Genomic DNA, 226,574 nt, shown 5'->3' with positions numbered 1-226,574 from the left:
CGCCATAATCCGCCACCTTTGAGGCGATGAAGGCGCCCAGCCGTCCCTGCGCCGCGGCTTCGCCCAGCCGGACATACGGCAGTACCACATCGGCGCCCCGGCGCATCGCAGCGCCCAGATGCCAATCCTCGAAAGCCTCGCTTTCGGGCCATGTCTCGGGGGCGCGCAGGTTCGATGGCGCGCGCAAAGGCACCGCCACCGCATGGGTCCGCGCCTCGCGCCAGAAGGGGGTGAAAACCTTGTAGAAACCGCCCTGTTTGGTCTGCACACTCCACGGTTCGAACAGCAAATGACCGGCAAAGCTTTGTGCCTCGATCCCGCGGTCTTTCAACGCTGCCTTCACATCGGTATCGCGCTGGACGCTTTGCGGGTCATAAGCGCGCATCCAAAAGACCGCGCTTGCGCCCGTCTGCTTGGCCAGCGCCTCAAGAACATCGCGCGCGGACCCAGAGCGCAGGATCAGGCGCATTCCCTTTGCCTCGAGCGCCTCGGCGAATTTTGCAATCCCCAAACCCAGACGCCACTTGGGGGCCGCGCCCAGACCATCCACCAGATTATCGCGGATAAAGACAGGGATCACCGGCCGCCCCGTGGCCTCGGCGGCAGACAGGGCGCCGTGATCGCTCAGGCGAAGATCCCGCCTGATCCAGACGATGATGGGGGATGTTTCAGCCAAGCTTGCCTCCGCGCCTTGGATTCTTCAGACGCCACACTCCGGCATTCTGTTTCCGAGGATACGGGCCAGCGCCTGCTTTGGATCAAAGAACGGCGTCAAGTGCGTCAATTAATTGGGAAACCTCCGCTTCGGTTGTATAATGGGTGAAGGACAGCCGCAGCACGCCCTGCTGCGGATCAACACCCATGGCCTGAAGCGCCCGCACCGCATAGAAATCGCCGCCCCCGGCCATGATCCCATGCCCTGCCAATTCGCCCGCAACCTCTTCGGCACCGCGATTGAGCGCCACGGCCACCGTGGGCGCGCGCCCTTCGGCCTTGGCCGGGCCAAGCAAACGTACAGAATTTCGCGCCGACAGCGCATCCAGCAAAGGCTGCAGCAAGCGCACTTCGTGGTCGCGCATCAACCCGTGTACCTCGTCAGGCCCGACCGCGTGATGTTTGGCGAGGGCTTCGATGTAATCGACCATTCCGGCGCAGGCCGCCACCTGCGCATGGTCTGGCCCTGCGGGGGTAAAGCGTTTGTACAGAACGTCGTTGTTGAAGTAATGCCCCTGCCCCGGCAGCGCCTCGCCCAGCGCGCGGCGGATCACCATGATCCCCTGATGCGGGCCATAGGTCTTGTAGGATGAGAACAGGTAAATGTCCGGACCCATTTCGCCGACATTGGGAAAGCCATGCGGCGCGTAGGACACCCCATCGACGCAGACAAAGGCGCCCGCCGCATGGGCCAGCGCCGTGATCTCGACAACCGGGTTGATTTCGCCCACCACGTTCGAGCAATGCGGAAAGCAGACCAGACGCACCTTTTCGTCCAGAAGGGGCTCAAGGTCTTCGGGGTTCAAATGGCCGGTTGCGGGGTCAATGGCCCATTCGCGCACCTCGATCCCCTCATCCGCCAGCCTCCGCCACGGACCTGTATTGGCCTCGTGATCCTGATTGGTGACGATGATCGCCTCGCCCGGGGTCATGAATTGCCGAAAGGCCTGCGCCAGAACATAGGTATTTTGCGTGGTCGAGGGGCCAAAGCTCAGCTCATCGGTTTCGACGCCAAGCAGCGCCGCAAGTCGCCGCCGCGCCTCGTCCATTTCTTCGCCCGCAAGGCGGCTGGCCTCATATGGTGCATAGGGTTGAACCTTGCGCTGGCGATAATACCGCTCGAGCCGGGAAATTACCTGCCCGCAGGTATATGACCCGCCCGCATTTTCAAAAAACGCCTGCCCCTGCAAGGACGGCTCGGAAAAGGCAGGGAACTGTCCCCGTACAAAGTCCATATCCAACACGCAGCACACTCCCCTTTTTTCCGAGTTCATGTAGCAAATCGTTCGTAGGTGACAAGGTCAACCGCTCACGCGCACGGACAGACTTACAAAGCGCATCCACGTACTTGGCTGACCGATAGCGTCGCAAAAAAGGCCCCGGGTGCGCCGGGGCCTTTTTTCGTTCTTTGTCAAAGCGTCAGTTCGCCCGGCGTTCGGCCTGAAGCCCGCGCCAGATCGCCCAGCACATGAAGAGCAGAACCACCGTAAAGGGCAACCCGGTCGAGATCACCATGGATTGCAGCGATTGCAGCCCGCCTGCCGACAGCAACAGCACAATGGCCACCGCGCCTTCGAAGATGCACCAGAACACCCGCTGCGGCACGGGCGCGTCAACCTTGCCCCCTGCCGTAATCGTGTCGATCACCAGCGAACCCGAGTCCGATGAGGTCACGAAGAAGACGATCACGAGGATGATCCCGATGAACGACGTAATCGAGGTCAAGGGCAGAACATCAAGCATCTTGAAAAGCTTGAGCTCAAGAGGGGCATCCTGCGCGACGGTATAGCCGTCGGCCACCACCTGATGAATCGCCGTTCCGCCAAACACGCTCATCCACAGAACGCAGACAAGTGACGGGATCAGCAACACGCAAATAATGAATTCCCGCACGGTCCGTCCACGCGAAACGCGCGCGATGAACATCCCGACGAAGGGCGACCAGCTGATCCACCATGCCCAGTAGAACGACGTCCAACCTTGGCTGAAGTTGACGTCCTCACGGCCCAGCGGGTTCGACAGCGCCGGCAGGTACTGCAAGTAAGCGCCAAGGTAATCGACAAAGCCGGTCAGCAGCGCCACCGTCGGCCCGACGATCAGCACAAACAACAGCAGCAAGAGAGCCAGCCCCATGTTGATCTCGGACAACACCTTGACGCCGCCATCCAGCCCCCTCACGACCGAAATCAGAGCGACCGAAGTGATCGCCGTGATCAGGATCACTTCGGTGGTCGATCCCACGGGAATGCCGAACAATTCGTTCAGGCCCGCGTTCGCCTGCGTCGCGCCAAAGCCAAGCGAAGTTGCCAGACCAAAGAGCGTCGCAAACACCGCCAGCGTGTCGATGATATGCCCCGGCCAGCCCCAGACGCGATCCCCGAGGATCGGGTAAAAGGCACTGCGGATCGTCAGCGGCAAGCCCTTGTTATAGGTAAACAAGGCCAGCGCCAGCGCCACCACGGCATAGATCGCCCAAGGGTGCAGCCCCCAATGGAAGATCGTCGCAGCAAAGGCCAGTCGGACGGCCTCGTGTTCATTTGCTCCGGCGGCGCCCAGCGGCGCCCAATCCGTGCGCACACCGTCTTCGCCGACAGCCGTGCCCCCGAAGGACGATGAGAAATGGCTCATCGGTTCGGACACGCCATAGAACATCAGGCCGATGCCCATGCCCGCCGCGAAAAGCATGGCGAACCAGCCGACATAGCTGTAATCCGGTCGCGCATCAGCGCCGCCCAACCGGACACTGCCCACCGGCAGCACGATCAGCAAAAGGCAGAAGATCACAAAGACATTCGCCGCCCCGAGAAAGAACCAGTCAAATCCCTTGGTCACGGCCCCGAACATCCATGTGAAGAACGCTCCCGCCTGTTCGGGCAACGCCAGCGTGTAGAAAACGAAGGCGATGATCGACAGCCCCGAGATCAGAAAGACCGGGTTGTGAATATCCAGATTGAAGGGACCGACGTTGGTTTCGATGTTGTCCTGTCCGATTTCGTAATCGGTCTGGATGATGTCAGAGGGGCCTTCCGGCTCTGGTATCCCCTGATCGTTTGTTGTTTCGGCCATATGAAAGGCCTCCCTGTTCCTATGTCGCGTTTCCGTTTGAAGTGGCGCATAGCGCAATATTCATCGCGCGCCTCATCGCACACACCTGAATGCGCGCGTCATCGCACGACCATGACCGAGACCTTGGCATGCCCCGCTATCGTCCCCCCGTTTGATGGCCAGATGTAGTCGGTGATGTTTGGTATGTGGCTTGCCATGATCACCAGATCGGCCCCTGTTTCTTCCACCGCCTTCATCAGCGTCGGATCCAGATCGATCGCCGGGTCATGGCTGGTCATTGCATGGGACTGAGTGGAAATCCCCCATGTCTCGGCCTGCGCATCTGCGAACTCGGACAGCTTTTGCGCGAACTCTTCGGGCGTATGCGCGATGCTGCTGGGCGTCGCGGCCGATACCCCTACATAGACCAACGTTGCGTCGTAATGCTTGGCCAAATCAGCGGCACAACTCAAAGCCCGCTCAAGCCGGCCCGCATGTGCCAGATCAACTGGCACCATGATACGTTTGAACACGTTTCCCTTCCTTCCCGATTCTCGCGGATCAGAGAAACAAACGAACCGCCTATGGCCGAAAGCTCTGCCCGCGTTTTTCGTGCGTAAGAAGATCGTTGATGCCCCCTTACCTGTCACAGCCTAGCCCAAGATCGGCCTGAATGACAAATTGACGCGCCGCTTGATGTCTCAAATGCGACCCGCCATGGCGAGTGTAACTAGTGGTGACCGCCCGGCAATCAACACCCGGCGCCTGCAAGGCAAGCACTTCGACACCGGGGACAGGGGTTACAGATCGCCGTTCAGCCACCAGACCAACAGCGCGATGGACTGCAGCGTGATCAGCAGGCTAACCGCAATCGCGACCCAGCGCCAAATCCCGGCGTCCGAGCGCGGCGCGACAATAATCACCGCCCGCGTCACCAGTGCCGAGACCAGTCCTGACAGCACAAAAAAGGCCAATATGCTGCCCCTGCCTGCTCCCGGCGCAACCGCAGGAAGTAGGACGATCAAAAGCAGCCAGAGCGGCATCAGGACAAGCTGCATGCCCAGATGCCCACCCCAAAAGGTCTCTCCCAAAGCCAGATCGCCGCGAAACAGCCGCGCGAACCAGACCGGGCGGAACATCTGGCCGCGCGCGCGGGCAATCTCTGCCAGCTCTTCCGGCGTTGGGTCAGGCATTGACGTCGACGACCACGCGGCCCCGCACCTGACCTTTCAGGATGTCTGCCCCCAGTTTGGGCAAATCCGCCAAAGTGGCGGGTTCGACCATGGCCTCCAGCTTGTCCATGGGCAGATCCTTGGCGATCCGTTCCCAGGCGCGCACACGGTTGTCATAAGGTTGCATGACGCTGTCGATCCCGAGGAGGTTCACACCGCGCAGAATGAAAGGCGTGATCAAGGCGCCCTCGATCACCGCCCCGCCGGCTAGGCCAATCGCGGCGACGGACTTGCCGTATTTCATCTGCTTCAGCACACGCCCCAGCATCGCCCCGGCCACCGCGTCGACGCATCCCGCCCAGCGCTCGCCCTCAAGCGGCTTGCGCGTCACTTCGGTCAATTCGTCCCGCGCGACGATCTCGGTGGCGCCAAGCGCCCGCAGATAGTCCTCCTGCTCCGGACGTCCGGTCACTGCCGCCACCTCAAAACCCAGGTTGGCGAGAATCGCCACCGCGACCGAGCCAACACCGCCCGCCGCACCAGTCACCAGGACCGGACCGTCCCCCGGCACCATGCCGTGGTCCTGCAAGGCCATGACCGCCAACATCGCCGTCAAGCCAGCGGTTCCAACCGCCATGGCCGCACGCGCGTCCAACCCATCCGGCAAGGGCACCAGCCAATCGGCCTTGACCCGCGCCTTTTGGGAATAGCCCCCCCAATGCGCCTCGCCCACACGCCAACCCGTCAGCACGACCTTGTCGCCGGGTTTGTAACGATCATCGCTGGAGGCTTCGACCGTCCCGGCGAAATCGATCCCCGGCACATGCGGATAGTTGCGCACAAGTCCTCCGCCCGGCCCGATGCACAGACCATCCTTGTAGTTCACTGTGGAATACTCGACCGCCACCGTAACCTCGCCCTCAGGAAGGCGATCTTCGCCGATCTCCTGAACCGAGGCGCTGGTCTTGCCGGTCTCTGCATCCTTTTCAACGATCAATGCCTTGAACATGCTCTCTCCTGTCTTTGTCAGTTTGTCCTGTCAAAATACCAAGGCCCGCGCGAGGGGCTAGCCCCTCTCTATTATGGGACGGCGGGCGGGGCGATGGGCATCAGCCCGAGCGCCGAACCGTCGTCACAGCCAAGGCCCGTCGTCGGGCATGAACGCCAGATCACTTACCGGCGCCTTTGCTCCGGCTGCGGTCAGCATGGCGTGAATCTGCCCCCGGTGATGGGTCTGGTGATTGAACATATGTATCACGCACAGCGCCTTGGGTTTTGACACTTCACGCTCCAGAGCGCCGGAATGCCAGACCAACGGCCCTGACAGCTCCACCGCGCGCAGGCGTTCAGCCCAGTGCAACAGGGCGCCATCGGTCCGAAACCGCTCTACCGCCCAGGCCGGACCATTCGCCGCCATATGCACACTCTCAGAGATCCCGCCCTGCGGTCCCTCCTGCCCGGTCAGTCGCGCCAGCCAGATCTGGTCTGCCCAGAGCAGATGATTGGCCGTCGCCAAAATCGAGCCAAAATACGCCTTGCGATCCTTGCTCAGGTCCTCTTGTCCGAGGCCGTCGAAAATCGCCTTCAACTGCTTGTTTTGCCAAGCGTTGTAACGCGCCATGGTCAGGCAGTAGTCAGGCGTGATCATCATTTCGCGGCGCCCTTCCAGTCGATGGCACAGATTTCCCCGGACTTCCCGGACAAATCCCAAACCCGGCCATAGTCGCGCACCTTGCTCTTGCCCGCCTTGGCGACGATCACATCCGGCCCCATCCAGTACCTGGTATTGGATATCATCACCGGATGCTCGGGACTGGAGCCGTCGATCATCGCGATCTCGCCCTGAATCTTGCGGCCGATGTACAGACCCCGCTTGCGGCCTTCGCGGACAATCTCGACCTTTTCGCGCTCATGCCCGATGATCGTACTGACCAGCAAGGTGAACAGTCCCGTGGTGCCGCCCGCTTCACCAGACAGGATCTTGAGCAGCCCGTTATAGGCCGTGGGTGTCGCGCGTTCATCGATGTACGCGGCCACGCGCCAGTCGCCTTCGGCCATCTTGCCGGGAATCTCGACCATAAGGCCCACGTTGATCCCGCTCAGATCCTCACCCTCGTAATGGCCTTCATCAATGGCAATCGCCATCCAGGCCTTGCAGGTGCCTTCGGTCGGGTCATGCTGGCCCAGGCTCACCACGCAGGGGCAGAACACCGTGCACGAGCAGTTGAGGAACAGCTCTCCCTTGATCGCCCAATCCGTCGAGCGCATGACGCGCCGCTTTGGATTTGGCATTCTCTGGTCAATCCGCTGTGAAACGGGCAGCTTGTCTGCGCCCGGTCGCCTGATCAAAGCCATTTTGCGCCTGCCTTTCCAAGTTCAAATGCCAACAGGGCCAGACCGCTCAACACCAGTACAATACCCGCAGGGCGGCGCAACAGCACCCCGATCTGCGGCAGCTTTTCCAGCACCATGAACAGTGTCGCCAAGCCCATCCAGGCAAGGTTCATCACCCCGCCCGCGAATCCAAGCGCCATGATGGCCCAGCAACAGCCGACACACCAAAGCCCCTGCTCACCCCCCATCCGAAGGCCGCCGACCATCCCGGGGCGAAACCTTCCAAGGAAATAGGACATCGGCGACAAACACGCGCTTTGACAGGTCATCTTGGCCTGCGACAGCTGATAGCTCCCCGCGACAATCAACAAGATCCCTTGAAACCAAACCATGGTCGCCGCGCCAAAGCGGTCCACCAACCCGGCCTTGGCCAAGGCCATCTGTACCAGCGCCGCAAGCCCAGCAAACCCCAGCCAGACCGTGCCGTAGCCCAAAACGATGCCCCACCAGCCCGCTTCGGCGCTGCCCAGACGCGCGGCAAAGCTGCGATAGGTGGTCAGCATGGGAAACAGCGTTGGCAACATCATGGCCGCGCCCATCACCGCCGACATGGTCCAAAGGCCCAAGATACCCGCGCCCTGTGCCCCGGGCCCCGCGCAGAGCGTTGCCAGAACGTCCGCAAAAGCACCCGAGCCCTCGAAAGCGCCAGCGCCGCTGCCCAACGCCATGGCATAGAGCAAAGCCCAAGCCCCGAGAACAAGGGAATAAAACGCCAGCCAACTGATATCACGAAGCGCCAAGCTCACTCCTCCCCGCGGCAACGGTTGCAAATCCGGGCGGCGGGCGCAATGGCCCAAACCCGGGACGGGGCGACATTTTCACCATCGCCAAAACCGCGTCTGGCTTGCGAGCCTTGCGGATCGGCGGCATTGTCTCGTTGCAGATGCAATGGAACACCAGATGAGCAAACCGCAAAAGCCCGACCTTCCGGATTTCGATCTGGCGCATTTCACCCCCTACCGATTGGCCGTGGCCGCGCAGCGCACCAGCGAAGAACTCGCCCGGCAATACCGCGCGCGCTTTGGCATCTCGATTCCGGAATGGCGGGTTCTTGTTCATCTCACACAGGCGCGGGATGTCTCGATAAGGGATATCGAGGCCCGCGTCGCCATGGAAAAGAGCAAGGTCAGCCGCGCCGCCACACGGCTTGAGGCACAAGGTCTGATTGCCAAACGCGTCCACGAAAGCGACCGCCGCCTGATCCGTCTTGCCCTGACGGAAAAAGGCCGCGCCCTGATGGCCGAGCTATTGCCGCTGGCCATGGACTACCAAACCCAGATCGAAGCCCGCCTTGGCGAAGCCTTCGACGCATTGGAGCAAGGCCTGAGTGGCTTGCTGAGCCAAAAAGATCACGATTGGCCGCCGAAAGGCGGGTAACCCCGCGCTGCGTCACTGCAATCAGAGACGGTCCTCTGCCGCCGCAGCCACGGCTTCGGGGGTGATGCCGAAATGCTTGTACAGGTCCGGATAATCCCCCGAGGCGCCAAAGCTGTCCATCCCGATAAAGGCGCCGTCCGGCCCGATATAGCGATCCCATCCAAGGCGCACCGCAGCTTCGACTGCAACGCGCACCGTATTCGCAGGAAGGATAGAGGCGCGATACGCCGGGTCCTGCGCTTCGAACAGCTCCCAGCAGGGCATGGAGACCACGGCGGTCGGGATGCCCTTGGCCTGCAGCAGATCACGCGCCTGAATCGCGATCGAAACCTCGGACCCGGTCCCAATCAGGGTTACACGGCGCGCCCCGCCTTCGGCTTCGGCCAAAACATAGGCGCCCTTTTCCGTGCGGTTTTCCGACGAGGCGTCGTCGCGCAGCAGCGGAATACCCTGACGTGCGCAGATGATCGAGGTCGGGCCGGTTTTGTGTTTCAACCCAAGCTCCCAGGCTTCGGCCATCTCGACCGCATCCGCCGGGCGGATCGTCCACATATTGGGATAGGCCCGCAGCGAGGCGAGATATTCCACCGGCTGGTGCGTCGGACCGTTCTTGCCAATCCCGATGCTGTCATGGCTAAAGACGAACAGTCCGGGGATCCGCATCAGCGCCGCCATGCGCAAGGTGTGACGCAGATAGTCCGAAAATACGAGAAAGGTCGTCCCCACCGAGACGATCCCGCCATGCGCCGTCATGCCGTTCATCATCGCCCCCATGGCGAATTCGCGCACGCCATAGTGGATGTAGCGCCCGCCGCGATCTGTCGCAGTGAACGGCGCCAATTGCCGTTTGTGCTGGGTCGCGGCCTCAAGATCGGGGGCGCCTGATATCAGTTCCGGGATGGTGCCCGCCAGCGCCGCAAGCATCTCGCCAGAGGCGCGAATGCCGGCTTTTTCACCGCCCTCGGCGAGAAAGGTTTTCTTGGCGTCCAGAATGGTCTGCTCCCAGCCTTCTGGCAAATCGCCCGCCATGACGCGCTCCCACTCGGCGCGGTCCGCGGGCGACATGGCCTCGACACGCGCCTGCCACCGAGAACGCTCCAAAGCACCGCGCCGCCCCGGCTTGGCCCAGCCTTCATAGATCGCCTGCGGCACCTCGAAGGGTGCGTGCGGCCAGTTCAGGAATTGGCGCGCCGCGTCCGTATCCTCAGAGGTGATCTTGCCGCCATGCGCGACCCGGTGATCCTGAATGCGCGGAATGCCAAAGCCGATCAGCGTGCGGCACGCAATCATCGACGGGCGCGGGTCGGACTTGGCCACCGCGATGGCCTGCGCCACAGCCTGCGCGTCGTGGCCATCCACCCGCTGCACATGCCAGTGATTGTTTTCGAACCGGACGACCTGATCCTCGGACACCGCCTGATCGGTGGGCCCGTCGTCGGTCATCTGGTTGTCGTCCCACAGCCAGATCAGCTTGCCCAGTTTCAGATGCCCCGCCAAGGCGATCACCTCGGCCGAGATCCCCTCCATCAAGCACCCGTCACCCGTATAGGCATAGGTATAGTGATCGACGATCCCATCGCCGAAACGGTGGTTCAGGATACGCTCGGCCACGGCCATGCCGACGGAGTTCGCGATCCCCTGTCCCAAGGGCCCCGTGGTGGTTTCGATCCCGGCGTGAATGTCAAACTCGGGGTGACCGGCGGTATGACTGCCCAGAACCCTGAACGATTTGATCTGCTCAAGGTCGATCTTGTCGTATCCCGCCAGATGCAGGGCCGAATACAGCAGCATCGAGCCATGCCCGGCTGAATGCACAAAACGGTCCCGGTCCGGCCAGTCGGGCGCCTTGGGATCGAACTTCAACGCCTGGGTGAACAGTGCCGTTGCGATATCCGCGCCGCCCATCGGCGTTCCGGGATGACCGTCATCCGCCCGAACAATCGCATCCATCGACAAAAAGCGCATGGCATTGGCCAACAACCGCAGATCCGTCTCACTCTCGGTCTTGTCCTGAATATTCATCCTATGCATCCTTTTGGCGGGCCGTGGCTGTCCGGCCTTGATTAGTCAATATCGACGGCACCGGCAAAGAAGAATGGCTTAAGGGTTTGCGAAGCGGGGCTTCATCAATTTGTCGGAAACGCCATTCACAGGCGAGCAAAACGCCCCAATGACCCGCTTGAAAATAATAGCAATCTGAGAGGATTTGGCGCACCCGAGAGGATTCGAACCTCTGGCCTCTGCCTTCGGAGGGCAGCGCTCTATCCAGCTGAGCTACGGGTGCTTACTTGCGCGTCTATACCCGCCCTTCCCTGACCCTGCAAGACGTAACCTGTCGGCAAAATTCGCTTGGCTTTCTTAGCAGATTAGAAAACATCTGTTGCTAGGTTCCCGCCGATGCTCAACCGCGCGGAGACTGCCTATGGTCGCCCTGAAATCGTTATGCGTTCGAACCTTGTGCCTGCTGGGGATCGTGCTGGCCGGATTGCCAAGCCCTTCGCCTGCGCAGCAAAGTTACAGCTTTGGCATCGTTCCACAATTCGAAGCACGGCGGTTGTCCGAAATCTGGTTGCCCATATTGGCCGAGTTGAAAAAGCGCACCGGATACCATTTTCGCATGGTCGGATCGCCAAGAATTCCCGAATTCGAAGCCGCCTTCGTGCAAGGGGCCTTCGATTTCGTGTACCTCAACCCTTACCACGCTCTGGTGGCAGGTTCGGAGCAAGGCTATGAGGCGATTGTGCGCGACGGCGGCCGCGAATTGTTTGGCGTTCTGGTCGTTCGAAAGGATTCGCCCTACCAGACCGTTGCGGATCTTGAGGGGCAAGCTATCGCCTTTCCGGCGCCCAATGCTCTGGGGGCAGCACTCTTGATGCGGGCCGATCTGACGCGGAATTTTGGCCTGCACTACACGGCATCTTATGTGGCGACACACAGTTCGGCCTATTTGAACGTCATCCTTGGCGAAGCGGCGGCAGCTGGCGGTGTAATGGCAACCCTGCAACGACAAGAGCCCTATGTTCGGGATCACCTGCGTGTGCTTTACGAAACCACGCGCGTGCCGCCCCACCCCATCACCGTACATCCGCGTGTCCCGCGAGAGGTGGCCAATGCCGTGCAACAGGCCTTTCTGGATATGGCAGACACCGAGGAAGGCGCTGCCCTGCTTGCAAAAATTCCGATGCGCAAAGCTGCAAAAGCCAGCCAACAGGACTACGAGATCCTGCGAGATCTACGGTTGGAGGACTTCTTTGTTTCCCCGCCCAAGACCGAAGGCTGAGGACAAGCCTTGCGTCGTTCAATCTGGACAATCCGCAGAACGATGATCGCGGTCGTTCTGGTCGTGTCGCTGGCTTTGGCGGCGGCCTTCAACTATCTTTGGATGCCACGCATCACCACCGTGATGGTCGAAGCCCAGTCCAGCGAAGTCGAGCGGCAATTGGACGTGATCATTGATGCCTTGCTGCCTTTCTTGCTGTCCCGGCAATATGGCGCCATTCACGAGACTCTGACCAGCATCAAAGCCCGCAATGTCAATTGGGTCGATGTCCGCCTTGTCGATGCAAACGGCCGGCAATTGTACCCACTGCAACAGGTCGATTTATCCCCCTCGCCCCAAACCATCCGGCTTCAGCGCGAGATTTCCATGCGTGGCTCGTCCGCCGGGCGGATCGAAGCGGTGGTGGATATCAGTGCGCATCTTGCGCGACTGGCAGAAGAAACGGAAAGGCTGGGCCGGGCGGCCACGGCCGCGATCCTTTTGCTGATGACACTTGTGACCGTTACGATTGACCGCATGGTGATCCACCGGGTCAAGCTGTTGGGCGATGCCGCCGATCAAATGGCGCAGGGCAATTTCACTGCCAAGGTTCCGGACAGCCGCGCAGATGAAGTGGGCCACTTGACTGACAGTTTTTCCGCCATGCGGCAACAGATTGCCCAACAAACCTCGGCCCTGAAGGCCGCGCGACAGGAGGCCGAGGCCGCATTGCAGGCCAAGTCTCAGTTTCTGGCCCGAATGAGTCACGAAATCCGCACCCCCTTGAACGGCGTCATCCCCGTCGCAGCTCTGTTGAGCGAGGCCGACATGGACCCGGTGCACAAACAGCAGGTCGAAATCATCAAGGAATCCGGAAAAGCCCTGCTTTCGATTGTCGACGATATTCTTGATCTCTCAAAATTCGAGGAAGGTCGGCTGGAATTGCAGAAAGAGCCTGTCTCGATCAAAGGTTTGATTGTTGGTGTCGTTCGTATCCTTTCGATCTCGGCCGAGAAAAAGGGCTTGAAGCTGCGTGCTGAAATCGCGGGCGATCTTCATAATGCCAGCATCGTTGGCGACGAGGATCGGCTGCGGCAGGTGCTGATCAATCTGGCGGGCAATGCCATCAAGTTTACCCAAAATGGCTCTGTCACGATCAAGGCGGACCCCGGAAAGGTCGGTCAAATGAATTGCGTGACCTTCTCGGTCTGCGACACCGGGATCGGCATCGCCGTCGAGGATCATGATCGCATCTTTGAACGCTTCGAACAGGCCGAAGGTGGGCGCAACCGGCGCTTTGGCGGCAGCGGCCTTGGCCTTGCAATCTCGCAATCGCTGATCGAGGCGCATGGCAGTCAGATCGACGTGACCAGCACACCGGGCCAGGGCAGCACATTCAGCTTTTCCCTTGTCGGCCAAATCCTGCAAGATACCAAGCTTGTTCAACCGCTCAAGCAGTCGGAGTGCGCACCAGTTCTGGATAGTTTTTCCGGCGCGCGCGCCTTGATCGTTGATGACAATGCCACCAACCGGTTTGTCGCAAAGGCGATAATGAAGCGCATGGGGTTTGAAGTTGATCTCGCCGAAAACGGATTTGAGGCTGTGCAGACCGTCGGCCAGACAAGCTATGACGTGGTGCTGATGGATATGCATATGCCGCAGATGGACGGATTGGAGGCAACACGTCGGATACGGGCCATGGATGGACCGCAAAAGGGCGTCAGGATTATCGCTCTCAGTGCCAGCGTGTTGTCGGAAGACCTTCGCAAGTGCGAGAATGCTGGCATGGATGGCTTTGTCGCCAAACCGCTCTCGGCGATGGATTTACGCGCGGCCCTGACAGTTTGACCGATGCAGGCGACCAGTCAAGTCGCCCGCATCTGAGAAATCTTTCAAAGTCTCAGGCGAACAGGTCGTGTGCCAGTTCCAAGGCATCGATCAGAACGTCCACTTCGTCGGTCGTGTTATACAGCCCGAAGGACGCCCGGCATGTGGCACTGACCCCAAGATGGTCCATCAGCGGCCCGGCGCAATGGTGCCCCGCCCGGACTGCCACCCCTTTCTTGTCGAGGATCGTCGAAATGTCATGCGCATGCGCCGCCCCCTCCATAGTGAAGGAAAAGATCGCCGCCTTGTCCGCAGTGGTGCCTTGCACGTTGAGCCAGTTCAGCCCGTCCAGCTTGGTCCGGGCATAATCGCGCAGCGCTGTTTCATGGGCAGCGATGTTGTCCATCCCCAAATCCATCATGTACTCAAGCGCCACGCCAAGACCGATCTGCTGAACAATTCCCGGCGTGCCCGCTTCGAATTTCATCGGTGGATCGTTGTATGTGACTTCGTCCTTGTGGACCTCGCGGATCATGTCGCCTCCGCCAAGGAAGGGGCGCATCTCGTCCATACGGGCGCGCTTGATCCAGATCGCCCCCGAGGCCGAGGGGCCATAGAGTTTATGCCCGGTGATCGCATAGAAATCACAGCCGATGTCGGCTACATTGACCGGCATATGCACCGCCGCCTGAGAGCCATCGACCAGAACGGGAACGCCCTTTTCGCGCGCCGCCGCGCAGATCGCCTTGACGTCGACCACGGTGCCCAGAACGTTGGACAGATGGGTGATCGCGACCAGTTTGGTCTTGGGACCAATGGCGTCGATCACCTTTTGAGTGTCCAATGCGCCCGTCGCATCGACGTCCACCCACTTCAGCGCAACCCCTTGGCGTTCGCGTAGAAAATGCCAAGGCACGATGTTGGCGTGATGCTCCATGACCGACAGGACAATCTCATCGCCGGCCTGCATCTGCGGCATGGCCCAGCCGTAGGCGACGAGGTTGATGCCCATCGTAGTGCCCGTGGTATAGACCACCTCTTCCGGGTCCGGCGCACCCAGAAACCGCGCCACGGTCTCGCGCACGCCTTCGTATTTCTCGGTCGCGAGGTTTGAAAGGTAATGCAGCCCGCGGTGGACGTTGGCGTATTCCTCGGCATAGCCGCGGGTCACCGCGTCGATCACGACCTGCGGTTTCTGCGCGCTGGCACCGTTGTCGAGGTAGACAAGCGGCTTGCCGTTCACTTGGCGCGACAGGATCGGAAAATCGCGGCGGATCTCGGTGACGTCATACATATCCAGTAAGTCCGGTTGGGGTGAACCCGAGAAGGCTCAGTAGAATGGAAAGGCCGATTGCCATCGCGATCAGCCCGAAGATCATCACCATGACCGACTTGCCCGCGCTGGCCAACGCATGTGCCTCGTCGATGAAATTCACGGTGATATAGGCCCCTACCGCCGTGGCGGCAAAGACCAAAAGGCTGCTCAATCCCGGCGCCAGCGGCAAGACGAGGCTGAACACAACCTGAACCGCAACGCTGAGCGCCTGAAGCCAGATCAGCAATAGCGCCATGTCCTGAAAGCGTGCCGTGCCGCCAAACATCCGCCCGCCCCATGTAAAACAAAGGATGGTAGCGAACAGCACCACGGCCCGGATCGCCATCAACGACAAAGGATTGCCGAGCAGGCCAAGCGCCACGTTCGGCGGCGACAGCACCAGCGACACGGAAAAGACCAGCGCATTGCCGACCACCACAAGGGCAAACCCCAGCACCAGCGCCTCGCGCGGCAGGCGCAGTGACAGCAGCAAACGCGCCACCTCGCGCGGGGCGGTCACGGTTTGCAGGGCCAGGCGCAGGAACCCTTCGAGCGTCATGCGGCAACCCCAGCGCCATAGCGATGCGCGGCCACCATGCCCCGCCACCAGAACCACGCGAAGACAGCGAACCAGACAACGCCGACAAGGGTCAGTCCCGGCCCGGCCCCGATGAACCCGGCAACCAATCCGTTCAGCAACACCAGCGGCGTTGAGGCAAGCAGCGCCCAGAACAGCACCAGCCGCGCCGCGTAACCGCTGCCTTGCCAGCCCAGAGGTTTGCCGATCACACCAACCAGAAAAGCGATGAAATACAGCAGCAGGGGAAAAAGAAAAACAGTGGCCAGCAAGGTGCCGCCCAAGAGCATGTTCAGCTCTTCGCCGGTCAGATGCGCTTGCCGCGCCAGAGCAGGCCAACGCGCCACGAAAAGGATCACGCAGGCGGCCATCAGCATCGCCAGCAGCCGGTCCTCCCGAGGACCCGCCGCCAGCAGGCGCGACACAACCTTGCCCGGCCCCCGGTAGGTGGCCACGATGTCCTGCGTCACAGGCATCAGCCGCGCCGACGCTCCAACCACGCCGCGACACGGGCGTTGATTTCCTCTTGCAGGCTTTCGTCTTCGACCTCCTGAACGGCTTCAGCAATAAAAGCGATGACCATCAAGTCCTCGGCGATGCCGCGCGGGATGCCGCGGGCGCGCAGGTAGAACAGGCTGTCCTCGTCGATCGCGCCAGAGGTCGATCCATGCGAGCAGGCCACATCGTCGGCATAGATTTCCAGTTCCGGCTTTGCCAGAAACTGGCTGTCATCATCCAACAAAAGGCTTTGCGAGATCTGGTAGCCGTCGGTTTTCTGGGCGTCCGGCTTCACAAGGATCTTGCCTTGGAACACACCGGTCGCGCCGTTGCGAAGCACTTTCTTGAACACCTGGCGGCTTTCGCAATTCACCGCATCATGGGTGATGAAAACCGTGTCGTCGTGGTGGAAATCGCCATCGCCCATGCAGGCACCAGCGATATGCGCCACAGCATCATCGCCCGTCAGTTCAACCACGCATTCGTTGCGCGTCATCACACCATTGGCGGTCAGCGTGAAGGTCTTGAAGATGCTTTCTGCCCCCAGCCGCGCAAAGATATGCGTGGCGGCGCGGCGTTCGTGATCGCGCCCTTGGGTGCGGACGTGATGCAGGGTGCCGGTATCTGCGATATCGACCTCCATCACCTTGTTGAAGCGCGCGGCGGCGGGACCGTTTTCAAGGATCGTCACCTCGGCATCAGTGTCCACCTTGACAACATGGTGCAACATCGCGTCCGAGGTTTCGGATTTGTGCTGATAGATCAGATTGATCGGTTTCGAGACCTTCCCGGTCACATGGATCAACAACCCGTCGGTTGCAAAGGCGGTGTTCAGCGCGGCAAGCGGACGGTCAACGGGTGTTTGGCCGTTGCTCTCCAACACGCCGTAAATATCCTTGGCCCAATGGATATCGGGGGCATCGGCCAGACGGTCGATGCTGAGCCCCTCAAGGCTCAGATCGTCCGAGGCTTCGGCGTCAAAAACGCCATCGACAAAGACGACCTTCAGGCGATCGACACCGTCGAAGATCGGCGTTTCCTCCCCGTCAAACAGCGAAGCTTTGGGCACCTCGGCCGAGATCAGGGTCTCGGGACGGGTGTATTTCCAGTATTCATCGCGCGCGCCCGGCAGACCCATGGCACGCAGCCGCGCCAGCGCCTCTTTGCGGGCGGGGGCAGACCAACCGCCAGTTGGCAGGGTCAGCGCCGCGATCCGCGCCTCGGTGGCATCGGTTTTCGGTTGCGTCACAGCCATTATGCGTTCTCCGACATCAGATCTGCATAGCCTTCATTTTCGACTTCAAGCGCCAACTCAGGGCCGCCGGTCTTGATGATCCGGCCATTCGCCATGATGTGCACCACGTCGGGTTTGATGTGATCCAGCAGGCGCTGATAGTGGGTGATCACCAGAAAGGAGCGCCCTTCGCTGCGCAGCGCGTTCACGCCGTCGGCCACCAGCTTCATCGCGTCCACGTCAAGACCCGAGTCGGTCTCGTCCAGGATACACATCTTGGGTTCCAGCATGGCCATCTGCAGGATTTCGTTGCGCTTCTTTTCACCACCCGAAAAGCCGACGTTGACCGGGCGTTTCAGCATATCCGCGTCGATCTTCAGATCCTTGGCCTTGGCGCGGATCTCTTTGAGGAACTCGGCGGCGGACATTTCCTCTTGGCCGCGCGCCTTGCGCTGCGCGTTCACCGCAGTGCGCAGGAAGGTCATGTTGCCAACGCCGGGGATTTCCACCGGGTATTGGAAAGCAAGGAACAGACCGGCGGCAGCGCGCTCCTCGGCCTCCATATCCAGCAGCTCTTCGCCCAGCAAAGTGGCGCTGCCTTCGGTGACTTCATAGCCGTCCTTGCCGGACAACACATAAGACAGCGTCGATTTCCCCGACCCGTTCGGCCCCATGATCGCGTGCACTTGGCCGGTCTCGACGGTCAGGTTCACACCTTTGAGGATTTGCTTGTCCTCGTCTTCAAGTTTGACGTGCAGGTTCTTGATTTCCAGCATGTTTCTTTCCCTTGTCCTTGGCGCGGCTCAGGGCCGCAGCATGAAGTTGACCAGCCAGAGCAGGCGCTCGGGCGGAATGGCTTGCGGGGTCACATGGAATTGCGCCATGCGCCCGGTGATCTTCGGAGAGCCGAGGAATTCCTCGACCCGGTGATAATGTTTGCGTTGCACATAGTCGTCAAAGAAGACCTCGACAGGCTTTTTCGACAGAAAGGCCGCTGACAGCGCGCAGGCTTGGCGAAAGCGGCCATCAACCAGCACCACGTCCGGCTGTTTGAATTCAGGCAGCCCCCAGACCTCCAGCGCGTAACGGGGATAGCGCTGAAATTCGCTGTGATCGACGGGGTGCCCCCACTCTTTCGTAGCGCCGATGTCCGACCAGATGATATCCACCTCGGTGCCCGAGGCAGGCTGGTTGGCGGCCATATAGCCGCGCATCATCAAGGCCCAATCCTTGTCGGATTCCACCGAAAACACCGATTTTCCGGGCATTTCCGACGCCATGACCGTTGACCCACCCGAGCCATATTCCAGGATCACATCGGCCTTTTCATAGGCGGCGTGCAGCAGTGCGGCCTCGGCCTCCGGCAGGGTCAGCTCCGGGCGCGTAATGGTATCGTTCATGCGCGCCCTCCCTCGAACTGAACCAAGTAATTTGCGTTGGCCTGCTGATGCTTGGCTTCGAAAATGACAGCGTAGCCATGTGTACGGCACCAGTCTTTGAAAGCCGCGTCATTTTCCACATCGACCTCGACAAACAGCGCAGGACGCTGCGCCGAGATCACCGCCTCAAACCCGGAAAGCACAAGCATTTCCATGCCTTCGACGTCGATCTTGATCAGGTCAACCTGCTCGCCCGTGAACAGATCGTCACCCCGGTGAACCTCGATATCGCCGCCCTTTTTCAATTGGGCCGCACCAAGGTTCTTGCCACGGCTGTGCACGGCAAAGCCGCCCTCGGCGCGATCCGAAAGCCCGATGCCAAGTGCGCCCAGATCAATGACATCACCCAGCCCGTTGGCCTGCACATTGGCGCGCAGGGCCTCGATCGCCTGCGGGTTCGGCTCGATACAGGTCACCTTGGCCGCGCCCATGAGCGTCGCGAAATAGAGCGCATGGTTGCCGACATTGGCCCCCACGTCGATCACATGCGCACCCTTGGGCACAATCCCTGCAAGCCGGTCCAGATCAGCGCGTTCATAGAACTTGCCCACCCGGTGACGCCCCTGAATCGGGCAACCTTCGGCGTTGAGGTGAAAGACGAAATCCCGCCCCTCGATATGAGCCGTGACCTGCTGCATCATCCACGGCGCCCCAGAATGATCTGCGCAAAGAGGCTGCCCAGAAATCCCGACAGGAAAGCCAGGGCAATGGCCGCGCTCATCGGCAGCGCCTCGGTCACGGCATCCACGACCAGAGCGAACAGCGCGCAGAACACGCCCGTCACAACCGAGGTCATCAACACCGCCCAAGCCATCTTACATCACTCCCGCAACGACGGCCGCCACCAGCCAAGCCGCAAAGCCAACCAGTACGGCGGTCTTCCAGACAGATCCCTGCACCAGACCGTCAGTCTTGCCGGACCGTGCCCGCAGGCCAAAGCCGATCAAGGTGCCGACAAAGACGCCGACACCGATCCCGGCTGTCTGATGAATTGCCTCAGCGAACATCGCGCGGCCCCTTTTCGTCAGGCGGGGCTGCCCCCGCCTTCGCGATTATCCCACCGATCCTTCCAGCGAGATGGCTACCAATTGCTGCGCCTCCATAGCGAATTCCATCGGCAAGGCCTGAAGCACTTCGCGGCAGAACCCGTTGACCACAAGCGCGACGGCCTCTTCTTCGTCCATGCCACGCTGGCGGCAATAGAACAGCTGGTCGTCGTCGACCTTCGACGTCGTCGCTTCGTGCTCCACCCGGCTGCTGTTGTTCTTGACCTCGATATACGGCACCGTATGCGCCCCGCATTTGTCGCCGATCAGCAGGCTGTCGCACTGGGTATAGTTGCGCGAATTCTTCGCCTTGGGGTGCATCGACACCAGCCCGCGATAGGTGTTCTGCGCCACCCCTGCACTGATCCCCTTCGAAACGATGCGCGACCGCGTATCTTTGCCCAGATGGATCATCTTGGTGCCTGTGTCGGCCTGCTGGTGATTGTTGGCGATGGCGATGGAATAGAACTCGCCCTGAGATTCGTTGCCGCGCAGGATGCAGGACGGGTATTTCCACGTCACAGCCGATCCGGTTTCAACCTGCGTCCACATCACCTTGGCCCGATCACCGCGGCAATCAGCGCGCTTGGTGACAAAGTTGTAGATGCCGCCCTTGCCGTTTTCATCGCCAGGGTACCAGTTCTGAACGGTGGAATATTTCACCTCGGCGTCTTCTTCGATGATGATTTCCACCACCGCCGCATGCAATTGCGCGGTGTCGCGCTGGGGCGCGGTGCACCCTTCGAGGTAGGACACATAGCTGCCCTTGTCGGCGATGATCAAAGTCCGCTCGAACTGGCCGGTGTTCTCGGCGTTGATGCGGAAATAGGTCGACAGCTCCATCGGGCAGCGCACGCCCGGCGGCACGTAGACAAACGAGCCATCCGAAAAGACCGCGCTGTTCAGAGTGGCATAGAAGTTGTCCGACACCGGTACGACGCTGCCAAGGTACTTCTTGACCAGTTCGGGGTGCTCGCGGATCGCCTCGGAGATGGAACAAAAGATGACACCCGCCGCCTTCAGTTCCTTCTGAAAGGTCGTACCAACCGAAACCGAGTCAAAAACCGCATCAACCGCCACGCGGCGCTCTTCTCCGCCGCCCACGCGGGCCTCGGCAGGCGCGGCATCCGCGCCTTCGACACCGGCAAGGATCATCTGTTCCTTCAGCGGAATCCCCAGCTTTGCATAGGTTTCCAGCAGCTTGGGATCGACGTCATCCAGCGACTTGGGCTTTTCCATCATCGATTTCGGACGCGCATAGTAATACTGGTTCTGAAAATCGATCTCGGGGTACTCAACCATCGCCCACTTCGGCTCGGTCATTTTCTTCCAACGGTCAAAGGCGGCCAGACGCCACTCGGTCATCCATTCCGGCTCTTCGTTCTTGTCCGAGATCAGGCGCACGATATCTTCGGACAGCCCTTTGGGGGCATATTCCATCTCGATCTCGGTGTTCCAGCCGTGCTTGTACTGGCCAGCGGATTTGACGGCATCCACAGTTTCCTGATCGACGCCTTCCTTGACGTTGACTTCATCCAGAATTTTCATTCGCGTTTCCTCTCGGTCAGGCTACCCGCGCACGGTGCCTTTGGTATTTCTGAGCCCATGCTTCCGCGAAGCGCAGGATTTCGTCCTCGGTGGTGGATGGCCCAAGGCTCACCCGGATGGCGCTGCTGGCCACCGTGTCGTCGTATCCCATGGCGCGCATCACCCGGCTTGCCCGGACCTTGCCGCTTGAGCAGGCAGACCCGGCGCTGATGGCAAAGCCCGCAAGGTCCATCTGCATCACCTGTGTCTCGCCCTTCCAGCCCGGAAGCGCAAAACAAGAAGTGTTCGGGAGTCGCACCGCAGATTTCCCGACAAAAATAGTCTCTTTAGCAGAAGCCTCAATAGCTTTTTCTAGAATATTTCTAAGTTCTGCCACACGCCCCCAAACTCCGGCATCCATATCACGCGCCGCAGCCTCGGCAGCAGCGCCGAATCCGGCAATACCGATGACGTTTTCGGTGCCAGATCGACGCCCCATTTCCTGCCCGCCGCCCTTGATTTGCGCCGCCAGATCGGTGCCGCGCTTGATCACCAGAGCGCCGATGCCCTTGGGCCCGCCCAGTTTATGGGCCGAGAGCAAGGCCATCTCGCAGCCCATCCAGTTGAACGCCACCGGCAGCTTGCCAAAGGCCTGGGTGGCATCGACCACGGCCAAACCCTGCGGCAGATCCTGCACCACTCCGGTCTCGGAATTGGCGGCCTGCAAAGCTGTTCGCTCGGGTGCAGTCACCGAAACGTGCCCCATCTGGTCCACAGGTAAACTCGATTCGATCCAGGCGACGACGGCGTCATGCTCGATATCCGCGCCCAGCAGCCCGCGCCCCGCACAGGCCAAAGCCGCTGCCTCGGTCGCCCCCGACACGAAAATCACATCCGCACCGTCGGCGCCAAAGGCCGTGGCGACCTGCGCGCGGGCGCGTTCAACCAAACCCTTGGCGGCGCGCCCTTCGGCATGGACCGACGACGGGTTGCCCACCAGATCCATGGCCGCAATCATCGCTTCCCGCGCTTCTTGCCGAAGCGGGGCGGTGGCATTCCAATCCAGATAGACCCGGCTCATCCAATCCCCCTTTGGACCAACGCCGCCCTTGTCCCAATGGTTTCACAAGGCCCGGCAGCGTCACCGATCATCGTCGACCACCGAAAAGATCGAGGGCACAGCCGGACAAGGGGCAAGCGTGTTGTCCACCACATCCGACAGTCGCGTTTGGTGCAAAAACACGTATACCTGCGCGGACAGGCTTTGCCACAGGCGGTTCGACAGCGATTGTGCCCGCGATCCCGACGCCCCGCCCGAGGCTCCGGCGCCTTTGTGCATGGCATCCACGGTCTCATCGACCGCCGCCAAAACATCCACGACGCGGATGTCGCTGGTCGAGCGCGCCAGCCGATAACCGCCCCCCGGCCCGCGCACCGAATCCACCAGACCAGCGCGGCGCAGCTTGACAAAAAGCTGCTCAAGGTAAGGCAACGAGATGTCCTGACGCTTCGAGATATCGCCCAGCGTCACCAAAGAGCCATCGGCTTGCAGCGCGATATCGGTCAGCGCGACCATGGCATACCGCCCCTTTGTGCTTAACTTCATCCGCAAATCCCCCCGCGCAACCACATTAGACAAGGTCAAGACAATTGACCTTGGCCCTCTGATTGCCTATCTGCAATCCAGCCCGAACCGGCATTTCGCCGATTTAGAACTTTTCTAAGGTGTCCGAGCAAATTCGTCAAGAATTCTGCCGCGCCGAATGAGGAACACTCGCCCTATGCCCGAGGTCATCTTTCCCGGACCCGAAGGCCGCCTTGAAGGCCGCTACCACCCGCAAAAAGACCGTGACGCGCCGATTGCCATCGTTTTGCACCCGCATCCGCAGTTTGGCGGGACGATGAACAACAAGGTCGTCTACAATCTGCACTACGCCTTTTATAACATGGGCTTTACCGTGCTGCGCTTTAACTTCCGCGGCGTTGGCCGCAGTCAGGGCGAATACGATCAGGGCGTGGGTGAGCTGTCCGATGCCGCCTCGGCGCTGGATTACCTGCAGTCGATGAACCAAAACTCCAAGCATTGCTGGGTCGCCGGCTTCAGCTTTGGCGCCTGGATCGGGATGCAGCTGTTGATGCGCCGTCCCGAGATCACCGGCTTTGTGTCCGTGTCGCCGCCGGCGAACATGTACGACTTTTCCTTCCTTGCGCCCTGCCCGGCCTCTGGCCTGATCATCAATGGCACCAACGACCGTGTGGCCCCGCCCGCCGACACCCGCGCCTTGGTGAACAAACTGCACGAGCAGAAGGGCATTACCGTCACCCATGACGAGATCGAAGGGTCCGGCCACTTCTTTGAAGAGCCACATATGGATACGATGATCGGCAACGTCACAGGCTACGTGAAACGCCGCCTGACCGAGACCACCCGCTAAACGAAGAGGCCCGCCCATGGCTGATGTCCTGACAGATCTGGCTGACAAACTGGCCTCTGACACGATCAAGGCAATGGACGCACTGGATGACGACCAACTGTACGAACAGGTGGCCAAGGTGCTGGGGGCCTCTTCGCAAACCGCTGAAGAGGCTTACCTCACCTCGATCCGGATTCGCCTTGCGGAACGGCGTGGGCGGCAGTTCCTGACCGACCATGTGAAGGCCGCGCTTGAGGCCAAGAAACGCGGCGAAGCGATCCCCGAGGCGCTGGCCCCCGGTTCGGACAACGAGAACCTGTAAGGTCCGGCCAGCCCTTGCCTGCGGCGGGAATTCAGGCCATCCATGGGCTTATGAGCCACTCTGACATTTCCCGACTTGACGCCCAAATGAGTTTTCTAATGGAAGCGGATCGATTGAAATCCGTGAACCGTGCCTCGCGGCTGGCCACGGGCGAACGGTTTGAAAACTCGGCCGAGCACAGCTGGCATGTCGCGCTCTTCGCAATGACGCTTTCCGATCAGGCCCCCGAGGGGTGCGATGTCGCGCGGGTCATCCAGATGCTTTTGCTGCATGATCTGGTCGAGATCGACGCCGGTGATGCGCCGGTCTTTGGCGATCACGACAACGCCGCGCTGTCAAAGGCCGAAAGCGCCGCCGCAGACCGGATATTTGGACTGTTGCCGCCGGATCAGGCTGCAAAATTCCGCGCGATCTGGGATGAGTTCGAGGCAAATGAGACGCCCGAGGCTCAGTTTGCCAAATCGCTCGACCGGTTTGTGCCGCCCAATTTGAACATCGCCAATGGCGGTGGCTCGTGGAAGGACTATGGAGTCGGTTGGGGCACCTTCGAAACCCGCGTCGGCGCGAAGATCCGCAATGGCGCCCCCGGGTTGTGGGATTGGATTGCGCCGCGCGCAAAGGCAATGATCGACCGTCTGGCGCGCGGCGGTTAGGGGCGCGCGGGCTTTGCGCCCGCTTCAGAAGTGGATGGCGCGCCCCCAGGCGTCGAGCACACTTTCATGCATCATCTCCGACAAGGTCGGATGCGGGAACACCGTTTGCATGAGATCTTCTTCGGTAGTCTCAAGCTGGCGGCCAATGACATAGCCCTGAATCAGTTCGGTGACTTCGGCCCCGATCATGTGAGCGCCCAGAAGTTCCCCGGTTTTCGCATCGAAAACGGTTTTCACCAGCCCTTCGGGTTCGCCAAGCGCGATAGCCTTTCCGTTGCCAATGAAAGGAAAGCGACCGACCTTGATGTCGTAGCCTTTGTCCTTGGCCTGCGCCTCGGTCAGGCCGACACTGGCGACCTGCGGGTGGCAATAGGTGCAGCCCGCGATGCTGCCGGGATCGACCGCATGGGGCTTTTGCCCGGCAATCAATTCGGCGACCATGACACCTTCGTGGCTGGCCTTGTGGGCGAGCCACGGAGCGCCAGCGATATCGCCGATGGCATATAGCCCCTCGATCCCGGTACGGCAGTACGGGTCGGTGACCACATGCGTGCGCTCAACCCGCACGCCAAGCCCCTCCAGGCCGAGATCCTCCACATTTCCAACAATTCCGACGGCGGATATCACCGTATCAAAACTCTCTTTTGTGGTCTTGCCATCCTTTTCGATATGCGCCGTGACCTGGCCCTTGCCGCGATCCAGCTGTTTGACCATCGTCTTTTCGCGGATCACCATGCCCTGCTTTTCGAATTGTTTCTTGGCGAAGGCACTGATTTCGGCGTCTTCCACTGGCAGAACGCGGTCCATGACTTCCACCACGGTGACTTCGGCCCCAAGGGTGTTGTAGAAGCTGGCAAATTCGATGCCGATGGCCCCGGACCCGATAACCAGAAGCTTCTTCGGCATACGGCAAGGCACAAGCGCATGTTTGTAGGTCCAGACCAGATCTCCATCCGCCTCAAGACCCGGCAGTTCGCGCGCCCGGGCGCCCGTGGCCAGCACGATATTCGGCGCAGCCAGATCCTCGGTTCCCTTGTCAGTCTTGACGGAAACCTTGCCTTTGGCGGGCAGCGTCGCCTCGCCCATGATGACTGTCACCTTGTTCTTTTTCAGCAGGTGCCCGACACCGCCGTTCAACTGTTTGGCCACCCCGCGCGACCGCTGAACCACAGCGTCCAGATCAAAGCCGATCTTGTCGGCGCTCAGACCGTAGTCTTTGGCCCGTTGCATGTAGTGGAAAATTTCAGAGGTGCGCAGCAGCGCCTTGGTCGGGATGCAGCCCCAGTTCAGGCAAATTCCGCCCATATGCTCGCGCTCGACGACGCAGACCTTGAGGCCCAGTTGCGCGCCCCGAATGGCCGCCACATAGCCTCCCGGCCCGGCGCCAATCACGATCATATCAAAGCTTTTCGCGCTCATAAGGCCCTCCCCGCCTGTATTTTCGGGAAAGGCTAGCGCATCGCCCAAGGCGGGGCAACGCGCCTGATTTGCCGGTCAGGCCGCTTCTTGCAATTCGCGCAGGGTTGCCCCGTAACCGCCATGCTGCATGTAGGCCTGTTCAGCGTTGGTCGTGTTCCGTTCAAGCGCCTCATTGCGATAAGGGAAACGTCCGAAAAGGCGGATCACTTCGCGGTGCACGCGGGCGTGCAGCAGGTTCCCCGAGCCACTGTTCGGCATACGCTCCATCATCAGGCGCACGCAGCGGTCCTGATCGCAAAGGTTTTCCGAATGCATCAGAGGCATGTAAAAGAACTGCCGCGCGGGTTCATCGATCATCATGTCCCAGCCGCGATGGATCGCTTGTTTGGCCGCAGCCAGCGAGATGCGGTCAGAAGCAAATGCACGCGCCTGTCCACGGAACATGTTGCGCGAGAACTGATCGAGCAGGATGATGTAGGCCAAGGTGCCGCTGGGATAGGTCAGCCAAAGGCCATGGCGACCGGCCATGGCGCCCTCCCAGACTGGCAGAAAGCGGCGGCGGATTTCGTCATCCAGCGCCTCGTCTTGTTTGTACCAGCCCTCTGGGCCGATTTCGTCCAACCAAAAGGCCAGAATTTCGTCGGGCGTCGACATTACCACTCCTCCACGCACGCTTTGCCCCCAGTGTCGTGAAAACGTTAACTTGCCCTTGGGTTTTGTCACAATCACGAATTCTGACATGATGACATTTTTCCAGAAAACCAGTGCTCAATGCACGGAATCTGAGCCTTCTTCGCCTTCGGCAACTTCGATGGCATATTCCTGAGCAACCTCCATGGCGACCGGTGTTGCGCCGGGATTGATGGGCGCGTAGCTGCCGGTATCCTCGACCGGGATCGAGGGGCGCTGCGTCATCCGATACAACGCATAGAGCGCCAGTGCCGACATCAAGGCGGCGATCAACATGAAGAAACCCGACGGCCCGACAACCTGCATGACATAACCGATGATCAGCGGACCAGCGATGGCGCCCAAGCCGTTGATGAACAAGAGCCCAGCCGAGGCGCTGGCCATATCGTCAGGCTCCAGAAAGTCTGTCGTGTAAGCAATCAAAAGCGAATACAATGGGTTAGAGCAACCACCGATCACAAAGGCCGCCCCGACAAGCGCCCAGAACATACCGCCGGTCAAGATGGCGACAACGGCAGCAGCGGCCCCCGTGGCCGCAACCATCATAATGAGCGAGCGTCGATCCATGCGATCAGACAGCCACCCCAGCGGATATTGCAAGATCACCGCGCCGACATAGAACGATGCGACAAAGATCGAGATTTGCCCAAGGCTCAGGCCGGCCTGCGTACCAAAGACCGCGGCCATACCGAACTGCGCGGCAAAGACGCCGCCCATGAGGAACATGCCTACCATGCCAAGCGGAGATACGTCGTAAAGTTGCCGTAGCGTCATCGGCTTGGTCGAATCAAACGCAGGCGTTGGAGAAATTGACAACAGGATCGGCGCGAAGGAGATCGAAACCAGCACCGACGGGATCACGAACAGCAAAAACCCACTGACGTCCGGAACCACCAGCAGCGCCTGCGAGGCAATAATCCCCACCATTTGCACGATCATATAGGCTGACAAGGTTTGTCCACGTGTCTCGTTTGTGGTGGCGTTGTTCAGCCAGCTTTCCGCCGTCACATAGACGCCGCAAAAGCAAAATCCCAATACGACACGTCCCATGGTCCAGGCGATGGGGTCCTTGAAGGCCGGGAAAAGGATCAATGCCGCCGAGATGAAAGACCCGAGCGCCGCGAAAACCCGCACGTGCCCGACCCGCCGGATCATCCCCGGCACCATGCGCGACGCCACAAGGAAGCCCGCGAAATACCCCGACATGACGACAGACATGGTGATGGAATCGAACCCGGCTTCGGCGCCCCGCACACCCAAAAGCGAGCCCTGAAGACCGTTGCCCACCATCAGCAGAAGCATACCCAGCAGCAAAGCCCAGGAATTTCTCAACACGTCCAGCATCTGCTCTCCAATCGTATTCTGCTCTCGCGCTACGTGGAGCGACCTGCCGGAACTTGGTCAGCAGCGACCCTTTGCGCAGTTCGGTGTCGTTAAGGCGTCAATGTGAAGCCTATGGTCCTGAGGTCAACCCGATGGCAACAAAAGCGAGGCATCACCATAAGAGAAAAAACGGTATTCCTTCTCAATGGCATGGGCATAGATCTTGCGGATACGTTCGGGGCCCATCAGGGCCGAGACCAGCATCATCAGAGTCGATTTTGGCAAATGGAAATTGGTCATCAGTGCATCGGCGACATGGAAGGGAAAGCCGGGGTAGATGAAGATATCGGTCACATCGCGGTAAGGGGCGATCTGCCCACCGCGCCCCGCCGTTTCGATCAGGCGCAGCGCGGTCGTGCCCACCGGGATCACCCGCCCTCCAGCGGCCTTGGTGCGAGCAATGTCCTCGGCGGCCTGTTCTGACACCTCGCCCCATTCACCGTGCATCTTGTGGCGGGTCACATCCTCGACCTTGACCGGCAGGAAGGTGCCCGCGCCCACATGCAAGGTCACGTGGGTGAACTTCACGCCCATAGCGGCCAGCCGGTCCAGCAAAGGCGGATCAAAATGCAACGAAGCGGTCGGCGCCGCCACGGCACCGGTGTTGCGCGCCCAGACAGTCTGATAATCTTCGCGGTCGCGTTCATCGGCGGGGCGCTTGGCGGCGATATAAGGCGGCAGCGGCATGGCGCCCGCCGCATTCAAGGCCACATCGAAATCGTCCCCGGACAGGTTGAACCGCAGCGCGCCCTGCCCCTCATGTTTTGCCTCAAGAACCGCCGACAAATCTTTAGAAAATATTAACTCTTCGCCCTCGCGCACCTTTTTCAAAGGCTTGATCAGCGCGCTCCAGGTGCCATCGGCGCGCGGCTCAAGCAGCGTGACTTCGACGCGGGCCTCTGTCAGTCCCTGCGCGCCATCGCGGTGGCGCAGACCGCTCAGCCGTGCCGGGATCACCTTTGTGTCGTTCAGCACCAAAAGATCGCCCGGCCGCAGCCAGTCGACAAGGTCTGTCACCCGCTGGTCATGGATGTGATCACCCTCTGCCACCAGTAAACGGGCCGAAGACCGCGGACGCGCCGGGCGGGTTGCGATCAACCCTTCCGGCAGATCGAAATCGAAATCAGACAGCTGCATGGCGCCCCTCTTCTACTGCGCAACCTCAGGCGGCGGGCGGCGGAAAATGTCACGGAACATCCCGGGAGTGAAGACCGAAAGCGGGTTCACACTGACGCGGGGTTGGGCCACCGGGCCACGCAGATTGAAGTTGAACCCGATCAACCCTTCGCCTTTGCGCGCGATCAGCCGCCCGATGCCGTTCAGGATATAGATTGGAGACACCACGCCCTGCATATCCATCTTGCCGCTTTTCATGTCGTAATAGCCGTCCATGGAAATCCCCATCGACGGGCCAACAGCGCTGGATTCAGTCAGCACCACGGTCGACGGAGTCAGACGGAATCGCGCCTCGACTTCGGAAAAGAAGATGCCCGGACCATTGGCCTGATCCAGCAAGCCCACGATCGAAATCGCATCCAGCAAAGCACCGATTGCGGGCGCGTTGCGCAGGCGCGGGCCCTTGATCTTCAACAACCCGTTGTAGGCGCCGATCTGGCCACGCGCCGGGCTAAGATCCAGCTCAAACGTCCCATTCTGCACGGTTTTCAGAATACCTGCCGCCTTCAGGATCTCCCCAGCGTCCTCGCCCTTGATGCGAAAAGCGCTGCGCCCACCTTGCGGGATAACCTGCCCCTGAACCGGAGCCTGCCCGCCAAGGCGCCCGTCGAAACGCCCCTCAAGCCCGCGAGCGGTGTCAAAGTTTCCGCGAAACCCGCCAAGCCAAATGCTGTCCGTCACCTGCAAACGATCCAAGGTCAGCGACAGGGGCCCGCCGCCGCCGGGCGACGCGCCGCCCTCTGCGCCCGTGTTGCCAAAAGGCGCGCGCCGCAGATCGACGGTGCCTTGGCTGACCTCGATAGATGGCGTCACTCCGCGGCCGCGGCCGCGCAGCGTGGCCACGACATCCAGCCAGCCATCAAGTCTGAGCCGAGACAACTGCAACGCCTCAAACGCGCCATCCTGCCGGAGCGTCAAAGTGCCATTGGCGTCCAGTCCGGCGCCGTTCAGCGACATGCCGTCGATCCTGACAGGTGCACCAAGTGTTCCCGCTATCTGGAACTTCCCCGTGGCGCCTTGCGACAATTGCCAGCCAAGCTGCGGGATCGACAGGCCGATCCCCGCAAGCGTGCTGGTCAGAGAAAAACTCGGGGCGCTGCCCTTGGCGAGCGTCAGGTCCAGCTTGCCCACGCCTTTGCCGCGCAGCATCCCGGCAGGCAGGGTCACGCCGATCCTGCTCAGGCTGTCCGGTGTGATCGTCACATCCGCCGTCACCCGCCCCGCGCCGCCCCCCAGCGGCTGGCGCCAAACGCCCGTTGCAGGCACGCCAGACAGTGATACCGGGCCGCGCAATTCCACCGCCTCGTTGCTCAAAGCCATTTCCAGACGGTCCGCGTTCAGGCTGCGACCGGGCACCAGATTATCGCTTTTCAGATCTCGGAGAACGCCCTTCAGGTTCAATGAAATATCTGGCAGTTTCAGCCCCTTGACCAAGGGCAGCGCAATCTGTCCGGTGACCTCGGCCCGGCCCGTCGCCACATCGACATTGCGCCCAGCCTTGCGCATCACCTGCCAGACATCGTTGTCGATATAGGCCAAGGCCGCTGTCAGGCTGCTCTTGGCGCTCACCTGGATAATCGCTGGCGCGGGCTTGATCGACACATCGGGAATCACGAATTGCGATCCGGCCAGATCAATCGGCCCACCCTGCCCCGGATCGCTGAGCCCATGATCGACTTGAAGCCCCAGACGTTTGTTATACAGCGTCAGACGGCCCGCGCCTTCGGTCAGCTCTGGCAGAGCCTTGTTGTAGGTCACGCGGGCATCGGCAAATTGCAGGTCCAGAAAATGCGACGGCTTTTCGTTTGGAGCGAGCCGCAACGCGTAGACGGCATCATGGATCCGGCCCTCGAGGATGTTGTCCGACAGCCAGCGCCGCAACTTGCTCGCCTTGCCTTCGGGCCAATACTCCAGCACCTGCGCCGGGTTCGTCTCGGCAATCCGCGCATCCAGCGCCACCTGCCAGCCATCGGAAAAGGCTGAGAGTTCGCCCTTGGCGCGGATCGGCAGATCAGGATCGCTGAGCCGAAGATTGCCCAAGGACAGCTGAAACGGATTGAAGGTCAGCTTGAAGGCGGTTTGCGCGCCATTCAACGCGATTGGTCTATCCAGAAACGGACTTTGCGCCAGTTCGATGCGCGGCAGGGTAAACTGCCCGGTCAGCGCGGTGGGCCAGCCGTTTTGCCAATCCTCAAGCGTGGCCTTACCCTCGGCGATAACCTCAAGCAATTCGGACTGAACCGAGATTTCGTCAAAGATCAGGCGCGCATCATCGGGCGCATAGGTGAAATAAGTGCGTGCGCCATCAAAAGGGATCGGTTTGATATCGCGGTTGGCGCGCAGCACCCCGGCGCCGATTTGCAACGTGGCGTTCAGCGGCGCAAGGCGGCCATCCTCTGCGATCCCTGACCGCAGCGCGCCGGAAATCGGGGCTTCCAGCACTTCGAGCCACGCCAGCGCGGGCGTCTGGGTGGCGATATCGCGTGACCAAAGGTTATTGAGCTTCAGACCAAATTCCAGCCGGGACGACCCGATCGGGCTTTCAGCGTTCATTTCGATCGTGGCAACACTATCTCCGCCCGACAACAGGGCGACATCCCCGGAAATCTCAAGCTTGCCAGCCGCGCGGATCACGCGAAGGCGACCGCCGTCCGCTGTCCAGCCGCGGTGCGCGCGGATATCCTCATAGCGGATAGTCAGCGAATCCGCTTCGAACAGATCAAGGCTGGCAAGGCGGGGGTCTGCCATGATCGTGTCGATCTGTGTCAGCAGTTGCGGCACATCAGGTGTTTGCGTTCCAGCGGCGAAAACATCCCCCAGTGCCAGACCGAACCTTCCCTGTGCATCGCGTTGCAAGGTCAGAAATGCGCCCGACACTTCGGCGCTTTGCAGGACCATTTCGCCGCGCAGGATCGCGGCAGGGGAAAACCCGGCCTCGATGTCTGACAGGGCGGCGATCTGTTCGCCCAGTGCGTTGCGCAGGTCGACATCCCAAAGGATCACGCGCGGCTGGCCGGATCTGCTGACTTCCAAACTCATTTGGCCAAAGTTGATCTTGACCCCCGGCAGGCTCTGATCGATGCGCTCTTCAATCTTGGCGCGCAACCAGTCGGGCGCCGCAACCGGGCGCCCCATCATCGCCATCGCCGCCACGGCCAACACAGCGAACAGCGCCAGAAAAACGCCCAGAGACGTCCAGCGCCTGCGGCGCTTGCGGCGGCGGGTTATGGGATCTGATTTCGGCTCATTCACTGGAATACCGGCCTCAACGGTTTATTCTTGCGCTTTACTCTGCTCTTACCAAAGACAATAGCGCAATCGCACCAAGGAGACACGCATGTCCGATATGGCCCCTGATTTCACCCTGCCCGCAACCTCTGGCGAGGTATCGCTTTCGGCGCTGAAAGGCTCGAAAGTGGTTTTGTTTTTCTATCCGCGCGATGACACGTCCGGCTGCACCAAGGAGAACGAAGCCTTTACCGCGTTGCAGGGCGAGTTTGAAGCGCTGGGATGCAGGGTGTTTGGCGTGTCCAAGGACAGCCTGGCCTCGCACGAGAAGTTCATGGCCAAGAAGGCGCTGACCGTGCCGCTGATCTCTGACGAAGGCACGGATTTGTGCGAAAAGTTCGACGTCTGGAAGGAAAAGAAGATGTATGGCAAGACCTTCATGGGGATCGAACGATCGACTTTCCTTATCGACGGCGACGGCAAGATCCTGCGCGAATGGCGCAAAGTGAAGGTGCCCGGCCATGCCGAAGAGGTGCTTGAAGCCGTCAAGGCCCATTGACCCGATCGCGGAACTGGGGGCTTTGCCCCCGCGCTGCGCGCTCCCCCGGGTATTTTTGACAAGATGAAGACAGGACCCAGATTGCTGACATTGTGCGAGATGGCCGTGGATGTATTGACCACGGCGGATGGGCGGGAAAAAACCGCGAAATCAAGGGACTATGCGGCGACGTGGTTTGCTGCGCGCAAGGCCGGAGAGGCTTTGGACATCGGCCGGGCAAGCCCCCCTTTGCGCCCCTCGCGCCCCGAAAGGCCTGAACTTCTGGACCCCCGCGATGTGCCAAAGCGCAAGCCCGGCAGCCCGCAGGGAAGAATCGCCCTGTTGCACGCGGTGGCCCATATCGAGTTGAACGCCGTCGATCTGCATTGGGACATAATCCCGCGTTTTGCCGATGTTGCGATGCCGCTGGGGTTCTATGACGACTGGGTCAAGGCCGCTGACGAAGAATCCAAACATTTCAATCTGATGTGCGATTGCCTTGAAGAGCTTGGCAGCTTTTACGGCGCGCTTCCGGCGCACGCGGGCATGTGGCGCGCGGCAGAAGATACCGTCGATGATCTGCACGGCCGGCTGGCCGTTGTGCCGATGGTGCTCGAGGCGCGGGGCTTGGACGTAACCCCCGGAATGATCGAGATATTCCGCAAGGGCGGAGTGAAAAATGCCGTCAAAGCGCTGGAAACCATCTATGCCGAGGAAGTCAGCCATGTGGCCTATGGCTCCAAGTGGTTCCACTTTCTGTGTGGCCGTCACGAGCAGGATCCGGTTGTTGTCTTTCATGCACTGGTCCGGAAATATTTTCACGGCCCACTAAAGCCCCCATTCAACGAGGAAAAACGCGCCGAAGCCGGCCTGCCGCCAGACTTCTATTGGCCGCTCGCGGATAAGTTGCCGGATCAAAAGCTCCGTTGAAGCCCTTAAGATCGGCGGATTTTTGCCATTTGGGCAACAGACCGCCTCCCGGTCCGAATCGAGAGCCCAAATTACTTGCAGACTTGCCGATGTCTGGATAAGCCCGACAGGCGCAAAGTCGGTTGGGGAGCCGAACTGTGTGGCATTGGGATGGGTTATAGAAGGACGGTCACGTGAGAACACGTCTTGCAATTAAGACACATGCTGTGATCGAGCGCTTCTTTCCGGAACGCCGACTCTTTCTTCGATCCGAAACCGACACACGGTTCATTCGCCTCAAGCCCGAAACCCAAGCCATCGCCTTTGCCGGATCAACTTTATTGTTGTCCTGGACGATTGTCGCCACGGCCATCTTGCTGATGGACTCGATTGGGGCAGGCAACTTCCGCGAACAGGCGAAACGCGAACAGATCACTTACCAGCAGCGGCTCAATGCCCTCTCGTCCGAGCGTGACAGCCGCGCCGGAGAGGCGCTGGCCGCGCAGGAACGTTTCAACGCCGCACTCAAGCAGATTTCGGTCATGCAGACCCAGCTTCTGGAGTCAGAGACCCGTCGCCGCGAGTTGTCGACCGGGATCGACGTGATCCAGACCACGCTGCGCGACACCATGAAAGACCGCGAAGGTATCTCCAAGCGGCTGGCAGCGATGGAATCGCAGCTTGATGGCAATGGCACCGTTGTGGCTTCGGCCGGTGGTCAGGGCGATGGCACCATGGATTTCCTCGCCGATGCGCTGGCCCGCACCGCCGAAGAGCGCGATCAGGTTGTTGCCGACGCGCAAGCCGCCTTGGTGCGTGCCGCCGAGATGCAGTCTGAAATCGATAAGATGGAAGAGAAGAACGACCGCATCTTCCGCCAACTCGAAGAGGCGATGACAGTCTCGGTCAAGCCGCTCGACAAGATGTTTGAAAAGGCGGGCATGGACCCCGACACCATCCTGAACCAGGTCCGCAAGGGCTATTCCGGTCAGGGTGGGCCGTTGACCCCGCTGTCTTTCTCGACCCGCGGTGAAGAGCCTTCGGCAGACACCAAGCGCGCCAACCGCATCCTTGGTGAGATGGACCGCCTGAACCTGTATCGGATCGCGGCACAGAAGGCACCGTTTGCCACGCCGCTCAAGGATCCGTTCCGCTTTACCTCGGGCTTTGGCTATCGTTGGGGCCGCCTTCACGCCGGCACCGATTTCGCAGCGCCGCACGGCACCCCGATCTACGCAACCGCCGATGGCGTGGTCACCCATGCGGGCTGGTCCTCCGGCTATGGCCGTCTGGTCAAGATCCAGCATGAATTCGGGATCGAGACCCGCTATGCCCACCAGTCCAAAATTCGCGTAAAAGTCGGTCAAAGAGTCTCGCGCGGACAGAGGATCGGTGATATGGGGAACACTGGACGGTCGACCGGGACCCACCTGCACTATGAGGTCCGAGTCGGCGGCAAACCCGTTAATCCGATGATCTACATCAAGGCTGCGAACGATGTTTTCTAAAAGTAAAATCAATGAACCCGGCCATAAGGCCGATGACAACACAGCTGCAAAGCCCGCAGCCCCGGCTGATACTCCTCGTGCCCCTTCGGCCGATTTCAGCAAGCCGACGACGCCCAAGGCAAAGCCGCCGGCCTCTATTCTGTCGAATGACCTGCACATCACCGGCAACATTCGCACCACCGGCGACATTCAGGTCGAAGGCACCGTCGAAGGCGACATCCGCGCCCACCTGCTGACCATCGGCGAAAGCGCCACCATCAAAGGCGAAGTGATCGCTGACGATGTGGTTGTGAATGGCCGTATCGTGGGCCGCGTCCGTGGTCTCAAGGTCCGTCTGACCGCGACCGCACGTGTTGAGGGTGACATCATCCACAAGACCATCGCCATCGAATCCGGCGCCCATTTCGAGGGGTCGGTTCAGCGTCAGGACGATCCGCTGTCCGGTGGCAAGGCTGCCGCAGGCGCCCCCCGCGCCGCTGCCCCCGTGCAGCCGCAACCGCAACGGCCCGCCCCGCAAGAGAGCTGAGGCCAGTTACAGAATTCAAGGGAAGCCGTCCTTCGGGGCGGCTTTTCTTTTGTCCTGCGACGATTTCCTGACCCACTCCGATCATGAGGCCGACAATGGACGTTGATGAGTTTCTTGCCCTGCACCGGACAGCGATAGACCAAATCGAGAAAGGCCATCGGTCCGTTGCCCGCAGCGCCCTGCCCTATGAGGTCACGGGCCGGGCGGCATCGCTGTTGGAAAGCCGTGCGGGCGGGCCTGTCGCCTGGCCGTCCGGTCACACTCTGCCCTGCGATCCGCAGGGGAACCCGATGATCTTTGTGATGCAGATTGATCTGTCCGCGCTGCCGCCCTTGCCGGATTTTCCGCGCAAAGGCCTGCTCCAACTGTTCGTGACCCACGACATTGCCGAGCGCGGAATCACCTTTTCTCCAGATCAATTCGAAGCCGGTTTTTTCCCACTGGCGCACGGCGATGGTTTTCGGCTGGAATATCACAGGGATACCAAGGGGTTGGCGGAAACACCCTATCAAATCCCAGCAGCCGAGCACCCTGTCGCCGAACAGGTCTTTGCGGAAACACCCGTCAAGCTGGCCATTTGGGACAGTGTCAGACAGCCGCCCCCTTTCAACAACTGGCACGCCGAGGCGCTTTCCACGCAGCTTGAAGCCTTGATCAACGACACGCCGGACGCCCCGGATTATTACGACATTGTAGAAGCTTTCGGCCTGCCGGATCTGGGAACGACCATCGGCGGCTATGCCCAGCCCATGCAATTGGACCAGCGCAGCTTCTTCCCCGAATACCAGTCCTATGACCGGCTGTTGCTGGGGCTTTGGGAATTCGACGGCTTCGACGTTCCCAGCCTTGCGATGCATATCCTGATCAACACTCCGGACCTGAAAGAAGCCCGGTTTGACCAAACCATCATGATCGCCGACGCAGATTGAGGAATGTCGGCAAAGATGTGGCTACTGAGACACGACAAACCGGCGGCGTTTGATTACGCCTCCAATTCCGCATCCCAGTACAGAAAGTCCATCCAACTGTCGTGCAAATGGTTGGGCGGAAATTTTCGGCCAAGGTTCATCAGTTCTTGCGCCCCCGGCTGACGCGGTGGTTTGCGCAAGGAAAAGCCTGCCTGACGCACGCTCTTGGACCCTTTGCGCAGGTTGCAAGGCGCACAGGCCGCCACAACGTTTTCCCAACTGGTCACTCCGCCCGAGGCGCGCGGGATCACGTGGTCAAAGGTAAGCTCTTTCTTGCCGCCACAATATTGGCAGCGAAATTCGTCCCTCAAGAAAAGATTAAAGCGCGTGAAGGCCACGCGCTTTCTGGGTTTCACATAGTCTTTCAGGACAACCACGCTGGGTATTCGCAGCGTCATAGTTGGACTGTGGACCACTTCGTCATACTCGGCCACGATGTCCACCCGGTCGAGATAGGCCGCCTTGATCGCCTCCTGCCAAGGCCAAAGGCTGAGCGGGTAATAGGACAAAGGCCTGTAATCCGCGTTCAGCACCAAGGCAGGATGCTGCTTTAACACGCCCGGCTCGCGGACAAATGAAGTTCTGAAATCGCCGTCCATTGGGGGACTCATCCTCCGCCCTGTCTGCCTGTTTTTCAAGCACCAGAGCGGGACACCCCGCCCCAGCTATTAACCACTATATCTCGTGTTTGCGATCCTGCAAGCCCCGCAAAATGCTGTGGTCACCACGACAGTTAGAACAACCGGGTAACGCCCATATGACAGGCATTTCCCCGCAGGTCAGAGCGATCCACGAGGCGGCAGTCCCCGCCCGCTGATCCGTCACGGTTCAGAATCGGCATTTGTCCCGCAAAAAGGCCAGCGCAACGCCAAGCCCATCGGGCGAAATACCGTGGCCGGTGCCCTTCATGACATGGGCATAGACCTCTTTCCATCCTGCCTCTTGCAAGGCTTCGGCGGCCTGAGGCATGGATTGCGGCGGCACAACATCATCCTGATCGCCATGCACCAAGAGTATCTGAGGGCGACTGACCACCTCATCGACCAACAATTCCGGTTCCAGCAACCGCCCCGAAAACCCGACGATCCCCGCCAGTTCGTCTTCGCGGCGGGGCCCGACATGCAGGCTCATCATCGTGCCTTGGCTGAAACCTACCAACGCCACCTGCTCGGGCATCAGGTCTTCGTCCACCATCAGCGCATCAAGAAAGGCGTTCAAATCGTCCACCGCGTGCAGCATGCCGCTGCGCGATTCCTCTTCCGATGAGCCGTCGATCCAGGGAATCGGAAACCACTGATATCCAAACGGTGCCCCGGCGCAGCTTTCCGGCGCATCAGGGGCGACGAACAGCGTGTCGGGCAGATGTTCGCCCAGCGGATCGGCCAAGCCCAAAAGGTCTGCCCCATTGGCGCCATAGCCATGCAGAAAGACCACACAGGATCTCTTGTCGCCCGAAACGGGTTCTTTGCGTCCGGTTTGAAGTACGCGGGTCACAGGGTGCCCTCCCTTTGTTTCACCACATGGTAGTAGGCCCACAGAATGCGGGCCGCAACCGATCTCCAAGGGGCCCAGTCTTCGGCCATCTGGCGCAAGGCGCGATCCTTGGGCCGTTCCGGCAGATCGAACAGGATACGGGCGCCTTCTTGCAAGGCCAGATCGCCCGGAGCAAAGACATCGGCGCGGCCAAGGCTGAACATCGCATAGATTTCCGCCGTCCAGACACCAATGCCCTTTACGGCGGTCAATCGGCGCACAACCTCGCCCGAGGGCGCAGGGCGCAGGGCAACATAGTCGATCCCCGCCTGCGCCAAAGCCTGCGCATAGCTGGCCTTTTGACGGCTGAGACCCAAGGCCCGCAGGTCATCTTCGCTGACCGACAGAATTGCCTCGGGGTCAGTCATCTCTGCGGTCTCAAGCTTGCTCCAGATTGCCCGGGCCGAGGCGACGCTGACCTGCTGGCTGACAATCGCCTGCAAAAGTTGCGCAAAGCCATCAGGACGCAGACGCAAAGGCAAAGGCCCGGTCTGCGCAAGCGCCTGTTCGAAACGGGTATCCCGAGTTGCCAGCCAAGCTGCCCCTTCGGCGACGCAGGCATTGCCCATGATCACGCGTTCTGCTGTTTTGCCAGCCATGCCAATGCCTCCTCAATCGTATGAACCCGCGGCCCTCCCGGACGCCGGGGCCGGTCGATCATAGCCACTGGCAACCCCAGCCGCCGCGCCGCCTCCAGCTTGGGCCAACCGCCAAGGCCACCTGCATTGCGCATCACCAGCCAGTCAATCCGTTCCCTGCGCAAAAGCGCGATCTCCTCGGCCACCGAGAACGGCCCCTCGCCGTAAAGAAACTTGCCTTGCCGCAGCGGGAAAGGCACCGCAGCGGTGCCGATCCGCCGCACGAGAAAATAGGCGTCGAGCCCGCGAAATCCAGGCAGCAGCGCTCGGCCCGTGGTCAGCAGAATGCGCGCCCCTTTGGGGATGATCCGGGCCGCCTCATCGGGTCGGCGCAAACGCACCCAGTGATCGCGCCGTCTGGCCCGCCATTGCGGGCGCACCAATTGCAGCCGGACCACCCCAGCCTCGCCGCAGGCCTGCGCCACCTGCCATGCGGCATGATCGTCACAAGGATGAGCAGCCTCGATCACGGCTCTCACCCCTTTTTGTGCAATCCATTCCGCCGTCACGGCGCCAAAACTGACCTCACCCGGCCAAGCCTGCGCCACGCGCTCGGGAACCGGCAAGCGCACCGACGCCCCGGGCAAGGCGCGCGACAAACCTCGCGCCTCGGCCGAGCCACCAATGATCAACACCGTCTTCATGGCTCCCCGATACGCCACCCTCAGGCCCCACCACAAGCGCCACAAAGGCGCTTTTGCGTCGCCTCGCAGGTTTTCTGAACAAGGGCGCGCGGAAGCGCACTAATTGATAGCAGCCCCGCCAGATCATCAAGCGCGCTCAAGCCGCACAATTTAATTGTATCAATGTGGCCCCTGCTCACACATTCCCCTCTTGCGATATCTGGCAGCGCCGCTTACCCATTTGCCCATGACACAGCCCACCGACAGCATAGCCCGGCGCAATGTCGCCGTCCTCGTCGCCGCACAGGCGCTCTTGGGCGCGCAGATGCCGATGATCTTTACCATTGGCGGGCTGGCGGGTCAGTCGCTGGCGCCCAATCCGTGCTTTGCGACGCTGCCGATCTCGCTGATCGTGCTGGGCTCGATGCTCGCCGCCACGCCGGTGTCGCATCTGATGCAAAAGCTTGGTCGGCAACAAGGGTTCATGCTCGGCACGCTTGGCGGCGCGCTTGGCGGCGCGGTCGGGGCCTACGGGCTTTATGTGGCGTCCTTCCCGATATACTTGCTTGGCTCGCTGCTGACGGGCATCTACATGTCAGCGCAGGGCTTTTACCGGTTTGCCGCCGCTGACACCGCGTCTGACGAATTTCGCCCAAAGGCGATTTCCTATGTCATGGCCGGAGGCTTGGTCTCGGCCATCATCGGGCCGCAATTGGTCAAGCTCACGGCCGACGCCTATGTCATCCCCTTCTTCGGAACATATCTGGCGGTGATCGCCGTCAATGTGATCGGCTCGGGCCTGTTCCTGTTCCTGCGCATCCCCAAGCCGCCCGTTCCGTCCGAGGACGCGCCAAAGGGGCGCAGCCGGATCGAGTTGCTCAAGACCCCGCGCATCGCCGTCGCGGTGATCTGCGCCATGGTGTCCTACGCCTTGATGAACCTTGTGATGACCTCGACGCCACTGGCGGTGGTGGGCTGCGGTTTCACCAAGAACAACGCCGCGGATGTGGTCACGGCCCACGTTCTGGCGATGTATATCCCCTCGTTCTTCACCGGACACCTGATCGCGCGCTTTGGAGTGGAAAAGATCGTCGCCTCCGGCCTCGTGATCCTTGCCGGTGCGGGCGCCGTCGCCCTGTCCGGTGTTGAGCTTGAGCAGTTCTTCGTGGCGCTGATCCTTCTGGGCGTCGGCTGGAACTTCGGCTTCATCGGCGCCACGACCATGTTGGCTGGTGCACACGAGCCGCACGAGCGCGGCCGTATGCAGGGCCTGAACGATCTTTTGGTCTTTGGTGGTGTGACCTTTGCCTCACTGTCGTCGGGTGGATTGATGAACTGTTCGGGCGGCACGCCGCAGGCGGGTTGGACAGCGGTCAACCTTGCCATGGCGCCGTTCCTCGTGCTGGCTGGCGGCGCGTTGATCTGGCTGGTCTTGCGCCCAAAGGACGAATTCGCCTGACGGGCCAAGCCGCCCGCCCGGTCAGCTTAGCTTGCCGCCAAGAGCAGACGCCAGCGTTTGCCAAACTCGCTCAGCCCCAAACGTGCCTCCGCAACCGCACCCGGATCTTTGACGATCTGGCGCAGCAAAGCAGGCACCTGCCAGAATTCCAGAGCCGCCGCTGACGGCACTTTGCCAAGCTGCCGCTTCAGTCCACGCAACCCGCCAACTGCCTGCAGGGATTGCAACTCGGCCTCGGCCAGTCGCGCCAAGGCGTCGGCACGGCCATCCGGCAAAGGCAGCTTGCCCCGCGCCTCCAGCTCGGGCACCGCCTGCAAATAGCGCACCAGTCCGGCCGCCCTGCCCCAAGCTGACAGATCATCAAACGACCCGCGCAGACCCAAGGCTTCGGCGGCGGACAGGGCCAAGGCCCCGGTCGTTCGCTCCAGATAGGCCAGCAATGCGGCCTCGTCTTCAAAGGGCGCTTTTTCGATATCCAAACGCCGCGCTTCAACCAGATCCTGCAGGCGCACGGCGCCGTCAGGACCAATCGCCAAAGCCAGCGGCGTGACCACTTCGTGTCGTCTGACCATGCCGCCCGCACGAATTTCCTCCAGCGCATCAGCCCACCATTGCAGCCGCATCTGCGCGATCATCGGCTCTTGGGTCATCCAGGGCGCGCGGCTGACTTCGATGTTGAATGCGTAGATCGGGAACAACACGGTGCGCGCCGACACCGGAGCTGCCATGGCCGCCGCAAAACGGTCTGGATCGCCCTGCTGAACCAGCTTGGCGCAGGCCACCAGATCGGCGTTATTCTCGAAAGGATCGCTCATTCAGGCCGCCTCACCACGCTAAGCGCATAGCCGAACTGTTCCCAATACCGCCGCCACAGCGCGATCTCGGCCTCGGCCTCGTCCAATACGGCGGCCAGATCTTCATCCGCCGTCGGCCGCAGCTGCGCAATGCGCTTTTCCATCGGCTGGAAATACGCCTCCCACGAGGCACGCGGCAGGATCTTTTGCCCGATCAGGTCCAGCCCTGCGGCGCGGATCATTCCTTTCAGACGGGTCTGATCGCCAATCGCGGGATATTCAGCCTCAAGCGCGGCGCGCAGATCGGCATCGGGCGCGGGCACGCGGACGACCATCTCGGAGAAACACATCAAACCACCGGGCCGAAGCTTGTCCCGCATCACCCGAAGCCCATCGAGAAGCCCAAGAAAATAGAGCGCCCCGGCACACCAGATCACATCGAAAGGCCCGTCCACATCCCGCATGTCCCCTGTGACAAGGGTCACACGGGAATCCCGGCCCCAGCGCCGCTCGGCCTGATGAACAAAAGGCGCGTGCGCATCGACCGCGACGACATGCCCGCCCGGGGCCACCGCCAGCAATAGCGCCGAGATATCCGCGCCCGGACCGCAGCCCGCATCCAGCACCCGCGCGCCCGGCATCGCCCCGCCAAGCCCCAGAGCCCAGGCCACATCTTCGGCCCGGCCAGGCCCTTCGCGCGGCAAGTCGTCGTGCAAGGTGAAAAACGCAGCGCTCATCCCTTCGCGCCGTCCCGCACAAGCTTCCATCGCACGGCGTCCAGCAAGGCCTCGAACGAGGCATCGACGATGTTCGCGCTGACCCCCACGGTGGACCAACGCCGCCCCTTGCCATCTTCGCTGTCGATGGTCACCCGCGTGACCGCCTCGGTGCCGCCTTGCGTGATACGCACCTTGAAATCGACCAGTCTCATATCGTCGATCATGCCTTGATAAGGGCCAAGGTCCTTGGCCAAAGCCTTGGACAACGCGTTCACCGGGCCGCGATCGCATCCCTCCTCGTCCATCGACTCAGACACCGACAGCTTCTTCTCGCCGTCCACCTTCACGACGACCACTGCCTCGGACAGGCTGACCATCTTGTTGTACTTGTTCTTGCGCCGCTCCACCGTCACCCGGTAGCGCTTGACCTCGAAGAAGTCCGGCAACTGGCCCAATTCCTCGCGCGCCAACAACTCAAAGCTGGCCTGCGCGGTGTCATAGGAATACCCCTCGCTCTCGCGCTCCTTGACCCGTTCCAGAATGCGCGCCAAGGCCGGATTGCCCTTTTCAACGCTCAAACCCGCCTCGGTCAGACGTTTGCGCAGGTTCGATTGCCCCGCCTGATTGGACATTGGAATGATGCGTTCGTTGCCCACACAGGTCGGCACCACATGTTCATAGGTCGACGGGTCCTTGAGGATCGCGCTGGCGTGCAGACCTGCCTTGTGCGCAAAGGCCGAGGTCCCCACATAAGGCGCCTGCTTCATCGGAACGCGGTTCAGGATGTCGTCCAGCATGCGGCTGACCCGCGTCAGCCCTTGCAGCGCCTCAAGGCTGACCCCAGTCTCGAACTGGCTGGCAAAGGGTTCTTTCAACAGCAACGTCGGAATCAACGAGGTCAGATTGGCATTGCCGCAGCGCTCGCCCAACCCGTTGAGCGTGCCTTGCACCTGACGAGCCCCCGCAAGAACGGCCGCCAGACTGCCCGCAACGGCATTCTCGGTGTCGTTATGCGTGTGAATGCCCAGCTGTTCGCCCGGAATGCCCGCCGCAACAACCTCGCTGACGATCCGCCCGATCTCATGCGGCAAGGCCCCACCATTGGTGTCACACAAGACAACCCAGCGCGCCCCGGCGTCCAAGGCAACCTTCAGGCAATCCAGCGCATAGCCGGGATTGGCCTTGTAGCCGTCAAAGAAATGCTCAGCGTCGAACAAGGCCTCGCGCCTTGAGGCAACCAGATGCGCCATGCTGGCGCGGATGCTGTCCAGGTTTTCCTCAAGCGACACACCAAGCGCCTTGGTCACATGAAAATCATGCGACTTACCCACCAGACAAACCGCCCCGGTCCCGGCATTCAGAACCGCCGCCAGAACATCGTCGTTCTCAGCCGAGCGCCCGGCCCGCTTGGTCATCCCAAAAGCCGTCAGACGCGCCTGCGTCTGCCCGACCTCTTCGAAAAACGCGCTGTCGGTCGGATTTGCTCCGGGCCAGCCACCCTCGATGTAGTCAATCCCCAGCCCGTCCAAGGCCGCCGCGATCCGCAGCTTCTCCGCCGTCGAAAACTGCACGCCTTGCGTCTGCTGCCCGTCGCGCAACGTTGTGTCGTACAGATAGAGCCGCTCTTTCATGCCCCGGCTCCCTCATTCACTGGTCCAAAAATATCCCGGGGGTGTGGGGGCTGGCCCCCACTGCGACACCGGCCAAAGACGCACCGCTCAGTCATGCCAAGCCCTCCAACTTGCCCGCATCGAACCCGGTGCCCGGCACCAACTCGACGCCCGCCTTGGACATTCGCACCTCCACCCCGGCCGCAATCAAGGCAGATTTCATCCGATCCACTTCGGAAAAATCTTTACTTTCCATAGCCTTGATCCGAGCATCGGCCAGTCTTTCCGTCAGTCCGGACAAATCAACCGAAACAACGTCCCATCCGCCCATCTCGTCACTCAACAGCCCGAGCAATCCCGCCCCGGCCTTCAGTGCGGACACCTCACCTGCTGACGCAAGTTTGTGCAATTCTGCAATCGCGCCCGCTGTATTCAGGTCTTCGGCCAGCGCGGCAAGCACCTGATCCGGGACCTGCGCTTCTGGCGTTCCGTCCACCATCGCCCGCCACTTGCGCAGCGTCGCCTCGGCCTCGCGCGCCTTCTCCGCCGTCCAATCCATCGGTTTGCGGTAATGCGTGCTCAGCATGACAAAGCGGATCACTTCGCCCGGCACACCGGGCAGGCCATCGTGACCATCCAGAAGATCGCGGACGGTAAAGAAGTTACCCAGCGACTTGGACATCTTCTTGCCTTCGACCTGAAGCATCTCGTTGTGCATCCAGACCTTGGCAAAGCCCCCCTTGGGGTGCGCACAGCAGGACTGAGCGATCTCATTCTCGTGGTGCGGAAACAGCAGATCGTTGCCGCCGCCATGAATGTCAAAGGTCTCCCCCAGCAACTCATAGCTCATGGCCGAGCATTCGATGTGCCAGCCGGGGCGTCCACGGCCCCAAGGGCTGTCCCATCCCGGCAAATCGCGCGACGAAGGCTTCCACAGAACAAAATCCATCGGATCGCGCTTGTACGGTGCCACCTCGACCCGCGCCCCGGCGATCATGTCATCGACAGAACGCCCCGACAGCCGCCCATAATCCTTGTAGCTACCGACCGAGAACAGCACATGTCCCTCGGCCTCATAAGCGTTGCCCTTGGTGATCAGATCTTCGATCATCGCCACCATTTGCGGGATATACTGCGTCGCGCGCGGCATCTGCGTCGGTTCCATCACGCCAACCGCGCCCATATCCTCCAGATACCAGCGTGTGGTTTCTTCGGTAATCTCCCCGATGGACCGGCCAGAGGCCTCCGCCCGCGCGTTGATCTTGTCATCGACGTCAGTGAAATTGCGCACATAGGTGACGTGATCCGGGCCATAGACATGCCGTAGCAGCCGGAACAAAACGTCAAACACAATCGCCGGACGCGCATTGCCCAGATGCGCGCGATCATAGACCGTCGGGCCACAGACATACATGCGCACGTTCTGCGGATCGATCGGGACGAACCGCTCTTTTTTGCGGGTCATCGAATTGGTGAGCGAAATTTCCATGAGTCTTCCTCGCGCGAAGGGTCGCGGCGGGCTTAGCAACTTCACATGGGGATTGGAATAGAAGACAGGCCCACCGACAATGTCAGCAGGTAATGCAGCAGATAATCAGGGCGGCGTTGGTCTTCATATGCAAATGGTACCACGTTAGCTGCGCCCCGCCAAGAGGCCGGGCGCGTGGGTTTCGCTTTGGCGATCTTACCTCCGTCGGAACCAGCGCCGCCTTGGTTTGCAGCGCAGCCCCAGCCGGGCCAGCGTGACATGGCAGTGCAGCCGATCCGGATAGGCCAGAAAGAGGATCGGATCACTCATAGCTGACCAACTCGAATTCGACGCCATCCGGTCCAAAGAAATAGAACCGACGTCCCGGCTCGTAATCCGCATGGCTGTGCGGTTCAAAGCCCGCAGCCTTGACCCGCGCCTCCATCGCATCAAGGTCCTCCACAACCAGACCGACGTGGTTCAACCCGCCTTCGTGGCGATAGCGCGTCGCTGGCTCAGCCGTACCTGTGCCCGGCGCGTAAAGCGCGAGGTATCCGGCGTCCGAGCCGACATGCACCGAAAATCCATTGTCGATGGCGGCGCCTTGCCAGCGGACACGCCAGTCAAACAGGTCACACAGCACCTGGGCGGTGGCTTTCGGGTCGGCGACGGTGATGTTGGCGTGTTCCAATTGTGCGGTCATGATCTTGCTCCTTCGTTTTTGATGACAGTACCATACGAGTTCAAGTAAACTTTAAGGCAAGGACTAAGAAATACATGGAATCAGAGACATGCCAAAGGACGGACTTACAATCGGAGAGGTGGCGGCGCGCACCGGGCTGGCAACCTCCGCAATACGTCACTACGAATCCGAAGCGCTCGTGCATCCGACCCGCAACGCCGCCGGTCAGCGCCGTTTCGCCCGCGCCGATATCCGGCGACTGTCTTTCATTCTGATCGCCCAGCAGCTTGGGTTCTCGCTCGCCGAAATCAAGGCGCAACTGGCGCCTCTGCCCGACCACCGCGCGCCCGCGAAATCCGACTGGACGCGCATCTCGAAACGCTTCGGACGGGTGTTGGATCAGCGCATCGACCAGATGCAAAGATTGCGCAGCCGCTTGGATAGCTGCATCGGCTGCGGCTGCCTCTCGCTTGAGGCCTGCCACCTGTACAACGCAGAAGACCGAGCCGCCCGCACCGGTTCGGGTCCGCGCTATGTCCTGTCGAAAGACACCTGAAACCAAGGAAACCAGCAAGGGCGCAGGTCTGGAGGGCGGGCCGCTGCGGGACCAAAGACCCGCAGTCGGGGTGTCGTCCAGCCGCGCCTAAGGCCGCTCAGCCTCAAGCTTGCGATACGCGGCGACGTTGGCGTTATGCGCCTCAAGAGTTTCGGCAAAGTTGTGCCCGTCGCGGGGGTCCAGCGTTTTGGCCACAAAATAGATGTAGTCGGTATTTGCTGGGTTCAGGGCCGCCTCGATGCTGGCGCGGCCCGGGTTCGCGATGGGCGTCGGCGGCAAGGCCGGGATCACATAAGTGTTCCAGGGTGTCTCGCGCCGAAGTTCGGACTGACGCAAGCCCCGGCCCAAGGGCGCTTCGCCCTGCGTGATGCCGTAAATCACCGTCGGGTCCGTTTGCAGGCGCATGCCGCGCTCCAGACGGTTCACAAAAACCGAGGCCACATCAAAGCGTTCGTCTGGTCCGCCTGTTTCCTTCTCGATGATCGAGGCAAGAATCAGCGCCTCTTCGGGGGTGTCGATCGGCAGTCCTTCAGCGCGTTCCTGCCAAGCTTGCGCAAGGATCACTTCTTGGGCGGCCTGCATCCGCTCGATCACGCTGGCGCGGGTATCCCCGGGACTGATCTCATAGCTGTCGGGGGCCAGACTGCCCTCGGGCGGGACTTCGACCGTGCCGTCCAGCACGTCGATCTGCCCCAATTCCTGAACCACCTGCCAGCTGGTCACACCTTCGGCCAAGGCCACGCGGTACCGGGTATCGCCCTTTTCGCGCACCTGCGTGTAGACGTCGGGAACCTCGCCCTCGCCCGGATCAAAGCTGGCCTTTTCCTCATAGCGCCCGGTGACCGGGTCAATCTCGCGCACCTGAACGGTGGCGCGGGTGATCCCGACCCGATAGACCACCTCGGTGCCGCAGGTCGAGGCGCCACCCTTGGTCACGATGTCAACGATTTCCGACATCGATGCGCCCTCGGGCACAAGATAGCTGCCCGCCTTCAGCGACTGCGTCCTGTCGGTATAATCCGCGCCCAACCGGAACATGGTCGCGCTTTTGATCGCCCCTTGGTCGGCCAGGTTCTGCGAGACGCGCTTCATGTTGGTGCCGCGTGGCACCTCAAGGCAGATCGCCTGCGCCAGCGGCCCTTGCGCGTGATACTGACTTTGCGCCCAGATCAGGACGCCGCCAAAGAGAAACACCGCGACGACCATGAAGGTCAGCGCGTTCGAGGCAATGTGGCGCCACATAGGCTTAGCTCACTTTCCCGAAAACAACCGAAGCGTTGGTGCCGCCGAAACCAAAGGAGTTCGACAGCGCATAAGTGATCTCGCGTTCGCGCTTGGCATTGGGCGCCAGATCCAGTTTGGTCTCAACTGCCGGATTGTCGAGGTTGATCGTCGGCGGAGCCACCTGATCGCGGATCGCCAGAATGCTGAACACGGCCTCGATCGCGCCCGCAGCCCCCAGCAGGTGCCCAGTGGCGGATTTGGTGCTCGACATTGTGGCCTTGCTGGCCGCGTCACCCAACATGCGCTCAACCGCGCCCAGTTCGATGGTGTCAGCCATCGTGCTGGTGCCATGCGCGTTGATGTAATCGATCTGCGACGGCTCAATCCCGGCATCCTTCAGCGCAGCACGCATCGAGCGTTCGCCGCCTTCGCCGGTCTCGGACGGAGCAGTGATGTGATAGGCATCCCCGGTCAGACCATAGCCGCAAACCTCGGCGTAAATTTTGGCGCCGCGCGCCTTGGCGTGCTCGTATTCTTCCAGCACGACAACGCCTGCGCCCTCACCCATGACAAAGCCGTCACGGTCAGCGTCATAGGGGCGGCTGGCCTTGGTCGGATCGTCGGCACGCTTGGTGGACAGCGCCTTGCAGGCGTTAAAGCCCGCGATGCCAATCTCACCGATCGCCGCCTCGGCGCCGCCCGCCAGCATCACGTCGGCGTCGCCGTATTTGATCAGCCGCGCCGCATCGCCAATGGCATGCGCGCCCGTCGAACAGGCCGTTACAACCGCATGGTTCGGGCCTTTGAAGCCATATTTGATCGAGACATTGCCAGAAATCAGGTTGATCAGAGCACCGGGAATAAAGAAAGGCGACACGCGCCGCGGCCCTTTTTCCTTGATCAAAAGCGCCGTTTCCGCAATCGAGTTCAATCCGCCAATCCCGGACCCGATCATCACGCCAGTGCGCTCGCGGCTTTCTTCATCCTCGGGGGCCCAGCCACTATCCGCGACGGCCTGCGCCGCTGCGGCCATGCCGAACAGGATGAACTCGTCGATCTTGCGCTGCTCTTTCTTGTCCAGATAAGCGTTCGGATCAAAGGTGCCATCCGTGCCGTCCCCATAAGGAACCTCGCAGGCATAGTTGGTTGCCAGATGACTGGCATCGAATTTCTGGATCGTTCCGGCCCCGGACTGCCCGGCCAGAAGACGGCTCCAGGTTTCCTCGACCCCGCAGGCCAGCGGTGTAACCAGCCCAAGTCCTGTAACAACGACACGTCGGCCCATGGCTCTGCCCTTCTTCGTGTATCCTTTGGCTTGCCTATAGCCTGACAGGGTCTTGGGGGGCAAGGGCGGGGTGTGAGGGGTAAAGGCAGGAAGGTGCCAGAAGAACGGCAAGCCAACCGAAATAGTTTGGGAATGTCCCCTTTGCGGACCTAGCAACGCTACTCCAAAAGCTGAAGGCAGCACGAAACAACCTATCGATGATCAGATGTCCTGCTGCTAGATTGAACCCAAATCCGTAGTTTGAGCTTATCCACCTTATGCATATCCTTGCCGACTATCCGCCGCCGCGATCTTGGGATCAGTTCGAGGAACTGTGTGCCGATGTTTTCCAGTCGTCTTGGCAGGACCCGGCAATGGTTAGACACGGCCGTGCTGGCCAGCGGCAGCATGGCGTGGACATCGTAGGTCGCAATGGTGCGATTTATCCCATTGGCTTGCAATGCAAACGGCGTTCAAGGTGGCCAGTTTCCCGGCTCACCGCCAAGCAAATCGATAATGAGGTACTGGCGGCTCAGGAGTTCCGGCCAAAGCTTATGGCTTTTTATATCCTCACCACTGCTCCGGACGATACCACCCTTCAAGCGCACGTGCGCAAAATTAATGAGACGCACAACAAGAACCATCTTTTTGAAGTTGTATTGCTCGGCTGGAGCGAAATCTTACGTCGCGCCTTGAAAGACCCCCAAGTTGCAGACAAGCACTTTGGGGCGAAGGGAAGCGCGTCGCGATCGCCGCTACTGGGTACTTGGCACACTACGCAGGGTAGACTTGAAAAAACCAGTGCAGAGCTTTCGCTGGATTTCCAAGAGCTGTGGGAGGATTTTCAGGATTGGCCCAACGGACACATCGTCATCCGTGATCGCGAGACCGATAGCCTCATTCAGAAGATCGCCGCGCTCGGCGAAAGTCCCCATTCCAAGGTCGAGCGCGAGGAACGTCTAGCACTTCGTCAACAACTTCGTACCTTGAGGCGACACGAAGAAGCTTCCCAGGAAGGGGTAGCTCGTATGTGTACGATGACTGAGCTGCGCACTTATCTATACCGAGTCAAGCAGCCAAAGCTGGCCGCCTTTTGTATCGCCGGGTTCATCAACGAGCAAATGACTGTGCCAGGATCAAGGTCTTGCGCAAGCGGTCTGGCACTTCGAATGAGTCCACCCAACAACGTGCGGGACAGTCGCCTTTCAGCCAACTTGGATGATTGGGCGCTGAAATCCATCGAGACGATAAAAGCCAAACGCGTCGAGATGTTCAACAATCCGCTGACCACAACAGTTGACGAACTTCCTGATGACGTCTTTGCGCAGGTAGCATTCCCCCGAATAATGCGTGGCATCTTGGAAGCACTGGGCGACGAACAGCTTACGCCCGTGCCCACGCTCATGGCTGAGGGGTGGTTCAATATTGGGCATTGGAAACTAGATATCGCCTGAAAGCAACTCGGTCTGGCCCATTGTCGTATTGGACTGTCAAAGATGCGTGCGCGGTTGGGCCGCGAACATCCCGGTTTCAGCATCAAGCGGAGTTGGGTGCTGAGACCGCTCCTCGGCTGCGCTTGGTTCGAATGTCCGGTGAGGGCTCGAAGCGGTCATCCGCGTGCCCGAAATTCTACATTCGTGGCGATTTCTGTGCTTGTGCCATCCTCAAGCCCACGCGTCGCCCAAATCCGCCTTCGATCGGTCAATCCAGTGTTCGCGCAGCCAATCGCAAGGTTTGGAATAGCGGATGAACGACCCCTTCCAGCCGTCCAAGGCATCCGTCATCTTGGGACGGCCATGGAAACAGACCACGCGGGCCTGCGCAGGCAGGCGCGGCGGATGGAAATAATTGCCGGGAAACGGGTTGCAGTCATACTTGAACGACACCACCCATTCGCCCGGAATATAAGTGAAAACTCCGCGGTCCATCGCCTTGTGTGAGGTGTATCGCTGCTCGGACCCGCGCGCGTGTTCGACCTCTTTGTAGGGGTTCGCTGCCAGATCCTCATACAGAAACTGATGAAGGGCGGGATCAAACCGAAAGACCGAGCCATGCCCCGTGGGCCGCCCCTTGCGCTTTTCGGTCCAGTCGTGGCGCATCGCCACCGTTCCCGGCGCCAGAGCGACAATTTCGTCCAACGATCCGGTGATCACTACATCAAGGTCAAAGCCCAAAACCGGCCCCTGCAAATCCGGCACCAATCCGGGCCTGAACAACGACACCTTGCGCATCGCGCCCTGCCGGTTGGCCACCGCCAAAGCCTGCGCCATAGGCTCGGCAAAGGGCTCCACCGGCAGGTCCAGCACTTCGATATCCGGGTGCAGCCCCTCGGCGTGTTCGGTCATGACCATGAAGCGCACCGGCCGCGTCATATTCCGCCGTACGCCGGAATAGAGCCGGTTGACATATTCGGGGCCGAACAGCGTGCCCCACTTGATGCACATGATATTGACTGGCTGCATGGCTCATCCACCTTTGATTTGCCGAAGTCCTATCAACGCTGCACATGATTGACCAGCGCGGGCGGCCCGCCTATCCTGACGTCCGATTGGAACCCGTTTTCGGAGATTTGATGGAGCTTGTCTCATCCCTCCGGGCCGCGCACTGCTGAGTATGCTGCCCGAGCACGCCTTGCGACCCGTATTTTGCGGGCGCGAAACGTTTGTCTCAACGGGATTGATCCATTGACCAACTATACGCTTGCCGACCTTGGATGGTCGGACCATTTCGCCCGTCAACTGACGGAAGACGACACCGCCCTTACCCCTGCCCGCGTTACCGAGGTCCAGCGCGACCGCCTGCGCGCCCTGTCCGCAAAGGGGCCCCTGCGCCTGATCCCTGCGGATCATGCCGGGTCATACGCCGTGGGCGATTGGGTTCTGTGCGACGAGACCCATGCGGTCCGGCGACTTGAGGCGCTGTCCGCCCTGACGCGCAAGGCCGCTGGCCACGTCGCCTATACCCAGCGCATCGCCGCCAATGTCGATACGCTTGGCATCGTCACCAGTTGCAACGCCGATTTCAACGTTGCGCGGCTGGAACGCTATCTGGCGCTTGCCGCCACGGCCGATTGCCTGCCGCTGGTGATCCTGACCAAGCCCGACCTTGCCGATGATCCACAAAGCTACATCAAAGAAGCCCAGCGCCTGTCGCCTGTGCTGACCGCCATCGCAATCAACGCCAAAGACCCGGAAGACGTTGCTCGGCTGCGCCCTTGGTGCGGCAAGGGCCAGACGCTGGCGCTGCTCGGATCCTCCGGGGTGGGCAAGACCACTTTGCGCAACGCCCTGACGGGCGAGGCCAAGGCGACGCAGGCGGTCCGCGAAGACGATGCCAAGGGGCGCCATACGACGACCTTTCGCAGCCTTGTCCCCACCCTCACGGGTGGCTGGCTGATTGACACCCCCGGCATGCGCGAATTGCAACTGGCAGACATGCAGGAAGGCATCGACGAAGTCTTTGACGATCTGACCGAGCTTGCCACGCACTGCAAGTTCCGCAACTGCGCCCATGAGGCAGAGCCCGGCTGCGCCGTTCAGGCCGCCATCGCGAAGGGCGATCTGGACCCGGAACGTCTGTCTCGGTGGCGCAAGCTGCAGGCCGAAGATGCCCACAACTCCGCCAGCATCGCCCAGCAGCGCGCACGCCAGAAAAACTTTGGCAAGATGGTGAAGAGCGCGAAGAAACACAAAAAAGGTCAGACGACCTAAGCAGGACCTTGGGCGCTGCATGGTCCATGCAGCGCCCAGCCCATCACTTCCAATTGCAATACATCCCAGATTGTCCGGGCTCCCGCTTCCAAAGCCCGGAATCGCCTTTTTGGCCAGTGATCCGAGCGCGCATCTGCGCAAAGCGCGGCGCACCGCTATTTGATTTCCCAGACAAAATCCCTCTGCGATGCAGAAAAGACACGGGAGCAGCCTTGCACTCGCAGCAAATAATTGTGCGAACGCAGCATTTCCGCTAAGTAAGTTAGCGCTAACTCAACCCGATACCCTGGAGCTGCCCCATGACGACCCCGCAAATCGACGAAGCCAAAATCGCCGAAGCCGCTTTCTTTCTCTGGCTCGACGAAGGCCAGCCCGAAGGCCGCGACGCTGACCACTGGTTCCGTGCGACGCAGGCCCTGAGCGCGCCCGCGAAAACCCGCAAGCCGCGCGCAAAAGCCGCCGCCCAGCCCGCTGCCAAGAAAGCCGCGCCCAAGGCAAAAGCTGCGACCGAGGCCAAGCCAAAAGCGGCCAAGCCCCGGACGCGCAAGAAAGCCGACGTGTAACCTCACGTCTACGTGGCAGCTGAATAGGTCTTTATTCTAAAACCTATTCACGCCGCGGGCATACGGCGCTCAACGATCTCGGCCCACCAGCTACAGCCTGCCGGGATCGCTTCGTCGTTAAAGTTATATTCGGGGTGGTGAACCATGGCGGTGTCGCCATTGCCCACAAGAATATAGGCACCGGGGCGCTCTTCGAGCATGAAGGCGAAGTCTTCGCCGCCCATGACAATCGGCGCCTCATCGCATTGCCCGGAAATCGACTTGGCGACCTCGGCGGCAAATTCTGTCTGCTCTGGGCTGTTGACCATGACCGGATAGCCAAGATGATAGTCCACGTCGGCGGTGCCACCAAAGGTCGTCGCGATCCCGGCGGCGATCTCCTTGATCCGCTTTTCGGCCAATGCGCGCATCTCCTTGGACTGCGTGCGCACGGTTCCTTTGATGTGCACGCGTTGCGGGATCACGTTGAAGGCCTTGGACGATGTCTCGAACGACGTTACCGAGACGACGATCTGATCCACCGGATCGGCGTTGCGGCTGGCGATCGTCTGCAGGGCCAGCACAAGCTGCGCTGCCATCACCGTGGTGTCCACGGTTTCATGCGGCTTGGCGGCGTGACCGCCCCTGCCCTCAAGATGAATGTCAAACTGATCGGTCGCGGCGAAAAACGCCCCTTCGCGGATCGCAAAGCTGCCCACCGGTTTGCCCGGCCAGTTGTGCATGCCATAGACTTCCTGAATGCCCCAGCGGTCCATCATGCCGTCTTCGCACATCTCCTTGCCGCCGCCGCCGCCTTCTTCGGCGGGCTGGAAGATCACCACCACGGTGCCATCGAAGTTGCGCGTCTCGGACAGGTATTTGGCCGCGCCCAGCAGCATTGCCGTGTGGCCATCGTGACCGCAGGCATGCATGGCATTCGGCGTCTTAGAGGCATATTCCACCCCGGTCTGCTCATTGATCGGCAGGGCGTCCATATCGGCGCGCAGGCCAATGACCTTGCCCGCGCTGTCCGACTTGCCCTTGATCACGCCGACAACGCCGGTGCGCCCGATTCCTTCGGTCACCTCATCGCAACCAAATTCGCGCAGCTTTTCCGCGACAAGCGCGCTGGTGCGGTGCGTTTCGAACAGGATTTCCGGGTGCTCATGGATATCCCGGCGCCAAGCGGTGATTTCATTTTGCAATTCGGCAAAGCGGTTTTTGACAGGCATTTGCGCCTCCTGTGAGTGTATGTTCTGTCGGGCGAGTGGTCTTTGCCGCAAAGCCTGCCACCACTGCCCGCAGGCTGCAACCCGTAACACGATGGGGCGTTACAAGTTCGGCCCGCGCACCAGCTTGGACCCATCAAAGAAGCGTGAAAGGCGAAAGCGCGACAGGTCATGTCCCGGCTCCTTGCCCGCTGCCAGATCCGCCGCGATCCGCCCAAACCCAGGCCCGGCACCAAAGCCGTGCCCGCACATGCCGGTGACCACGATCAAACCGGGGATTTGCGACACATGGTCAACCACAGGCACGACATCCGGCAGCACGTCGATCATGCCCGCCCAACCGGCCTGCTGGCTGACCTCGCCAACGGCTGGGTAGACCTCGGCAAAACTTTGGCGCAGTTCGGCAAGCCTGGCGGCGTTGGGCGCAGGATCAAGGATGCGCATCCGCTCGAACGGGCTTTGCTCATCATCGGCCCAACTGCGCGCCGTGCCCAGCGCATCTGGGTATCCTTTGGGGGCGGGTTTGCGCAGCTTGACGTCGAACTCGCCCGAAATGGCCAACGGCAGATACCGCCGCATATGGCGCAGGCTGTCCGGGCCAAGAAACAGCTCGGCATAGGCAGCGGGGGCCAGCGTATAGCCACCATCGGCGCGCGGACGAAAGGCCATGCGGTCATCCACCGCTGCTGTCGCCACAACCTGAGGCAACGGCCCAGTCGCCATGGCGGTAGAGCGCACGGAAAGCTGCGGGATATCTACCCCGTGCCGACGCAGAAACAGAGAGGACCACGCGCCGCCGGCCAGAACCACCCGGTCCGTTGCAACGCGGCCCGCTTCCGTCACCACGCCCGTCACCGCGCCGCCCGAGCGCTGCAAACCGCGCACGGCACAGCCTTCGCGGATCAAGGCCCCCGCGCCACGCGCCAGTCGCGCCAATTCCGGGACAGCGACCCAGGGCTCGCCCTTCATATCCGTCGGTGTGTGAAGCGCTCCGACCCATGGCGCGTTCGGCTCACCCAACAGCGCCCGGGTCTCGGCCTTGTCCAGCAGCTTTGAGGACACGCCCAACGGCGCCGCCTCTTTCAGCCAACCGGCAAAACCCGCCATCTCCTTGCCGGTCCGCGCAAGATAGGTCACCCCAACCCGCCGCACGCCCAAGCGCCCGTCGCAGTCCTGATCCAGCGCTTTCCAAAGTTCCTGCGCCTCAAGCGCAATGGGAATCTCGGCCAGATCGCGCCCCTGCACGCGTATCCATCCCCAATTGCGGCTGGATTGTTCAGCAGCGACACATCCCTTTTCCAGCACCAAAACGGACAGCCCCTGCCGAGCCGCGAACAGCGCCGTGCTTATGCCGATCACCCCGCCACCAATTACCACCAAGTCGACAGCCTCGGGCAGGTCAGCACCAAATTCAACCGGCCCTTCATCGCGGAACGGGAAAGTCACGCAAGACGCTCCAACAGTCTTTCCATGAAACGCTGGCCTTCGGCGAACTGCTCCAAAGTGATATATTCATCGGGCTGATGGGCAACGTTGATCGAGCCCGGGCCACAGACAACCACTTGGTAACCGCCCGCCTGAAAATGGCTTGCCTCGGTGCCGTAACTAACAAAGTTGTCGCTATTGTCACCGCTGATCTGACGCACCAGTGCCTCGGCCGTATTGCCCTCAACCGGAGCAAAAGGCGGCAAACTGAACTTTTCGACAACCTCGATCCAGGTCTCAGGTCTGATCTTCTGCATTTCGTCGGTCAATTCCGCGACCTTGCCCATGAACAAAGCGCGCCACTCGTCCAGAGACTCGCCCGGAACCACCCGAAAACCGAACCCGAACTCACAGTCCTTGGCCGCAATGTTATGCGCAGTGCCGCCATGGATCTGGCCCACATGCACATTGGTATAAGGCGGATCGAACAGCCCGGCCATTCCGACGGGCGCCGCCTCGGTCATCGAGGCGTTCAGTTGGTTCGCCCAGTCAATCAGCTTGGCCCCCCACATGATCGCGCTGACCCCGGTGTGCAGCAGCGACGAATGAACTTCGAAGCCATGCACATGCACCCACCATGTCACACCGCCCTTGTGACCGGTGACCGCCTTCATCATCGTCGGCTCACCGACGATCACATCCGAGGCTTTGGGCAAATGCGCCATCGCCGAAACCAAAGGCGGCGCGCCGGTGCAGCCAATTTCTTCATCGTAACTCAGGGCAATCTGCAACGGCCGTGAAACGCCCCGGTGCTGCGCCTCAACCAAAGCCCAGATCGCCAAGGCGTCAAAGCCCTTCATGTCGGTGGCGCCCCGCCCGAACAGCTTGCCATCCCGTTCGGTCACCGTGAACGGATCAGAGCCCCAGGGCTGCCCGTCCACCGGCACCACATCCGTATGCCCCGACAACACAACGCCGCCTTCGACCATCGGCCCCACATGGGCATACAAGGCCGCCTTTTCATTGTCCTCGTTGTAGTGGCGATGACAGCTGATACCGTGCCCGGACAGATAAGCCTCGACCCAATCGATCAAAGGTAGATTGCTATCCCGGCTCACCGTGGGAAACCGCACCAAAGCCTCAAGGATCGCCCTCGGCGACATCCGTTCCATCAAAACTCACTTTCCATGTTTCTTTGGGCTCTAAATACCTCGGGGAGCGCGAGGGGCAGCGCCCCTCGCTCCGCCGTCCGAAAATCAGTACCCGCTGTCGGTGGTCAGCACGAAATGCCCCGGGCTGACTTCATTGTATTCCGACGGCGCGGGCTCGTACTCGACCGGGTGGATCGGCGACGGGATCGGCTTGAAGTTCAGGTCCTTCTCGGACTTGCGCCGATGCGGATCGGCAATCGGAACCGCTTTCATCAAGGCCTGTGTATAGGGATGCTGCGGATCCTCAAAGACCGCCTGCCGCGGCCCCAGTTCCACGATCCGGCCAAGGTACATGACCCCGACATTGTGACTCACCCGCTCGACCACGGCCATGTCATGGCTGATGAACAGATAGGACAGCCCCAGATCGGCCTGCAATTCCATCATCAGGTTCAGCACCTGCGCCTGCACAGACACATCCAGCGCCGACACGGCCTCATCCGAAACGATCAGCTTGGGGTTCAGCGCCAGCGCCCGCGCGATCGCGATCCTTTGCCGCTGACCGCCCGAAAGCTCGTGCGGATAGCGCCGCATGAAGCTGCGCGGCAGCTCCACCCGATCGAACAGCCCGGCCACCCGGTCCATCACGGCGCTGCCGGTTTCGGTTCGGTAATTGTTGATCGGCTCGGCCACCTGATCGGCCAGCTGCATCTGCGGGTTGAGCGAGGCAAAGGGATCCTGAAAGATCATTTGCATCTCGCGCCGCTCATCGCGCAGTTCCGATTGCGACAGGGCCATCACATCCACTCCGTCCAGCATGATCTTGCCGGCGATCGGCTCGACCAGTCGCAGGATCGAACGCCCGGCGCTGGACTTGCCGCAGCCCGACTCCCCAACAAGGCTCAGCGTCTGCCCCTTGTTGATCTTGAACGAGACATCCTCGACCGCATGGACGTTCGAGATATGCCGCCGGAAAAAGCCGCCCCGCACTGCAAAGCGCGTGGTCAGCCCTTGCACGTCGAGCAACACCGTGTCCTCGCCCTTGATCGGCTTGACCTCGGATTCCTTGTGGCCCAGCAGGCGCATGGGTTCAGGCAAGGTCTTGCCTTTCATCTCGCCCAGCTTGGGGACCGCCGCCAGCAAAGCCTGCGTGTAGGGATGTTGCGGCGCTTCAAATATCTGCTCGACGGTGCCCTCTTCGACCTTGTTGCCGCGGAACATGACAACCACGCGGTCCGCCATCTGCGCCACCACCGCCATGTCGTGGGTGATGAACATAACGGCGGTGCCGGTCTCGCGCTTGAGCCGGTCGATCAATGCAAGGATTTCGGCCTGAATGGTCACGTCCAGCGCCGTCGTCGGCTCATCCGCGATCAACAGGCGCGGCTCGCAGGCCAGCGCCATGGCGATCACCACCCGCTGGCGCATGCCGCCCGACAATTCGTGCGGGTATTGTTTCAGCCGCCGCTCCGGCTCGGGGATGCGCACTTGCCGCAGCAGTTCCAGCGCCCGCGCCTCGGCCTGCGCCCGCGACATGCCCTTGTGGACCCGCAATCCTTCGGTCAACTGGCGGCCCACCGTGAACACCGGGTTCAGCGCGGTCATCGGCTCCTGGAAGATCATCCCGATCTCATTGCCGCGAATCGTCCGCATCAGCCCCTGTCCGGCCTGCGCCAGATCGATCTCTTCGCCATCCTTGCGGTCAAAGAGCAGTCGGCCATTGGCGATCTCGCCGCCGCCGTATTCCACCAGCCGCATCAGCGACAGTGACGAAACCGATTTCCCGGAGCCGGATTCACCAACGACACAAACGGTTTCGCCGGAATTGATGTCAAACGAGACGTCCTCGACCCCGACCACCGGGCCATCCTTGGTCTGGAATTGAACCCGGAGTTTTTCGATCCGGGCAATCGGGCCTGCTGTCGTGTCGTCGAGCATTTTGCGTCCTCTCTTCGTCCTCCTGACGGTAAGGCTATGTTTTCAGCACTGTCAAACCTTCAACTGCTTAACTCGAAGGCAATGCTTGCAATTTGCGCAAACTCTGTTTCGATGGTGGGCAGAGTGGGGATGTATGTGACGCGCGTATTGCCGGGATGACACCGAATATGGTCCCTTGCAGTCCGTAGGCACAGCCGACAACCTCGCCGCAATCAACAAGAATCGGGCATTGCCCCGGTCCAACTAGGAGTGAGACATGAAGCTTAGAACCCTCATGCTGGGGGCCGCCGCGTGCTTTGCACTGGCCCCAGCCGCCTTTGCCGAACGCGGTGCGGACGGCGAAGTAAAGATCATCTACTGGCAAGCCCCTTCCATCCTGAACCCCTTCCTTTCGGGCGGTACCAAGGATGTCGAATCCAGCTCGATGATCATCGAACCCCTGCTGCGCTATGACGAAACCGGCACGCTGGTCGCTTGGCTGGTCGACGAAATCCCGACGCTGGAAAACGGCGGTCTGCGCGAGGATCTCAAGCAGATTACCTACAAGCTGACCCCGGGCCTGAAGTGGTCGGACGGCACGGATTTCACCTCGGAAGACGTGAAATTCACCTACGAGTATTGCACCCATCCCGAAGGCGGCTGCGCACAGTTGACCAAATTCGGCGGCATTACGTCGGTCGAAACACCGGATGCGTCCACCGTGGTGATCAACTACGAAAACCCGATGCCGAATCCCTACACGGCCTTCGTCGGCGGTGAGAGCCCGATCCTGCAGAAAGCCCAGTTCGCAGACTGCCTTGGCGCCGCGGCCTCTTCGTGCACCGAGCAGAATTTCAACCCCATCGGCACGGGCCCCTTCGTGGTGGACGAATTCAAGCCGAACGACGTGATCACCCTGTCGGCCAATCCCAACTACCGCGATCCGGCCAAGCCAGCCTTTGCCAAGGTCACCTTCAAAGGTGGCGGCGATGCGGCGGCTGCGGGCCGCGCGGTGATGGAAACCGGCGAATTTGACTATGCCTGGAACCTTCAGCTGGCCCCCGATGTGATCGCCAGCATGCAAGAAGGCGGCAAGGGCGTTCCCGTGGCAGGCTTTGGTCCGCTGCTTGAGCGCATCATGCTGAACAACACCAACCCCAGCCCTGATCTTGGCCCGGACGAGCGCTCTGTCGTGCGCCCGCACCCCTTCCTGAGCGATCCGGCGGTTTACAAAGCCATGTCCATGGCCATTGACCGCCCGCTTCTGGTTGAGGTCGGCTATGGTCAGGCTGGCCGTGTCAGCTGTTCCTGGGTTCCGGCCCCCGAAGCCTTTGCCATCGAAGTCGAAGGCTGCGACGTGCAGGACATCGACGGCGCCAAGGCCATGCTGGATGCCGCTGGTATCGTCGACACCGACGGCGACGGCGTGCGCGAAAAAGACGGCGTGCCGCTGTCGATCCTCTATCAGACCTCGACCAACGCCGTCCGTCAGGACTTTCAGGCTTTGATCAAGGACTGGTGGGAACAGATCGGCATGGAAGTCGAACTGCGCAACGTCGACAGCTCGGTCTTCTTCGGCGGGGACGCGGGGTCGCCCGACACCTTCCAGAAGTTCTATGCTGACGTCGAAATGTACGCCAACACCTTCAACGGCACCGATCCGCAAGCCTATCTTGGCAACGGTCTGTGCGACAAGGCTCCGCGTCCGGAAACCCAGTGGCAGGGCGAAAACATCTCGCGCTTCTGCGACGAGGAATTCGATGCCCTGCACAAGCAGCTGTCCGAGACCGCAGACATGGCCGAGCGCCATCGTATCGGCAAAGAGCTGAGCCGCATCGCGTTCGAGCGTGGATCGCTGATCCCGCTGGTGCACCGTGGCCGTCTTTCGGCCCATGCCAACTCGCTTGGCGGTGTGAAGCTGAACGTCTGGGACTCCGAGCTTTGGAATGTCGCGGACTGGTACCGCATGCAGTAAGGACGGCGGCGGGGGAAACCCCGCCCCGACCAACGGTAAGGCGGTTTTGCCGCCTTACCTGCTGAACCGAACAAAAAGAAACTTCTGACCCGAGGCGCCGATGCTTTCATACGCCCTGCGACGGTTGATCCTTTCGATCCCGACGCTTCTGTTCATCAGTTTCGTGATTTTCATGTTACTGCAACTCGCCCCCGGCGATCCCATGGCCCAAGTGCCATTGACCGTCCCGGACGAGGTCAAACAAAAGATGCGAGAGGCGCTTGGCGTAGGCCAGCCGCCTTTGGTGCAATACTGGAAATGGCTGGTCCAGGTCTTCTGGGTCGAACCGCAGGTCTTCTTTGACTGGCTCTTTGGCACCGATTTCTCGGAAGGCAAGCAGCGCGTCATCTCGTGGCAGACACGGTCCCCGGTGATGGACATCGTGGTGCAGCGTATTCCGCAGACCCTGACGGTTGTGGGCGTGGCCTATGTGGTGGCGATCCTGATCGCCATTCCGGTTGGTATCTATTCCGCCTACCGCCAGTATTCGGTGTTCGATCAGGCCGGTACCTTCGTGACGATGATCGGCTTTTCGATCCCGCCTTTCTTTACTGGCCCGCTATTGATCGTGATCTTTTCGGTACAACTTGGCTGGTTCCCGTCGATCTATGACACCACCCACGTGGTCAAGGACTGGGCAAGCTTCAAAGTACAACTGCAACAGATGATCATGCCGGTGATGGTTCTGGCCCTGCAGATCACGGCGCAGCTGTCGCGCTACATGCGCGCCACCATGCTCGACAATCTTAATCAGGATTACGTCCGCACCGCCCGCGCCAAGGGCCTGTCCGAAGCGGTGGTGGTCATGGTGCACGTGCTGCGCAACTCGATGATCCCGGTGGTCACGGTGATCGCGCTTGGCATCCCGTCGATCTTCGGCGGCGCCATCATCACCGAGAACGTCTTCAAGGTGAACGGCATCGGGCAGCTTCTGCTCACATGGCTGTTCGCGAACGATCTGCCGGGTGTGATGACGCTGACCTTTATCTTTGCTGTGCTCATCGTGATGTTCAACCTGATTGCCGACATCCTCTACGGCATCCTTGACCCGAGGATCCGCTATGACTGACCCCGTGCCCGCAAGCCCAACCCCAATCGAAGCGCTCAAGGATACCGCCCCCCTCGCCCCGCCCAGATCGCGCGGCAAGGATGTCTGGGATCAGTTCCGCAAGCACAAGGGGGCAATGTTCGGCCTTGGGTTCCTTGTCTTCATCACGCTTGTGGTGCTCATCGGCCCTTATATCTGGACGGTCGATCCGCAAAAGCTGGACATCCGAAACAAGGACATGCGCCCGATCTACACCGCAATCTGGGATTCAGGCGCCAAGGTCAGTTGGGCCAAACCGCTCGGCTCGGACCAGCTTGGCCGCGACAACCTTGCCCAGATCATTGCCGGCGGGCGTGCCTCGATGGCCGTGGGCTGGGCGGCGATGATCCTCAGCCTTGTGATCGGCACGGCCATCGGCGTTCTGGCGGGATACTTCCGCAAGATCGACGGCTTGCTGATGCGCACAACCGATCTGTTCCTCGCGCTGCCGATCCTGCCGCTGCTGCTCTTGGCGGTGACACTGTTCCGACAACCGCTACGCGCGGGCTTTGGCCCCGAAGGCGGCATGTTCATCCTGATCGTAACGATCATCGCCATCACGTCATGGATGCCAACGGCGCGCATCGTGCGCGGCGATGTGCTTGCCATCAAGGAACGCGAATTCGTGCTTGCGGCCCGCTCGATCGGCACCACAAACGGCAAGATCATCCGCAAGCACCTTTTGCCCAACGTCCTCTCGCCCATCATGGTTTCGGCCGCGCTGGGTCTGGCCACAGCCATCATCACTGAATCCGCGCTCAGCTTTCTTGGCGTCGGCTTCCCCTCTGACTTCCCGACCTGGGGCAAGATGCTGGCCGACGCCGTGCAGAGGATGGAGCAATACCCCGAGCGTGTGATCCTGCCGGGAATCGCCATCTCGGTCACCGTCCTGTCGGTGAACTACATCGGCGACGGGCTGCGCGACGCGCTGGATCCGCGTATTCGCGGGCGCTGAACCAAATAAGGACAGTCAGACCAAGACCCAAAGGGGCGGCAGAACTTCTACCGCCCCTTTTTCATGGCCCGGAACATTTGTTCGCACCGCAAGGGTCCCAGCGGAAAAACGTTCCAACAGACCGGCGGCAGCCTATAAACAAAGGCCTTGCCAGCTGTCCACTTGGCCCTTCATTGGAACATTATTCCAAACCGGAGGTTGCCCCATGTTCGAATCCCTTGGCTTCGAAACCCTCACCGCGCCGCAAGTGGCGGTCTATTTCGCCCTTGCCCTTGGCGCGCTTTACGGCGTTCTGGCTGAACGGACCAAGTTCTGTTTCCGCCGCGCCCTGATTGGTGAAGACCGCCGCGCCGCCATGGGGGTCTGGCTGACGGCTCTGGCCGTTGCCCTGCTCGGCACCCAAGGGGCTGTTTACATGGAGTGGATTGCCTTTGCCGACCACCGCTTTATGGCAAGTGACCTGCCGCTGATCGCCATCCTTGCGGGCGGCGCGCTATTCGGCGCGGGCATGGTTTTGACGCGCGGTTGCGCATCGCGGCTGACGGTTCTGGCGGGGACGGGCAACCTGCGCGCCCTCACTGTGCTGGCGGTCTTTGCAATCGTGGCCCACGCAACGCTGAAAGGCGTGCTCGCCCCCTTGCGCACTGCGCTCGTCGGCCAGACCATTGCATTGGACAGCGCCGCGCTGCCGGGCAATCCGCTGATCTGGACAGCTGCCCTCGCACTCGCCACACTTGCCTATGCGCTGCGGTCAGGCAACCGCCCGGGCACGCTGATCCTTGCCGCTGCGCTTGGCCTTCTGGTGCCGCTGGGCTGGGTCGGCACGGGCTTTGTCCTGTTCGACGACTTCGACCCGATCGCCATGGAAAGCCTCAGCTTCACTTCCCCTTGGAGCGAGACCCTGTTCTGGACCGTTGCCGCCACATCGATCCCCGCAGGCTTTGGCGCAGGGCTGATTGGAGGCGTCCTGCTGGGCGCGCTTGCCTCGGCCCTCGCGGCGCGTCGTTTTGTCTGGCAAAGCTTCTCGACCCCGGTTGAAACCGGCCGCTACCTGACTGGCGCGGCGCTCATGGGTGTTGGCGGCGTCCTTGCTGGTGGCTGCACCGTGGGCGCTGGACTATCGGGTGTTCCGACGCTGTCGATCGCCGCCATTTTGGCGCTGGCCGCCATCACCGTCGGCGCTTTGGCCACCAACGCCGCGCTGTCTCGCACGGCTCAGGGTGGTTTCAACACCGTTCCGGCAGAGTAACGCGCTACACCTTGTTACAACGTCCGGTGCAGCTGTGCCGTAAGAGCTGCGGGGCATCGCCCCCCGGTCCGACTTACGCTCTACAGATCCGGCCCATGCGTTTCCATCGACATACGTATGCGCCGGATCAACAGCCAGACAAGCAGCACCACAGGTACCACCGCCAAGGCCGTCAAGGTTCCCTTGGACAGGCCCAAAGGTTCGGCCACCGGATACAGCAGGTAGCTGACCAAAGAGACCGCGTAATAGCTGATTGCCACGACCGACAGCCCTTCGACGGTTTTTTGCAGGTGCAACTGCATTTCGGCCCGCTGGTTCATGCTTTCCAACAGTTGCTGGTTCTGCGCCGAGCGTTGCACCTCGACCCGGGTTCGCAGCAAATCGCCCGCGCGCATCGCCCTGTCCGACATGGAACCCAGTCGCCCTTCGGTGCTTTTGACCGTCCGCATGGCGGGCAGATAGCGCCGGGTCATGAATTCAGCAAAGGTCTGCCGCCCCAGAAACCGTGTCTCGCGCAGAACCTCGATCCGCTTGTGCACCAAGGCCTCGTAGGCCCCAGTCGCCCCCAGCCGGAACGAGGACTGCGCGGAAAGGCTTTCCAATTCCGCCGAAACCGAGAGCAAGGCTTTCAAGGTCTCTTCTTCGGGACCTGTGCCTTGGGTCATTGCCTCCATCAGGCGGGTCAGTTCTTCGTCGATCTCGCCCATGCGCGGGCCGATGTGGCGTACCCGGGTGAACCCCAGCATCGACATCGTCTTGTAGGTTTCGACCTCGCAAAGCCGCTGAACGATCCGGCCCACGCGGCGTTCGCCCACCCCCTCCGAGGTGAAAACGGCAAAGCGCTGGTGTCCGGCCGGATCAATCCGGAAATCCCCGGCGATCACGGCATCGTCGTCCAGCACCCGGCTGACCGCGACGCTTTCCGCGACCATCCAGCTGTCCAGCAACTCGCCGATCTCATCGTCACTGGGGCGCGGCGCGATCCGGATCATTGCCGAGGTCACCCGCACCCCGGGCGCGGACTCGAGCCAGTCTTCGGGAAAGACGTCAAAATCCGCCGGATCGAACGGCCTTTCGCCCAGCCCAGACAGAAACACCGTATAGGTCACGAATTCCGTGTGCTGTTCCCATTTCAGAGTGTGCTTGCCGATCCGCGCCGAAAAATGTGTCGCCCCCGGCTGCGGGTGCCCTGTCCCGTGACGGTCCAGCAGATCGATCAGGTGCTCCATGTCCTGCCCGCGGTCGCGCGTGGCGGCATTCCAAGGCTGCTTGATCGCCAGATAGACCGCACGGCAAGGCGCTGTCAGTGAGGGAAAGGGCCGCGCGTGCAGCTCATTGGCCAGCTGATAACGCAGAGGATGGTCCTGAATCGGCGGCATGGTCGTGTGTCCTTGTCAGTTCTGCGCAAACTACAAAGGACACCGCGCATTAGAAAGGAAAAAATCAATATTTTCAGCAAGTTAGGGGAATGCAATTGTATACCGTGCAAATATTTTAAAATTCCGCACGGATTTCAACGCCTTACGGGCGCGTGTAGCGGCTGATCATTTTGTAGTCTTTTCGCGGTCCACGCACCTGCCAGACGGCTTGCCACGACGGCCACGCAGCAAAGTCATACTCAACATCGTATTGATCCGGGTCGCACCAATGGCCTGCCGCCCCGCCCTGCATCGGCACCTGGTGGAAAAACCGCCCATCGCCGAAATGGACGCTCAGGTCCGATGCCCAGCGATAGCGCCGCTCGGCCTGAAACCGCCCCTGCCCGGCAATCTCCAGCCAGCCGCTTTCGGTGTAGAGCGCGCCAGTTCCTTCGGCCTGCCAAACGGCCTCGCCCGTATAAGTAGCGCGGGTGCCATCGCCATGTGCGATCGTCCGGTCCAGATGCCACGCACCAAGGAAATCCCCAAGAGCCACCGCTATGCCGATCTGCTTTTCCATGGGGCAATTCGCTAGCACAGAAAGCGGGCCGCCCGCCAGCGCCAGCCTGCCGCCTTGCCTCGGCCCGCCCTGCGGCGTATGACGCGCGCAACATCAGACGCCAAGAGGACGCTGCCCATGATCCCCCGCTATTCCCGCCCCGAAATGGTTGCCATCTGGTCACCCGAGACCAAGTTCCGCATCTGGTACGAGATCGAGGCCCATGCCTGCGACGCGATGGCCAAGCTGGGCGTGATCCCGCAGGAAAACGCGGATGCGGTCTGGAAAGCCAAGGACGTGGAATTCGACGTCGCCCGCATTGATGAAATCGAAGCGGTGACCAAACATGACGTCATCGCCTTTCTGACCCATCTGGCCGAGCATGTGGGCAGCGAAGAGGCGCGTTTTGTACATCAGGGCATGACTTCCTCGGACGTGCTCGACACCTGCTTTAACGTGCAGCTGGTCCGCGCCTCTGACATCCTGATCAAGGACATCGAAGGACTGCTGGCGGCGCTGAAAAAGCGCGCCTACGAACATAAGGACACGGTGCGCATTGGCCGCTCGCACGGCATCCACGCCGAACCGACGACCATGGGGCTGACCTTCGCGCGTTTCTACGCCGAGATGGACCGCAACCTGTCGCGCATGCGCGACGCCCGCGCGGAAATCGCCACCGGGGCGATCTCGGGCGCGGTCGGCACCTTTGCCAACATCGATCCGGCGGTCGAAGAACATGTCTGCGACAAACTGGGCCTCGTCCCCGAGCCGATTTCGACGCAGGTCATCCCGCGCGACCGTCACGCGGCGTTTTTCGCCACGCTGGGCGTGATTGCCAGCAGCATCGAGAACGTCGCCATCGAAATCCGCCACATGCAGCGCACCGAGGTGCTGGAAGCCGCCGAATTCTTCTCGATGGGGCAAAAAGGTTCCTCCGCGATGCCGCACAAGAAAAACCCGGTCCTGACCGAGAATTTGACCGGCCTTGCGCGTCTGGTGCGCATGGCCGTTGTCCCGGCGATGGAGAACGTGGCGCTGTGGCACGAACGTGACATTTCGCATTCGTCAGTCGAACGCAACATCGGGCCGGACACCACGATCACGCTGGATTTCGCCCTGTCACGCCTGACCAGCGTCATCGACAAGCTGTTGGTCTACCCGCAGAACATGCTGGACAACATGAACAAATTCCCCGGTCTGGTCATGTCGCAGCGTGTGCTGCTGGCCCTGACGCAGGCCGGCGTGTCGCGCGAGGATGCCTATCGGCTGGTCCAGCGCAACGCGATGAAGGTCTGGGATCACCGCACCGACTTCCGCGAAGAGCTTCTGGCCGACGAGGAGGTGCGCGCCGCCCTGTCCGAGGAAGAGATCAACGAAAAGTTCGACCTTGGCTATCACACCAAACATGTCGACACGATCTTTGCCCGGGTCTTCGGCGAAGACTGAAACCTGAGTATTGATTTCAAGGCGACAATCGCGCGGGACACCTCTCCCGCGCGATTTTCTTTTGTAACTGGTCGGGGTTGCTGTCGGGCGTGGGCATCCGAATATGCCGGAATGGATGAAACTCGGCATGCCAGCGCAAGAATCCTGTGCAAATCATCGCTGATCAGAAAGAAAATTTGGATTTTCCTTTGACCGATGCGGGGCCAATGCTACCTTGGGATGTACCGTAACAGGAGGAACGTTATGACACTGAAGACGCTTCTCGTCGCTGCCGCGATTTTTGGGGGCTCCGGCTTTTCCGCCCTCGCGGCATGCTCGGGACATTCTGATCAGGCAATGACCTGCACAGATGGAACCGCCTACGACGCTGAGACTGGCACTTGTAAAGTTGTGACCGGATAACACGACTATTTCCCCCTCATGGAAAGGCGGCCTGTGCACGAGGTCGCCTTTTTCTTTTGTCGGTTCCGCTGCGACTATTCGGAAGGCTATCCATTGCTTCCCCGTCCGGCGATGACTATTCCCCGTCTTTTTCAATTTGAGCCATTGTGGCGCGGTTTGCTTAACCGCCCGGAAACCTTGCTGGGGTAACGATTTTCCCAACGGGCCGCGCGCCCAGCATTGACGGAGCCCCCGATGAACAACATGACAGCCCTTGCCCTGCCCGGCCCGCGCTCTGCCCGGGTAAAGGGGGTTCTGTCGCGCCGGGCCAAAGCTGCCATCATCGTGCAGTTCCTGTTGAACGAAGGGGCCGATGTCCCGCTGTCCTCCCTGCCCGACGAACATCAGACTGAACTGACGATCCTGCTGGGCAACATGCGCTATATCGACCGCGAAACGTTGAACGCGGTGGTGCATGAATTCTCGGAAGAGCTGGAGCAAGTGGGTCTGTCCTTTCCCGGCGATATGGCCGGGGCGCTGACGGCGCTGGACGGCAAGATCAACCCGCGCACCGCATTGCGCCTGCGCAAAGAGGCGGGCGTGCGCCAAACCGGCGATCCGTGGGAGCGAATCAACAAGCTGGATGTCGAACGGCTCGAGGCGCTGGTGCAATCCGAAAGCACCGAGGTTGCCGCCGTGATGATGTCCAAGATCGACGTCGCCAAGGCCGCACAGGTACTGGCGAAACTGCCCGGCGACAAGGCGCGGCGCATCAGCTATGCCGTTTCGATGACCACGGGGGTTACTCCGGACGCGGTTGACCGCATTGGCCTGTCGCTGGCAGCACAAATTGACGCCGAGCCGCCCAAGGCCTTTGCCGCCAAGCCAAACGAAAGGTTGGGGGCGATCCTGAACTATTCCAACAGCGCGGTGCGCGACGAGCTGCTTCAGGGGTTGGAGCAGGAAGATGCCGCATTTGCCGATGCCGTTCGCAAGTCGATCTTTACCTTCGCGAATATCTCTGAACGTTTGAACGCCATCGACGTGCCCAAGATCACGCGCGATGTCGAGGCCGACGTTCTAGCCACCGCAATCGCCGCCGCCGAGACCGAACAGGAAAGGCTGGCCGCCGATTTCCTGCTCGGCAATATGTCAAAGCGCATGGCCGAAGCGATCCGCGAGGAAGCGGATGCCAAGGGCACGGTCAAACCCAAGGTTGGCGAAAAGGCGATGAACGCCGTGATTTCGGCGATCCGCGATCTGGTGGATGTGGGCGAGATTGAGTTGCTGAACCCCGACGACGCCGACGACTGACGCTTTTGCAAATGCCCCCGCTCTTGCAGCTGTATACCGCGACGCGTAAAACGAGCGGCGAAACCGAGCGAGACACTTTGTGGGCAACGTCAAGAAAGCCAAGAAGAAAGCGCGCGTGCACGGCGGCTGGCAAGACCGGCTTTCGGATTACGTTCTGCGCGGGTTGATCTGGACTGCCCTGCGTCTCCCGGTGCGGACAAGGTTGAAGGTGGTCAGCTGGATCGTGCGGCGCTTTGTTGCCCCCCTGGTCGGCTGGCCGGCGCGGGTGCGGGCCAATCTTTACCATGTCTGGCCCGACCTGCCCGAACCCGAAGTTCGCCACATCACGGATCAGGTGATCGACAACGTCGCCCGCGCCTTTATCGAAAACTACGACGTGCCGGAAATGCTGGCGCGGGGGGCGCGGAACTCAATCGGAGGCGCGGGGCTTGCGGCCGTCGAACAGGCCCGCGCCGCGGGCCGGCCCGTTTTGTTCGTCTCTGGTCACTACGGCAGCGCCGAATGTGCCCGTTGCGCAATGGTGGCGCGCGGCTACCAGATCGGCGGGCTGATCCGGCCGATGTCAAACCCGTTCTTCAATGAACATTACACCAAGAACATGCACGATATTTGCGAGCCGGTGTTTGAACAGGGTCGCCGCGGAACGATGGGCCTGATCAAGCACATCCGCGATGGCGGCATGGCGGTTCTGCTGTTCGATGTCTTTGACAGCGCCGGCGTTCCGATTGATTTTCTTGGCAAACCCGCCCCGACCCTGACCTCGGCCGCCGACATCGCGTTGAAAACCGACGCTCTGGTGGTTCCATTCTTTGGCATCCGTCACGCCGACCGCTACGGCTTTGACGCAATTTTCGAAGACCCGATTGCCCATGGCGATCCGGTAGAGATGATGCGGCAGGCGACCCAAAGGCTCGAGGCGCGGATCAAGGACGATCCCGGGCAATGGATGTGGCTGCACCGCCGCTGGAAACCCAAGCGGCAGGCCAAACATCAGCGCAAGCGGGCAGCGGCCACGATGCGGCCATAACGCGGCTCTTGCAGCAGAACGACCACCGGCTGGTCCCCTTCGATCGGGAACCGCGCCTGATAGGGATCTTCCCCGTCCCATTCGCCGACAACCTGCCAGTTTTCGACAATATGCGTATAGGTGATGCGCTGACCCGCGTTCTCGCCGCGCGTTATATCGACCTCGCGGCGCGGCTCGTAGCGCACGATGTGAATCTCGCAGGGCATCATGACCGCATCGGACTGGGCATTGACGATCAGTTGCCCGCCTTGCCGGGAAATCTGCAACTGAACCGGCGTCGGGTGCATGGCGTGTTTCTGGATCAGCTCGGCCACCTTCATGGGGCGTGAGCCGACGGCATCCTCGGCACCGTTCACGATGATCTGCGGCGTGTAGATCATCTTTTCGCCATGTGCACGGGCATAGCCCTTTTGCCGCTGTGTGAAACCAGGCATGGCAAAGCGGTCTTTCCAGCCGATGTAATCCCAATAATCGACATGCAGCGCCAGCGGAATCACATCGTCCCGATCCGCCAATTGGGCCAGCAAAGCATCAGCAGGCGGACAGGACGAACAGCCCTGCGAGGTGAACAGTTCAACCACTACGGGATGGGCTTGTACCTGGTCCTGAGCCTGCACCTGCATCCCGGCAAAGGCCCATAGGGCGGCTGTCAAAAGTGAACGTCTGAGCATGAATCCGTTACCGTTTGTCCGGCTGTCCGATGTGTTTAAGGGACCGCACATGAAATAACCAATCAATGTTTTGAGAGAGCGCGTGTGCGGCAGGCGTTCAAAATTGTGTACAATGGCATACAAAAACGCCGCACCCCCCTTGATTGCGCATTGTCCTTAGGGCATGAAGCGCGCAAGTCATTCCAAATAGTCACCGCACCCGGAGGTATTGTACCCATGCCCATCACCGTAGGCCATGACAGCGCCAAGACGCGCAAAACCCTTGAGGCTGGCGGCCAGACCGTCGCCTATTACTCGATCCCCGCCGCCGAAGCCGCCGGGCTCGGCGACTTCTCCAAACTGCCCGCCGCCTTGAAGGTGGTGCTTGAAAACATGCTGCGTTTCGAGGACGGAAAGACCGTCACTTTGGACGACATCAAGGCATTTTCCGAATGGGCCACCAATGGCGGCAAAGCCAACCGCGAACTGGCCTACCGTCCGGCCCGCGTGCTGATGCAGGACTTTACCGGCGTTCCCGCCGTGGTCGACCTCGCAGCCATGCGTGACGGCATCAAGGCCCTTGGTGGCGACCCGCAGAAAATCAACCCGCTGAACCCGGTTGATCTGGTCATCGACCACTCGGTCATGATCGACGAATTCGGCAACCCGCGCGCCTTCCAGATGAACGTGGACCGCGAGTATGAGCGCAACATGGAGCGCTACACCTTCCTCAAGTGGGGCCAGACCGCGTTCAACAACTTCCGCGTTGTGCCCCCGGGCACCGGCATCTGCCACCAGGTGAACCTAGAGTATCTGGCCCAGACCGTCTGGACCGACACCGACCAGAATGGTGACACCGTCGCCTATCCCGACACGCTGGTCGGCACCGACAGCCACACCACCATGGTCAACGGCGCCGCCGTTCTTGGCTGGGGCGTTGGCGGGATCGAAGCCGAAGCCGCGATGCTCGGCCAGCCGATCTCCATGCTGATCCCCGAAGTCATCGGCTTCAAACTGACCGGCACCATGATGGAAGGCACCACCGGCACCGACCTTGTTCTGAAGGTCGTTGAAATGCTGCGCGCCAAGGGCGTTGTCGGCAAGTTCGTGGAATTCTACGGCGATGGTCTGGACCGCCTGCCGCTGGCTGATCGCGCGACCATCGCCAACATGGCCCCCGAATACGGCGCCACCTGCGGCTTCTTCCCGATCGACGACGAAACCCTGCGCTACCTGACCAACACCGGTCGCGACAAGGATCGCATCGCTCTGGTCGAAGCTTATGCCAAGGAAAACGGCTTCTGGCGCGGCGCCGATTATGCCCCGGTCTACACCGACACCCTGGAACTGGACATGGGCACCATTGTCCCGGCCATCTCGGGCCCCAAGCGTCCGCAGGACTATGTCGCGCTGACCGAGGCCGCATCGGCCTTTGAAAACGTCATCGCCGAATTCCGCGGCATCGACATTTCCGCAGACGCCAAGGACATGGCCGACGAAGGCCCCGTAGCCACCAAATCCGTCTCCATCGGTAAAACCGCCGCCGTTGAAGGTGAGGATTATGAGCTGAAGGACGGTTCGGTCGTGATCGCATCGATCACCTCGTGCACCAACACTTCGAACCCCTACGTGATGATCGGCGCTGGCCTCGTGGCCCGCAAGGCCGCCGCACTTGGCTTGACCCGCAAGCCCTGGGTCAAGACCTCGCTTGCGCCGGGTTCGCAGGTTGTGTCCGCCTATCTTGAGGCCGCTGGCCTGCAGGAAGATCTGGACAAGATCGGCTTCAACCTTGTTGGCTATGGCTGCACCACCTGTATCGGCAACTCGGGCCCGCTTCAGCCCGAGATTTCCAAGGCGATCAACGACAACGATCTGATCGCCACTTCGGTGCTGTCCGGCAACCGCAACTTCGAAGGCCGTATCAGCCCCGATGTGCGCGCCAACTACCTAGCCTCGCCGCCGCTGGTCGTTGCCTATGCGCTGGCCGGTGACATGAACATCGACATCTCCAAAGATCCGATCGCCCAGACGCCGGACGGCAAGGATGTCTACCTGAAAGACATCTGGCCCACCACGCAAGAGGTCGCGGAAATGGTCGAACAGACCGTTACGCGCGAAGCGTTCCAGTCCAAATATGCCGACGTCTTCAAAGGCGACGAAAAGTGGCAGGGCGTGGAAACCACCGACGCCGAGACCTATGACTGGCCAGCAACCTCGACCTACATTCAGAACCCGCCCTACTTCCAGGGCATGTCCAAAGAGCCGGGCACCATCAGCAATATCGACGGTGCGCGCGTTCTGGCCCTGCTGGGCGACATGATCACCACCGACCACATCTCGCCCGCGGGCTCGTTCAAGGAAACCACCCCCGCCGGTCAGTATCTGGTCGAGCGTCAGGTTCCAGTGCGCGAGTTCAACTCCTACGGATCGCGTCGTGGCAACCACGAAGTGATGATGCGCGGCACCTTTGCCAACATCCGCATCAAAAACGAGATGCTGGATGGCGTTGAAGGCGGCTACACCAATGGCCCTGACGGCGCGCAAACCTCGATCTTTGACGCGGCCATGGCCTATCAAGAGGCTGGTACCCCGCTGGTCATCTTCGCGGGTGAGCAATACGGCGCAGGTTCTTCGCGTGACTGGGCCGCCAAGGGCACTGCGCTGCTGGGCGTCAAGGCCGTCATCGCCGAGTCGTTTGAACGCATCCACCGCTCCAACCTCGTTGGCATGGGCGTCATTCCCTTCGAGTTCACCGGCGGTGACACTCGCAAGTCGTTGGGCCTGACTGGCGAGGAAACGGTTTCGATTTCCGGCCTCGACACCATCAAGCCGCAGGAAGTGGTGCCTTGCACCATCACCATGGCCGATGGTTCGACCAAGGAAATCCAGATCAAGTGCCGGATCGATACCGCGATCGAGATCGAATACATCGAACATGGCGGCGTTCTGCACTACGTGCTGCGCGATCTGGCCAAAGCCAGCTAAGCCCCTCATTCGATGACAAGAAATTGGCCCCCGGCAGCGATGCCGGGGGTTTTCTTTTTTCTGCGCCTTGCTAACGTCCCGATATGAAGATCCTTGCTGCCTTGTTTCTGTGTACCCTGCCTTTTTGCGCCTGGTCCGAAACCGACGGCCTTCCCGACTGTTTGCGCTTGAATCCGAATTCCGAAGCGAAAAAGGTTCTGACCGCCTGCAATGACATGCTGGGCGACAAGCGCGAGGTCGATGTTCACCGGCGCGCGGCGGCCTTGGCAGCACGCAGGACCGCCCCGCACGAATTCGGACAATTGGACCGCAGCATCAAATATCTTGGCGCTTCGGTCGCGTTGTTTCCCGACACCGGCAACATGCGCATGCTGGCATGGAGCCTGCGGACAATCGGACGCGCCAAAGAGGCAGAAGAACTTTACACCCAAGTCCTCGAAACCGATGACCATTGGCAAGGGTGGCTGTCGCGCTGCGTCGTGCGGCAAGACCTTGAGGCCTATGCAGGCGCCGCGCGGGATTGCGACAAGGCGTTGGCGCAAGACACCAACAACCTCGATGCCCTCTTCTTCGCGGCGCGCGCCAATAATTTTCTGGGGCGGACCGAAAAAGCTCGAAAACTGGCAGAAAAGGCCATGGGGCTGGCGCCGGCCGACCCTCGGCACGTGGTCGAATACGTCTGGGCCTTGCATCTGGCCGGAGACACCTCGCGCGCGCTTCAAACCGCAAAAGACGCGCTGAAAACCTTCCCGGACGACCCCGGTCTGCTGCTGTTTATTGCGCAATAAGTCTGCGCTCGCCTCAGCCCGACCGCCCGCAACTCAGGAGTGACTTTGCCGCGATAACATTTTCGTTTCTGGCACCTTCCTGCCCAAACCCCGGGCAATCGGCACAAGTCTGCGCAAAGATTGAACAATTGAAGGCATTGTTCGCTTCGCGTCCCGGGATTTGACCTTTAAATCACGCCAAAGGGGCACATCTGAATAACGAACAACAAAAAAAGATTAGGCAGCGAAGCGATGAAATTAGTGACCATCATTCAGGCGGCAGCATTGGCTCTCTTGGCGCTCTACGGCGCAGCGGCAGGGGCGGACAACAAACCAGCCTGCCACTCTCAAGACACCCAGATCACCTGTAATCTGTAAAACGGCGCTCTCCGCCGGGTGACCCGAGGACGTCGCCGAAGGCGTAAGGACGAGAGATCAAGCGCAGGGCCAAAGGCCCTGCTCCGCATAACAACAGCTTACCGCCCCAGCGCCGCATTCAGCGCAGGCAGGAACCGCTGTTCATAGTCCGAGCCGACCAGAGGTCCGACAAACTTGAACAGCACCACACCGTCCCCATCCAGTATGAAGGTCTCGGGCGGCCCGGTCACGCCCCAGTCGATGGCCGTGCGCCCCGCAGGATCAAAGGCCACCGCCAGAAACGGGCTGCCCTCATCCTCGAGATATTTCAAGGCCTGCGCTTCCTGATCCTTGAAGTTCACCCCAACGATACGCAGCCCCTCTTGCTGCATCTTCAGCAGCCGCGGATGCTCGGCGCGGCACGGCGGACACCAGCTGGCCCAGAAGTTCACCAGCGTCACCTCCCCCGAGGCCAGCATATCCGGCGTCACCTGACCATAGCCTGTCAGGGCCACGTCGGTCATCGCCGGAGCCGGTTTGCCCTGAAACTTCGACTCCAATTCATTGGCGCCCTCGCGCCCCAGTCCAAAGAAAAAGATCAGCCCCAGCCCCAGAAAGATCAGGGGCGGCAGGATCATCAGCGGCGAGATACCTTTCTTATCGGCCACGCTTCTGCCTCTCTTCAATTTGCGCCAGTTCGGCTTTGACTTTGCGCGCGCGCAGAATGCTGACAACCACCAGCACCACGATCAACAAGATCGACAGCGCATAAGACGACAGCACGGCCCCTGCGTATTTCCCCAGATCCGGCATCATGTCGCCCGCTCCCGCGCCAAAAGCGCCCGCGTCCGTCGTGCGCGGATTTCGGTTTGTGTGCGCAGAAAGACAAGCGCCACGAACAGCAGAACAAAGCCCGCGATGCTGACCAGCAGAGGGTAATAAAAGACATCCGCCACATGCTCCTCCTTATCAAGGGACATCGACGCGCCTTGATGCAGCCCCTGGTTCCAGAAGTTCACAGCATACCGGCTGAGCAAGGCAAAGACCGAGCCCACCAGGCACAGGATCGAGGTCAGATCCGCTGCAGTGTCGTCATCTTCGATCGCGGTCCATAGCGCCATGTAGCCCAGATAGAACAGGAAAAGGATCAGGAAAGAGGTCAGCCGAGGATCCCAGGCCCACCAGGTTCCCCACATCGGCTGGCCCCAGATCGCCCCGGTGATCAGCGCGATCACTGTCATCATTGCACCGATCGGCGCCGCCGCGCGGGCGGCCAAGGCGCTGACATGGTGGCGCCGCACGATCCAGATCAGCGAGGCGACCAGCATCATCATCCAGGCGTTGATCGCCATCAGCGCCGACGGCACGTGCAGATAGATGATCTTGACGGTACTACCCTGACGGTAATCCTCGGGCGTAAAGAAAAAGCCCCAGATCAACCCGACCAAAAGGCAAACGACAGCGGCCGCACTGAACCATGGAAGCAGGCGGTCGGTGGTCCGGATAAATTTCACCGGATTGGCATATTCCCAGATCGACATGAGCGATGGATACCTCTGTTTGGCACCGCTTTACACATCAAATATGCGTAAGGCGCAATACGTCGCGCCAGAACCGCCGCTTCACATCTGGACAGGCTGTCGCTTGCGGCCCCAGTCGCCCGGCGGGCCGTCGAAGCGCCCCGGAAGTTGCGTGCCGCAATCCAGACACTTGCCGCGCGCATCCAGATGCCATCGCGACAAAGCGTACCAATCCCGCCCGATCACACAGGTCCCGCACCCCGCGCAATAGCTCGACTGGGCGGCTTCGTGATGCACATTACCCACATAGACGTGGCGCAGTCCGGCCTCTTTGGCGATGGCGCGCGCGCGCAAAAGCGCATTGACCGAGGTTTTGGGCGTTTCTGTCATGCGAAACTGCGGTGTGAAGGCGCTGAAATGCAGCGGGACATCCGGCCCGCAAGCGGACAACACCCAAGCCGCCAGTTCGCGCAGTTCCGCCGCGCTGTCATTTTCGCCGGGAATGATCAGCGTCGTCAGTTCAACCCAGCACGATGTTTCCTGAACCGCGTAGGAAATGCTGTCGAGCACCGGCGCCAACCGCGACCCGGTCAGCTTTTGATAGAATCGGTCGGTGAACCCCTTGAGGTCGATATTCGCCGCATCCATGGCCCCAAAGAACTCGGGCCGTGCCTGCGGCGTCATATAGGCCGCCGTGACAGCCACATTCCTGATCTCCAGTTCCCGGCAGGCCTTGGCCGTATCCGTGGCATATTCGATAAAGATCACCGGATCGTTGTAGGTATAGGCAACCGACGTGCAGCCCAGATCCCTTGCGCGGCTGGCAATACGTTCTGGAGCCGCCTCCTGCGCCGTCTTGTCCATATCGCGCGACTTGGAAATATCGTGGTTTTGACAAAACTTGCAGGCCAGATTGCAGCCTGCCGTGCCAAAGCTCAGGACCGGTGTTCCGGGATAAAAATGGTTCAGCGGCTTCTTTTCAATCGGATCGATGCAAAACCCGGACGATCGCCCATAAGTGTCGAGAACCAGCCCATCGCCCTCGCGCTTGCGGACAAAACACATGCCTCTCTGCCCGTCGCGCAGGGCGCACAGACGGGGGCAGAGCGTGCAAATGATCCGGCCATCCTGGGCCGTTTCCCAATAGCGGGCAATTTGGGTCATGCGTGCACCATGACAGGTTTGCCTGACGAAAACCTTACCGCAAGTTGATCCGCAAGACAGCGGCCGAGGCGAAAGGCAGCAGCGCCACCGCTCCGGCACTGATCCCCGCCAGCATCAATAGCGGCGTCTGCACTGCCAGCCCTTCGGCGCCGCGACGTGCCGCTTCGGCGCCAAAAATCAGCGTCGGCACGTATAACGGCAGCACCAAGAGCGACATCAACAACCCGCCGCGTTTGAGCCCCACAGTCAAGGCCGCGCCAAAGGTGCCGATGACGGACAGCGCCGGGGTTCCCAGCGCCAACGAAACGACAACCCACAGATAGCCGCCGACAGGCAGGTTCAGCAGCACGCCCAGCACCGGCGCCGCCAGCACCAACGGCAGACCCGTGGTGATCCAATGCGCCAATGCCTTGACACTGACCACGCCCTCCATTGGCAACGGCGCCGTCGCCAAAAGATCAAGCGAGCCATCCTCCCAATCCAGTGCAAAGATTCGGTCCAGCGACAAAAGACAGGCCAAAAGCGCGCCGATCCACAACACCCCGGGGGCGATCCGCGTCAACAGTCCGGTCTCGGGGCCAACCCCGAAGGGAACCAGAACCGTGACGATCAGAAAAAACACCAGCCCTAGGCCAAAGCCGCCGCCCGCCCGCACCGAAAGCCGCAAATCCCGGACCAACAGCGCAATCATAAAAACGCCTCATCGGCCGAGGACATCTGCGGTAGCGCCTTGAACGGCGTGACATCAAGGATCTCCGCCTCAGGAATCCCCAGATCGATATGGGTCGCCATCAGGGCGCTGCCCCCGGCGGTCAGATGTCCGCGCACCGCCTCGGCGAACAGTTGCACCGACGCTGTGTCCAGCGAGACCGTCGGCTCATCCAGCACCCAGACTGGCCGCCCCGTCACCATCAGGCGCGCCAGCCCCAGCCGCCGCTTCTGCCCGGCGCTCAAGGTGCCCGCCAATCGCGTCTGCAAGGCCACAAGGTTGAACCCGGACAAGGCGGAGGAAATATCAGTGGTACCAAAAGCCTGCGCCCAGAACCTCAGGTTCTCAGTGACGCTCAGCATGGATTTCAGCCCATCTGCATGGGCGGCATAGGCGATCCGCTCTCCCGCGCCCTCAACCGTCCCTTCAAAGGGCGGCTGAAGTCCCGCCACTGTGCGCAACAAGGTCGTCTTGCCCGACCCGTTCGGCCCGCGCAACACAAGCGCCCGTCCCGGGCTCAGCACAAAGCTGATCCCCTCCAGCACCGGCACGCCGCCCCGGGCCACCGCAAGATCACGTACAGTCAAATCCATGACGCCAGCCTTACCCCAGCCCAAGACCGCACAAAAGCGTCAAAAGCGCCCACGCCCTGTCGTTTCACTGGTCCGAAAATATCCCGGGGGAGCGCGCAGCGCGGGGGCAGAGCCCCCAAGACCCCGATTACCAAGCGCCACAGGCTCAAACAGGCAGAGCCGCCAGTGCCACGCGCCGTCCCTCGCTCAGCAGCACATTATAGGTCCGGCAGGCCGAGGGCGAGTTCATCACTTCAACCCCGATCCCCGCCGCTTCCAGACGGGCGCGCAACTCGGGCGGCAGATGAAAGATCTCCGCCCCGGTGCCGACAAACAACACATCCACATGCCCAGCCAACTCCAGCAGCGCCGCATGATCCTCAAGCCCGCCCCAAGGGTTCGCCCCGGCGCCATACATCAGAACGGCACCGACATGGACCTCGCCGCCAACTCGGAAAAAGCCTGCACCATATCCGTCAACGGGAATGGCATCGGAAAAGGTGATTTCATTTATACGCATAAGGGGCTTTTACCTCCAGAACGGCAGTCCCGACAAGGCCGAGATCGCAATCAGAACATAGGCCACGCCGCGATACAGCCGCTCTTGTTCAGGTTTGAACAGCCGTCCGCCCAACCAGTTCCCCGCCATGCCGGGGATCGCCAACCCAAGTCCCAAGGCCATGGCGACGCTTTCCCAGCGGCCAAAGGCCCCCATACCCGCAATGATGAAACCGTCGAAGATGAAAAGAAAGACCAACGTCGTTGCCCGGATAACCGAGGCTGGCAGAGGCCGCGCCATATAGAACAGGATCACCGGAGGCCCGGGCAGCCCGGCTATGCCGCCCAGAAACCCCGACGCGCCGCCGATCCCCAGCACCATGACGCGGCTGACCACGCCCGTATACCGGACCCCACCGGCAAGAATGACCAGCATCCCCAGGGCCAGCAGACTGACCGAGTACCGAAAAACCTCGGGGGCTACCCATTGCAGCACCGCCAGCCCGACAGGCAGCATCACCGCCGTGCCCAGCACCAATCGCCACAGATCACCCTGCTCGACCTGCCCCCAGGCTTTGCGCAGGTTCGGCAGAGGGCCAAGAATGTCCATGAAGGTCAGCGCAAGGATCGCCTGAAACGGCGAAAGGAACTGCGCCGCGACGGGCAAAAAGATAAGGGCTGTTCCAAAGCCTGCAAAGCCCCGGACCAGCCCTCCGATGAATGCCGCGAAGGCGATCCAGCCAAGGCCCGGGGTTGCCCAGGCCTCGGCCAGCAGATCAGGCATCAATATCGCCGAACTGGTTGCCGGTGTTCTCGACCGGCTTGGTCCAGTCGCGTTTGACCCCAAGCCGCAGCAGGATCGCCGACGCCACGAAGATCGACGAATAGGTGCCCACGATCACGCCCCAGATCATCGCGAAAACGAACCCTCGGATCACGTCGCCACCCAGAACAAACAGCGCGATCAGCGCCAGCAGCGTGGTGAACGAGGTCATGAAGGTCCGCGACAGGGTTTCGTTGATCGACAGGTTCAGAACCTCTTTGAGATCCTTGGACTTGTACTTGATCAGGTTCTCGCGCACCCGGTCGAACACCACCACCGTATCGTTCAGCGAATAGCCCACGATGGTCAGAAGTGCCGCGATAATGGCCAGATCGAACTTGATGCCCACCTCGGAAAATACCCCGATGGTCAGGATCACGTCATGCACCAGCGCCACAACAGCGCCCAAAGCGAACTGCCATTCGAAGCGCAGCCAGATGTAGAAAAGCACCGCTGCAATGGCCAGACCCACGGCGACAAAGGCCGTCTGGATCAGCTCGCCCGACACTTTCGGCCCGACGCTTTCGACCGAGACGAACTTGATGTCCGGGGCCACGGACTGAAGGGCACCGCGGGCGGTGTCGATCACTTCCGAAGTCACGGCCTCTTGCCCGTCCTGCGCACCGATCCGGATCATCGCGACGTTCTGATCGGGGCCAAAGGTGGGGTCGAAGACCTCGGAGATGGTCGTATCGCCCAGTTGCAGCGCCGCAAGCGCATCGCGATACGCGCCCACGTCCACCGCCTGCGCGCTTTCCGTACGGATCGTCGTGCCACCCTTGAAGTCGATGCCATAGTTCAACCCGCGCACCATAAAGCTGCCGAAGGCCAGAACCATCATGACGGCGGAAATGCCCAGCCACATCCTGGAGCGTGAAAAGAAGTCCCAGTTGGTGACTTCGGGAACAAGTCTCAGACGCATATCACACCTCGATCTGCTTGGGACGGCGGCGCTCGAACCAGATCACGATCAACAGCCGCGTGACGAAGATCGCCGTAAAGACCGAGGTCAGGATACCCAGCCCCAGAGTGATGGCAAAGCCGCGCACCGGACCCGAGCCCATGACGTACAGGATCACCGCCGTGATAAAGGTGGTGATGTTCGCGTCGATGATGGCGCTCAGCGCCTTTTCATAGCCCAACTCGATGGCGCGGGCTGGACCGCGTGCGGTTTTCAGCTCTTCGCGGATGCGTTCAAAAATCAGCACGTTGGCGTCCACCGCCATACCCACCGTCAGAACGATGCCCGCAATGCCCGGAAGGGTCAGCGTGGCGCCGATCAGGCTGAGCGCACCGAAGATCAGCACGATGTTGAAGATCAACGCGATATTGGCAAAAATCCCGAACAGCCCATAGCTGAGGAACATGAAGATCAGAACTGCGGCAAAGGCCACAATGGTGGCAATCTTGCCCGCGTCGATGCTGTCCTGCCCCAATTCCGGGCCAATGGTACGTTCTTCAAGGAAATTCATCCCCGCAGGCAAAGCCCCAGCGCGCAGCAGCACCGCGAGATTTGTGCTTTCCTCGATGGTGAAATTGCCAGTGATGATGCCCGACCCGCCCGCAATGTGGCTTTGGATCACCGGATCACTGATGACCTCATTGTCCAGTACAATCGCAAAGGGAGAGCCGATGTTTTCAGCGGTATAATCACCGAACTTGCGTGCACCCGACGGGTTGAAACGGAAGCTGACCGCAGGCCGACCGTTCTGGTCAAAGCTTGGCTGCGCATCGACCAGCTCTTCGCCAGTGACCACAGGCGCTTGCTCAAGGATCGCATAAGCGCCCTCGCGGTCCAGATAGGGCAGGATTTCATTGCCAACCCCAGGATTGTCATTGGCGTTGCCGGTGCGCCCGACAACCGGCTGGAACGTCAACTGCGCGGTGGTGCCGATGATATCCTTCAACTCCTGCGCGCTGCCGATGCCCGGCACCTGAATCAGGATGCGGTCGCTGCCCTGACGCTGGATCGTCGGCTCACGCGTGCCGACTTCGTCGATGCGGCGGCGGATGATCTCAAGCGATTGCTGCATGGTGCGCTCGTCCGTGGCCTGTCTTTCGGCCTCGGAAAGCGTCACGACAATCTCGTCGCCGTCGCTGATGACCACCAGATCGGTCGAACCCGCGCCGGTCAGTGAAACCACCGGCTGCGCCAGCCCGCGGACCAGTTCCAGAGCGCGCGGCATGCCCGCCGGCTCGGAAATCTTCACCCGCAACTCGCCCTCGGGGGACGGTTGCAGGCGAATGGTGCCGACGGTGGCGCGCTCGGGGCGCAACACGTCGCGGACATCGGGCCAAAGTGCCTCCATCCGGGCGGCGTAAACGTCCTGAACCTGCACTTCGGCCAACAGATGAGCCCCGCCCCGCAGATCGAGGCCAAGGTTCACCAGACCGGACGGCAAGGCATTGGGCCACTGCGCCGCAAGCGCCTGATTTTCCGGCGTATCCGCCCCCAGTTCAATGGCCGAAACAGCGTCATTGTGCTGTTCGACCCGGGTATAAAAGGCATTGGGCAGCGCAAGTACCAAACCCAGCGCGAGCGTCGCCCAGATCAGCACACGCTTCCAGAGATCGATCTGTAGCATGAAAGATCAGCCCTCGGCCGGTTCGGTCTTGGACAGGACCTGCGCGATGGTGGCGCGGATCACGCGGATCTTGACGCCATCTGCGATTTCCACTTCGATTTCATTGCCTTCCTTGACCTTCGACACCTTGCCGATGATCCCGCCCTGGGTGACGACCTGATCACCGCGACGCAGCGCTTCAACCATCTTTTGATGGTCCTTCATCTTCTTTTGCTGAGGCCGGATCAGCAGGAAATACATGATCGCAAAGATAAGGATCAGCGGAAGAAACTGGCCGAGTGCGTTGACGTCCATTGGGGATGCTCCTGTCAGAAATCGGCGGGGCACCCCCCGCTTTGAATTGCGCGGAACCTATGCGCGGGCGGGGACGGATGCAAGGTGAAGAACCCACAAAACAAGGGGGCCGAAGCGTCGCACAGGCCACGCGCAGATGGCGGCTGAAAAATCCGGCAGGATTGCGGGGCGCAGCGGACACGCTTAGGCTGAGTTTCGGCACAGGAATGGAGTGGGTATGCAAGAGAGTGTTTTGCCGGATGCGCTGATGATCCCGTGGACGATCGCCGGGCTGATCGGTGTGATCCTCCTGAGCCTGCTTGTTTTTGCCCTGCTCTACCGCTTTGGCGACACGGAACCCGCCAAGCCAGACACGCTCAAGGCACGGCTGGGCATGGCCGAATTGCCCGACGCGCTGTTCTGGATGGGTGCGGCGCTGAGATCAGTCGATGATATAACCAACGCACAATTCAAGCCCTTTTGGCAGGATGTCTTTGCCGATGGGTCTGTGCAGCTTCTCTAAGGGAAAGCGCGGCCAGAGCATTGGGTGGATGAGGTTCTAAATTTTGACGACTTCGGAAAAGCCTGGCGCGTGTGGCAGGCCAGGATCGGGCAAGATCCGGGAAATCCGCAGTGACCGGCGGAGGCTCTGACGCGGGTTAGGCGGGGCGCCGCGCCTCGTGATTGTTGACCGGGGCCGCGCCCTCTACACTCCTTACGCAAGATGGGGCATAAGGCACCCGACTCAGACGTGTAATCAGGAGGATACGATGCACGACATCCGCGCCATCCGCGAAAATCCCGCCGCTTTCGATGCGGCGATGGCCCGCCGTGGTTTGGAGCCGCTGTCGTCCTCGGTCCTTGGGCTGGACGAAGCACGCCGCGCCGCGATCCTGACCGCCGAAACCGCGCAGGCCGAGCAGAACAAGGCCTCCAAGGCCGTGGGCGCCGCCAAAGCCAGCGGCGATGAGGCCGAGTTCGAACGGCTGCGCGCCCTCGTGGCCGAGAAAAAGGCCGAAGTGGCCGAGATGCAGGCCAAGGCCAAGGATCTGGACGCCGAGCTGACCACGCTGCTGATGGGCCTGCCCAACGTCATGCACGCCGACGTGCCCGATGGCGCGGACGAAGCGGACAACGTGGAAATCCGCCGCTGGGGCACGCCCCGCAGCTTTGATTTCGCGCCCAAGGAGCACTATGAGATTGAAGGCGCCAAGGACGGGCTGGATTTCGAGACTGCGGCCAAGCTGTCGGGCTCGCGCTTTGTGGTGCTCTCGGGAGGCATTGCCCGCATCCACCGCGCGCTGGCACAGTTCATGCTGGACACCCACATCAGCGAACATGGGCTGACCGAGACCTGGACACCGGTGCTGGTCAAAGAGGAAATGATGTACGGCACGGGCCAGTTGCCCAAGTTCGGCGAGGACAGCTATCAGACCACCAACGGCTGGTGGCTGGTGCCGACCGCCGAGGTGACGCTGACCAATATCGTCAACGGCATGGTGGTGGATGAGGACTATCTGCCCCGCCGCTATGTTGCGCATACCCAATGCTTCCGCTCCGAGGCAGGCTCGGCCGGCAAGGACACCAGCGGCATGTTGCGCCAGCACCAGTTCGAAAAGGTCGAAATGGTCTCGGTTGTGCATCCCGATCTGTCGATGCAGGAACACGACCGGATGACAGGCTGCGCCGAGGCGATCCTGCAAAAGCTGGACCTGCCCTACCGGACGGTGGTGCTGTGCTCGGGTGATATCGGCTTTGGCATGATCAAGACTCATGACATCGAAGTCTGGCTGCCCGGGCAAAACACCTATCGCGAGATTTCGTCGGTTTCGGTCGCCGGGGATTTCCAGGCGCGGCGGATGAACGCGCGGTTCAAACCTGCGGGCGGCGGCAAGCCCGAGTTCCTGCATACGCTGAACGGCTCGGGCCTCGCGGTGGGGCGCTGCCTGATTGCGGTGCTTGAGAACGGGCAGAACGCCGACGGCTCGGTCACGCTGCCCGAGGCGCTGCACCCTTGGCTTGGCGGCAAGACGACCCTGACGGCGGAGGGCACGCTGGCATGAACCGCCTTTGGGCGATCCTTTGCCTATTGGCAGCGGTGGCTTTTGCTGCCTCGCCCGCGCTTGCGCCCGGGTTCAACGGGTTTGAGCCGACGCAATTCCCGGTGCCCATCGAAAATCCACCGGTGCAGCCGGCCGGCTATGCCTTTGCGATCTGGGGGCTGATCTATGTGTGGTTGATCATCGGCACCGGCTTTGGCCTGCTCCGCCGTTTTGACGATCCGGACTGGTCCCCGATGCGGATGCCGCTGTTCGTCAGCCTTGCCGTCGGCACTGCATGGTTGCCGGTGGCGCAACTCTCGCCGTTGATCTCGACCGTGATGATCGGGGTGATGCTGGGGGCCGCGTTGCTCAGCCTGTTCCGGGTTGGCGATACGGACCGCTGGCTGCAACAGGCGCCGGTGGCGATTTACGCGGGCTGGCTGACGGCGGCCTCTTGCGTGGCCCTTGGGGTGATTCTGGGCGGCTATGGCTGGCTGCCCCCAACCCCGGCGGCGCTGATCTCGCTGGCTTTGGCGCTGGTCATCTCGGTGGTTGTGCAATACCGCCTGCACCGCGCGCCGGAATACGGCATCACGGTGATCTGGGCCTTGGTCGGCGTGATCGTCGCGAACTCTCAGCCTTTTCATGCGGCGGTATCCGGGCTGGCCCTGCTTGGCATCATCGCGATCCTTGGATTGCGCGGCACCGACACCGAATAGCGCGCCCCAGCTGCGTATTAGCGGGGCGCGGGCCTGTCTGAATCGGCCAATCCCGTGACCGTCAGCACGCCTGCACAAATTTCCCCAACGCCCCCTTCGGATGAGTATGGATAACCGGACTACCTTGCACCCTTAGGTTGTGAGAGGGTTTGACATGCGCCCATTTCGGCGCAACTCGCCCCAGTCGAAGTTTGTATCGGAGATATTGGAGATGACTTTTTCAAAACACGCCATGGCGATCGCATTTAGCACATCGGTTGCGCTTTTGACGGCCACACCATCCCTTGTTGCCGCCGCCCCTGCCGGGTCCTGCGATTCCACGACCGGGTGCCACGCCCTCAAGAGAGCCTGCTTGAAAATCGAAGGCACCTACACTGGAACCAATGACAAGGGTGTCTGCAACAAAAAGTCGACCGCAGCGATCAGCGGCGGTCTCAGCGCGTCCGGCAGTACCACAACCACCAAACCTGCTGCCAACGCTCCGAACGCTCTTGCCGCCGCGTTGGGCGCCGACGAAGACGCCAAATGTGTCGACAAGGCTTTGTGCAAGGAACTCCGGACCGCGTGTCAGGGCACCTGGGAATGGATCAATCCGCCGAACCACGGCATTTGCCGCGACTAAAGCGTTCGGGACACACCGGCCAGACTGTGGCGCTTCGATTGCCGACCCTCGGCGCATGAAGCGCCACAAAAGCGTTGCTCCTCAAGCCGGCGCAGAAGATACTTGCGCGACAACCCATGGGAGAACGGTATTTGGCGCTGCATCATTTTCTGTCCATTCCACTGCTCTGCATAAGCGCACTTGGCGCTTCGGCGGACCTGAGCGGCACCTATGACGTCACGGGGCGCAACGCCGATGGCTCGGTCTACAGCGGCACTCTTGCGTTAATGCAGGACGGAAGCACCGTCGAAGCAGGCTGGAATATCGGCACGACAAGCTATTCGGGCTATGGCCCGCTTGAAGGCCGCGTGCTGACGATCAATTGGTCACCGGGGCAACCGCCCGTTGTCTACGTCACAATGCCGGACGGGTCTTTGCACGGCACATGGGCAGACGGTCTTGCGCTTGAAAAAGCCACGCCCAGGTAATCCCCCGGTCGTAGCTTTCTTCATCCCGTCGAAAATGCCTGAAGGGGTCCGATGACGCAGATCCCCTTTTCCGGTCAGAGCTTTTCGCCGCCCTTTTTTCCCTGCAATCCACCAAGGTGCTTTTTCAGCGCCCCGGCGTTCTTTTTCTTGCGGCCCTTGTAGGGGTTCGCATCGCCCTGCCCGCGCATATGCAGCCGGATCGGCGTGCCGGGCATGTCGAAATCCTCGCGCAGCGCGTTGACCAGATAGCGCGAATAGCTGGCAGGCAGCTTGTCCGGGTGCGAGCACATGGCGACAAACCCCGGCGGGCGCGATTTCACCTGTGTCATGTAGCGCAGCTTGATCCGTTTGCCCTGTGGCGCGGGCGGCGGGTGGCGCTCGATCATCGAGGCCAACCAGCGGTTCAGCTGTCCTGTCGGCACGCGGCGGTTCCAAACCGCATAGGCCTTCATCACCGCCTCTTGCAGCCGGTCCAGCCCCTTGCCGGTGCGGGCCGAAACTGTCACCAGCGGCGCGCCGCGCAGTTGCGGCAACAGGCGTTCAAAGCTTTCGCGCAGCTCGCGCATCTTGTCTTGCTTGTGGTCCTCGATGTCCCACTTGTTCACCGCGATCACCACGGCGCGGCCTTCGCGTTCGGCCAGATCGGCGATCTTGAGGTCCTGCACCTCAAATGGGATCGCGGCATCCAGCAGCACAATCACCACCTCGGCGAACTTGATCGCGCGAATACCGTCAGAGACCGAGAGTTTCTCCAGCTTTTCCTGAACCTTGGCACGTTTGCGCATGCCTGCGGTGTCAAAGATCCGCATCGGCACGCCGCCCCATTCCTGTTGGACGGAAATGGCATCGCGGGTGATCCCGGCCTCGGGGCCCGTCAGCAACCGGTCCTCGCCAAGGATCTGGTTGATCAGGGTGGATTTGCCCGCATTGGGCCGGCCAACAACGCAGATTTGCAGCGGCTTTTTGACCGTCGGCATGGGGAAGTCTTCGATCCCCGCCTCGGCCTCTTCCTCGGTCAGGGAAATCTCGACCTCGGGGGCCTCTTCGGCGGCGCGCTCTTCATAGGCGTCAGCCAGCGGCAGCAGTTGCGAATACAGATCGTTCAGCCCCTCGCCGTGTTCGGCGGACAGACGGATGGGTTCCCCAAGGCCAAGGCTATAGGCCTCAAGCACGCCTGCATCGGCAGCGGCGCCTTCGGCCTTGTTGGCGGCAAGGATCACATGTTTGGCGCGCTTGCGGAGAATCTCGGCGAAAATCTGGTCGTCCGGCAGGATGCCAACGCGGGCGTCGATCAGGAACAGGCAGATATCGGCCATGTCCACGCCGCGTTCGGTCAGTCGGCGCATACGGGCCGGCAGGCTGTCGTCAGTTTCGTTCTCAAGGCCCGCAGTGTCGATCACGGTAAAGCGCAGATCCCCAAGCCGACCCTCGCCTTCGCGCAGGTCGCGCGTCACGCCGGGCGTGTCGTCGACCAACGCAAGGCGTTTGCCGACAAGGCGGTTGAACAGGGTCGATTTGCCCACATTAGGGCGACCGACGATGGCGATCGAGAAGGACATGGCACTGGGCTCCGGGCGTATCAGAGGCGCGGCTTACAGCATTTGCACGCCGCTTGAAAGCCCGGACGGTGAAACGAATTTTACTGGGGAATGCGCCGCCCGCTTAGCGGAAAGCGTGCAACACCCCGTCGCCCGACACGACATACATCACTCCGCCCGCCACGACCGGACGGGTGGTTGCGCCGCCCTTGATCGCGACCTTGGCGACTTCGGCACCATTCTCGGGATTGAAGGCGCGAATATACCCGTCCGAGCTGGCCACGATCAGCCGCCCGCCAGCTAGAATCGGGCCATAGTTGGCGTAAGCCGCATCGCGGCGCTTTTGCGGGTTGCGACGGGTCGGCACATATCCGGGCAGATCGACTGCCCAGATCTTGTCACCGGTTTCCGCGTCAAGGCGGATCAATTCGTTGCGGTCGGTCACAAAAGCTACCGAATCGCTGCCCAACGGCCATGCCGGGCCAAGCGCACCCTCGCGCGCGGTCCAAAGCCGTTCACCGTCATGGACCGAGAGCGCCACGAAGCGGCCCGAGTGGTTGCCCGCGAAAACCTTGTCACCGACGATGATCGGATCGCCGGTGATATCATCAATGCCGGACAGGGCCACGCCATTGCGGCGGCCCAGCAAGTCAGCACTCCAAAGGCTCAGTCCGCCCTGACGGAAGGTCGTTTGAACGGTGCCGTTGCCAAAGGAAAACACCACGCGCTTGGGGCCGATGGCGGGCGACGGGGCACCTGCGACGTTGTCCACGTCGCCCACGCCCTCAATTTGCCAGCGCACGCGGCCAGTTTCTGTCTCAAGCGCCCAACCAACGGTATCCCCCGAGACGATATACAGGATGCCATCGCGGATCGACGGCGCGCCGGTGGCGGTGTTTCCAAGGCGCTGCGTCCAGATTTCGCCGCCCGAGGCCGGGTCGATCGCGGTCACCGTGCCAAAACCCGAAGCCACATAAAGCCGGCCGTTGTCATAGGCGATACCGCCACCCTGCGCTTCGTAATTCTCGTCGCGCTGCGGCGTCAGGACATGGCTCCAAAGCGCCGCGCCGCTGGGCGAGGTGGCCCGGACGACATGTTCGCTGTCCATCGTGAAGATACGGCCGCCTGCCACAACAGGATCGACGTTCAGGCGCTTGCGACGGCTGTCGCCCGCCCCGATCGAGGTTTGCCAAATCGGCTGGAACGCCCCGGAATAGGCGGCGTTCGTGATGCGCACATGCGGCGAGACCCCGCTTTGCGTCCATTCGGCATTGTTGCTTGGCGCGCCAAGCGCGACGGCGCGGGCGCTGTTGCCCAACTGTTCGGCCAAGGGGTCGGCGCGCGTTTCCAGCACATCGCGCACATTCATGCGGTTGCCCGGCAAGATTTCTTCGCGCTCTTCACAGCCCGCGAGGACCAGAACACCAAGGGTCGTAAGAATGGTTGCCTTGCGAAGCATATGCCTGCCCCCTCTTTGCCGCCTCTGGCGGTCTTATGTCCTCAGCTGTCCTGAACCGTCAAATCGTCCAGCGACCCGCCCAGTGCCACAATCAACTGAGACGCGCGTCGACGCAAGCCCGCCGTCACTTCGGCGTCTTGGACAAGGTTTTTCAACCGCTCAAGCGCCGCATCCTTGTTGCCTGCTTCGATATCGACCAGCGCCAGTTGTTCCTCGGCCAAAAGCCGCAACGGCTGGCCGGGGACGGCCAATGCCTCGAGCCCGGCGCGGCGTTCGTCAAGTGTCAGGATATCCGCCCCGCGCGCCAAAGCCTTGTAGCTGGCGATCTGGCGATAGATCTTCGGAACCTCGGTATTGTCGGCCACGGCCTGAAGCTGCGCCACGGCGGCGGCGTCGTTGCCTTCGCTGCCCTGCTCTGCCGCGACCAGCATCTGAAGGATGGCTTTCGCACCGGTGTCATCGGTCTGGACGCTTTCCAGCTGGGCGATGCGAGCCTCGGGCTCTTGCAGTTCCAAAGCCCCCATGATGGCGTCGCCAAAGCTTTGCGCCTTTGCTGCATCACGGGCCTGAGCATATTCGCGCCATGCGGTGCCCGCGACAAGCAAAAGCACAAGCAGGATCGCGATCCAGCCATAGCGCTTCATCATTGCAAAGAGTTTGTCGCGGCGGACCTCTTCGGTCACCTCGTCAATGAAACTGTCCGGATTGCTCACGTAGCGGCCCTCTCATCGCCTTGAATTCAGGCATTTGCCCCCTCTTATCGCGCAAGGCGGGGCGTGCCAAGGCGTCAGGCGGGGAGGAACGCGGTTATTCGCTTCGAATGACTGCCTGCCATCGCAACAGAATCGCCGAAATGCGCCACTTTTGGCACCAGATCGCCATGTTTTTCCACGAAATCGCCGGTCAAACGCGTCGGTTCAGCTTGAAGCACTTGACCCAACGCCCTAAACTAAACCAAACGGTTCAGGACATTTGCGCGGTATCTTTTTTCAGGCTGCGTGTAACAGGACGATCAGCCGCCCCGGCGGTATGAACAGAAAGCGGACGCGACGAACATGCGGCTTATCCCAATTTTGACGGCCATTCTGGTCTCGGCACTGCTGTATATGGTGGTGATTGAACGCGACACCCTGACCGCCCTGATGGCGGGAGATGCCCCCGAGGAGGGCGAGGCGCTGCCCGGCGGCGCGGCAGCCGCTGCCGAAGCCCCGGACGAAGAAGACACCCGCATCCGCGTAATGGCGATGATGTCCCAGGCCCGCGAGATTGACAGCGCGGTCGTGCTGCGAGGCCAATCCGAAGCACTGCGGCAGGTCGAAGTCCGCGCCGAGACCAGCGGCAAGGTGATCTCGGATCCGCTGCGCCGGGGCGCGTTTGTCGAAGAAGGTCAGCTGCTGTGCGAGATTGATCCCGGCACGCGCGGCATTGCGCTGCAAGAGGCGCAAGCGCGTCTGGCCGAGGCCAGGGCCCGCGCCCCCGAATCCCGCGCCCGCACGTCAGAGGCCGGGGCACAGGTGCCCGCCGCCGAAGCCCGCATCCTTGAGGCCGAGGCAAATGTTCCCGCCGCCGAAGCCGCACTGGCCGAGGCACGCGCCCGCGTTCCCGCCGCCGAAGCCGCCCTGTCGCAGGCCGAAGCGGGCCGCCCCGAAGCCGAAGCCCGGTTGGTCGAGGCAAGATCCCGCGTTCAAGAAGCCGAGATCAACCTGAACGCAGCGAGCCAGCTGGCCAAGGAAGGCTTTGCCGCACAGACCCGGCTTGCCTCGGCGCAGGCGGCTTACGAAGCCTCCAAGGCGCAGGTGCAGACCGCGCTGGCCGGTGTGATCGGTGCCGATGCCGCGGTCGAAGCGGCCAAGGGACAACTCGAAGGCGCCAAAGCCGCTGTGGAATCCGCCAAGGCGCAGGTCGAATCCGCCCGCTCGGCGATCAGTTCGGCCAAGGCATCCCTTGAAGGGGCCTCAGCGGGCATCGAATCAGCCAAAGCGGGCGAAGAGAACGCCCTGTCCGGCATTCAATCCGCCGAAGCCGCGGTCGCCGCTGCCGAAAAGGAAATCGAGCGGCTCAGCATCCACGCCCCCTTTGCCGGGCTTTTGGAAACCGACACCGCAGAACTGGGCGCCTTGCTGCAACCCGGTGCAGCCTGCGCCACGATCATTCAGCTGAACCCGATCAAGATCACCGGCTATGTGCCGGAACGGGACGTGTCCCGCGTGCGGCTGGATGCCCCGGCCGGGGCGCGCCTGGTCGATGGCCGCGAAGTCGTCGGCAAGGTCAGTTTCGTGTCGCGCAGCGCCGATCCTGTCACCCGCACCTTTCGGGTGGAGCTGACGGTCGACAACAGTGACCTGACAATCCGCGACGGTCAGACCGCCGAGATCGCCATCGAGGCCGAGGGCGCCCCCGGCCATCTGGTGCCGCAATCGGCGCTGACGCTGGATGACGAAGGCCACCTTGGCCTGCGCACCGTGGATGAAAACAGCCGCGCGAAGTTCCTGCCTGTCACCCTGATCCGCGACACCCGCGACGGCGCTTTGGTTTCCGGCCTGCCGGACAAGATCGCGATCATCACGGTGGGACAAGAATATGTCACCGATGGCGTGCCGGTAGAGGCCGTATTCGAGGAGGTCGTTCAATGACCGGTATCATTGACTGGGCCGCCGACCGCGCCCGGATGATCATTGCCTTTATCGCGCTCTCGATTTTGGTCGGGGGCTATGCCTATGTCAGCCTGCCGAAGGAGGGTGAACCGGACATCGAAATTCCGGCGCTCTTTGTCTCGGTGCCCTTCCCCGGGATTTCCGCCGCCGATTCCGAAACCCTGCTTGTCAAACCGATGGAGACTGAGCTGTCAGATCTCGACGGGTTGAAAACCATGTCGGCCACCGCCGCCGAAGGTTATGCGGGCCTCGCGCTGGAGTTTGAATTCGGCTGGGACAAGACCAAGATCATCGCCGATGTGCGCGACGGCATGAACAACGCCGAGGCGAAGTTTCCCGAGGGCGCCGAGAAATATTCGATCAACGAGATCAACTTTTCCGAATTCCCGATCATCATCGTGAACCTGTCGGGCGCCGTGCCCGAACGCACGATGGCCAAGATTGCCAAGGATCTGCAGGACCGGGTCGAATCGCTGGATGCCGTGCTCGAAGCCGGGATCGCGGGCAATCGCGACGAAATGCTTGAGGTGGTGATCGATCCGCTCAAGCTTGAAAGCTATAACGTCACCGCAGGCGAACTGATCTCGGTTGTCCAGAACAACAACCAGCTGATCGCCGCAGGCGAGGTGGAAACCGCGCAAGGCACCTTTGCGGTCAAGATCCCCTCCAGTTTCGATGACGCCCGCGATGTCTATGCCCTGCCGATCAAGGTGAACGGCGACCGGGTGGTGACGCTGGGCGATCTCGCCTCGATCAACCTGACCTTCGAAGACCGCACCGGCACCGCGCGTTTCAATGGCGAGACGACCGTGGCGTTGCAGGTCGTCAAGCGCAAGGGTTTCAACATTATCGACACCGCCGATCAGGTGCGCGCCGTCATCGCCGAGGCCGAAAAGCAATGGCCCGAAGAACTGCGCGCGGTGCTGGACGTGGGCGCCAGCAACGACCAGAGCCATCAGGTCGAATCGATGGTCAGCCAGCTCGAAGGCTCGGTTCTGACCGCCATCGCTTTGGTGATGATGGTGGTGCTGGCCAGCCTTGGCCTGCGCCCTGCCCTGCTGGTCGGCTTTTCCATCCCGACCTCGTTCCTTTTGTGCTTTCTGCTGCTCGCGCTGATGGGTGTGAGCATTTCCAACATCGTGATGTTCGGCCTGATCCTTGCGGTGGGTATGCTGGTGGACGGCGCCATCGTGGTGGTGGAATACGCCGACAAGCGCGTCGAAGAGGGTGTTGGCCCGATGCACGCCTACGTCGAGGCGGCGCACCGGATGTTCTGGCCGGTGGTGTCCTCGACTGCGACAACGCTGTGCGCCTTCTTGCCGATGCTGTTCTGGCCCGGCGTCGCGGGCGAATTCATGGGCATGTTGCCTGTCACATTGATCTTTGTTTTGTCGGCCTCGCTTGTTGTGGCTCTGGTTTATTTGCCGGTCATGGGCGGCGTTCTGGGCCGTACCGAGCGTTGGTTGAAAGAGCGTATTGCCCAGATCGCGGGCCTGCCGATCCTTGCCCATCTCGGCCTTTTGCCGTTTTCCATCGTTCCACTGCTGGCCGCCGGTGCCTTGATCCCCAAGCTTTTCGCCTTGGTCAGCGGTCAATTTGGCACCATGGATGGAACGAATATTGCCGGATCGGTCATCCCGACCTTTGTGACGGTATTCCTTCTGCTGCTGGGCGTCGTGGTGCTGGCCTCCATGGGCATCGCAGCGGTTGTCACCTTGCTACTGACATTGGCGGCCATTCCAGCGCGTGCCTCGAACGGCCTGGGTGCGCTGCGCCACAAGGTCTTTGGCGCGCCGCGCCCGAAACCTGTCAAAAGCGGTTATCGCCGGACGCTGTTCGGGCGGTTCATTGCGCTCTTTGCCACCAACCCGGCGGGGCCGCTGATCGTGGTGGCCACGGTCTTTGTCTTGGTTGGCACGGTCTTCATCTACTACGGCAACAACAACAACGGCACGGATTTCTTTGTCGAGAGCGAACCTGAACAGGCCATCGTATATGTGCGCGCCCGCGGCAACCTGAGCCTGACGGAAAAGGATGCGCTGGTCGAGCGGGCCGAAAGGATCGTGATGCAGCACCCCGGCATCAAGACCGCCTTTGCCTTTGCCGGGGAAGGCGGGTTGAACAGCAACACCGGGGGCTCGCAGCCGCCGAAGGACACCATCGGCCAGATCCAGCTCGAGACCATTGCCTGGGACGATCGCCCCGACGCACATGAGCCTTGGTTCACCATTCCGATCATCGGTTACACAGTTCAAAAGGCCATCAAGGCACCCGATTATGATGGCGATCTGATCATCGACCAACTGACCGCGCAGCTGGAACAAATCCCCGGTGTCAAGATCGAGATCCTTGCCCAGGCGCGCGGGCCGGCGGGCGCCAAGCCTGTGCACTTGCGCCTGAAAGGCGACAACTGGGACGACCTGCTGGAGGCAACGGCCATTGCCAGCGACGAATTCAACGCCCTGCCCGGCCTGACCCAGATCGAAGACACGCGCCCCCTGCCCGGCATTGACTGGCAGATCGACGTAGATGTGGAAAAGGCCGGCCGCTATGGCGCGAACGTGGCGACTGTTGGCGCCATGGTACAACTGGTCACGCGCGGCGTTCTGCTGGACACCATGCGGGTGGACAGCTCGGACGAGGAAATCGATATCCGCGTGCGCCTGCCCGAAAGCGACCGGGTTCTGTCAACGCTCGACACGCTCAAGGTTCGCACAGCAGATGGCCTGATCCCGCTGGCCAACTTCATCACCCGCACACCGGTTGAAAAGCTGGCCGAGATCAACCGCGTGGATCAACAGCGCTATTTCGACGTCAAGGCGGGCGTTGCGCCTGGACTGGCCAAACTGGTCGACGAGAACGGCGACCCAAACGCCATCGTGCGCCTTCTGGATGAGGTCCAAAGCCACGGCGGGACCGAGATTTCCGGCCCCGAGGACCGCCCGCTTGAGATCGTGAAACTGGCCGAAGGCGTCACCGCGTCCTCCCTGCAAGACAGCCTGACTGCGGGCGATCTGAGCCTTGTTCTGGTCGATGCCAACGAACGCATTGCTGCCCTGACTGAGTGGCTGGGCACCTCGCCCTTCCCCACCGGGGTCGACTGGGAATGGACCGGCGACCAGGAAGATCAGGCCGAGAGCCAAGCCTTTCTTGGCCAAGCCTTTGGCGCGGCGCTGTTCCTGATGTTCATCATCCTGCTGGCGCAGTTCAACAGCTTTTACAATTCGATCCTGGTGCTGCTGGCGGTGGTTCTGTCCACCACGGGCGTCCTGATCGGGATGCTGGTGATGGATCAGTATTTCAGCGTCATCATGACGGGTACAGGGATCGTGGCGCTGGCCGGGATTGTGGTGAACAACAATATCGTTCTGATCGACACCTATCAGGAATACTCACGCTACATGCCAAAGATCGAGGCCATCGTGCGCACCGCCGAGGATCGCATCCGCCCGGTGCTGCTGACCACGATCACCACAATGGCGGGTCTCGCGCCGATGATGTTCGGCCTGTCCGTCGATTTCTTCGGCGGCGGCTATTCGATCGATAGCCCGACAGCGCTGTGGTGGAAAAACCTTGCCACGGCGGTGGTCTTTGGTCTGGGGATCGCGACGGTGCTGACTCTGGTCTTCACTCCGTCGATGCTGGCGCTGCGTATCTGGGCGACGACTTATGTGAAATGGTTCGCACAGCTTCTGGCCAAACTGTCCTTTGGCAAGGCCAGCCGTGCCGCGAAAGACTGGGCCCTGACCCGGGAAGCGCGCCGCGCCAAAGCGCCCGAGATCATTTGGGATTTTGAAGACGAGCCCTTGGCAGGGCCCAAAGCCCAGCCGCTGCGCGCGGCAGAATGAACTCAGCAAAAACCCCCGGGGTGGTAAAGCCGGGGGTTTTTCACAGGCAAGTGCATCACGCTTTTTTCGGCGCAGTTGCGCCCTTGGCAGACATACTGCGTTCTCGGCGACAACGATCCGAACAATAGCGCACCTCGTCCCAGACCTTGGCCCATTTGCGCCGCCAAGCGAACGGACGGCCGCAGGTGGCGCAAGGCTTGCCGGGCAGGTCAGCCTTTTTGCGCGCTTTCGCCATCGTCCAAAATTCGCTTTTCCATTCCTGTTACTCTGTCTCGACCGTACCAACGCCCGGCTGGACCTGAACATCGGCTCCTTCAGGGTCGTCAGCTGCAAAAAAAGTCCAGCCTACAAAGAAAAGCAGCAGGATCGCGGCGAAGACAAGCACCAACTTGATGCCGCCAACGGCCCCTTTGTGCCGTCTTTCTTCGATCTTCGGGTTTGTGTCGGGTGCCGACATGATCTGATCCTTTCGCATTTCAACGGCTGCGCCATTGCAGCCCTGCTCTTGCTTGCCTAACACTTTGACTCAAGCTCTGGTTCCAAACTCAACGCGAGGTTCAGCATGAAAGACGCCGCCCCGACCACCGTGTACCTTGCGGATTACACCCCCTTTGGCTGGCAGGTGGAGGATGTGCACCTGACCTTTCGTCTTGCGCCCAACGCCACGCGGGTCATCGCTCGCATCCACTTTGCCCGCGCCACAGAGACCCCTGAACAGACGTTCTTTTTGCATGGCGAAGACCTCAAGCTCATCCGCGCCGCGATCAACGGAGAAGAGATCACACCCGAAGTGACGGACAAAGGCCTGACCTGCGACGTTCCCGGTGGGTCTTTCCTGTGGGAGGCCGAGGTCGAGATTGATCCGGCAGCAAACACCGCGCTTGAGGGGCTCTATATGTCCGGCGGGATGTATTGCACCCAATGCGAGGCCGAGGGCTTTCGCAAGATCACCTTTTACCCGGACCGCCCCGACGTGATGGCCACCTTCACCGTGCGGATCGAATCAGAAATGCCGGTGATGCTGTCGAACGGCAATCCAAAGGGCGCGGGCGAAGGCTGGGCGGAATGGCACGACCCCTGGCCCAAACCCGCCTATCTGTTTGCTCTGGTCGCCGGAGATTTGCGCAATCACCCGGACAAGTTCACCACCAAAAGCGGCCAAAAGGTTGACCTGAACATCTGGGTGCGCCCCGGCGACGAGGGCAAATGCGCCTTTGGCATGCAAGCGCTGAAGGCGTCTATGAAGTGGGACGAGGATGTCTATGGCCGTGAATACGATCTGGACGTGTTCAACATTGTCGCTGTGGACGATTTCAACATGGGCGCGATGGAGAACAAGGGGCTGAACATTTTCAACTCTTCTTGCGTCCTCGCCTCACCTGAAACCTCGACAGATGCCAATTTCGAGCGCATCGAGGCGATCATCGCGCATGAGTATTTCCACAACTGGACGGGCAATCGCATCACTTGCCGCGACTGGTTCCAGCTGTGCCTGAAAGAAGGCCTGACCGTCTATCGCGACAGCCAGTTCACCTCGGACATGCGTGGCCCGGAGGTCAAGCGCATCAATGACGTGATTGACCTGCGCGGACGCCAGTTCCCCGAGGATCAGGGCCCGCTTTCGCACCCGGTGCGGCCTGAAAGCTTTCAGGAAATCAACAACTTCTACACCGCGACGGTCTATGAAAAGGGCGCCGAGGTGATCGGTATGCTCAAGCGGCTTGTGGGGGATGAGGCCTATGCCAAGGCGCTTGATCTCTACTTTGACCGCCACGATGGCGATGCGGCGACAATCGAGGATTGGCTCAAGGTGTTCGAGGACACCACGGGGCGCGATCTAAGCCAGTTCAAGCGCTGGTACAGCCAAAGCGGCACCCCGCGTCTGAGCGTCTCCGAAGATTGGGCGGACGGCACTTTTACCCTGACCTTCGAACAGCACACGCCGCCGACCCCCGGACAGGAAACCAAGAAGCCCCAGGTGCTGCCCATCGCTGTCGGGCTGCTCAACCCCAATGGCGACGAAGTGGTGCCGACGACGGTTCTGGAAATGACAGAAGCCAGGCAAAGCTTTGACTTCACGGGGCTTTCCGCCCGCCCGACTGCCTCGATCCTGCGCGAATTTTCCGCCCCCGTGGTACTGGACCGCAAAAGCAGCGCCGAAGAGCGCGCCTTTCTTGTGGCCCATGACACCGACGCCTTCAACCGCTGGGACGCCAACAACATCCTCGCGCGCGACTGCCTGATGGCAATGATCCGCGACGGCGCAACGCCGGACACCGTCTGGCTGGATGGGCTGGAGACCGTGCTGCGCGACGAAACGCTTGCACCGGATTTCCGGGCGTCGATGATGGGGCTACCGGGCCAGACCGAGCTGGCGCAGGCGCTGCATGAGCGCGGCCACACGCCCGACCCGGACGCCATCTATGACGCCCTGCAAACCCTGCAACAGTTCCGCGCCGAACGCTGGGCGGACCTACTGCCCAAGCTTGCCGAAGAGGCCCGCGTGACCGCCACCTATGATCCCGGCGCCGAGCAGGTGGGCAAACGCGCGCTTGGCAATAGCGTCCTGTCGCTTCTGTCGCGCATCGACGGCGGTGCAGCGGCGCAGGCGCAATATGACCAAGCAGACAACATGACGTTGCAACTCTCCGCCCTTGCCAATCTGATCCGCGCGGGCAAGGCCGAAACCGCGCTTCAGGCCTTCTATAACCAATGGCAGGATGATCGCCTTGTCATGGACAAATGGTTTGGCCTGCAAATCTCGGCCGCGCCACCCGCCGAAGCGATAGACCGCGCCAAAGCCCTGACCGAGCACGAGAAGTTCGAGCTGACCAACCCCAATCGTTTCCGCGCGGTCTTTGGCGCGCTGATCGGCAATCACGCGGGCTTTCACCGGGCAGATGGCACAGGCTATGCCTTGCTCACCGACTGGCTGATCCGGCTGGATGACAAGAACCCGCAAACCACGGCCCGCATGTGCAGTGCTTTCCAGACATGGAAACGCTATGACCAAAGCCGCCAGTCCCTGATCCGCGCGCAATTGGAGCGGATCAAGGTCAAGGAAAACCTCAGCCGCGACGTCAACGAAATGGTCACAAGGATTCTGTCATGAGCCGCATACTTATTGTCACCGGAGCAAGCGCCGGGATCGGTGCCGCCACAGCCCGGATGGGCGCGCAAAAAGGATATGAGCGTATCGTCGTCCACTATGGCCGCGACCGCGACGGTGCCGAGGCCGTTGCCGCCGATATCCGCGCTGCGGGTTCCGAAGCCTTTGTCATGCAGGCCGATGTCTCGGACATGCAGGCGCTGGCTGCCATGTTTGCCGAAGTGGCAAAGCTGTCGCCCGGCCCGATTTATCTGGTGAACAACGCCGGGATCGTGGCGCCCAAGGCTGGTATCGCCGATCTGACGCCAGAGCGGGTCCGAAAGGTTTTCGAGGTCAACGTCTTCGGCGCGATCGAGGTCTGCCGTCTGGCCGTCTTGCAAATGCGCGCATGGGGCCAAGGTGGCGGGATCGTCAACATCTCGTCCGTTGCTGCCCGCCTTGGCGCGCCGGGCGAATACACCGATTATGCCGCCTCCAAAGGCGCCATCGACAGTCTGACCACTGGGCTTGCTGATGAACTTGCTCCCGAAGGCATTCGCGTCAATTGCCTGCGCCCCGGCCCGATTGAAACCGGCATTCACGCCAAGGGCGGGCAGCCGGATCGCCTGCTGACCATGGGTTCCAAAATCCCGCTCGGCCGCGCAGGCACCGCCGAAGAGATCGCCGCAGCGGCGCTTTGGTTGCTGTCGGACGAGGCATCATATGTGACCAAGGGCTTTCTGGACGTCTCGGGCGGGCGGTGAGCTATCGCTTTGAACGCAACGGCCGCAGCCTGACCGCCCTATTGGTGCTGGGCATGATCTGGGGCGCTTTGCTGCTGGCATGGGGGTGGCTTGACGCCTCAAGCTGGATCATCGCGGTTCTGCTGGCCTTCACGCTTCCGGCGCTGTGGGATTTCCTGTCCGCGCGTCCGGCGGGGCTGTCGCTGGACGGGCAGCGTATACGATGGTGGAGCGGGCGACATCAGGGCGATGTGCGGCTTGAGACCATCGACCACGCCCGCTTTGACACCCGGCTGGATTTGTCTGTACGCGTGCGGCTGGTGCTGGCGAATGCCTCCAAAACCCGCGTCCCCATCCCGCAGGACGCCCTGCCCCGCTGGCAAGAGCTCCAGACCGAGCTGGAGGCACGTGGGATCACCGTTCAAAGGCACCATTTTTCACTGATGTGAGTGGTCTGTCATTTGCGCGTTACGCACCCCAACCAATGTGCGTTTATGAGAGACCGCATAGACCCCCTGATTCACGAGCGCGCCCCGTGGCTCTTATCCGATCGTTCCGGCCCCCGCGCGGCGCGGGCGGTGCTTGACCGGCTTCTGAATTATGAGACAACCTTGCAGATCGCGGGTGCGGTGCAACATTTGCCTGCCGCAACCCTCATGCAGACCATGGGTGAACGGCTCGCTCGCGAGGCCGTCTATCACGGACAGTCCCATATTCCGCGGCGCGGTGCGGCTCTGATCGTGGCCAACCACCCCACAGGGATCGCGGACGGTATCATCCTGCACCACCTGTTGCAGCGGATCCGACCCGATGCCTACTACTTTGCCAATCATGACATTCTGCGCGTGCTGCCACAGATGGAAAACATGATTGCCCCGGTCGAATGGCGCCGGGAAAAGCGCACCCACGGCAAGACGCGCGCCACCATGAGCTTTACCCGACGTGCAGTCCAACAAGGGCGGCTGGGCGTGATCTTTCCCTCGGGCCGATTGGCAAAGCGGCGCGGCCTGTCGTTGCATGAAAGGCCTTGGATGGGCTCGGCGGCGATGCTTGCGCGCAAGTTCGATCTGCCGGTGATCCCGGTGAACATTCGGGCGCGAAATTCAGCGCTGTTCTACCTTCTCGACCTGATCCACCCGACCTTGCGCGACATCACCCTGTTCCACGAAACGCTGAACAAACATCGTCAGCCGTTCGAGGTGACAGTGGGCGAACCGATCTCGCCCCGCGCCTTGCCCGCCAACTCCGATGAGGCGATCGCAGTTCTGCGCCGCGCGACCCTGTCGCTCGGGGGCAGAACCGCGCCAGCCGTGTCAATTCTGGACGCAACGCGCCGTCCGCACTGGCTGCGAGCGTTCTGACGGATCAACCGCCCTGCGTACTGAGAACCGGCGAGGCATCCTGCTTGACCGCATCGCCCGCTTCTTGGATCTCCGGCTTCGATTGAGCCGGTGTCGTCGCATAGAGCTCGGATGGATCGACAGATTGCAACGTATCGGGGCGCGCAACGGGGCGCAAAGACTTGGACAGCCCGGCGCAATAGTCCTGTTTGCGCATCCACTGGCGCATGTCTTCGCGCTTGGTGCGGGAATGGAACGGCCCCCAGTCGGCAGCCACACCGCGCATCCCGGAGCTGATCACGCGGTCACGCGGCACGGTCACGGCCATGATACGCATGGCGCAAGACAGGTTATCCTCGGGGTCTTTCAGAGCCGCGCCGTTTTTCGCCTTGCAGCCATAGCTGCGCGCGGTACCCGGCAGGATCTGCGTCAGACCATACCACAGCCCGCCGCCGCCAACCGCCGTCGGGCGATAGGTGCTTTCGTGCTTGGCCAGGGTCGAAACCAGCCCCACCCAGAACGCCTCGCGCGCTTCGCGGGACGCGGTTGGATAGGCGGGACACCAGTTGGCGATGTCCTTGGGCACCGTATTTGGCAGCGCACTGGCGTGGCTGCGCAGGCTGGAGACAACGGCAAGGGACCAGCTTGGCTTGCCCCCGTGCTTGTCCCAACGGGCCTTGGGAATCACGATATTCCGCCGCGCAACAGGGCGCGGCGAGACAGGAACAGCTAGGTTCGAATATACCGGCGCCTCAGCAGAAAGAGACCCGGATGCAGCATCGGGCAGTGGGGTCGGGGCTGGATTCGCCGCAACCGACGTCGCCAGAAGCGCTAAGAGTATGGCAGCACGCATCATGACCGGCGCAAACTGCCCGATACAGAGGATTCGATCAACCCTACCCCCCGGCGGGTGGTCATTTGTCGCCTATTGCCCGTTTTCAGCGGCTTGGACCGGGCATTGTCCCCCTATCGTAAACTGACTGTCTGGCCAGCTGCAACGCCTGACAGGCATTTGCCGGAGGAAGGTCAGGGGAACTCCCCCGTCTTGCCGCTATTTGGCCCGTATTGCGGATCAAATTGAAGGCATGACAATGACTGAAATGTTGCCTTCCATGCGCTCTCTGACGTCCCGGTTCACCCTGCGTAAGCCCGAGTCGGCGCCGGTTGTCGCCGCGCCCAAGGCCGAGCCGCGCTCGGTCCAGCCGCTGCGCCCGCGCATCGAGATCCCGCTGCGTGACCCCTCGCCGGCGTACCAGGCGGCTATGACGTTCCGCGAACGCGGCCAGTTTCTGGCCCGGCAGGACGAATGGGAAACGCTGGGTCGTGAAATCTGTGCCGCCGATCAGAACCGGGTGTTGACCAAGGGCCTGCGTTCGGTTGCATCGCTTCTGGCCGAAGGCGCGCGCGCAGATGCGGTCGAAGCAGGCCGCTCGGCTGTAAGGAAGGGCGAATCCGAAGCGGCCCGCGCGATTCTGGCAACGCTTGAAATCAACATGGACGACCTGCCCGAATGCCCCGCCATCGCCTATGTCGTCGCGATGGCGCATATCGATCTGGCACGCGCCTGGGCTGGCGCCTCGCGCCAGAGCGATCTGTCGCCGCCGCGCCAGATGGCCTTTGTCGAACACATGGGGCTTGCCGCCGAGCAGGCCGACCGTTTTGATCCGTTCGAGACGCAATCGGCGCTTTGGGCCGACGTGCGGTGCCGCGTGCTGGAGGTTGATCCGCGCCCGGCGCAGCGCGTCGCGGACGACTACGAAGACCTGATTGATCTGGAGCCGACAAACCCCGATCACCTGCGCGCCTTTGGCCGTGATCTTCTGCCCCGTCGTTTTGGCAACCGCGAGATACTGGACCGCGAAGCCCGCCGCACCGCCACGCGAACAGCCGATGTCTGGGGCATGGGCGGGTACAGCTGGATCATGATGGGCGCCATCGAACGGGAACCCAACGCCCTGCGGTGGCTGGACGCCGATCTCTTTTCCGAAGGGCTGCATGACATCCTGTCGCGCCATCCCGGTCAGGACATGGTCAACCGTTTGGCCGCCTTCACCGGGATGACGGCCTCGCGCGCCTCGGCGCCCGGAACGGTGCAGGCGCGGATTTCGGACTGCTTCAACTGGATCGCACAGGACCACCTGCACGAGCTGCACCCGGCGGTCTGGGCGCTGGCCCCGGCCCCGGGCCGCGAAGCCCAGGTCGAGATCGAACCCCGCGACATCGTGAAACGCGGACGCACCCGGGCCTATTCGGCGCTGGCCGAACATTTCGCGCCGCTTCTGGACGGCGGGCGCCGTCTGGTCTTTACCCCTCAGGGGCTGCAAATGCCCCGTATCGACTGATCGGGAAAAGGCCCCTCCCCGCCCCTTGCCCAGCTTGCGCCAAAGTCCTAGAACCCATGCGCATATCGAGCCAAGGAGCGTCTCATGCTGGATCTGACATTCGAGTCCCCCAAACCCAAGATCATCGCGGGAGCCAAGCATGATTGGGAACTGGTCATCGGCATGGAGGTACACGCACAGGTGGCCTCCAAATCCAAGTTGTTCTCCGGCGCTTCGACAAAATTCGGCGCCGAGCCGAACTCGAACGTGGCCTTTGTGGACGCGGCCATGCCCGGCATGCTGCCCGTCATCAACGAATACTGCATCGAACAGGCGGTGCGCACCGGTCTGGGCCTGAAAGCCGAGATCAACTTGAAGTCCGCCTTCGACCGCAAGAACTATTTCTATCCCGACCTGCCGCAGGGCTATCAGATCAGCCAGCTTTACCACCCGCTGGTGGGCGAAGGCGAAGTGATCGTCGACATGGAACCGGGGATCGCCCGTCTGGTGCGTATCGAACGCATCCACGTGGAACAGGACGCAGGCAAGTCGATCCACGACATGGACCCGAACCTGTCGTTCGTGGACCTGAACCGCACCGGTGTTGCGCTGATGGAGATCGTGTCCCGCCCTGACATTCGTGGCCCCGAAGAGGCCGCCGCCTATCTCGCCAAACTGCGCCAGATCCTGCGTTACCTTGGCACCTGCGACGGCAACATGCAGAACGGCAATATGCGCGCCGACGTGAACGTCTCGGTCTGCCGCCCCGGTCAGTACGAGAAGTATCAGGAAACGCAGGACTTTTCGCATCTTGGGACGCGCTGCGAGATCAAGAACATGAACTCCATGCGCTTTATCCAGATGGCAATTGATTATGAGGCCAAGCGCCAGATTGCCATTCTCGAAGCGGGCGGTTCGATCGATCAGGAAACTCGCCTGTACGACGCCGACAAGAACGAAACCCGGTCGATGCGATCCAAGGAAGAGGCGCATGATTATCGCTATTTCCCCGATCCGGACCTGCTGCCGCTCGAAATCGAGCAGGCTTGGGTGGACGATATTCAGGCCAGCCTGCCGGAACTGCCCGATGAAAAAAAGGCGCGCTTTGTCAAAGACTTCGGGCTGTCCGAATATGACGCCTCGGTGCTGACCGCCGAAGTGGCGAACGCCAGCTATTTCGAGGCCGTGGCAGGTGAAGCGGGCGATGGCAAGCTTGCCGCCAACTGGGTGATCAACGAACTCTTTGGCCGTCTGAAGAAGGAAGATCACTCCATCGACGACAGCCCCGTATCGCCTTCGCAACTGGCTGGGATCGTCAAGCTGATCAAGTCCGATGCGATCAGCGGCAAGATTGCCAAGGACCTGTTCGAGATCGTCTATACAGAGGGCGGAGACCCCGAAGCCATCGTCGAAGAGCGTGGCATGAAACAGGTCACCGATACCGGCGCGATCGAGTCTGCGGTGGACGAGATCATCGCTGCCAACCCCGCTCAGGTCGAAAAGGCCAAAGCGAACCCCAAGCTTGCGGGCTGGTTCGTTGGTCAGGTCATGAAGGCAACCGGCGGCAAGGCCAACCCGAAAGCGGTCAATGAAATCGTGAGTGCAAAGCTGGGTCTGTGACCCGGCGCTTGCCGTTCGGTGTTTTAGCTGGGCGGATAATGTCCACTTACCCTACGGCAAGTTATTGCTCATTCCGCGTGATAATCAGCCTGACCACCTTGTCAATCGGCGTTTACACTCGTTCAACCTATGCTTGAGTTGAGCGATCAAAGAGCGAATCACCCGGAAGACAATGCGGCTTTTTTAAGATGATTGCCTGTTATCTTGGCAGCAAGGCGGTCCGGAACATTATCCTTATGTTGCGGCCACGCGGCCCAGATACACCACAGATGGTTTCCTGACACAAGAAGCGAACTGCAAAAAAGTAAGGAATACTTGACTTACGACCCACTAAAAAGAGATGCTACTTTAGTGTTACCGGCAAAGTATTGGTCGGGTTGTCTCAAGATTTTCGGGGCGTGCAACAATAAATTTTGACAGGGGGATTTAATCCGTTTGTTTTATAAAGAAACAGAGGGCGTGGCCGCAAGGCCCGCCCTTTTTTTAGCGCGGAATTTTGCCGTTTGAGTTACGCGAATGACCCAAATGACATGGTCACACAAGGCAAGGGTGCGCGCCGCGACACAACCGCCCTGACCCGGCAAATTCGGTGACACCACATCGCTGACCGCGTGCTTCTGCGCCCTCGCCTGACTGGGCCCTCAGGGCGTTCCGATGTCCAGTGACAGCGCGTGGATGGACGCCACCAGATCCGGCCCAAGCGCCTTGTGCACCGCACGGTGGCGGGCGATGCGCGACTGGCCTGTGAAAGCCTTGGACCGGATTTCGACGTGGAAATGGCTTTCGCCTGATCCGTCGTGCCCGGCGTGACCGGCATGTTTGGCGCTGTCATTGCGCACCTCCAGGTGCACCGGGGCAAAGGCCTGATGTAAGCGTTCTTGAATGTGATCAGCTTTCGACATTTTTCCGCCCTGCCCCCTGTAAACTCGGTGGGATTAGTCTACACTCTGGCCTCCGAGTCGAAAAGGTGTGGACCATGAGCAGATCAGACCCCTTCGGTTTTGACATGTCGATCAAATCCGCGAAGAAAAAGAACCCGCGCGGACGCCGAAGCATGTCGGGGGAACAGGAAACCTCGACGCGCGTCTGCGACCATGATGGATGTGACGAACCCGGCAAATTTCGCGCGCCCAAAGCACCGGACGTGCTGGACGACTTTTTTTGGTTCTGTAAGGACCATGTGCGCGAATACAACTCTAAGTGGAGCTTCTTTGACGGCAAGACCGAAGCCGAGATGAATGCGCAAGAAAGCGCCGATAAAGTTTGGGAGCGCAAGACCAAGGAATGGCGCGACCCCGAGGCCAAGGCCTGGGCCCGTCTGGGCATCGAGGATCCGCACCAGGTGCTGGGCAACAATGCCACGCGCAATCCGGGCCGCAAAGCAGGTGGCGGGCGCAAACTGCCGCCGACCGAGCGTAAAGCCATTGATATTCTTGAAGCCGAGGATCATATGACCAAGGCCGAAATCCGCAAAGCCTACAAAAAACTGATCAAGGTTCTGCATCCGGACATGAACGGCGGCGACCGCTCTCAGGAAGAGCAGTTGCAGCAAGTGGTCTGGGCTTGGGATCAGATCAAGGACAGCCGAAGCTTCAAATGATTTGACGTGCGGGGGCGCCAATGCGCCCCCTGCGGCATCGGCAATAATTCACACATTGTGATATTTCGCTGGACGTACAAGCTACGGTTGTAGTAGCTTTAAGAAAGATGCAGATCAATTACAGGTCTGGACACGATAATCCACTCACGGGTGCTCGACGGACATCAGACGTGCTTCATCACACGCCTGATGTCCGTTTCCGTTTCAGCCAGTGTTGATAACGAATTATACCGCGATCACGCAGAGAATTTCAGGCTGACGCCGTTGATGCAGTGGCGTTTGCCGGTGGGCTTTGGGCCATCATCAAAGATATGACCAAGGTGCGAGCCGCACCTGCGGCAATGGCATTCGGTGCGCACGCCGAACAAGGAGCGGTCGGGCTTGGTCTCGATACCATTCGCGAGGGCCTTGTAGAACGATGGCCAACCTGTGCCGCTGTCGAACTTGTGCTCTGAGGAATAGACCGGCAGATCGCAGCCTTTGCACAGGTACGTCCCGGCTTTCTTGTTGTCGTTAAGCGGCGAAGTAAACGCACGTTCGGTGCCTTCTTCGCGCATGACCTTGTACTCCAGCGGGGTCAGCATCGCTTTCCACTCGGCTTTTGTGCGTGTCACTTCGAAGGATTTGCTGGCGGCCATTGCGGGCCGGGTCAGGGCAAGCACAGCGGTTGCGGCGCTGGCACTGTAGAAAAATCTGCGGCGGTTCATGACAAACTCCTTTCCTTGAAAAATGCGCCCCCGGCGCCCTGAGGGCAAGCCGGGGGCCTTGCACAATTGCGCGAGCACTTTGGGATCAGTCACACACTGAGAACACAACAGCGCAAAGGTGCAAAGGGCTGACCGGGTTTATCAAGGGGGGTTGATCCCGGCCAGATCAGCGGTGCCAGAGTTGCACTGGGGACGCCGCTTCCCTGCCTCTTATTGGGCAGGCAACAGAACCCGGTCGATCACGTGAATGACACCGTTGGATTGACGCACGTCGGCGATGGTCACTTTCGCCTCGCGGCCGTTTTCGTCGATCAGCAGGATGTCATCGCCGTCCATCTTGGCCTGAAGCGTGCAGCCGCCCACGGTGGGCACCGGGTGCATTCCACCATCCGCCGCGATCATCCCGGCAATGGCGTCGGACATGGCGCTGGTTGCAACCACATGGCAGGCGAGAATCTTGGCCAGTTGCGCCTTGTGTTCGTCCATCATCAACTGGTTCAGGCTGTCGTCCGAGATCTTGGAAAAGGCGCGGTCGGTCGGGGCGAATACGGTGAACGGCCCTTCCGAATTCAGCGTGTCCACAAGGCCTGCCTGCTTGACGGCGGCAACCAGTGTCTCGTGGTCCTTGGAGTTCACGGCATTCTCGACAATGGTCTTGTTGGCGTACATTGGTGCACCGCCGACCATCGGGTTCTTGGCTTGGGCAAAGGCCGCCGTGGCGGCAAGAACGGCGGTGGCCGCATAGGCGAAAGTTGCAAAACGGATCATTCTTCATCCTCCTGGTTCTGGTTTCCCCACCGTTTTCGGTTGGGTCGAGAACAGACACGGCGGGCCGGACGACGAAGTTTCAAAGAATTTCAAGAAAATGTTCACAGGACCGTGAGGAGCCAATCAGAGCCAAACACCAGCGCAGCGCAGTGCGCATTTGCGCGCGCCGCCCCTAGGTCCAAACGCTTAGCTGCGGATGCTCAGCGGCCCAGTGGCCAGAACCGGCCCGGTCGGTGCTCCGGTTGGCGAGCCGCCCAAAGGCTCTTCCGAGATTGCCACGGTCGCGCCGGGCTGCATGATCGGGATCAGGGCATTGGGCACAGGGATCTGGGTCAACCCGGCCTCGGTCATCAGTCCAACCGACACCGGCGCGGCATCCGGAGCCGGGATCACCCAGATTTCATAAGATGCCTGGGTCGGAAAGCTGCCAACGTCGCGCCGCAACATAAAGGTTTCGCTGTCCGGCGCCCAATGCGCCAACAGAACAAGCCCCTGCTCTTGCGCCACGAGGTCCGCGTAAAGATGAGGCTCGGTCTGATCGGTCAGCATGCCCGAGGTGTAGACAGCCCAGGTAACAGCCGCCCCAACAACCGCGCCGCCGATATAGGGCCAAAGCATGCGCCACAGCGGTTGCCGCTTTTCCCGTCCCAAGGCCTGTGCTTCGATCCGGCGCCAAAGCTGCGGCGGCGGGGCTTGCTCTTGAAGCGGGTCGGTGAAACTGGCGAAATATTCTGCCCAGGCGGCAACGTCCTGTTCAAGCTCCGGGTCAGCCTCCATCTGCGCCTCGAAAGCGGCACGCTCATCCTCGGACAACAGGCCCAGCACGTATTCTGCCGCCATGGCCTCCCAACCGCCGGGAAGATCGGTATCATCCTGCACGCTCATGAGCTCAGACACTCCCGCAATTGCATCAGGCTGCGGCGCAGCCATGTGCGCACCGTGTTCAGCTTGACCCCGGTGGCGGCGGCCAGATCGGCGTAGGAAGCCCCGTCCAGATAGGCCCCGCGCACCATCTCGGCGCGGTTGGGCGGCAATTCGGCCAGACACTCATTCAGCAGACGCGCCTCATCGCGCGCCACGGTCTGCGCTTCGGGGCCGGGGCCGGGATCGGCCAGACGCCCGGCCAGATCATCCACATCCGCCACATGGCCCTGCCGCGCCAGTTGGCGCAGCCGGTCAACGGCGGCATTTCGGGTCACTGTGATCAGCCAGGTCATCGGCGAGTATCCATTGGCACGGTATTGCCCGGCGCGGTTCCAGATGCGCAGGAAAACCTCTTGCAACACCTCTTCGGCCAAAGCTTGTGATTTCAACACACGCAGGCAGACGCCAAAAAGTTTCGCCGACGTGCGTTCATACAGCCTTTGAAAGGCTTTTCTGTCGCCCATGGCGACGCGCGCGATCAGCTCTTCTATTTCCTCTTGCGGTGTCATGGCCTTGAAACTGTCGCTACCTCTTGCCCCTCCCATTGATTTGGTGCACCACGGGACCAAACATGCGGCGCCGCGAGAAAGAGGACGGACCAACAATGGCCAATGGTGAGATCGATATCAACGCGAAACCGACCGAAGAGATCTCGGTTCGTGAAGTCTTTGGCATCGATACCGATATGGTTGTGCACGGCTTCCCCGACGCAACCGACCGTGTGCCCGACCTCGACAGCACCTACAAGTTTGATCCGGACACCACGCTGGCGATCCTCGCGGGGTTCCGCAACAACCGCCGCGTGATGATTCAGGGTTATCACGGCACCGGCAAATCGACCCATATCGAACAGGTCGCTGCGCGCCTGAACTGGCCCGCGGTCCGGGTGAACCTCGACAGCCATATCAGCCGGATCGACCTGATCGGCAAGGACGCGATCAAACTGGTCGATGGCAAGCAGGTCACCCAGTTTCAGGAAGGCATCCTGCCCTGGGCGCTGCGCAACCCGACCGCGATTGTCTTTGACGAATACGATGCAGGCCGCGCCGACGTGATGTTCGTGATCCAGCGCGTGCTGGAAACCGACGGCAAACTGACCTTGCTGGACCAGAACGAGGTCATCACCCCGCACAAGTATTTCCGTATCTTCGCCACGGCCAACACGGTTGGTCTGGGCGACACCACGGGCCTTTATCACGGCACCCAGCAGATCAACCAAGGTCAGATGGACCGCTGGTCGCTGGTGGCAACGCTGAACTATCTGTCGATCGACGCCGAAACCTCGATCGTTCTGTCCAAGGCGCCGCACTACAACAATGAAAAAGGCCGCAAGACCATCCGTCAGATGGTTACCGTGGCTGATTTCTCCCGCCGCGCCTTCATGAACGGCGAGTTGTCGACGGTGATGTCTCCGCGGACCGTGATCGCATGGGCACAGAACGCCGAGATTTTCCGCGATGTTGGCTATGCCTTCCGCTTGTCCTTCCTCAACAAATGCGACGAGCTTGAGCGCCAGACCGTGGCCGAGTTCTACCAGCGTTGCTTTGACGAAGAGCTGCCCGAAAGCGCGGCCAGCCTGTCTCTGGGCTAAGCCATTCCTCCTTTGCAGAAAGCCTGGGTTCGGCTGGCCGGGATCGGTATGCTGTTGCTGGTGGCCGGGGTCTTTCTATGGAACCGGCCCCAAGTGGCTGCGCCCAAGGATAAGCCGGGCCCGTTGCAGGGCTATAGCGCCGACAATTTCTGTTACGAATTCCTGAAAGTCGCGCTGGAAGAGGATGTCGAGGGGCTTTTGCCCAATCCCGAACGCCTCGCGGCTGAGCGTGACGGCTTTTACCAGCGCATCCGGTTCTACAGCGACCAGCGCGGCGATCAGGATTTCGAGCTGGGCTTTCAGGCGCGCATCCAGTTCTACAACATTCTCCGCCATCTGGATCAACCAGACACATCGGACAACGCGCGCGTTGTTCTGACAAATCAGATCATGGATTGCCGCAATCGACTGGCCAAGCTGGGCGTGCCGGAAAAACCCGAACCGTCGAAAAATGACGAGATGATGTACAACCGCTGAGGTTTGCCGCGGCGCGTGGATTTCGAGACACTTTTCAGGATTGTTTTCGTTTCGCTTCATAGGAATGCAGGGTTTTTCATGTATCGTCTAATTTATGGGCGGTTTGAAAACATATCTTTTCGGCCTGATCTTGGTCTTTGCGGGGCTCGCGCAGCCTGCCCCGGCCATGACCAGTGACGCTGCGGAACAGATCCGGTTTTTCGCCACATGCCTTGGGCGCGTCTCGGCCACGATGGAACACGAGTGGTTGATGGGGCGCTCTGGCGATCAGGCGCAAGGCCAGCGCAAATTGTTTGAATCGCTGGTTGAGGCGGTTTTGCCGGACGCCCGCCGCGCCGGATTGACCAGTGCGCAGGTACTGAACATGCGGATCGAGGCCAAGTTCGCTCAGGCCCGCCTGCTGCAAACCGCGACATTCCAAACCGATGAACGACGCAAGCGCTATGCCGCGCGCATCGCAGAGCGCGAGATCGGCACCTGTAATTCAATGCTATTGGGCTGACGCGCCCTCTTGCCAATTGCGCGCCAAAAGGGGAAACCTGACCCCATGGCACAGCAAAACGACAACCCCGCAGACCCTTTCAAAAAGGCCCTCGCCGAAGCGACCAAGGTCATGGCCGATGACCCCGATCTGACGGTCAGCTACACGGTCGACCCGTCCGGGGTGTCGGGCGATGCCATGCGCCTGCCGCAGGTCTCGCGCCGGATGACCCGCGAAGAGGTGCTTTTGGCACGCGGAACCGCTGATGCCCTGGCGCTGCACCGCCGCTATCACGACAATACCACACACGCTCGCTATGCCCCTCCGGGCGATATGGCACGCGAGCTGTATGAGTCGATGGAAACCGCCCGCTGCGAAGCCATGGGCGCGCGCGACATGCCCGGCACAGCCGGCAACATCGACGCCAAGATCGGTCACGAAGCCGCGCGCCGCGGCTATGGCCAGATCGGCGACATGAACGAAGCGCCGCTGCCGGTCGCCGCGGGCTATCTGATCCGCCATCTGGCAACGGGCCGTGACCTGCCGCCTGACGCCGCCAATGTGATGAACCTCTGGCGCGACTTCATGGAGAAACAGGCCGGCGGCACGCTGGAAAACCTCGACGAGGTGCTGAGCGACCAATCCGCCTTTGCCAAATTGGCCCGCAGAATGATCTCGGATCTGGGTTACGGCGATCAGTTGGGGGACGACCCCGACCAGTTGGACGACGAGTCCGAGGACGATGGCCAGCAGGACGACGAACAAGAGGAACAGCCCGACAGCAACGGCAACGACGAGGATGAAGGCGAAGAGGCCGACGCCTCGCCCGAGCAATCGCAGGAAGAGACGATGGACCCGTCTCAGGCGCAGGTTTCGATGGACGAGGCCGCCGATCAGGAGCTTGGTGACGAAGCCGAGATGCCCGAAGGCGAGGCCCCGCTTGATCCGCCACCGCCCGCGCCCTTCTCCGAGGCGGACCCGGACTACAAGGTGTACTGTACGGATTTCGATGAAGAGATTCTGGCCGAAGATCTGGCCGAAACGGTCGAACTGGAACGCTTGCGCGCCTATCTGGACCAGCAGCTTGAGCCGCTCAAAGGCGCGGTGTCCCGGCTGGCGAACAAACTGCAACGTCGCCTTCAGGCGCAGCAGAACAGGTCTTGGGAGTTTGATCTTGAAGAGGGCATTCTCGACGCCGGGCGACTTGCGCGCGTCGTCGCCAACCCGACAACGCCGCTCAGCTTCAAGGTCGAAAAGGACACCGAGTTCCGCGATACGGTGGTGACGCTGCTGCTGGACAATTCAGGGTCCATGCGCGGGCGGCCGATTTCCATCGCGGCGATCTGCGCCGATGTTCTGGCCCGCACGCTCGAACGCTGCAACGTCAAGGTCGAGATCCTGGGCTTTACCACCCGGGCCTGGAAGGGTGGCCAAGCGCGCGAGACATGGTTGAATGCCGGTCGCGAACAGCAACCCGGGCGCCTGAACGATCTGCGCCACATCATCTACAAGGGGGCCGACGCGCCTTGGCGCCGGACGCGCGCCAACTTGGGCTTGATGATGAAAGAGGGGCTGTTGAAGGAAAACATCGACGGCGAAGCGCTCGAATGGGCGCACCGCCGGATGGTTGGACGGCCCGAGGCCCGCAAGATCCTGATGGTGATCTCCGACGGCGCGCCGGTGGACGATTCCACGCTTTCGGTGAACCCGGCGAATTACCTTGAAAAACATCTGCGCGATGTCATCGCCATGGTGGAAAAACGTCGGCAGGTCGAACTGTTGGCCATCGGCATCGGCCATGACGTGACCCGTTATTATGACCGCGCTGTGACCATCACAGATGTCGAGCAACTGGCGGGCGCGATGACCGAGCAACTGGCGTCTCTGTTTGACAGTGATCCACGGGCCCGCGCGCGTGTGATGGGGATCAAGCGCTACGCTTGAGCCAGTCACAATGTACGGACCTGAGTTTGCGGATCGCTCGTGCTGACAGTGCGGCAGCGAAACCTTTTCCGCCGCGCCTGATACGTGATCTGATTCATTGATCGGCCAGCGCTGAACTAATTTGTGCAAGTTTCGGCGGCCTGCTGGTACGCGTCACCGAAAACGCTAACTATGCTGCGGAAAGTCATTTCAAGAGGGCCACATGTTCCAGACATTCCAAGACACTGCCTCGCCTGAACAGGGGCCCGTTCGGTTGAAAGCGCTGCGCGAAGCGATGCTGGCGGAAGGTGTTGATGGCTTTATCGTGCCACGGTCAGACGCGCATCAGGGCGAGTATGTGGCGCCGCGGGACGAACGGCTGGCATGGCTGACCGGGTTCACCGGCTCGGCCGGGTGGTGCGTGGCTTTGGCTGATCGGGCAGCGGTTTTTGTCGATGGGCGCTATCGCGTGCAGGTCAAGGCGCAGGTCGCGCCCAGCTTTGAAAAAGTGGACTGGCCCGAAACGTCTTTGGCGGACTGGATTGGCGCGGCTTTGCCAAAGGGCGTCGTTAGCTTTGACCCATGGCTATTGTCGGTGGACCAATTGCGTGGGCTTGAGGGCAAACTGGAGCATGACCTGCGCCCTTGTCGCAATTTGGTGGATGCAATCTGGCAGGATCAGCCCGCGCCGCCCATGGGCGCGGTTTTTGCCCAGCCCGTCACCCTGTCGGGCGAGCCGCATGAGGATAAGATCGCGCGTCTGGCCGCCGGGCTCGGCGCGGCGAAGGTGGCGGTGATCACCCTGCCCGATTCCATCGCCTGGTTGCTGAACATTCGCGGCAGTGACATTCCGCGCAACCCGGTCCCGCATGGCTTTGCCTTGCTGCACAGCGATGCTCGCGTCACATTGTTCATGGATGCGGGCAAGCTGGAAGGGGTGCACGAACACTTTGGCCCGAGGGTGACCCTTGCTGCGCCCGAGGCCTTCGAGGAAGCTCTGGCCGCGCTTGAGGGGCCTGTGCAGATCGACCCCGGCACCTGCCCCGTGGCCGTTGCCAAGGCACTGGAGGGCCGCGATCTGATCGAGGCTGACGATCCCTGCCTTCTGCCCAAGGCGTGCAAGAACGCGGTAGAGCTTGACGGAACCCGCGCCGCGCATCTGCGCGATGCCGCCGCCATGGTGCGCTTTCTGGCCTGGCTCGATGCCGAGGCGCCGGGGGATCTGACGGAAATCTCGGTGGTCAAACGGCTTGAGGAAGAGCGCCGCGCCACCAACGCCCTGCGCGACATCAGCTTCGAGACGATCTCGGGCAGCGGACCGAACGGCGCCATCGTGCATTACCGCGTGACCGAGGCGACTGACCGCCCTTTGAAAGAGGGCGAGTTGTTGCTGGTGGACAGCGGCGGGCAATATGTCGATGGCACCACGGATATCACCCGAACTTTGGCCATTGGCGCGGTCGGCCGGGAAGAGGCCGAGGCCTTCACCCGCGTGCTCAAAGGCATGATTGCCATCTCGGGCCTGCGCTTTCCCAAGGGGTTGGCCGGGCGCGACATTGATCCCTTCGCCCGCGCCGCGCTTTGGCAAGCGGGGCTCGACTACGGCCACGGCACCGGGCATGGCGTGGGATCCTACCTGTCGGTGCATGAAGGCCCCGCGCGGATCAGCCGCGCCGGTACCGTGCCCTTCGAACCGGGCATGATCCTGTCGAATGAGCCGGGTTTTTACCGCGAGGGCGCCTATGGCATCCGGATCGAAAACCTGATTGTTGTCGAAGAGGCCCCTGACCTGCCCGGCCAGACTGTGCCGCAGATGCTGCGCTTTGAAACGCTGACATGGGTGCCGATCGACCGCCGTCTTATCCTGACGGAATTACTGACCGAGACCGAGAGGAACTGGCTGAACGCCTATCACGCCGAGGTGCTGGAGCAGGTGGCCCCCTTGGTCGATGATGTCGCAGGGGGGTGGTTGTCGCAGGCCTGTCAGAGTATTTGATGCAGGATCGTTACAAAACCCGTGTCACTCAGACGCGAGAGTTACTCACAACAAGACAGGGGGATAAGACATGACGAATATCACTATCACACCGGCGGAAGGCACCTGGGTTGTTCGCGCCGGCGGCGCCGTCATTGGCGAAAGTTCCCGCGCGCTGGAGCTGTCCGAGGGCGAAATGCCCTTTGTCATCTATTTCCCTCGCGAAGACATCGCCATGGCCTTCCTTGATGCTACGGATCACAAAACCAGCTGCCCGCACAAAGGTCAGGCATCGTATTTTTCGATCATGTCCAAGTCAAAGACCTACGAGAACGCGGTCTGGTCTTACGAGTCCCCCAAGGAAGCGGTGGCCGCCATCAAGGATCATCTGGCGTTCTACGTGCAGGACGGCGTCGCGGTCGAACGCGTCTGACTTTCATACGGCGACGGGTCGGCAAACACTTTGGGCCGCCCCTGCGCCGGATTTACGAATGCTCTTCCGCCGCCGTCGCCGCCAAGGCGCGGTTATAGGCCTTGAGCGCATCCACATGGAACAGCGCCCCTTGCAAAACTGGCTCGCCTGTCTCTGACAACGTGACAACCGGCAGGAATGCCACGCCGGATTTGTCAAACCGCGGCAGCGCGGTCTCCAACGTGGCCGAGGCCAGCACGTAAAGCCCCTGTTCGATCATATTGGTGCAGACCTCTTCATCGGCGGCGCCTTCGTCCTGAGGTTTGCGCATGACGCCCTGCACCCGGAACATCGCCAGCAGATAGGCCTGAGGCCCAGCCGCAAGATGGACGTTGCGACGCTCAAGCTGAGACAGGAAGAAAGATCGGTCCACCAGCCGCGACGCCAGCGCTGTCGACATGGAGACCGAGACCATCACCGCCAGCCCGGTTTGCCAGTCGCCCGTAAGTTCGAACACGATCAACGTGGTGGAGATCGGCGCCCCAAGAACCGCCGCCGCCACGGCCCCCATCCCCGCCAAGGCGTAAAGGGTAAAGGCCGAGGACGCCTCGGGGAACAGCCCGGTGGCGATATGGCCAAAGACCAGCCCGGTCAAAGCCCCCAGCATCAGCGAGGGTGAAAACACCCCGCCGCCCATGCGCCCGGCCATGGTGATGGCCACCGCCAGAACTTTCAACACCGCAAAGATGAAAGCCTGCTGCAGCAGCAAATTGCCCGACAGCGCGCGCGAGGTGGTTTCGTAGCCCACACCGATGATATGCGGGAACTTGATCGCCAAAGCCCCCAGCAGCAGCCCTGCCACCGCAGGACGCAGCCAACGCGGCAGGCCAAGGCGGCTTTGCAATGCGCTTTCGAAATCATCCGCGAAAAAGATCGCCCGCATCAGGATCACCGCGACCAATCCGCAAACCAGACCAAGTATAAAAAACGCAGGCAGTTCGAGATAGAATTCGACCGTCGTGGTCCCGGGCAGGACAAATTCGGTCACATCGCCGTAAAACAGCCGGTTGATCACGGTTCCCGCAGCGCTGGCCACGACGATAGGGGCGAAGGCGTGCAAGGCAAAGTGGCGCAAAACAACCTCAAGCGCGAACAAGGCCCCGGCGATCGGGGCGTTGAAACTGGCCGACACCGCCGCCGCCACCGCGCAACCCAGCATATCGCGTCCGGTGATGCCATCAACGCGCAGCGCATTGGCGATCCAACTGGCAAACATCGACGCGATATGGACAACCGGCCCTTCGCGCCCCGTGCTGCCGCCAGTCGAAAGCGTTATCAAAGAGCACAAGGCCGAGGCGATACCGGCCTTCTTCTCTACCCGGCCATCATTCAGCGCCGCCCCCTCGATCACATCAGCAACCGACCGTACCCGCCCATCCGGAGTGAATTTCTGCAGAATCACTCCGACAGCGATCCCACCCAGCGCCGGGATCAGCATCACCCAGTACCACGGCAGTGTCTCGGCAAAGCTGTGCAGCGCATTGACGTTGCGCGTGCCATAGACCGAGGCCTGAATGCCCTCGATCGCCCAACGAAACAAGATGGCGGCAAATCCCGAAGCAACCCCAAGCCCCAGCGCGATGAACCAGAACTGGATCTGTGACGGTCCCTTGTGCCGCAGCATATCCCAGGTCCGGGCAAAATTGAGTGCCCCAAGACCCGCCTGCTTTTTTACAAAACCCCACAAATGCACGTCCCCTTATCCAGCGACTTCCCCCCCGCACCGCTCATCGTTAAGGTACGTTAACACTTTTCGGAGAGCCCTATGCAAATCGCGCAGGCACTAGAAGATCTGACCCAAGTCCTAGGCGAACGCTTGTCGCGTTCCAAGTCTGATCTGGAGCAACACGGCCGCTCTGAAAGCTATTTTCCGATGACGCCGCCCGATGCCGTCGCCTATCCCGAAAACGCCAGCGAAGTTCGTCGCATCGTGCAGATCTGCGCGCAACATGCGATACCAGTGGTCGGCTGGGGGGCGGGCACCTCACTGGAAGGCCACGGCTTGGCGGTGCGCGGCGGCGTGGTGGTTGATTTCAGCCGCATGAACAAGGTGCTGGAAATCCGCCCCGCCGACATGGACGTGACCGTTCAGCCCGGCGTCACCCGCGAGGCCCTGAACGAAGAACTGCGCGCCACGGGCCTGTTCTTTCCGGTCGATCCGGGTGCCAATGCGACGCTGGGCGGCATGGCGATGACCCGGGCTTCGGGGACGACGACGGTGCGCTATGGCTCGATGCGCGACAATGTTCTGGGGCTGCACGCGATCTTGGCCGACGGTCGACGGATCCACACCGGAACGCGGGCGCGCAAAAGCGCGGCAGGTTATGATCTGACGGCGCTGTTCGTCGGCTCCGAAGGCACGCTGGGCCTCGTGACCGAATTGTCCCTGCGTTTGCATGGCATCCCCGAAGCGACAAGCGCGGGCATTTGCTCTTTTCCGGACATGGGCAGCGCAGTGGCCGCCGTGCAGGAAACCATCCAGATGGGCATTCCCATGGCGCGGATCGAGTTTGCCTGCGCCGATACCGCACGCGCCTTCAACGCCTATGCGGGTACGGATATGGCCCAAGCGCCGCACTTGATGGTGGAATTCCACGGCTCGGAAAGCAGCGTCGCCGAGGACGCCGAACGCTTTGCGGAGATCGTTGCCGACCATGGTGGCTCGGCCTTCCAATGGTCCGCCCGCGAGGAAGAGCGCCGCGCCCTTTGGGCTATGCGGCACAACGGTTATTACGCCATCCTCGCCTCGCGCAAAGGCGCGCGGGCGGTGGTCACAGACATCTGCGTTCCAATCTCGCGGCTGGCCCAAGCGGTCGAGGAAACCCAGCACGATATAGCCGCCTCTCCCATCTCGGGCCCGATCCTTGGTCACGTGGGCGACGGAAATTTCCACGCGATCCTGCTGATTGACCCGGACCGCCCCGACCAGCTGGAAGCGGCCAAGGCTCTGTCGCATCGCATGGGTCAGCGGGCGCTTCAACTTGGCGGAACCTGTACCGGGGAACATGGTATCGGCATGGGCAAGACCGGGTTGATGGAAGCCGAGCACGGCGAGGCCTGGGATGTCATGGGCCAGATCAAACAGGCGCTGGACCCTCAGAATATCATGAATCCGGGCAAACTGGTGCGCGGCACTTAAAGCGGCAGCCTATCGATCAGCGTCGCTGCCCGTTCCGCGCGGGCCTTGCGTGCGGCGGTGTCCGGGCGGGCCATCGCACCCGTCGCACAACGGATTTGCCAATCCCCGACCAGAAGATCGACCCAAAGCGCCGCGCTTTTATCGGCAGTCGCGGGCGCCGTGCCCTCCCCAAGACGCTGCTGAAACAGCGCCGCGATCAAAGGAAACACCCGGCCGCGCCCGGATTCGGCCAGAACAATCCCAAGGCTGTCGCTGGCATCCGACGCCGCCGCCCGGTTCAGCGCAATGGCCTGAGGGCTGAGCAGCATCTCAAGCAAGGCGCAGCCAAGCGCCACCAAATCGCCCTGCCCCTCGGTTATGGCCTGTTCCAATTGATCAGCCACCCGCGCAGCATTGCGGTCAATCAAGGCGCGGAACAGACCGGGTTTGTCGCCGTACCAGCGGTAAAGCGTTTCGTTTGACGCCTTGGCCCGCTTGGCCACCGCCAACATCGACACCCCGCCAAAGCCCTTTTCCGCCAAAAGCGAATAGGCCGCCTCGGCGATCTGCCTCTCTCGTTCTTCTCGTGCTTCTGCCCGCATGTCGGTCCTGTCACTCATTCACCCTTGACGTGAACCGTACACATAGTTACGGATATGTCAATGCGTACACGAAGTTACGCTTTTGAAAGGAATTGAAATGTCAGACCCCCGCCCGCTGCGCGCCGCTGTCGCCACACTGGCCATCCTTCAGGTGATCATGTTGTCCACGCTGCTGGCTGGCGTGCCGCCGCATCCGCCAGCCTCCACCCCAATCGCCGCCATGGGACCGATGCTGGCCGCCGCCATTGCCGTGTGCATAGCGGCATGGAACATGGCCGAAAGCGCACTGCCCGCCCGCGCTTTGGCAGGACTGGCGGCAGTCTTCGCGCTGATCTCATTCGGACCGCAGAAATATGTCGACCCGGCCTTTCCAGCGATCTGGCCCGCCATTCTGACCGCTCAGGCCAGCATTCTCACGATTTTCGTTCAGATCATGCCCGCGCGCAGCAAGGCGCGTCCGGTTCCGGCCTAACCGGCCAAGAGCGCCCGCGCCGCGGCGCGGGCCTCGTCTGTGACGGTGTCGCCTGCCAACATCCGGGCGATTTCACCCTCGCGATCGTCGGCCCCCAGTGGTGTTACGGTCGATGTGGTCATCTGCCCGGTCACGCGCTTTTCCACCCGCCAGTGATGCCCGCCAAGCGCCGCAACCTGCGGGCTGTGTGTGACAACCAGCACCTGTCCACCTTCGGAAAGCGCTTTGAGCCTTCGGCCCACCGCATTGGCCGTCGCGCCACCGACGCCGCGGTCAATCTCGTCAAAGATCATGGTGACGCCGCTACCCTGCTCTTCCGACAGGCAGACCTTGAGCGCCAGCAAGAACCGGCTGAGTTCCCCGCCCGAGGCGATCTTGTTCAACGGCCCCGACGGCGCGCCGGGGTTGGTCGCAACGGTAAATTGCACCGTGTCCACGCCCTCCGGGCCTGCCGGCGTCACAGCGATTTCAGTGCTGAACTGGGCGCGCTCCATCTTGAGCGGGGCGAGTTCTTCGGATACCGCCTTGTCCAGCCGCGCGGCCGCCTTTCGGCGCGCCTCGGTCAGTTTGGCCGCCGCATCGTCATAGGCCTGATCGGCCTGCCGCACGGCGGCGCCCAGCTCCGCAATCCGCGCCTCGCCGGCATCCAGTGCGGCAAGCCGGTCGGACAGGGTGGCCGTCAGCGCGGCCAGGTCATCCGGCATAACCTGATGTTTGCGCGCCAGCCCGCGAATGGCAAAAAGCCGTTCTTCGGCGTCGTCCAGATCCGCCGGGTTGAACTCCAACGCATCAAGACAATCCGCCACGCCGCGCGCGGCCTCGTCCAATTCGGCCATGGCGCGGGTCAGCGCGCTGATTGGCGCATCAAGCCGCCCCTCTGCCTTGTCCGACGCGCCTTCGAGCCAGCGCAAGGCACCAGACATCGCCCCCTCTGCGCCCTCGTAGCCAAGGGCAGATGAAGCCTGCGCAATGTCTTCCCGAATCTTTTCAGCGGCCTGCATCATGCGGCGACGGCTGTCCAACTCCGCCTCTTCGCCGGGCTGCGGGTCAAGCTTGGTCAACTCGTCCACGGCGTGGCGCAGGAAGTCTTCTTCGGCCTGAACCTCTTTGAGCGCTGCCTTCGCGGCCTCAAGCGCTTTGCGCGCCTCTGCACGAGCGCGCCATGCGGCGCGGACCGGCACCACAACCCCATCCAAAGCGCCATAGCTGTCCAGAATGTCGCGATGCCCCTTCGGATCCAGCAGCCCGCGATCGTCATGCTGGCCGTGCAGTTCCACAAGGGTTTCCGACAGCCGCCGCAGCACTTCACCCGAAACACGGCGGTCGTTGACCCAGCCGGTTTTGCGCCCATCCGCTGTATTGACCCGGCGCAGGATCAGCTCATCGCCGCCGGGCAGCCCTGCTTCGTCCAGAACAGCGCGGGCCGCGTGGGCGGCTGGCAATTCAAAGACAGCGGTCACTTCACCCTGCGCCGCGCCGCTGCGCACCAGTTCGGCCCGCCCGCGCCACCCCAGTACGAATCCCAGCGAATCCAGAAGGATGGATTTGCCCGCCCCGGTTTCCCCAGTCAGCACGTTCAGCCCCGGCTGAAACGCCAAGTCCAGCCGGTCAATGATCAGCATATCGCGGATTTCAAGAGCCCGAAGCATGGTTCACCCCGTAGGGCGCGTCCTGAAACGCACCGTTACAGCCACTCACCCTTGATCATCTGGCGGTAAATCTTGGACAACCAGCTGTCGCCGAACATCTTCATCTCGAGGCCTTGACCCGTCAGCAGCTTATAGCTGTCCTCGTACCACTCCGTGGACTGGTAGTTGTAGCCAAGAATGGCGCCAGCGGTCTGCGCCTCTTCGACAAGGCCCAGTGACAGGTACGCCTCGACCAGACGATGCAGGGCTTCGGGTGTATGGGTGGTGGTCTGGAAGTCCTCGACCACAACGCGGAATCGGTTGATCGCCGAGGTGTAATGATCGCGGCGCAGGTAGTAGCGCCCGATTTCCATTTCCTTGCCCGCCAGATGGTCAAAGGCCAGATCGAATTTCAGAATCGACGAGCGCGCGTATTCGCTGTCGGGATAGCGCTCGATCACCGTGCGCAGGGCCTGAAGCGCCTGGAAGGTCAGCCCCTGATCGCGGCCCACTTCTTCGATCTGATCGTAATAGGACAGCGCCAACAGGTATTGCGCATAGGCGGCGTCATCATCAGCCGGATAGAAATCGATGAAACGTTGCGCAGCAGCGCGGCTGTTCTCGTAATCGCGGTCAGAATGATAAGCAAAGGCCTGCATGATCAGCGCACGCTTGGCCCATTCCGAATAGGGGTACAGCCGCTCAACTTCCGAGAAGAAAAGCGCAGCCTCTTCGTTGTCCTTGGTCGACAGTTCGTATTCACCGCGCTCAAAGATCTGCTTGGGGGTATACCCTTCAAGCGAACCGCCCCCGGGGGCAGTACCTTTACGACGCAGTTCATCGCACCCGGCCAAAGCCAGGACCGCCAGCCCCACGATCACAAATTTAAGCGATCTGCCCGCTGCCATGCTAGACTATCCCCTCGATCTACATCGAGGCCGCCCCGTTCCGGGCTGCCTTTGACAGTGGCTTAGCACAGAAAATCCCGGTGCAAAATGTCTTAAGCGCGTTTTATCGTGCCGAAGGTCGAGCACGGGATATCAGGCAACGGCTGAAGTAATCGCAGGCACTTCATGCCGTTCGACACCGGCGCCCGGAAGCCGCGCGGCCATGCGATCATCGCAAAGCACAAAACGGAAGGCATCGGGATTCGCAAACACCTCGCGCAGCAGCGCGTTGGTGATGGCGTGACCGGCTTTGTGGCCTTCGTAATGGCCAATGATCGGCGCGCCTGCCAGCGACAAATCGCCAAGCGCATCCAGCATCTTGTGGCGCACTGCCTCATCCTCGTGACGCAGACCGCCCGGGGACAGAACCTTGTCGCCATCGACGACAACCGCGTTCTCATAGGTGCCGCCAAGCGCCTTGCCTGCTGCGCGCATCGCATCAACATCTGCGGCGCGGCAGAAGGTGCGGCTGTCACACAGTTCGCGGACAAAGGTGCCATTGGCCATGTTCAGGCGCTTTTCCTGAACGCCGATTGCTTCATCGGCAAAATCGATATGGAAAGACATGGAGCTGCCCTGCCCCGGTGTCAGCCGCGCCCAACCATTGGCCGTATGCACCGAAACCGGCAGAAGGATTTCAATCGCACGCACCGGCGCCGCCAGTTCACGCACGCCGCGCGACATGATCCCGCGCACGAATGGCGCCGAGGACCCGTCAAGGATCGGGCATTCCGGTCCGTCAATCTCGATCAATGCGTTGTGGACACCGCAACCGGCCAAGGCCGCCATGACATGTTCGATGGTGGACACTGCGACGCCTGCCGCATTCTTGATAGAAGTACAAAGCGGCGAGGTTTCAACAGCGTCATAGCGCGCCGGAACCATGGTATCACCCAAAGAGATATCGGTGCGTTTGAACCAGATTCCATATTCGGCCGTTGCCGGACGAATCGTCAGCTTGGCTGGCTTGCCGGAATGCAGACCGACGCCATGAAAGCTGATTGCGCTGCGAATGGTTGTTTGCACGGGTTACCCCTGTTTCTCTACGCAATCCCGCCCTCGGGATGCGCCTGTTGAAACGTGGATAAGCAAAGCGGGGCTTTTGCTCAAATCAAAGTTTGCAACCAAGTGAAACATGGCTGTAACGCCCTAGGCGAAACCCCGCGCAGATTTGAAAAACGCCCAGCAACCCAATGCTTTAAAACGAAAAAGCGCCCCCGAATTCGGGGGCGCTTTGCAGGAAACTTGACAGGTTTTAGTTGGCCTGTCGGCGCAGGAAGGCCGGAATTTCGATCTTTTCCTGCTCGGGATCGGGTTCCACGTCCTGCACCGGAGCCGGGCGCTGTGCCTGAACCGGCGGCTGCTGACGGCGTGCAGGCTGTGCAGGGGGTTCGCCGCCCTGCGCGTGGCCCGTCATGCGGCCGATCAAGGAATTCACGCTGAAACGCGGCTTGTCTGCTTCTGCCGTCGGAGCGGGCTCGGCCTCAGCCTGGGGCTGCCTGCGGGCCGCTGCGACGTGGCGCAAACGGGCCAGCGCCTCGGGGCTGGGCGTGCCCGGTGCGGGTGCGCGCGGAGCCACGAAATCCTCGGGCTGGGCCTCGATCGTGTCCTGTTGCGGCTGGAAATCAGCGACGCGGGGCTGATAGGCCGGCGGCGGCAGATCATCCTCGGCCACATCTTCATATTCGGGTTCGGGCTGGCGCATGTCCGAAAACAGCGACGGCTCTTCGGCTTCATACTGCTCTTCCGCGTGGGCCTGGGCAGCAACCGGTTGCGGCGCCTCTGCTGCCGGGGCCGGAGCAGGCTCGGCCACATGCTGCTGCGGCAAGGGCTGTGCAAGGCTGCGGCGCGGCAGCGGCATTTCGGTATTCACGTCGGTGGCGTCGATGCCGGTTGCAACAACCGACACGCGCATGACACCGGCCATGCCGTCGTCGAGGGTCGAGCCGACGATGATGTTGGCGTCGCTGTCCACCTCTTCGCGGATGCGGTTGGCCGCTTCGTCCAGTTCGAACAGGGTCAGATCGTGTCCGCCGGTGATGTTGATCAGGACACCCTTGGCACCCTTCAGGCTGATCTCGTCCAGCAGCGGGTTGGCGATGGCCTTTTCGGCGGCCTGGATGGCGCGATCTTCGCCCTCGGCTTCGCCGGTACCCATCATAGCTTTGCCCATCTCGTCCATCACGGCACGAACGTCCGCAAAGTCGAGGTTGATCAGGCCCGGGCGCACCATCAGGTCGGTCACCCCCTTCACACCTTGATACAGCACGTCATCGGCAAGCGAGAATGCTTCTGTAAAGGTGGTCTTTTCGTTGGCCAGACGGAACAGGTTCTGGTTCGGAATGATGATCAGCGTGTCGACAACCCGTTGCAGCGCATCGACGCCGTCCTCGGCCTGCTTCATACGTTTGCCGCCTTCGAACTGGAAAGGCTTGGTCACGACGCCGACGGTCAGAACACCCAATTCACGGGCGGCCTGCGCGATGATCGGCGCGGCGCCAGTGCCGGTGCCGCCGCCCATGCCCGCAGTGATAAAGCACATGTGTGCGCCCGCGAGATGGTCAACGATCTGTTCGATGCTTTCCTCAGCTGCCGCAGCGCCCACTGACGCGCGGGCGCCTGCGCCCAGACCTTCGGTCACTTTCACACCAAGCTGTACGCGATTGGCCGCCATGCTCTGCTGAAGCGCCTGAGCGTCTGTATTCGCAACAACGAAATCGACGCCCTCCAGCTCTTTCTCGATCATGTTGTTGACCGCGTTGCCGCCAGCACCGCCTACACCAAACACCGTAATGCGAGGCTTGAGTTCATCCTGTCCGGGCATGGAAAGGTTCAATGTCATCGATCTGTCCGCCTGTCTTTATGCCCCTGTTGCGGGGTCTCTAAACTACACCTTTTCCGGTCGATCCTACCCTCTGACAAAGGCCACGTCACGCGAAAAACGCTACTTTTCTACCAAATATAGCCAAATTCAGGCCATTTTTCGCGGTATTTCGCCGATAGGCGCAGATGATGTGTATCCAAGAGATGGCAACACAACACAAAGCATCGTCGCGAGAATCCTCGCGGCGAATCTTTCGTCTACGCTGTTCAGTGGGAGCCTGCCCGACATCCCGCCCGCCGCGTCATTCGTGCGCAGCTTTCCAAAACATTAACAAGGCATTGCGCGCCCGTCACCCCTAAAACCGCAACGCGGCGCTCCAGTTACCGGGGCACCGCCCTGACAGCACAAAGTTCTACCAGTTGTCGCGGAACCACTGCACCGCGCGCTTGAGGCTGCGGGCCGGGTAACGATCAACCGGGATCTCGAAATCCCACCACTCGTCCTGCGGATGCGCGGCGAAAAGGCACAGGCCAACGGCGCTGGCAAATCCCGGTCCCGTCGCCGCCTGCGGCAAGCCGTGCACTCGCAAGGGCCGGCCAAGCCGCACCTGCTGGCCAAGGATTTTCGACGCCAATCCATCGAGGCCGGGGATCTGGCTTGCGCCGCCTGTCAGAACAATCTGCTGGCTCGGCAGGTGGTCAAAACCCGCCGCATCCAGACGCACGCGCACCTCTTCGAGGATTTCTTCGACCCGAGGGCGCATGATGCCGATCAACTCGGCGCGGCTGACGGTGCGGCGGTCATGTTCCCAATCGCCAGTATCGCCGCCAATTTCGATCATCTCGCGGTCATCCATCCCGGTGGCGACAACGCCGCCGTAAAACGTCTTGATCCGCTCAGCCGTCGCCATGGGCACCTGCAGCCCCATGGAAATATCGCTGGTCACGTGGTCGCCGCCCATCCGCACCGCGTCCGCATAAATCATATGCTTCTTGATGAAGATCGACACGCCGGTGGCCCCGCCCCCCATGTCGATACAGGCCGCGCCCAGCTCCTGTTCGTCCTCGACCAAAGCCGCCGCGCCGCTGACATAGGCAGCCGAGGCAAGCCCGGCCAGTTCCAGATCACAGCGCTTGACGCAATGGGCAAGGTTCTGAATCGCCTGCGCATCGACTGTCAGCATGTGCATGTCGCAGGACAATTCATTGCCGATCTGGCCGCGCGGATCAATCAAACCCGAGCGGTGATCCAGCGCAAAGTTCACCGGTTGCGCATGTAGCACCTCGCGACCATTGCCAAAGTCCGGCACGTCGCAGGAACTCAACACACGGGCGACGTCCTGTTCGTCGACGTTGATGCCGTGCACCTCGACCTGCCCGGCCAGACCGTAGCTGCGCGGATCGGCACCCGAAAAGCTGGCAATGACGTGATCGACGCGAATGCCCGCCATTTTTTGCGCCGCCTGAACGGCGGTGCGAATGGCGCGCTCGGTCTCGCTCATGGCGTGGATTTCGCCAAAGCGCACCCCGCGCGACCGCGTGGTCGCAGCGCCGATGACCCGAAACCCGGATTGCCCGGCAAGCGAGCCCAGACCTTCGTCGCTGGGGTCCGTGCCGTCAAAGCGCAGGACAAGGCATGCAATCTTGGAACTGCCCACGTCCAGGATCGCGATCACACCCCGCTGCATCGCCGCTTTGCGCATGTTGCGCATGGCTCTTTGGGATTCATAAAGCTCGATCATCACCGCTGGTCTCCGCCTGCTTCCAACGCCTTGATGCGCAGCATGTCCTGCGCGGCGTTTTCTTTCATTCTTATGGTTGGTCGATGTGGTAGTCGAAGATCGACCACCGAAATGTCCCGTGTCAGCATGTCGACCGCCTCGTCCATGGCGATGGTGCGCTCCAGCGCCCGCACGGCGCCGGTTTCGGGCAGGAGGATGCGCTGGTCGCGGTCTAGCACCACGTCCCAGCGCCGCTCTCCCATGCGTTCGAAGCCGCGCAACCGGCTGGCAAGCGGGCCTGCAACCGCCACCAGTTCAAGCGCTTCTTCAACCGCGTCTTCGGCCCCCTCGCCTGCGATTACCGGCAGGTCAGGCCGGTCAAAACGTGACGGCAAGGGACCGACGACAAAGCCCTTGTCGTCCAGCATCTCGAGCCCCGCATCCCGGCGCCACAGCACAGCAGGCATGCGTTCGGTCACGTCGATCTGAAGCGTGCCGCCCTGTTGGATCCGCAGCTTGGCCTTCTTGACGGCGTCCAGTTCGACAATCGTGTCGTGCATCTGATCAAGGTCCAGATCGAAGGAGCTGACCGGAAAATCAATTGGAAGGATCTCGCGGATATCTTCGGCGACGCCCACACTGGCGCCGTCGATGGCCATCAGCTTGACCTGAAACTCGGGGCGGCTTTCGATGGTTGAACGGATGTCCGAGACCATCAGGTTAAAAGCATCGCGGTTTTCGTCGATCGAGAACCAAAGGACGCCGCCACCAAAGCACAGCGAAAATGGCAGAACCACCCGCAGGCCAAAGCGAAATAGCGGCGTCAGCATGAGCCGCTCGATCCGGTATTTCAGGCGCGAGATACTGGGATCAAGCCGCGCCATTTGCGGGGTGCTGCCGAAATCTGGGTCTTCTACCGGTTGCACGAGGCATCCTCCACCATCCAGGCGCAGAATTCGCCAAAGCTCAGCCCGATCAGGGCGCCATGTTCGGGCGCCAAAGATGTCGGCGTCATGCCCGGCTGGGTGTTGGTTTCCAGCAGCACAAGCCCGCCCAGCCCGCGCGCCTCGTCCCAGCGGAAATCGGTGCGGGTCACGCCCCGGCACCCCAGCGCCTGGTGGGCGCGCAGGGCATAGTCCAGACAGGCGGCGGTGATGTCATCCGGCAGATCGGCAGGGCAGACATGACGCGATCCGCCCGCCTTGTACTTGGCGTCATAGTCATACCAGCCATCGGTCAGGATTTCCGTCACTCCAAGCGCGCGGTCCCCCATGACTGTGGTTGTCAATTCGCGGCCCGGAATGAAGGCTTCGACCATTACGGTCTGCGGCATATCCTCGGAGAGTTGCGGCGGGCCGTTTGCGGCCTCGTTCACCAGATATACCCCGACCGAAGATCCTTCGTTGTAGGGCTTGACCACATAGGGCGGCGGCATGACGTGAGCCGCCATGACCTCGGCCTTGTCGGCCAATCTGCTGTCCGCCACCGGAAGTCCGGCGGCGCGGTAAACCAACTTGGTGCGCTCCTTGTCCATTGCCAAGGCCGAAGCGAGAACCCCGGAATGCGTATAGGGGATGCCCGCCCATTCAAGCACGCCCTGAACGCAGCCATCTTCGCCCCAACGGCCATGCAGCGCGTTGAACACCACGTCTGGACGCAGGTCTTCAAGGCGCGCCGCCAGATCGGGGCCCGCATCTATTTCTGTGACTTCATAGCCCATAGCCCGCAAAGCGGCGGCACATTCCCGCCCGGAACTGAGAGAGACTTCGCGTTCTGCCGAAGGCCCACCCAATAATACCACCACTTTCGGGAGCGTCCTGCTCGACATTCCCAAAACCGCCTCGTCTGACTGGGGGTTGTCCCCCTTGTTTTCCGGGGTTTGCCCCCGTTTGAAATTGCGACCTGCCTGTGATCGCCGGACCTTTGGTCCGATATTGAGCCTGCGCCCTTATGGTTAATAGCAAGTAAACTCGCCCTGCGTGCGGATCCTATTCCGGATCACCTACCCGCATGATTTCCCAGTGTAACTCTATTCCACTGTGTTGGAAAACCTTTTTTCGCACTTCCTCGCCCAATCCTTCAAGATCGGCGGCGGTTGCCTCGCCAGTGTTCACAAGGAAGTTGGAATGCATCGGGCTCATCTGTGCGCCGCCCCGTATCGCGCCGCGCATTCCGGCGTCATCGATCACTTTCCAGGCTTTCAGATCATGGCTGTCGTCGGATTTTCCGGTGCTGGAAAAACCCGCCGGATTGCGAAAGGTGCTGCCTGCGGTGCGGTCCTTGGTCGGCTGGGTTTCATCCCGCTTTTTCAGCTGCGCGTCCATCCGTGCGGCCAGTTCCTCGGGGTCGGATTTCTCCCCCTCGAACACCGCTTCGACGATCACCCAGCCCTTGGGAAGATCGCTCTGACGATAGCGAAAGTTCAGATCCTTGGCGGTCAGGGTCACCACTTCGCCCGCACGGCTGATGGCGGTGGCCTCAACGAAATGATCCGCGACATAGGATCCGTAGCAGCCCGCATTCATCCGAACGGCGCCGCCGATGGCCCCGGGAATGGTGCGCAGAAAGGTCAGATCGACGCCCGCTTCAGCCGCTTTCCTGGCCACATGCGCATCCAGCGCGGCAACGCCCGCAGTCACCCGCGTGCCGTCGACAGAGATTGCATTGAACCCCCGGCCCATGCGGATCACCACGGCGCGAATGCCGCCATCGCGCACGATCAGGTTGCTGCCAACGCCCATCGGGAAAACATCGATCGCCGGATCAAGCGCGGCTAGAAACTGCGCCAGATCTTCGCGGTCTGCGGGCTGAAACAGCCAGTCCGCCGGGCCACCGACGCGAAGCCAGGTTAGATCGTTCAAGGGGCGGTTGGGCGTCAGGCGCCCACGGGTTTGGGGAAGCTCGGTCATATCCGTCTGCTAAGACGCGGGCAATAAAAGGGCAAGCCCCGTCACGCAGGCTGCGGCGCACCTTCGGGCCAGCGGGCGATCAAAACGCCAACGCCAAGCGCCGCCAAAGCGGGGCCCAGCGCAAAAACCGCCAGCCCAAGAAAGATCAGCCCATCAAGCCCCGGTACGGCAATGCCAATGGCCATCGTCACGGCAAAGCCGAGGCCCAGCAAAACGGCAAAGACCCCGGCCAATCGCCCCCGGCCGGTGCGGCAGGGCAAAAAACCCATGGACAGGCCGAAACACATAAAGGTGAAAGGAATAGCGAAAAGCATGGCGAGGCCCCCTCTGAATGCTCAAAGGATGGCGAAAGCCCGCATTTTGGGAAAGTGTGGTATCCCTGACCCGGCCCCGCCTAGGCGCGTTTCAAGGTCCGCTTGATCCAGACGGCCAGATAGCGCAGCGGCCAGCGCAGCACGCTCATCCCGGCGGCCAGCACGATCAGCCCGACCCATGGCCCGTTTTCATAGGTGACATAGCCCACCAGCGGAATGCCCAAGGCAATCAGCAGATAAGCCCGTCTCCAGTGGTTGTCCCTGGATGGCAACATGCCAAGGACGTTCGCCAGAACAGCCCAGGCACAGGCCAGTATCAAAGAAAGTGTCATCGTCCAGCCCTCCGCATCCCCCGGCGGCAGCATTACAATGCCCCGGAAGACCGGGTCAGGCAAGCCAGAAATCAGTGCAGACAACGGGTTAAGGCAACAAAGATCCGGCAAAAGCCATTAGGCAGGCGACAAGGCCCAACCAAGGCACCCAGCGCGGCACGTCAAAGGGCGTCGGGCCGCCTTGACGCTTCAACGCAATCAGTGCCGCGTTGACGATGGCAAAGACGATCAAAAGCGCCTGACTGGTGATCCCGGCCAGTGTCGCAACCGGCAAGGCCAGCGCCGCGCCGATCACCGACAGGCCAACCAGAATCGAGGCCAGAACCGGTGTCCCAAAGCGCGGATGCGCATGCCTGAAGATGCCCAAAACCGGCGACCGCTTGCCAAGCCCGAACAGTACACGGCTTGCCATGACGACCTGCGCCAAGACACCATTCAGCGCCGCCGCGACGGCAATGGCTGACAAAAAGCCCGAAGCGGTGCCGCTGCCCGCCTCCCAGACCAGCGCCAAGGGGCGCTCGGACCCGGCAAGCACCTCTCGCGGGACGATGCGAACCGCCGCCAAAGACACGAGACAATACAGCAGCCCCGTTACCGCCAGCGCGGCAAGGATCGCGCGGGGCATTGTACGGCCCGGATCGCGCGTCTCTTCGGCCATGTTGGCCATGTCGTCAAAGCCGATGTAGGCGAAGAAGGCAAAGATCGTCGCGGCCATGACCCCTGACCATTCCGGGGCTGGCAAAGGCAGCGACCAATCCGCCACGGGCGGTCCGGCAAAGCCTGCGCCGATCACCAAAAGCAGACCGATCACCTCGACCAGCGTCAGAAGCGCTGCGAAGGCAAGGCTTTCGACCACGCCGATGATAGCAATCGCTGTCAGGGCCAGCCCAAGCCCGACGGTCGCCCAGACGAAGGGCAGATCGACCAGGGACAGAAGGTATCCGACCCCGCCGCGCAGCACCGCCGCCGCCGCAACCGTTCCCGCAATAATGTTGATCCAGCCCACGACCATGGCCAGCCAATGCAGGCCAAGACCTTTTTCGATATAGGCCGAGTCGGCAGCCGCCTCGGGGATACGCACCGAGAGTTCGGCAAAGGTCAGCGCGGTTGGCACCGCGATGATCGCCGCCAGAACAAAGGCCAGCGGCGCCCAAAGCCCGGCCTCTCCGGCGGCGGCTCCGGTCAGAACATAGATGCCTGCTCCGACCATGATGCCGATGCCGTAAAGGGTCAGCAAACCCGGGCCGATCCGCCTTTTCAACTGCTCAGCCATGGCGCCCTCATCCAACCAGATGTGACCCTGCCGGAAGCGCGCCGGTCAATCCATGACACAGGTCAAGCCGTGCTTGAAGGATGGCCGGGTCAGCTGGCCGCTTTGGCGCTCAACCTTGCGGGCAGATTATTCGCCCAGGTCGAGATTGTCCCGGCCCCGAGGCAAACCACCATATCCCCCGGCTGCGCCTGTTCACGCACCAGCCGTTCCAGATCGTCTTCGCTGACGATGGCGCGGGCATGGCGGTGGCCGTGGCGCACCAGTCCGGCCACCAGATCATCGCGCGATGCGCCTTCGATCGGGTCTTCCCCGGCGGCAAACACCTCGGCGATAGCCACCACATCCGCCTCGTTGAAGCAGGTGCAGAAGTCTTCGAAATGGTGATGCAGGCGGGTGTAGCGGTGTGGCTGGTGCACGGCGATCACGCGGCCTTCGCTGGCCTGACGCGCGGCTTTGAGCACTGCGGCGATTTCAACCGGGTGATGGCCGTAATCGTCAATGATCGTGACGCCGTTCACCTCACCGACCTTGGTAAAGCGCCGGTTGACGCCGCCAAAGGCCGCCAGCGCCTCGCGGATTTCTTCGCCGGACATGCCCAGATGCTTGGCCACAGCCACAGCCGACAAGGCGTTCGAGACGTTGTGATCCCCCGGCATCGGCAGCGTGCAGCCTTTCAGGGTCACGCCATCCGCCTGAAATTCGATGTCGAAATGCGCCACGCCCTTGAGGTAGGTCAGGTTGACCGCCCGCACATCGGCCTGCGCGTTGAACCCGTAAGTCACCACGCGGCGATCCGTGACACGGCCGACCAAAGCCTGCACTTCGGGGTGATCGGTGCAGCACACCGCCAGCCCGTAAAACGGAATGTTGGACACGAAGTCATAGAAGCCCTGACGCAGGTTCTCGATCGTGCCCCAGTGCTCCATGTGTTCGGGGTCGATATTGGTGACGATGGCGATGGTCGCGGGCAAACGGTTAAAGGTGCCATCACTCTCGTCGGCCTCGACGACCATCCATTCGCCTTGCCCCATGCGGGCGTTCGACCCATAGGCATGAATTATGCCGCCGTTGACCACTGTCGGGTCAAAGTTACCTGCATCCAGCAGCGTTGCGACCATCGTGGTGGTCGTTGTCTTGCCGTGCGTGCCGGCAATGGCGACGTTGGACTTCAGGCGCATCAGCTCGGCCAACATCTCGGCGCGGCGCACGACCGGCATGCCGCGGCGGCGCGCTTCGTCCAGTTCCGGGTTGCCCGGCTTGATGGCGCTGGAAATCACCACGACTTCGGCGTTTTCAAGGTTCTCGGCGCGCTGGCCTTCAAAGACATGCGCGCCCAGCTGCTCCAGCCGTTGGGTGATCTTGGTTGATTTCAGGTCACTGCCCTGCACGACGTAGCCGTGGTTCAGCAGCACCTCGGCGATGCCCGACATGCCGATCCCGCCAATTCCGACGAAATGAATGGGGCCGACGTCCCCGGGAAGTTTCGTTGCACCGTTCAAAGCCGTCCCCCGATCAATGGATAGATCCTTCATTGCCTGCCCCTTCCGCCAATTGTTCTACGATATGCGCCAGCTCTTCGGCGGCGTCTGGTTTGGAAACGCTGACAGCTGCCCGGGCCATCTGCTCGGCCCCCTTGGGACTGTCGAGGATCGAGAGGATGGCGTCGCTCATCGCCTCGACCGTCAGTTTGCTTTCGGGGATTCGGATCGCCGCCCCCGCTTCGGTCAGCGCCTGCGCGTTCACGGTCTGATGATCGCCCGTCGCATGTTTGTAAGGGATCAGGATCGAAGGCCGCCCGATCACGCTGATATCCGCCACCGACGATGCGCCCGAGCGCGAGATCACGATCTGCGCCTCGCTCATCCTTGTGGGGATGTCGTTGAAAAACGGCTGCACATCGGCGTCGATGGCATTCTCGGAATAGAATTGCGCCACCCGCTTGCCGTCTTCATCGCGAGCCTGATGCGATACTCGCAGCCATTTGAGCGCCTCCATCGGCAAAGACGCGATTGCGGGCGGCACGACATCCGACAGGATGCGGGCGCCTTGGCTACCGCCAATCACAAGGATCGACATCGGGTAAAGCCCGGGCGCGATATAGCCCGCGCCCATACGCTCCTTGACGGCCATGCGCACCGGGTTGCCGACATGGCGCCCCTCGACGCCTTCGGGCAAGTCGGTGGGCCAGGTTCCGCAGGCCACCAGATTGACGCGGGTCGAAAAGATCTTGTTCACCCGGCCCAGAACACCGTTTTGTTCGTGGATCATCCGGGGAAGCCGCAGCAGCGTGGCCGCAGACAAGGCCGGGATCGAAGGGTAACCGCCAAAGCCAATCACCACGTCGGGCTTGTCTTTCCTCATCCGAAGCGCCATCGAGATGACGCCTCCGGCGATGCGGAACGGCACCAGCAGCTTGGCCAAGGGGCCGCCACGGGCAAAGGTGGCGCTGGCCACTTCTTCAATCTCGACCGAATGGGGAAAGCCGCCCGTATAACGGGCGCCGCGCGCGTCTGTGCTCAGCTTGACGCGCCAGCCTCGGCGCAGCATCAGCTCGGCCAAGGCCTGGGCCGGGAACATATGCCCGCCCGTGCCACCGGCCGCCATCACCAACAGGGGCTTGCGCTCGCTCATCACGTCACTCCGTCACCACTTTACTGCGGGCCAGTACAACAGGTGCACCGCCCCGTCCATCCTTGGCCCCAAAGCGGCGCCTTTTCGCGCATCCCCGGTGTCGTCTTGTGGCCCAAGACGCTGGCGCTTTGCGCTCAGCGCAACCGGCCGCGCAGGATATCCCCGATCTCGCCTTGCGGGCGCGTCCGGGTAAAGGCCAGTAGCATGCCGACCGCGATGCCCCCCGCAATCAAAGAAGATCCGCCATAGCTGACAAAGGGCAGCGTCATGCCCTTGGCCGGAAGCAGCCGCACCGCGACACCCATGTTGATCATTGCCTGAACGCCAAAGATGCAGGCCAACCCTGTTCCGGCAAGCCGAATAAAGGGGTCACGTTCCCGCATAAGGCGGATCATCGAGCGCACAACGATGGTCGTGTAAAGCGCGATGATCGCCAGAACCAGAACCAGCCCGTATTCCTCGGCGGCGACGGCGATGATGAAATCCGTATGCGCGTCCGGCAGGCTCCATTTCACCTGCCCCTCGCCAACGCCAACGCCGAAAAAGCCGCCTTCGCGGATCGCGTTTGTGGCATAGCCAAGCTGCGTGGTGGGATCGACCTCGGGGCTTAGAAAGCCATCGATCCGGCGGGCAAAGTGTTCCGAGTTGTTATAGGCAAAACCGCCGCCAAGAACGACCAGCCCGGCCAGCCCCATGAGCAGCAGCATGGGGGCACCGGCGACAAACCACATCACACCCCAGCCGAACAGGATCAGCGAGGCCTGACCAAAGTCCGGCTGCACCGCCAACATCAGGACAATCGCCACCATCAGGAAAAAGGAATACAGCCGTCCGGGAGGGCCGCCCAGATCCTGCGCAGCCGCCATCAGCCACGCGGCCACGATCACAAAGGTCGGCTTGAGGAATTCCGATGGTTGCACCGAGGCAAAGCCCAGCGAATACCAACGCACCGCCCCCTTGCCAAAATCAGTGCCGAAGAACGGCAGGAACACCAGCGCCACAAAGGCACCGAGAAAGCCCAGAACCGCAAGTCGTCGCACCATTACGGGCGTCATCATTGAGGTCAGAAACATCGCGATCATCGCCAGCCCGCCAAAAAAGGCCTGCCGCTGGACATAGTGGAAGGGGGCAAAGTTGTTGCGCTCGGCCAATGGGGGCGAGGCCGCCAATCCCAGCAAGATACCGACACCAAAGAGCATCAGGATGCAAGACAGGGTCCATTTGTCCACCGTCCGCCACCATTTCGGGAAAACCGGCTCGCCATCGCGCACCGGCACCGTGCCATAGACCATTTCCGTCATGGGAACACCGCTCGTACTGCCTCAAATCGCCCGGTTTTCCGGGTCTGGGACAAATGTTAGCGCATTTCTGGACGTGAGGCCAGCTTTTCTGAGCGGTCGGAGTGGATGGCCAAACCAAGCGCCGCTTTTGGGGTCACCCAATTCCGGCGCTGGCGTTCAGCCAATGGAGGAGACCAAGCAAAGCAGGTACTTGGCCCCCTGCCCCTGAGCCGTGGAAAAGCTGATCGCGCCATAGGGGCGAAAGCGCAGCGCGTCCCCCGGCGACAGGTCAAACCCGCGCCCGTCAACCTCGGCGCGCATATAGCCCGAAATCATCACCAGATGATGTTCCTGCCCCGGCACGGCGGGCGCCTTTTGTCGCCAAAGCGATCCCTGCGCCAGACGGCATTCAAAGACCTCTCCGGCCAGCGCCCGCGAAGACGGGGAAACCGTGCGGCGCATATAGCCCGATGCCGGCTCGCGCATGACCGGCTGATCGTCGCGTTTGAGATGCGCGGCAAAGCCCTCTTCGACCATGGCCAAAATGCGCGAGGGTGTGACCCCGTAGGCCGCTGCCAGCCGGGAAAGCACTTCTGCCGAGGGGCTGACTTCAGCGTTCTCGATCCGCGACAGCGCCGCCCGGCTGACCCCACTATGCGCGGCCAGTTGATCCAGTGTCCAATTCCGTTCGGCGCGCATGGCGGAAAGGCATTCGGACAGTCGTGATGTCAATTCAATAGTCATGTGCTCTCATCGGGAACGGTTCCCGCGATTCAGGCTACGCTGCCGACTGCAATGCGGGCAAAACAATTTGGCCAAATGTCACGGAACTGTCAGCTTTTGAGCGCTTTGAACACATTACGTGAGGCCGATCGGGCGTCAGAACCCGCGCATCACCTGATTGGCGGTAAAGGCCAGGTCGTAAAAGCGGCTTTGCAGCCCCGGAGCGGTCAACCTTGGCAAAGAAGTCACCGGCAATGGCAAGTGGTCGTGCGGCGCACCCGCCAGAACTTCGGCCAAGGCGCGGCCGAACAGGGTGCCCGTGGTGATGCCGCGCCCGTTATACCCCATCGGCGTCCAAAGCCCGTCCGCAAGCTGGCAGATGCGCGGCATGTGATCCGGCGTCATTGCGATCTTGCCATCCCAGCCTTCGACGAAATGCACATCGCCCAGATCGGGGAACAACCTTGCCAGCCGCCTGCGCGCCCAGCGCGCGCTGACCCCGCTATCCGGCGTGCCGATCATCCGCCCCATCGAGCCGATGATCACGCGCCCGGCAGCATCCCGCGTCAGTGAGGTCATCACCGGCGCCGTATCCCAAAGCCCCTGCCCTCCGGGCATCACGGCTTCGGTCGCCGCCCCCAAAGGCTCGGTAGCCAATTGAAAGAAATGGATGGTGGAAAAGGCCCGTTGCATCGCTGGCCATAATGTCCCGCCATAGGCGTTGGTCGCCATCACCACCTGAGGCGTCTCAAGCACGCCTTGACCGGTCTGGACACGCCAGATGTCGCCGTGACGATTCAAGCCCGTGACTGGCACACCGGTGCTGATCCTCGCGCCTGCACCACGCGCCGCCCGTGCCAGCCCGCGCGCATAACCCATCGGATTCAGCTTGCCCGCGCGGCGGTCCAAAAGCCCGCCGTGGTAAAAGTCTGTGCCGGTGCGCTCGGCGGTTTCCTCGCGGGTCAGCAGATCGACCGGCGCGCCAAGCCGTTGCCAGGCTACATGCCTGCCCTGAAGATCACGCAGCCCGGCGGGGGAATGCGCCGCATGGATCGACCCTTCGCGCCGCGCCTCGCAGCGGATCTGATGCTTTTCGATCAGATCAAAGACCGCCTGCGGCCCCTTGCCGAACAATTCCAGAAAGCGCGGGCCTACTTTGGGGCCAAGCGTGTCCAGCAGCTTGTCCGGCGGCACCCAAAGCCCCGCGTTCACCAGGCCGACATTGCGCCCCGAGCCGCCGTATCCGACGCATTGCGCCTCGAGCACATGCACCGACAGCCCCCCCTCGGCCGCGAAAAGCGCCGTCGACAGGCCGGTATAGCCCGCGCCGATCACCACCACGTCGGGCGCGCCCTCAACAGGCGCTTCGGCGGCTGTATCCATGGGCGACTCTTGCGCGCTCAGGTTCCAGAGTGAGAGGCTGTCCATCGATAAACCTTAGCTGAACCGCCGCGCAAACTGGCAGGGGGATCAAGCCTCGTCAATCGGCGCCGGTGGTGAAATAATCGGGAAATTCATCCTGCAAATCCGGCACTCTGCGGATCGTACCGGACAAATGCGCCCGCATCGCCGCGACTGCGGCATCGTGATCACCCGCGTCGATGCCATCGATGATCGCCGTATGCGCGGCGATGATGTCCGCCATCTTGCCGTCGCGCTGCAGGTCCAGACGTTGGCACCGCGACAGATGCCCCAACTGCCGTGCCAGCATGGCGTGCAAACGGCCCATGCCCAGCGCCTCGAACAAGGTCAGGTGAAAACTGCGATCCAGCGCATCGAACATGTCCATCTGGTCGGTATCCCCGACCAACGCGCCCTGCATGTGCAAGACCGCGCGGGCCCGCCGCAGGTTGTCTTTGTGACCGCCTTGCGCAAGTTGCCGCACCACTTCGCTTTCGACGGCCACGCGCAGGAAATGGGTTTCATGCAGTTGCTTGACGTCGATCCGGCGGACGGTGGTGCGCGATTGCGGCACGATACGAACCAACCCATCCTGTTCGAGCTTTTGCAGCGCCTCGCGGATCGGTGTCTGACTGACGCCCATCTGCTCGGCCTCCTCGCTACGAGAGATTACCGCGCCCGGTGGCAGGTCAAGCGTGATAATCCGGCGGCGCAGCGCGTCATAAGCCGCCTGCGAGGCTGGAACCGACGCGGCTTCTGCTCCGCCGTGTGATAGCGTCAATTCCGATACAAACTGGCTCTGGCTCACCTGTGATTGCCCTTTTTCTCTGCCTCCGTCGCAGGGCTCGCCCCTGCCGGAAAAGTCTTTGCACCAATCCCCGGGTCGGTTGCAAACCGCAACGTTGACCACTTTAATGTACTAATATATCAGTTGACTCGTCAAGCTGGACAGCAGGAGGAGTGCTTGCCCGGCAATTGTGACAACCCAAAGGGAGGAACCTCATGAAATTCAATCTTCTGAACGGATTTACCAAAGCGGCCTTGATGGTCTCGGCGATGGGAATCGCGGCGACCGCCGCTGACGCGGCAGACCGTGTCCTGAAAATCCAGACGTCATCCAATGCCAGCCATGCCTCGCTGGCCTATTTGAACAAGGAATGGGTGCCAAAGCTCGAAGCCATGACCGGCGGATCGTTGACCGTCGAACTGCTGCCTGTCGATGCTGTCGTTCCGCGCCGCGAAACCGCCGAGGCGATCAGCGTAGGCATTCTGGACGGCGACCTCACCTCGATCAACTATTTCGCAGGCATCGATCCGGCCTTTGCCCTTATGGGCGATCTGATTGCGGGCTATGACAGCGCCGACCAGATCCAGGCCTATTGCGCGCAGGGCGGCGGCAAGGAAATGCTGCAAAAGCTGTTTGACGCGCATTATGACGGCGGCGTCCACGTGATCGGCTGCGGCGCCTATGCCCGCGAGGCGTTTGTGTCCAAGGTGCCGATCCGCGGCGTGGCCGATTTCAAAGGTGTCAAGGTGCGCTCGCCCGAAGGGCTGGCAGCCGATGTCTTCAAGCGTGTCGGCGCGGCCCCGGTGTCGATGTCCGGCTCTGAAACCTACGGCGCGCTGGAAAAGGGCGTGATCGACGCGGCGGACAACTCGGCCTATGCCAACAACGACGCAAATGGCATGCACAAGATCGCCAAGTTCCCGATCTTCCCGGGCATCCATTCGACACCGATCCTGCAGTTCACCATCGGCCAGGCCGTCTATGACGAGCTGAGCGAGGCCGAACAAGTCGCGCTCGAAACCTGGTATCTGGCTGCCTACAACGGTCTGCGTCAGTACTTTGACCGCCTCGACCGTCAACTGGTCGCACGTGACAAGGCCGCGGGCGAGTTGGAAGTGATCGACTGGCCGCAGGCCGAGCGCGACGCCTTCCGCAAGATCGCTCAGGAAGCCTGGGCCGATTTCGCAGCGCAAAGCCCGCTGGCGAAGGAAGTCTACGACTCGCACATCGCCTTCATGAAAGAAGCTGGCCTGCTGTAACCTGCGCGTCCCGGGGCCGCCCCGGGACCTGACACTTGCCCTCCCGGCCGCCTGAAGGGGCTTGGCCGGGAGGTGCCGGAGACCGCCCGGTTCGGGAAAATCCAAAGGTCGACACCAAACAACACAGATCCGGGCCACCCGGACAACACCGGAGGGGGAGCCATGTCGCGGACAATAGACAACGCGCTGGAAGAGACCGAAATCGAGATTGGCGCACAGGATCCACTGCACGAGGAAGCCGATCTGAGCCGCGACGACTATACCATCGTCGAACACGTCAGCCATATCTCGGGCATCGCCATTTCCTGCTTTTACCTCGTGGCCGCTTTGGCGACGCTTTACGAGGTCTTCTCGCGCTACGCGCTGAACGCGCCGACCTTCTGGGCCTTTGAGACCGTGATGGTCACCGTCGCCGCCGCATGGATGCTGTCGGCGGGCTACGTCACGATGAAGCAACGCCATATCGCCATCACCGTGATCCACGGGCTGGCCAGTCGCAACCAGCGCTGGTGGCTGGACCTGTTCGCCATGGTTGTGGGTGTTGCGGCGCTTTACATGCTGCTGACCGATGCTTCAATCCGTGCCTATGACAGCGTCATGCGGGTCGAGAAATCCGGCTCGGCCTTCAACTCTCCGCTGCCGATGATGATGAAAGGGCTGATGGTCACCGGCGCCTTCATGTATCTGGCGCAGCTGATGATGAACCTGAACCGGCATGTGCAGGTGTCCTGGGCGCGCTGGCTGATCAAGGCCGTCGGGGCCTATTTCATCGTCTACTTCGTCGCTGCCTTCCTGTCGCACGTGATGGACGTGCAGATTGCCAGCGTGTTTTCCGATTTCATCACCGGTCTGGGCAAGGAAATGGACCCGTCCAAGGCTCTGCAATTGCGCAAGATGGATCTGGGCACAATCTCGATCATCATGGTGGTGCTGCTGATCGCGCTGATGATGACTGGCATGCCGCTGGGCATCGTCACTCTGGCGGTTTCAGTCATCATGGCGATCGGCTTTTTCGGGCCGCGCGGGCTTTTCCTTGTGTCCTCGAACGCCGTGGGCCTGCTGGAGCACTACAGCCTTGTCGCGGTGCCGTTCTTTGTCCTCATGGCCTCGATCCTTGAGCGGGCGGGCATTGCCGAAGACCTGTTCGACGCCATGTCGGTCTTTGCCGGAAACCTGCGCGGCGGGGTGGCGGTGCAAACCACCGTCGTCGCCGTGATCCTTGCCGCCATGTCCGGCGTCATGGGCGGCGAGATCGTCATGCTGGGCCTTGTCGCCCTGCCCCAAATGTTCCGCCTTGGCTATGACCGCAAGCTGACCATCGGTCTGATCTGCGCATCGGGCGCCTTGGCGACGCTGATCCCGCCCTCGATCATCATGATCGTCTACGGCCTGAGCGCCGAGGTCGGCATTGGCGATCTGTTCATGGCCGGGGCCATTCCCGGCGTCATGCTGGCGATCTTTTACGCTGGCTACGTACTGATCCGGGTGAACCTGAACCACAGTCTTGCCCCGACCGCTGCCGAAGTGGCGGAAATGACCGGGTCCGAACAGAAACTGTCGCGCGAACGTCTGACCGCCGTGTTGCTCTGCATCTTGCTGATCGCCGCCGTGATGGGCTCGATCTATGGCGGTGTCGCCTCGGTGACCGAGGCTGCGGCTGTGGGCTGCATCGGAGCGATGGTGGTGGCGGCGGTACGCAACAAGTTCAAGTGGGATGTGCTGTCGGCAGCGCTGCTGGGCACCATGACAACCGTCGGCACGATCATCTGGCTGGTGCTGGGCGCGGTGTCCTTTGTCGGCATCTTCAACCTTGTGGGGGGCGGTGAATTCATGCGCTCGCTGTTCCTTGACCTCGGCCTGAGCGCCATGGGCACGGTGCTCGTGATGATGTTGATCCTGATGGTGCTGGGCACCTTCATGGAATGGATCGCCATCGTGCTGATCACCGTGCCGGTCTTTGCCCCCGTGGTCATGACACTGGCCCCCGAACTGGGTCTGACCGAGGATCAGGCGAAAATCTGGTTTGGCATCCTTTTTGTAATGAACATCCAGATCTACTTCCTGTCGCCGCCCTTTGGCCCCGCCTGTTTCTGGCTGAAATCGGTCGCGCCCAAGGACGTCACCCTGCAGGAAATCTTTCTCGCGGTGCTGCCCTTTATCGGGCTTCAGATCATCGGCCTGTTCCTTGTGATGATGTTCCCGCAAATCGCCCTCTTCCTTCCCGAACTGCTGAATTGAGGAAACCCCAATGATCGGACGCGATTCACATGACGACATCAACGGGTATGGCATCTGGCCCTGGTTGTTTGGGCTGGTCCTGGCTGGACTGATCATCTTTTTGATGTTCACCTTCGCCCAACCGATTTCCTGAGGAGCCCACCATGACAAAGAAACCCGAAGACCTGCGCAGCGCCCGTTGGTTCGCGCCGGATGATCTGCGCTCCATGGGGCACCGTTCGCGTGCCATGCAGATGGGCTGGACCGCCGATGACTGGGAAGGCAAACCCGTCATCGCCATCATCAACACATGGTCTGACCTGTCCCCCTGCCACCACCACCTGCGCGACCGCGCCGAATGGGTCAAACGCGGGATCTTGCAGGCGGGCGGCACACCGGTGGAAATGCCGGTGCATTCCTTCTCGGAACAGTTCCTGAAACCCACCTCGATGCTGTATCGCAACATGGGCGCGCTCGAGGTCGAGGAAACCCTGCGCTCGCACCCTATCGACGGGGCAGTGCTGATGGGCGGCTGCGACAAGAGCACCCCGGCGCTGGTCATGGGCGCGGTCTCGATGGGCTTGCCCTTCATCTACATGCCCGCGGGCGCCATGCTGCGCGGCAACTATGCGGGCGAAAAGCTGGGCAGCGGCACCGACGTCTGGAAATACTGGGACGAACGCCGCGCCGGAACCATCACCAAGGACCAATGGGATGGTGTTCAGGGCGGCATCGCACGCAGCTATGGCACCTGCATGACCATGGGCACCGCCAGCACGATGATGAGCATTGCCGACGGCTGGGGCCTCACCCTGCCCGGGGCCTCTTCGATCCCGGCCCCCGATGCCGCGCACAAACGCATGGCCGCCGCCTGCGGGCGACGCGCGGTTGAAATGGTCTGGGAGGATCTGACCCCCGACAAGATCATGACCTGGGAATCCACGCGCAATGCCGTGACGGTCGCCATGGCCACGGGCTGTTCGACCAACGCCATCATCCACCTGATCGCCATGGCCCGCCGTGCCGGGGTGCCGCTGGAACTGGACCACCTCGACGAGATCGGCCATGCCACGCCCGTTCTGGCCAATATCCGCCCCTCGGGCAAAGAATACCTGATGGAAGATTTCTTTTACGCCGGCGGGTTGCCCGCGCTGATGAAGGAACTCGGCGACAAGCTGGACCTGTCGGTGATGACGGTGAACGGCAAGACCATGGGCGAAAACATCGCCGAGGCGGTCAATTACAATGATGACGTGATCCGCCCGCTGTCGAACCCGGTCTATCACGAAGGCTCTCTGGCGGTTCTCAAGGGCAACCTTGCCCCTGATGGCGCGGTGATCAAACCCGCCGCCATGGACCCCAAGTTCCAGACCCACAAAGGCCCCGCCATCGTCGCCGACAGCTATGCCGAGCTGAAAACCATCATCAACGACGAAGACTATCCGATGACGCCCGACCATGTGTTGGTGCTGCGCAATGCCGGGCCGCTGGGGGGCCCCGGCATGCCTGAATGGGGGATGATCCCGATGCCCAAGGCTCTGCTCAAGGATGGACACCGCGACATGGTGCGTCTGTCCGATGCGCGGATGTCCGGCACCTCATACGGGGCATGCATCCTGCACGTCGCCCCCGAGGCGTTTATCGGCGGACCTCTGGCATTGATCGAAACCGGGGATATCATCGAGGTCGACATCCCGAACCGAACCCTGAATGTCGCCCTGTCGGATGCCGAACTGGAGGCCCGCCGCGCCAAGTGGCAAGCCCCCTCGCCGCGCTATGAACGCGGATACGGCCAGATGTTCTCGAAACATGTCGAACAGGCGGACAAGGGCTGTGACTTCGACTTCCTGCGCACGGACTTTGGCGGACCAGTGCCGGAACCGGAGATCAACTGATGAACCGCATCCGCATGGCCCTGACCGGCATATCCGGCATCCTTGTTGCGCCTTACGACAGTGTGGGGGAATTGGCTCCGGAGCGTCTGGCCCCGATCATCGACCGCGCGATAGGCGCCGGGGTCGATATCCTTGTGGCCAATGGCAACACCGGCGAATTCTATGCGCTGGACGAAGCGGAAAGCCAGTTGTTTACGGAACACTCCGTTCAGCTAGTGGCGGGCCGCGTGCCGCTCTTTGCAGGGATCGGGCGCGGCATCCGCGAGGCGACGCGTGCTGCCGCCCATGCGAAATCCGTGGGCGCCGATGCCCTGATGATCCACCAGACACCCGATCCCTTTGTCGCCCCGCGCGGGCTTGAGGATTACGTCAAACGCGTGGTCGAGGCGGGCGATGGCCTGCCCGCCATGCTGTACCTGCGCAATGACGCCATCGGCACCGATGCCATCGCCCGGCTGACCGCGATCGACGGCGTCGCAGGTGTCAAATGGGCAACGCCCAATCCAATGAACCTTGCCCGCGCCATCGACGCCTCCAGCCCGGATGTGATCTGGGTCGGCGGTCTGGCCGAGGTCTGGGCTCCGCCGCTTTGCGCCGTGGGTGCACGCGGATTTACCAGCGGATTGATCAATGTCTGGCCCGAACGCTCGGTCGCGATCCGCGATGCGCTGAATGCAGGCGATTACCAGCAGGCCAACACGCTGATCGCCGGGATGCGCCTGTTCGAGGACGTCCGGGCCGAAGAGATGGGCGGCACCAATGTGACCGGCGTCAAATCCGCCCTCGCCCTGCAAGGTCTGGACTGCGGCGCCGTGCGCCCGCCCGGCGCCTGGCCGCTGACTGGAACGCAGGCAGCAACTCTGTATTCATTCATGCAAGACAACGGCCTGTTGGCCTGATCGCCAAGGAACATCCATATGACTGATCATCCGCTGAACTCCGAAACCAAGGCAAAACTGGAACAGGTCTCGGTCGCCACCTTGTGCACCGCGCTTTACAAACGCGGCCTGCGCAATCAGGTCATTCAGGACGTGCACCCTTTGTCCCAAAAGGGCAAGAACATGGTCGGCCCGGCCTTTACCCTACGCTATATGCCCGCCCGCGAAGACCGCAACACACTGGCCGAGTTCCGCAATCCCAAGCACCCGCAGCGCCACGCAATCGAAACCTGCCCCGAGGGCGCGGTGCTGGTCATGGACAGCCGCAAGAATGCCACGGCGGCCAGTGCTGGCGACATCCTGATCACCCGCCTGATGATGCGCGGCGCGGCTGGGGTCGTGACCGACGGCGGCTTTCGTGACGCCATGCGGATCGCCGAACTCGACATGCCCGCCTATCACAACCGGCCCTCCAGCCCGACCAACCTGACCATCAACGAAGCCATCGACATCAATGTGCCGATCGGGTGCGGCGATGCACCGGTCTTTCCCGGCGATATCGTGGTGGGCGACGATGACAGCGTCATCATTATCCCCGCCCATATGGCTGACGAGGTGGCCGCCGAGGCGATAGAGATGACAGCCTACGAAGATTTTGTCGTCGAACAGGTCAAAGGTGGCGCCACGATCATCGGGCTCTACCCGGCGACCAAGGAAGAGAACCTCGAGAAATTCGCAAAATGGCGGGCCGAAAACGGACGCTGAAACGGGCTTCTCGGGCTGCAATCAGGGAGAACGGAAATGACACTGAGATTTCACGGCATGGCCAGCGTTCTGGCCGCAACCGCTCTGGCCAGCCCACTGGCTGCCGAATGCACGGCACAGGCCTTTGCGCAGGAGGGCGTCACCATCACCGCCGCCGAGGCGCTGCCCGCAGGCGAGGACAGCCCCCTTCCCCATTGCCGCGTTACCGGTGAGATGAACCAGCGCACCGGCGCGGACGGCATGGACTATGCGCTGGGGTTCGAATTGCGTCTGCCCGACGACTGGAACGGGCGCTTTGTCCACCAGCTGAACGGCGGCAACGATGGCGAGGTCAAACCGGCCTTTGGCCCCTTGATCAGCGGCAACAAGGCCGACACCGCGCTGGCGCGCGGCTATGCGGTGGTGTCGTCGAACGCAGGCCATGACGGCAGCAAATTCAAGGACTTCGGTCTTGCGGGCGGCTCTCGGTTCGGCTTGGACCCTGCGGCCCGCGCCGCCTATGGCTATACGGCCGTGCGCGATCTGAACCCGGTGGCCGAGGCATTGGTGCAGGGGTATTACGGCAAGCCCATCGCCTATTCCTACGGCATCGGCGGATCGAACGGCGGACGCCACGCCATGGTCGCTGCCGCCCGCTATCCCGAAATGTTCGACGGCCTTCTGATCGGCTATCCCGGTTTCAACCTGCCGCGCGCGGCGCTTCAACATGCGCTGGATGTGCAGGCCTTCCGATCCGTCAGCGACGATCTGAAAACCGCCTTCAGTCGCGACGATCTGAATTTTGTATCCACAAAACTGCTTGAGGCCTGCGATGATCTCGACGGGCTGAAAGACGGGCTGATCGCCGACAGCAATGCCTGCCAAAGCGCATTCGACCCCGCGTCTCTGACCTGCTCGGATGGCCAGAACTCGGCCTGCCTGAGCGCCGATCAGACCTCTGCGCTGGAAACCATCCATGCCGGACCAAAAGACGCGAATGGCGAACAGCTTTATTCCGACTGGGCATGGGACACTGGTATCGCCTCGGGCAATTGGCGTTTCTGGAAGCTTGAAAGCCCGATCCCGCCCTGGAGCAACAAGCCGATCATCGCGGTCATGGGCGCGTCATCACTTGCGCAGATTTTCACGACTCCCCCGACACCCGTCGGGGGCAGCCCGGAGGAACTGGAACAGTTCCTGCTGGATTTCGACATACCCGCCCGCGCGGACGAGATCTTTGCCAAGACCGAAAGCTTCCCCGAAAGCGCCATGGACTTCATGACGCCGCCGGGGCTGGATGATCCCAAACTGACCGAATTCAAAGCCGCAGGTGGCAAGATGCTGATCCTGCATGGCCAAAGCGATCCGGTGTTTTCCGTGCGCGACACCGCCCGTTGGTACGAAAAGCTGGACGCCAACAACGGCGGCAATGCCGAAGAGTTTGCGCTGTTCTACCGCAATCCCGGCATGCCTCATGGGGCCGGAGGCCCTTCGACCGACGATTACGACGTGCTCACGCCCTTGGTCGACTGGGTCGAGAACGGCAATGAACCGGGCGCCATCATCGCTGGCGTGACCAAGGATAATGCCGAAGCGCAGGCTGCCTTGGGCGACATCACCCGGAAGCTCTGCCCCTACCCGCAGGTCGCGCGCTACAAAGGCGGCGATGCCTCAAGCGCCGCGAGCTTTGCCTGCGAATGACCAAGGGGGCCTCTCCCGTAATCCGACTCGATCCGCGCGACAACGTCGTTGTTGCCCGGGTTGATCTGGTTCAAGGAACCCCCGTCCCGGCCGAAGCCATCACCGCGCTTCAGGACGTGCCCCTTGGGCACAAGCTGGCCACGCAAGCAATTGCCAAAGGCGCCCCGGTTCTGAAGTACAATACCGTGATCGGCTATGCCGGTGACGACATTCTGCCCGGCACCTGGATGCACAGCCACAATGTGTTGATGGACGAGGTGCAAAAAGACTATCGCTTTGCGCAGGACTATCTGCCCGCACAGCTCTTGCCTGAGGATCAGCGCGCGAGCTTCATGGGCTATACCCGGGACGACGGGCGCATTGGCACGCGCAACTACCTTGGCGTCTTCATCACCGTGAATTGCGCAGCGACTGTGGCCCGCAAGATTGCCGATTACTTCGACGATGAGCGTCTTGAGGACTATCCCAACGTCGATGGCGTGGTTGCCTTTGTACACCAACAGGGTTGCGGCATGGAGGCCACGGGCGAGCCCATGGATCTGCTGCACCGCACGTTGGCCGGATACATCCGCCATCCCAATATCGCCGGGGCGCTGGTCTGCTCGCTGGGATGCGAGCGCAATAATCTGGAACGGTTCTTTGCGGATACCGCACTTGAAGCGGGCAAAGCCTTGAAAACCCTGCGCATGCAATCACTGGGTGGCACCAAGGCAACCATCGACGAAGGCAAGGCGCTGATCCGCCAGATGCTGGCGCAGGCCAATGCCATCCAACGCGCGCCGGTGTCTGCCGAACATATTCGGATCGGGCTGCAATGCGGCGGATCAGACGGGTTTTCGGGACTATCGGCCAATCCCGCGCTGGGGCGCGCTGTCGACCTGTTGGTGCAGCACGGCGGCACCGCGATCCTGTCGGAAACCCCCGAGCTTTACGGTATTGAACACACCCTGACCGCCCGGGCCCGCAACGAAGACGTAGCTCGCCAATTGCTCGACCGCATCCAGTGGTGGCTGAATTATACCGATGGCCGCGATGTGCAGATGCAGGGCGTGGTCGGCCCCGGCAACCAGCAGGGCGGCCTTGCCAATATCATCGAGAAATCTCTGGGCGGCGCCAAGAAAGGCGGCTCGACCGGGATCGAAGCGGTCTACAAATATGCCGAAGCCGTCACCGAACGGGGCCTCGTGATCATGGACACGCCGGGCTATGATCCGGTCGCCGCGACGGGTCAGATCGCGGGCGGCGCAAACCTGATCTGCTTTACCACCGGGCGCGGCTCGTGCTTTGGCTCGTATCCCGCGCCGACGATCAAGCTGGCCAGCAACACGCCGATGTTCACGCGCATGGCAGGCGATATGGACATCAACTGCGGTCCGATCATCGACGGGACAAAGACGCTTGAAGAGATGGGGCAGGAGATTTTCGAGATGATCCTTGCCGTTGCTTCAGGGCAAAAGTCCAAAAGCGAAGACCTTGGCGTCGGAGAAGAGGAATTCGCCCCCTGGCCGATCGGCGTGACGGGGTAAGCAGCTTGTCCCACCGCGACTTTTTTGGGGTGATACAATACAGTTCGGCATTTACGTCCGGCATCGGCTATGTCGAACCAATGCGCGGCGCGGCGCAAGTGTGACACCTTGACCCTGTCCCGCGAGCCGCGCCATTGCCCTTTTGTCATAAAACCGTTACCGGCGCGGTCAAAGAGGCGTCTGAATCCATGTTTCCGGCAATCTGGAAAAACTACATCCTTCCTATCCTGAGCCGCCCCGCGCAGTTTCAGGTGGCCGGGCTTTGCTATCGTGCAGCGCCCGAGGGGCTGCAGGTTTTGCTGATTACCTCGCGCGAGACGCGGCGCTGGATCCTGCCCAAGGGCTGGCCCATGGCGGGCTTGAAAGCCAGCGGCGCCGCCGTGATGGAAGCCTGGGAAGAGGCTGGCGTCAAGCCGACCAGCAAGCCGCCCAAAAAGGTCGGCCGCTACCGTTATCCCAAGATCACCTCGGGCGGTGTGCCGGTTGACACCGATGTCGATGTCTATGCAATCGAAGTCGGTAGCCTGAGTCAGGATTTCCCCGAAGCCGGTGAACGCACCCGGCAGTGGGTCTCGGCTCAAGAAGCCGCCGAACGCGTCAATGAACCGGACCTGAGCGCGTTGCTGCTTGAGTTCCCCGAACAGATCAGGGGCACGAACCCTGCCCCCATGCCCAAAAACAAAAGCGAGGCCCAGTCGTGAGCGACCAGAACAACGCAGATCACATGCAAACGCTCGACCGTGATCTTGGCCGAGTCAACAGCCTTGAAACCGCCGCGCTTTATTCCTCTAGACCGCTGCTTGGCGTGGGGATCTCGGTGGTTTTCATCGGGCTTGCCGCGCTGTTTGCCGGGCTTTGGTCGGGCACACCGCCAACCAGCCTGTTCATTGTCGTGGCCGCCGGACTGGGGGCTTACATGGCGCTCAACATCGGCGCGAACGACGTGGCCAACAATATGGGTCCGGCGGTCGGGGCCAAGGCGCTGTCGATGGTTGGTGCCATCGCCATTGCGGCGATCTGCGAAAGTGCGGGCGCCCTGTTGGCCGGCGGCGATGTCGTCTCGACCATTTCCAAGGGGATCATTGATCCGGCGGGGCTGGCCGGAGGCCATACCTTTATCTGGGCGATGATGGCGGCGCTGCTCTCGGCGGCGCTTTGGGTGAACCTTGCCACATGGGTCGGCGCGCCTGTTTCGACCACGCATTCGGTTGTGGGCGGGGTCATGGGCGCCGGGATCGCCGCCGCTGGCCTCGGCGCGGTCAGCTGGCCGACCATGGGCGCGATTGCCGCCAGCTGGGTGATTTCCCCGGTGCTGGGCGGTGCGATTGCCGCCGCTGTGCTGGCCTTCATCAAGTGGCAGATCATCTACCAAGAGGACAAGATCGCCGCTGCGCGCAAGTGGGTGCCGATCCTGATCGGCCTGATGGCCGCCGCTTTTGGTGCCTATCTTGCGCTCAAGGGGATCAAAAAGATCGTCAAGATCGACATCGGCACCGCACTGTTGATCGGCGCTGGGATTGGCGCTGCAGCGACCGCCCTGTCGACGCCCTTCGTGCGGCGCCAGTCCGTAGGTCTTGAGAACCGCAACAAGTCGCTCAAGGTGCTGTTCCGCCTGCCGCTGGTCATGTCGGCGGCGCTTTTGTCCTTTGCCCATGGCGCCAATGACGTCGCCAACGCGGTTGGCCCGCTGGCGGCCATCGTGCATGCACAAGAGGCCGGAGACATCGCTGCCAAGGTCAGCATCCCGCTTTGGGTCATGGTTATCGGCGCGCTTGGGATTTCCTTTGGTCTTGTGCTGTTCGGCCCGAAACTGATCCGCATGGTCGGCAATCAGATCACCAAACTGAACCCGATGCGCGCCTATTGTGTGGCGCTTTCGGCGGCGGTGACTGTTATCGTTGCCTCGTGGCTGGGCCTGCCCGTCAGTTCGACCCATATCGCGGTTGGCGGCGTCTTTGGCGTCGGCTTTTTCCGCGAATGGCACGCCGAGCGCCGTTCGCGCCGACTCAGCGGCACCCGCCCCGAGTCCCTGCGCCTGCCCAGCGAAGAGCGCAAGCGCCGCAAGCTGGTGCGCCGCTCGCACTTCCTGACCATCATCGCAGCATGGGTGATCACCGTGCCCGCAGCGGCACTGATGTCGGCCTTCTGGTTCTATTTGCTGACAAGCCTTCTGGGCTAAACCAATAATACCGGCGGGTCGGATCATCCGGCCCGTTTTGACAGGCGCTTGGCCAGTCTCGGTTGAATCGAATTCGCCGAAGATTGCGAACCGACGGCAACCATTAGTTGACATTTTTTCTGCACTCTACGGACCGTATCAGGAATGCCAAGCGGTTCAGAGCCATGTCGTTCGAATGTCAATTTCCCCTTCTGGACGCGGGCTATATCCACCCAGTCCAGCGCAGCGGACTGTGCCTGCAGTCCGGCCTGTCGGGATGATCTGACTTGGCCGTTTACCCCGAAATCCTGTTCTACACCGTCAATCCCGCCGGACTGTTCACCACCAGCATCGGCGGCACCTCTGTCTGGGGCGGCCCTTCGGCCCCCGATGGCAGTGCCACCTTCTTTGACAACGAAGCCGGTATCGAAGGGCAAACGCTAGACGACGACAACTTGGGCGCCGAAAGCGCAACGGCGAATGTCTACACACCCGGCGGCACCAGCGATGGCACAACCGTCGATGCAGAAGTCGTCTGGACCCTGCGGGACACCGTCACCGGCGAGATCTTTGAAGTCGTGCAGCTTGATGTCGAACTTGGCGGCGCCACAGGCCTTTACACGCTGTCCGAAATTCCGCTGGTCCCCGGCCGCAGCTATGAGACGCTGAATTACAACTCCAACCCCGATGTCAATGCGGGCAACCCGGTTTTCAGCTACCTCGACTATGACGCAGAGGCCTTCAGCGGCTATTCCGTTCCCAATCCCACCGGCACCGGCACAGTAGACGGGACAGCCGGCGGCGATGTCATCAATGGCAGCTATCTGGATGCCGAGGGGGAGAGCGTCAGCGCCGGCAATGACACCATCCTCGCCGGAGCCGGAAACGATACCATCAGCGCCGGTGGCGGCAACGATCAGATCTTTGGCGGCGATGGGGCCGACAGCATTGATGCAGGTGACGGCAACGACAGCATCTTCGCCTCGATCAATGGCACGGATACGGTCGATGGCGGCGCGGGCTATGACATCCTTGACGCCTCGCGCCTGGACACCGGCAATTTCAATGTCGACTTTTCCGGGATCGAGGAAATCCACGGCTCCAATCAGGGCGACATCTGGACATGGACGGCGGACACTATCCTGTTTGTCGGCGGAACCGGCAACGACACTATTCTGGCGGGCAGCGGCGCTGACACATTGCAAGGCGGTGTCGGAAGGGACAGCCTGTCCGGTGGCGATGGCAATGACATCCTGCTGGGCGGCGATGGCAACGACACGCTTGTGGGCGGCGCTGGCGCAGACACGCTTGATGGCGGGAATTTGTGGTACGACGTTGTCACTTACGCAGGCAGCACATCCGGCGTGACGATTGACTTCAGCGATGGGCTGGCCGAAGTGGGCGGCGACGCACAGGGCGATGTCCTTATCAACATTGATGAGGTGCTGGGCTCAGACTTCGGCGACACAATGATCGCTGGATCTTCCAATATGGATTTCTCCGGTGCAGGTGGCAACGACAGCTTGATCGGCGGGGCCGGAAATGACCGGTTCTGGGCCGGTGAAGGCGCTGACATCCTGAACGGCGGCGGCGGCGATGACCTGCTTGATGGCCAACAAGACGCCGACACCTTTGTGATCGAGAGCGGCTTTGGTGCGGATACCATCATCGGTGGCGATACCACCCAAACGGGCGTGGATTTCGACACCCTCGATGTGAGTGCAGTCGCAATCTCCGTCACCGCCACATACGGCGGCGATGGCTCCGGCGACCTGACAGATGGTGCAGATACGCTCAGCTTCCAGGGCATCGAAAAACTGATTTTGACCGGCGATGCCGACGTCGTGAACGCGGCCCTCGATACGGCCGGCATTGTCGTTGACGCCGGTGGCGGCGCTGACACGATCACCGGCGGCAGCGGCAATGACACACTGGCAGGCCAAACCGGCGATGACGTGCTCAGCGGCGGCGCCGGCGTTGATACCTTTGACTACAGCGCCGGGGACGGTGCCGACACGATCACCGATTTCAACACCGGCAATACCGGCGGGCTGCTGGATGGCAACAGCGCCAACAACGATTTCATCGACCTCTCCGCCTTTTACGATCATATTGCAGAGCTCTACGCCGATCAGGCTGACGATGGCATTCTCAACCAGTCCAACACATTGGACACCAAGGGCCAGACCATCGACTGGGGCGACAATGCCAGTTTTGGTGCGGGCGGGCTGACGTTCACCGGCGCAACGGCGGATGACTCCTTCTACACCTACGAAAACACCGGGGTTGTCTGCTTTGCCCAAGGCACTTTCATTCGGACCCTGAAAGGTGAAATCCCGGTCGAGCATCTGCGCCCCGGAGACCGGATCATTACCCGGGACAGCGGACCACAAAGGCTGCTTTGGATCGCCCGGCGCGATCTGGGCCGGGATGTTCTGGCGGCGCATCCGCAGCTGCGGCCGATCCTGCTCGCGCCGCAATTGACGAACGGGTACCGGCCACTAGCGGTCTCTCCGCAGCATGGGGTTGTGATCCGTGATCCCCAGGGAGATGAGGTTCTGGTCCGCGCGGCACATCTGGCCCGACTGCACGGTGGCGGCGCGCGTATCGCGCAAGGCTGTCGAAAGGTGAGCTATTTCCATTTGATGCTCGCGGCCCATCAGATGATTTATGCCAATGGCACCCCAAGCGAAAGTTTCTACCCCGGCGCTCAAGCCATCGGCACTCTGAATCGTTCTGCGCGGCGGCAACTTGCCCGGTTGTTCCCGGGTTTGCCGGTTCTGGGAATCAAGGCCTACGGAGACCGTGCTCGCCGCCTGGTTTCATTTGCGCACCTGCCACAACGGTTGTGCCAGATCACTTGCCCGCGTTGCTAAGTCGGGCGGGTTCAGCAGCTTGATCCTTGTCATTGAGCCGCACTGCAAACCTCTTAAGATTGCACCGACGTCGCAGTCACGAGGACCAAATGCCGAGCCAAGCCAAGCCATCCGCACCTCTGCCTGCACAGGGGACCACCCCTGAGGGATCAGTGTTCCGCACGCAGGGCCTGACCAAGCTTTACGGCGGCAAGGACACGGCCCCCGTGCGGGCGCTGGACGGCGTCGATCTGGCCTTGCCCAAGGGCGAGGTCGTCGTGCTTCTAGGGCCCTCCGGCAGCGGAAAATCCACGCTCTTGAACATCCTTGGCGGACTGGATCAGGCAACTTCGGGGAAGGCTTGGTTCCATGACAAGGAACTGACCGCGATGAGCGACCGGCAATTGACGCTGTACCGGCGCGACCATGTCGGCTTTGTCTTTCAGTTCTATAACCTTGTGCCCAGCCTGACCGCCCGCGAAAACGTCGCGCTGGTCACGGACGTGGCGCATGACCCGATGCCCACCGAAGAGGCGCTGGCGCTGGTCGGGTTGGACGACCGCATGGATCACTTCCCGTCGCAGATGTCTGGCGGCGAACAGCAACGTGTCGCCATTGCCCGCGCCATCGCCAAGCGTCCCGCCGTACTGTTGTGTGATGAACCGACCGGCGCGTTGGACAGCCGCACCGGCGTTTCGGTGCTTGAGGCGCTGAACGAGGTGAACGTCAAATTCGGGACGACCACGCTGATCATTACCCATAACGCGGGGATCCGGCGCATGGCGCACCGGGTGATCTGGTTTCAGGATGGCAAGGTCACCGAAGTCACCCGCAATGACAGCCGCCTGACCCCGGCCGAGATCGAATGGTGACGCTGCACGCCCTTGACCGAAAGCTGCTGCGCGATCTGTGGCGGCTCAAGACGCAGGCGCTGGCCATCGCGCTGGTGCTGGCCTGCGGCGTGGCGATCTTTCTGACCGGCTTTGGCATGTTGCGCGCGCTTGAGGCAACGCAGCGCGATTATTACGATCGTCAGGGTTTTGCCGATATCTTCGCCACTGCCCGCAGGGCGCCCTTGTCGCTGCTCGACGAGGTTCGGGAAATTGACGGCGTGCGCGCCGCCGAAGCGCGGGTTACAGGCTGGGTGATCCTTGATCTGCCGGGACGCGCGGCGCCGGCCGCCGGACGGGTGCTGTCGCTGCCGGAAAGCAGCGCGAAACTGAACGTGCCAATTCTCGTCAGCGGGCGCTTGCCGGACCCGGACGCGGAAACCGAGGTCGCCGTCAGTGCTCGCTTTGCCGCCGCGAACGATTACCTGCCCGGAGATCGCTTTTCCGCCATCACGGACGGCACACGGATTGATTTCACCATCACCGGCACGCTGCGCTCACCCGAGTTCATCTATGCTTTGCCCCCCGGCGGGTTGATGCCGGACGACGCGGGCTTTGGCATGATCTGGATGCCGCAACGCGCTGCTGCGGCGACCTTTGGCATGACCGGCGCGTTCAATGATCTGACGCTGTCCCTGCGCCGCGACGCCAATCCGGATGCGGTGATCGACCAAGTGGACCGCCTGCTGGAGCCATGGGGCGGCCCCGGCCCGCATGACCGCGAAAAGCAGATCAGCCATTCCTTTCTTCAGGCGGAGCTGGACGGGCTGCGCAACATGACACTTGTTCTGCCGCCGGTGTTTTTCGGCATCGCCGCCTTTCTGGTCAACATGGTGCTGGGTCACATCGTGGCGCTGGAGCGAAGCGAGATCGGGCTGCTCAAGGCGCTGGGATACCGCAACACCGAGATCGGCCTGCATTATCTGGTAATGGCCGGATTGATCGCAATTGTCGGGATCGCCATGGGCTGGGCGGTTGGCGCATGGCTGACCAGCGGCATGGCGCGGATTTACGCGAAGTTCTACGACTTCCCTTGGCTCGTGCGGCCAGAGGGTCTGGACACCTACGCCCTCTCCGGGTTGATAGGATTGTCGGCGGCGGCCATTGGCGCGATGCGCGCGGTCCTTGCGGCGGCGCGACTGGCCCCCGCCGTGGCCATGGCCCCGCCTGCCCCGCCGCATTTCCGCCATGGCGTGCTGGACCGTCTCGCAATCTGGGCGCGCCTGTCGCAATCCGAGATGATCGTCTTGCGCGGCTTGATCCGCTGGCCAATGCGGGCCTTTTCAACATCACTGGGGTTGGCTTTTGGCGTGGGCGTCCTGATCGCCTCAGGCTTTTTCTCGGACTCGATGGATCGGGTGATCGAAAGCGCGTTCTTCAAGGCCAGCCGCCAGCATGCCACGCTTGTCCTGGCCTCGGAAACGACGCTGGAGGTGGTTCAGGACGTCGCCCAGTTGCCCGGTGTCATGCGGGTCGAGCCGCAGTTCGATTTGCCCGCCACGCTTTGGAACGGGCCACTCAGCAAACAAGTGGCCATCAGCGCGCACCCGCCCGGCGGCGATCTGGTGAGGACACTGGACACCGAGGATCGCGTGGTCCCTGTCCCCGCCGAAGGCATCGTGCTGTCAAGCCAACTGGCCAACCATTTGAACCTTGCGCCCGGCGATCTGGTACATATCGAGGTGACCGAGGGCCGCCGCGCCAGCTTTGACATTCCTGTCTCGGGGATCGCCACGCAGTACCTTGGCCTTGGCGCCTATATGCAGCTTGAGGCTCTGTCACGCAGGTTGATGGTCGCCCCGCGCGTGACCTCGTTGAATGTGGCGCTGGACCCGCTGCAGGTGCCCGCCTTTCAGTCCAAGATCAAAAGCCTGCCCAGCGTCGCCTCGCTGGTCATGTTGACCGAGGTGCGCGACAGTTTTCGCGATACTCTGGCGCAGAACCTGCGGATCAGCCAGATCGTCTTTATCATCATCGCCGTGCTGATCACCGTCGGCGTCGCCTACAATGGCGCACGCATCCAGCTGTCGGAAAGGGCGCGCGAGCTGGCCAGCCTGCGCATCCTCGGCTTCACCAAGCCGGAGATTTCGGCGATCCTGCTGGGGGAAACCGCCGCACTGGTGCTGTTTGCGCAACCTTTGGGTTGGGCGATCGGGGCCGGGATCGCATGGCTGATGGTGGTGGGATTTGACAGCGATCTCTACCGCATGCCTCTGGTCCTGACGCTCGCCAATTTCTCCAAGGCGAGCCTTGTGTCGCTTGCCGCAACCGCCGCCGCCGCTTTGATCGTGCGCCAGCGGCTGGATCATCTTGACCTTGTCGCCGTCCTCAAAACCCGGGAATGACCACATGAAACGCAGCACAAGACTCGCCCTCATCAGCCTCTTTGGCCTTGGCCTGATTGGCCTGCTTGTCTGGGGCATCCTGCGCCCGGTGCCCGTCACCGTCGATCTTGCGCGGGTCACACGCGGCCCGATGGAAGTAACCGTCGAGGTCGATGGCGTGACCCGCATCCGCGAGATATGGGAGGTGTCTTCGCCAATCACCGGGACTGCCATCCGCTCTCCCGTGCGGGTCGGCGACGTGGTGGCCGCAGGCGTCACCCCTGTGGCCTTGGTCGAACCGGTCGCGCCCAGCCTGTTGGACCTGCGCAGCCGCACCGAAGCCGAAGCCGCCGTCCACGAGGCCGAAGCCGCGCTGAACGTCTCCAAAAGCCAGCTTGCCCAGGCCGAGGCAGACCTGACCTATGCCAAATCGCAGGTCGACAGAACCAAGGCTCTTGTCGAGCGCGGCGTCGCCTCGCTGGTGCGGCTTGAGGATGCCATGCAGGCACTCAGCGTGGCCGAGGCCGCGCGCAACACCGCCATCTCTGGCCGCGCCATGGCGCAAAGCACGCTGGAGCGCGCGCAGGCCGCCCTGATCGGCCCGGATGCCGCCCGCGATGCCAATGGCTCGTGCTGTGTGCAGATCACCGCCCCGGCCGATGGCGTGGTCCTGTCGATCGACCAGATCAGCGAACGCCCTGTCACTGCCGGCCAGCGGCTGCTGACCATCGGCGATCCCAGCGATCTCGAAATTGTCGCCGACCCGCTGTCGCGCGACGCCGTGCGCATCCCCGAAAGCGCTGAGGCGCGGATCACCCGGTGGGGCGGCGACGGCACCCTTTCCGCCAAGCTGCGCCAGATCGACCCGCTGGCGCGCACCGAGGTCTCCGCCTTGGGAATCGAGGAGCAGCGGGTCGAAGCGATCTTTGACTTCATATCACCACCAGAAGACCGCCCGGGCCTTGGCGACGCCTACGCCCTGCGCCTCGAGATCATCGTCTGGCAGGCGCCAGATGTGCTGACGGTGCCCTTGGGCGCGCTGTTCCGGCAGGGCAACGACTGGGCGGTGTTTGCCGATGACGGCGGCTATGCGACGTTGAAAACCATCGAAATCGGTCGCCGCAACGATCAGGTCGCTGAAGTGCTGTCCGGCCTTTCAGAGAACGAACAGGTTGTCAGCCACCCCGGAGATGCGGTGATCGAAGGCGCACTGCTTGCGCCGGCGGTGCGTGAATGACGCGACCCCGCGCCCTTGAAACGCAAAAAGGCGCCTCAGGCAGGGCGCCGATCTCGTCTCATTCCGCTGAATGAATGGTGCGGTCGAGAGGACTCGAACCTCCACGGGAGTTACCCCACAGCGACCTCAACGCTGCGCGTCTACCAATTCCGCCACGACCGCACTGTCTAGGCTTGGTGGAGGCTCTCTACATAAGCGCGCCGAGGATGTGAAGAGAGAAAATGCGCTTTCTTGCGCTTTCCTGAAAGCAAGTCTGGCGCCGCGCAATACACCTTTATTTGGCGTTCCCAAGCGCATCGAAATTCGCGCCATTCTTGTAGAACAAACCCATAAATACTCGGGCTGGGATGACAAGATGAGCCGCCTAAGCGCCCGCGATCGTCGCGGCCGTTCTGGCGACCCGACGGGACAGGCGCCGCCCCCGCCAATACTGCGCAACAAGCGCGATCCCGCCCAGAGCGATCACCACGTAGCCCAGCTCGGCCGCTTGCGCAAAAAAGATACGGTTGACCACGCGCCCGGGTAGAAAGTTGAACAAGGCAGCGACGCACAACCCGCGCCAATAGAGGCCTTGCATGACCTGTTCATGCGCCCGGATACGCCCCGCAACAGCATGCCGCATCCCCAGCCAGGTCGACCAAAGCGTCAGAAGTGCCAGCAGGTGTATCGGACTGAAAGGACCAACCAGCGCAAAGCTCCGGATCGAAAAGGACGACAGCGCGGTCAGCACCATGGCACCAACCCAGATATACCCTGCCACCTTGTGCAGCGTGTCGCGGCGGCGGCGGTATATGACGGCGGGGCCTAGCCCGAGCGCAATCATGGCTGCAAAGGCGTGGATCTGGATATGCACCGGGGCGCTCAGCAGGGGGGCAAGGGTCATTCAATCGGTCCTTTCAGGCAGGGAACTTGCCTGCCCAGCTAGACAAAGCCAGTCTGCTCGTGCCATCCCGACTACGTGAAACAGGGGGCCGCCTTCGTGAGTGACAGTGATCCGCAATCCACGCTTCGGGAATGGCGGCGCCATATGGGCCAGCCTGCAACGCTGGTGATTGCTGGTGGAGCCGGCGCGGTGCTTGCCCTTGCCGGACCGTTCGGCACCGATCAGTTTCTGGGACTTGTTGCGCGACTGGCTTATTGGCTGGGTCTGGTCTTTGCGACCTATTCTGCCGGTGTGCTGGTCGGCGCTGTCCTGCGCCCCAAGCTGGCAGGGCAAAAGCTGTGGCAACAGGTCCTGGCGGTCGGAAGTGCCACTGCACTGGCCATCAGCGGGCTGGTTCTGGTCGTCAATTGGCTGGTCTTTGGCTGGCTGCCTTCGGGCACGGAATGGGCTGAGTTTCTCGGAACGCTCTTTGTCATCACCCTGATCGTGACTGCGGCGATCAATGTGGCGGCCGAACATCTGCGCGCCCCGACGCCTGCCGACGCCTCGGCCAGCCTGCCGCCGATCCTCGAACGCCTGCCCTTGGACAAACGCGGTGCGTTGGTGGCGCTTTCGGTCGAAGATCACTATGTCAGGGTGCACACCACCAAGGGCGAAGAGCTGTTGCTAATGCGGTTGTCAGATGCCATGCGCGAAGTTGGGCCAACGCAGGGTGATCAGGTGCACCGCTCGCATTGGGCGGCCTTCGGGCAGGTCACCGCCGCGCGGCGCGAGGGGGATCGGGCGATCCTGACAATGCGTGGCGGCGCCGAACTGCCCGTCAGTCGGGCCAATGTGCCCAAGATCAAGGAGGCGGGGCTTTTGCCCCGGTAAGTAGATGGTCGAATGGAAGATCACCGAAGGTCTGACTGATTACACCGAGGCGCTGACCTTTATGGAAGCGCGCGTCGCCGAGATCGCTGCGGGCACCGCCGAGGAATGCGTCTGGCTGCTGGAGCATCCGCCGCTCTATACCGCAGGCACCAGCGCCCGGATCGAAGACCTCAAGGACCCCGACCGCTTTCCGGTGTTCGAGGCGAAACGCGGTGGGCAGTACACCTATCACGGGCCGGGTCAACGGGTGGTCTATGTCATGCTCGATGTTGGCAAACGCGGCCATGACGTGCGCTGCTTTGTCCGCGATCTGGAGGCATGGGTGATTGCCACCTTGGGCGAATTCGGTCTGACGGGACATATCCGCGACGGGCGGGTCGGCGTCTGGATCGAACGCCCCGACCGCCCCCTGACTGCATCCGGCAAACCCGCTGAGGACAAGATTGCGGCCATTGGCATCCGGTTGCGCAAATGGGTCAGCTTTCACGGCATCTCGATCAACGTCGAACCGGATCTGGAGCATTTCGCCGGCATCGTGCCTTGTGGCATCACCGAATATGGCGTGACCAGCCTTGTCGATCTGGGTCTTCCGGTGGGAATGGACGATCTCGACGTCGCTTTGCGCCGCAGCTTTGACACTGTCATGGGACCGGGGCAGCCTGTGTCCGCCTGACCCCAAAGCGCGATCCATGCCAAATTGCCCGATGGCAGGGCAACGGGCCCGAGCATTCCTCTGGACTTTGGATCGACTTTCCCGACCCGCAATGGCTCTGGTGCCTACCGGCCTGCTCCAATTCGAAAGACCAACATGCCGAAAACCAGCCCTGTGATCATTTTGGGTGCAGGGCTTGCCGGATGTGCTGCGGCGATGGAACTGGCTCAGTCCGGCCACGCTGTCACCTGATCGACCGCGCCGCCGTCCGATGATGGAGGCAAGCTGTCACAATGAGGGCAAACAGCACCTTGGCTATGTCTATGCCGCAGATCCCCGCCAAGATATTCACCGGCGGCTGGCAGCAGGATCGCTGCAGTTTCGGGACATCGCGGCGCGGTTGACGCAGACGCCCAAAGCTTTGCAAACCACATCGGGCTGTTTCAATTACATCGTGCCCCAGAACTCCGCGAGCTCATTCGATACGCTTTGGCGCTATGTACAGATGGTAGACCAGACGCAGGCGCAGCTGAGCGCCGAATTCGGCCTGCCAGCCCAGCCAGACCGTCACCGTGCAGGACCGGCGCGCGATCTATGCAGGCAGCGTTCAGGCGCAGTTTCACGCGCCTGAGATTGCTGTTGATCCGGGGCGCATCGCCGATCTCGTTTCGGCGGCGGTCTATGTCACCCATTGATCGCGTTTCGCGGCAACTGCACTGTTGTGAGTGCGAAACAAGGCAGCGCCGGGGGGATGTCCTTTGCCTTGCGGAACCGGCGCACCCCAGACTCCGAGGGCGGATTGGATTATAAATGCGCTTTGGGAAGACCGGGTGCGACTGGATGCCATGGCCGGGCCAGCGACGCCCTTTGTCTGGTCGCAGCACTGGAACGCGACAGTGATAATCGACGTGCTGCCCGGCGAGGTGAAGCTGCCATCGACCACGGGGTTTGTCGGCGCCAATAGGTATTTCGTGCTGTTCGGTGACCGTCGAATCCATGTCTCGTGGTCTCCGGCGCTGCGCCTGTCCATGTCCACCACCGTCAGCCCCGACACAGAGCGCGCCCAGATCACCCCTGAATGCCTGCGCTTAACCGCTTTGGATGGACTGTCCACTTTGATCCCCGGCATCGCCGCGTTGAAGCGTTATCGAGAGACCATGCGGGTCGGCCGCGCCTGTATCATGGCGGTTGGGGGAACCGATATCGACGACGCGGGCCGCGGGCTGCAAGACCGGCACCAGATCGGCGTTGAAGGCGACGGCAGTCCTTGCCGCTCCGGGACCGACCCGGCGTTGTCGTCAGCCACGGCTGGATGCGCGCCGAAACCGATAGGGGCGATCGCTTGCCGCAGCGCGATGAGCCACGTGTTCCTCTCAGACCCATCGACGACCCTTTGACGTTTTCAGCCGGGTTCTTTTGGCAAGGGGTGTTCGGCGGTGCCTTCAAGGGGGTCATGCGCCGCAATGTCGTGCAAGGCGGCCCCTTGCTGATCCGCCAGACGCCAAGCCTGGCCATTCCGAACGTGCCTGGCTGTCCGGCTATTCGCTACTGGGCGAGTTCACCTTTTGCGACGAGGCCGCGATGGTCAAACGCTACTGGAGCGGCAGCCTGACAGACAACCTGGCGGCGGACGCCTCGGGCCAGATCAGCCTGCCGAATGCATGGCCAGCGTTGTCTATGATCTGGTCGAACCGCCCGAAGTTGCACAGGCGCTGCGGTTCAACCTGTTCCTGAATGCCACCCGGCGCGCCAAGTGGTTTGACGGGATCGTGCCACTCCGCCCGCCCGTTGAACCTCCGGTCCCGGCGGGCGGACCTGATCAGGTGCAAACTAGATAGACAGACGCCGTTTGCGCGCACCGCCGCGCCGCCGGGCCTTGGGAAGCGCCAGATCAAGCGGTCGCAGCGGCCTGCGCAGCGAGTCGCGGATCAAGTCGCAAAAGGCCGCGATGGCAGGGTCTGTTTCGATAAAGTCCATGGCGCGCAGATAGGCGCGCACGGCTTCGAACTCATAATCGCTGTCGGGCGGCAAGGCCCCCAGCCATTGCATATAGCCAAGCTGGCCCAGTTCGCGGGCGCGCTCGGGTGTTAAAGAGTGGGCCTGAAGCCCGTTCAAGGTTCTAGCGATCAGCATTGCGCCCTCCGCGCAAGGGGCGGGCGATGGGACAGATACAAAGGCGAAGGACATATACGCGCCCCGTGGCTCTGGCTCTGCCCGGAGCACCCCGCCCGGGTTAAGTTGCATTGAACGCCCAGGGACGTCCGGGATGGCAGGTTTCCTGACTCGCGGGTCACAGCTTACCGTCCCTTCCCAGCCCGAACAGGCCAGTGGATTTGACGGATCGCTCACCGCTTACAGTTGCGGGGGCAGTCGCGGCTTGGGGCAAAAGCCCGCACCGTGTTCCCTTTTGGATCGCAGGGTCAAACCTCACGATCACCATCGTGCTTAGAGTGTGCCAGAGGCGTCGCGCTCGTGCAATAGAGCATCTGGGCAGACGGTCATCGCCCGCCAAAAACGTGAATGAGGATCGTATCGCGGGTCATGCCGAGGTCGGACAATTGTGCATCGGATAGGCTGCGCAGATACGCCATGCGGGCGGTCAACTGGCGCTGGCGGCGGTCAAAGGGCGTGTCAAACAACCGCGCAAAGCGGCTGCGCAGGGTGGATTGACGTGCAGGAAAACTGTTGTCGTAAAAAGCCATTTTTGAAATCTCCCTTCCGGGGCGAAGTGCAAGCAGATGCAGGGAAGTATGCCGCAGGGCGCACATCTGCGTCAGTCCGGAATGCCTGACCTTCTGGCGTATCAGGCAAGCCAATCAACGAACGGACGCGCCGGGACGCATCTTGCGCGGCGTTGTGACATTCGGGCATGGGGCCGCCGAGACCGCAGGACCAAGGTGCGAAAACATCAAATGCGCCAATATCGACTGATCCGGGAAGCACCCAAGGAACGGCCCAATCCATGTGACCGACGTTGCGCCAGATCAATCCGGGTGCGACAATAATGTTTGATCTGTGTCAAATCCCGCCATTGCCCGCCCCGGCCTCACATTCTAAAACGTGAAAGGGAAGACGTATGCGCCGGGGGATTCCCCCTGCCGTGGTACGTTTGTTGAGAGACCAGCAGGAGGCAGACAATGGCAGACGCCGCCATTCACGGCCACGATCACGAAGACAACCGCGGGTTCTTTACCCGTTGGTTCATGTCCACCAACCACAAAGACATCGGTATTCTGTACCTGATCGTCTCTGCGTTTGCGGGCTTCGTTTCGGTGGCCTTTACCGTTTACATGCGCTTGGAGCTTATGGAGCCGGGCGTGCAATACATGTGCCTCGAAGGCTGGCGTTTGACCGCCGCCGCCGCGGGCGAATGTACCCCCAATGGCCACCTATGGAACGTGTTGATCACGGGCCACGGGATCCTGATGATGTTCTTCGTCGTCATTCCGGCTCTCTTTGGCGGTTTTGGCAACTATTTCATGCCGTTGCAGATCGGTGCACCGGACATGGCCTTCCCGCGGATGAACAATCTGTCGTTCTGGCTCTACGTGGCCGGCACCACGCTGGCAGTCTGCTCGGTCTTCTCGCCGGGTGGCAACAACCAGATGGGCTCGGGTGTGGGCTGGGTTCTGTACCCGCCGCTGTCGACCTCTGAGGGCGGCTATTCGATGGACCTGGCGATCTTTGCGGTGCACGTCTCGGGTGCCTCCTCGATCCTTGGGGCGATCAATATGATCACCACCTTCCTGAACATGCGCGCGCCGGGGATGACCCTGTTCAAGGTTCCGTTGTTCTCGTGGTCGATCTTTGTCACCTCGTGGTTGATCCTGCTGTCGTTGCCGGTTCTGGCTGGCGCCATCACCATGCTTCTGACCGACCGGAACTTTGGCACCACCTTCTTCCAGCCCGGCGGTGGCGGTGACCCGATCCTGTACCAGCACATCCTGTGGTTCTTTGGTCACCCCGAAGTTTACATCGTGATCCTGCCCGGTTTTGGCATTATCTCCCACGTGATTGCGACCTTCTCGCGCAAGCCCATCTTCGGCTATCTGCCGATGGTCTGGGCGATTATCGCGATCGGCGCACTGGGCTTTGTTGTCTGGGCACACCACATGTACACCGTTGGCATGTCGCTGACACAGCAGTCCTACTTCATGCTGGCGACGATGGTCATCGCGGTCCCGACAGGGGTCAAGGTGTTCAGCTGGATCGCCACCATGTGGGGCGGCTCCATCGACATGAAGGCGCCGATGCTCTGGGCCTTTGGCTTCCTGTTCCTCTTCACCGTTGGCGGCGTGACCGGCGTGGTGCTGAGCCAGGCAGGCGTCGACCGCGCCTATCATGACACCTACTATGTGGTTGCGCACTTCCACTATGTGATGTCGCTGGGGGCCGTTTTCGCGATCTTCGCGGGGGTCTATTTCTACTTCCCCAAGATGACCGGCCGCATGTACTCGGAACCCATGGCCAAGATTCACTTCTGGCTGATGTTCATCGGCGCAAACCTGACCTTCTTCCCCCAGCACTTCCTGGGCCGTCAGGGCATGCCGCGTCGTTACATCGACTATCCGGATGCTTTCGCAACTTGGAACTACGTGTCGTCCTGGGGTGCCTTCATCTCGTTCGCATCGTTCCTGCTGTTCTTCGGCATCATGTTCCACGCTCTGACCCGCGGCGCACGCTGCACGCAGGCGAACCCTTGGAACGAATGGGCCGACACGCTGGAATGGACCCTGCCCTCGCCGCCGCCCGAGCATACGTTCGAGCAGCTGCCGAAGCAGGAAGACTGGGACAAGGGCCACGCGCACTAAGCGCCGGGACCTGAGTGAAAATCGAAAGGCCCCGCAGTTTGCGGGGCCTTTTTTATTCTGCCCCTGCATTCGTGTAATCGTAGGGGCTCTGCCCCCGCCGCCCTCTGGGCGTCTCCCACGGGATATTTTTGGCCCAAAGAAGCCACAAAGCCGCGATGTGACCCATGCCCCACACCTGGACTGAAACCTCAGAAAATACCGCCGAACTGCGTGCCTGGCCGCATAACTCCCTGTCGCCCGAGGGGTTTGCCGCGATGATCCTTGGGTTTTTCCTGTTTGCTTCGATGCCGTTTTATGGGCTTTTGGGAACCAAGCTGCTCTGGGCGCTTTTGCCCTTTATGCTGGCGGCGGTCGGGGCGCTCTATTACGCGCTGCGCAAAAATGACCGTGACCGCCAGATCCTTGAGGTATTGACCATCACCCCGGACCTGACGCACCTCAGCCGCACCAATCCCAAGGGCGACGTGCAGGATTGGGAAAGCAACACCTATTGGGTCCAGGCGGCACTGCATCAGACCGGCGGGCCAGTGCCGAACTACGTCACCCTCAAAGGCAGCGGAAGAGAGGTTGAGATCGGTGCATTTCTAAGCGAAGACGAACGCAAAGTGCTTTATGCTGAATTGCACGACCGTTTACAGCGACTGAGCCACCCCTGATCTGACGAGGCGCAAGATGGCGCAGGCCCCTGCCACCCCCAAAACGCACCGCGCGCTGATCCGGCTTTGGGCGGCTTTGGCAGGCCCCGAGGCGGCGAAGACACGCGCCAAGGCCCCCAGCGAAAGGGCCGCGCTGGCCCTGCGCGCCCTGCCCTTGCCAAAAGAACGGCGCGAAACCGTCACCTTTCTTGTCCCGCTTGTTGGTCCCCATCACGTAGGCGACTGGGAGTCGGTGACAGCGCGGCTGCAAACCACTCTGAAAAGCTTTGTCGCGCAAGACGATCCGAACTGGCGCGCCGTGATCTGCTGCCAGCAGCGCCCGCCCCTGCCGGATGATCCGCGCATCACCCACCTGCCTTTTGACGACACTGCCCCGGGCAACGACAAATGGCGCAAACTGGCGGCACTTTGCGATTACCTGCCCCGGATGAACCTGCCAACCGGCTATGTCATGAGCTTTGACGCAGACGATCTGCTGCGTCAGGGCACTGTCCGCGAAATGCTGAGCCGTCAAGCGCCGGGGGGCTATCTTGTACAGTCGGGTTTTGTCATGGACCATGCCGCACATGCCTTTGCCCTTGCCGACAAACCCAGCCTTGGGCGACCGTTGCGCAAACCCTTCTGGAAGCTATGCGGGTCTTGCGCCGCCATCAGCCACGATCCGTCGCAACCACAAAGCGCGACTTTCCTGCGCGAGATGACGGCCCACGAACACCGGATGTTCCCGCACCTTGCGGCGCTGGCCGGGCGCACCCTGACGCCGTTGAACCGCCCGTCGGTGCTTTATATCCTGAACCACGGCGAAAACTTTGGCGCGCGGCGGGGCCGTGTCGGCTTCAAAACCCGGTTTGTTCAGCGGTTCCGCATCACGGACAACGAGACGCTAAGCGCCATCGCGCAGGACTTTCCTACCCCTTAGAAACGAAGAAAGCGGGCAAATGCCCGCTTTCAAAATGCTCCGGCAGATCAGTCATAAGCCCGGCTTATGACGACAGCCGTTCCTTGACCATGGGGCCAACCGCACCGAAATCCATTTGGCCGGTGTATTTGGCCTTGAGCGCCCCCATGACCTTGCCCATGTCTCGGATCGACTCGGCGCCGACTTCGGCCACCGCAGAATCGACTGCTGCCTTTACCTCGCCTTCCGACAGGGCCTTGGGCAGAAACTCTTCGATGATCTCGATCTCGGACAGCTCGCGCTCGGCCAGATCCAGACGGCCACCTTCTTCGTAGGTCTTGGCGCTCTCACGCCGCTGCTTGACCATTTTCCCAAGAATTCCGAGCACTTCGGACTCATCAACCCCTTGCTCGTTGCCCTCACCGCGGGCGGCAATGTCACGATCCTTGATCGCCGCATTGATCAGACGCAGCGTTGAAAGCCGAGCGGCAGCCTTGTCCCGCATCGCCTGCTTGACAGCCGCATTTACCTTGGCGCGCAAATCCATCAGCCTCACATCCCCTGTTTTGGCACAAGACTGCACATTACCCAAAGCCGCAGCCCCGTGCAACCGCACATGCCGCCGCTAACCCATTGAATATACTAAAGAACACAAATCCCTATTGGTCTTGACCCTGCCCCCTACAAGACTTAGGTTCCGCGCAATTTGCCCCACATCATCCGGAGCACTGCCATGCCCTCTGCGCCCAAACCCACCGCCTGCCTCGCACTTGCTGACGGCACTCTCTTTTACGGCCAAGGCTTTGGCGCCACCGGTCAAAGCACCGCCGAGCTGTGCTTCAACACCGCCATGACCGGCTATCAAGAGATCATGACCGACCCGTCTTATGCGGGCCAGATCGTGACCTTCACCTTCCCCCACATCGGCAACACTGGGGTGAACCCCGAAGATGACGAAACCGGTGATCCGGTGGCCGAAGGGATGGTCGTGAAATGGATGCCGACGCAAAGCTCGAACTGGCGCGCGGTGCAGGAACTGTCTGACTGGCTGGCCTCGCGCGGGCGCATTGCCGTCGGCGGCATCGACACCCGCCGCCTGACCCGGGCCATTCGCCAGCAAGGTGCGCCACATGTGGCCATGGCGCACGACCCCGAAGGCAACTTCGACGTTGCCGCGCTGGTCGCTGCAGCGCGCGGTTTTTCTGGCCTCGAAGGGTTGGATCTGGCCAAGAACGTGACCTGCGCGCAAAGCTACCGTTGGAACGAAATGCGGTGGGCTTGGCCCGAGGGCTATGCCCCGCAGACCAATCCCAAGCACAAGGTTGTCGCCGTGGATTATGGCGCCAAGCGCAATATCCTGCGCTGCCTTGCTTCGGCGGGCTGCGACGTGACGGTTCTGCCGGCCACAGCGAGCTATGACGATGTCATGGCCCACAACCCCGACGGTGTATTCCTGTCGAATGGCCCCGGCGATCCTGCAGCGACAGGCGAATACGCCGTTCCGATGATCCGCGGCCTTCTGGACAAGACCGAACTGCCGGTCTTTGGCATCTGCCTAGGACACCAGATGCTGGCGCTGGCGCTTGGCGCCCGGACGATCAAGATGAACCACGGCCACCATGGCGCGAACCATCCGGTCAAGGACATCGAGACCGGCAAGGTCGAGATCACCTCGATGAACCACGGGTTTGCCGTCGACAGCCAAACCCTGCCCGAGGGCGTTCAGGAAACCCACGTCAGCCTCTTTGATGGCTCGAACTGCGGTATCCGCATGGCCGGCCGCCCGGTCTTTAGCGTGCAGCACCACCCCGAGGCCAGCCCCGGTCCGCAGGACAGCTTTTATCTTTTCGAACGATTTGCTGCCTCTATGAACGCCGCGTAAAGGCGTTTGTTAACCTTGCCTTAAGGAAATGCGTGCGAACTGATCTCATCTGATGAGATGTGATCCATGAGCACGCAAAGCCAATTGGTCGAGGGGCATCTGGCGCAGGCGCAATCGCGCCGCGGCCAGCCTGTCTCGCGATTGCTGATAGATGGCGGACAGGTCGCGCCCCGCACCATGCTGGGCGCTTTGGCCGAAGCCTCGCGCGTTGGCGAACCGGTGGCCCGTGTTCTTGAAGCCGAGGCGCTGGCCAGCCGCGAAGATATACTTGCTGCACAGGCCCAGCACTATGCCGCGATGGTACTGCGACGGGCAGACAGCCCCCCAGACACCGGTCTGGCCACGCTCTTGCCCGCTGATTTCTGTTTGCAACATGGAGTCCTGCCCTGGATGCGCTTGGGCGATACTCTGGTTTTGGCCACCGCCCGCCCGGATCAGTACGAAGAGCTGCTGCAAATCCTGCCGGGCCGACTGGGTCCGGTCATGATGGCGCTGACCCTCGAAGCCGACGTTCACGATGAGATCGCCGCGCGTCACGGCGAAGCATTGGCTGAGCGCGCGGAAACCTGGCGCGCGCCCGAGGACAGTTGCCGCGACATCAACAGCGCCGGGCGCGGCGCGATAGCCTTGGCCTCTCTGACCGCCGGGCTTTGCCTGCTGGCTCTGGCCTTTGCCCCGACGCTGCTCTTCGGCGCCGCGCTTATGCTGGCGCTTGGATCACTGATCGCCTCGCAAGGGATGAAGCTGGCGGCCCTGCTGGCCTTGCCCCGCAGACAGGCGCCTGCCGGCGCCCCGATCCTGCCGAGAAATCCGCCGTCCATGTCGATCCTCGTTCCCTTGTTCAAGGAACAAGAGATCGCCGAGACATTGATCGCGCGATTATCGCGCCTGACCTACCCCAAGGCTTTGCTGGATGTGGTGCTGATCCTTGAGGCTGGCGATGAACAGACCCACCGCGCCCTTGCCCGAACACGCCTGCCGCCATGGTGCCGCGTGATCGAGGTGCCGCCCGGGTCCGTCACCACCAAACCGCGCGCCATGAACTACGCCCTTCGCTTCACGCGCGGCCAGATCATTGGGGTCTATGATGCGGAAGATGCCCCGGCACCTGACCAACTGACCCGCGTTGCCGAACATTTCAGCCGCGCGCCGCCCAATGTCGCCTGCCTGCAGGGGATTCTCGATTTCTACAACCCGCGCGCCAATTGGCTGTCGCGCTGCTTTGCGGTGGAATACGCCAGCTGGTTTCGCGTGCTCTTGCCCGGGCTGGCGCGGCTGGGTCTCGCCGTTCCGCTGGGCGGCACCACGATCTTTTTCCGGCGTGAGGCTTTGGAAGCTGTTCACGGCTGGGATGCGCACAACGTGACCGAAGACGCCGACCTTGGGTTTCGGCTGGCGCGCAGCGGCTTTGTGACCGAACTGATTCCCACCGCCACCCGGGAAGAGGCGAACAACCGCTTTTGGCCTTGGGTCAAACAACGTTCAAGGTGGCTCAAGGGCTACGGTATCACGTGGTGGGTGCACAGCCGCCGCCCGCTGCGGCTCTGGCGCGAGCTGGGGCCGCGCCGCTTTGTCGGGATGCAGGTTCTGCTGATGGGCACTTTGCTGCAATTTGCGCTGGCCCCGGTGCTGTGGTCGTTCTGGCTGGTGCTGTTTGGTTTGCCGCACCCGCTGGACCCTTACCTGTCGCGGCCAGTGATCTTGACCCTGACCACGCTTTTCCTCAGCGCCGAGGCCATCTCGATCGTTATCGGCTTGGCCGCTGTGGCGCGCAGTCCGCATCGCGGATTGACGCTCTGGGTGCCAACATTGTTCGCCTATTTCCCGCTTGGAACGATGGCGCTGTACAAGGCGCTCTACGAGACGCTGTTCAAACCCTTCTACTGGGACAAGACCCAGCACGGTCACTCAGCGCCAGATACCCCGGCCGCGGACATTCCCAGCGACGGCTGAGATTTATCAACAGCTTGTCGTGCGACCGCTGCGCGTTAAAGCGTTTCTGAAACAGCCGCAGATCACCCGTGCGAATGCGCGTCCAGCTTCAGCCGCGTGACAAAAGCCACCGAGATATGATCTTTCAGCGCGCGATATGCCGCTTCCTCGTCCCGCTTGGCGATCGCTTCGACAATCGCCGAGTGTTCAGCCAAGGCGATCTCGCCGCGCCCGTCCGCCGCGAGGGAGGTTGTCGCCATCAGGGCCATGGACCGATGCACAAGATCCAGCTGCTGCACCAGAAACCGGTTGTGCGAGGCAAGGTGGATCATCTTGTGGAACCGCCGGTTTGCCCGGCTCAGCGCCGCAGGGTCGTTCAGCAAGGCACGGTCTTCATCGACCATCTCAGCGAGCACCTGCACTTCTTCTTCGGTCGCATGGCGCGCGGCCAGCCGCGCCGCCAGCCCCTCCAGCTCCGAACGCACCGCGTAAAGCTCGGCCATCTGGTTATGATCCAGCGAAGCCACGATCAGTGAGCGCCCATCCCGCGCCAAAAGGCTTTGCGTCTCAAGCCGTTGCAATGCCTCGCGAATCGGTGTGCGCGACACGCCAAAGCGGTCTGCCAGCTCGCTTTCGACCAAACGGTCACCGGGGCGATAGACGCCGCCGTCAATGGCATCAAGGATCAGGGTATAGGCGTCCTTTTGCGGCGGTCTGGCCTGTGTCATGCAACTCCTCCTTCGCACATCGGCGCAGGTTAGCCCCGGCCTGTGAGCGCAATCAAGCGCACCCATTGCCACAGGCACTTTGCGAGCTTACTTTCCAATCATGACAAAGTCGTTCTTCTCTCATGTGCGTCACTGGGTCTTTGACCTGGACAATACGCTTTACCCGCCCGCCGCGCGTCTGTTCGATCAGATCGAGGTGAAGATGACCGATTTTGTCATGCGGGCCACCGGCGCAACCCGCCCCGAGGCTGACAAGTTGCGCAAACATTATTGGGCGACCCACGGCACCACCCTTGCCGGGCTGATGCGGGAACACAAGATCGATCCCGACGCCTATCTGGACGAGGTGCATGACATCAACTTTGACGCGCTTTCCCCCGATCCGCATCTGGCCGAGATGATCGCCGCCCTGCCCGGGCGCAAGATCGTTTATACCAACGGCAGCGCGCCTTATGCGGCACAGGTGCTCAAAAGTCGCGGGCTTGAGGCGGCATTTGACGCCATCTACGGGGTCGAGCATGCCGGCTATGCCCCGAAACCCGAACGCGGCGCCTTTGAGACGGTCTTTGCGCATGACGGTATCGACCCGTCGCTCGGCGCGATGTTCGAGGACGACCCGCGCAATCTGGCGGCCCCGCATGACATGGGGATGCGCACGGTTCATGTCGCCCCCGCCCCGGAAGCGGCGGTGCATATCCATCATCACACAAATGATTTGACGAGCTTTTTGAAACGGCTTGTTTCCAGAGAGTAACGCAGTCGCGGCCCGGCATTTCCGGATATCCATAATAAACATCCAAGATGTGACATTTCGTACCTTTTGACCCCTCCTGAAAAACTTATGTCTTCGACAGACATCATCATCAGGAGACGCGAAAATGTCAGACAGCAAGGCAGCAGCCGAAAATTCGGCGCCGACCAAAGGCATTTTGTCCGGGGACAGGGGCGTTTATCTCGCAGTCGCGCTGTTTGTGGCCCTGGTCGCGCTCATGACCTTCACCTTTGGGCTGCCGGGTCTGGCGATGTCGGCGCTGGCCACCGTGCCCTTTATCTACGCGACGCTGATTCTGATCACCGTCGGCAAGTAAGCCGCATGGTCTTTCGCACCTCCGCGCACTATTTTTGCGACGCAAGGAGTTAGAGCCATGGACTACGACATCGTTATCTCGGGCGGCGGCATTGCCGGTCTGACCGCAGCCGCCGCATTTGCCTCGTCAGGGTTCCGTATCCTGTGCGTCGACCCAACCCCGCCGGTGATGGACAGCACCTCGGAAGGGGCAGACCTGCGCACCACGGCCTTTTTGCAACCTGCCCGTGATTTCCTGCACGACGCCGGTTTGTGGGAGCGCCTTGCGCCCTACGCCACCCCGCTTGAGATCATGCGCATCGTCGACGCCGGAGGCGAAAAACCCGAGCCGCGTGTTGTGAAGGACTTTGAGTCCACCGATATCTCGGACGAACCTTTTGGCTGGAACCTGCCGAATTGGCTGCTGCGCCGTGAGATGGTCGCCCGACTGCGCGAGTTGGCGCATGTCGATTTCCGCCCCGGCACGGCCACCACCAGCCTGTTCACCCGCGAGGCCGAGGCGCGTGTCGGCCTGTCTGACGGCACCCGCGCCCGCTGCCGCCTTGTGATCGCCGCGGATGGTCGCAATTCACCGATGCGCGAGGCCGCCGGGATTGGTGTGAAAACCACCCGGTTCGGTCAAAAGGCGCTGGCCTTTGCGGTCACGCATCCGATCCCGCATGCCAATGTCTCGACCGAGATTCACCGCACCGGTGGCCCCTTCACGCTGGTTCCCCTACCGGATCATCAGGGCCGCCCCTGTTCTGCGATCGTCTGGATGGAAGAGGGCCCCAAGGCCGAACGCCTGTTCGCACTGGACGAACAAAGCTTTGAAGCCGAGATGTCCGAAAGGTCGTGCTACCTTTTCGGCCCGCTCAAACTCGCCTCACGACGCACCCTTTGGCCGATCATCGCCCAAGAGGCCGAACGTCTGAGCGGCCAGCGTCTTGCCCTTGTGGCCGAAGCGGCGCATGTGGTTCCGCCCATTGGGGCGCAGGGGCTTAACATGTCGCTGAAAGACCTTGCCGCGCTGCGCGATCTGGCCATCGCCAGCCCCGACACATTGGGCGACGCCAAGATGCTGGACGCCTATCACCGCAAACGCATTGCCGATGTGCGCGCCCGTGTCGCCGGGATCACCTTGCTGAACAAAACTTCGATGATTTCGAACCCCATGCTGCGCGACGCCCGCGCCAAAGCGCTTGACGGTCTCTATGCGTTGAAACCCGTTCGCAGAACGCTCATGCAGCTGGGGCTTGGTGCCGGGCGCTGATTTCCAAACAATGCCAGGCTTATTCATCGCCGTCATTGCGGAATTTTAACGAAATTGGCTGTTACTCCACAGTCTCCGGACTGGCTTGGAGGAAATAAATGGCGGTGGGCGACGTATACGCCTATGGCGCGAATGTCTTGCTCAATCCATCGGTGGGAACCACCGCAAACGGTGGGCAGGACAACAACGGCTATATCAATGTCTACGGCGGCTCGATGCCATTCGAGCCGGACGATTTCATTGTGTTCAACTTTATCAATGTCACCCCGTCGGGCGAGTTGCAGGACAGCTCGGCCATGACCGGGTTCGTGGTTTACGAAACCTATGCGGACTTCGTCGCCGCCTCGCCGCCGAAATATACATATGTTCCGCAAAACCCCGGTCAGACTGCCGATGTGCAGGACGATGCGGGCGGGATGGGCGACACCTATCTCAAGTTCAATGGAACATCGATTTTTCAATCCTCGGACCCCGGCGCTCCGGCCATGGGGCAACTACTGATCACGCCTTTGATCGACTGGACGGTTACATCACCTTCAGCCGGGCTACAAATCGACCGAAACACCGATTTCGATTATGACGACTCCGGCAGTGTCGATCCGGGCTCGATCGAAGATGGTGACAGCGCCTTTAACCTCGATGCCAACAATGCCGAGCTGATCTGCTTTGCCAAGGGAACCTGGATCGACACCGCCCGCGGCCCGCGCCGGATCGAAACGCTGCATGCCGGAACCCGGGTCGTCACGAAGGACCATGGCCTGCGCAGCATCCGCTGGATCGGGCAACGCAGCGTGCCGGGTATGGCTGGGCAGGCGCCGATCCGTTTCGCGCCGGGTATCCTTGGGAATTTCGCGCCCCTGTACGTCTCGCCAAATCACCGGGTTTTGCTCAGCGGGGCGGTCCCCAATCTTTGCTTCGGACGCGAAGATGTGCTGAGCGCGGCCAAATACCTCGACAATGGCACGACCATCCGCCCCAGCCCGTGCAAGACGGTGACCTACTACCACCTCTTGCTGGACCAGCATCATCTGGTGCGCAGCAATGGCGCTTGGAGCGAAAGCCTGTACCCCGGCGCGGAGACCTGCAAAGCGCTGCCGCCAGACCATTGCGCCGAACTGGCCGAACTGTTTTCCACTTTACCCAAATTGAAGCAGAACGGGCCGCTTGCCCGCCCCGTTCTCAAGGCCGCAGAAGCGCGGGTTTTCCTGCCGCTTTTCCCGCAAAGCCCGGTGCGCGGGTTAAGGTTTCAAAGCACCGCGTCGACAACCCGTTTGAGCCGGGCGACTGTGCCGTCGACGTCATAAAGCTTGTCCAGTCCAAACAGCCCGATGCGGAAGGTGGAAAAGCCTTCAGGTTCATCACATTGCAACGGCACGCCAGCAGCAATCTGCATGCCGCGCGCGGCAAAGGCCCGGCCTGACTGGACCTCGGGGTCCGAGGTGTAGCTGACCACAACGCCCGGCGCGCCAAACCCCTGCGCCGCGACCGAGGACACCCCCTTGGCGGCGAACATCGCACGCACGGCTTCACCCAGCGCCCATTGCGCCTCTTTCAGCCGCTCGAACCCGTAATCGCGGGTCTCGACCATGGTGTCGCGGAAGGCGCGCAACCCATCCGTCGGCATGGTCGCGTGATAGGCGTGGCCGCCGTTCTCATAGGCCTGCATGATCTGGTACCATTTCTTCAGATCAATGGCGAAACTGTCGCTGCTGGTTTCATCAAGCCGCGCAATCGCCCGCTCTGACAGCATCACCAGACCGGCGCAGGGCGTTGACGACCAGCCCTTTTGCGGCGCCGAAATCAGCACGTCGACCCCGGTGGCCTTCATGTCGACCCAGATGCACCCAGAGGCGATGCAGTCCAAGACCATCAGGGCGCCAACGTCATGCGCCGCCTTCGCCATGCGAGTCACATAATCGTCGGGCAGGATCACCCCGGCGCTGGTTTCGACGTGCGGGGCAAAGACGATATCGGGTTTCATCTCGGCGATCTTCGCCTCGACCTCTTCGATCGGCGCGGGGGCAAAGGGCGCATCCGGCGCATTGCCGGTGCGGCGCGCCTTGAGAACCGTGGTCTGTCCGGCAAAGCCGCCAGCCTCGAAAATCTGGGACCAGCGGTAGGAGAACCAGCCGTTGCGCACCACCAGAACATCGGCGCCGCGTCCAAACTGACGCGCCACGGCCTCCATTCCGTAGGTGCCGCCACCGGGCACCAATGCCACGCCATCCGCGTGATAGACCTGTTTCAACATCTCCGAGATGTCGCGCATTACCTGTTGAAAGGCGGCAGACATATGATTCAGCGACCGGTCCGTGAAAACGACCGAAAACTCGTCCATTCCCTGCGGATCAACTGTATCTTGCAAAGCACCCATGGCGCATCCTCCCTTGGCTTTTCCCAAGAGGTATCGCAGGTGCCTGCCCCGCGCAAAACCCCAAATGACGCAGGCGGCAGCTTCGGCAAGGGAATCTCAACCTATCTGCGCGATGGTCCTGCCTGAAGAATATTCCCGGACCCGAGGGCAGAATGCCTCTGAAACAGCTCGTCCTGACCTGCCTTGCGCAGCTTTTCCTGACCTGTCTTGCAGGACCGGCCTTGGCCGAGCAGGTGGCTTTCTTTCTGCGCGACGACAGCAGTGCACAGGCCCAGCCGCTGGTGCCGATCCGCCAGCCCGCCGCACAGGACATCACCACAGGGCGCGCCGCCAGCCTGTTCTCGGGGCAGAGCGGGACCAGCTTTTTTGCGCCCGCTGCGCCAAAGCCGCGCGACCAAAGCCAACCTCGCAGCTCTGAACCGGTTGCCGCCCTCGCCCTGCCCAGGAACGCAGGCCAGGTCGAACGCCTGCGCCATCTGATCGCTCAAGCCGAAGCCGGGCGTCACGGGTATGACGCTGTGGTCTATGCGGCCAGGATCAAGCCGCCCAAACGCCCCACCGCGATGACGGTGCAGGAAATCTATGACTGGATCGCCGCGACGCCCGGTCAGCACCATGCCATCGGCCGCTACCAGTTCATTCCCAGCACCCTAAGGCGGCTGGTGAAGAAATTGAACGTGCCGGTCACCAGCCGCTTTTCAACGCAGCTTCAGGACCGACTGGCCAACCAGCTTTTGTCCGAAGCGGGCTTGCACGCCCTTCAACGCGGCGAACTCAGCCGCAAAGGGTTCATGAACAATATCGCGCGCATCTGGGCCGGACTGCCCAACTCCACCGGCAAATCGCACTACGCCGGGACTGCGGGGAACAAGGCCACGATGTCCTGGTCCCGGTTCGAGCGTGAGATGAAGGCAATCTTCCCCGGCCCTGCCTGAGAGGGCCCGCTAGATCGGACCGGGGCGACGCTCCTCGCTCAGCAGAACATTGGCATCAAGGTTCCCGACACCGGGAAGGGTCATGATCCGCCGCCGCAGCACCCGCTCAAAATCCGAAATGTCCCGGGCCACAACGCGCAGACGATAGTCATAAACGCCCAGAACATGTTCGACCGTCTGTACCTCGGGGATGGCGGATACTGCGCGCTCGAAATCCTCGAGGCTGACGCGACCCTTGGTGGCCAGCTTGACCCCCAGAAAGACCGTCACGCCAAAGCCCAACGCCGCCGCGTCCACATCCAGTCGCGCCGTCCGAAACACCCCCGCCTCGCGCAGCCGTTTGATCCTGCGCCAACAGGCCGGCTGCGACAGTCCCAATTCGCGGCCCAAACCGCCGGCGCTGGCGGTCATATCCTGCGCCAAGGCCCGCACCAAAGCGCGGTCAATGTCATCCAGAGCGATCATAGCGGCAGACTTTCTTGCGCTTTCAGCCGTGCCACATGCATCAAGGCCTCGATGTCCGCGATATGCGGCAGGGTCAGCAAACGTTCGCGGTAAAGCTGCTGATAGTGAACCATGTCCCGCGCGATCACCAAAAGGCGGACATCGACCTGTCCCAGAAAGGTCTGGATCTCCAGCACCTCGGGCACCTCGCGCGCCGCCTCGAGAAAATCGTCAAAGGCTCGCGCCTGCGTCTTGTCGAGCGTCACCCGCAAGGACACCTCGACCTCATATCCCAGAGACGGCCAGTGGATCACCCCACGCACCCCGCGCAGCACGCCCTTGTCGCGCAACCTCTCCAACCGCCGCGTCAGGGTCGACGGCGTCACCCCCGCCCGTTCGGCCAATTCCGCTGTCGCAGACTCAGGGGCCGCCTGATAGTAGCGCAATATGCGCCGGTCCGTGTCATCAAGCATGATTTTTTCGCACTCTGGCCATTTTAAGAATGATCTACCAGCTTATTGCCCAAATTACCCGAAAAATGCAAACCCTCTCGCGCCACCAAGCCTAAAGTGCGGCTCAACCACAACCCATAGGAAGGAAGCCTATCATGCGCGTTTACTACGACCGCGATTGCGACGTGAACCTCATCAAAGACAAAAAAGTCGCCATTCTCGGCTATGGCTCGCAGGGCCACGCCCACGCGTTGAACCTGCGCGACAGCGGCGCCAAGAATGTCGTCGTCGCCCTGCGCGAAGGCTCGCCCTCGATCAAGAAAGCCGAAGGCGAAGGCCTCAAGACCATGGGCATCGCCGAAGCTGCAGCTTGGTGCGACGTTATCATGTTCACCATGCCCGACGAACTGCAGGCCGACACCTACAAGAAGTACGTGCATGACAACCTCAAGGAAGGCTCTGCCATTGCCTTCGCCCACGGCCTGAACGTGCACTTCGGCCTGATCGAGCCGAAGCCCGGCGTTGACGTCATCATGATGGCCCCCAAGGGCCCCGGCCACACCGTGCGCGGTGAATACACCAAAGGCGGCGGCGTGCCCTGCCTTGTGGCGGTTCACAACGACGCATCGGGCAAGGCGCTGGAGATCGGCCTGTCCTATTGCTCGGCCATCGGTGGCGGTCGCTCGGGCATCATCGAAACCAACTTCCGTGAAGAGTGCGAAACCGACCTCTTCGGTGAACAGGCGGTTCTGTGTGGCGGTCTGGTCGAGCTCATCCGCATGGGCTTTGAGACCCTCGTCGAGGCCGGTTACGAACCCGAGATGGCCTATTTCGAGTGCCTGCACGAAGTGAAGCTGATCGTTGACCTGATCTACGAAGGCGGCATCGCCAACATGAACTACTCGATCTCGAACACGGCCGAGTATGGCGAGTATGTCTCTGGCCCGCGCATCCTGCCCTACGCCGAGACCAAGGCCCGTATGAAAGAGGTTCTGACCGACATTCAGACCGGCAAATTCGTGCGTGACTTCATGCTGGAAAACGCCGTTGGCCAACCGTCCTTCAAAGCGACCCGCAAGATCAACGACGAGCACCAGATCGAAGCCACCGGCGAGAAACTGCGCGGCATGATGCCGTGGATTTCCGCAGGCAAGATGGTCGACAAAGAGCGCAACTAAGCGCTCGAAACGAAAGACAGGGAAACGGGGGCCAAAGCGCCCCCGTTTTCGATTCGGCGCCCCCGCGCATCTGCCCCCGGCTTTATGGGATGGCGGGCGGGGCGTCGCTCCGCTTGCGGAGCCAGCGCCGTCCCCATCCCAACCGTGCGATCCGGGCCATTGCCCTGTGCGCCCCTGCGCAGGTGAATTGTTATATTATAACACCCACCTTCCCTGCCATGACTTATGACATTGCCACACGCAAGGGGCTGCCCCATGACATGCAGACCCTCTATCGGGACCTGCCACGCGACGGCTGGCCGGATCACCCGAACTTCGCCCGCGCAACGCGGAACTGGATGGGCGCGCATCTTGGCTTTCGCCAATTGGCTGGCCTGCTGCAAACAGAATCCGAGCGTTTTCTGGACGGTCAGACCGACGACCATCTGTATTCTGAACGGCTCGGCCACTTCGGCACAATCCTCGTGCGCAACCTGCACGGCCATCACACTTGGGAGGACCGCAGCTTTTTCCCCGAACTTGAGGCCGCCGATCCGCGCTTTGCCCGCGGACTGGACATGCTGGAAACCGACCATGTCGCGCTTGATACATTGCTGGAGGACGTGACCAAGCGGGGCAACCGCGTTGTGCAATTGGCGACGCTGGCGCCTGGGCAGATGCCAGAGGAGGCCCGTCCCTTGCGCGACACGCTGGACCGGCTCAACCGGTTCCTGACACGACATCTGACCGATGAAGAGGACCTCGTGGTACCGATCATCCTGCACCACCGCCTGCGCGGATAACCTGTTCACGGGGCGGCCCCTGCGTCGCCCCTTGCCCCCGGCGGCGGAACAGGAAAGAAGGTGTGCAATCCCCTGACCGGAGCCCGCTCATGACCCAATCCCCCGAAATCACTCCCAAAAGCTGGATCATGGTGCTGGCCCTTGGGCTGGTCTGGGGCGCGACCTTCATGTTCATGGAGATCGCTCTGCGCGGCATCACGCCTTTCTGGCTGGCGGCGGGACGCATTGGGTTTGCGACGCTTTTGACAGTGGTGATCTGGCTGGCCTTAGGGGGCAAACTGTTCCTGACCGATCACCGCCCTTGGGGGCCACTGACAGCGATCGGCATCCTGTCCACCGCCCTGCCCTTCATGCTGCTGTCATGGGGGCTGCAATATGTGACCTCGGGCTTTGCCGGGGTGTCGATGGCCGCCGTGGCCCTGATGGTGCTGCCGCTGGCGCATTTCTTTGTCCCCGGAGAACGCATGTCCCTGCGCCGCCTGATCGGCTTCCTGATCGGCTTCGCCGGAGTCGTCGTCCTGATCGGCCCCGAAGCCTTTGCCGCCAGTGGCAACGCGCTGGAGCCGTTTGGCCGTCTGGCCTGCCTTGGCGCCGCCGTCTGTTACGCCGTCAGTTCCGTGACCATGCGCCGCCTGCCACCTGCCGACCCCATCGGGCTGGCCGCCGTGCCGCTGATGATTGGCAGCGCGTTTGTCATCCCGCTTGCATGGCTGAACGAAGGCCCGCCTCCGATGCCCGATGGCCCGACCCTATTGGTGATTGCGGTGCTGGGGCTCTTGCCAACGGCCGGCGCCAACCTGTTGCGCGTTCTGGTGATCCGCAGCGCCGGGCCGGTTTTCATGAGCCTGACCAACTATCAGGTGCCGCTTTGGTCGGTCTTTCTGGGCGTTCTTCTACTGGGGGAGCCGTTGCACCCCAGCCTGCTGATCGCGCTTGTGCTGATCCTTGCCGGGGTTTTTCTGAGCCAATGGGGCGCGTTGATGCGGCTGTTTGGCCGCTGAACCAATGCAAAACGGCCCCGCGTCACTGCAGGGCCGTGTAAAATCGCTGAGCCGGAGAGTTTACCAGCAGCTGACGAGAACGGTCATGTCCTTGCCAAGTGCCGTCAGATCCTCGGGCGCCAAGGCCGATGCGGTGCCCCGGGCGATGGGCTGAATGCCCTGCGCGCGCAGAAAGTTCAGGATCTCAACAGGTTTGGTGGCAAAGCTGACCTCATCAGGAAGACGGCGGCTGCCCTCTTCTTCGCGAGGCAGGAGCATCCCGACCACCGTGCCGCCTGTGTCAAACACCGGCCCGCCCGCATCACCGGGCATGGAAGCCAGAGCAAGGCGCTTTAGCTGCGCTTCTCCGCCAAGGCCTTGCAGATCTTCAAGCGTGCCGAAGGTCATCGAAGGCGCGCCCAGCACGCCGCCAAAGCTATAGCCCGCCACCGCCACTTCGGATTGAAGGCGCGGTGCGTCCACGTTGAATTGGGCCACCTTGCGCGGCGCCAGTGTCGCATCGGAGCGCAGAACCGCAACACCCAAATTGGCATCGGTCGCCAGAACCTTGGCGTCATAGACCCCTTCGAGCGTCACCCGCTCACAGCCCGCGACCGTTTCAGCGCTGGTCAGAACCGTGCCGCGCGCGTCGATGAAAAAGCCCGAGGCCGACATCTTGGGTTTGCGCACCCGCAGCCCTGACACCAGATCAACCGATTGGCTCTGATCGCTGACCGTCGCCGGGTCCAGCACGCCGTCCGTCCGCTCAAAGCTGGCTTGCATGAGACCCAGAACGCGGGTCCGACGTTCTTCGTCGCCCGCTGGCCAGATCAGGGTAAAGCCCTTGATCTCGCCGTTGCGCAGGCTGACTTCGGTGTGGCTGGCGATGCGGTCGTTCGTGCCGGTCAGCACAAAGCTGTCGCGTTCCCGCTCACGCTTGCCCTCAAGCGGGACGATTTCCAGCGTTTGCATGATCTCATAGAGGCCATTCATCGTCTGCCGATCGCCCGGTTGCGAGATCAGCAAGACCTGAACGCCCAGATCCGTGCTGGATTTGAACAGCGCAAAGGGAGCCTCATAGCGGTCGAATTCGACGACGCCCATCGGCATTTTCACACTGATGCCCGACCGCGCATCAAGCACGTCGGCCATGCCCATACCTTCGAGGATGGCGTAATAATCGCCCAAAAGCTGTTCGCGCTGGCGCGTGGTCAGGATCCCGGTGACATCATATCCCTTGTCCTGCTGCCATTCCGCCATGGCGTTGCGCGTGCCGCGACCAAAAGCGCCATCGATGGTGCTGTTGTAAAAACCAGCCCACTTCAGAGCGATCTGCAATTCGTCGCGCTGAGCGCGGGACAACTCGGCCTCGGAGGCGCGCGCCTGACGCGGCGTTTCCTCTGGCTCGGGTTCCGGAACAGCGACCGGCGCGGGAACGGCAGTTTCAGGTTCGGCCAGCTGAACAGGCTCAGGGGCCGGCGCTTCGGCTGTCGCCGTCGGCTCGGCGGAGGGCGCTGCGGTCAGCTCGGACGCGGTCTGTTGATTCAACTGGGCGCCGACTGGCCAGAACTGTTGGCCATAAGCGCGCGCCTCTTCGATATAGGAATCGGGCGGGATGGCGCCGGTGCGACGCAATTCGTCCAGACGAAATTCCGCTTCGGCGCGTGAAAAAGGGCCAATCGCCACGCCATACCAGCCGCCGCCAAGCGAAAAGCCGTTCACATTCTGAAGATCTTCGGAGAAGGCGCGAATGCTTTGTTGTGCGCCGGTCAGGCTGGTACGGGCTTCGATCTGGATAAAGACAGTGTCGTCCTGCGCGAAAGCGGTGCTGGCGGCGAAGCTGGCCGCCACAATAACCGCAAAAATATTCTTTTTCATTCCGGGAGGGACCTCTGGGTCACGGGTTACATCCTGTTGCTTTGTTCATACTAAACTGATGGTTTGGGGGTTGCACGTCAAAATATCCCTACCTGTATGTTTCCGATGCGATCCTGTATCGGAAAAGATTGCCCCCTACAGGCGCCCGGCCGAGCGCCATTCGGGTTGATATTCGCCCGCCCGCCCCCTAATCAGACGCCAATCGAGATTGGGAAGGACGCCATGGCCGAGACCATCGCTAAACCGCGCAGTTTTCAGGAAATCATCCTGCGGCTTCAGACCTACTGGGCCGCCAAGGGCTGCGCCGTGCTGCAACCCTATGACATGGAGGTTGGCGCAGGCACCTTTCACCCGGCCACCACCCTGCGGGCACTGGGAAGCAAGGCATGGGCTGCGGCCTATGTTCAGCCGTCGCGCCGCCCCACCGATGGGCGCTATGGCGAGAACCCCAACCGCCTGCAGCACTACTATCAGTTTCAGGTGCTGATCAAACCCAGCCCGCCGGACCTGCAAGAGCTGTACCTTGGCAGCCTGCGCGCCATTGGCATCGACATCGCCCTGCACGACGTGCGCTTTGTCGAGGACGACTGGGAAAGCCCCACCCTTGGCGCATGGGGACTGGGCTGGGAGGTCTGGTGCGACGGTATGGAAGTGTCCCAATTCACCTATTTCCAGCAGGTTGGCGGGCACGACTGCCACCCGGTGTCGGGAGAGCTGACCTATGGCCTTGAACGCCTTGCCATGTATGTGCTGGGCGTCGATCATGTGATGGACATGCCCTTCAACGATCCGGATGCGCCGATCGCGCTGAAATACGGCGACGTCTTTCGCCAGACCGAGCAGGAATACAGCCGCTGGAACTTTGACATCGCTGACACCGATGTGCTGTTGCGCCACTTTGAAGAGGCCGAGGCCGAATGCGCCCGTATTCTGGAGCAGCCCCATGACGACCCGAAAACCGGCAAGCGCATCGTCATGGCCCACCCGGCCTATGACCAGTGCATCAAGGCCAGCCATATCTTCAACCTGCTGGACGCGCGCGGGGTGATCTCGGTCACCGAACGTCAGGCCTATATCGGGCGCGTGCGGACACTGGCCAAGGCCTGCGCCGATGCTTTCGTGCAGACCGAAGCCGGGGGGACCCTCGCGTGACCGGCAAAATCATGGCGGGAGCCACTGTGATCTTCGCATTGATATTCGGCATCGTGGTCTATTACTCGCAGGTGTATTATTTTTACGAAGAGGTGCAGCCCAACGGCACCGATGACGTGATGCTCACGCTCATGGCTTCGGGCGCCCCCGAGCCGATCCTTTATGACAACTTTCAGGCCATCGACGCCGACAGCAGCCCGATCCGCTATCGCGCCTGCTTTACCACCAGCATGTCGCTGCCAATGTTGACCGAGACTTATGAACCCTATCAGGGCGCCGATCCGCGCCTTGCCCCGGACTGGTTTGACTGCTTCAACGCCGAGGCCATTGCCAAGGAAATCGAAGCTGGCACCGCTTTGGTCTTTACCGGGCAAAGCAACATCGAATTCGGCATCGACCGTGTGGTTGCCATCACCGACGATGGGCGCGGCTATGTCTGGCACGAGATCAATGACTGTGGCGACAAGGCCTATGACGGCACGCCGCTGGGCGAAGACTGCCCACCCCGAGAAGGAAACTGAGCCATGCCTGATCTGCTGATTGAACTCTTCTCCGAGGAAATCCCGGCGCGCATGCAGGGCAAGGCTGCGGATGACCTGAAAAAGCTGATGACCGATGGATTGGTCGAAGCTGGCCTGACCTATTCCGGCGCTGCGGGCTTCAGCACGCCGCGCCGTCTGACGCTGACCGTGCAGGGCCTGTCGAAAGAAAGCCCGACCTTGCGCGAAGAACGCCGCGGCCCAAAGGTTGGCGCGCCGGAAAAGGCGCTTGAGGGCTTCATGCGCGGCGCCGGGGTCACCCGCGAACAGTTGGAAGAGCGCGAGGACAAGAAGGGCGCGTTTTACTACGCCACCGTGACCACGCCGGGCCGCCCCGCCGAAGAAATCGTTGCCGAGGTTCTGGAAAAGACAATCAGCGGCTTTCCCTGGCCGAAATCGATGCGCTGGGGCGCGGGTACGCTGCGCTGGGTACGCCCGCTGCACCGCATCCTGTGCCTGCTCAGCGACGAGCACGGCGACCATGTGATCGAGATGGACGTGGATGGCATCAAGTCCGGCCAGACCACGGAAGGCCACCGCTTCATGGGCGATGGCCCCTTTGAGGTGACGTCATTCGAGGACTACGAGGCGCGGCTGAAACGCGCCAAGGTGATTCTGAACCCCGAAGAACGGCAGCAACATATCTGGCACGAAGCGCAAAATCAGGCTTTTGCCCAAGGGCTTGAGGTTGTCGAAGACCCGGGCCTGCTGCGCGAGGTCGCTGGGCTGGTTGAATGGCCGGTGGTGCTGATGGGATCAATCGACGAGGATTTCCTTGGCCTGCCGCCGGAGGTGTTGCAAACCTCGATGAAAGAGCACCAGAAATTCTTTTCGGTGCGCAACCCCAAGACCGGCCGGATTGAAAAATTCATCACCGTTGCCAATATCGAGACCGCCGATCACGGCGCAACGATCCTTGCGGGCAACCAAAAGGTACTGGCAGCGCGTCTGTCGGATGCCAAGTTCTTTTGGGAAAACGACCTGCGCATCGCCCGCTCCGAGGGCCTTGGCGCTTGGACCGACCGGCTGTCGAACGTGACCTTTCACAACCAGCTTGGCAGCCAGCAGGCGCGGATCGAACGGATCGCCAAGCTTGCCCGGCAACTGGCCCCCACCGTGGGCGCCGATCCGGCGCTGGCCCAGCAGGCCGCCGAAGTGGCCAAAGCCGATCTCAGCTCGGAAATGGTCTATGAATTCCCCGAGCTGCAAGGCCTCATGGGTCGGTACTATGCCAAGGCCGCGGGCCTTCCCGACGAGGTGGCAGAAGCCTGCCAGGCGCATTATTCGCCGCTCGGCCCGGCGGACGATGTGCCAACCGCGCCGATCTCGGTGGCGGTGGCGCTGGCCGACAAACTGGATACGCTGACCGGCTTTTGGGCGATTGACGAAAAGCCGACAGGCTCGAAAGACCCCTATGCCCTGCGCCGCGCTGCGCTTGGGGTGATCCGCCTTGTGCTGGTCAACGATCTGCGCCTGCATCTGGACCGGATGATCGACGCCCAACTCCTGCGCCACCAGATCGACACCAACGGTGACGTCAAGGAACAAGCCCTGAAAGAAGAACTGCTAAGCGAGATTGCCCATCACGGTGTCTTTGGCGCGGCTGTCCGCGCCGTGATCGACCGGATCGAAGGCGATGCGCCGAAGTGGATCGAACAGGTGACGGACCACACCCCTGACACCAGCGACGACCTCTTGGGCTTTATCCATGACCGGCTCAAGGTACATCTGAAGGGCGAAGGCATTCGCCATGACGTGATCGACGCCTGCCTTGCCATGCCCAACCGGGACGATCTGACCCTACTGGTCAAACGCGCCAGCGCCCTGTCCGGCTTTCTGGCCAGCGAGGACGGCGAAAATCTTGTTCAGGGGTTCAAACGCGCCAATAACATCCTCAGCCAAGCCGAGGAAAAGGATGGGGTCGAATATTCCTTTGGCGCGGACATCAAGTTCGCCGAAGAGGACGCGGAAAAGGCGCTGTTCGCCGCCCTTGACGCCGCCGATGCCCAGATCGGACCGGCGATGGCCGCCGAGGATTTCGCCGGGGCGATGGAGGCCATGGCCGACCTGCGCGCCCCGATTGACGCCTTCTTTGAGGCGGTACAGGTGAATTCCGACAACCAAGTGGTGCGCCGCAACCGTTTGAATCTGCTCGCCCGCATCCGGGTGATCTGTAGCCAGGTTGCCGACCTGACGACGATCGAAGGCTAAACTCCCAATCTGGCCAGCCTATTGATGGCTGGCCGGATTTGCCCTGTCCCGCGCGACCCGCCTACCGGGCCTGCGGCAAATCTTACTATGGCGAAACGGCAACGCGACCTCTTCCCATCTTGCCAGAGCGCCGCGCCCGCGTATGCTGCACTGCATGACTCACGCCGCGCCGCAGAAACCCGCAATCGACAACCCCAATGTCACCGTGATTGCCGCCACCTCTCCGATGAGCACGCCCCGCCACGGAGGGCGGGCCAAGTGTCTGCAACGCTTGCTGCGGCTGGACCTGCCCGTGCCGCCCACCGTGGCGCTGTCCTTCGACGCGGTTCACGCCATTGCCGCAGGCGAGATGCCGGACGTGGCGGCCATGGTCCAAAGCTTTCCCGAAGGCGCGCTGCTTTGCGTGCGTCCGTCCTCTGAGGATCCTGACTGGGGCGGTCCCGGGGCCATGCTGAACATCGGCATGAACGATGCGCGCTATGTCGAATTGTCTGATCGCATCGGCAACGAAGCGGCCGCCTCGCTTTATCTGCGCTTTGTGCAGGGCTACGCAATCCACGTTGCCCGGCTTGATCCGGATATGTTCGACGACATCGACGAAGCCGGCGCCGCGGGCTTGTCATCGGCCCTGGCCGCCTATGAGGAAGAGGCCGAAGAGCCATTTCCACAGGATCCGGTGGTGCAACTGCACGAAGTTCTGCGCTCGATGGCGCGGGCCTGGGAAGGCACGACAGCGCGGCTGCTGCGGCAGGCACGCGGCGCGCCCGCCGATGCCGGTCTGGGGCTTGTCGTGCAACAGATGGCATTGGGGCTGGGACAGGGCGAATGCGGCTCGGGCGTGCTGCAACTGGTCGATTCCGAAACCGGGCTGCGGCAGATCACCGGCCGATATCTCAGCCAAAGCCAAGGACGCGAAGCATTGGAACGCGGCACCAAAAGCCTGTTCCTGACCCGCGACCCGCGCGGTCCCTCGCTTGAGGAATTGGCGCCCGAGGCCTTTGAGGCGCTGAAAGCCCATGCCGAGCTGATGCGCCGAAAGCTGCGGGCCGAAATGCAGATAGAATTCACGCTGGAAAACGGTAAGGTCCACATCCTTGACGGCGTTCGGGTCGAGCGCACCCCGCGCGCCGCCGTGCGCATTGCCGTGCGTCTGGCCGAAGACAAGATCATCCCCCCGCAAGAGGCGCTGATGCGCGTCGATCCGCATTCGCTGTCGGAATTGCTGCACCGTCAGATCGCCGATGACGCGCCGCGCGATGTGATTGGCAGCGGAGTTGCCGCCTCGCCCGGGGCCGCCACGGGCCGGATCGTGTTCTCTTCAAACGAGGCACAGGCCAGCGCCGCGCGGGATGAGCCTTGCATTCTGGTCCGCCGCGAAACCTCGCCCGAGGATATTCGCGGCATGCATGCCGCTGTGGGCGTGTTGACCGAGCGCGGCGGGATGACCAGCCACGCAGCCGTCATTGGCCGCGGCCTTGGCCTACCCTGCGTTGTCGGCGCAGCGCAGATGAAATTCAACCTCAAGCGCGGCCAGATCACCGCCGCAGACGGACGGACTTTCAAAGAAGGCGACATCATCACAATCGACGGGACGCAGGGGCAGATCCTTGCGGGGGCGCCCGAAATGGTCGAGGCGGTGTTGGACGACAGCTTTCAGACCTTCATGACATGGGCCGATGATGCTCGCGATATCGGTGTTCGGGCGAATGCGGACACCCCGGCTGATGCAACGACAGCGCGGAATTTTGCCGCGCAGGGGATCGGGCTGTGCCGAACCGAGCATATGTTCTTTGAACAAGACCGCCTGACCCCCATGCGCGAGATGATCTTTGCCGACACCCCGCAGGATCGCAAAGCGGCGCTGGCGGTGCTGCTGCCGATGCAGCGCGCCGATTTCACCGAATTGTTCCGGATCATGGAAGGCATGCCGGTCTGCATCCGACTGTTCGATCCGCCCCTGCACGAATTCCTGCCCACCGATCGCGCGGGCCTGCGCGATCTGGCCGAGGCATTGGATCTGCCCGTGTCAGACGTCACCCGGCGGGTCGAGGCGATGGGCGAATACAACCCGATGCTGGGGATGCGCGGCGTACGTCTGGGCATTACCGTGCCGGAAATCTACGACATGCAGGCGCGCGCCATCTTTGAGGCAACGCTTGATGCCAGCCGCGTTGGCGCCCCGGTGGTGCCCGAAATCATGCTGCCGCTGGTCTCCGCCAAGCGCGAGGTGGAAATTCTGCGTGCCCGCATAGATGCCGTCGCCGCCGCAGTTCGCGCTGAACGCGGGGCCGAGTTCGACTATCGCTTTGGCGTGATGGTTGAAACACCGCGCGCCTGTCTGCGCGCCGACGAGATCGCCCAGCATACGCATTTCCTGTCTTTCGGGACCAATGACCTGACCCAGATGGCCTATGGCCTGTCGCGCGATGATGCGGGGCGTTTCATGTCAAATTATGTCCAGCAAGGGGTTTTCCCGGAAGACCCATTTCATGTGCTGGACGTCGAAGGCGTGGGCGAATTGATCGCCATAGGCGCCGAACGTGCCCGCCAGGCCCGGAGCGACATCACCCTGTCGATCTGCGGCGAGCATGGCGGTAATCCAGAATCCATCCAGTTCTGCCGGGCGGTGGGTATGAACTATGTCAGTTGCTCGCCCTTCCGGGTTCCTGTGGCGCGTTTGGCCGCGGCGCAACTGGCGATCAAGGAACGTTTGGGCGAAGACGTTTAGAGCGTTTTGCGGCAAAGGATTTGCGCCGCACCTTGCGCGTCGCCCGGGCAAGGGGGGCTTTGCCCCCCTCTCGGCCTTCGGCCAATTCACCCCCCAGGATATTTCAGGACCAGTGAAACCGGTCGCGGTTTGGTTGGAACGCAGCTTAGGGCAAAGCTTGCAGAACGCGCGCTGCAAAGTCTTCGCCACGTTTTTCGAAGTTGTCGTATTGGTCAAAACTGGCAGCGGCAGGCGCCAAAAGAACAACGTCCCCAGGCTGCGCGTCTTGCATGGCATGAAGCACCGCCGTTTCCATTGTCGTGCAAATCTCGGCTTCGATGCCCGGCAGACCAAGGGCAAAGCCTTCAGCCTCGCGCCCGATGACATAGGCCTTGGTAACGTTTGCGAGGCCCGGGGCAAGCGCTTCAAGCCCGCCTTCCTTCATCAGGCCACCACAAATCCAGCGGATTTTTTTGAAGGCTTGCAATGCCTTGAGGGCGGAATCCACGTTTGTCGCCTTGCTGTCGTTGACATAGCGCACGCCAGCGTCTTCAGCGATGGTCTGGCTGCGATGGGGCAAACCTTTGAAGCTTTTCAGCCCGGCTTCGATGTCGCGCGGGCCAAGGCCAAGCGCGCGGCAGGCCGCATAGGCGGCGCAGGCATTCTGATGGTTGTGGGCGCCGGGCAACCCGGTCACGTCCCGCAGATCGATCGAAGCCACCTGCCGCCCTTTGCGCCATTCGGACAAAAAGCCCTTGCGCGAAAAAACCTGCCAGCCGGGGCCGTTCAGCTTGGTCCCGGACGATACGCGGATCACCCGGTCATCTCCGCGCCCTTCGCTGAGTTGGTTGGCCAGATAGCGTCCCTCGACCTCATCGACGCCGATCACCGCGCGGTCTGGTCCGCCTTCGGCAAAGAGACGGCGTTTGGCAGCAAAATAGCCACCAAGCCCACCATGCCTGTCCAGATGATCCGGCGAAAGGTTGGTGAATACCGCCACGTCCGGTGTCAGTGCCCGCGCCAGATCGGTCTGATAGCTGGAGAGTTCCAACACCACAACGCCGCCATCCTCGGGCGGGTCGATGTCCAGAACCCCGCGGCCGATGTTCCCGGCCAACTGGCTGTCGCGTTTGGCCGCATGCAGCAGATGGTGGATCAAGGCCGAGGTCGTCGATTTGCCGTTCGATCCGGTCACCGCCACCACTTTCGGAGGGCGGTCGAACATCTCCCAACCCTCACCAAGCGAGCGGAAGAACAAGCCGATATCATTGTCGACCGGAACACCAGCCTCCAGCGCTGCCGCGATCACCGGATTGGGCGCCGGATAAAGATGCGGTATGCCCGGGGACACCACCAAACAGGCGATATCATCAAAAGCTGCCGGACGCGCCATCTCGCGCGGCTCAAAGCCTTCGGCCTCGGCGCGTTCCCGTGCCGCAGGGTTGTCGTCCCAGACCAGAACCTCGGCCCCGCCCTGGCGCAATGCCCGCGCCGCCGACAGGCCAGAGCGACCCAAGCCGAGAACGGCAACCCTGTGCCCATCAAATCCGCGAACCTGTATCATTCACGCACTCCCCTACAGCCCAACAAGGCCGACACTGCCCAATTGATCAACACGTCTTTTGGATCCGGGTCAGCGCACCTTCAGCGTCGCGAGGCCCACGATGGCAAGGATCAGCGAAATGATCCAGAAGCGGATCACGATGGTCGGCTCGGCCCAGCCCTTTTTCTCATAGTGGTGATGGATCGGCGCCATCAGGAAAACCCGCTTTCCGGTGCGTTTGAAGTACAGCACCTGAATGATCACCGAAAGCGCTTCGACCACGAACAGCCCGCCGACGATGGCCAGCACCAGTTCGTGCTTGGTGGCCACCGCGATCGCCCCCAACGCGCCGCCCAAAGCCAGCGACCCTGTGTCTCCCATGAACACCGCCGCCGGGGGGGCGTTGTACCAAAGAAAGCCAAGCCCACCGCCGACCACACCGGCGGCAAAGATCAGAATTTCACCGGTGCCGGGTACATAGTGCACGTCCAAATAGTCGGTAAAGTCGACGCGCCCCACCGCATAGGCGATCACCCCAAGGGTTGAGGTGGCGATCATCACCGGCATGATCGCAAGCCCGTCCAGACCGTCCGTCAGGTTCACCGCATTGGCGGCGCCGACAATCACGATCACAGCGAAGGGCACAAACAGATAGCCGAGGTTGATCAGCGTATCCTTGAAGATCGGCATGGCCAGTTGGTTGCTCAACTCGGCCGGATGGTATTGCGCCGCCCAAAAGCCCGCGATGGCCGCAATCAGCAGACCCAGCAGAAGGCGGATCTTGCCGGAAACCCCGGCAGTGTTCTGTTTCGACACCTTGGCATAGTCATCAGCAAAGCCGATGGCCGCATAGGCAACGGTTACGAAAAGCACCATCCAGACAAAGGGATTGTCGAGCCGCGCCCAAAGCAAGGTCGAGGTGACCAGGGCGCCGATGATCAAGAGCCCGCCCATGGTGGGCGTGCCTGCCTTGACGAAATGCCCCTCGGGGCCATCATCTCGGATGGGCTGGCCTTTGCCCTGCCGTCTGCGCAGCACGTTGATCAGCGGACGGCCAAACAGAAAACCAAAGATCAGAGCGGTCAGAAAGGCGCCTCCCGCACGGAAGGTGATATAGCGAAAGAGGTTGAAGAAATCCCCCCCGTCGCTGAGTTCCGTGAGCCAATACAGCATGAATTCGTCCCTTACCCGTCCTGATCCGCAGGGCCTTCGCCCATTTTCCGGATCGCGTCAACCACGCGCGCCAGCCCCATGGAAAGCGAGCCTTTGACCAGCACGACATCCCCCGCGTCGAGGTCATGGGCCACGCCTTCGGCCATCTGCCCAGCATCTTGTTCCCAGCGACCGCGTTTTTCCTCGGGCAGCGCCTCCCAGAGGTGCCGCATCAGCGGGCCTGCGCAATGGATGCGATCAATCTTCTCGATCGCCGGAAGCTGCGCGATACCGGCGTGCAGTGCCTCTTCGGTCTGGCCCAGTTCCTTCATGTCGCCAAGGTAGGCAATCCGCCGCCCCTGCCCGACTCGGCCCACTTCATCCACCGGCTGCGCCGCCGCCAACACCTCGAGCGAGGCCGCAAGCGAAGCCGGGTTGGCGTTATAGGCATCGTCAATCAATTCGACGGCCAATTCCGGACGAACGATGTCCAGCACGATCTTTTCGCGCGCGCCGCGCCCGGCGCCCGGGTTCCATTGCGCCAGCGACATGACCGCCTGCGCCCGGTCCAGTTCCAAGGCATCGACCACGGCCAGAACGCCCATGGCGTTCAGCGCAAAGTGCCGCCCCGGCACCATGACCTTGTAGAGCACCTCTGCGGCGCCGATCTGCCCATGCGCGACGGTCACGGCGTCATGCAGTTGCACATCGGCCACGCGATGTGAATTGCCCGCCTTCTCGCCGAAATCCAGAACTTCGGCGGTCCGCGCCTGCGCCGCTTCGCGCAGGATTGGTGTCACCTCCAGATCGCCGTTCAGCACGGCGACGCCGTCCGGCTCCAGCCCGTCAAAGATCGCAGCCTTTTCGCGGGCGATCCCCTCGAGGCTTTCAAAGGCCTCCAGATGCGCAGGGGCGACGATCGTGATCATTGCAACGTGCGGGCGGGCAAAGCGCGCCAGCGGAGAAATCTCGCCGGGGTGGTTCATGCCGATCTCGATCACCGCGAAATCAGCGTCCATCGGCATCCGTGCCAGCGTCAGCGGCACCCCCCAATGGTTGTTGTAGCTCTTCTCGGCGGCATGGACGCGGCCCTGCCCGCCCAGAACCGTGCGCAGCATTTCCTTGGTCGAGGTCTTGCCAACCGATCCCGTCACCGCGACAACCTTGCCGCCAAAACGGGCGCGGGACGCGACGCCAAGCGCCTCCAGCCCTGCCAGCACGTCATCCACCAGCAGCAAGGGCGCGTCCTCAGCCACGCCGTCTGGAATGCGCGACACCAAAGCCGCCGCAGCCCCCTTTTCCAGCGCCTGCGCGACAAAGTCATGGCCGTCACGCGCCGCCTTCAGCGCCACGAACAGATCGCCGGGTTCGATCGTGCGGGTGTCGATCGAGACGCCGCTTACCGTAAATGGCGCTGTTGCGCGCCCGCCTGTGGCCTTGGCGGCCTGATCCGAGGTCCAGAGCGTCACGAGCCCCTCCCATCCAGCGCCGCCACCGCCACGCTTGCCTGTTCTGCATCGTCAAAAGGATAGATCGTGTCGCCCACGGTCTGACCGGTCTCATGGCCCTTGCCCAGCACCAACAGCGCATCGCCCGGGCCAAGCGCATCGACGCCGCGCAGGATCGCCTCGGCCCTGTCGCCGATTTCAATCGCCTCGGGCGCGCCTGCCCTGACGGCCTCGCGAATCAAGGCGGGATCTTCGCTTCGTGGGTTGTCATCGGTGACGATCACAAGATCGGCGTGTTTGGCCGCCGCCTGCCCCATCAGCGGCCGCTTGGAAGTGTCGCGATCGCCGCCGGCGCCGACAATCGCCACCAGCTTGCCCATGACATGCGGGCGCAGGGCCTGAATCGCGGTCGAGACCGCATCAGGCGTATGGGCGTAATCGACGAAAACCGCAGCGCCATTGTCGCGCTTGGCGGCAAGTTGCATGCGTCCGCGCACGGTGCCCAGCAGGGGCAGCATGTCAAAGACATCCGCCGCCTCGGCGCCGCAGGCAATCACCAGACCCGCCGCCAGCAACACGTTTTCCGCCTGAAAGCCGCCGATCAGGCGCAGGCGTTCCTGCCGGACCATGCCTTTGTAAGAAATCCGGACCTCTTGTCCGGTGGCGTCAAAGCGCTGTGCCTCAAGGCAAAGGTCAGCCGCATGGCGCCCCACGGTGATCACCTCTTGGCCGCGCGCCTTGGCGATGGCCAGCATGTCGACGCCGCGCGGATCGTCGATGTTGATCACCGCTGTGCCGTCTTCCGGCAGCACCCGGGCGAAAAGCCCGGCCTTGGCATCGAAATAGGCCTCAAAGCTGTCGTGATAATCCAGATGGTCCTGAGTGAAGTTGGTAAAGCCCGCAGCGGTCAGTTGCACCCCGTCAAGGCGGCGCTGTTCCAACCCATGCGACGAAGCCTCCATCGCAGCATAACTGACGCCGGCCTCATGGGCGCCCGCCAACATCCGATGCAGGGTGATCGGTTCAGGTGTGGTGTGGCGCAGGGGCGCCTGCCAGTCGCCCTCGACCCCGGTTGTGCCAAGATTGACGGCGCGGTGGCCCAGTTCCTGCCAGATCATCCGGGTGAAGGTGGCAACGCTGGTCTTGCCATTGGTGCCGGTGACGGCGGTCACCACCTCGGGCTGCCCGCCAAACCACAGCGCCGCAGTATAGGCCAACGCCTGACGGGGATCTGCGGCGATGATCAATGCGGCGTCCGAAGCGGCAAGCGCCTCGGCGGCGATTTCAGCGCCCTCGGCGTCGGTGAGGATTGCCGCTGCGCCCTTTTCCAGCGCCATGGGAATGAAGCGCGCGCCATGCACCTGCGTGCCGGGCATGGCCGCAAATAGCGTGCCTGTCCTGACCTCCCGACTGTCCACTGCAAGACCAGTGACCTGAACCTCGCGGCCGCCCCGGGCGGTCAGGCCCAGATCGGCCAGATATTTGGGATCATAGCCCATATTTGCCCCCTGACTGACTTTGCAACGCTACATACGCAAAAGCCATCCGATGCGCCATATGGATAAGGCCAGCCTCGACGTTCAGTGCGAGGTCTGCATCACCTGTTCCAACTGCAGCCGTTCGAACTCGGGACGCAGCCCCAGAAGCGGCGCGATGCGGCCGATCATCTCAGCGGCGACGGGCACCGCGGTCCAACCCGCCGTGCGACGCGGCTTTTTGCCCGAGGTTTCAACCGGCTCATCCAGTGTCACCACCAGCACGTATTTCGGATCGTGCGCCGGGAACATGCTGGCGAAAGTGTTGATGTTCTTGTCTTTATAATAGCCGCCACGTTCCTTGAGCTTTTCCGACGTGCCGGTCTTGCCGCCCACGTAATAGCCCGGAACCTCGCCAAAGCTGGCGGTGCCTTCGGTGACGACCTTGCGCAGCATAGACCGCGCGGCGGCGGCGGATTTGGGGGACACGACCTGTGCGCCATTCTGCGGGCCAGATTGTTTGATCAGTGTCGGGCGCACCAGACGGCCGCCATTGGCGATGGTCGCATAGCCCGCCGCCAGATGCAGTGGCGAAGTCGAAATGCCGTGGCCATAGGAAATGGTCACCGCGCTCAGATCGGTCCAGCGTTCGGGGATCAATGGTTTGCCGCCCTGTGCCTCGACGATCTCAAGCGGGGTGGGATCGAACAGACCAAGGCTGCGCAAAAAGTCCTGCTGCCTTTTAGGGCCAATCGCCAGCGCCAGTTTGCCGGTGCCCCGGTTCGAGCTTTTGACGATGACCTGCTCGACCGTCAGTTCACCGTAATTGTGGCCTTCGAATTCACCGATCTTGTGGCCACCGACTTTGAAAGGCGGGCGGGTGTCGATCACGGTTTGCGGGGTCACAAGACCCAGATCCATGGCCTGTGTTGCAGCGAAAATCTTGAAGGTCGAGCCAAGCTCATAGACCCCCTGCACCGCGCGGTTGAACAGCGGGCTGTCGCTGGGCTTGCCCTTGAGCGCCGGACGGGGCCGGTCATTCGGGTCGAAATCAGGCAGCGAAACAAGGCTGATCACCTCGCCGGTGTGCACATCCAGCAGCACCGAGGCGGCGGCCTTGGCATTCATCAGCTTCATGCCGGCGTCCAGCACCTCTTCGGCGGCGGCCTGCACGGTCAGATCAAGAGACAATTCAAGCGGCGCGCCCTCGCGCGCGGGATCACGCAGCTCTTCGTCAAAGAACTTCTCGATCCCGGCAATCCCGATGACCTCGGCGGCATGCACTCCCTCGCGGCCAAAGCTGGTGCCGCCCATGATATGGGCCGCAATCGCGCCGTTGGGATAAAGCCGCATCTCTCGCGGGCCGAACAGCAAGCCCGGCTCGCCGATGTCATGCACGGCCTGCATCTGCTCGGGGCTGATTTTCTTCTTTACCCACAGAAACTTGCGCTTGCCGCCAGTGAAATCCTTGATCAGCCTTTCGTGGTCGAGATCGGGAAAGATCCTGGCCAGCTCATCTGCGGCGCGTGTTGGATCAACCATCTGATGCGGGTGCGCATACAGACTGTGAGTCGACATGTTGGTGGCCAGAACCCGGCCCCGTCGGTCAACGATATCGGCGCGGCTGGCGATGATCGAATTGCCCGATGTCTGGGCGCGCGGCTCGGTCGGCTCGGTTGCCGCAAGAGTGCCCATTCGGGCCCCAATCACGGTGAAGGCGCAAAAGAACATGACGCCCATGACCAACAAGCGGCCCTCGGCGCGCACGCGGCTCTTGTCGCGCATCTGTTCGTGGCGAATTCGCAGGTTTTCACGCTCAATGGCGTCGGGGTTTTCGCCCCGTTCGCGGGCATCCAGGATGCGCGCCAGCGGGCGCAGGGGGGTGCGGATCATGGGTTTGCTCCTGCACTCGAAACATCAACGGGCTGCGAGATGTCGATGGTCGGCAACATCGGAAAGGACACCTGATCAACCCGCCCGAATTGATCAGGGCGCAGCGGCAACAGGCCCAGACGGTCAAAGTTCAGTTCGGCCAGATCGCGCAAACGGTCGGGGCGGTTTAGATAGGCCCATTCGGCGCGCAAAATCGCCAGCCGCTCCCGCGCTGCGCCGATCTCTTGCCGCAGGTCCTGCGTGCGGTCCAATTCAGCCTGCGTCGCATAGTTTTCGTGATAGGCCCAAAACCCGGATCCGATAACGGCCATGGCGGTCAGAAGAAACAGCAAACTGCGCATCGGTCATCGTCTCCTTTGATGGTCGGGCATGGCGATCTCGCTTGCAGCAAGATCCTGGGCGGGAATGGACGTGCGCCGCCCCACACGCAGCTTGGCCGAGCGTGACCGGGGGTTCCGCGCCAGTTCGTCCTTGTCCGGGCCAATGGCCTTGCGGGTCAGCACGTCAAAAGGCGCGGTGGCCTCAACAGTGTCGGTGCCATAGCGATTGACGTGGCGCTTGGCCTCGCCGTGGACCTGAAAAAAGCGTTTGACCATGCGGTCTTCGACGGAATGGAAAGTCACAACGGCCAACATCCCGCCGGGTTTCAGAACCCTTTCGGCGGCCAGAAGCCCCTGCCACAGCGCCTGATATTCTTCGTTCACGGCAATCCGCAATGCCTGAAAGCTGCGGGTGGCGGAATGGCTGTGACCGGGTTTGCTGCGCCCGATGGTGCTTTCAATCAGTTCGGCCAACTCCAGCGTCGTCTCGAACGGTTTGTCGCCGCGCGCCAGCACGATCCGCCGGGCGATCCGGCGCGACTGCCGCTCTTCGCCATAGTGGTAAAGGATGTCGGCCAGTTCTTCTTCTTCCAGAGAGTTGACCAGATCGGCTGCCGAGGGGCCACTTTGCCCCATCCGCATGTCCAGAGGGCCGTCCTTCATGAAGGAAAAGCCGCGTTCAGCCTGATCCAGCTGCATCGAGGACACGCCCAGATCCAGCACAACGCCATCGACCTGCGACGCACATTTGTCCATGTCGGAAAAATTGCCTTCGACCAGATCGACACGGCCCGCATAGGGCGCGATCCAGTCCAGCGCCATGTCATGGGCCATTGGATCACGGTCGATCCCGATCACCCGTTCGGCGCCCGCATCCAGGAGCCCTCGGGTATAGCCCCCGGCCCCCAGCGTTCCGTCGATCCAGACCCCATGCACGGGCGCAACGGCCTCAAGCAGCGGCTTCAACAGGACGGGAATATGCGGCGCATCCCCCGACACGTCTTATTCTCCGGGCTTCTGATCCAGCAGGATCAGCGGGTCGAAATCTTCGGGGAACTCGTCCAGCCATTCCTCTGTCTTGACCAGCTCTTCCTCTTCATAGGTCTCCGGCTTCCAGATCTGGAAGGTATCCCCGGAGGCGATGAAAAAGGCCTCGCCCTCGATATCGAACTTTTGGCGAAGCTTGGCGGGCAGGACGATCCGGCCGGTGTCATCCACCGTGGTCGGCATCGACTGACCATTGAAAAGACGTTCAAGCATCTTGCGCGGGGTCGAGCCACGCGGAAGAGCGGCGATCTTTTCGTCGACCTCTTCGATGGCTTCCATGGTGTAGACTTCGAGGTATTTGCGGCGGTGGTCGCCGTAGACGATCACCAGCTCGGGGCACAGACCTTCGGTCCAATTGGGGTCGCCCGCCTCCAGAACACGGCGAAACGAGGCCGGGATAGACACCCGCCCTTTACCATCAACCTTGTGATGGCTTTCACCTCTGAATTTCAGCCTGCGGCCCACTGTCCCTACGGTCCCTCTTTACTGCCCCAAAAACGAAATGCGGCGGGTTGATCTGCTGCCACTGATCAACCCGCCGCCTGACCCGCGATGCGGGTATCTCCGACTGCGCGCGCCACCTGGGGGGATGTCTGCTCGCCCGCGCGCCGGATCCTTGTTTTCACGATGAGAAGCGGTGCCTGTATGAAACCTGCTCTTTTTTTATTTTTGGAAGTTCGTGCGGGGTCTTGCTGCCCCTGTCCGTTCCTCATCGTGTGAACTAGGGATGCCATGGGAATTCATGGGGATCAACAGTTTTTTACGGGACAAGGGCACCGCATGTTGTTCAGCCACACCCTTCAAAACAATATATTGAAGGTGAATTGGGGAGTTTTTGGACACAATTGGTGTTATGGCGCAACCTGAGCACAATATGTAGCAAAATCTGCCTGGGGACATTTTTGCCCATGAATTCCCAGAAATTCTGAAATCTCTGCGTCGAAGCGAACATTTCTTAGAGTTTCAAGACTGAATTTAGGCTGTTCGGGCCGAAGATTCACCCCAGATCATGGGAAATTGATTCGTTTCTCAAGGCACCTCAGGCATCGGCCCATGGTTTCCCACGCTCCGTGCCATGATTTCCCATAGCCCCCCTGCTGCCGGGATGTTTGGCACCAACCGTTGACAATGAGATCGATCAGAAAAGCTGCCCTGCTCACACGTCAATCAGCCCAAACAGGCCGCGGATGATCTGCCACCACAGCAGGCTGCCCAAGATCAGCCCGGCCACGATCCACCACCCTCGGGACAAACCACTGGTTTGGATCCGGGATTTCATGCGGGTCAGATGTCGCGGCCAATGCCACAACCCCGCCAGGGCAAAAACGTCCTTCAATCTCAATATATCAAACCACGGCGAACAAAGTCGCGCTTCAAAATCGGTTTCAGGAATGCAAAAAGTTCTACTTTCTATGGCCATACAGCCTACGGCCAAGAGCGATTTCACACAATCTTTTGTTTTCCGGGCAAAATCTGCGCCCACCAGACCGCTTTGGCGACCAAGGGGTGGTTGCGCGGTCGCGTCAGTTCTGCATTGCGTCGCATTCCCCCGTTGCGTCCGGAGCGCGGCAGGTCTACTCAGAGACCTGCCTCGGTCCGGGACTTTCCCGGGTAAAAGGGAACGCGGTGCAATTCCGCGACTGCCCCCGCAACTGTAAGCGGCGAGCGTGACTGGCACAGCCACTGGGAATCAAACCCCGGGAAGGCCCGGTTAACGCGACGACCCGCAAGTCAGGAGACCTGCCCAGGTGATCACCCATTCGGGGCGCGGGGCGCGCTTGTGGATACGGTTCTCCGGCGAGGTGGCATTTCATTCACCGTTCGCGGGGGCCCTGTCGGCTTTTCCAAGAACATATCTTTATGTCCCCGCCCCGATCTGGGCGGGAAGATCTGAAAAGGATCGCCGCCATGACACGATTCTGGCTTACCGCTTCGGCGCTTGCCATTGCCTCAACTGCCTCGGCCCAAGAGGTTATCGAGCTTGAGGCCGTTACAGTTTATGCCAACCAGACCCCGATCGCCGTTGCCGACTCGGGCAGCACCGTCGAGATCGCCGAGGCAGAAGAAATCGAAGCCTCTCCGTCGACCACGGTCGCGGATTTCCTTGCCACCCTGCCCGGCATCTCGGTCAGCGCGAACGGCGGCATTGGCGGCGTGACCACGATCCGCATCCGCGGGTTGTCCACAACCTATGTTCCGGTGCTGATCAACGGCATCGACGTCACCGACCCTTCGCTTATCACAACCAGTTATGACTGGGGCAATCTGGCGCTTGGCGCCATCGACCGGATCGAAGTGGTCAAGGGCAGCCAATCGGCGGTCTATGGCTCCGAAGCGGTGGGCGGGGTGATCAACATAAGCACCCTCAACCCTGACGCGCAGGAGGGCACGCATGGCAAGTTCGGCGTCGAATTCGGTGCAAACAACACCCAGCGCCTGAACTTTGGCATCAGCACCAACACCGATCGCAGCGGTGTTGCGCTGACCTTTTCGCATGTCTCCACGGATGGGTATTCCGCCAGTTCTGCCGGAACCGAAGAGGATGGTTATCAGAACAACCAGCTGACGCTTGAGGGGTATTATGATGTCACGGACACGCTGCGCGTCGGAGCAAGCCTGTTCTATCTGACGGCTGAGGGCGATTTTGACCCCTTCGGCGGCGATGGGTTTCCGCCCTACGACCAGACCTTCACCACTGAAACACAAGCCGCGCGAGTCTATGCCCAACTGACAACGGGCGCCGTCGCGCACGAGCTGTCCTATACCAGCTACGTGAACGACCGGACCTCGACCTCTTATGGCCGAACCGATCCGTTCCAGGGCACCCGCGACAAGCTGGCCTATAAAGGTGTGTGGGAGGCCTCGGAGGCGCTGACGGTATCCTTTGGCGCCGACTGGACCCGGGAAGGATTTGAAACCACCGAAGAGGAATATCTCTTTGATCCGGTCACCTTTGCCTTTCTTGGCACCCGCCTGCTGAGCACCACGCAGAACATCGAAACCACCGGCGTTTTCGCCGAGGCCAACTGGCAGCCGAACGACGCCCTGTCGATCACAGGCTCTTTGCGGCATGACGATCATTCGGTGTTCGGCGGCTTTACCTCGGCGCGTCTGGCGCTGGCTTATGACTTCGGCAATGACGTGATCCTGCGCGGCGCCATGGCCAACGGCTTTCGCGCGCCATCGCTCTATCAGTTGCACTCGCAGCTTTATGGCAACCCGAACCTCGATCCCGAAACCAGCCGCAGCTATGAACTGGGTCTCGAAAAGACCTATGCCAATGGCTTCGCTCGCGCGACGCTGTTTTATACCGAGATCGACGATCTGATCGATTATTCTGGCACTGGGTACAACCAGATCGTCGGCACCTCGGTCAGCAAAGGGCTTGAGCTGTCGGGTGAATATCAAGCCACAGACCGCGTGACCCTTTTCGGCAACTACACTCTGTCGGACACTGAGGGCGCAAACGGCCAGCCACTGCCGCGCACCCCGCGCCACGATCTGACCCTTGGCCTGAACGCCGATCTGACCGATGCCCTGTCCATGGGTGTCACAGTTCAGCATGTGGCCGACCGCCCGGTAGACGGCTTTCCTGCCCGCAAGATGGAGGATTTCACATTGGTCAATCTCTCCATGTCCTACGACATCGCCCCGCAAACCGAGGCTTATCTGCGCGTCGAAAACCTGACCGACGAAAAGTACCAGACCACGGCGGATTACAATGCCTCCGGTCGCGCCGCGTTCTTCGGAATCCGTGCGTCTTTCTAGGATCATAACCTGCGCCGCGGTGATCGTTTTCGCCGCGGCCTGCAGCGCAGGGGCAGAGCCGCCCCGGCGTGTCGTCTCTCTCAACCTGTGCACCGATCAGCTGGTGTTGATGCTGGCCGACCCGGGGCAGATCGCGTCGCTTTCGGCGCTGGCAAGCGATCCGCGCAGCTCGGGCATGGCGGATCGGGCGCGGGCCTTTCCGGCCAACAACGGCAGCGCCGAAAGCGTCGTGCTGCAACAGCCCGACCTTATCCTTGCCGGCACATGGACCACCCGCGCGACGGTGGACATGCTCAAACGGCTGGGCCACCGGGTGGAAATCTTCGCCCCGATCAACACCCTTGAAGAAGCCCGCGCCAACATCCTGCGCATGGGCAATCTTCTGGGCCGCTCGCCACAGGCCCAAGAAATTGTGCAAGACTTCGACGCCCGCCTCGCGGCGCTCAGAGCCACCCCCGGCCGCAGCCCACGCGTTGCCCTATATTACGCGCTCGGCTCCACCGCTGGCCGCGACACACTGCCCGGCGATATCCTTGCAGCTGCGGGTCTGAGCAATATTGCCGAAGAAAAGGGCCTGCCCTTCGGTGGCGCCTTGCCGCTGGAAGAGTTGATCCTTGCGGACCCCGATCTCATCCTCATCGGCCGCCCCTACGGCGGTCATGCCCGCGCGACGGAACTGCTGAGCCATCCCGTCCTCAAAGATTCTGGCAAGTTGCACATCATTCCAGACGGTGCAGCATGGACCTGCGAGACGCCGTATCTGCTGGATGCTGTGGCTGACATGATCACCCTGCGCCAAAACTGGAGCGCCCGCCAATGACGTCAGTTCTGCTCCGCCTGTCGTCTTGCCCGCCTCACCCCCCAGGTGCCGCGCAAAGCGCAGTGTCCGTCTTTTCGGGGGCAGAGACATGAAAGCCCTTCTGCCCCTCACGGCGCTGACGCTGGCGCTGTTCTTCTCTTCGCTGCTGATCGGCTACAGTCCGATCCCACTGGGCGACGCGCTGCTAGGACTTATCGGTCAGGGCGATCCGCTGTACCAAATGGTCATGCAGGAAATCCGCCTGCCCCGCGCCCTTCTGGCACTACTGATCGGTGCCGCGCTTGGCATGTCGGGCGCTGCGATGCAGGGCTACCTGCGCAACCCTCTGGCCGAACCGGGCCTGATCGGAGTCTCGGGCGCTGCCGCGTTGGGGGCGGTGATCGCCCTGCAAACCGGCCTTGCCGCCAGCTTTGCCCTTGCGCTGCCGTTTGCTGCACTTGTTTTTGCCTTTGCCGCTGTCGTCCTGATCCTGATCTTGGCAGGCCCGCGCGGCGCGTCGCTGACGCTGATCCTTGCGGGCATTGCGATCTCGGCGCTTGCGGGCGCGTTGACTTCGCTGGTGCTGAACCTGTCACCCAACCCCTATGCCGCGTCCGAGATCATCTTCTGGATGATGGGATCCGTCGCCGACCGGTCCATGGGCCATGTCACCCTTGCCGCGCCTCTGATCCTTGCCGGACTTGCGCTGCTGATGACCCTTGGCCGCGGCCTTGATGCCCTGACCCTTGGCGAAGATGCCGCAGAAAGCATGGGGATTTCGCTGTCCGCAATCCGCTTGCGGCTGCTGATCGGGATTGCCGCCGCCGTGGGCGCCGGCACCGCCGTGGCGGGGGCCGTTGGATTTGTCGGCCTTGTGGTGCCGCACCTGCTGCGCCCGTTGACCGGCCATAAACCCTCCAGATTGCTGCCCGCCTCGGCGCTTGGCGGCGGCGCGATGTTGCTGGCAGCCGATATCGCCACTCGTCTGATCCTGCCGGACCGCGACCTGAAACTGGGGGTCCTGATGGCCCTTGTCGGAGCGCCGCTATTCCTCCACCTGATCTACAAGACCCGGAGGGAAATGGGATGACCCTTCTCACCTTGAACAACCTGACTGTACGGCGCGGCGAATGCCCGGTTGTGGACCGGGTTTCGCTGACCATCGCGCCCGGCGACTGCGTTGGCCTGATCGGCCCGAATGGCGCGGGCAAGACCACCCTGATGCGCGCCGCGCTGGGACTGTTGCCGCACGAAGGCACCTCGTCCATCAGCACTCTCAAACCGCACGAACGCGCCCGTCTAGCCGCATGGATGCCGCAATCGCGCGAGATCGCCTGGCCGATTGCCGTCGAGCATCTGGTCGCGCTTGGTCGGTTGCCGCATGGCCGCAAACCGACGCCGCAAGACAGGGCGATTATTCAGGATGCACTTGCCCGCATGGGGCTGGATGCGCACCGCGACCGGCCCGCGACCGAGCTCTCTGGAGGTGAGCAAGCCCGCGTGCTGATCGCGCGGGCATTGGCGCAGGACACCCCGCTTTTGATGGCGGATGAACCCATCGCAGGGCTTGATCCCGCCGCGCAACTGGCCACGCTTGAGGTCATGCAGGACCTCGCCCGCGAAGGCCGTGGGGTTCTGCTTTCGCTGCACGATCTGTCGCTGGCGGCCCGCTTTTGCACCCGTCTGATCCTGATAGACCGCGGCCAGATCAAGGCCGACGGCCCGCCGCAATCGGTGCTGACGCCAGAGAACCTCGCCCAGACATTTCACCTGCGCGCCCGCATCCACGACACCCCTGAAGGCCCGTTTTTGCAACCCCTGGAGCGCCTGACATGAGCCATCTTCAGCGGATCACCGCCCGCCCGCGCCCGGCTGTCCCCGGCGCCGTGCACCACGGCGAGAATCATGAGATCAAGTTGCCGCCAATTTGCGCGCCGTGGGCTTTGCCCACTGAACGCGGCGCGCAGCCCCGAAACGGAGCCCTGCCATGCTGACCCAAATCACGGAGTTCCTGAACCGCGGCGGCCCGGCCCTTTGGGCCATTGCCGCGCTGTCGGTCCTCACGCTGGCGCTGATCTTGTGGAAGGTCTGGCGACTCTGGCGGCTTGGCCTTTGGCGCCGTCACCGCGCTGAAGAGGCGCTGGGTCTGTGGGCCGATGGCCAAACCGAGGCCGCCATCGCGCTGCTGCAAAACCGCCCCGGCCTGCGCGCTCGCACCCTGCATGCCGCCATGCAGGCGCGTCTGGCCCTGCCCGACCTTGATGCAAGAGACGAGGCCGCCCGCGTCGCCCGCGCCGCCCTGATGGAAACCCGTACCGGTCTGCGTGCACTTGATCTGGTGATCACCATCGCCCCGCTGATCGGCCTGCTCGGAACCGTTCTTGGGATGATCGACGCCTTTCAGGCGCTTCAGGAAACCGGCAACCGCGCCGATCCTGCCGCCCTTGCGGGCGGCATCTGGGAGGCGCTTTTGACCACCGCTGCGGGCATGGGTGTCGCGATCCCGGCCTCGATCGGGCTGTCGTGGTTCGACAGCCTGTCCGACAGTCTTGCCCATGATCTCGAAGACCTTGCCACCCGGCTGTTCACCATGGCCCTGCCCACCGAGGAACCCCAAGCCGCCTGACGCCCCCGCAACCGCCACCAAGGCCAGACCCCGCTTATGCTGAACCTGCCCACAAGACCGCAGCGCCGACGCCCCTCGCTCACGCCGATGATCGACGTGGTCTTTCTGCTGCTGGTGTTCTTCATGCTGGCTGCGCGCTTTGGCACGCCGCTGGCCCTGCCTTTGCAACTGGCGGGCGGTACAGGGGCGCCGTGGCAAGGCCCGCCGCGTCTGATCACCCTGCTGCCGGATGAAACGCTGCTGAACGGTGTGGCGGTCACTGATCTTGCAAAGGCGCTTGCCCCGCTGATGCAAAGCCCTGCTGACACCATCATCCTGCGCAGCCGCGAGGGCGCCGATGTACAGCGCCTTGTGGACACGCTTGGCATCTTGCGCGCCGCCGGTCTGACCAACGTCGCGGTGGTAAAGTGACAATGCGCCGCCGTTCGCTGATCCTGCACCGTCCCGCCCCGCTGCTAAAGCGGGCCGAACCCGTTGTGCCCATGATCAACGTGGTTTTCCTGCTGTTGACCTTCTTTCTGATGACGGCGCAGATTACCCCGCCCGATCCCTTTTCAATCGAACTGCCCAGTGCCGCCAGCGGCGATCAGCCCGCCCCCGGTCTGCCACTCTATCTGTCGCGTTCAGGCGAGATTGCCTACGGTGCGGCGCGGGGGCAGATCGCGCTTGAGGCGGCCCAAAGCGCTGGCCCCATTCGCCTTCATGCCGATGGGGGCGCCGACGCCGCAGAACTGGCCAAGACCCTGAGCGCCCTCGTCGCACTTGGTGCCAGCGACATCACCCTTGTCACTCTTGAGGCCGCGCAATGAAGCTGCTCGAAGGGCTCACCTTCCTGACCCTCGCGGGCGGGCTGCATGTGGCGGTTTTGAACTTGACCGATCTGCCCGGCGGCGCGGCCGGGGGCGGCGACGGTGGGCAAGCCTCCTTCACGCTGGCCGCAGCGCCCGAGCAACTTTCTGATCTTGTGGCGCAATGGGACAGCGCCCCGACAATCGCCGAGACACCAGAACTGACCGCGCCAAGCGTGGAAACCGCTGCCCTGACGCCGCCCATCGCAGACACGCAGGCGCCGCGTGCCACAGCCGCGCCGCAACTGATCCCACAGCCCAGCGCCGAAGACGCCCCGCAGTTCGATACCCGTCTGCCCACTCCGCCGGGGATGACCGGAGAATCGCCGCAAAACCTGTCCGCGCCGCAATCGCCGGACAGGCCGTTGCCCAGCATGCAACTGCAAGCGCCCCCCTTGGCCGGGCCACAGGCGCTGGCCCTGCCGCAGGCCCCCAGCGCGCCCGAAGCACCTGACGTTCCGCAGATCGATACGAACCCGGCCAGCTCTCCCATGGCGGTGGCACACTCGCGCCGCCCGGTCCCGCGCCCCGAGACCCTTGCACCGGCGCCCTCGGCGACCCCTTCATCACAGCCGAAACCCAAGGCGCAATCCGCCGCCCGCCCTGCCCAGCGCGCCGCTGGCGGTGGTGGCGGCAAGACGGCTGCCAATCCCGCCACAAAGCCGCAGCCCGCCTCTGGTCCCAGCAAATCGGCGATCCGTCAGGCACAGGCGCAGTGGCAAGCGCAGATCCGCCGCGCCATGGCCAGCGCCCAGCGCTATCCGCGCGGCACCCGTGACCAGGGCGCCGTCAAGGTTCAAATCTCACTGTCGCCCAAAGGCAGGCTGCAAAGCGCTCGCGTGACCCAATCCTCGGGCAGCGCCGCACTGGACAAAGCCGCGCTCGACGCTGCCCGACGTGCGCGTTTCCCGCGCGCGCCCGCAGCCCTGGGCGATGCCAGCTATCACTTCGCGATCCCGCTGAATTTCAAGCGCTGAGACTGGCGCGGTGCGCGATCTGTGCCGGCTTTCACCGCCCCCGGCTTGACCCTTCCCGCGCCCGCCGATACCTCCCTTGGTATCAAAGGACGCGACATGACTCAGATCACCGACAGCCATTGCCACCTCGACTTTCCCGATTTCAACGAGGAGCGCCCGCAGATCATCCAGCGCGCGCTGGATGCGGGGGTGCACCGGATGGTCACCATCTGTACCCGGTTGCGCAACGAACCGCAGGTCCGCGCCATCGCCGAGGCCAATGCCCCCGTGTTCTATGCCGCAGGCACCCATCCGATGAGCGCCGCCGAAGAGCCCTTGACCTCGGTCGAGGAATTGGTCGCCTTGGCGCAGCACCCCAAGTTCGTCGGCATCGGCGAGACCGGGCTGGACTACCACTACACCGCCGAAAGCGCCGAGGTGCAAAAGACGTCGCTGCGCATCCATATCGAGGCGGCGCAGGAAACCGGCCTGCCGCTGATCATCCATGCCCGCGCCGCCGATGATGACATGACCCGCATCCTGACCGAAGGCTTCAGGGCGCGCGAATACAACTGCGTCATGCACTGCTTTTCCTCCTCGGCCGAGCTGGGCCGCGCGGCACTGGATCTTGGCTTTTACCTTTCGATGTCCGGCATCGCCGCCTTCCCCAAAAGCCAGGAGTTGCGCGATATCTTCACCGCAGCTCCGCTGGACCGCATTCTGGTGGAAACCGACAGCCCTTACCTTGCGCCACCGCCCTTCCGTGGAAGGCGCAATGAGCCGTCCTATGTAGTCAATACCGCCAAAGTCGGCGCCGAGGCCTTTGGCCTGAGCTACGATGACTTCGCCAAGGCGACTGAAGCCAATTTTGACCGCCTTTTTGCCAAGGCCGCCGCATGGAGCCCAGCATGAGCACCGAGCTACGCTTTACCATTCTTGGCTGCGGCTCGTCTGGTGGGGTGCCGCGACTGGGTGGCAACTGGGGTGAATGCGATCCGACCAACCCCAGAAACAACCGCCGCCGCTGCGCGCTGTTGATCGAACGGGCCGAGGCGCAGGGCACCACCCGCGTCCTGATCGACACCGGCCCCGATATGCGCGCCCAGTTGATCGACGCCGGCATTGGCACGCTGGACGCAGTGGCCTGGACTCACAGCCATGCGGACCATGTGCATGGGTTGGATGATCTGCGGCAAGTGGTTTTCAACAACAAGGCGCGGCTGAACGTCTGGGCCGATGGCGATACCCAGAACGACCTGCTGTCGCGCTTTGGCTATGCTTTCGTTCAGCCCGAAGGGTCGCCCTATCCGCCGATCCTGAACCTGCACACCATCAATAGCCCCTTTACAATCGACGGCTCCGGCGGCCCGATCACCCTGCGCCCCTTCAAGGTCAACCACGGCAGCATCGACGCCCTGGGCTTTCGCGTCGAGAACGTGGCCTATCTGCCTGATGTGGCGCAGATGAACGACGACGCTTGGCAGCAGGTGTCCAACCTCGATTGCTGGATCCTGGATGCGCTGCGCCGCGCACCGCATCCGACCCACGCCCATCTGGACCTTGCCCTTGAATGGATTGAACGCGCCCGGCCAAAACGCGCGGTGCTGACCAACATGCACAACGATCTCGATTACGATACCGTCGAGGCCGAAACCCCCGATCACGTCACCCCCGCCTATGACGGCATGGTTCTGCGCTATGACATCTGACCCGGCGCGCCCGGTTCGGCACCACGTCTTAACGATTCAGGCGAGCTGACATGCAGGCGCTACTCGACGTTATCCTCCCGGTCTTTCTGGTCATTGGCGCAGGCTACGGCGCGGTCTGGCGTGGCTGGTTCTCGGATGCTGGCGTCGATGGGCTGATGAGCTTTACCCAAAGCTTTGCCATCCCCTGCCTGCTGTTCCGCGCCATCTGGACGCTTGAGCTTGGCCCGGACTTCAACCCATGGCTGCTGGTCTCGTTCTATACCGGCTCGGTTACGGGCTTTGCCGCCGGGCTGCTGGGCGCGCGCTATTTCTTTGGGCGCGATTGGGAAGACGCGGTGGCCATTGGTTTTTGCTGCCTGTTCGCAAACTCGGTGATGATCGGTCTGGCCATGACCGAACGCGCCTATGGCACAAGCGCGCTGGAAGCGAACTATGTCATCGTCGCGATCCATTCACCCTTTTGCTACGGCATCGGCATCACCGCTATGGAGATCGCCCGCGCCAAGGGCGCACCGGCCCGGGAGTTGCCCGCAAAGGTGCTGCGCGCCATGTTCCGCAATGCGCTGGTGATCGGCATCGGTCTGGGCGTGATCGCCAATATCACGAACGTCGCCATCCCCGCGCCGGTCACCGATGCGCTGGATATGATGATCCGCGCTGCATTGCCCGCCGCGCTGTTCGGGATGGGCGGCGTGCTGTGCCGGTACAAACCGCAGGGCGATTTCCGCGTGATCGCCTATATCTGCGCGATCTCGCTGATCCTGCACCCGACGATCACATGGACGCTTGGCACGATCACCGGGCTGTCCACCCAAGCCTTCCGCTCGGCGGTGTTGACGGCTGCCATGGCGCCGGGGATCAACACCTACGTTTTTGCCAATATGTACGGCCGCGCGCGCCGCGTCGCCGCCTCGGGTGTGCTTTTTGCTACGGCCCTTTCGGTGATCACCGCCTGGGTCTGGCTGTCGATCCTGCCCTAAGCTGCGCCGCGGTGCGCCAGGGTTTTCATGACCCCGCGAAGAACAAGCCTTTCCCCTTCTTCTTTTTGCACATAGTCATTTGCCAACGCGCCAATAGGCGGCGCATTCGATCCCGCACAGCGCTGTGAGACCCAAGATGACCAAGCCTCAAGGCCAGACCACCCTTGGCATTCTTTTCATGCTGGCCTTCTGCACTCTGGCCCCGATGATGGACGCAATGGCCAAGGCCACCCCGCACGAGGTGCCGATCCCTCAGGTTCTTGCCGCCCGCTTTTCGATTCAGGTGCTGTTGCTTTATCCCGTGGCCCTGCTGGCAGGGCTGTCCATCGCGGTGTCGCGTCAGGATATCGGATTGCACCTTGCCCGCGCCGCCGCGCTGCTGACCGCGACCGGCTGCTTTTTCACCGCCCTGCGCTTCATGCCGATTGCCGACGCTATCTCGATCTTCTTTGTCGAGCCATTCATCCTGACCCTTCTTGGCGCCGTCTTTCTGGGTGAACCCATCGGTTGGCGCCGGGTTGCCGCCTCGGCTGTGGGTTTTGGCGGCGCACTGCTGGTGATCCGTCCCAGCTTTTCCGATCTGGGTCTGGTTGCTGCCCTGCCGCTGGGCACCGCCTTTTTGTTCGCGCTTTACATGTTGCTCACCCGCAGCATGAGCCAGCGTGTGAACCCGATTGTCCTGCAAGCCCACACCGCGCTGGCCGCCAGCCTGATGATCCTGCCGCCCCTGATGTTGATGAACGGCAGTGGATCGGCTTTGTTCGATCCGATCATGCCACAGGGCAAAGCCGTCTGGACGCTGCTTGGCCTTGGCGTGATCGCAACCCTGTCGCACCTGATGTTGACCAAGGCCTTGCGCCTTGCCCCTGCCGGGATCATTGCGCCATTGCAATACCTTGAAATCGTCGGAGCCACGGTGATCGGCTATTTCGCCTTTTCCGACTTCCCGACGCCACTGACCTGGATCGGGATTGCCATCATTGTCGGCTCTGGCCTTTATATCATCCAGCGCGAGCGCCGGCTCGAGCGCGAGGCCACGGCGCCGACGCCCCCGGTCTAGCGCTTGCGGGCGCGGCACTGCGCCCCTACCCTTGGCACCATGAACACCGACCGCCCGCTTTTTGGTATTGCCCTGATGTTGGGCTTTTGCGCGCTGGCACCCTTTGCCGACGCTTTGGCCAAGCTGTTGGGGCCCGAGATGGGCGTTGGCCAGCTTGTGACCCTGCGCTTTGCCTTTCAGGCCGCGATACTGCTGCCCTTTGCGCTGTTCACGCGGCGGTCCATGCGCATGACCCGCCGGATCGCCACGCTGGTTTCCCTGCGCACACTGCTGCACATCGCCGGGATCGCGACGGTCTTTACCTCGCTGCTGTACCTGCCGCTGGCCGATGCCATCGCAATTGCCTACGTCATGCCCTTCATCCTGCTTCTGATGGGCCACTATATATTAGGCGAGGAGGTGGGCTGGCGTCGTCTGGCGGCCTGCGCCGTTGGGTTTTCCGGCACCTTGCTGGTGATCCAGCCCGCCTTTGACGATGTCGGCTGGCCCGCGCTGCTGCCGGTGGCCGTGGCCTTTATCTTTGCCGCCTTTATGCTGGTCACCCGGCGCATCGCGGGTGAAACCGACCCCATCGGGATGCAGGCGGTCTCGGCGCTGATCGCTTTGGCGATCATGATCCCGCTGATGGCATTATCGCCGGCAAGCGGCGCGCTGGACTGGACCCCGCCCAGCACGAAGGGCTCGGCGCTGATCGCCGCCATGGGGGTTGCGGGCACCTTTGCGCATCTTCTGATGACATGGTCGCTGCGCTATGCGCCCGCCTCGACCCTTGCGCCGATGCAATATCTCGAAATTCCGATGGCCACCCTGATCGGCTGGATGCTGTTCAGCGATCTGCCCGGACCGCTGGCCGCACTTGGCATCGCCATCACCATTGGTTCCGGGCTGTATGTCGTCATGCGCGAACGGGCCACCCACCGGGCGCTGCGGCAAGTCCCTCAAGCAACGCCTCGAGGCACGCCGCCGGCAGAATAAGCAACATGCGCGGCGCCTCGACTGACAGGCGCACCGGGCCGACCACTTCGTTTGAAGTTCCCACACGCGTGTCCGGCGACATCACCAGCCCGTCGATCGGCCAGCGCAGCCCCTCCGAGCGGCCCTGAACCTTGCCCATGGGATAAAGCGAAAACCGGGTGCCTTTGGGCAGATCAAGCGTCAGTTCGGGCGGCGCCAGCACGATCACATCCTCGGTCCCCACCACAACGCAACGGCGGTCCGCACGGTTGCACAACACGGTCAATGCAGCCAGTTGGTGATCGACCCGCGCGCCCAGAAACCCATAGGCCAGCACCAGCGGCGCCGAGATATTGCGAAGACATTTATCGAAATCGGTACTGTCCTGTTCCGCAATCCGGCGCAAAACTCCTGGTGGAAGGCTGGCTTGCAAAGCCGGATCGAGCGAATCCATGTCGCCGATCACCGCCTCGGGAACCACCCCAATCGCCAACAAAGGCGCGGCCCCGCCGTCAGCGGCCACAACCGCAGATGCCTTGGAAACGGCGGCTTTCAACACGTCATGCGTGCATTCGCCGCCGCCAACCAATAAAACCGGCCCGAAGGCGTGAACAATTTTAGATTTCATGGCGAATTAATGGCAATTTAGGAAACTGACCACAATCAAGTCATGAAATGATACCCTGCAGGGCACAGAATCGGTCAGCTTTCGTCTTGTACGGCGTGGTAAACACACTGTTGCAGAGCGAATGAAAGTGAGCAGCACAATGGTGAGTTCGAGCAAGATTCTTACGGTCTCCTACGGCACCTTCTCCTGTACGGCAGAAGGGTTCGAGGATCCACTGGCCGTCGTCAAGGAAACAACCCATTTCTTTCGGGGCGTTGTTGGAGAAGACCGATTCTTTGGCGCAGAGCCGCCGCAGTTCGACGCGGAACTGGCAGGCGAATTGATGCGCCAGCAGATCGCGGCCGAAAGCCACGATGGCAAACTGACTTTGCGACCAGCGCTGGCCGCCGGTGCGATTTCTTCGGGGGCCATGGCCGCCGCCTTGTCCGCAGGTCCGGCACGTGCTGCCAGCCTGCCCGATGACGACACCATCGAGGCCGCAGCCGCCAAAGCCGAAGCCAAGGCCGCTGAGGCCGAAGCGCAGGCGCAAGCCGAGGCAGATGCCGTCGCCGCCGACGCCATCGCAAAAATGTCCCTGCCGGATGCAGACGACACCCCTTCCGAGCCTGCCTTGACCGCTGCCACGGTCTCTGCACCCGAGCATGCTCCGGAAAGCGATGCTGTTGCCGACATGTCCTTCGATTCGTCGATCCTTGCCGGGATGGCTGCGGACAGCGCCGCCAACCTGACCGAGGAAACAGCCCCCGAGGCCGGGTCTGACTTCAGCCTGGACGCCTTGCTGCCCGATACGGCGGCAAAGTCGGTTGAACCGGTGATAAGCGCGCCTGCTCCGCGCCTCACCGATCCGGCCTCGGTCGCGGCAAAGCTGGACCGCATCCGCGCCGTCGTGGCCGAAGCGCCAGGCGCCGAGGACGAGGGCGACGATTATCTCGAAGACGAAACGCTTGAAGACAGCGACAGCTCGCTTGATGCCATCCTTGGCACCCTTCAGGCGGACGAGTCCGAAGACGACGATCTGGACTATGTCGAAGAGGTCGAGGCCCCCGCAGACCTGTCCGACACGATCGCAGGTCTGATGGCCGGTATCGACGACGAAGACGCGGACAACGCAGAAGACGCGCTCTCCGCGCTTATTGATACCGCCGAGGATGAGGCCGGCGACGACAACGCCTTTGCCGCATGGGACGACGATGCTGGCGAAGACAGCCCGCCCGAGGAAAGCGCTGAAGCAGACGACTGGGATTGGGACGACGAAGATGAGGACGATATCGAGGCCGCCATTGAGGCGCCCGAAGTTGTCGATCAGACCCCGCCGCCCCCGCCCGCCACCCGTCCGGCACCGCTGCGCGCCCGCGTGGTCAAGGTCAAGCGCGCCGAATTCGACAAGGTTGTCGCCTCGGGTCAGCTTGAGGAAATCGATGACGAGCCCGAAGTCGCTGCCGCCATCCCAGCCGTTCCTGGCGCGGAAACCAGCTCCCTGAGCTCCGAAGAAGAAGACGAACTCGCCCGCGAACTCGCCGCCGTCAAGGCCGAGCTGGCTGGTGACTTCGACGATGACGACTGGGGCGACGACGACGATATCGCTTGGGATGACGACGAGGAGGAAGTCGCGCCCGTGGCAGCCCCGCTCCACGCCCAATCCAAAACCGCTCAGCAGGACTGGGACGACGAGGAAGACGCGGCTGAAGCCGCCGAGGCCCCGGCACCCGCCCCCCTGCGTCTGGCCCCGAACAAGCCCGCCGCGCCTGTCGAAAGCGCTTGGGACGACGACGATTGGGACGATGAAGACGATTGGGATGATACACCCGCCGCCGCCGAAGCCCCTGCGCCGCTGCGCCTTGACAACCCGGTTGCCAAGCCCCGCGGTTGGGGCGACGCGCCCGATCTGGATGAACTGGACGCCCGCGCCGAACAGGCCGCCATCAGCGAAGAAACCGAGGACAATATCCGCTCGGCAGTTGAAGGCGTCCGCAAGGCCGTCAAGATGTCCAGCCCCGCCCGCGCCATGCTGACGGAGCAAAAGGTCGAGGACAACGACACCTCGCGCATCCTCGACCAGACCAACGAAGAGCTGGAAGAGCCGGAAGGCAACCGCCGCCGCAGCGCCATTGCACATCTGCGCGCGGCCGTGGCTGCAACCAAGGCTGACAAGCTGTTGGGTCGGAAGTCCGCTCAGGTCGAAGAAGAGATGGAGACCTACCGCGAGGATCTCTCGGCAGTCGTGCGTCCGCGCCGTCCGCAACCCGGCAGCGCCCGCACCGAGCGTCCGGCAGACGCCCCCGTGGCACAGCGCCCGGCGCCTCTCAAACTGGTCGCCGAACAGCGCGTCGAGGATGAAGCCGCCGCGCCCGCCGAACCGACCGCTCCAGTGCGCCCGCGCCGCATCAGCCGCGAACGCGACGCCGAGCCCACCCCGCGTCAGGTCGCAACCCCGACTCCCGAAGCGCCGGTCAGCGGTGGCGACTTTGCCGCCTATGCCGAAAATGTCGGCGCGTCGGAACTGTCGGACCTGCTGGAAGCGGCTGCGGCCTATATGTCCTTCGTCGAGGGCCGCGACCAGTTCTCGCGCCCGCAGCTGATGTCGACTGTACGTCAGGCCGAGGACAGTGAATCCAGCCGTGAAGACCGCCTTCGCAGCTTTGGCCAGCTCCTGCGGGACGGCAAGATTGAAAAAACCTCGGGCGGACGCTTTACAGCCTCCGAACGGATCAGCTTCAAACCGAACCGCGCGGCAGGCTGACACCCGCGATTTCGATCGCGGCCACAAAAGGCAGAAAAACAGACAACGGCGTCCCATCCGGGCGCCGTTTTCTTTTGGCCGATGCCTGCCCACAGGAGGTGGCTAGCCTTGCAAAACATTGACGGGTGCTCACTCGCGCAACTGTCGGTTAAGATGTCGTTTTTTTCGATTCCCCCCAAGAAGCGACACTCCACCAAAAGATCTCTGTGATGTTGCTTGCCCTCAAAACCACGGCTGTGGGTCTTCTTGCTTTGGCTCTCTTCGGCCTTCCTGCGCTGTCCCAAACGCTTGATGACAACTGGCTTGAGATGGACGACGACGTCTTTGCCCAGACCTACGCCGACATGGCCTTCGGCGAAGATCTCAAGGGGCGTAAACAGGTTGCATGGATGTGGTTTGCCCGGGTCGATCAGCAGATCGCGGGGGCCGACATCCACACCGACAAGGACAGCGGCACCGCGCCGATCTGGATGGCTTGGGCCACCGACCCCGAGACCTTCACCGACAAACCGGACTTCGCCTATACGAATACCCCGCGCGACGACCCGGATTTCGTCACCCGCAACGATATTCTGGCAGGACAAATCTCGACGAAAATCAAGGACGGCGCCCTGGTTTTCAAATTCACCGATGATGACGACAAGGATGTGCAATACTGGTGGGCCAAGATGCGCGCGTTGCCACGCGATCCGTTTGACAGCGATGAGCCAAGTTGGTTCTGGACGACCTTTGAGTTCACCAACAATCCGGGCGTGCAGCACATCCGCAAAGCTTTCATGACCGAAACGCCCCATTGGACGGGGCCGAAATCACCAAAGTCCTGACCAAGGGCGGTATTGATGGATTAGGCTACAAGGCCTACTCGCCCAATGGCACGCAAATCGGGTATACCTTGGGAGGCGATGGCACCCACCCGGCGATCCTTGCCCATTCCATGATGGAGGCCTTCGCCTGAGCGCTCAATTCCACCGATCCCAGCCAGTGGAAAACCGACAGCACCTCTTGTCACTCCTGCCATGCGACGGCGTCAATCAATTCGTAGACGGGGAATTTCTTTCCCTTGACCGTCCCGGTCGGCTCGCTATCGCCTTTTTATATTGGCACAGGCACGACGACTCAGGACTGCAACGCCTTCTCGACAGCTCTTGCGGACGGTTATGTCTCGCTGGATTCCATGTGGCCCTTCGCCTTCCAGACCAAGCCCTATACCTGCCCTTCCAAATAGGGCCGACGTGACAATAAGAAACGCCGCGTTTCCTGCCCGGACGCGCGGCGTTTCTTATTCAGCTTGCCTCAATAGCAGGTCATGGGACGGAGGGCGGGGCGCCTTTTGGCAAAGCCAAAACAGCGCCGCACCCGTCACTCATCGGCGTCAGGATCGGGCTGGCCCACGCCCAGAAACACGAACTTGAACGGTAGCATCCACAAGAACCCCAGCACGATGTAAACCAGCAGCTCCACCAGAATAGGCGGACGGTCCAGCCAGTTCACAACCGAAACCGCCACCACGATGTAAAGCGGCAATCCGATCAGCAAAACAACCAGCGACCAGCGTTTCCGGGATTTGTAACTCAGCGCCATTCCCAACCTTTCGTCAGTCTTCGAACGGGTCGGTGACAAGGATCGTGTCATCCCGCTCTGGAGAAGTTGACAATAGCGCCACAGGGCAACCAATCAACTCTTCGACGCGGCGCACATATTTGATCGCGGCCCCCGGCAGGTCCGCCCAAGAGCGCGCCCCTTCGGTCGACTCTGACCAGCCTTCCATTTCCTCATAGACCGGCACGCAGCGCGCCTGTTCATCCGCCGCGAAAGGCAGATAGTCCAGCTGAGCACCGTCCAGCTCGTAGCCAACGCAGATCTTCAGCGTCTCGAAGCCGTCCAGAACGTCCAGCTTGGTCAACGCGATCCCGTTCACACCTGAAGTCGCACAGGTCTGGCGCACCAGCACCGCGTCGAACCAGCCACAGCGCCGCTTGCGGCCCGTGGTGGTGCCAAACTCGTGGCCACGCTCTCCCAGACGCTCGCCATCCGAATCCTCAAGCTCGGTCGGGAAAGGCCCTTCACCGACGCGCGTGGTATAGGCCTTGACGATGCCCAGCACGAAGTCAATCGCCCCCGGCCCGATCCCCGTTCCGGTTGCAGCCTGACCGGCAATCACGTTGGACGAGGTCACAAAAGGATAGGTGCCAAAGTCGATGTCCAACAGCGCGCCCTGCGCGCCTTCGAACAAAATCCGGTGTCCGGCGCGGCGCTTTTCGTTCAACACTTTCCAGACAGGCCCGGCGAATTTCAGAATCTGCGGTGCAATTTCACGCAGCTGAGCTATCAGCGCGTCACGGTCCACCGCCTCGATCCCAAGCCCACGGCGCAGGGGATCGTGGTGCATCAGTGCCCGGTCCACCCGCGCCTCAAGGGTCGCATCGTCGGCCAGATCAGCCACACGGATCGCCCGGCGACCCACCTTGTCCTCATAGGCCGGCCCGATGCCGCGCCCGGTGGTGCCGATCTTGGTGCCCTTGCTTGCGGCCTCTTCGCGGGCGCGATCCAGCTCGCCGTGGATCGGCAGGATCAGCGGCGTATTTTCGGCAATCATCAGAGTTTCCGGCGAGATTTCAACGCCCTGCGCGCGCACCGTCTCGATCTCTTTGATCAGGTGCCAGGGGTCCAGCACCACACCGTTACCGATCACCGACAGCTTGCCCTTACGCACAACGCCCGACGGCAGTGCATGCAGTTTGTAAACCTTGCCATCGACCACCAGCGTGTGCCCGGCGTTATGTCCGCCCTGAAAGCGGCAGATCACATCGGCCCGGCTCGACAGCCAGTCCACAATCTTGCCCTTGCCTTCATCGCCCCACTGGGCGCCCACGACAACCACATTCGCCATATCACAAGCCTTTCGGTGATGACCTCAAACCCGGCACCCTATATATCCGAGGAGCCGCGCGCGAAACCGTAAAAACACCGCAATGCGGCGCTTATGGGGGCAAAATGTACCGATGGGCCAATTCCCGCGATTATGACGCGCTTGGACAGTTGATGTTCGAGTCCATTCATGCCGCGCCCAGCCCCTATAGTGCAGCACAGCGTCACGCATGGATGTCCGAGCCGCCCGGCGGCCCCGAATGGCACAGACGCCTGTCCGCCGAACGAGTCGCCCTGGCCGAGGCCGAGCGCCCCCTGGCCTTTGCGGCATTGCGCGCCGATGGCTATATCGATCTGGTGTTCATCTCGCGATGGGCGCGCCGCCAAGGCCACTTCCGCACCCTTCTCTACATGCTGTTCGACGAGGCCCGCGACCAGAAGATGCCGGAACTGACCACCCACGCCAGCATCGCTGCCCAAGGCCCTTTTTCCGCGCTTGGCTTCGATCTGGTCCACCACGAAGACGTCACGCGCGCGGGGCAAACCCTGTCTCGGGCCTTCATGCGACGATCCGGTCTGGTCCTGCCGCCGCAATTTGCTAAACAGGGCAAACCCATACCGGAGGCCTCATGAGTTTCATTTTACGCTGGTTGTTCGCCTTGATCCTGCTGGCGGCCACCTACAACCCGACTCCCTTTAATTTCGTCCGATGGGCGACCACCAGCTGGCATGAACAACTGCCCCTTGCAGTGCTCCTTGGGCTGGTGCTCTTTGTCGGTTACGTCATCTACCTGCGCGCCACGCTGCGCTCGATCGGCGGCTTTGGCATGCTTCTGGTGCTGGCGCTGGTGGGGGCAATCCTCTGGGTGCTCTGGGATTATGGCCTGTTCGATCTGTCGGACCCCAAACTGATGACTTGGGTCGGAATTCTCGCGCTCTCTCTGGTGCTGGGCGTCGGCCTCAGTTGGTCGATCATCCGCCGCAAGCTCTCCGGTCAGTACGACGTGCAGGACGACGACGAGGTCTGACAGAACCCCGGCAAATCATAACGCCGCACAACGGGACGGTGGGCGGGGCGTCTTTGCGCAAAGCGCCAAAGAGCGCCGTCCCCGTCCGCCAGCGCAGCGCCAAAGCGATTGCCGGGTTGCGCCGCGCCCGCGCTTCCCCTACATACCCGCCAACATCGAACCAAAGGCGCCCGCCCCCATGGAAAACGTCATCCTGATCATCCACCTGCTTCTCGCCCTCAGCCTCATCGGGGTTGTGCTGCTTCAGCGCTCCGAAGGCGGCGGCCTCGGCATGGGTGGCGGCGGCGGCGCCATGAGCCAGCGTTCTGCCGCAACCGCCATGGGCAAGCTGACCTGGATCCTCGCGATTGCCTTTATCGTGACCTCGATCTCGCTCACCATCATCTCGGCGCGGAACGCCTCGGGCAGCTCGATTCTCGACCGGATCGGAAACACCTCGGCGCCCGCTGCGGAAACCACCGACGCCCCGGCACCGCTCGAAACCGATGGCCTTCTGCCGCCGCCGACGGGTGCGGACGCGGACGCGCCGCTGGTTCCCCGGGCAGACTAACGCCCAACAGCCAACAGAACAGTGAACAAAGGGCGGCCCGATGGCCCAGCCCCTTACGGCAAATGTTGATTTAATCGCTTCTGTTGGCCGCACTGCGGCCAACATTCTTCTCAAAAACAGCACCTTGAATGATCTCTCGAAGGAGGTAACAGGTGCTGGATCTCTCGAAAATATCTTCGACAGCCGATTCTGGACTGGAACGGCGTTTGCCTCCCGCATTCGAGGGGCTCGATCTCAACTTCTGCCGCAATCCGACTTGCGCGAGCTACGGCGTGCCGCCCGATCCGTTCAAGCGGCCCAACGGCGCGCCGCCTGCTCCGCCGGGAGTCTTGCGTGGCGAAGTTTCAGGCGCGAAGCACGCGGAATTTTTCCAGTGCCCGACCTGCAACAAGACAGCCAGGATCAAGAATAACAAGGCCGTCTGGGAAGAATACAAGCGACTCGAGCGGTTGCAAGAGTTAGATCCGACCGTTCCTTCTTGTCGCTCAAAGGATTGCTTCGCCCACGGCATGTCGCCGGATGCACACCCGGAGTTCTATCGTCGATACGGCAAGACGGCGAACGGAGATCCCCGTTTCCAATGCGGTCTGTGCAAGAAGACATTCTCGGTCGGCAAACCGGCGCGGCGTCATCTCCGCAGCGACAAGAACCGGGTGATCTTCAAGATGCTGTGCAACGATGTCTCGCTTTCGAAGATCTGCAAGATCACCGACACTTCCTATCGAGACCTCTACGGCAAGATCGATTTCTTCCACGATCAGATCCAGGGCTTCATCGCCCAGCGGGAAGACTTCGGGCGGGTTGATTTCGAGGAGGTCGGGTCAAGGTTCGCGACGGACAGCCAGACACTGATGCTGAACAGGCCCACGAAGCGCAAGCGCACTCCGGTGGCCGTTCAGCACCTTTGCACAGCCCACCACCGCTCAGGCTACATCATGGAGGCGGCCTTCCAGTTCGACCCGTCGATGACCATGGAGCAAGCCGAGGCGCAGGCACTGGCCGCCGATGAGGAGGATGTCTCGGTCGCCTTCCGCCAGCACGCCCGCGTCTGGACGCAGTCCGAGTTCGATCAATACCTGTTCAAGCTTCGCAAGCAGAAGAAGATCCCGAACACGGAACTCTACCAGCTGCCGCACGAAGGTGCGCTGGTGCGCTACGATATCATGCAATGCGCGCACGCGCTCCGGCTCCGCGAAATGCTTTCGGGCACTGATGCGCCGCTTCTGCTCATGATGGACGACGACAAAGGCCTGCAACTGGCTTTTCAAGCGGCCTTCGTGGATGAGATCCAGCAACGACGTGCCGATCTTGCCGTGGTCAGCTTCGACAAGGGTATGACGAACGATGCGCGCAACCAAGTCGTATCTGCGGGTCAAAGCCTTCTGGCCGGATTGACCGGCACGCCCATCGGCGCCATCCGAGAGCTGTCAAACCAGGACTACGCGCAACTGGTCGATTTCGCCAACTACATGCTCTTGGCGGGCTGGCCCATGGATAAGGGCAAGCGCTTCGCGTTTTCGCGCAAGTCCGAGCCCAACAAGGTCGTTCGCATACCAACCTGGCGGCCAAGGCGCTCCACGATGTCCGCTGCGCGCCTGCTGCGCCGCGCGACGCTGCGCAGCGTGGATTCGTATTTTCACAAGTTCCGCTCGAATGTCAGGTTCGCTGCGCGCCCGGCGATATCGACCGGCTCGACCGGGCATGTCTGGGACAAGCATTATCTCTACAAGCCCGAGATGATGGCAAAGATGGTCCAGATCTACCGCTTCTACCACAACTGGTGCGATCCCGGCGCCGACAAGCAAATCCCTGCGATGCGCATCGGTCTGGCCCGTGGTCGGGTCTATGAGCGGGATTTCATGTGAAGCGATCTCGACATCCGAGACTTTCCGCGTCTTGGCAATTGATTCCTTGGGAAAATGTCTGCCGGAAGTATCTGATCCATGGCTTCATAGAAAGGACCCGCCATGGATCTTCCCGAATTCCACTTCGAGTGCACATCGTCATCTACTGGCGAAATCTACCACATTCATGTTTCGAGAGACGGGAATAACCTTACCTGCACGTGCACCTGTCCGGCTGGATCAAAGCGAACGGTCTGCAAGCATCGTCTTGGGGTGCTGCAAGGAGATACAAACGTTGTTAGCGGCGGAGATGTTGAACATCTCCACCTCATGCCGTCAATTTTGACAGGCAGCGACGTCCAGGTCGAACTGGACCGCTTGAAGGACTTGGAGAGCGAAATGGACAAATTGAAGAAGCGCATTGCCGCTGCCAAGAAGTCGGTCGCCCAAGCACTCGATGATTGATTGGTGAATTCTCGGCGTAGTGAACGGTGCCAATTCGACGCCGCTCATCGTCCCATCATCATTTGCCGTAAGGGGCTGGCCCGATGGCCGCCCTTTTGCGTTGAATGCTTTGGCAGGTCCGCCCCAAATGGCCCTCCAATCAGAACCCTTGGTTTTCCGTCAGCAAAAGTCCGAATCGCGTTTTCATGCTGCGTGAGGTATTCCGCTTCAGGCGCCGCCTTAAAGACTGATCCGAAATCCCGCGACCATCTCTGGGTTCTGCGCCGGACGTCTTTCTACCCTTCCTCTCGGATCTTCTATTCGCGTCGATCCAATTGCCCGGCGCATGAGGGGTTCATTCCTGCCGTCTTGGCACCAGATCCGCGTGCTGACGCAAAGTCATTCTGTCCAGCCCCAAGCCCCTAAGGAGGTCAAGGCATTCCCTAAGCCCCCCGACCCGGCACAAGAAATTGCAAAAAGCCTCCGCCCCGCAACATCATATAGCGATGATCTGGACAGGTTGCCCCGAATCCTCTATTAGTCAAATCCCGTGTTGCAGCGCGCCACCGATCCGGTACAAGCGCGGAAATTCAGGCAAAAATCACGGGGTCCCAGAGCATGGCACGCTTCATTTTCATCACCGGCGGTGTTGTTTCTTCTCTTGGCAAAGGCCTCGCTTCTGCGGCCCTTGGTGCCCTGCTTCAGGCACGCGGCTTTTCCGTCCGCCTGCGCAAGTTGGACCCCTATCTGAACGTCGATCCCGGCACCATGTCGCCCTTTGAACACGGCGAGGTTTTCGTGACAGATGACGGCGCCGAAACCGATCTCGACCTTGGCCATTACGAACGCTTCACCGGCGTGCCTGCCCGCCAGACTGATTCCATCAGTTCGGGCCGCATCTACACCAACGTGCTGGAGAAAGAGCGCCGCGGGGATTATCTGGGCAAGACCATTCAGGTCATTCCCCACGTCACAAACGAGATCAAGGATTTCATCCGCATCGGCGAGGATGAGGTCGACTTCATGCTCTGCGAAATCGGCGGCACCGTCGGCGACATCGAGGGCCTGCCCTTCTTCGAGGCCATCCGCCAGTTCTCTCAGGACAAGCCGCGCGGCCAGTGTATTTTCATGCACCTGACGCTCCTGCCCTACATCAAGGCCAGCGGTGAGCTGAAGACCAAGCCGACCCAGCACTCGGTCAAGGAGTTGCGCTCTATCGGCCTTGCGCCTGACATCCTTGTTTGCCGCTCCGAAGGGCCGATCCCCGCCAAGGAGCGCGAGAAGCTCGCCCTCTTCTGCAACGTCCGCCCCGACGCCGTGATCGCCGCACAGGACCTGTCCACCATCTATGACGCCCCGCTGGCCTATCACCGCGAGGGCATGGATCAGGCGGTGCTCGACGCCTTTGGCATCACCCCCGCGCCCAAGCCCAACCTTGAGAAATGGGAAGATGTCAGCGACCGCGTTCACAACCCCGAAGGCGAGGTCAACGTCGCCATCGTCGGCAAATACGTTCAGCTTGAGGACGCCTACAAATCCATCGCCGAGGCGCTGACCCACGGCGGCATGGCCAACCGCGTCAAGGTCAAGGTCGAATGGGTCGACGCCGAGATTTTTGAGCGCGAAGACCCGGCCCCCCATCTTGAGAAATTCGACGCCATTCTGGTGCCCGGCGGCTTTGGCGAACGCGGCACCGAAGGCAAGATCAAGGCCGCCCAATTCGCCCGCGAACACAACGTCCCCTATCTTGGCATCTGCCTTGGCATGCAGATGGCGGTGATCGAGGCCGCGCGCAACGTGGCTGGCGTGTCCAAGGCTGGCTCGGAAGAATTCGATCACGAAGCCGCTGGAGAAAAGCGTTTTGAACCGGTGGTTTACCACCTCAAGGAATGGGTGCAGGGCAACAAGAAGGTCAACCGCAAGGTCACCGACGCCAAAGGCGGCACAATGCGCCTTGGCGCCTATGACGCGGTGCTGACTCCCGGCTCCAAGGTGGCCGAAGTCTACGGCACGACCAACATCGACGAACGCCACCGCCACCGCTACGAGGTGGACATCAAGTACCGCAAGGCATTGGAAGAGGCCGGCTTGCGCTTCTCCGGCATGTCCCCGGACGGAAGCCTGCCCGAAATCGTCGAATGGCCGGACCACCCGTGGTTCATCGGCGTGCAATTCCACCCGGAACTGAAATCAAAACCCTTTGACCCGCATCCACTTTTCAAGGACTTTGTAAGAGCGGCGAAAGAGGCATCGCGGTTGGTTTAATTATCGGATTGCGCCAATTGGCTGTTTGCGACACAGTGATCAGCATTCACACAAAAGAATTGGAGCGACATGAAACACTTATCAATTAAACTAGCCGCTTCCTTTTTCGCGTCTCTATTTGTCTCGGGCTGCCTGACAGTGCAGACGCAGGTAGATGCATATTCGTCAATCCCGGAAGATCTGGAACCAAAGACCGTGTTTGTTGTACCGTATTCTGAGATGAATGCGGATGATCTTCAGTGGAGAACTAGGCCGTGTTGACAAAAGGGATTTCCACCGGGCGCTGATCGTGATTCAAGCTGGTATCTGCAATGGAGAACAACT

Annotated in this window: 215 protein-coding genes, 2 tRNA genes and 2 riboswitches (1 of these 219 running past the window's edge); of the genes, 107 read left to right on the top strand and 110 right to left on the bottom strand. The window is 61.6% G+C overall.

The genetic code is table 11. The annotated features are described in order from the left end of the window. The 9 genes from ACOYQJ_RS01085 to ACOYQJ_RS01045 form a co-directional block, all read right to left on the bottom strand. Positions 1 to 676: the 5' end (the start) of a cryptochrome/photolyase family protein gene (locus ACOYQJ_RS01085; RefSeq protein ID WP_422904146.1), read on the bottom strand. It extends 746 nt beyond the left edge of the window; 676 of the gene's 1,422 nt are visible here — the first part of the coding sequence; it begins with the start codon at positions 674 to 676; its stop codon lies beyond the left edge, outside the window. A gap of 82 nt (positions 677 to 758) precedes the next feature. Continuing rightward, positions 759 to 1,949 (bottom strand): aminotransferase class V-fold PLP-dependent enzyme, encoded by a 1,191-nt coding sequence (locus ACOYQJ_RS01080; protein WP_422904434.1) that lies wholly within the window; start codon positions 1,947 to 1,949, stop codon positions 759 to 761. Between the two features lie 184 nt (positions 1,950 to 2,133). Continuing rightward, positions 2,134 to 3,780, bottom strand: a complete 1,647-nt coding sequence (locus tag ACOYQJ_RS01075) for a BCCT family transporter (RefSeq protein WP_422904145.1) — start codon at positions 3,778 to 3,780, stop codon at positions 2,134 to 2,136. 98 nt (positions 3,781 to 3,878) lie between these two features. Further along, the gene (locus tag ACOYQJ_RS01070) at positions 3,879 to 4,292 is read right to left on the bottom strand and encodes a universal stress protein (protein WP_422904144.1); all 414 of its coding nucleotides are present in this window, start codon (positions 4,290 to 4,292) and stop codon (positions 3,879 to 3,881) included. Between the two features lie 267 nt (positions 4,293 to 4,559). Further along, positions 4,560 to 4,952, bottom strand: a complete 393-nt coding sequence (locus ACOYQJ_RS01065; RefSeq protein ID WP_422904143.1) for a hypothetical protein — start codon at positions 4,950 to 4,952, stop codon at positions 4,560 to 4,562. Then, positions 4,945 to 5,940, bottom strand: a complete 996-nt coding sequence (gene acuI / locus ACOYQJ_RS01060) for an acryloyl-CoA reductase (RefSeq protein WP_422904142.1) — start codon at positions 5,938 to 5,940, stop codon at positions 4,945 to 4,947. The genes ACOYQJ_RS01065 and acuI overlap by 8 nt, the downstream gene beginning before the upstream one ends. Before the next feature lie 123 nt (positions 5,941 to 6,063). Next, on the bottom strand, positions 6,064 to 6,582 hold the full coding sequence (locus tag ACOYQJ_RS01055; protein WP_422904141.1) for a DinB family protein: 519 nt from the start codon (positions 6,580 to 6,582) through the stop codon (positions 6,064 to 6,066). Further along, positions 6,579 to 7,286 (bottom strand): DUF1326 domain-containing protein, encoded by a 708-nt coding sequence (locus tag ACOYQJ_RS01050; RefSeq protein ID WP_422904140.1) that lies wholly within the window; start codon positions 7,284 to 7,286, stop codon positions 6,579 to 6,581. The genes ACOYQJ_RS01055 and ACOYQJ_RS01050 overlap by 4 nt, the downstream gene beginning before the upstream one ends. Beyond that, positions 7,277 to 8,065 carry a DUF2182 domain-containing protein gene (locus tag ACOYQJ_RS01045; RefSeq protein WP_422904139.1) on the bottom strand — a complete coding sequence of 263 codons (789 nt, stop codon included), beginning with the start codon at positions 8,063 to 8,065 and terminating at the stop codon, positions 7,277 to 7,279. Before ACOYQJ_RS01045 ends, ACOYQJ_RS01050 begins: the two co-directional genes overlap by 10 nt. A 160-nt stretch (positions 8,066 to 8,225) precedes the next feature. Here ACOYQJ_RS01045 and ACOYQJ_RS01040 point away from each other — a divergent pair, with 160 nt between their 5' ends. Next, complete coding sequence (locus tag ACOYQJ_RS01040; protein WP_422904138.1) at positions 8,226 to 8,702, top strand: MarR family winged helix-turn-helix transcriptional regulator; 477 nt, start codon at positions 8,226 to 8,228, stop codon at positions 8,700 to 8,702. Between the two features lie 21 nt (positions 8,703 to 8,723). On the opposite strand, the gene tkt is transcribed toward ACOYQJ_RS01040, so the two are convergent. Both tkt and ACOYQJ_RS01030 read right to left on the bottom strand, forming a co-directional pair. After that, the gene (gene tkt / locus ACOYQJ_RS01035) at positions 8,724 to 10,724 is read right to left on the bottom strand and encodes a transketolase (protein ID WP_422904137.1); all 2,001 of its coding nucleotides are present in this window, start codon (positions 10,722 to 10,724) and stop codon (positions 8,724 to 8,726) included. A gap of 185 nt (positions 10,725 to 10,909) precedes the next feature. After that, positions 10,910 to 10,986: transfer RNA gene (locus tag ACOYQJ_RS01030), tRNA-Arg, on the bottom strand. Positions 10,987 to 11,124: 138 nt separating this feature from the next. Here ACOYQJ_RS01030 and ACOYQJ_RS01025 point away from each other — a divergent pair. Together ACOYQJ_RS01025 and ACOYQJ_RS01020 are read left to right on the top strand one after the other, a co-directional pair. Then, positions 11,125 to 11,982: a phosphate/phosphite/phosphonate ABC transporter substrate-binding protein gene (locus ACOYQJ_RS01025; protein WP_422904136.1), complete on the top strand. Its 858-nt coding sequence runs from the start codon at positions 11,125 to 11,127 to the stop codon at positions 11,980 to 11,982. A gap of 9 nt (positions 11,983 to 11,991) precedes the next feature. Continuing rightward, a complete protein-coding gene (locus ACOYQJ_RS01020) occupies positions 11,992 to 13,809 on the top strand; it encodes an ATP-binding protein (RefSeq protein ID WP_422904135.1) in 1,818 nt (605 codons plus the stop codon). A gap of 52 nt (positions 13,810 to 13,861) precedes the next feature. Here ACOYQJ_RS01020 and ACOYQJ_RS01015 read toward each other — a convergent pair whose 3' ends face one another. From ACOYQJ_RS01015 to iscR, 12 genes are read right to left on the bottom strand one after another with little or no spacing between them, the layout of a single operon-like run. Then, positions 13,862 to 15,082 carry a cysteine desulfurase gene (locus ACOYQJ_RS01015; RefSeq protein WP_422904134.1) on the bottom strand — a complete coding sequence of 407 codons (1,221 nt, stop codon included), beginning with the start codon at positions 15,080 to 15,082 and terminating at the stop codon, positions 13,862 to 13,864. Next, on the bottom strand, positions 15,075 to 15,662 hold the full coding sequence (locus ACOYQJ_RS01010) for a YIP1 family protein (protein ID WP_422904133.1): 588 nt from the start codon (positions 15,660 to 15,662) through the stop codon (positions 15,075 to 15,077). Before ACOYQJ_RS01010 ends, ACOYQJ_RS01015 begins: the two co-directional genes overlap by 8 nt. Further along, positions 15,659 to 16,156 (bottom strand): YIP1 family protein, encoded by a 498-nt coding sequence (locus ACOYQJ_RS01005; protein ID WP_422904132.1) that lies wholly within the window; start codon positions 16,154 to 16,156, stop codon positions 15,659 to 15,661. The genes ACOYQJ_RS01010 and ACOYQJ_RS01005 overlap by 4 nt, the downstream gene beginning before the upstream one ends. Further along, positions 16,156 to 17,433, bottom strand: coding sequence for a SufB/SufD family protein (locus ACOYQJ_RS01000; RefSeq protein WP_422904131.1), 1,278 nt, complete (start codon positions 17,431 to 17,433; stop codon positions 16,156 to 16,158). Before ACOYQJ_RS01000 ends, ACOYQJ_RS01005 begins: the two co-directional genes overlap by 1 nt. After that, entirely contained in the window at positions 17,433 to 18,188 is a 756-nt protein-coding gene (gene sufC / locus ACOYQJ_RS00995) for a Fe-S cluster assembly ATPase SufC (RefSeq protein WP_422904130.1), read from the bottom strand. The genes ACOYQJ_RS01000 and sufC overlap by 1 nt, the downstream gene beginning before the upstream one ends. 27 nt (positions 18,189 to 18,215) lie before the next feature. Beyond that, complete coding sequence (locus tag ACOYQJ_RS00990; RefSeq protein WP_422904129.1) at positions 18,216 to 18,812, bottom strand: hypothetical protein; 597 nt, start codon at positions 18,810 to 18,812, stop codon at positions 18,216 to 18,218. Then, positions 18,809 to 19,492 carry an FkbM family methyltransferase gene (locus ACOYQJ_RS00985; protein ID WP_422904128.1) on the bottom strand — a complete coding sequence of 228 codons (684 nt, stop codon included), beginning with the start codon at positions 19,490 to 19,492 and terminating at the stop codon, positions 18,809 to 18,811. Before ACOYQJ_RS00985 ends, ACOYQJ_RS00990 begins: the two co-directional genes overlap by 4 nt. Next, complete coding sequence (locus ACOYQJ_RS00980; RefSeq protein WP_422904127.1) at positions 19,489 to 19,665, bottom strand: hypothetical protein; 177 nt, start codon at positions 19,663 to 19,665, stop codon at positions 19,489 to 19,491. Before ACOYQJ_RS00980 ends, ACOYQJ_RS00985 begins: the two co-directional genes overlap by 4 nt. A gap of 1 nt (position 19,666) precedes the next feature. Next, positions 19,667 to 19,858 (bottom strand): hypothetical protein, encoded by a 192-nt coding sequence (locus ACOYQJ_RS00975; protein ID WP_422904126.1) that lies wholly within the window; start codon positions 19,856 to 19,858, stop codon positions 19,667 to 19,669. A gap of 45 nt (positions 19,859 to 19,903) precedes the next feature. Further along, the gene (sufB, locus tag ACOYQJ_RS00970; RefSeq protein ID WP_422904125.1) at positions 19,904 to 21,445 is read right to left on the bottom strand and encodes a Fe-S cluster assembly protein SufB; all 1,542 of its coding nucleotides are present in this window, start codon (positions 21,443 to 21,445) and stop codon (positions 19,904 to 19,906) included. Between the two features lie 16 nt (positions 21,446 to 21,461). Then, positions 21,462 to 22,505, bottom strand: coding sequence for a cysteine desulfurase family protein (locus ACOYQJ_RS00965; protein ID WP_422904124.1), 1,044 nt, complete (start codon positions 22,503 to 22,505; stop codon positions 21,462 to 21,464). Positions 22,506 to 22,565: 60 nt separating this feature from the next. Further along, positions 22,566 to 23,030: a Fe-S cluster assembly transcriptional regulator IscR gene (gene iscR / locus ACOYQJ_RS00960; RefSeq protein WP_422904123.1), complete on the bottom strand. Its 465-nt coding sequence runs from the start codon at positions 23,028 to 23,030 to the stop codon at positions 22,566 to 22,568. Between the two features lie 175 nt (positions 23,031 to 23,205). On the opposite strand from iscR, the gene ACOYQJ_RS00955 reads away from it, so the two are divergent. From ACOYQJ_RS00955 to ACOYQJ_RS00945, 3 genes are all read left to right on the top strand, one after another. Further along, positions 23,206 to 23,859: an alpha/beta hydrolase gene (locus ACOYQJ_RS00955; RefSeq protein ID WP_422904122.1), complete on the top strand. Its 654-nt coding sequence runs from the start codon at positions 23,206 to 23,208 to the stop codon at positions 23,857 to 23,859. Positions 23,860 to 23,875: 16 nt separating this feature from the next. Continuing rightward, complete coding sequence (locus ACOYQJ_RS00950; RefSeq protein WP_422904121.1) at positions 23,876 to 24,160, top strand: hypothetical protein; 285 nt, start codon at positions 23,876 to 23,878, stop codon at positions 24,158 to 24,160. Between the two features lie 86 nt (positions 24,161 to 24,246). Then, positions 24,247 to 24,813: an HD domain-containing protein gene (locus ACOYQJ_RS00945; protein WP_422904120.1), complete on the top strand. Its 567-nt coding sequence runs from the start codon at positions 24,247 to 24,249 to the stop codon at positions 24,811 to 24,813. A gap of 24 nt (positions 24,814 to 24,837) precedes the next feature. Here the strand turns inward: ACOYQJ_RS00945 and lpdA are convergent, their stop codons facing one another. The 5 genes from lpdA to ACOYQJ_RS00920 all read right to left on the bottom strand — a co-directional run bounded on the left by lpdA (position 24,838) and on the right by ACOYQJ_RS00920 (position 32,733). Beyond that, complete coding sequence (lpdA, locus tag ACOYQJ_RS00940; protein ID WP_422904119.1) at positions 24,838 to 26,232, bottom strand: dihydrolipoyl dehydrogenase; 1,395 nt, start codon at positions 26,230 to 26,232, stop codon at positions 24,838 to 24,840. Between the two features lie 75 nt (positions 26,233 to 26,307). Beyond that, a complete protein-coding gene (locus ACOYQJ_RS00935; protein WP_422904118.1) occupies positions 26,308 to 26,886 on the bottom strand; it encodes a DUF924 family protein in 579 nt (192 codons plus the stop codon). Between the two features lie 114 nt (positions 26,887 to 27,000). Then, on the bottom strand, positions 27,001 to 28,266 hold the full coding sequence (locus ACOYQJ_RS00930) for an MFS transporter (RefSeq protein WP_422904117.1): 1,266 nt from the start codon (positions 28,264 to 28,266) through the stop codon (positions 27,001 to 27,003). A gap of 123 nt (positions 28,267 to 28,389) precedes the next feature. After that, the gene (gene queA / locus ACOYQJ_RS00925) at positions 28,390 to 29,442 is read right to left on the bottom strand and encodes a tRNA preQ1(34) S-adenosylmethionine ribosyltransferase-isomerase QueA (RefSeq protein WP_422904116.1); all 1,053 of its coding nucleotides are present in this window, start codon (positions 29,440 to 29,442) and stop codon (positions 28,390 to 28,392) included. A 12-nt stretch (positions 29,443 to 29,454) separates the two neighbouring features. After that, on the bottom strand, positions 29,455 to 32,733 hold the full coding sequence (locus ACOYQJ_RS00920; protein ID WP_422904115.1) for a YhdP family protein: 3,279 nt from the start codon (positions 32,731 to 32,733) through the stop codon (positions 29,455 to 29,457). Positions 32,734 to 32,818: 85 nt separating this feature from the next. Between ACOYQJ_RS00920 and ACOYQJ_RS00915 the strand changes: the two genes are divergently transcribed. From ACOYQJ_RS00915 to ACOYQJ_RS00895, 5 genes are all read left to right on the top strand, one after another. Continuing rightward, on the top strand, positions 32,819 to 33,268 hold the full coding sequence (locus tag ACOYQJ_RS00915; RefSeq protein WP_422904114.1) for a peroxiredoxin: 450 nt from the start codon (positions 32,819 to 32,821) through the stop codon (positions 33,266 to 33,268). A 99-nt stretch (positions 33,269 to 33,367) separates the two neighbouring features. Then, the gene (locus ACOYQJ_RS00910) at positions 33,368 to 34,177 is read left to right on the top strand and encodes a ferritin-like domain-containing protein (protein WP_422904433.1); all 810 of its coding nucleotides are present in this window, start codon (positions 33,368 to 33,370) and stop codon (positions 34,175 to 34,177) included. Positions 34,178 to 34,350: 173 nt separating this feature from the next. Beyond that, the gene (locus tag ACOYQJ_RS00905; protein WP_422904113.1) at positions 34,351 to 35,664 is read left to right on the top strand and encodes a DUF5930 domain-containing protein; all 1,314 of its coding nucleotides are present in this window, start codon (positions 34,351 to 34,353) and stop codon (positions 35,662 to 35,664) included. Further along, positions 35,654 to 36,190: a bactofilin family protein gene (locus ACOYQJ_RS00900; RefSeq protein WP_422904112.1), complete on the top strand. Its 537-nt coding sequence runs from the start codon at positions 35,654 to 35,656 to the stop codon at positions 36,188 to 36,190. Before ACOYQJ_RS00905 ends, ACOYQJ_RS00900 begins: the two co-directional genes overlap by 11 nt. Before the next feature lie 95 nt (positions 36,191 to 36,285). Then, positions 36,286 to 37,119 carry a DUF1963 domain-containing protein gene (locus ACOYQJ_RS00895; RefSeq protein WP_422904111.1) on the top strand — a complete coding sequence of 278 codons (834 nt, stop codon included), beginning with the start codon at positions 36,286 to 36,288 and terminating at the stop codon, positions 37,117 to 37,119. Positions 37,120 to 37,172: 53 nt separating this feature from the next. On the opposite strand, the gene ACOYQJ_RS00890 is transcribed toward ACOYQJ_RS00895, so the two are convergent. From ACOYQJ_RS00890 to ACOYQJ_RS00875, 4 genes are all read right to left on the bottom strand, one after another. Continuing rightward, positions 37,173 to 37,757, bottom strand: coding sequence for an HNH endonuclease (locus tag ACOYQJ_RS00890; protein WP_422904110.1), 585 nt, complete (start codon positions 37,755 to 37,757; stop codon positions 37,173 to 37,175). A 229-nt stretch (positions 37,758 to 37,986) separates the two neighbouring features. Then, positions 37,987 to 38,652: an alpha/beta hydrolase gene (locus ACOYQJ_RS00885; protein WP_422904109.1), complete on the bottom strand. Its 666-nt coding sequence runs from the start codon at positions 38,650 to 38,652 to the stop codon at positions 37,987 to 37,989. Then, a complete protein-coding gene (locus ACOYQJ_RS00880; RefSeq protein WP_422904108.1) occupies positions 38,649 to 39,290 on the bottom strand; it encodes a DNA-3-methyladenine glycosylase family protein in 642 nt (213 codons plus the stop codon). The genes ACOYQJ_RS00885 and ACOYQJ_RS00880 overlap by 4 nt, the downstream gene beginning before the upstream one ends. After that, on the bottom strand, positions 39,263 to 39,973 hold the full coding sequence (locus tag ACOYQJ_RS00875) for a precorrin-6A/cobalt-precorrin-6A reductase (RefSeq protein ID WP_422904107.1): 711 nt from the start codon (positions 39,971 to 39,973) through the stop codon (positions 39,263 to 39,265). Before ACOYQJ_RS00875 ends, ACOYQJ_RS00880 begins: the two co-directional genes overlap by 28 nt. Positions 39,974 to 40,199: 226 nt before the next feature. On the opposite strand from ACOYQJ_RS00875, the gene ACOYQJ_RS00870 reads away from it, so the two are divergent. Beyond that, the gene (locus tag ACOYQJ_RS00870; RefSeq protein ID WP_422904106.1) at positions 40,200 to 41,411 is read left to right on the top strand and encodes an MFS transporter; all 1,212 of its coding nucleotides are present in this window, start codon (positions 40,200 to 40,202) and stop codon (positions 41,409 to 41,411) included. A gap of 26 nt (positions 41,412 to 41,437) precedes the next feature. Here ACOYQJ_RS00870 and ACOYQJ_RS00865 read toward each other — a convergent pair whose 3' ends face one another. The 5 genes from ACOYQJ_RS00865 to ACOYQJ_RS00845 all read right to left on the bottom strand — a co-directional run bounded on the left by ACOYQJ_RS00865 (position 41,438) and on the right by ACOYQJ_RS00845 (position 46,705). Further along, positions 41,438 to 42,226: a squalene/phytoene synthase family protein gene (locus ACOYQJ_RS00865; protein ID WP_422904105.1), complete on the bottom strand. Its 789-nt coding sequence runs from the start codon at positions 42,224 to 42,226 to the stop codon at positions 41,438 to 41,440. Next, complete coding sequence (locus ACOYQJ_RS00860; RefSeq protein ID WP_422904104.1) at positions 42,223 to 42,942, bottom strand: SAM-dependent methyltransferase; 720 nt, start codon at positions 42,940 to 42,942, stop codon at positions 42,223 to 42,225. Before ACOYQJ_RS00860 ends, ACOYQJ_RS00865 begins: the two co-directional genes overlap by 4 nt. After that, on the bottom strand, positions 42,939 to 44,555 hold the full coding sequence (gene cimA / locus ACOYQJ_RS00855; RefSeq protein ID WP_422904103.1) for a citramalate synthase: 1,617 nt from the start codon (positions 44,553 to 44,555) through the stop codon (positions 42,939 to 42,941). Before cimA ends, ACOYQJ_RS00860 begins: the two co-directional genes overlap by 4 nt. A 91-nt stretch (positions 44,556 to 44,646) precedes the next feature. Beyond that, positions 44,647 to 46,023 (bottom strand): cysteine--tRNA ligase, encoded by a 1,377-nt coding sequence (gene cysS, locus ACOYQJ_RS00850; RefSeq protein WP_422904102.1) that lies wholly within the window; start codon positions 46,021 to 46,023, stop codon positions 44,647 to 44,649. Between the two features lie 301 nt (positions 46,024 to 46,324). Then, positions 46,325 to 46,705, bottom strand: coding sequence for a VOC family protein (locus tag ACOYQJ_RS00845; protein WP_422904101.1), 381 nt, complete (start codon positions 46,703 to 46,705; stop codon positions 46,325 to 46,327). Positions 46,706 to 46,793: 88 nt separating this feature from the next. On the opposite strand from ACOYQJ_RS00845, the gene soxR reads away from it, so the two are divergent. Further along, a complete protein-coding gene (soxR, locus tag ACOYQJ_RS00840; protein WP_422904100.1) occupies positions 46,794 to 47,240 on the top strand; it encodes a redox-sensitive transcriptional activator SoxR in 447 nt (148 codons plus the stop codon). Positions 47,241 to 47,327: 87 nt separating this feature from the next. On the opposite strand, the gene mltG is transcribed toward soxR, so the two are convergent. Both mltG and fabF read right to left on the bottom strand, forming a co-directional pair. Next, the gene (mltG, locus tag ACOYQJ_RS00835; RefSeq protein ID WP_422904099.1) at positions 47,328 to 48,482 is read right to left on the bottom strand and encodes an endolytic transglycosylase MltG; all 1,155 of its coding nucleotides are present in this window, start codon (positions 48,480 to 48,482) and stop codon (positions 47,328 to 47,330) included. Positions 48,483 to 48,486: 4 nt separating this feature from the next. Beyond that, positions 48,487 to 49,749 (bottom strand): beta-ketoacyl-ACP synthase II, encoded by a 1,263-nt coding sequence (gene fabF, locus ACOYQJ_RS00830; protein WP_422904098.1) that lies wholly within the window; start codon positions 49,747 to 49,749, stop codon positions 48,487 to 48,489. A gap of 257 nt (positions 49,750 to 50,006) precedes the next feature. Between fabF and ACOYQJ_RS00825 the strand changes: the two genes are divergently transcribed. Next, positions 50,007 to 51,182: a hypothetical protein gene (locus tag ACOYQJ_RS00825; protein ID WP_422904097.1), complete on the top strand. Its 1,176-nt coding sequence runs from the start codon at positions 50,007 to 50,009 to the stop codon at positions 51,180 to 51,182. Positions 51,183 to 51,392: 210 nt separating this feature from the next. On the opposite strand, the gene ACOYQJ_RS00820 is transcribed toward ACOYQJ_RS00825, so the two are convergent. Beyond that, positions 51,393 to 52,190, bottom strand: coding sequence for a glycosyl transferase (locus ACOYQJ_RS00820; RefSeq protein ID WP_422904096.1), 798 nt, complete (start codon positions 52,188 to 52,190; stop codon positions 51,393 to 51,395). A 222-nt stretch (positions 52,191 to 52,412) separates the two neighbouring features. On the opposite strand from ACOYQJ_RS00820, the gene rsgA reads away from it, so the two are divergent. After that, positions 52,413 to 53,438: a ribosome small subunit-dependent GTPase A gene (gene rsgA / locus ACOYQJ_RS00815; protein ID WP_422904095.1), complete on the top strand. Its 1,026-nt coding sequence runs from the start codon at positions 52,413 to 52,415 to the stop codon at positions 53,436 to 53,438. Positions 53,439 to 53,737: 299 nt separating this feature from the next. After that, on the top strand, positions 53,738 to 54,001 hold the full coding sequence (locus tag ACOYQJ_RS00810) for a DUF2934 domain-containing protein (RefSeq protein WP_422904094.1): 264 nt from the start codon (positions 53,738 to 53,740) through the stop codon (positions 53,999 to 54,001). Between the two features lie 47 nt (positions 54,002 to 54,048). On the opposite strand, the gene ACOYQJ_RS00805 is transcribed toward ACOYQJ_RS00810, so the two are convergent. The 4 genes from ACOYQJ_RS00805 to ACOYQJ_RS00790 all read right to left on the bottom strand — a co-directional run bounded on the left by ACOYQJ_RS00805 (position 54,049) and on the right by ACOYQJ_RS00790 (position 59,723). After that, entirely contained in the window at positions 54,049 to 55,212 is a 1,164-nt protein-coding gene (locus ACOYQJ_RS00805) for a M20 aminoacylase family protein (protein WP_422904093.1), read from the bottom strand. Positions 55,213 to 55,311: 99 nt separating this feature from the next. Then, positions 55,312 to 56,655, bottom strand: a complete 1,344-nt coding sequence (locus ACOYQJ_RS00800; protein WP_422904092.1) for an NAD(P)/FAD-dependent oxidoreductase — start codon at positions 56,653 to 56,655, stop codon at positions 55,312 to 55,314. Then, positions 56,652 to 57,809: an acetylornithine deacetylase gene (gene argE / locus ACOYQJ_RS00795; protein ID WP_422904091.1), complete on the bottom strand. Its 1,158-nt coding sequence runs from the start codon at positions 57,807 to 57,809 to the stop codon at positions 56,652 to 56,654. Before argE ends, ACOYQJ_RS00800 begins: the two co-directional genes overlap by 4 nt. 81 nt (positions 57,810 to 57,890) lie before the next feature. Further along, positions 57,891 to 59,723 carry an ABC transporter ATP-binding protein gene (locus ACOYQJ_RS00790; RefSeq protein WP_422904090.1) on the bottom strand — a complete coding sequence of 611 codons (1,833 nt, stop codon included), beginning with the start codon at positions 59,721 to 59,723 and terminating at the stop codon, positions 57,891 to 57,893. A gap of 256 nt (positions 59,724 to 59,979) precedes the next feature. Between ACOYQJ_RS00790 and ACOYQJ_RS00785 the strand changes: the two genes are divergently transcribed. From ACOYQJ_RS00785 to ACOYQJ_RS00770, 4 genes are all read left to right on the top strand, one after another. Then, positions 59,980 to 61,677 (top strand): peptide ABC transporter substrate-binding protein, encoded by a 1,698-nt coding sequence (locus ACOYQJ_RS00785; protein WP_422904089.1) that lies wholly within the window; start codon positions 59,980 to 59,982, stop codon positions 61,675 to 61,677. 100 nt (positions 61,678 to 61,777) lie between these two features. Next, entirely contained in the window at positions 61,778 to 62,785 is a 1,008-nt protein-coding gene (locus ACOYQJ_RS00780) for an ABC transporter permease (RefSeq protein ID WP_422904088.1), read from the top strand. After that, positions 62,778 to 63,758: an ABC transporter permease gene (locus ACOYQJ_RS00775; protein WP_422904087.1), complete on the top strand. Its 981-nt coding sequence runs from the start codon at positions 62,778 to 62,780 to the stop codon at positions 63,756 to 63,758. Before ACOYQJ_RS00780 ends, ACOYQJ_RS00775 begins: the two co-directional genes overlap by 8 nt. A gap of 205 nt (positions 63,759 to 63,963) precedes the next feature. After that, the gene (locus tag ACOYQJ_RS00770) at positions 63,964 to 65,007 is read left to right on the top strand and encodes a YeeE/YedE family protein (RefSeq protein WP_422904086.1); all 1,044 of its coding nucleotides are present in this window, start codon (positions 63,964 to 63,966) and stop codon (positions 65,005 to 65,007) included. Between the two features lie 80 nt (positions 65,008 to 65,087). Here the strand turns inward: ACOYQJ_RS00770 and ACOYQJ_RS00765 are convergent, their stop codons facing one another. Next, a complete protein-coding gene (locus tag ACOYQJ_RS00765) occupies positions 65,088 to 66,386 on the bottom strand; it encodes a DUF3422 family protein (protein WP_422904085.1) in 1,299 nt (432 codons plus the stop codon). A gap of 142 nt (positions 66,387 to 66,528) precedes the next feature. Continuing rightward, positions 66,529 to 66,945 (bottom strand): DUF6314 family protein, encoded by a 417-nt coding sequence (locus ACOYQJ_RS00760; RefSeq protein WP_422904084.1) that lies wholly within the window; start codon positions 66,943 to 66,945, stop codon positions 66,529 to 66,531. A 117-nt stretch (positions 66,946 to 67,062) separates the two neighbouring features. Between ACOYQJ_RS00760 and purB the strand changes: the two genes are divergently transcribed. The 3 genes from purB (at position 67,063) to ACOYQJ_RS00745 (ending at position 71,092) form a co-directional block, all read left to right on the top strand. Next, positions 67,063 to 68,370, top strand: coding sequence for an adenylosuccinate lyase (purB, locus tag ACOYQJ_RS00755; RefSeq protein ID WP_422904083.1), 1,308 nt, complete (start codon positions 67,063 to 67,065; stop codon positions 68,368 to 68,370). 636 nt (positions 68,371 to 69,006) lie between these two features. Further along, the gene (locus tag ACOYQJ_RS00750; RefSeq protein ID WP_422904082.1) at positions 69,007 to 70,065 is read left to right on the top strand and encodes a flagellar motor switch protein FliG; all 1,059 of its coding nucleotides are present in this window, start codon (positions 69,007 to 69,009) and stop codon (positions 70,063 to 70,065) included. 79 nt (positions 70,066 to 70,144) lie between these two features. Beyond that, positions 70,145 to 71,092, top strand: a complete 948-nt coding sequence (locus ACOYQJ_RS00745; protein ID WP_422904081.1) for a lysophospholipid acyltransferase family protein — start codon at positions 70,145 to 70,147, stop codon at positions 71,090 to 71,092. On the opposite strand, the gene ACOYQJ_RS00740 is transcribed toward ACOYQJ_RS00745, so the two are convergent. Then, positions 71,056 to 71,763 carry a DUF1223 domain-containing protein gene (locus ACOYQJ_RS00740; protein WP_422904080.1) on the bottom strand — a complete coding sequence of 236 codons (708 nt, stop codon included), beginning with the start codon at positions 71,761 to 71,763 and terminating at the stop codon, positions 71,056 to 71,058. The two genes, ACOYQJ_RS00745 and ACOYQJ_RS00740, sit on opposite strands and share 37 nt — an antisense overlap. Positions 71,764 to 71,979: 216 nt before the next feature. Here ACOYQJ_RS00740 and acnA point away from each other — a divergent pair, with 216 nt between their 5' ends. The 3 genes from acnA to ACOYQJ_RS00725 all read left to right on the top strand — a co-directional run bounded on the left by acnA (position 71,980) and on the right by ACOYQJ_RS00725 (position 75,872). Further along, the gene (acnA, locus tag ACOYQJ_RS00735; protein WP_422904079.1) at positions 71,980 to 74,727 is read left to right on the top strand and encodes an aconitate hydratase AcnA; all 2,748 of its coding nucleotides are present in this window, start codon (positions 71,980 to 71,982) and stop codon (positions 74,725 to 74,727) included. 83 nt (positions 74,728 to 74,810) lie between these two features. Beyond that, the gene (locus ACOYQJ_RS00730) at positions 74,811 to 75,515 is read left to right on the top strand and encodes a tetratricopeptide repeat protein (protein ID WP_422904078.1); all 705 of its coding nucleotides are present in this window, start codon (positions 74,811 to 74,813) and stop codon (positions 75,513 to 75,515) included. Positions 75,516 to 75,746: 231 nt separating this feature from the next. Continuing rightward, positions 75,747 to 75,872: a hypothetical protein gene (locus ACOYQJ_RS00725; protein WP_422904077.1), complete on the top strand. Its 126-nt coding sequence runs from the start codon at positions 75,747 to 75,749 to the stop codon at positions 75,870 to 75,872. Between the two features lie 98 nt (positions 75,873 to 75,970). Here the strand turns inward: ACOYQJ_RS00725 and ACOYQJ_RS00720 are convergent, their stop codons facing one another. The 11 genes from ACOYQJ_RS00720 to yajC form a co-directional block, all read right to left on the bottom strand. Further along, complete coding sequence (locus ACOYQJ_RS00720) at positions 75,971 to 76,489, bottom strand: DsbE family thiol:disulfide interchange protein (protein WP_422904432.1); 519 nt, start codon at positions 76,487 to 76,489, stop codon at positions 75,971 to 75,973. Between the two features lie 19 nt (positions 76,490 to 76,508). Further along, positions 76,509 to 76,667: a heme exporter protein CcmD gene (gene ccmD, locus ACOYQJ_RS00715; protein WP_422904076.1), complete on the bottom strand. Its 159-nt coding sequence runs from the start codon at positions 76,665 to 76,667 to the stop codon at positions 76,509 to 76,511. Next, the gene (locus ACOYQJ_RS00710) at positions 76,664 to 77,392 is read right to left on the bottom strand and encodes a heme ABC transporter permease (RefSeq protein WP_422904075.1); all 729 of its coding nucleotides are present in this window, start codon (positions 77,390 to 77,392) and stop codon (positions 76,664 to 76,666) included. Before ACOYQJ_RS00710 ends, ccmD begins: the two co-directional genes overlap by 4 nt. 81 nt (positions 77,393 to 77,473) lie before the next feature. Next, entirely contained in the window at positions 77,474 to 78,535 is a 1,062-nt protein-coding gene (amrS, locus tag ACOYQJ_RS00705) for an AmmeMemoRadiSam system radical SAM enzyme (RefSeq protein WP_422904074.1), read from the bottom strand. A 34-nt stretch (positions 78,536 to 78,569) separates the two neighbouring features. Next, positions 78,570 to 79,226 (bottom strand): heme exporter protein CcmB, encoded by a 657-nt coding sequence (gene ccmB, locus ACOYQJ_RS00700; protein ID WP_422904073.1) that lies wholly within the window; start codon positions 79,224 to 79,226, stop codon positions 78,570 to 78,572. Continuing rightward, positions 79,223 to 79,837, bottom strand: coding sequence for a heme ABC exporter ATP-binding protein CcmA (gene ccmA, locus ACOYQJ_RS00695; RefSeq protein WP_422904072.1), 615 nt, complete (start codon positions 79,835 to 79,837; stop codon positions 79,223 to 79,225). Before ccmA ends, ccmB begins: the two co-directional genes overlap by 4 nt. A 145-nt stretch (positions 79,838 to 79,982) precedes the next feature. After that, the gene (locus ACOYQJ_RS00690) at positions 79,983 to 80,336 is read right to left on the bottom strand and encodes an Mth938-like domain-containing protein (RefSeq protein WP_422904071.1); all 354 of its coding nucleotides are present in this window, start codon (positions 80,334 to 80,336) and stop codon (positions 79,983 to 79,985) included. Positions 80,337 to 80,345: 9 nt separating this feature from the next. Then, positions 80,346 to 81,098 (bottom strand): sulfite exporter TauE/SafE family protein, encoded by a 753-nt coding sequence (locus tag ACOYQJ_RS00685; RefSeq protein WP_422904070.1) that lies wholly within the window; start codon positions 81,096 to 81,098, stop codon positions 80,346 to 80,348. Further along, positions 81,091 to 82,059 (bottom strand): protein translocase subunit SecF, encoded by a 969-nt coding sequence (secF, locus tag ACOYQJ_RS00680; RefSeq protein ID WP_422904069.1) that lies wholly within the window; start codon positions 82,057 to 82,059, stop codon positions 81,091 to 81,093. The genes ACOYQJ_RS00685 and secF overlap by 8 nt, the downstream gene beginning before the upstream one ends. Position 82,060: 1 nt before the next feature. Beyond that, entirely contained in the window at positions 82,061 to 83,722 is a 1,662-nt protein-coding gene (gene secD, locus ACOYQJ_RS00675) for a protein translocase subunit SecD (protein WP_422904068.1), read from the bottom strand. Between the two features lie 6 nt (positions 83,723 to 83,728). After that, a complete protein-coding gene (yajC, locus tag ACOYQJ_RS00670; RefSeq protein WP_422904067.1) occupies positions 83,729 to 84,016 on the bottom strand; it encodes a preprotein translocase subunit YajC in 288 nt (95 codons plus the stop codon). A 217-nt stretch (positions 84,017 to 84,233) separates the two neighbouring features. On the opposite strand from yajC, the gene ACOYQJ_RS00665 reads away from it, so the two are divergent. From ACOYQJ_RS00665 to ACOYQJ_RS00645, 5 genes are all read left to right on the top strand, one after another. Further along, the gene (locus tag ACOYQJ_RS00665; protein WP_422904066.1) at positions 84,234 to 84,518 is read left to right on the top strand and encodes a hypothetical protein; all 285 of its coding nucleotides are present in this window, start codon (positions 84,234 to 84,236) and stop codon (positions 84,516 to 84,518) included. A gap of 247 nt (positions 84,519 to 84,765) precedes the next feature. Continuing rightward, entirely contained in the window at positions 84,766 to 86,058 is a 1,293-nt protein-coding gene (gene serS / locus ACOYQJ_RS00660; protein WP_422904065.1) for a serine--tRNA ligase, read from the top strand. Then, positions 86,055 to 86,756 (top strand): TspO-related membrane protein, encoded by a 702-nt coding sequence (locus ACOYQJ_RS00655; RefSeq protein WP_422904064.1) that lies wholly within the window; start codon positions 86,055 to 86,057, stop codon positions 86,754 to 86,756. The genes serS and ACOYQJ_RS00655 overlap by 4 nt, the downstream gene beginning before the upstream one ends. A 211-nt stretch (positions 86,757 to 86,967) precedes the next feature. Further along, positions 86,968 to 87,378, top strand: a complete 411-nt coding sequence (locus tag ACOYQJ_RS00650) for a hypothetical protein (RefSeq protein WP_422904063.1) — start codon at positions 86,968 to 86,970, stop codon at positions 87,376 to 87,378. 131 nt (positions 87,379 to 87,509) lie between these two features. Then, on the top strand, positions 87,510 to 87,845 hold the full coding sequence (locus ACOYQJ_RS00645) for a hypothetical protein (protein WP_422904062.1): 336 nt from the start codon (positions 87,510 to 87,512) through the stop codon (positions 87,843 to 87,845). A gap of 74 nt (positions 87,846 to 87,919) precedes the next feature. Here ACOYQJ_RS00645 and der read toward each other — a convergent pair whose 3' ends face one another. The 3 genes from der to ACOYQJ_RS00630 all read right to left on the bottom strand — a co-directional run bounded on the left by der (position 87,920) and on the right by ACOYQJ_RS00630 (position 91,555). Continuing rightward, positions 87,920 to 89,404, bottom strand: a complete 1,485-nt coding sequence (gene der / locus ACOYQJ_RS00640) for a ribosome biogenesis GTPase Der (RefSeq protein ID WP_422904061.1) — start codon at positions 89,402 to 89,404, stop codon at positions 87,920 to 87,922. A 103-nt stretch (positions 89,405 to 89,507) separates the two neighbouring features. Next, a complete protein-coding gene (locus tag ACOYQJ_RS00635) occupies positions 89,508 to 90,842 on the bottom strand; it encodes a PQQ-like beta-propeller repeat protein (RefSeq protein ID WP_422904060.1) in 1,335 nt (444 codons plus the stop codon). 41 nt (positions 90,843 to 90,883) lie between these two features. Then, entirely contained in the window at positions 90,884 to 91,555 is a 672-nt protein-coding gene (locus tag ACOYQJ_RS00630) for a hypothetical protein (RefSeq protein ID WP_422904059.1), read from the bottom strand. Positions 91,556 to 91,897: 342 nt separating this feature from the next. On the opposite strand from ACOYQJ_RS00630, the gene ACOYQJ_RS00625 reads away from it, so the two are divergent. Together ACOYQJ_RS00625 and ACOYQJ_RS00620 are read left to right on the top strand one after the other, a co-directional pair. Continuing rightward, the gene (locus ACOYQJ_RS00625; RefSeq protein ID WP_422904058.1) at positions 91,898 to 93,475 is read left to right on the top strand and encodes an efflux RND transporter periplasmic adaptor subunit; all 1,578 of its coding nucleotides are present in this window, start codon (positions 91,898 to 91,900) and stop codon (positions 93,473 to 93,475) included. Then, a complete protein-coding gene (locus ACOYQJ_RS00620) occupies positions 93,472 to 97,344 on the top strand; it encodes an efflux RND transporter permease subunit (protein WP_422904057.1) in 3,873 nt (1,290 codons plus the stop codon). Before ACOYQJ_RS00625 ends, ACOYQJ_RS00620 begins: the two co-directional genes overlap by 4 nt. 55 nt (positions 97,345 to 97,399) lie before the next feature. Here ACOYQJ_RS00620 and ACOYQJ_RS00615 read toward each other — a convergent pair whose 3' ends face one another. Together ACOYQJ_RS00615 and ACOYQJ_RS00610 are read right to left on the bottom strand one after the other, a co-directional pair. Continuing rightward, a complete protein-coding gene (locus tag ACOYQJ_RS00615; protein WP_422904056.1) occupies positions 97,400 to 97,579 on the bottom strand; it encodes a DUF2256 domain-containing protein in 180 nt (59 codons plus the stop codon). A 27-nt stretch (positions 97,580 to 97,606) separates the two neighbouring features. After that, positions 97,607 to 97,801, bottom strand: a complete 195-nt coding sequence (locus tag ACOYQJ_RS00610; protein WP_422904055.1) for a hypothetical protein — start codon at positions 97,799 to 97,801, stop codon at positions 97,607 to 97,609. Between the two features lie 105 nt (positions 97,802 to 97,906). On the opposite strand from ACOYQJ_RS00610, the gene pepN reads away from it, so the two are divergent. The 4 genes from pepN to ACOYQJ_RS00590 are packed head-to-tail and all read left to right on the top strand — an operon-like array spanning position 97,907 to position 102,536. After that, a complete protein-coding gene (gene pepN, locus ACOYQJ_RS00605; RefSeq protein WP_422904054.1) occupies positions 97,907 to 100,456 on the top strand; it encodes an aminopeptidase N in 2,550 nt (849 codons plus the stop codon). Next, complete coding sequence (locus ACOYQJ_RS00600) at positions 100,453 to 101,196, top strand: SDR family oxidoreductase (RefSeq protein ID WP_422904053.1); 744 nt, start codon at positions 100,453 to 100,455, stop codon at positions 101,194 to 101,196. Before pepN ends, ACOYQJ_RS00600 begins: the two co-directional genes overlap by 4 nt. Next, on the top strand, positions 101,193 to 101,624 hold the full coding sequence (locus tag ACOYQJ_RS00595; protein WP_422904052.1) for a hypothetical protein: 432 nt from the start codon (positions 101,193 to 101,195) through the stop codon (positions 101,622 to 101,624). The genes ACOYQJ_RS00600 and ACOYQJ_RS00595 overlap by 4 nt, the downstream gene beginning before the upstream one ends. A gap of 45 nt (positions 101,625 to 101,669) precedes the next feature. Next, positions 101,670 to 102,536 (top strand): 1-acyl-sn-glycerol-3-phosphate acyltransferase, encoded by an 867-nt coding sequence (locus tag ACOYQJ_RS00590; RefSeq protein ID WP_422904051.1) that lies wholly within the window; start codon positions 101,670 to 101,672, stop codon positions 102,534 to 102,536. 4 nt (positions 102,537 to 102,540) lie between these two features. Here the strand turns inward: ACOYQJ_RS00590 and ACOYQJ_RS00585 are convergent, their stop codons facing one another. Continuing rightward, complete coding sequence (locus ACOYQJ_RS00585; protein ID WP_422904050.1) at positions 102,541 to 103,203, bottom strand: lytic transglycosylase domain-containing protein; 663 nt, start codon at positions 103,201 to 103,203, stop codon at positions 102,541 to 102,543. Positions 103,204 to 103,606: 403 nt separating this feature from the next. On the opposite strand from ACOYQJ_RS00585, the gene ACOYQJ_RS00580 reads away from it, so the two are divergent. Further along, positions 103,607 to 104,857 carry a hypothetical protein gene (locus ACOYQJ_RS00580; RefSeq protein ID WP_422904049.1) on the top strand — a complete coding sequence of 417 codons (1,251 nt, stop codon included), beginning with the start codon at positions 103,607 to 103,609 and terminating at the stop codon, positions 104,855 to 104,857. 84 nt (positions 104,858 to 104,941) lie between these two features. Then, a complete protein-coding gene (gene gatB, locus ACOYQJ_RS00575) occupies positions 104,942 to 106,456 on the top strand; it encodes an Asp-tRNA(Asn)/Glu-tRNA(Gln) amidotransferase subunit GatB (RefSeq protein WP_422904048.1) in 1,515 nt (504 codons plus the stop codon). Between the two features lie 641 nt (positions 106,457 to 107,097). Here the strand turns inward: gatB and ACOYQJ_RS00570 are convergent. Continuing rightward, positions 107,098 to 107,358 carry a BolA family protein gene (locus ACOYQJ_RS00570; protein WP_422904047.1) on the bottom strand — a complete coding sequence of 87 codons (261 nt, stop codon included), beginning with the start codon at positions 107,356 to 107,358 and terminating at the stop codon, positions 107,098 to 107,100. 74 nt (positions 107,359 to 107,432) lie between these two features. Between ACOYQJ_RS00570 and ACOYQJ_RS00565 the strand changes: the two genes are divergently transcribed. Continuing rightward, a complete protein-coding gene (locus ACOYQJ_RS00565) occupies positions 107,433 to 108,056 on the top strand; it encodes a J domain-containing protein (protein WP_422904046.1) in 624 nt (207 codons plus the stop codon). A 236-nt stretch (positions 108,057 to 108,292) separates the two neighbouring features. On the opposite strand, the gene msrB is transcribed toward ACOYQJ_RS00565, so the two are convergent. The 4 genes from msrB to ACOYQJ_RS00545 form a co-directional block, all read right to left on the bottom strand. Further along, entirely contained in the window at positions 108,293 to 108,763 is a 471-nt protein-coding gene (gene msrB, locus ACOYQJ_RS00560) for a peptide-methionine (R)-S-oxide reductase MsrB (RefSeq protein ID WP_422904045.1), read from the bottom strand. A gap of 210 nt (positions 108,764 to 108,973) precedes the next feature. Continuing rightward, the gene (locus tag ACOYQJ_RS00555; protein WP_422904044.1) at positions 108,974 to 109,531 is read right to left on the bottom strand and encodes a fasciclin domain-containing protein; all 558 of its coding nucleotides are present in this window, start codon (positions 109,529 to 109,531) and stop codon (positions 108,974 to 108,976) included. A gap of 186 nt (positions 109,532 to 109,717) precedes the next feature. Further along, entirely contained in the window at positions 109,718 to 110,416 is a 699-nt protein-coding gene (locus tag ACOYQJ_RS00550; protein ID WP_422904043.1) for an anti-sigma factor, read from the bottom strand. Beyond that, positions 110,413 to 110,964 (bottom strand): sigma-70 family RNA polymerase sigma factor, encoded by a 552-nt coding sequence (locus tag ACOYQJ_RS00545; RefSeq protein ID WP_422904431.1) that lies wholly within the window; start codon positions 110,962 to 110,964, stop codon positions 110,413 to 110,415. Before ACOYQJ_RS00545 ends, ACOYQJ_RS00550 begins: the two co-directional genes overlap by 4 nt. A 95-nt stretch (positions 110,965 to 111,059) precedes the next feature. Between ACOYQJ_RS00545 and cobS the strand changes: the two genes are divergently transcribed. The 6 genes from cobS to ACOYQJ_RS00515 all read left to right on the top strand — a co-directional run bounded on the left by cobS (position 111,060) and on the right by ACOYQJ_RS00515 (position 117,335). Further along, the gene (gene cobS, locus ACOYQJ_RS00540; RefSeq protein ID WP_422904042.1) at positions 111,060 to 112,046 is read left to right on the top strand and encodes a cobaltochelatase subunit CobS; all 987 of its coding nucleotides are present in this window, start codon (positions 111,060 to 111,062) and stop codon (positions 112,044 to 112,046) included. A 12-nt stretch (positions 112,047 to 112,058) separates the two neighbouring features. After that, complete coding sequence (locus ACOYQJ_RS00535) at positions 112,059 to 112,523, top strand: hypothetical protein (RefSeq protein ID WP_422904041.1); 465 nt, start codon at positions 112,059 to 112,061, stop codon at positions 112,521 to 112,523. A 103-nt stretch (positions 112,524 to 112,626) separates the two neighbouring features. After that, the gene (locus ACOYQJ_RS00530) at positions 112,627 to 113,025 is read left to right on the top strand and encodes a hypothetical protein (RefSeq protein WP_422904040.1); all 399 of its coding nucleotides are present in this window, start codon (positions 112,627 to 112,629) and stop codon (positions 113,023 to 113,025) included. A 45-nt stretch (positions 113,026 to 113,070) separates the two neighbouring features. Further along, positions 113,071 to 114,948: a cobaltochelatase subunit CobT gene (gene cobT, locus ACOYQJ_RS00525; protein ID WP_422904039.1), complete on the top strand. Its 1,878-nt coding sequence runs from the start codon at positions 113,071 to 113,073 to the stop codon at positions 114,946 to 114,948. A gap of 202 nt (positions 114,949 to 115,150) precedes the next feature. Then, positions 115,151 to 116,923 carry an aminopeptidase P family protein gene (locus ACOYQJ_RS00520; protein WP_422904038.1) on the top strand — a complete coding sequence of 591 codons (1,773 nt, stop codon included), beginning with the start codon at positions 115,151 to 115,153 and terminating at the stop codon, positions 116,921 to 116,923. A 70-nt stretch (positions 116,924 to 116,993) separates the two neighbouring features. Next, a complete protein-coding gene (locus tag ACOYQJ_RS00515; protein WP_422904037.1) occupies positions 116,994 to 117,335 on the top strand; it encodes a DUF427 domain-containing protein in 342 nt (113 codons plus the stop codon). A gap of 52 nt (positions 117,336 to 117,387) precedes the next feature. Here ACOYQJ_RS00515 and ACOYQJ_RS00510 read toward each other — a convergent pair whose 3' ends face one another. Continuing rightward, positions 117,388 to 118,998: a chloride channel protein gene (locus ACOYQJ_RS00510; RefSeq protein ID WP_422904036.1), complete on the bottom strand. Its 1,611-nt coding sequence runs from the start codon at positions 118,996 to 118,998 to the stop codon at positions 117,388 to 117,390. 141 nt (positions 118,999 to 119,139) lie between these two features. Here ACOYQJ_RS00510 and ACOYQJ_RS00505 point away from each other — a divergent pair, with 141 nt between their 5' ends. Continuing rightward, positions 119,140 to 120,513, top strand: coding sequence for an FAD-binding oxidoreductase (locus ACOYQJ_RS00505; protein ID WP_422904035.1), 1,374 nt, complete (start codon positions 119,140 to 119,142; stop codon positions 120,511 to 120,513). Here the strand turns inward: ACOYQJ_RS00505 and ACOYQJ_RS00500 are convergent. Then, on the bottom strand, positions 120,510 to 121,112 hold the full coding sequence (locus ACOYQJ_RS00500) for a TetR/AcrR family transcriptional regulator (RefSeq protein WP_422904034.1): 603 nt from the start codon (positions 121,110 to 121,112) through the stop codon (positions 120,510 to 120,512). The two genes, ACOYQJ_RS00505 and ACOYQJ_RS00500, sit on opposite strands and share 4 nt — an antisense overlap. Before the next feature lie 79 nt (positions 121,113 to 121,191). Here ACOYQJ_RS00500 and ACOYQJ_RS00495 point away from each other — a divergent pair, with 79 nt between their 5' ends. Then, positions 121,192 to 121,566: a hypothetical protein gene (locus tag ACOYQJ_RS00495; RefSeq protein ID WP_422904033.1), complete on the top strand. Its 375-nt coding sequence runs from the start codon at positions 121,192 to 121,194 to the stop codon at positions 121,564 to 121,566. On the opposite strand, the gene recN is transcribed toward ACOYQJ_RS00495, so the two are convergent. The 17 genes from recN to ACOYQJ_RS00410 form a co-directional block, all read right to left on the bottom strand. Next, positions 121,563 to 123,215: a DNA repair protein RecN gene (recN, locus tag ACOYQJ_RS00490; protein ID WP_422904032.1), complete on the bottom strand. Its 1,653-nt coding sequence runs from the start codon at positions 123,213 to 123,215 to the stop codon at positions 121,563 to 121,565. The genes ACOYQJ_RS00495 and recN overlap by 4 nt on opposite strands. 35 nt (positions 123,216 to 123,250) lie before the next feature. Next, entirely contained in the window at positions 123,251 to 124,102 is an 852-nt protein-coding gene (locus ACOYQJ_RS00485; RefSeq protein WP_422904031.1) for an outer membrane protein assembly factor BamD, read from the bottom strand. Positions 124,103 to 124,234: 132 nt separating this feature from the next. After that, positions 124,235 to 125,167, bottom strand: coding sequence for a UDP-3-O-acyl-N-acetylglucosamine deacetylase (lpxC, locus tag ACOYQJ_RS00480; RefSeq protein WP_422904030.1), 933 nt, complete (start codon positions 125,165 to 125,167; stop codon positions 124,235 to 124,237). Positions 125,168 to 125,396: 229 nt separating this feature from the next. Beyond that, positions 125,397 to 126,983 carry a cell division protein FtsZ gene (gene ftsZ / locus ACOYQJ_RS00475; RefSeq protein ID WP_422904029.1) on the bottom strand — a complete coding sequence of 529 codons (1,587 nt, stop codon included), beginning with the start codon at positions 126,981 to 126,983 and terminating at the stop codon, positions 125,397 to 125,399. A gap of 394 nt (positions 126,984 to 127,377) precedes the next feature. Continuing rightward, on the bottom strand, positions 127,378 to 128,706 hold the full coding sequence (gene ftsA / locus ACOYQJ_RS00470; RefSeq protein WP_422904028.1) for a cell division protein FtsA: 1,329 nt from the start codon (positions 128,704 to 128,706) through the stop codon (positions 127,378 to 127,380). Beyond that, positions 128,706 to 129,569, bottom strand: a complete 864-nt coding sequence (locus tag ACOYQJ_RS00465; protein WP_422904430.1) for a cell division protein FtsQ/DivIB — start codon at positions 129,567 to 129,569, stop codon at positions 128,706 to 128,708. Before ACOYQJ_RS00465 ends, ftsA begins: the two co-directional genes overlap by 1 nt. A 29-nt stretch (positions 129,570 to 129,598) precedes the next feature. Beyond that, positions 129,599 to 130,519: a D-alanine--D-alanine ligase gene (locus tag ACOYQJ_RS00460; RefSeq protein WP_422904027.1), complete on the bottom strand. Its 921-nt coding sequence runs from the start codon at positions 130,517 to 130,519 to the stop codon at positions 129,599 to 129,601. A 154-nt stretch (positions 130,520 to 130,673) separates the two neighbouring features. Then, positions 130,674 to 131,594, bottom strand: a complete 921-nt coding sequence (gene murB, locus ACOYQJ_RS00455; RefSeq protein WP_422904026.1) for a UDP-N-acetylmuramate dehydrogenase — start codon at positions 131,592 to 131,594, stop codon at positions 130,674 to 130,676. 41 nt (positions 131,595 to 131,635) lie between these two features. Beyond that, a complete protein-coding gene (locus ACOYQJ_RS00450) occupies positions 131,636 to 131,908 on the bottom strand; it encodes a hypothetical protein (RefSeq protein WP_422904025.1) in 273 nt (90 codons plus the stop codon). An 80-nt stretch (positions 131,909 to 131,988) separates the two neighbouring features. Next, positions 131,989 to 132,240, bottom strand: a complete 252-nt coding sequence (locus ACOYQJ_RS00445) for a DUF2484 family protein (protein WP_422904024.1) — start codon at positions 132,238 to 132,240, stop codon at positions 131,989 to 131,991. Between the two features lie 88 nt (positions 132,241 to 132,328). Further along, positions 132,329 to 133,513, bottom strand: a complete 1,185-nt coding sequence (locus tag ACOYQJ_RS00440; protein WP_422904023.1) for an APC family permease — start codon at positions 133,511 to 133,513, stop codon at positions 132,329 to 132,331. A gap of 89 nt (positions 133,514 to 133,602) precedes the next feature. Then, positions 133,603 to 135,012 (bottom strand): UDP-N-acetylmuramate--L-alanine ligase, encoded by a 1,410-nt coding sequence (murC, locus tag ACOYQJ_RS00435; protein ID WP_422904429.1) that lies wholly within the window; start codon positions 135,010 to 135,012, stop codon positions 133,603 to 133,605. 13 nt (positions 135,013 to 135,025) lie between these two features. After that, positions 135,026 to 136,144, bottom strand: a complete 1,119-nt coding sequence (locus ACOYQJ_RS00430) for a UDP-N-acetylglucosamine--N-acetylmuramyl-(pentapeptide) pyrophosphoryl-undecaprenol N-acetylglucosamine transferase (protein ID WP_422904022.1) — start codon at positions 136,142 to 136,144, stop codon at positions 135,026 to 135,028. 134 nt (positions 136,145 to 136,278) lie between these two features. Further along, on the bottom strand, positions 136,279 to 137,445 hold the full coding sequence (gene ftsW, locus ACOYQJ_RS00425) for a putative lipid II flippase FtsW (RefSeq protein ID WP_422904021.1): 1,167 nt from the start codon (positions 137,443 to 137,445) through the stop codon (positions 136,279 to 136,281). A 156-nt stretch (positions 137,446 to 137,601) separates the two neighbouring features. Further along, positions 137,602 to 138,168, bottom strand: coding sequence for a helix-turn-helix domain-containing protein (locus tag ACOYQJ_RS00420; protein WP_422904020.1), 567 nt, complete (start codon positions 138,166 to 138,168; stop codon positions 137,602 to 137,604). Positions 138,169 to 138,303: 135 nt separating this feature from the next. Then, a complete protein-coding gene (locus ACOYQJ_RS00415; protein ID WP_422904019.1) occupies positions 138,304 to 139,530 on the bottom strand; it encodes an NAD(P)/FAD-dependent oxidoreductase in 1,227 nt (408 codons plus the stop codon). 97 nt (positions 139,531 to 139,627) lie between these two features. Further along, entirely contained in the window at positions 139,628 to 140,356 is a 729-nt protein-coding gene (locus ACOYQJ_RS00410; protein ID WP_422904018.1) for a GntR family transcriptional regulator, read from the bottom strand. A gap of 194 nt (positions 140,357 to 140,550) precedes the next feature. Here ACOYQJ_RS00410 and ACOYQJ_RS00405 point away from each other — a divergent pair, with 194 nt between their 5' ends. The 14 genes from ACOYQJ_RS00405 to ACOYQJ_RS00340 all read left to right on the top strand — a co-directional run bounded on the left by ACOYQJ_RS00405 (position 140,551) and on the right by ACOYQJ_RS00340 (position 160,019). After that, on the top strand, positions 140,551 to 141,594 hold the full coding sequence (locus ACOYQJ_RS00405) for a TRAP transporter substrate-binding protein (protein ID WP_422904017.1): 1,044 nt from the start codon (positions 140,551 to 140,553) through the stop codon (positions 141,592 to 141,594). Positions 141,595 to 141,756: 162 nt separating this feature from the next. Continuing rightward, the gene (locus ACOYQJ_RS00400; protein ID WP_422904016.1) at positions 141,757 to 143,832 is read left to right on the top strand and encodes a TRAP transporter large permease subunit; all 2,076 of its coding nucleotides are present in this window, start codon (positions 141,757 to 141,759) and stop codon (positions 143,830 to 143,832) included. A 10-nt stretch (positions 143,833 to 143,842) separates the two neighbouring features. After that, positions 143,843 to 143,965 (top strand): dihydroxy-acid dehydratase, encoded by a 123-nt coding sequence (locus ACOYQJ_RS00395; protein WP_422904015.1) that lies wholly within the window; start codon positions 143,843 to 143,845, stop codon positions 143,963 to 143,965. A 10-nt stretch (positions 143,966 to 143,975) separates the two neighbouring features. After that, positions 143,976 to 145,706, top strand: coding sequence for an L-arabinonate dehydratase (araD, locus tag ACOYQJ_RS00390; RefSeq protein ID WP_422904014.1), 1,731 nt, complete (start codon positions 143,976 to 143,978; stop codon positions 145,704 to 145,706). Further along, positions 145,706 to 146,605 (top strand): dihydrodipicolinate synthase family protein, encoded by a 900-nt coding sequence (locus ACOYQJ_RS00385; protein WP_422904013.1) that lies wholly within the window; start codon positions 145,706 to 145,708, stop codon positions 146,603 to 146,605. Before araD ends, ACOYQJ_RS00385 begins: the two co-directional genes overlap by 1 nt. An 18-nt stretch (positions 146,606 to 146,623) precedes the next feature. Further along, a complete protein-coding gene (locus tag ACOYQJ_RS00380) occupies positions 146,624 to 147,349 on the top strand; it encodes a ribonuclease activity regulator RraA (protein ID WP_422904012.1) in 726 nt (241 codons plus the stop codon). A 36-nt stretch (positions 147,350 to 147,385) separates the two neighbouring features. Continuing rightward, on the top strand, positions 147,386 to 149,029 hold the full coding sequence (locus tag ACOYQJ_RS00375; RefSeq protein ID WP_422904011.1) for a tannase/feruloyl esterase family alpha/beta hydrolase: 1,644 nt from the start codon (positions 147,386 to 147,388) through the stop codon (positions 149,027 to 149,029). Beyond that, entirely contained in the window at positions 149,026 to 150,555 is a 1,530-nt protein-coding gene (locus tag ACOYQJ_RS00370; protein ID WP_422904010.1) for a UxaA family hydrolase, read from the top strand. Before ACOYQJ_RS00375 ends, ACOYQJ_RS00370 begins: the two co-directional genes overlap by 4 nt. Before the next feature lie 188 nt (positions 150,556 to 150,743). Further along, positions 150,744 to 151,256, top strand: coding sequence for an NUDIX hydrolase (locus tag ACOYQJ_RS00365; RefSeq protein WP_422904009.1), 513 nt, complete (start codon positions 150,744 to 150,746; stop codon positions 151,254 to 151,256). A 23-nt stretch (positions 151,257 to 151,279) separates the two neighbouring features. After that, positions 151,280 to 152,734: an inorganic phosphate transporter gene (locus ACOYQJ_RS00360; protein WP_422904428.1), complete on the top strand. Its 1,455-nt coding sequence runs from the start codon at positions 151,280 to 151,282 to the stop codon at positions 152,732 to 152,734. A gap of 266 nt (positions 152,735 to 153,000) precedes the next feature. Beyond that, positions 153,001 to 155,589: a Hint domain-containing protein gene (locus ACOYQJ_RS00355; RefSeq protein ID WP_422904008.1), complete on the top strand. Its 2,589-nt coding sequence runs from the start codon at positions 153,001 to 153,003 to the stop codon at positions 155,587 to 155,589. A 152-nt stretch (positions 155,590 to 155,741) separates the two neighbouring features. Further along, positions 155,742 to 156,440, top strand: a complete 699-nt coding sequence (locus ACOYQJ_RS00350; protein ID WP_422904007.1) for an ABC transporter ATP-binding protein — start codon at positions 155,742 to 155,744, stop codon at positions 156,438 to 156,440. After that, positions 156,434 to 158,803, top strand: a complete 2,370-nt coding sequence (locus ACOYQJ_RS00345; protein WP_422904006.1) for an ABC transporter permease — start codon at positions 156,434 to 156,436, stop codon at positions 158,801 to 158,803. The genes ACOYQJ_RS00350 and ACOYQJ_RS00345 overlap by 7 nt, the downstream gene beginning before the upstream one ends. A gap of 4 nt (positions 158,804 to 158,807) precedes the next feature. Beyond that, a complete protein-coding gene (locus ACOYQJ_RS00340; RefSeq protein WP_422904005.1) occupies positions 158,808 to 160,019 on the top strand; it encodes an efflux RND transporter periplasmic adaptor subunit in 1,212 nt (403 codons plus the stop codon). 75 nt (positions 160,020 to 160,094) lie between these two features. Here ACOYQJ_RS00340 and ACOYQJ_RS00335 read toward each other — a convergent pair. Continuing rightward, positions 160,095 to 160,181: transfer RNA gene (locus ACOYQJ_RS00335), tRNA-Leu, on the bottom strand. A gap of 202 nt (positions 160,182 to 160,383) precedes the next feature. Continuing rightward, on the bottom strand, positions 160,384 to 160,902 hold the full coding sequence (locus ACOYQJ_RS00330; RefSeq protein ID WP_422904004.1) for a DUF2306 domain-containing protein: 519 nt from the start codon (positions 160,900 to 160,902) through the stop codon (positions 160,384 to 160,386). A gap of 96 nt (positions 160,903 to 160,998) precedes the next feature. Between ACOYQJ_RS00330 and ACOYQJ_RS00325 the strand changes: the two genes are divergently transcribed. The 6 genes from ACOYQJ_RS00325 (at position 160,999) to ACOYQJ_RS00300 (ending at position 164,265) form a co-directional block, all read left to right on the top strand. Continuing rightward, positions 160,999 to 161,775, top strand: a complete 777-nt coding sequence (locus tag ACOYQJ_RS00325; protein ID WP_422904003.1) for a LytTR family DNA-binding domain-containing protein — start codon at positions 160,999 to 161,001, stop codon at positions 161,773 to 161,775. 4 nt (positions 161,776 to 161,779) lie between these two features. Continuing rightward, complete coding sequence (gene lipB / locus ACOYQJ_RS00320; RefSeq protein ID WP_422904002.1) at positions 161,780 to 162,448, top strand: lipoyl(octanoyl) transferase LipB; 669 nt, start codon at positions 161,780 to 161,782, stop codon at positions 162,446 to 162,448. A 135-nt stretch (positions 162,449 to 162,583) separates the two neighbouring features. After that, entirely contained in the window at positions 162,584 to 162,679 is a 96-nt protein-coding gene (locus ACOYQJ_RS00315) for an FAD-dependent oxidoreductase (RefSeq protein ID WP_422904001.1), read from the top strand. A 320-nt stretch (positions 162,680 to 162,999) separates the two neighbouring features. After that, a complete protein-coding gene (locus ACOYQJ_RS00310; protein WP_422904000.1) occupies positions 163,000 to 163,122 on the top strand; it encodes a hypothetical protein in 123 nt (40 codons plus the stop codon). Between the two features lie 135 nt (positions 163,123 to 163,257). After that, on the top strand, positions 163,258 to 163,824 hold the full coding sequence (locus tag ACOYQJ_RS00305) for a hypothetical protein (RefSeq protein ID WP_422903999.1): 567 nt from the start codon (positions 163,258 to 163,260) through the stop codon (positions 163,822 to 163,824). 264 nt (positions 163,825 to 164,088) lie between these two features. Then, positions 164,089 to 164,265, top strand: coding sequence for a hypothetical protein (locus ACOYQJ_RS00300; protein WP_422903998.1), 177 nt, complete (start codon positions 164,089 to 164,091; stop codon positions 164,263 to 164,265). Here ACOYQJ_RS00300 and ACOYQJ_RS00295 read toward each other — a convergent pair. Continuing rightward, positions 164,258 to 164,560, bottom strand: coding sequence for a hypothetical protein (locus tag ACOYQJ_RS00295; protein ID WP_422903997.1), 303 nt, complete (start codon positions 164,558 to 164,560; stop codon positions 164,258 to 164,260). The two genes, ACOYQJ_RS00300 and ACOYQJ_RS00295, sit on opposite strands and share 8 nt — an antisense overlap. Positions 164,561 to 164,678: 118 nt before the next feature. Continuing rightward, positions 164,679 to 164,883, bottom strand: a riboswitch (cobalamin riboswitch). 42 nt (positions 164,884 to 164,925) lie between these two features. Next, complete coding sequence (locus ACOYQJ_RS00290) at positions 164,926 to 165,129, bottom strand: hypothetical protein (RefSeq protein ID WP_422903996.1); 204 nt, start codon at positions 165,127 to 165,129, stop codon at positions 164,926 to 164,928. 435 nt (positions 165,130 to 165,564) lie between these two features. Here ACOYQJ_RS00290 and ctaD point away from each other — a divergent pair, with 435 nt between their 5' ends. The 3 genes from ctaD (at position 165,565) to ACOYQJ_RS00275 (ending at position 168,813) form a co-directional block, all read left to right on the top strand. Beyond that, on the top strand, positions 165,565 to 167,238 hold the full coding sequence (gene ctaD, locus ACOYQJ_RS00285; RefSeq protein ID WP_422903995.1) for a cytochrome c oxidase subunit I: 1,674 nt from the start codon (positions 165,565 to 165,567) through the stop codon (positions 167,236 to 167,238). A gap of 164 nt (positions 167,239 to 167,402) precedes the next feature. Then, the gene (locus ACOYQJ_RS00280; RefSeq protein ID WP_422903994.1) at positions 167,403 to 167,894 is read left to right on the top strand and encodes a DUF2244 domain-containing protein; all 492 of its coding nucleotides are present in this window, start codon (positions 167,403 to 167,405) and stop codon (positions 167,892 to 167,894) included. 16 nt (positions 167,895 to 167,910) lie between these two features. Continuing rightward, positions 167,911 to 168,813 (top strand): hypothetical protein, encoded by a 903-nt coding sequence (locus tag ACOYQJ_RS00275; protein WP_422903993.1) that lies wholly within the window; start codon positions 167,911 to 167,913, stop codon positions 168,811 to 168,813. Positions 168,814 to 168,877: 64 nt separating this feature from the next. On the opposite strand, the gene ACOYQJ_RS00270 is transcribed toward ACOYQJ_RS00275, so the two are convergent. Then, positions 168,878 to 169,339 (bottom strand): GatB/YqeY domain-containing protein, encoded by a 462-nt coding sequence (locus ACOYQJ_RS00270; protein WP_422903992.1) that lies wholly within the window; start codon positions 169,337 to 169,339, stop codon positions 168,878 to 168,880. A 186-nt stretch (positions 169,340 to 169,525) separates the two neighbouring features. Between ACOYQJ_RS00270 and carA the strand changes: the two genes are divergently transcribed. Together carA and ACOYQJ_RS00260 are read left to right on the top strand one after the other, a co-directional pair. Then, positions 169,526 to 170,674, top strand: a complete 1,149-nt coding sequence (carA, locus tag ACOYQJ_RS00265; protein WP_422903991.1) for a glutamine-hydrolyzing carbamoyl-phosphate synthase small subunit — start codon at positions 169,526 to 169,528, stop codon at positions 170,672 to 170,674. A 66-nt stretch (positions 170,675 to 170,740) separates the two neighbouring features. Beyond that, positions 170,741 to 172,627, top strand: a complete 1,887-nt coding sequence (locus tag ACOYQJ_RS00260; RefSeq protein ID WP_422903990.1) for a glycosyltransferase family 2 protein — start codon at positions 170,741 to 170,743, stop codon at positions 172,625 to 172,627. Positions 172,628 to 172,689: 62 nt separating this feature from the next. Here ACOYQJ_RS00260 and ACOYQJ_RS00255 read toward each other — a convergent pair whose 3' ends face one another. Then, positions 172,690 to 173,334, bottom strand: coding sequence for a GntR family transcriptional regulator (locus ACOYQJ_RS00255; RefSeq protein ID WP_422903989.1), 645 nt, complete (start codon positions 173,332 to 173,334; stop codon positions 172,690 to 172,692). Positions 173,335 to 173,434: 100 nt separating this feature from the next. Between ACOYQJ_RS00255 and ACOYQJ_RS00250 the strand changes: the two genes are divergently transcribed. The 4 genes from ACOYQJ_RS00250 to ACOYQJ_RS00235 all read left to right on the top strand — a co-directional run bounded on the left by ACOYQJ_RS00250 (position 173,435) and on the right by ACOYQJ_RS00235 (position 176,977). Further along, complete coding sequence (locus ACOYQJ_RS00250) at positions 173,435 to 174,088, top strand: pyrimidine 5'-nucleotidase (RefSeq protein WP_422903988.1); 654 nt, start codon at positions 173,435 to 173,437, stop codon at positions 174,086 to 174,088. 124 nt (positions 174,089 to 174,212) lie between these two features. After that, positions 174,213 to 174,422: a hypothetical protein gene (locus tag ACOYQJ_RS00245; protein ID WP_422903987.1), complete on the top strand. Its 210-nt coding sequence runs from the start codon at positions 174,213 to 174,215 to the stop codon at positions 174,420 to 174,422. A 57-nt stretch (positions 174,423 to 174,479) separates the two neighbouring features. Next, positions 174,480 to 175,673 carry a UbiH/UbiF family hydroxylase gene (locus ACOYQJ_RS00240; protein ID WP_422903986.1) on the top strand — a complete coding sequence of 398 codons (1,194 nt, stop codon included), beginning with the start codon at positions 174,480 to 174,482 and terminating at the stop codon, positions 175,671 to 175,673. A 98-nt stretch (positions 175,674 to 175,771) separates the two neighbouring features. Then, positions 175,772 to 176,977, top strand: coding sequence for a Hint domain-containing protein (locus ACOYQJ_RS00235; RefSeq protein ID WP_422903985.1), 1,206 nt, complete (start codon positions 175,772 to 175,774; stop codon positions 176,975 to 176,977). Here ACOYQJ_RS00235 and ACOYQJ_RS00230 read toward each other — a convergent pair. After that, positions 176,920 to 178,047 (bottom strand): aminotransferase class V-fold PLP-dependent enzyme, encoded by a 1,128-nt coding sequence (locus tag ACOYQJ_RS00230; protein ID WP_422903984.1) that lies wholly within the window; start codon positions 178,045 to 178,047, stop codon positions 176,920 to 176,922. The two genes, ACOYQJ_RS00235 and ACOYQJ_RS00230, sit on opposite strands and share 58 nt — an antisense overlap. A gap of 152 nt (positions 178,048 to 178,199) precedes the next feature. On the opposite strand from ACOYQJ_RS00230, the gene ACOYQJ_RS00225 reads away from it, so the two are divergent. Continuing rightward, a complete protein-coding gene (locus ACOYQJ_RS00225) occupies positions 178,200 to 178,982 on the top strand; it encodes a hypothetical protein (RefSeq protein ID WP_422903983.1) in 783 nt (260 codons plus the stop codon). A 9-nt stretch (positions 178,983 to 178,991) separates the two neighbouring features. Here the strand turns inward: ACOYQJ_RS00225 and ACOYQJ_RS00220 are convergent, their stop codons facing one another. Next, a complete protein-coding gene (locus ACOYQJ_RS00220; protein ID WP_422903982.1) occupies positions 178,992 to 179,447 on the bottom strand; it encodes an Lrp/AsnC family transcriptional regulator in 456 nt (151 codons plus the stop codon). Then, positions 179,444 to 179,899 (bottom strand): Lrp/AsnC family transcriptional regulator, encoded by a 456-nt coding sequence (locus ACOYQJ_RS00215; protein WP_422903981.1) that lies wholly within the window; start codon positions 179,897 to 179,899, stop codon positions 179,444 to 179,446. Before ACOYQJ_RS00215 ends, ACOYQJ_RS00220 begins: the two co-directional genes overlap by 4 nt. Before the next feature lie 134 nt (positions 179,900 to 180,033). On the opposite strand from ACOYQJ_RS00215, the gene ilvC reads away from it, so the two are divergent. The 3 genes from ilvC (at position 180,034) to ACOYQJ_RS00200 (ending at position 182,839) form a co-directional block, all read left to right on the top strand. Continuing rightward, positions 180,034 to 181,056 carry a ketol-acid reductoisomerase gene (ilvC, locus tag ACOYQJ_RS00210; protein ID WP_422903980.1) on the top strand — a complete coding sequence of 341 codons (1,023 nt, stop codon included), beginning with the start codon at positions 180,034 to 180,036 and terminating at the stop codon, positions 181,054 to 181,056. 218 nt (positions 181,057 to 181,274) lie between these two features. Further along, positions 181,275 to 181,838, top strand: coding sequence for a hemerythrin domain-containing protein (locus ACOYQJ_RS00205; RefSeq protein WP_422903979.1), 564 nt, complete (start codon positions 181,275 to 181,277; stop codon positions 181,836 to 181,838). Positions 181,839 to 181,927: 89 nt separating this feature from the next. After that, positions 181,928 to 182,839: a DMT family transporter gene (locus tag ACOYQJ_RS00200; RefSeq protein WP_422903978.1), complete on the top strand. Its 912-nt coding sequence runs from the start codon at positions 181,928 to 181,930 to the stop codon at positions 182,837 to 182,839. Between the two features lie 60 nt (positions 182,840 to 182,899). Here ACOYQJ_RS00200 and ACOYQJ_RS00195 read toward each other — a convergent pair whose 3' ends face one another. After that, positions 182,900 to 184,696, bottom strand: coding sequence for a serine protease (locus ACOYQJ_RS00195; RefSeq protein ID WP_422903977.1), 1,797 nt, complete (start codon positions 184,694 to 184,696; stop codon positions 182,900 to 182,902). A gap of 222 nt (positions 184,697 to 184,918) precedes the next feature. On the opposite strand from ACOYQJ_RS00195, the gene ACOYQJ_RS00190 reads away from it, so the two are divergent. From ACOYQJ_RS00190 to ACOYQJ_RS00175, 4 genes are all read left to right on the top strand, one after another. Beyond that, complete coding sequence (locus ACOYQJ_RS00190; protein WP_422903976.1) at positions 184,919 to 185,848, top strand: glycine--tRNA ligase subunit alpha; 930 nt, start codon at positions 184,919 to 184,921, stop codon at positions 185,846 to 185,848. Continuing rightward, positions 185,845 to 186,369: a DUF6446 family protein gene (locus ACOYQJ_RS00185; RefSeq protein WP_422903975.1), complete on the top strand. Its 525-nt coding sequence runs from the start codon at positions 185,845 to 185,847 to the stop codon at positions 186,367 to 186,369. The genes ACOYQJ_RS00190 and ACOYQJ_RS00185 overlap by 4 nt, the downstream gene beginning before the upstream one ends. A gap of 3 nt (positions 186,370 to 186,372) precedes the next feature. Continuing rightward, entirely contained in the window at positions 186,373 to 188,598 is a 2,226-nt protein-coding gene (gene glyS / locus ACOYQJ_RS00180) for a glycine--tRNA ligase subunit beta (protein WP_422903974.1), read from the top strand. A 154-nt stretch (positions 188,599 to 188,752) separates the two neighbouring features. Further along, entirely contained in the window at positions 188,753 to 191,326 is a 2,574-nt protein-coding gene (locus tag ACOYQJ_RS00175; RefSeq protein ID WP_422903973.1) for a putative PEP-binding protein, read from the top strand. Positions 191,327 to 191,471: 145 nt separating this feature from the next. On the opposite strand, the gene murD is transcribed toward ACOYQJ_RS00175, so the two are convergent. The 9 genes from murD to ACOYQJ_RS00130 all read right to left on the bottom strand — a co-directional run bounded on the left by murD (position 191,472) and on the right by ACOYQJ_RS00130 (position 201,666). Further along, positions 191,472 to 192,869, bottom strand: coding sequence for a UDP-N-acetylmuramoyl-L-alanine--D-glutamate ligase (gene murD, locus ACOYQJ_RS00170; protein WP_422903972.1), 1,398 nt, complete (start codon positions 192,867 to 192,869; stop codon positions 191,472 to 191,474). Between the two features lie 69 nt (positions 192,870 to 192,938). Further along, positions 192,939 to 194,021 (bottom strand): phospho-N-acetylmuramoyl-pentapeptide-transferase, encoded by a 1,083-nt coding sequence (mraY, locus tag ACOYQJ_RS00165; protein WP_422903971.1) that lies wholly within the window; start codon positions 194,019 to 194,021, stop codon positions 192,939 to 192,941. A gap of 11 nt (positions 194,022 to 194,032) precedes the next feature. Then, entirely contained in the window at positions 194,033 to 195,469 is a 1,437-nt protein-coding gene (locus ACOYQJ_RS00160; RefSeq protein ID WP_422903970.1) for a UDP-N-acetylmuramoyl-tripeptide--D-alanyl-D-alanine ligase, read from the bottom strand. Next, positions 195,466 to 196,947 (bottom strand): UDP-N-acetylmuramoyl-L-alanyl-D-glutamate--2,6-diaminopimelate ligase, encoded by a 1,482-nt coding sequence (locus ACOYQJ_RS00155; protein ID WP_422903969.1) that lies wholly within the window; start codon positions 196,945 to 196,947, stop codon positions 195,466 to 195,468. Before ACOYQJ_RS00155 ends, ACOYQJ_RS00160 begins: the two co-directional genes overlap by 4 nt. Before the next feature lie 81 nt (positions 196,948 to 197,028). After that, on the bottom strand, positions 197,029 to 198,816 hold the full coding sequence (locus ACOYQJ_RS00150; protein ID WP_422903968.1) for a peptidoglycan D,D-transpeptidase FtsI family protein: 1,788 nt from the start codon (positions 198,814 to 198,816) through the stop codon (positions 197,029 to 197,031). Beyond that, positions 198,813 to 199,157, bottom strand: coding sequence for a cell division protein FtsL (gene ftsL / locus ACOYQJ_RS00145; protein WP_422903967.1), 345 nt, complete (start codon positions 199,155 to 199,157; stop codon positions 198,813 to 198,815). The genes ACOYQJ_RS00150 and ftsL overlap by 4 nt, the downstream gene beginning before the upstream one ends. Positions 199,158 to 199,160: 3 nt before the next feature. Further along, complete coding sequence (gene rsmH / locus ACOYQJ_RS00140) at positions 199,161 to 200,135, bottom strand: 16S rRNA (cytosine(1402)-N(4))-methyltransferase RsmH (RefSeq protein ID WP_422903966.1); 975 nt, start codon at positions 200,133 to 200,135, stop codon at positions 199,161 to 199,163. Between the two features lie 3 nt (positions 200,136 to 200,138). Beyond that, positions 200,139 to 200,648, bottom strand: a complete 510-nt coding sequence (mraZ, locus tag ACOYQJ_RS00135) for a division/cell wall cluster transcriptional repressor MraZ (RefSeq protein ID WP_422903965.1) — start codon at positions 200,646 to 200,648, stop codon at positions 200,139 to 200,141. 691 nt (positions 200,649 to 201,339) lie between these two features. After that, positions 201,340 to 201,666 carry a hypothetical protein gene (locus tag ACOYQJ_RS00130; RefSeq protein ID WP_422903964.1) on the bottom strand — a complete coding sequence of 109 codons (327 nt, stop codon included), beginning with the start codon at positions 201,664 to 201,666 and terminating at the stop codon, positions 201,340 to 201,342. Positions 201,667 to 201,758: 92 nt separating this feature from the next. Next, positions 201,759 to 201,944, top strand: a riboswitch (cobalamin riboswitch). A gap of 147 nt (positions 201,945 to 202,091) precedes the next feature. Here ACOYQJ_RS00130 and ACOYQJ_RS00125 point away from each other — a divergent pair. The 13 genes from ACOYQJ_RS00125 to ACOYQJ_RS00065 all read left to right on the top strand — a co-directional run bounded on the left by ACOYQJ_RS00125 (position 202,092) and on the right by ACOYQJ_RS00065 (position 213,904). Next, entirely contained in the window at positions 202,092 to 203,951 is a 1,860-nt protein-coding gene (locus ACOYQJ_RS00125) for a TonB-dependent receptor plug domain-containing protein (protein ID WP_422903963.1), read from the top strand. A gap of 19 nt (positions 203,952 to 203,970) precedes the next feature. Then, positions 203,971 to 204,771, top strand: coding sequence for an ABC transporter substrate-binding protein (locus tag ACOYQJ_RS00120; protein ID WP_422903962.1), 801 nt, complete (start codon positions 203,971 to 203,973; stop codon positions 204,769 to 204,771). A gap of 88 nt (positions 204,772 to 204,859) precedes the next feature. Then, entirely contained in the window at positions 204,860 to 205,840 is a 981-nt protein-coding gene (locus ACOYQJ_RS00115; protein WP_422903961.1) for a FecCD family ABC transporter permease, read from the top strand. After that, on the top strand, positions 205,837 to 206,586 hold the full coding sequence (locus ACOYQJ_RS00110; RefSeq protein WP_422903960.1) for an ABC transporter ATP-binding protein: 750 nt from the start codon (positions 205,837 to 205,839) through the stop codon (positions 206,584 to 206,586). The genes ACOYQJ_RS00115 and ACOYQJ_RS00110 overlap by 4 nt, the downstream gene beginning before the upstream one ends. 151 nt (positions 206,587 to 206,737) lie before the next feature. After that, the gene (locus tag ACOYQJ_RS00105) at positions 206,738 to 207,376 is read left to right on the top strand and encodes a MotA/TolQ/ExbB proton channel family protein (protein WP_422903959.1); all 639 of its coding nucleotides are present in this window, start codon (positions 206,738 to 206,740) and stop codon (positions 207,374 to 207,376) included. 36 nt (positions 207,377 to 207,412) lie between these two features. Then, the gene (locus tag ACOYQJ_RS00100; protein WP_422903958.1) at positions 207,413 to 207,787 is read left to right on the top strand and encodes an ExbD/TolR family protein; all 375 of its coding nucleotides are present in this window, start codon (positions 207,413 to 207,415) and stop codon (positions 207,785 to 207,787) included. Positions 207,788 to 207,789: 2 nt separating this feature from the next. Then, a complete protein-coding gene (locus ACOYQJ_RS00095) occupies positions 207,790 to 208,185 on the top strand; it encodes an ExbD/TolR family protein (RefSeq protein ID WP_422903957.1) in 396 nt (131 codons plus the stop codon). Next, a complete protein-coding gene (locus tag ACOYQJ_RS00090; RefSeq protein ID WP_422903956.1) occupies positions 208,182 to 209,201 on the top strand; it encodes a TonB family protein in 1,020 nt (339 codons plus the stop codon). Before ACOYQJ_RS00095 ends, ACOYQJ_RS00090 begins: the two co-directional genes overlap by 4 nt. A 96-nt stretch (positions 209,202 to 209,297) precedes the next feature. Continuing rightward, a complete protein-coding gene (locus tag ACOYQJ_RS00085; RefSeq protein ID WP_422903955.1) occupies positions 209,298 to 210,092 on the top strand; it encodes a TatD family hydrolase in 795 nt (264 codons plus the stop codon). Then, a complete protein-coding gene (locus ACOYQJ_RS00080; protein WP_422903954.1) occupies positions 210,089 to 210,889 on the top strand; it encodes an MBL fold metallo-hydrolase in 801 nt (266 codons plus the stop codon). Before ACOYQJ_RS00085 ends, ACOYQJ_RS00080 begins: the two co-directional genes overlap by 4 nt. A gap of 50 nt (positions 210,890 to 210,939) precedes the next feature. Beyond that, complete coding sequence (locus ACOYQJ_RS00075; protein WP_422903953.1) at positions 210,940 to 211,869, top strand: AEC family transporter; 930 nt, start codon at positions 210,940 to 210,942, stop codon at positions 211,867 to 211,869. 136 nt (positions 211,870 to 212,005) lie between these two features. Further along, positions 212,006 to 212,929, top strand: a complete 924-nt coding sequence (locus tag ACOYQJ_RS00070; RefSeq protein WP_422903952.1) for a DMT family transporter — start codon at positions 212,006 to 212,008, stop codon at positions 212,927 to 212,929. A gap of 39 nt (positions 212,930 to 212,968) precedes the next feature. Further along, a complete protein-coding gene (locus ACOYQJ_RS00065; protein ID WP_422903951.1) occupies positions 212,969 to 213,904 on the top strand; it encodes a DMT family transporter in 936 nt (311 codons plus the stop codon). On the opposite strand, the gene ACOYQJ_RS00060 is transcribed toward ACOYQJ_RS00065, so the two are convergent. Next, positions 213,825 to 214,511: a thiamine diphosphokinase gene (locus ACOYQJ_RS00060; RefSeq protein ID WP_422903950.1), complete on the bottom strand. Its 687-nt coding sequence runs from the start codon at positions 214,509 to 214,511 to the stop codon at positions 213,825 to 213,827. The genes ACOYQJ_RS00065 and ACOYQJ_RS00060 overlap by 80 nt on opposite strands. 139 nt (positions 214,512 to 214,650) lie before the next feature. Between ACOYQJ_RS00060 and ACOYQJ_RS00055 the strand changes: the two genes are divergently transcribed. The 3 genes from ACOYQJ_RS00055 to ACOYQJ_RS00045 all read left to right on the top strand — a co-directional run bounded on the left by ACOYQJ_RS00055 (position 214,651) and on the right by ACOYQJ_RS00045 (position 218,206). Continuing rightward, on the top strand, positions 214,651 to 217,251 hold the full coding sequence (locus tag ACOYQJ_RS00055; RefSeq protein WP_422903949.1) for a hypothetical protein: 2,601 nt from the start codon (positions 214,651 to 214,653) through the stop codon (positions 217,249 to 217,251). A 209-nt stretch (positions 217,252 to 217,460) separates the two neighbouring features. Next, positions 217,461 to 218,075, top strand: coding sequence for a hypothetical protein (locus ACOYQJ_RS00050; protein ID WP_422903948.1), 615 nt, complete (start codon positions 217,461 to 217,463; stop codon positions 218,073 to 218,075). Further along, the gene (locus ACOYQJ_RS00045; RefSeq protein ID WP_422903947.1) at positions 218,045 to 218,206 is read left to right on the top strand and encodes a hypothetical protein; all 162 of its coding nucleotides are present in this window, start codon (positions 218,045 to 218,047) and stop codon (positions 218,204 to 218,206) included. The genes ACOYQJ_RS00050 and ACOYQJ_RS00045 overlap by 31 nt, the downstream gene beginning before the upstream one ends. A gap of 404 nt (positions 218,207 to 218,610) precedes the next feature. Here the strand turns inward: ACOYQJ_RS00045 and ACOYQJ_RS00040 are convergent, their stop codons facing one another. Together ACOYQJ_RS00040 and ACOYQJ_RS00035 are read right to left on the bottom strand one after the other, a co-directional pair. Next, a complete protein-coding gene (locus ACOYQJ_RS00040) occupies positions 218,611 to 218,832 on the bottom strand; it encodes a DUF2842 domain-containing protein (protein WP_422903946.1) in 222 nt (73 codons plus the stop codon). Between the two features lie 13 nt (positions 218,833 to 218,845). Next, complete coding sequence (locus tag ACOYQJ_RS00035) at positions 218,846 to 220,141, bottom strand: adenylosuccinate synthase (RefSeq protein WP_422903945.1); 1,296 nt, start codon at positions 220,139 to 220,141, stop codon at positions 218,846 to 218,848. Between the two features lie 104 nt (positions 220,142 to 220,245). Here ACOYQJ_RS00035 and ACOYQJ_RS00030 point away from each other — a divergent pair, with 104 nt between their 5' ends. The 6 genes from ACOYQJ_RS00030 to pyrG all read left to right on the top strand — a co-directional run bounded on the left by ACOYQJ_RS00030 (position 220,246) and on the right by pyrG (position 226,250). Further along, positions 220,246 to 220,752: a GNAT family N-acetyltransferase gene (locus ACOYQJ_RS00030; protein WP_422903944.1), complete on the top strand. Its 507-nt coding sequence runs from the start codon at positions 220,246 to 220,248 to the stop codon at positions 220,750 to 220,752. Then, entirely contained in the window at positions 220,749 to 221,147 is a 399-nt protein-coding gene (locus ACOYQJ_RS00025; protein WP_422903943.1) for a DUF6524 family protein, read from the top strand. The genes ACOYQJ_RS00030 and ACOYQJ_RS00025 overlap by 4 nt, the downstream gene beginning before the upstream one ends. A gap of 178 nt (positions 221,148 to 221,325) precedes the next feature. After that, on the top strand, positions 221,326 to 221,697 hold the full coding sequence (gene secG / locus ACOYQJ_RS00020) for a preprotein translocase subunit SecG (protein WP_422903942.1): 372 nt from the start codon (positions 221,326 to 221,328) through the stop codon (positions 221,695 to 221,697). Between the two features lie 152 nt (positions 221,698 to 221,849). Next, positions 221,850 to 223,562 (top strand): transposase, encoded by a 1,713-nt coding sequence (locus tag ACOYQJ_RS00015; RefSeq protein ID WP_422903941.1) that lies wholly within the window; start codon positions 221,850 to 221,852, stop codon positions 223,560 to 223,562. 102 nt (positions 223,563 to 223,664) lie between these two features. After that, a complete protein-coding gene (locus ACOYQJ_RS00010) occupies positions 223,665 to 224,006 on the top strand; it encodes an SWIM zinc finger family protein (protein ID WP_422903940.1) in 342 nt (113 codons plus the stop codon). Between the two features lie 597 nt (positions 224,007 to 224,603). Beyond that, positions 224,604 to 226,250, top strand: a complete 1,647-nt coding sequence (gene pyrG / locus ACOYQJ_RS00005) for a CTP synthase (RefSeq protein ID WP_422903939.1) — start codon at positions 224,604 to 224,606, stop codon at positions 226,248 to 226,250. Positions 226,251 to 226,574: the final 324 nt, after the last annotated feature.

Origin of the sequence: Pacificoceanicola algae, assembly GCF_049341065.1 — a bacterium.
Taxonomy (GTDB): domain Bacteria; phylum Pseudomonadota; class Alphaproteobacteria; order Rhodobacterales; family Rhodobacteraceae; genus Pacificoceanicola.
This window is presented reverse-complemented; position numbering and strand designations above follow the sequence as displayed.

Excerpts from the sequence above, each read along its gene's own strand:
- ACOYQJ_RS01080 (WP_422904434.1), bottom strand. The coding sequence starts at position 1,949 with ATGGACTTTGTACGGGGACAGTTCCCTGCCTTTTCCGAGCCGTCCTTG.
- ACOYQJ_RS01075 (WP_422904145.1), bottom strand. The coding sequence starts at position 3,780 with ATGGCCGAAACAACAAACGATCAGGGGATACCAGAGCCGGAAGGCCCC.
- ACOYQJ_RS01065 (WP_422904143.1), bottom strand. The coding sequence starts at position 4,952 with ATGCCTGACCCAACGCCGGAAGAGCTGGCAGAGATTGCCCGCGCGCGC.
- acuI (WP_422904142.1), bottom strand. The coding sequence starts at position 5,940 with ATGTTCAAGGCATTGATCGTTGAAAAGGATGCAGAGACCGGCAAGACC.
- ACOYQJ_RS01055 (WP_422904141.1), bottom strand. The coding sequence starts at position 6,582 with ATGATGATCACGCCTGACTACTGCCTGACCATGGCGCGTTACAACGCT.
- ACOYQJ_RS01050 (WP_422904140.1), bottom strand. The coding sequence starts at position 7,286 with ATGGCTTTGATCAGGCGACCGGGCGCAGACAAGCTGCCCGTTTCACAG.
- ACOYQJ_RS01040 (WP_422904138.1), top strand. The coding sequence starts at position 8,226 with ATGAGCAAACCGCAAAAGCCCGACCTTCCGGATTTCGATCTGGCGCAT.
- tkt (WP_422904137.1), bottom strand. The coding sequence starts at position 10,724 with ATGAATATTCAGGACAAGACCGAGAGTGAGACGGATCTGCGGTTGTTG.
- ACOYQJ_RS01025 (WP_422904136.1), top strand. The coding sequence starts at position 11,125 with ATGGTCGCCCTGAAATCGTTATGCGTTCGAACCTTGTGCCTGCTGGGG.
- ACOYQJ_RS01015 (WP_422904134.1), bottom strand. The coding sequence starts at position 15,082 with ATGTATGACGTCACCGAGATCCGCCGCGATTTTCCGATCCTGTCGCGC.
- ACOYQJ_RS01010 (WP_422904133.1), bottom strand. The coding sequence starts at position 15,662 with ATGACGCTCGAAGGGTTCCTGCGCCTGGCCCTGCAAACCGTGACCGCC.
- ACOYQJ_RS01005 (WP_422904132.1), bottom strand. The coding sequence starts at position 16,156 with ATGCCTGTGACGCAGGACATCGTGGCCACCTACCGGGGGCCGGGCAAG.
- ACOYQJ_RS01000 (WP_422904131.1), bottom strand. The coding sequence starts at position 17,433 with ATGGCTGTGACGCAACCGAAAACCGATGCCACCGAGGCGCGGATCGCG.
- sufC (WP_422904130.1), bottom strand. The coding sequence starts at position 18,188 with ATGCTGGAAATCAAGAACCTGCACGTCAAACTTGAAGACGAGGACAAG.
- ACOYQJ_RS00990 (WP_422904129.1), bottom strand. The coding sequence starts at position 18,812 with ATGAACGATACCATTACGCGCCCGGAGCTGACCCTGCCGGAGGCCGAG.
- ACOYQJ_RS00985 (WP_422904128.1), bottom strand. The coding sequence starts at position 19,492 with ATGATGCAGCAGGTCACGGCTCATATCGAGGGGCGGGATTTCGTCTTT.
- ACOYQJ_RS00980 (WP_422904127.1), bottom strand. The coding sequence starts at position 19,665 with ATGGCTTGGGCGGTGTTGATGACCTCGGTTGTGACGGGCGTGTTCTGC.
- ACOYQJ_RS00975 (WP_422904126.1), bottom strand. The coding sequence starts at position 19,858 with ATGTTCGCTGAGGCAATTCATCAGACAGCCGGGATCGGTGTCGGCGTC.
- sufB (WP_422904125.1), bottom strand. The coding sequence starts at position 21,445 with ATGAAAATTCTGGATGAAGTCAACGTCAAGGAAGGCGTCGATCAGGAA.
- ACOYQJ_RS00965 (WP_422904124.1), bottom strand. The coding sequence starts at position 22,505 with ATGAGCCGGGTCTATCTGGATTGGAATGCCACCGCCCCGCTTCGGCAA.
- iscR (WP_422904123.1), bottom strand. The coding sequence starts at position 23,030 with ATGAAGTTAAGCACAAAGGGGCGGTATGCCATGGTCGCGCTGACCGAT.
- ACOYQJ_RS00955 (WP_422904122.1), top strand. The coding sequence starts at position 23,206 with ATGCCCGAGGTCATCTTTCCCGGACCCGAAGGCCGCCTTGAAGGCCGC.
- ACOYQJ_RS00950 (WP_422904121.1), top strand. The coding sequence starts at position 23,876 with ATGGCTGATGTCCTGACAGATCTGGCTGACAAACTGGCCTCTGACACG.
- ACOYQJ_RS00945 (WP_422904120.1), top strand. The coding sequence starts at position 24,247 with ATGAGTTTTCTAATGGAAGCGGATCGATTGAAATCCGTGAACCGTGCC.
- lpdA (WP_422904119.1), bottom strand. The coding sequence starts at position 26,232 with ATGAGCGCGAAAAGCTTTGATATGATCGTGATTGGCGCCGGGCCGGGA.
- ACOYQJ_RS00935 (WP_422904118.1), bottom strand. The coding sequence starts at position 26,886 with ATGTCGACGCCCGACGAAATTCTGGCCTTTTGGTTGGACGAAATCGGC.
- ACOYQJ_RS00930 (WP_422904117.1), bottom strand. The coding sequence starts at position 28,266 with ATGCTGGACGTGTTGAGAAATTCCTGGGCTTTGCTGCTGGGTATGCTT.
- queA (WP_422904116.1), bottom strand. The coding sequence starts at position 29,442 with ATGCAGCTGTCTGATTTCGATTTCGATCTGCCGGAAGGGTTGATCGCA.
- ACOYQJ_RS00915 (WP_422904114.1), top strand. The coding sequence starts at position 32,819 with ATGTCCGATATGGCCCCTGATTTCACCCTGCCCGCAACCTCTGGCGAG.
- ACOYQJ_RS00910 (WP_422904433.1), top strand. The coding sequence starts at position 33,368 with ATGGCCGTGGATGTATTGACCACGGCGGATGGGCGGGAAAAAACCGCG.
- ACOYQJ_RS00900 (WP_422904112.1), top strand. The coding sequence starts at position 35,654 with ATGTTTTCTAAAAGTAAAATCAATGAACCCGGCCATAAGGCCGATGAC.
- ACOYQJ_RS00895 (WP_422904111.1), top strand. The coding sequence starts at position 36,286 with ATGGACGTTGATGAGTTTCTTGCCCTGCACCGGACAGCGATAGACCAA.
- ACOYQJ_RS00890 (WP_422904110.1), bottom strand. The coding sequence starts at position 37,757 with ATGGACGGCGATTTCAGAACTTCATTTGTCCGCGAGCCGGGCGTGTTA.
- ACOYQJ_RS00880 (WP_422904108.1), bottom strand. The coding sequence starts at position 39,290 with ATGGCTGGCAAAACAGCAGAACGCGTGATCATGGGCAATGCCTGCGTC.
- ACOYQJ_RS00875 (WP_422904107.1), bottom strand. The coding sequence starts at position 39,973 with ATGAAGACGGTGTTGATCATTGGTGGCTCGGCCGAGGCGCGAGGTTTG.
- ACOYQJ_RS00870 (WP_422904106.1), top strand. The coding sequence starts at position 40,200 with ATGACACAGCCCACCGACAGCATAGCCCGGCGCAATGTCGCCGTCCTC.
- ACOYQJ_RS00865 (WP_422904105.1), bottom strand. The coding sequence starts at position 42,226 with ATGAGCGATCCTTTCGAGAATAACGCCGATCTGGTGGCCTGCGCCAAG.
- ACOYQJ_RS00860 (WP_422904104.1), bottom strand. The coding sequence starts at position 42,942 with ATGAGCGCTGCGTTTTTCACCTTGCACGACGACTTGCCGCGCGAAGGG.
- cimA (WP_422904103.1), bottom strand. The coding sequence starts at position 44,555 with ATGAAAGAGCGGCTCTATCTGTACGACACAACGTTGCGCGACGGGCAG.
- cysS (WP_422904102.1), bottom strand. The coding sequence starts at position 46,023 with ATGGAAATTTCGCTCACCAATTCGATGACCCGCAAAAAAGAGCGGTTC.
- ACOYQJ_RS00845 (WP_422904101.1), bottom strand. The coding sequence starts at position 46,705 with ATGACCGCACAATTGGAACACGCCAACATCACCGTCGCCGACCCGAAA.
- soxR (WP_422904100.1), top strand. The coding sequence starts at position 46,794 with ATGCCAAAGGACGGACTTACAATCGGAGAGGTGGCGGCGCGCACCGGG.
- mltG (WP_422904099.1), bottom strand. The coding sequence starts at position 48,482 with ATGTGGCGCCACATTGCCTCGAACGCGCTGACCTTCATGGTCGTCGCG.
- fabF (WP_422904098.1), bottom strand. The coding sequence starts at position 49,749 with ATGGGCCGACGTGTCGTTGTTACAGGACTTGGGCTGGTTACACCGCTG.
- ACOYQJ_RS00825 (WP_422904097.1), top strand. The coding sequence starts at position 50,007 with ATGCATATCCTTGCCGACTATCCGCCGCCGCGATCTTGGGATCAGTTC.
- ACOYQJ_RS00820 (WP_422904096.1), bottom strand. The coding sequence starts at position 52,190 with ATGCAGCCAGTCAATATCATGTGCATCAAGTGGGGCACGCTGTTCGGC.
- ACOYQJ_RS00810 (WP_422904094.1), top strand. The coding sequence starts at position 53,738 with ATGACGACCCCGCAAATCGACGAAGCCAAAATCGCCGAAGCCGCTTTC.
- ACOYQJ_RS00805 (WP_422904093.1), bottom strand. The coding sequence starts at position 55,212 with ATGCCTGTCAAAAACCGCTTTGCCGAATTGCAAAATGAAATCACCGCT.
- ACOYQJ_RS00790 (WP_422904090.1), bottom strand. The coding sequence starts at position 59,723 with ATGCTCGACGACACGACAGCAGGCCCGATTGCCCGGATCGAAAAACTC.
- ACOYQJ_RS00785 (WP_422904089.1), top strand. The coding sequence starts at position 59,980 with ATGAAGCTTAGAACCCTCATGCTGGGGGCCGCCGCGTGCTTTGCACTG.
- ACOYQJ_RS00780 (WP_422904088.1), top strand. The coding sequence starts at position 61,778 with ATGCTTTCATACGCCCTGCGACGGTTGATCCTTTCGATCCCGACGCTT.
- ACOYQJ_RS00775 (WP_422904087.1), top strand. The coding sequence starts at position 62,778 with ATGACTGACCCCGTGCCCGCAAGCCCAACCCCAATCGAAGCGCTCAAG.
- ACOYQJ_RS00770 (WP_422904086.1), top strand. The coding sequence starts at position 63,964 with ATGTTCGAATCCCTTGGCTTCGAAACCCTCACCGCGCCGCAAGTGGCG.
- ACOYQJ_RS00765 (WP_422904085.1), bottom strand. The coding sequence starts at position 66,386 with ATGCCGCCGATTCAGGACCATCCTCTGCGTTATCAGCTGGCCAATGAG.
- ACOYQJ_RS00760 (WP_422904084.1), bottom strand. The coding sequence starts at position 66,945 with ATGGAAAAGCAGATCGGCATAGCGGTGGCTCTTGGGGATTTCCTTGGT.
- purB (WP_422904083.1), top strand. The coding sequence starts at position 67,063 with ATGATCCCCCGCTATTCCCGCCCCGAAATGGTTGCCATCTGGTCACCC.
- ACOYQJ_RS00750 (WP_422904082.1), top strand. The coding sequence starts at position 69,007 with ATGAACAACATGACAGCCCTTGCCCTGCCCGGCCCGCGCTCTGCCCGG.
- ACOYQJ_RS00740 (WP_422904080.1), bottom strand. The coding sequence starts at position 71,763 with ATGCTCAGACGTTCACTTTTGACAGCCGCCCTATGGGCCTTTGCCGGG.
- acnA (WP_422904079.1), top strand. The coding sequence starts at position 71,980 with ATGCCCATCACCGTAGGCCATGACAGCGCCAAGACGCGCAAAACCCTT.
- ACOYQJ_RS00730 (WP_422904078.1), top strand. The coding sequence starts at position 74,811 with ATGAAGATCCTTGCTGCCTTGTTTCTGTGTACCCTGCCTTTTTGCGCC.
- ACOYQJ_RS00725 (WP_422904077.1), top strand. The coding sequence starts at position 75,747 with ATGAAATTAGTGACCATCATTCAGGCGGCAGCATTGGCTCTCTTGGCG.
- ACOYQJ_RS00720 (WP_422904432.1), bottom strand. The coding sequence starts at position 76,489 with ATGATCCTGCCGCCCCTGATCTTTCTGGGGCTGGGGCTGATCTTTTTC.
- ccmD (WP_422904076.1), bottom strand. The coding sequence starts at position 76,667 with ATGATGCCGGATCTGGGGAAATACGCAGGGGCCGTGCTGTCGTCTTAT.
- ACOYQJ_RS00710 (WP_422904075.1), bottom strand. The coding sequence starts at position 77,392 with ATGTCGATCTGGGAATATGCCAATCCGGTGAAATTTATCCGGACCACC.
- amrS (WP_422904074.1), bottom strand. The coding sequence starts at position 78,535 with ATGACCCAAATTGCCCGCTATTGGGAAACGGCCCAGGATGGCCGGATC.
- ccmB (WP_422904073.1), bottom strand. The coding sequence starts at position 79,226 with ATGATTGCGCTGTTGGTCCGGGATTTGCGGCTTTCGGTGCGGGCGGGC.
- ccmA (WP_422904072.1), bottom strand. The coding sequence starts at position 79,837 with ATGGATTTGACTGTACGTGATCTTGCGGTGGCCCGGGGCGGCGTGCCG.
- ACOYQJ_RS00690 (WP_422904071.1), bottom strand. The coding sequence starts at position 80,336 with ATGCGTATAAATGAAATCACCTTTTCCGATGCCATTCCCGTTGACGGA.
- ACOYQJ_RS00685 (WP_422904070.1), bottom strand. The coding sequence starts at position 81,098 with ATGCCTGATCTGCTGGCCGAGGCCTGGGCAACCCCGGGCCTTGGCTGG.
- secF (WP_422904069.1), bottom strand. The coding sequence starts at position 82,059 with ATGCGTCTGAGACTTGTTCCCGAAGTCACCAACTGGGACTTCTTTTCA.
- secD (WP_422904068.1), bottom strand. The coding sequence starts at position 83,722 with ATGCTACAGATCGATCTCTGGAAGCGTGTGCTGATCTGGGCGACGCTC.
- yajC (WP_422904067.1), bottom strand. The coding sequence starts at position 84,016 with ATGGACGTCAACGCACTCGGCCAGTTTCTTCCGCTGATCCTTATCTTT.
- ACOYQJ_RS00665 (WP_422904066.1), top strand. The coding sequence starts at position 84,234 with ATGCAAGAGAGTGTTTTGCCGGATGCGCTGATGATCCCGTGGACGATC.
- serS (WP_422904065.1), top strand. The coding sequence starts at position 84,766 with ATGCACGACATCCGCGCCATCCGCGAAAATCCCGCCGCTTTCGATGCG.
- ACOYQJ_RS00655 (WP_422904064.1), top strand. The coding sequence starts at position 86,055 with ATGAACCGCCTTTGGGCGATCCTTTGCCTATTGGCAGCGGTGGCTTTT.
- ACOYQJ_RS00650 (WP_422904063.1), top strand. The coding sequence starts at position 86,968 with ATGACTTTTTCAAAACACGCCATGGCGATCGCATTTAGCACATCGGTT.
- der (WP_422904061.1), bottom strand. The coding sequence starts at position 89,404 with ATGTCCTTCTCGATCGCCATCGTCGGTCGCCCTAATGTGGGCAAATCG.
- ACOYQJ_RS00635 (WP_422904060.1), bottom strand. The coding sequence starts at position 90,842 with ATGCTTCGCAAGGCAACCATTCTTACGACCCTTGGTGTTCTGGTCCTC.
- ACOYQJ_RS00625 (WP_422904058.1), top strand. The coding sequence starts at position 91,898 with ATGCGGCTTATCCCAATTTTGACGGCCATTCTGGTCTCGGCACTGCTG.
- ACOYQJ_RS00620 (WP_422904057.1), top strand. The coding sequence starts at position 93,472 with ATGACCGGTATCATTGACTGGGCCGCCGACCGCGCCCGGATGATCATT.
- ACOYQJ_RS00615 (WP_422904056.1), bottom strand. The coding sequence starts at position 97,579 with ATGGCGAAAGCGCGCAAAAAGGCTGACCTGCCCGGCAAGCCTTGCGCC.
- ACOYQJ_RS00610 (WP_422904055.1), bottom strand. The coding sequence starts at position 97,801 with ATGTCGGCACCCGACACAAACCCGAAGATCGAAGAAAGACGGCACAAA.
- pepN (WP_422904054.1), top strand. The coding sequence starts at position 97,907 with ATGAAAGACGCCGCCCCGACCACCGTGTACCTTGCGGATTACACCCCC.
- ACOYQJ_RS00600 (WP_422904053.1), top strand. The coding sequence starts at position 100,453 with ATGAGCCGCATACTTATTGTCACCGGAGCAAGCGCCGGGATCGGTGCC.
- ACOYQJ_RS00590 (WP_422904051.1), top strand. The coding sequence starts at position 101,670 with ATGAGAGACCGCATAGACCCCCTGATTCACGAGCGCGCCCCGTGGCTC.
- ACOYQJ_RS00580 (WP_422904049.1), top strand. The coding sequence starts at position 103,607 with ATGACTGAAATGTTGCCTTCCATGCGCTCTCTGACGTCCCGGTTCACC.
- gatB (WP_422904048.1), top strand. The coding sequence starts at position 104,942 with ATGCTGGATCTGACATTCGAGTCCCCCAAACCCAAGATCATCGCGGGA.
- ACOYQJ_RS00570 (WP_422904047.1), bottom strand. The coding sequence starts at position 107,358 with ATGTCGAAAGCTGATCACATTCAAGAACGCTTACATCAGGCCTTTGCC.
- ACOYQJ_RS00565 (WP_422904046.1), top strand. The coding sequence starts at position 107,433 with ATGAGCAGATCAGACCCCTTCGGTTTTGACATGTCGATCAAATCCGCG.
- msrB (WP_422904045.1), bottom strand. The coding sequence starts at position 108,763 with ATGAACCGCCGCAGATTTTTCTACAGTGCCAGCGCCGCAACCGCTGTG.
- ACOYQJ_RS00555 (WP_422904044.1), bottom strand. The coding sequence starts at position 109,531 with ATGATCCGTTTTGCAACTTTCGCCTATGCGGCCACCGCCGTTCTTGCC.
- ACOYQJ_RS00550 (WP_422904043.1), bottom strand. The coding sequence starts at position 110,416 with ATGAGCGTGCAGGATGATACCGATCTTCCCGGCGGTTGGGAGGCCATG.
- ACOYQJ_RS00545 (WP_422904431.1), bottom strand. The coding sequence starts at position 110,964 with ATGACACCGCAAGAGGAAATAGAAGAGCTGATCGCGCGCGTCGCCATG.
- cobS (WP_422904042.1), top strand. The coding sequence starts at position 111,060 with ATGGCCAATGGTGAGATCGATATCAACGCGAAACCGACCGAAGAGATC.
- cobT (WP_422904039.1), top strand. The coding sequence starts at position 113,071 with ATGGCACAGCAAAACGACAACCCCGCAGACCCTTTCAAAAAGGCCCTC.
- ACOYQJ_RS00520 (WP_422904038.1), top strand. The coding sequence starts at position 115,151 with ATGTTCCAGACATTCCAAGACACTGCCTCGCCTGAACAGGGGCCCGTT.
- ACOYQJ_RS00515 (WP_422904037.1), top strand. The coding sequence starts at position 116,994 with ATGACGAATATCACTATCACACCGGCGGAAGGCACCTGGGTTGTTCGC.
- ACOYQJ_RS00510 (WP_422904036.1), bottom strand. The coding sequence starts at position 118,998 with ATGCTGCGGCACAAGGGACCGTCACAGATCCAGTTCTGGTTCATCGCG.
- ACOYQJ_RS00505 (WP_422904035.1), top strand. The coding sequence starts at position 119,140 with ATGCAAATCGCGCAGGCACTAGAAGATCTGACCCAAGTCCTAGGCGAA.
- ACOYQJ_RS00500 (WP_422904034.1), bottom strand. The coding sequence starts at position 121,112 with ATGAGTGACAGGACCGACATGCGGGCAGAAGCACGAGAAGAACGAGAG.
- ACOYQJ_RS00495 (WP_422904033.1), top strand. The coding sequence starts at position 121,192 with ATGTCAGACCCCCGCCCGCTGCGCGCCGCTGTCGCCACACTGGCCATC.
- recN (WP_422904032.1), bottom strand. The coding sequence starts at position 123,215 with ATGCTTCGGGCTCTTGAAATCCGCGATATGCTGATCATTGACCGGCTG.
- ACOYQJ_RS00485 (WP_422904031.1), bottom strand. The coding sequence starts at position 124,102 with ATGGCAGCGGGCAGATCGCTTAAATTTGTGATCGTGGGGCTGGCGGTC.
- ftsZ (WP_422904029.1), bottom strand. The coding sequence starts at position 126,983 with ATGACATTGAACCTTTCCATGCCCGGACAGGATGAACTCAAGCCTCGC.
- ftsA (WP_422904028.1), bottom strand. The coding sequence starts at position 128,706 with ATGATCGAGCTTTATGAATCCCAAAGAGCCATGCGCAACATGCGCAAA.
- ACOYQJ_RS00465 (WP_422904430.1), bottom strand. The coding sequence starts at position 129,569 with ATGGCGCGGCTTGATCCCAGTATCTCGCGCCTGAAATACCGGATCGAG.
- murB (WP_422904026.1), bottom strand. The coding sequence starts at position 131,594 with ATGACCGAGCTTCCCCAAACCCGTGGGCGCCTGACGCCCAACCGCCCC.
- ACOYQJ_RS00450 (WP_422904025.1), bottom strand. The coding sequence starts at position 131,908 with ATGCTTTTCGCTATTCCTTTCACCTTTATGTGTTTCGGCCTGTCCATG.
- ACOYQJ_RS00445 (WP_422904024.1), bottom strand. The coding sequence starts at position 132,240 with ATGACACTTTCTTTGATACTGGCCTGTGCCTGGGCTGTTCTGGCGAAC.
- ACOYQJ_RS00440 (WP_422904023.1), bottom strand. The coding sequence starts at position 133,513 with ATGGCTGAGCAGTTGAAAAGGCGGATCGGCCCGGGTTTGCTGACCCTT.
- ACOYQJ_RS00430 (WP_422904022.1), bottom strand. The coding sequence starts at position 136,144 with ATGAGCGAGCGCAAGCCCCTGTTGGTGATGGCGGCCGGTGGCACGGGC.
- ftsW (WP_422904021.1), bottom strand. The coding sequence starts at position 137,445 with ATGACGGAAATGGTCTATGGCACGGTGCCGGTGCGCGATGGCGAGCCG.
- ACOYQJ_RS00420 (WP_422904020.1), bottom strand. The coding sequence starts at position 138,168 with ATGACTATTGAATTGACATCACGACTGTCCGAATGCCTTTCCGCCATG.
- ACOYQJ_RS00415 (WP_422904019.1), bottom strand. The coding sequence starts at position 139,530 with ATGGATACAGCCGCCGAAGCGCCTGTTGAGGGCGCGCCCGACGTGGTG.
- ACOYQJ_RS00405 (WP_422904017.1), top strand. The coding sequence starts at position 140,551 with ATGAAATTCAATCTTCTGAACGGATTTACCAAAGCGGCCTTGATGGTC.
- ACOYQJ_RS00400 (WP_422904016.1), top strand. The coding sequence starts at position 141,757 with ATGTCGCGGACAATAGACAACGCGCTGGAAGAGACCGAAATCGAGATT.
- ACOYQJ_RS00395 (WP_422904015.1), top strand. The coding sequence starts at position 143,843 with ATGATCGGACGCGATTCACATGACGACATCAACGGGTATGGCATCTGG.
- araD (WP_422904014.1), top strand. The coding sequence starts at position 143,976 with ATGACAAAGAAACCCGAAGACCTGCGCAGCGCCCGTTGGTTCGCGCCG.
- ACOYQJ_RS00385 (WP_422904013.1), top strand. The coding sequence starts at position 145,706 with ATGAACCGCATCCGCATGGCCCTGACCGGCATATCCGGCATCCTTGTT.
- ACOYQJ_RS00380 (WP_422904012.1), top strand. The coding sequence starts at position 146,624 with ATGACTGATCATCCGCTGAACTCCGAAACCAAGGCAAAACTGGAACAG.
- ACOYQJ_RS00375 (WP_422904011.1), top strand. The coding sequence starts at position 147,386 with ATGACACTGAGATTTCACGGCATGGCCAGCGTTCTGGCCGCAACCGCT.
- ACOYQJ_RS00370 (WP_422904010.1), top strand. The coding sequence starts at position 149,026 with ATGACCAAGGGGGCCTCTCCCGTAATCCGACTCGATCCGCGCGACAAC.
- ACOYQJ_RS00365 (WP_422904009.1), top strand. The coding sequence starts at position 150,744 with ATGTTTCCGGCAATCTGGAAAAACTACATCCTTCCTATCCTGAGCCGC.
- ACOYQJ_RS00360 (WP_422904428.1), top strand. The coding sequence starts at position 151,280 with ATGCAAACGCTCGACCGTGATCTTGGCCGAGTCAACAGCCTTGAAACC.
- ACOYQJ_RS00345 (WP_422904006.1), top strand. The coding sequence starts at position 156,434 with ATGGTGACGCTGCACGCCCTTGACCGAAAGCTGCTGCGCGATCTGTGG.
- ACOYQJ_RS00340 (WP_422904005.1), top strand. The coding sequence starts at position 158,808 with ATGAAACGCAGCACAAGACTCGCCCTCATCAGCCTCTTTGGCCTTGGC.
- ACOYQJ_RS00330 (WP_422904004.1), bottom strand. The coding sequence starts at position 160,902 with ATGACCCTTGCCCCCCTGCTGAGCGCCCCGGTGCATATCCAGATCCAC.
- lipB (WP_422904002.1), top strand. The coding sequence starts at position 161,780 with ATGGTCGAATGGAAGATCACCGAAGGTCTGACTGATTACACCGAGGCG.
- ACOYQJ_RS00315 (WP_422904001.1), top strand. The coding sequence starts at position 162,584 with ATGCCGAAAACCAGCCCTGTGATCATTTTGGGTGCAGGGCTTGCCGGA.
- ACOYQJ_RS00300 (WP_422903998.1), top strand. The coding sequence starts at position 164,089 with ATGGCCAGCGTTGTCTATGATCTGGTCGAACCGCCCGAAGTTGCACAG.
- ACOYQJ_RS00295 (WP_422903997.1), bottom strand. The coding sequence starts at position 164,560 with ATGCTGATCGCTAGAACCTTGAACGGGCTTCAGGCCCACTCTTTAACA.
- ACOYQJ_RS00290 (WP_422903996.1), bottom strand. The coding sequence starts at position 165,129 with ATGGCTTTTTACGACAACAGTTTTCCTGCACGTCAATCCACCCTGCGC.
- ctaD (WP_422903995.1), top strand. The coding sequence starts at position 165,565 with ATGGCAGACGCCGCCATTCACGGCCACGATCACGAAGACAACCGCGGG.
- ACOYQJ_RS00280 (WP_422903994.1), top strand. The coding sequence starts at position 167,403 with ATGCCCCACACCTGGACTGAAACCTCAGAAAATACCGCCGAACTGCGT.
- ACOYQJ_RS00275 (WP_422903993.1), top strand. The coding sequence starts at position 167,911 with ATGGCGCAGGCCCCTGCCACCCCCAAAACGCACCGCGCGCTGATCCGG.
- ACOYQJ_RS00270 (WP_422903992.1), bottom strand. The coding sequence starts at position 169,339 with ATGGATTTGCGCGCCAAGGTAAATGCGGCTGTCAAGCAGGCGATGCGG.
- carA (WP_422903991.1), top strand. The coding sequence starts at position 169,526 with ATGCCCTCTGCGCCCAAACCCACCGCCTGCCTCGCACTTGCTGACGGC.
- ACOYQJ_RS00260 (WP_422903990.1), top strand. The coding sequence starts at position 170,741 with ATGAGCACGCAAAGCCAATTGGTCGAGGGGCATCTGGCGCAGGCGCAA.
- ACOYQJ_RS00255 (WP_422903989.1), bottom strand. The coding sequence starts at position 173,334 with ATGACACAGGCCAGACCGCCGCAAAAGGACGCCTATACCCTGATCCTT.
- ACOYQJ_RS00250 (WP_422903988.1), top strand. The coding sequence starts at position 173,435 with ATGACAAAGTCGTTCTTCTCTCATGTGCGTCACTGGGTCTTTGACCTG.
- ACOYQJ_RS00245 (WP_422903987.1), top strand. The coding sequence starts at position 174,213 with ATGTCAGACAGCAAGGCAGCAGCCGAAAATTCGGCGCCGACCAAAGGC.
- ACOYQJ_RS00240 (WP_422903986.1), top strand. The coding sequence starts at position 174,480 with ATGGACTACGACATCGTTATCTCGGGCGGCGGCATTGCCGGTCTGACC.
- ACOYQJ_RS00235 (WP_422903985.1), top strand. The coding sequence starts at position 175,772 with ATGGCGGTGGGCGACGTATACGCCTATGGCGCGAATGTCTTGCTCAAT.
- ACOYQJ_RS00230 (WP_422903984.1), bottom strand. The coding sequence starts at position 178,047 with ATGGGTGCTTTGCAAGATACAGTTGATCCGCAGGGAATGGACGAGTTT.
- ACOYQJ_RS00225 (WP_422903983.1), top strand. The coding sequence starts at position 178,200 with ATGCCTCTGAAACAGCTCGTCCTGACCTGCCTTGCGCAGCTTTTCCTG.
- ACOYQJ_RS00220 (WP_422903982.1), bottom strand. The coding sequence starts at position 179,447 with ATGATCGCTCTGGATGACATTGACCGCGCTTTGGTGCGGGCCTTGGCG.
- ACOYQJ_RS00215 (WP_422903981.1), bottom strand. The coding sequence starts at position 179,899 with ATGCTTGATGACACGGACCGGCGCATATTGCGCTACTATCAGGCGGCC.
- ilvC (WP_422903980.1), top strand. The coding sequence starts at position 180,034 with ATGCGCGTTTACTACGACCGCGATTGCGACGTGAACCTCATCAAAGAC.
- ACOYQJ_RS00205 (WP_422903979.1), top strand. The coding sequence starts at position 181,275 with ATGACTTATGACATTGCCACACGCAAGGGGCTGCCCCATGACATGCAG.
- ACOYQJ_RS00200 (WP_422903978.1), top strand. The coding sequence starts at position 181,928 with ATGACCCAATCCCCCGAAATCACTCCCAAAAGCTGGATCATGGTGCTG.
- ACOYQJ_RS00195 (WP_422903977.1), bottom strand. The coding sequence starts at position 184,696 with ATGAAAAAGAATATTTTTGCGGTTATTGTGGCGGCCAGCTTCGCCGCC.
- ACOYQJ_RS00190 (WP_422903976.1), top strand. The coding sequence starts at position 184,919 with ATGGCCGAGACCATCGCTAAACCGCGCAGTTTTCAGGAAATCATCCTG.
- glyS (WP_422903974.1), top strand. The coding sequence starts at position 186,373 with ATGCCTGATCTGCTGATTGAACTCTTCTCCGAGGAAATCCCGGCGCGC.
- ACOYQJ_RS00175 (WP_422903973.1), top strand. The coding sequence starts at position 188,753 with ATGACTCACGCCGCGCCGCAGAAACCCGCAATCGACAACCCCAATGTC.
- murD (WP_422903972.1), bottom strand. The coding sequence starts at position 192,869 with ATGATACAGGTTCGCGGATTTGATGGGCACAGGGTTGCCGTTCTCGGC.
- mraY (WP_422903971.1), bottom strand. The coding sequence starts at position 194,021 with ATGCTGTATTGGCTCACGGAACTCAGCGACGGGGGGGATTTCTTCAAC.
- ACOYQJ_RS00155 (WP_422903969.1), bottom strand. The coding sequence starts at position 196,947 with ATGGGCTATGATCCCAAATATCTGGCCGATCTGGGCCTGACCGCCCGG.
- ACOYQJ_RS00150 (WP_422903968.1), bottom strand. The coding sequence starts at position 198,816 with ATGATCCGCACCCCCCTGCGCCCGCTGGCGCGCATCCTGGATGCCCGC.
- ftsL (WP_422903967.1), bottom strand. The coding sequence starts at position 199,157 with ATGCGCAGTTTGCTGTTTCTTCTGACCGCCATGGCCGTTATCGGATCC.
- ACOYQJ_RS00125 (WP_422903963.1), top strand. The coding sequence starts at position 202,092 with ATGACACGATTCTGGCTTACCGCTTCGGCGCTTGCCATTGCCTCAACT.
- ACOYQJ_RS00115 (WP_422903961.1), top strand. The coding sequence starts at position 204,860 with ATGAAAGCCCTTCTGCCCCTCACGGCGCTGACGCTGGCGCTGTTCTTC.
- ACOYQJ_RS00110 (WP_422903960.1), top strand. The coding sequence starts at position 205,837 with ATGACCCTTCTCACCTTGAACAACCTGACTGTACGGCGCGGCGAATGC.
- ACOYQJ_RS00105 (WP_422903959.1), top strand. The coding sequence starts at position 206,738 with ATGCTGACCCAAATCACGGAGTTCCTGAACCGCGGCGGCCCGGCCCTT.
- ACOYQJ_RS00100 (WP_422903958.1), top strand. The coding sequence starts at position 207,413 with ATGCTGAACCTGCCCACAAGACCGCAGCGCCGACGCCCCTCGCTCACG.
- ACOYQJ_RS00095 (WP_422903957.1), top strand. The coding sequence starts at position 207,790 with ATGCGCCGCCGTTCGCTGATCCTGCACCGTCCCGCCCCGCTGCTAAAG.
- ACOYQJ_RS00090 (WP_422903956.1), top strand. The coding sequence starts at position 208,182 with ATGAAGCTGCTCGAAGGGCTCACCTTCCTGACCCTCGCGGGCGGGCTG.
- ACOYQJ_RS00085 (WP_422903955.1), top strand. The coding sequence starts at position 209,298 with ATGACTCAGATCACCGACAGCCATTGCCACCTCGACTTTCCCGATTTC.
- ACOYQJ_RS00080 (WP_422903954.1), top strand. The coding sequence starts at position 210,089 with ATGAGCACCGAGCTACGCTTTACCATTCTTGGCTGCGGCTCGTCTGGT.
- ACOYQJ_RS00075 (WP_422903953.1), top strand. The coding sequence starts at position 210,940 with ATGCAGGCGCTACTCGACGTTATCCTCCCGGTCTTTCTGGTCATTGGC.
- ACOYQJ_RS00070 (WP_422903952.1), top strand. The coding sequence starts at position 212,006 with ATGACCAAGCCTCAAGGCCAGACCACCCTTGGCATTCTTTTCATGCTG.
- ACOYQJ_RS00065 (WP_422903951.1), top strand. The coding sequence starts at position 212,969 with ATGAACACCGACCGCCCGCTTTTTGGTATTGCCCTGATGTTGGGCTTT.
- ACOYQJ_RS00060 (WP_422903950.1), bottom strand. The coding sequence starts at position 214,511 with ATGAAATCTAAAATTGTTCACGCCTTCGGGCCGGTTTTATTGGTTGGC.
- ACOYQJ_RS00055 (WP_422903949.1), top strand. The coding sequence starts at position 214,651 with ATGGTGAGTTCGAGCAAGATTCTTACGGTCTCCTACGGCACCTTCTCC.
- ACOYQJ_RS00050 (WP_422903948.1), top strand. The coding sequence starts at position 217,461 with ATGTTGCTTGCCCTCAAAACCACGGCTGTGGGTCTTCTTGCTTTGGCT.
- ACOYQJ_RS00040 (WP_422903946.1), bottom strand. The coding sequence starts at position 218,832 with ATGGCGCTGAGTTACAAATCCCGGAAACGCTGGTCGCTGGTTGTTTTG.
- ACOYQJ_RS00035 (WP_422903945.1), bottom strand. The coding sequence starts at position 220,141 with ATGGCGAATGTGGTTGTCGTGGGCGCCCAGTGGGGCGATGAAGGCAAG.
- ACOYQJ_RS00030 (WP_422903944.1), top strand. The coding sequence starts at position 220,246 with ATGTACCGATGGGCCAATTCCCGCGATTATGACGCGCTTGGACAGTTG.
- ACOYQJ_RS00025 (WP_422903943.1), top strand. The coding sequence starts at position 220,749 with ATGAGTTTCATTTTACGCTGGTTGTTCGCCTTGATCCTGCTGGCGGCC.
- secG (WP_422903942.1), top strand. The coding sequence starts at position 221,326 with ATGGAAAACGTCATCCTGATCATCCACCTGCTTCTCGCCCTCAGCCTC.
- ACOYQJ_RS00010 (WP_422903940.1), top strand. The coding sequence starts at position 223,665 with ATGGATCTTCCCGAATTCCACTTCGAGTGCACATCGTCATCTACTGGC.
- pyrG (WP_422903939.1), top strand. The coding sequence starts at position 224,604 with ATGGCACGCTTCATTTTCATCACCGGCGGTGTTGTTTCTTCTCTTGGC.